At 37.6% G+C, this 230686-nt stretch carries 182 protein-coding genes, 1 tRNA gene and 1 riboswitch (1 of these 184 cut by a window edge); of the genes, 138 read left to right on the top strand and 45 right to left on the bottom strand.

What is annotated here, in order from left to right:
* The 12 genes from ACFOWA_RS14940 to ACFOWA_RS14885 all read left to right on the top strand — a co-directional run.
* Window positions 1-489 carry the 3' portion of a DUF4199 domain-containing protein gene (locus ACFOWA_RS14940; RefSeq protein WP_378986506.1) on the top strand. Its footprint begins 84 nt before the window's first position, so the window shows 489 of its 573 coding nt (coding positions 85-573); the start codon falls outside the window, past its left edge; the stop codon is at window positions 487-489.
* 158 nt (window positions 490-647) lie between these two features.
* Entirely contained in the window at window positions 648-1598 is a 951-nt protein-coding gene (locus tag ACFOWA_RS14935; RefSeq protein WP_378986504.1) for a glycosyltransferase family 2 protein, read from the top strand.
* A gap of 76 nt (window positions 1599-1674) precedes the next feature.
* Window positions 1675-2643, top strand: a complete 969-nt coding sequence (locus ACFOWA_RS14930) for a glycosyltransferase (protein WP_378986502.1) — start codon at window positions 1675-1677, stop codon at window positions 2641-2643.
* Window positions 2640-3428, top strand: coding sequence for a hypothetical protein (locus ACFOWA_RS14925; RefSeq protein ID WP_378986500.1), 789 nt, complete (start codon window positions 2640-2642; stop codon window positions 3426-3428). The genes ACFOWA_RS14930 and ACFOWA_RS14925 overlap by 4 nt, the downstream gene beginning before the upstream one ends.
* Before the next feature lie 108 nt (window positions 3429-3536).
* A complete protein-coding gene (locus ACFOWA_RS14920; protein ID WP_378986498.1) occupies window positions 3537-5036 on the top strand; it encodes a GH3 auxin-responsive promoter family protein in 1500 nt (499 codons plus the stop codon).
* Between the two features lie 98 nt (window positions 5037-5134).
* Complete coding sequence (locus tag ACFOWA_RS14915) at window positions 5135-5521, top strand: DUF6122 family protein (protein ID WP_378986496.1); 387 nt, start codon at window positions 5135-5137, stop codon at window positions 5519-5521.
* Between the two features lie 238 nt (window positions 5522-5759).
* Complete coding sequence (locus ACFOWA_RS14910; protein WP_378987732.1) at window positions 5760-6920, top strand: 1-deoxy-D-xylulose-5-phosphate reductoisomerase; 1161 nt, start codon at window positions 5760-5762, stop codon at window positions 6918-6920.
* Between the two features lie 30 nt (window positions 6921-6950).
* Window positions 6951-8267, top strand: coding sequence for an RIP metalloprotease RseP (rseP, locus tag ACFOWA_RS14905; RefSeq protein ID WP_378986494.1), 1317 nt, complete (start codon window positions 6951-6953; stop codon window positions 8265-8267).
* Between the two features lie 74 nt (window positions 8268-8341).
* Window positions 8342-8881 (top strand): iron-sulfur cluster co-chaperone HscB C-terminal domain-containing protein, encoded by a 540-nt coding sequence (locus ACFOWA_RS14900; protein ID WP_378986492.1) that lies wholly within the window; start codon window positions 8342-8344, stop codon window positions 8879-8881.
* Between the two features lie 239 nt (window positions 8882-9120).
* Entirely contained in the window at window positions 9121-9411 is a 291-nt protein-coding gene (locus tag ACFOWA_RS14895) for a DUF3817 domain-containing protein (protein ID WP_378986490.1), read from the top strand.
* Between the two features lie 292 nt (window positions 9412-9703).
* Complete coding sequence (locus tag ACFOWA_RS14890) at window positions 9704-11068, top strand: sensor histidine kinase (RefSeq protein ID WP_378986488.1); 1365 nt, start codon at window positions 9704-9706, stop codon at window positions 11066-11068.
* A gap of 151 nt (window positions 11069-11219) precedes the next feature.
* A tRNA-Leu gene (locus ACFOWA_RS14885) sits at window positions 11220-11299 on the top strand.
* Here ACFOWA_RS14885 and ACFOWA_RS14880 read toward each other — a convergent pair.
* The gene (locus ACFOWA_RS14880; RefSeq protein ID WP_378987729.1) at window positions 11253-12839 is read right to left on the bottom strand and encodes a recombinase family protein; all 1587 of its coding nucleotides are present in this window, start codon (window positions 12837-12839) and stop codon (window positions 11253-11255) included. The genes ACFOWA_RS14885 and ACFOWA_RS14880 overlap by 47 nt on opposite strands.
* 33 nt (window positions 12840-12872) lie before the next feature.
* Entirely contained in the window at window positions 12873-13064 is a 192-nt protein-coding gene (locus tag ACFOWA_RS14875) for a hypothetical protein (RefSeq protein ID WP_154282182.1), read from the bottom strand.
* Window positions 13065-13174: 110 nt separating this feature from the next.
* Between ACFOWA_RS14875 and ACFOWA_RS14870 the strand changes: the two genes are divergently transcribed.
* From ACFOWA_RS14870 to mobC (ACFOWA_RS14845), 6 genes are all read left to right on the top strand, one after another.
* Window positions 13175-13576 (top strand): hypothetical protein, encoded by a 402-nt coding sequence (locus ACFOWA_RS14870; protein WP_154282183.1) that lies wholly within the window; start codon window positions 13175-13177, stop codon window positions 13574-13576.
* A 52-nt stretch (window positions 13577-13628) separates the two neighbouring features.
* Window positions 13629-14447 (top strand): TIR domain-containing protein, encoded by an 819-nt coding sequence (locus ACFOWA_RS14865; protein WP_209437666.1) that lies wholly within the window; start codon window positions 13629-13631, stop codon window positions 14445-14447.
* A gap of 93 nt (window positions 14448-14540) precedes the next feature.
* Window positions 14541-14735, top strand: a complete 195-nt coding sequence (locus ACFOWA_RS14860) for a hypothetical protein (RefSeq protein WP_154282185.1) — start codon at window positions 14541-14543, stop codon at window positions 14733-14735.
* 186 nt (window positions 14736-14921) lie between these two features.
* Entirely contained in the window at window positions 14922-15329 is a 408-nt protein-coding gene (mobC, locus tag ACFOWA_RS14855) for a plasmid mobilization relaxosome protein MobC (protein WP_378986485.1), read from the top strand.
* Entirely contained in the window at window positions 15326-16585 is a 1260-nt protein-coding gene (locus ACFOWA_RS14850) for a relaxase/mobilization nuclease domain-containing protein (protein ID WP_378986483.1), read from the top strand. The genes mobC (ACFOWA_RS14855) and ACFOWA_RS14850 overlap by 4 nt, the downstream gene beginning before the upstream one ends.
* Before the next feature lie 30 nt (window positions 16586-16615).
* Window positions 16616-18751, top strand: coding sequence for a conjugal transfer protein MobC (gene mobC, locus ACFOWA_RS14845; RefSeq protein ID WP_378986481.1), 2136 nt, complete (start codon window positions 16616-16618; stop codon window positions 18749-18751).
* A 59-nt stretch (window positions 18752-18810) separates the two neighbouring features.
* On the opposite strand, the gene ACFOWA_RS14840 is transcribed toward mobC (ACFOWA_RS14845), so the two are convergent.
* Window positions 18811-19566 (bottom strand): response regulator transcription factor, encoded by a 756-nt coding sequence (locus ACFOWA_RS14840; RefSeq protein ID WP_378986479.1) that lies wholly within the window; start codon window positions 19564-19566, stop codon window positions 18811-18813.
* Complete coding sequence (locus tag ACFOWA_RS14835; protein WP_378986477.1) at window positions 19563-22724, bottom strand: ligand-binding sensor domain-containing protein; 3162 nt, start codon at window positions 22722-22724, stop codon at window positions 19563-19565. The genes ACFOWA_RS14840 and ACFOWA_RS14835 overlap by 4 nt, the downstream gene beginning before the upstream one ends.
* Window positions 22725-22936: 212 nt before the next feature.
* Between ACFOWA_RS14835 and ACFOWA_RS14830 the strand changes: the two genes are divergently transcribed.
* The 8 genes from ACFOWA_RS14830 to ACFOWA_RS14795 all read left to right on the top strand — a co-directional run bounded on the left by ACFOWA_RS14830 (window position 22937) and on the right by ACFOWA_RS14795 (window position 37020).
* Window positions 22937-25963 (top strand): SusC/RagA family TonB-linked outer membrane protein, encoded by a 3027-nt coding sequence (locus ACFOWA_RS14830; protein ID WP_378986475.1) that lies wholly within the window; start codon window positions 22937-22939, stop codon window positions 25961-25963.
* A gap of 10 nt (window positions 25964-25973) precedes the next feature.
* Entirely contained in the window at window positions 25974-27566 is a 1593-nt protein-coding gene (locus tag ACFOWA_RS14825; protein WP_378986473.1) for a RagB/SusD family nutrient uptake outer membrane protein, read from the top strand.
* A 14-nt stretch (window positions 27567-27580) separates the two neighbouring features.
* Entirely contained in the window at window positions 27581-29569 is a 1989-nt protein-coding gene (locus ACFOWA_RS14820; RefSeq protein WP_378986471.1) for a beta-L-arabinofuranosidase domain-containing protein, read from the top strand.
* A gap of 363 nt (window positions 29570-29932) precedes the next feature.
* Window positions 29933-32428: a beta-L-arabinofuranosidase domain-containing protein gene (locus tag ACFOWA_RS14815; RefSeq protein WP_378986469.1), complete on the top strand. Its 2496-nt coding sequence runs from the start codon at window positions 29933-29935 to the stop codon at window positions 32426-32428.
* A gap of 385 nt (window positions 32429-32813) precedes the next feature.
* The gene (locus ACFOWA_RS14810) at window positions 32814-33632 is read left to right on the top strand and encodes an SDR family NAD(P)-dependent oxidoreductase (RefSeq protein ID WP_378986467.1); all 819 of its coding nucleotides are present in this window, start codon (window positions 32814-32816) and stop codon (window positions 33630-33632) included.
* 50 nt (window positions 33633-33682) lie between these two features.
* Entirely contained in the window at window positions 33683-34576 is an 894-nt protein-coding gene (locus ACFOWA_RS14805; RefSeq protein WP_378986465.1) for a helix-turn-helix domain-containing protein, read from the top strand.
* A gap of 87 nt (window positions 34577-34663) precedes the next feature.
* Entirely contained in the window at window positions 34664-35752 is a 1089-nt protein-coding gene (locus ACFOWA_RS14800; protein WP_378986463.1) for a putative phage abortive infection protein, read from the top strand.
* 350 nt (window positions 35753-36102) lie between these two features.
* Entirely contained in the window at window positions 36103-37020 is a 918-nt protein-coding gene (locus ACFOWA_RS14795; RefSeq protein ID WP_378986461.1) for a YncE family protein, read from the top strand.
* Window positions 37021-37140: 120 nt separating this feature from the next.
* Here the strand turns inward: ACFOWA_RS14795 and ACFOWA_RS14790 are convergent, their stop codons facing one another.
* Together ACFOWA_RS14790 and ACFOWA_RS14785 are read right to left on the bottom strand one after the other, a co-directional pair.
* Window positions 37141-38064, bottom strand: coding sequence for a helix-turn-helix domain-containing protein (locus ACFOWA_RS14790; protein WP_378986459.1), 924 nt, complete (start codon window positions 38062-38064; stop codon window positions 37141-37143).
* 139 nt (window positions 38065-38203) lie between these two features.
* Window positions 38204-38743, bottom strand: coding sequence for a nuclear transport factor 2 family protein (locus ACFOWA_RS14785; protein WP_378986457.1), 540 nt, complete (start codon window positions 38741-38743; stop codon window positions 38204-38206).
* Window positions 38744-39132: 389 nt separating this feature from the next.
* On the opposite strand from ACFOWA_RS14785, the gene ACFOWA_RS14780 reads away from it, so the two are divergent.
* The 21 genes from ACFOWA_RS14780 (at window position 39133) to ACFOWA_RS14680 (ending at window position 56298) form a co-directional block, all read left to right on the top strand.
* Window positions 39133-40167: a zinc-dependent alcohol dehydrogenase family protein gene (locus ACFOWA_RS14780; protein WP_378986455.1), complete on the top strand. Its 1035-nt coding sequence runs from the start codon at window positions 39133-39135 to the stop codon at window positions 40165-40167.
* 75 nt (window positions 40168-40242) lie between these two features.
* Window positions 40243-41178: an aromatic alcohol reductase gene (locus ACFOWA_RS14775; protein WP_378986453.1), complete on the top strand. Its 936-nt coding sequence runs from the start codon at window positions 40243-40245 to the stop codon at window positions 41176-41178.
* 104 nt (window positions 41179-41282) lie between these two features.
* Window positions 41283-41858 (top strand): GNAT family N-acetyltransferase, encoded by a 576-nt coding sequence (locus ACFOWA_RS14770; RefSeq protein ID WP_378986451.1) that lies wholly within the window; start codon window positions 41283-41285, stop codon window positions 41856-41858.
* A gap of 13 nt (window positions 41859-41871) precedes the next feature.
* Window positions 41872-42804 carry a helix-turn-helix transcriptional regulator gene (locus ACFOWA_RS14765; RefSeq protein ID WP_378986449.1) on the top strand — a complete coding sequence of 311 codons (933 nt, stop codon included), beginning with the start codon at window positions 41872-41874 and terminating at the stop codon, window positions 42802-42804.
* A 217-nt stretch (window positions 42805-43021) separates the two neighbouring features.
* Complete coding sequence (locus ACFOWA_RS14760) at window positions 43022-43909, top strand: RteC domain-containing protein (RefSeq protein WP_378986447.1); 888 nt, start codon at window positions 43022-43024, stop codon at window positions 43907-43909.
* Window positions 43910-44044: 135 nt separating this feature from the next.
* On the top strand, window positions 44045-44578 hold the full coding sequence (locus ACFOWA_RS14755) for a hypothetical protein (protein ID WP_378986445.1): 534 nt from the start codon (window positions 44045-44047) through the stop codon (window positions 44576-44578).
* Between the two features lie 52 nt (window positions 44579-44630).
* A complete protein-coding gene (locus ACFOWA_RS14750) occupies window positions 44631-44975 on the top strand; it encodes a DUF4134 domain-containing protein (RefSeq protein ID WP_378961327.1) in 345 nt (114 codons plus the stop codon).
* A gap of 56 nt (window positions 44976-45031) precedes the next feature.
* Window positions 45032-45358 carry a DUF4133 domain-containing protein gene (locus ACFOWA_RS14745; protein ID WP_378961328.1) on the top strand — a complete coding sequence of 109 codons (327 nt, stop codon included), beginning with the start codon at window positions 45032-45034 and terminating at the stop codon, window positions 45356-45358.
* Window positions 45355-47817 (top strand): TraG family conjugative transposon ATPase, encoded by a 2463-nt coding sequence (locus ACFOWA_RS14740; RefSeq protein WP_378986443.1) that lies wholly within the window; start codon window positions 45355-45357, stop codon window positions 47815-47817. Before ACFOWA_RS14745 ends, ACFOWA_RS14740 begins: the two co-directional genes overlap by 4 nt.
* Window positions 47818-47835: 18 nt before the next feature.
* A complete protein-coding gene (locus tag ACFOWA_RS14735; protein ID WP_378986441.1) occupies window positions 47836-48204 on the top strand; it encodes a hypothetical protein in 369 nt (122 codons plus the stop codon).
* A 66-nt stretch (window positions 48205-48270) separates the two neighbouring features.
* Window positions 48271-48954, top strand: a complete 684-nt coding sequence (locus ACFOWA_RS14730) for a conjugal transfer protein TraI (RefSeq protein ID WP_378986439.1) — start codon at window positions 48271-48273, stop codon at window positions 48952-48954.
* Window positions 48947-49621, top strand: coding sequence for a hypothetical protein (locus ACFOWA_RS14725; protein ID WP_378986437.1), 675 nt, complete (start codon window positions 48947-48949; stop codon window positions 49619-49621). The genes ACFOWA_RS14730 and ACFOWA_RS14725 overlap by 8 nt, the downstream gene beginning before the upstream one ends.
* Window positions 49608-50237, top strand: a complete 630-nt coding sequence (locus tag ACFOWA_RS14720; RefSeq protein ID WP_378986435.1) for a TerB family tellurite resistance protein — start codon at window positions 49608-49610, stop codon at window positions 50235-50237. The genes ACFOWA_RS14725 and ACFOWA_RS14720 overlap by 14 nt, the downstream gene beginning before the upstream one ends.
* The gene (gene traJ, locus ACFOWA_RS14715) at window positions 50234-51469 is read left to right on the top strand and encodes a conjugative transposon protein TraJ (RefSeq protein WP_378986433.1); all 1236 of its coding nucleotides are present in this window, start codon (window positions 50234-50236) and stop codon (window positions 51467-51469) included. The genes ACFOWA_RS14720 and traJ overlap by 4 nt, the downstream gene beginning before the upstream one ends.
* Before the next feature lie 24 nt (window positions 51470-51493).
* Complete coding sequence (traK, locus tag ACFOWA_RS14710; RefSeq protein WP_378986431.1) at window positions 51494-52120, top strand: conjugative transposon protein TraK; 627 nt, start codon at window positions 51494-51496, stop codon at window positions 52118-52120.
* A complete protein-coding gene (locus tag ACFOWA_RS14705) occupies window positions 52117-52335 on the top strand; it encodes a hypothetical protein (protein WP_378986429.1) in 219 nt (72 codons plus the stop codon). The genes traK and ACFOWA_RS14705 overlap by 4 nt, the downstream gene beginning before the upstream one ends.
* Before the next feature lie 21 nt (window positions 52336-52356).
* Window positions 52357-53406, top strand: coding sequence for a conjugative transposon protein TraM (traM, locus tag ACFOWA_RS14700; protein WP_378986427.1), 1050 nt, complete (start codon window positions 52357-52359; stop codon window positions 53404-53406).
* Window positions 53407-53417: 11 nt separating this feature from the next.
* Window positions 53418-54713: a hypothetical protein gene (locus tag ACFOWA_RS14695; RefSeq protein ID WP_378986425.1), complete on the top strand. Its 1296-nt coding sequence runs from the start codon at window positions 53418-53420 to the stop codon at window positions 54711-54713.
* A 59-nt stretch (window positions 54714-54772) separates the two neighbouring features.
* Window positions 54773-54952 carry a histone H1 gene (locus tag ACFOWA_RS14690; RefSeq protein WP_378986423.1) on the top strand — a complete coding sequence of 60 codons (180 nt, stop codon included), beginning with the start codon at window positions 54773-54775 and terminating at the stop codon, window positions 54950-54952.
* Window positions 54953-55173: 221 nt separating this feature from the next.
* The gene (locus ACFOWA_RS14685) at window positions 55174-55740 is read left to right on the top strand and encodes a Crp/Fnr family transcriptional regulator (RefSeq protein WP_378986421.1); all 567 of its coding nucleotides are present in this window, start codon (window positions 55174-55176) and stop codon (window positions 55738-55740) included.
* Window positions 55741-55824: 84 nt separating this feature from the next.
* On the top strand, window positions 55825-56298 hold the full coding sequence (locus tag ACFOWA_RS14680; RefSeq protein WP_378986419.1) for a RidA family protein: 474 nt from the start codon (window positions 55825-55827) through the stop codon (window positions 56296-56298).
* A gap of 198 nt (window positions 56299-56496) precedes the next feature.
* Here ACFOWA_RS14680 and ACFOWA_RS14675 read toward each other — a convergent pair whose 3' ends face one another.
* Complete coding sequence (locus ACFOWA_RS14675) at window positions 56497-58401, bottom strand: glycoside hydrolase (RefSeq protein WP_378986417.1); 1905 nt, start codon at window positions 58399-58401, stop codon at window positions 56497-56499.
* A gap of 978 nt (window positions 58402-59379) precedes the next feature.
* On the opposite strand from ACFOWA_RS14675, the gene ACFOWA_RS14670 reads away from it, so the two are divergent.
* From ACFOWA_RS14670 to ACFOWA_RS14640, 7 genes are all read left to right on the top strand, one after another.
* Window positions 59380-59976, top strand: coding sequence for a hypothetical protein (locus ACFOWA_RS14670; protein WP_378986415.1), 597 nt, complete (start codon window positions 59380-59382; stop codon window positions 59974-59976).
* A 189-nt stretch (window positions 59977-60165) separates the two neighbouring features.
* A complete protein-coding gene (locus ACFOWA_RS14665) occupies window positions 60166-60363 on the top strand; it encodes a hypothetical protein (protein WP_378986413.1) in 198 nt (65 codons plus the stop codon).
* 9 nt (window positions 60364-60372) lie between these two features.
* Window positions 60373-61338, top strand: coding sequence for a DUF932 domain-containing protein (locus tag ACFOWA_RS14660; RefSeq protein WP_378986411.1), 966 nt, complete (start codon window positions 60373-60375; stop codon window positions 61336-61338).
* Between the two features lie 230 nt (window positions 61339-61568).
* Entirely contained in the window at window positions 61569-61781 is a 213-nt protein-coding gene (locus tag ACFOWA_RS14655) for a helix-turn-helix transcriptional regulator (protein ID WP_378986409.1), read from the top strand.
* On the top strand, window positions 61778-63100 hold the full coding sequence (locus tag ACFOWA_RS14650; RefSeq protein ID WP_378986407.1) for a hypothetical protein: 1323 nt from the start codon (window positions 61778-61780) through the stop codon (window positions 63098-63100). The genes ACFOWA_RS14655 and ACFOWA_RS14650 overlap by 4 nt, the downstream gene beginning before the upstream one ends.
* On the top strand, window positions 63100-65562 hold the full coding sequence (locus tag ACFOWA_RS14645) for a sensor histidine kinase (RefSeq protein WP_378986405.1): 2463 nt from the start codon (window positions 63100-63102) through the stop codon (window positions 65560-65562). Before ACFOWA_RS14650 ends, ACFOWA_RS14645 begins: the two co-directional genes overlap by 1 nt.
* Window positions 65559-67346, top strand: a complete 1788-nt coding sequence (locus ACFOWA_RS14640) for a hypothetical protein (RefSeq protein WP_378986403.1) — start codon at window positions 65559-65561, stop codon at window positions 67344-67346. The genes ACFOWA_RS14645 and ACFOWA_RS14640 overlap by 4 nt, the downstream gene beginning before the upstream one ends.
* Before the next feature lie 447 nt (window positions 67347-67793).
* Here ACFOWA_RS14640 and ACFOWA_RS14635 read toward each other — a convergent pair whose 3' ends face one another.
* The 5 genes from ACFOWA_RS14635 to ACFOWA_RS14615 all read right to left on the bottom strand — a co-directional run bounded on the left by ACFOWA_RS14635 (window position 67794) and on the right by ACFOWA_RS14615 (window position 73205).
* Window positions 67794-68702, bottom strand: a complete 909-nt coding sequence (locus ACFOWA_RS14635; protein ID WP_378986401.1) for a helix-turn-helix domain-containing protein — start codon at window positions 68700-68702, stop codon at window positions 67794-67796.
* Window positions 68703-68712: 10 nt separating this feature from the next.
* Entirely contained in the window at window positions 68713-69669 is a 957-nt protein-coding gene (locus ACFOWA_RS14630; RefSeq protein ID WP_378986399.1) for an NADP-dependent oxidoreductase, read from the bottom strand.
* 523 nt (window positions 69670-70192) lie between these two features.
* Entirely contained in the window at window positions 70193-70714 is a 522-nt protein-coding gene (locus ACFOWA_RS14625) for a GNAT family N-acetyltransferase (RefSeq protein WP_378986397.1), read from the bottom strand.
* Window positions 70715-71160: 446 nt separating this feature from the next.
* A complete protein-coding gene (locus tag ACFOWA_RS14620) occupies window positions 71161-72300 on the bottom strand; it encodes a hypothetical protein (RefSeq protein ID WP_378986395.1) in 1140 nt (379 codons plus the stop codon).
* Window positions 72301-72311: 11 nt separating this feature from the next.
* The gene (locus tag ACFOWA_RS14615; protein WP_378986393.1) at window positions 72312-73205 is read right to left on the bottom strand and encodes a TssN family type VI secretion system protein; all 894 of its coding nucleotides are present in this window, start codon (window positions 73203-73205) and stop codon (window positions 72312-72314) included.
* A 111-nt stretch (window positions 73206-73316) separates the two neighbouring features.
* On the opposite strand from ACFOWA_RS14615, the gene ACFOWA_RS14610 reads away from it, so the two are divergent.
* Window positions 73317-74255, top strand: a complete 939-nt coding sequence (locus tag ACFOWA_RS14610) for a type VI secretion system baseplate subunit TssG (protein ID WP_378986391.1) — start codon at window positions 73317-73319, stop codon at window positions 74253-74255.
* Here ACFOWA_RS14610 and ACFOWA_RS14605 read toward each other — a convergent pair.
* Both ACFOWA_RS14605 and ACFOWA_RS14600 read right to left on the bottom strand, forming a co-directional pair.
* On the bottom strand, window positions 74246-76105 hold the full coding sequence (locus tag ACFOWA_RS14605; RefSeq protein WP_378986389.1) for a hypothetical protein: 1860 nt from the start codon (window positions 76103-76105) through the stop codon (window positions 74246-74248). The genes ACFOWA_RS14610 and ACFOWA_RS14605 overlap by 10 nt on opposite strands.
* Before the next feature lie 22 nt (window positions 76106-76127).
* Window positions 76128-76562, bottom strand: coding sequence for a GPW/gp25 family protein (locus tag ACFOWA_RS14600; protein ID WP_378986387.1), 435 nt, complete (start codon window positions 76560-76562; stop codon window positions 76128-76130).
* 176 nt (window positions 76563-76738) lie between these two features.
* Between ACFOWA_RS14600 and ACFOWA_RS14595 the strand changes: the two genes are divergently transcribed.
* The 22 genes from ACFOWA_RS14595 (at window position 76739) to ACFOWA_RS14490 (ending at window position 97569) form a co-directional block, all read left to right on the top strand.
* Window positions 76739-77260 (top strand): hypothetical protein, encoded by a 522-nt coding sequence (locus ACFOWA_RS14595; RefSeq protein WP_378986385.1) that lies wholly within the window; start codon window positions 76739-76741, stop codon window positions 77258-77260.
* A gap of 1 nt (window position 77261) precedes the next feature.
* Complete coding sequence (locus ACFOWA_RS14590; protein WP_378986383.1) at window positions 77262-77747, top strand: type VI secretion system transmembrane protein TssO; 486 nt, start codon at window positions 77262-77264, stop codon at window positions 77745-77747.
* Between the two features lie 33 nt (window positions 77748-77780).
* Window positions 77781-78767, top strand: coding sequence for a PKD domain-containing protein (locus ACFOWA_RS14585; RefSeq protein ID WP_378986381.1), 987 nt, complete (start codon window positions 77781-77783; stop codon window positions 78765-78767).
* Window positions 78768-78788: 21 nt separating this feature from the next.
* A complete protein-coding gene (tssR, locus tag ACFOWA_RS14580) occupies window positions 78789-81167 on the top strand; it encodes a type VI secretion system protein TssR domain-containing protein (protein WP_378986379.1) in 2379 nt (792 codons plus the stop codon).
* Window positions 81168-81169: 2 nt separating this feature from the next.
* Entirely contained in the window at window positions 81170-83677 is a 2508-nt protein-coding gene (locus ACFOWA_RS14575) for an ATP-dependent Clp protease ATP-binding subunit (RefSeq protein ID WP_378986377.1), read from the top strand.
* A gap of 52 nt (window positions 83678-83729) precedes the next feature.
* Window positions 83730-84176: a hypothetical protein gene (locus ACFOWA_RS14570; protein WP_378986375.1), complete on the top strand. Its 447-nt coding sequence runs from the start codon at window positions 83730-83732 to the stop codon at window positions 84174-84176.
* 18 nt (window positions 84177-84194) lie between these two features.
* Entirely contained in the window at window positions 84195-85580 is a 1386-nt protein-coding gene (locus ACFOWA_RS14565; protein WP_378986373.1) for a DUF5458 family protein, read from the top strand.
* Between the two features lie 119 nt (window positions 85581-85699).
* Window positions 85700-86272 (top strand): NAD(P)H-dependent oxidoreductase, encoded by a 573-nt coding sequence (locus tag ACFOWA_RS14560; RefSeq protein WP_378986371.1) that lies wholly within the window; start codon window positions 85700-85702, stop codon window positions 86270-86272.
* A gap of 314 nt (window positions 86273-86586) precedes the next feature.
* Window positions 86587-86982, top strand: coding sequence for a type VI secretion system tube protein TssD (gene tssD, locus ACFOWA_RS14555; protein WP_378986369.1), 396 nt, complete (start codon window positions 86587-86589; stop codon window positions 86980-86982).
* 86 nt (window positions 86983-87068) lie between these two features.
* Window positions 87069-87464: a type VI secretion system tube protein TssD gene (gene tssD, locus ACFOWA_RS14550; protein ID WP_123204512.1), complete on the top strand. Its 396-nt coding sequence runs from the start codon at window positions 87069-87071 to the stop codon at window positions 87462-87464.
* Between the two features lie 166 nt (window positions 87465-87630).
* Window positions 87631-88434 carry a hypothetical protein gene (locus ACFOWA_RS14545; RefSeq protein WP_378986367.1) on the top strand — a complete coding sequence of 268 codons (804 nt, stop codon included), beginning with the start codon at window positions 87631-87633 and terminating at the stop codon, window positions 88432-88434.
* Between the two features lie 3 nt (window positions 88435-88437).
* On the top strand, window positions 88438-89019 hold the full coding sequence (locus ACFOWA_RS14540) for a hypothetical protein (protein WP_378986365.1): 582 nt from the start codon (window positions 88438-88440) through the stop codon (window positions 89017-89019).
* Window positions 89020-89026: 7 nt separating this feature from the next.
* Window positions 89027-90808, top strand: coding sequence for a type VI secretion system Vgr family protein (locus tag ACFOWA_RS14535; RefSeq protein ID WP_378986363.1), 1782 nt, complete (start codon window positions 89027-89029; stop codon window positions 90806-90808).
* Window positions 90809-90812: 4 nt separating this feature from the next.
* The gene (locus tag ACFOWA_RS14530; RefSeq protein WP_378986361.1) at window positions 90813-91766 is read left to right on the top strand and encodes a hypothetical protein; all 954 of its coding nucleotides are present in this window, start codon (window positions 90813-90815) and stop codon (window positions 91764-91766) included.
* A 5-nt stretch (window positions 91767-91771) separates the two neighbouring features.
* A complete protein-coding gene (locus ACFOWA_RS14525) occupies window positions 91772-92056 on the top strand; it encodes a hypothetical protein (protein WP_378986359.1) in 285 nt (94 codons plus the stop codon).
* Between the two features lie 2 nt (window positions 92057-92058).
* Entirely contained in the window at window positions 92059-93612 is a 1554-nt protein-coding gene (locus ACFOWA_RS14520; RefSeq protein WP_378986357.1) for a hypothetical protein, read from the top strand.
* 26 nt (window positions 93613-93638) lie between these two features.
* Window positions 93639-94322 carry a hypothetical protein gene (locus ACFOWA_RS14515; RefSeq protein ID WP_378986355.1) on the top strand — a complete coding sequence of 228 codons (684 nt, stop codon included), beginning with the start codon at window positions 93639-93641 and terminating at the stop codon, window positions 94320-94322.
* 120 nt (window positions 94323-94442) lie between these two features.
* Entirely contained in the window at window positions 94443-95276 is an 834-nt protein-coding gene (locus tag ACFOWA_RS14510) for a hypothetical protein (protein ID WP_378986353.1), read from the top strand.
* A gap of 11 nt (window positions 95277-95287) precedes the next feature.
* Window positions 95288-95728, top strand: a complete 441-nt coding sequence (locus tag ACFOWA_RS14505; protein ID WP_378986351.1) for an immunity protein YezG family protein — start codon at window positions 95288-95290, stop codon at window positions 95726-95728.
* A 6-nt stretch (window positions 95729-95734) separates the two neighbouring features.
* A complete protein-coding gene (locus ACFOWA_RS14500) occupies window positions 95735-96292 on the top strand; it encodes a T6SS immunity protein Tdi1 domain-containing protein (protein WP_378986349.1) in 558 nt (185 codons plus the stop codon).
* Window positions 96293-96607: 315 nt separating this feature from the next.
* Window positions 96608-96982: a hypothetical protein gene (locus ACFOWA_RS14495; protein ID WP_378986347.1), complete on the top strand. Its 375-nt coding sequence runs from the start codon at window positions 96608-96610 to the stop codon at window positions 96980-96982.
* Between the two features lie 29 nt (window positions 96983-97011).
* Window positions 97012-97569 (top strand): hypothetical protein, encoded by a 558-nt coding sequence (locus ACFOWA_RS14490; protein WP_378986345.1) that lies wholly within the window; start codon window positions 97012-97014, stop codon window positions 97567-97569.
* A gap of 129 nt (window positions 97570-97698) precedes the next feature.
* On the opposite strand, the gene ACFOWA_RS14485 is transcribed toward ACFOWA_RS14490, so the two are convergent.
* Entirely contained in the window at window positions 97699-98979 is a 1281-nt protein-coding gene (locus tag ACFOWA_RS14485) for a peroxiredoxin family protein (protein WP_378986343.1), read from the bottom strand.
* 125 nt (window positions 98980-99104) lie between these two features.
* A riboswitch (SAM riboswitch) is annotated at window positions 99105-99209 on the top strand.
* 336 nt (window positions 99210-99545) lie between these two features.
* Between ACFOWA_RS14485 and ACFOWA_RS14480 the strand changes: the two genes are divergently transcribed.
* From ACFOWA_RS14480 to ACFOWA_RS14420, 13 genes are all read left to right on the top strand, one after another.
* The gene (locus tag ACFOWA_RS14480) at window positions 99546-102719 is read left to right on the top strand and encodes a SusC/RagA family TonB-linked outer membrane protein (RefSeq protein ID WP_378986341.1); all 3174 of its coding nucleotides are present in this window, start codon (window positions 99546-99548) and stop codon (window positions 102717-102719) included.
* A gap of 6 nt (window positions 102720-102725) precedes the next feature.
* Window positions 102726-104159: a SusD/RagB family nutrient-binding outer membrane lipoprotein gene (locus ACFOWA_RS14475; RefSeq protein WP_378986339.1), complete on the top strand. Its 1434-nt coding sequence runs from the start codon at window positions 102726-102728 to the stop codon at window positions 104157-104159.
* A gap of 242 nt (window positions 104160-104401) precedes the next feature.
* A complete protein-coding gene (locus ACFOWA_RS14470) occupies window positions 104402-106219 on the top strand; it encodes a 7TM diverse intracellular signaling domain-containing protein (RefSeq protein ID WP_378986337.1) in 1818 nt (605 codons plus the stop codon).
* Between the two features lie 585 nt (window positions 106220-106804).
* Entirely contained in the window at window positions 106805-109891 is a 3087-nt protein-coding gene (locus ACFOWA_RS14465) for a SusC/RagA family TonB-linked outer membrane protein (RefSeq protein WP_378986335.1), read from the top strand.
* Between the two features lie 11 nt (window positions 109892-109902).
* Window positions 109903-111777 carry a RagB/SusD family nutrient uptake outer membrane protein gene (locus tag ACFOWA_RS14460; RefSeq protein ID WP_378986333.1) on the top strand — a complete coding sequence of 625 codons (1875 nt, stop codon included), beginning with the start codon at window positions 109903-109905 and terminating at the stop codon, window positions 111775-111777.
* Between the two features lie 224 nt (window positions 111778-112001).
* Window positions 112002-114641 carry a glycoside hydrolase family 2 TIM barrel-domain containing protein gene (locus ACFOWA_RS14455; RefSeq protein ID WP_378986331.1) on the top strand — a complete coding sequence of 880 codons (2640 nt, stop codon included), beginning with the start codon at window positions 112002-112004 and terminating at the stop codon, window positions 114639-114641.
* 45 nt (window positions 114642-114686) lie between these two features.
* A complete protein-coding gene (locus tag ACFOWA_RS14450; protein ID WP_378986329.1) occupies window positions 114687-117149 on the top strand; it encodes a glycoside hydrolase family 2 TIM barrel-domain containing protein in 2463 nt (820 codons plus the stop codon).
* A 3-nt stretch (window positions 117150-117152) separates the two neighbouring features.
* Window positions 117153-118346: an alginate lyase family protein gene (locus ACFOWA_RS14445; RefSeq protein WP_378986327.1), complete on the top strand. Its 1194-nt coding sequence runs from the start codon at window positions 117153-117155 to the stop codon at window positions 118344-118346.
* A 2-nt stretch (window positions 118347-118348) separates the two neighbouring features.
* On the top strand, window positions 118349-119521 hold the full coding sequence (locus tag ACFOWA_RS14440) for a glycoside hydrolase family 88 protein (RefSeq protein ID WP_378986325.1): 1173 nt from the start codon (window positions 118349-118351) through the stop codon (window positions 119519-119521).
* 125 nt (window positions 119522-119646) lie between these two features.
* The gene (locus tag ACFOWA_RS14435) at window positions 119647-120945 is read left to right on the top strand and encodes a glycoside hydrolase family 30 protein (RefSeq protein ID WP_378986323.1); all 1299 of its coding nucleotides are present in this window, start codon (window positions 119647-119649) and stop codon (window positions 120943-120945) included.
* A gap of 41 nt (window positions 120946-120986) precedes the next feature.
* Window positions 120987-121124 (top strand): glycoside hydrolase family 30 beta sandwich domain-containing protein, encoded by a 138-nt coding sequence (locus ACFOWA_RS14430; RefSeq protein WP_378986321.1) that lies wholly within the window; start codon window positions 120987-120989, stop codon window positions 121122-121124.
* A gap of 861 nt (window positions 121125-121985) precedes the next feature.
* Window positions 121986-123161, top strand: a complete 1176-nt coding sequence (uxuA, locus tag ACFOWA_RS14425; protein ID WP_378986319.1) for a mannonate dehydratase — start codon at window positions 121986-121988, stop codon at window positions 123159-123161.
* Window positions 123162-123180: 19 nt separating this feature from the next.
* A complete protein-coding gene (locus tag ACFOWA_RS14420; protein WP_378986317.1) occupies window positions 123181-124059 on the top strand; it encodes a ThuA domain-containing protein in 879 nt (292 codons plus the stop codon).
* Between the two features lie 368 nt (window positions 124060-124427).
* Here the strand turns inward: ACFOWA_RS14420 and ACFOWA_RS14415 are convergent, their stop codons facing one another.
* Complete coding sequence (locus ACFOWA_RS14415; RefSeq protein WP_378986315.1) at window positions 124428-124832, bottom strand: VOC family protein; 405 nt, start codon at window positions 124830-124832, stop codon at window positions 124428-124430.
* 145 nt (window positions 124833-124977) lie between these two features.
* Window positions 124978-125364, bottom strand: coding sequence for a LytR/AlgR family response regulator transcription factor (locus ACFOWA_RS14410; protein ID WP_378986313.1), 387 nt, complete (start codon window positions 125362-125364; stop codon window positions 124978-124980).
* 257 nt (window positions 125365-125621) lie between these two features.
* Between ACFOWA_RS14410 and ACFOWA_RS14405 the strand changes: the two genes are divergently transcribed.
* The gene (locus ACFOWA_RS14405; protein ID WP_378986311.1) at window positions 125622-126704 is read left to right on the top strand and encodes an AI-2E family transporter; all 1083 of its coding nucleotides are present in this window, start codon (window positions 125622-125624) and stop codon (window positions 126702-126704) included.
* 421 nt (window positions 126705-127125) lie between these two features.
* Here the strand turns inward: ACFOWA_RS14405 and ACFOWA_RS14400 are convergent, their stop codons facing one another.
* The 3 genes from ACFOWA_RS14400 to ACFOWA_RS14390 form a co-directional block, all read right to left on the bottom strand.
* Complete coding sequence (locus ACFOWA_RS14400; RefSeq protein ID WP_378986309.1) at window positions 127126-127548, bottom strand: VOC family protein; 423 nt, start codon at window positions 127546-127548, stop codon at window positions 127126-127128.
* A 29-nt stretch (window positions 127549-127577) separates the two neighbouring features.
* The gene (locus ACFOWA_RS14395) at window positions 127578-127961 is read right to left on the bottom strand and encodes a DoxX family protein (RefSeq protein WP_378986308.1); all 384 of its coding nucleotides are present in this window, start codon (window positions 127959-127961) and stop codon (window positions 127578-127580) included.
* A gap of 203 nt (window positions 127962-128164) precedes the next feature.
* The gene (locus tag ACFOWA_RS14390) at window positions 128165-128578 is read right to left on the bottom strand and encodes an SRPBCC domain-containing protein (protein WP_378986306.1); all 414 of its coding nucleotides are present in this window, start codon (window positions 128576-128578) and stop codon (window positions 128165-128167) included.
* A gap of 115 nt (window positions 128579-128693) precedes the next feature.
* On the opposite strand from ACFOWA_RS14390, the gene ACFOWA_RS14385 reads away from it, so the two are divergent.
* Entirely contained in the window at window positions 128694-129674 is a 981-nt protein-coding gene (locus ACFOWA_RS14385; RefSeq protein WP_378986304.1) for a GlxA family transcriptional regulator, read from the top strand.
* 436 nt (window positions 129675-130110) lie between these two features.
* Here the strand turns inward: ACFOWA_RS14385 and ACFOWA_RS14380 are convergent, their stop codons facing one another.
* Entirely contained in the window at window positions 130111-131556 is a 1446-nt protein-coding gene (locus tag ACFOWA_RS14380) for a PAS domain-containing sensor histidine kinase (protein ID WP_378986302.1), read from the bottom strand.
* Between the two features lie 689 nt (window positions 131557-132245).
* On the opposite strand from ACFOWA_RS14380, the gene ACFOWA_RS14375 reads away from it, so the two are divergent.
* The 6 genes from ACFOWA_RS14375 (at window position 132246) to ACFOWA_RS14350 (ending at window position 143160) form a co-directional block, all read left to right on the top strand.
* Entirely contained in the window at window positions 132246-133139 is an 894-nt protein-coding gene (locus tag ACFOWA_RS14375; RefSeq protein ID WP_378986300.1) for a glycosyl hydrolase, read from the top strand.
* Window positions 133140-133417: 278 nt separating this feature from the next.
* Window positions 133418-135133 (top strand): DUF6377 domain-containing protein, encoded by a 1716-nt coding sequence (locus ACFOWA_RS14370; protein WP_378986299.1) that lies wholly within the window; start codon window positions 133418-133420, stop codon window positions 135131-135133.
* Window positions 135134-135462: 329 nt separating this feature from the next.
* Entirely contained in the window at window positions 135463-138399 is a 2937-nt protein-coding gene (locus tag ACFOWA_RS14365; RefSeq protein WP_378986297.1) for a SusC/RagA family TonB-linked outer membrane protein, read from the top strand.
* Between the two features lie 4 nt (window positions 138400-138403).
* Window positions 138404-139873 (top strand): RagB/SusD family nutrient uptake outer membrane protein, encoded by a 1470-nt coding sequence (locus tag ACFOWA_RS14360; protein WP_378986295.1) that lies wholly within the window; start codon window positions 138404-138406, stop codon window positions 139871-139873.
* A gap of 64 nt (window positions 139874-139937) precedes the next feature.
* The gene (locus tag ACFOWA_RS14355; RefSeq protein ID WP_378986293.1) at window positions 139938-141302 is read left to right on the top strand and encodes an alpha-amylase family glycosyl hydrolase; all 1365 of its coding nucleotides are present in this window, start codon (window positions 139938-139940) and stop codon (window positions 141300-141302) included.
* 22 nt (window positions 141303-141324) lie between these two features.
* Window positions 141325-143160 (top strand): glycoside hydrolase family 13 protein, encoded by a 1836-nt coding sequence (locus tag ACFOWA_RS14350; protein ID WP_378986291.1) that lies wholly within the window; start codon window positions 141325-141327, stop codon window positions 143158-143160.
* A gap of 611 nt (window positions 143161-143771) precedes the next feature.
* Here ACFOWA_RS14350 and ACFOWA_RS14345 read toward each other — a convergent pair.
* Window positions 143772-144332, bottom strand: a complete 561-nt coding sequence (locus ACFOWA_RS14345) for a hypothetical protein (RefSeq protein ID WP_378986289.1) — start codon at window positions 144330-144332, stop codon at window positions 143772-143774.
* Between the two features lie 794 nt (window positions 144333-145126).
* Between ACFOWA_RS14345 and ACFOWA_RS14340 the strand changes: the two genes are divergently transcribed.
* The 4 genes from ACFOWA_RS14340 to ACFOWA_RS14325 all read left to right on the top strand — a co-directional run bounded on the left by ACFOWA_RS14340 (window position 145127) and on the right by ACFOWA_RS14325 (window position 147320).
* Window positions 145127-145939: an AraC family transcriptional regulator gene (locus ACFOWA_RS14340; RefSeq protein WP_378986287.1), complete on the top strand. Its 813-nt coding sequence runs from the start codon at window positions 145127-145129 to the stop codon at window positions 145937-145939.
* Between the two features lie 61 nt (window positions 145940-146000).
* The gene (locus ACFOWA_RS14335; RefSeq protein ID WP_378986286.1) at window positions 146001-146501 is read left to right on the top strand and encodes an SgcJ/EcaC family oxidoreductase; all 501 of its coding nucleotides are present in this window, start codon (window positions 146001-146003) and stop codon (window positions 146499-146501) included.
* Between the two features lie 221 nt (window positions 146502-146722).
* Entirely contained in the window at window positions 146723-147010 is a 288-nt protein-coding gene (locus tag ACFOWA_RS14330) for a hypothetical protein (RefSeq protein ID WP_378986285.1), read from the top strand.
* Window positions 147011-147041: 31 nt separating this feature from the next.
* The gene (locus ACFOWA_RS14325; RefSeq protein ID WP_378986283.1) at window positions 147042-147320 is read left to right on the top strand and encodes a DUF427 domain-containing protein; all 279 of its coding nucleotides are present in this window, start codon (window positions 147042-147044) and stop codon (window positions 147318-147320) included.
* 70 nt (window positions 147321-147390) lie between these two features.
* Here the strand turns inward: ACFOWA_RS14325 and ACFOWA_RS14320 are convergent, their stop codons facing one another.
* From ACFOWA_RS14320 to ACFOWA_RS14290, 7 genes are all read right to left on the bottom strand, one after another.
* Complete coding sequence (locus ACFOWA_RS14320; RefSeq protein ID WP_378986281.1) at window positions 147391-147576, bottom strand: CsbD family protein; 186 nt, start codon at window positions 147574-147576, stop codon at window positions 147391-147393.
* A gap of 87 nt (window positions 147577-147663) precedes the next feature.
* The gene (locus ACFOWA_RS14315; RefSeq protein WP_378986279.1) at window positions 147664-148050 is read right to left on the bottom strand and encodes a hypothetical protein; all 387 of its coding nucleotides are present in this window, start codon (window positions 148048-148050) and stop codon (window positions 147664-147666) included.
* Window positions 148051-148077: 27 nt separating this feature from the next.
* Window positions 148078-149091, bottom strand: a complete 1014-nt coding sequence (locus ACFOWA_RS14310; protein WP_378986277.1) for a hypothetical protein — start codon at window positions 149089-149091, stop codon at window positions 148078-148080.
* Window positions 149092-149189: 98 nt separating this feature from the next.
* Window positions 149190-149771, bottom strand: coding sequence for a hypothetical protein (locus ACFOWA_RS14305; RefSeq protein ID WP_378986275.1), 582 nt, complete (start codon window positions 149769-149771; stop codon window positions 149190-149192).
* A 24-nt stretch (window positions 149772-149795) separates the two neighbouring features.
* Complete coding sequence (locus tag ACFOWA_RS14300) at window positions 149796-151076, bottom strand: OmpA family protein (protein WP_378986273.1); 1281 nt, start codon at window positions 151074-151076, stop codon at window positions 149796-149798.
* A gap of 351 nt (window positions 151077-151427) precedes the next feature.
* Complete coding sequence (locus ACFOWA_RS14295; protein WP_378986271.1) at window positions 151428-152147, bottom strand: LytR/AlgR family response regulator transcription factor; 720 nt, start codon at window positions 152145-152147, stop codon at window positions 151428-151430.
* 189 nt (window positions 152148-152336) lie between these two features.
* A complete protein-coding gene (locus ACFOWA_RS14290; RefSeq protein WP_378986269.1) occupies window positions 152337-153989 on the bottom strand; it encodes an ATP-binding protein in 1653 nt (550 codons plus the stop codon).
* 300 nt (window positions 153990-154289) lie between these two features.
* Between ACFOWA_RS14290 and ACFOWA_RS14285 the strand changes: the two genes are divergently transcribed.
* The 4 genes from ACFOWA_RS14285 to ACFOWA_RS14270 all read left to right on the top strand — a co-directional run bounded on the left by ACFOWA_RS14285 (window position 154290) and on the right by ACFOWA_RS14270 (window position 157634).
* Window positions 154290-154979 carry a DUF421 domain-containing protein gene (locus ACFOWA_RS14285; RefSeq protein ID WP_378986267.1) on the top strand — a complete coding sequence of 230 codons (690 nt, stop codon included), beginning with the start codon at window positions 154290-154292 and terminating at the stop codon, window positions 154977-154979.
* Between the two features lie 93 nt (window positions 154980-155072).
* Complete coding sequence (locus ACFOWA_RS14280; protein WP_378986265.1) at window positions 155073-156323, top strand: cation:proton antiporter; 1251 nt, start codon at window positions 155073-155075, stop codon at window positions 156321-156323.
* A 198-nt stretch (window positions 156324-156521) separates the two neighbouring features.
* Window positions 156522-156800 carry a DUF6958 family protein gene (locus ACFOWA_RS14275; RefSeq protein WP_378986263.1) on the top strand — a complete coding sequence of 93 codons (279 nt, stop codon included), beginning with the start codon at window positions 156522-156524 and terminating at the stop codon, window positions 156798-156800.
* Window positions 156801-156968: 168 nt separating this feature from the next.
* Window positions 156969-157634: a DUF4142 domain-containing protein gene (locus ACFOWA_RS14270; protein WP_378986261.1), complete on the top strand. Its 666-nt coding sequence runs from the start codon at window positions 156969-156971 to the stop codon at window positions 157632-157634.
* 18 nt (window positions 157635-157652) lie between these two features.
* On the opposite strand, the gene ACFOWA_RS14265 is transcribed toward ACFOWA_RS14270, so the two are convergent.
* Window positions 157653-158744 (bottom strand): adenylate/guanylate cyclase domain-containing protein, encoded by a 1092-nt coding sequence (locus ACFOWA_RS14265; protein WP_378986259.1) that lies wholly within the window; start codon window positions 158742-158744, stop codon window positions 157653-157655.
* A 254-nt stretch (window positions 158745-158998) separates the two neighbouring features.
* Here ACFOWA_RS14265 and ACFOWA_RS14260 point away from each other — a divergent pair, with 254 nt between their 5' ends.
* From ACFOWA_RS14260 to ACFOWA_RS14245, 4 genes are all read left to right on the top strand, one after another.
* A complete protein-coding gene (locus ACFOWA_RS14260) occupies window positions 158999-159136 on the top strand; it encodes a hypothetical protein (RefSeq protein WP_378986257.1) in 138 nt (45 codons plus the stop codon).
* Between the two features lie 100 nt (window positions 159137-159236).
* Window positions 159237-160058 (top strand): alpha/beta fold hydrolase, encoded by an 822-nt coding sequence (locus tag ACFOWA_RS14255; protein WP_378986255.1) that lies wholly within the window; start codon window positions 159237-159239, stop codon window positions 160056-160058.
* A 134-nt stretch (window positions 160059-160192) separates the two neighbouring features.
* Window positions 160193-161434: an FAD-dependent oxidoreductase gene (locus tag ACFOWA_RS14250; RefSeq protein ID WP_378986253.1), complete on the top strand. Its 1242-nt coding sequence runs from the start codon at window positions 160193-160195 to the stop codon at window positions 161432-161434.
* A 2-nt stretch (window positions 161435-161436) separates the two neighbouring features.
* Window positions 161437-161709: a UBP-type zinc finger domain-containing protein gene (locus ACFOWA_RS14245; RefSeq protein WP_378986251.1), complete on the top strand. Its 273-nt coding sequence runs from the start codon at window positions 161437-161439 to the stop codon at window positions 161707-161709.
* 39 nt (window positions 161710-161748) lie between these two features.
* Here ACFOWA_RS14245 and ACFOWA_RS14240 read toward each other — a convergent pair whose 3' ends face one another.
* Window positions 161749-162270: a GNAT family N-acetyltransferase gene (locus tag ACFOWA_RS14240; RefSeq protein WP_378986249.1), complete on the bottom strand. Its 522-nt coding sequence runs from the start codon at window positions 162268-162270 to the stop codon at window positions 161749-161751.
* 180 nt (window positions 162271-162450) lie between these two features.
* Here ACFOWA_RS14240 and ACFOWA_RS14235 point away from each other — a divergent pair, with 180 nt between their 5' ends.
* Together ACFOWA_RS14235 and ACFOWA_RS14230 are read left to right on the top strand one after the other, a co-directional pair.
* Window positions 162451-162582 carry a hypothetical protein gene (locus ACFOWA_RS14235; RefSeq protein ID WP_378986247.1) on the top strand — a complete coding sequence of 44 codons (132 nt, stop codon included), beginning with the start codon at window positions 162451-162453 and terminating at the stop codon, window positions 162580-162582.
* Between the two features lie 176 nt (window positions 162583-162758).
* Window positions 162759-163595, top strand: coding sequence for a transporter (locus tag ACFOWA_RS14230; RefSeq protein ID WP_378986245.1), 837 nt, complete (start codon window positions 162759-162761; stop codon window positions 163593-163595).
* A gap of 177 nt (window positions 163596-163772) precedes the next feature.
* Here the strand turns inward: ACFOWA_RS14230 and ACFOWA_RS14225 are convergent, their stop codons facing one another.
* Genes ACFOWA_RS14225 through ACFOWA_RS14210 form a run of 4 tightly spaced genes read right to left on the bottom strand, consistent with a single transcriptional unit; the run spans window position 163773 to window position 170139 of the window.
* Window positions 163773-164687 (bottom strand): glycerophosphodiester phosphodiesterase family protein, encoded by a 915-nt coding sequence (locus ACFOWA_RS14225; RefSeq protein ID WP_378986243.1) that lies wholly within the window; start codon window positions 164685-164687, stop codon window positions 163773-163775.
* 1 nt (window position 164688) lies between these two features.
* Window positions 164689-165963 (bottom strand): alkaline phosphatase family protein, encoded by a 1275-nt coding sequence (locus ACFOWA_RS14220; protein WP_378986241.1) that lies wholly within the window; start codon window positions 165961-165963, stop codon window positions 164689-164691.
* Window positions 165964-165974: 11 nt separating this feature from the next.
* Window positions 165975-166757 (bottom strand): S1/P1 nuclease, encoded by a 783-nt coding sequence (locus ACFOWA_RS14215; RefSeq protein ID WP_378986239.1) that lies wholly within the window; start codon window positions 166755-166757, stop codon window positions 165975-165977.
* Between the two features lie 46 nt (window positions 166758-166803).
* Entirely contained in the window at window positions 166804-170139 is a 3336-nt protein-coding gene (locus ACFOWA_RS14210; protein WP_378986237.1) for a TonB-dependent receptor, read from the bottom strand.
* Window positions 170140-170572: 433 nt separating this feature from the next.
* Here ACFOWA_RS14210 and ACFOWA_RS14205 point away from each other — a divergent pair, with 433 nt between their 5' ends.
* From ACFOWA_RS14205 to ACFOWA_RS14160, 10 genes are all read left to right on the top strand, one after another.
* Window positions 170573-170899, top strand: coding sequence for a hypothetical protein (locus ACFOWA_RS14205; RefSeq protein WP_378986235.1), 327 nt, complete (start codon window positions 170573-170575; stop codon window positions 170897-170899).
* 677 nt (window positions 170900-171576) lie between these two features.
* A complete protein-coding gene (locus ACFOWA_RS14200; RefSeq protein WP_378986233.1) occupies window positions 171577-173568 on the top strand; it encodes a glycoside hydrolase family 97 protein in 1992 nt (663 codons plus the stop codon).
* Between the two features lie 823 nt (window positions 173569-174391).
* Window positions 174392-177262 carry a SusC/RagA family TonB-linked outer membrane protein gene (locus ACFOWA_RS14195; RefSeq protein ID WP_378986231.1) on the top strand — a complete coding sequence of 957 codons (2871 nt, stop codon included), beginning with the start codon at window positions 174392-174394 and terminating at the stop codon, window positions 177260-177262.
* Window positions 177263-177273: 11 nt separating this feature from the next.
* Window positions 177274-179040, top strand: coding sequence for a RagB/SusD family nutrient uptake outer membrane protein (locus ACFOWA_RS14190; RefSeq protein WP_378986229.1), 1767 nt, complete (start codon window positions 177274-177276; stop codon window positions 179038-179040).
* A gap of 24 nt (window positions 179041-179064) precedes the next feature.
* Window positions 179065-182295 (top strand): SusC/RagA family TonB-linked outer membrane protein, encoded by a 3231-nt coding sequence (locus ACFOWA_RS14185; protein WP_378986227.1) that lies wholly within the window; start codon window positions 179065-179067, stop codon window positions 182293-182295.
* A gap of 9 nt (window positions 182296-182304) precedes the next feature.
* Window positions 182305-184056, top strand: coding sequence for a RagB/SusD family nutrient uptake outer membrane protein (locus ACFOWA_RS14180; protein ID WP_378986225.1), 1752 nt, complete (start codon window positions 182305-182307; stop codon window positions 184054-184056).
* A 183-nt stretch (window positions 184057-184239) separates the two neighbouring features.
* Complete coding sequence (locus ACFOWA_RS14175; protein WP_378986223.1) at window positions 184240-188391, top strand: hybrid sensor histidine kinase/response regulator transcription factor; 4152 nt, start codon at window positions 184240-184242, stop codon at window positions 188389-188391.
* Window positions 188392-188663: 272 nt separating this feature from the next.
* The gene (locus ACFOWA_RS14170) at window positions 188664-191432 is read left to right on the top strand and encodes a glycoside hydrolase family 2 protein (RefSeq protein WP_378986221.1); all 2769 of its coding nucleotides are present in this window, start codon (window positions 188664-188666) and stop codon (window positions 191430-191432) included.
* A 118-nt stretch (window positions 191433-191550) separates the two neighbouring features.
* Complete coding sequence (locus ACFOWA_RS14165) at window positions 191551-192552, top strand: glycosyl hydrolase (RefSeq protein WP_378986219.1); 1002 nt, start codon at window positions 191551-191553, stop codon at window positions 192550-192552.
* A gap of 35 nt (window positions 192553-192587) precedes the next feature.
* Window positions 192588-193064: a hypothetical protein gene (locus tag ACFOWA_RS14160; RefSeq protein WP_378986217.1), complete on the top strand. Its 477-nt coding sequence runs from the start codon at window positions 192588-192590 to the stop codon at window positions 193062-193064.
* Between the two features lie 55 nt (window positions 193065-193119).
* Here the strand turns inward: ACFOWA_RS14160 and ACFOWA_RS14155 are convergent, their stop codons facing one another.
* Window positions 193120-194229, bottom strand: a complete 1110-nt coding sequence (locus ACFOWA_RS14155) for an SGNH/GDSL hydrolase family protein (protein ID WP_378986215.1) — start codon at window positions 194227-194229, stop codon at window positions 193120-193122.
* A 475-nt stretch (window positions 194230-194704) separates the two neighbouring features.
* Between ACFOWA_RS14155 and ACFOWA_RS14150 the strand changes: the two genes are divergently transcribed.
* The 7 genes from ACFOWA_RS14150 (at window position 194705) to ACFOWA_RS14120 (ending at window position 204841) form a co-directional block, all read left to right on the top strand.
* Complete coding sequence (locus ACFOWA_RS14150) at window positions 194705-197866, top strand: SusC/RagA family TonB-linked outer membrane protein (protein WP_378986213.1); 3162 nt, start codon at window positions 194705-194707, stop codon at window positions 197864-197866.
* A 14-nt stretch (window positions 197867-197880) separates the two neighbouring features.
* Window positions 197881-199533 (top strand): RagB/SusD family nutrient uptake outer membrane protein, encoded by a 1653-nt coding sequence (locus ACFOWA_RS14145; protein ID WP_378986211.1) that lies wholly within the window; start codon window positions 197881-197883, stop codon window positions 199531-199533.
* Window positions 199534-199540: 7 nt separating this feature from the next.
* Complete coding sequence (locus ACFOWA_RS14140) at window positions 199541-200680, top strand: hypothetical protein (RefSeq protein WP_378986209.1); 1140 nt, start codon at window positions 199541-199543, stop codon at window positions 200678-200680.
* 142 nt (window positions 200681-200822) lie between these two features.
* On the top strand, window positions 200823-201359 hold the full coding sequence (locus ACFOWA_RS14135; RefSeq protein WP_378986207.1) for a hypothetical protein: 537 nt from the start codon (window positions 200823-200825) through the stop codon (window positions 201357-201359).
* A 98-nt stretch (window positions 201360-201457) separates the two neighbouring features.
* Entirely contained in the window at window positions 201458-202615 is a 1158-nt protein-coding gene (locus ACFOWA_RS14130; RefSeq protein WP_378986205.1) for a glycoside hydrolase family 26 protein, read from the top strand.
* Window positions 202616-202619: 4 nt separating this feature from the next.
* Complete coding sequence (locus ACFOWA_RS14125) at window positions 202620-203594, top strand: glycoside hydrolase family 5 protein (RefSeq protein ID WP_378986203.1); 975 nt, start codon at window positions 202620-202622, stop codon at window positions 203592-203594.
* Between the two features lie 11 nt (window positions 203595-203605).
* On the top strand, window positions 203606-204841 hold the full coding sequence (locus ACFOWA_RS14120) for a glycoside hydrolase family 27 protein (protein ID WP_378986201.1): 1236 nt from the start codon (window positions 203606-203608) through the stop codon (window positions 204839-204841).
* 213 nt (window positions 204842-205054) lie between these two features.
* Here the strand turns inward: ACFOWA_RS14120 and ACFOWA_RS14115 are convergent, their stop codons facing one another.
* Entirely contained in the window at window positions 205055-205930 is an 876-nt protein-coding gene (locus tag ACFOWA_RS14115; protein ID WP_378986199.1) for an AraC family transcriptional regulator, read from the bottom strand.
* 216 nt (window positions 205931-206146) lie between these two features.
* Here ACFOWA_RS14115 and ACFOWA_RS14110 point away from each other — a divergent pair, with 216 nt between their 5' ends.
* Genes ACFOWA_RS14110 through ACFOWA_RS14090 form a run of 5 tightly spaced genes read left to right on the top strand, consistent with a single transcriptional unit; the run spans window position 206147 to window position 212672 of the window.
* Window positions 206147-207268: a glycoside hydrolase family 26 protein gene (locus tag ACFOWA_RS14110; RefSeq protein ID WP_378986197.1), complete on the top strand. Its 1122-nt coding sequence runs from the start codon at window positions 206147-206149 to the stop codon at window positions 207266-207268.
* 5 nt (window positions 207269-207273) lie between these two features.
* Window positions 207274-208428 (top strand): glycoside hydrolase family 26 protein, encoded by a 1155-nt coding sequence (locus tag ACFOWA_RS14105; protein ID WP_378986195.1) that lies wholly within the window; start codon window positions 207274-207276, stop codon window positions 208426-208428.
* A gap of 17 nt (window positions 208429-208445) precedes the next feature.
* The gene (locus tag ACFOWA_RS14100; RefSeq protein WP_378986193.1) at window positions 208446-210272 is read left to right on the top strand and encodes a sodium:solute symporter family protein; all 1827 of its coding nucleotides are present in this window, start codon (window positions 208446-208448) and stop codon (window positions 210270-210272) included.
* A 20-nt stretch (window positions 210273-210292) separates the two neighbouring features.
* Window positions 210293-211465, top strand: a complete 1173-nt coding sequence (locus ACFOWA_RS14095) for a glycoside hydrolase family 130 protein (RefSeq protein ID WP_378986191.1) — start codon at window positions 210293-210295, stop codon at window positions 211463-211465.
* A gap of 13 nt (window positions 211466-211478) precedes the next feature.
* The gene (locus tag ACFOWA_RS14090; RefSeq protein ID WP_378986189.1) at window positions 211479-212672 is read left to right on the top strand and encodes an AGE family epimerase/isomerase; all 1194 of its coding nucleotides are present in this window, start codon (window positions 211479-211481) and stop codon (window positions 212670-212672) included.
* Between the two features lie 258 nt (window positions 212673-212930).
* Here ACFOWA_RS14090 and ACFOWA_RS14085 read toward each other — a convergent pair whose 3' ends face one another.
* The 4 genes from ACFOWA_RS14085 to ACFOWA_RS14070 all read right to left on the bottom strand — a co-directional run bounded on the left by ACFOWA_RS14085 (window position 212931) and on the right by ACFOWA_RS14070 (window position 217226).
* On the bottom strand, window positions 212931-214889 hold the full coding sequence (locus ACFOWA_RS14085; RefSeq protein WP_378986187.1) for a sialate O-acetylesterase: 1959 nt from the start codon (window positions 214887-214889) through the stop codon (window positions 212931-212933).
* Window positions 214890-214964: 75 nt separating this feature from the next.
* On the bottom strand, window positions 214965-215333 hold the full coding sequence (locus tag ACFOWA_RS14080; protein WP_378986185.1) for a hypothetical protein: 369 nt from the start codon (window positions 215331-215333) through the stop codon (window positions 214965-214967).
* 186 nt (window positions 215334-215519) lie between these two features.
* Complete coding sequence (locus ACFOWA_RS14075) at window positions 215520-216521, bottom strand: SDR family oxidoreductase (protein ID WP_378986183.1); 1002 nt, start codon at window positions 216519-216521, stop codon at window positions 215520-215522.
* Between the two features lie 129 nt (window positions 216522-216650).
* Window positions 216651-217226 (bottom strand): RNA polymerase sigma factor, encoded by a 576-nt coding sequence (locus tag ACFOWA_RS14070; protein ID WP_378986181.1) that lies wholly within the window; start codon window positions 217224-217226, stop codon window positions 216651-216653.
* Window positions 217227-217393: 167 nt separating this feature from the next.
* On the opposite strand from ACFOWA_RS14070, the gene ACFOWA_RS14065 reads away from it, so the two are divergent.
* The 3 genes from ACFOWA_RS14065 (at window position 217394) to ACFOWA_RS14055 (ending at window position 223628) form a co-directional block, all read left to right on the top strand.
* Window positions 217394-218554, top strand: coding sequence for a FecR family protein (locus ACFOWA_RS14065; protein ID WP_378986179.1), 1161 nt, complete (start codon window positions 217394-217396; stop codon window positions 218552-218554).
* Between the two features lie 115 nt (window positions 218555-218669).
* Window positions 218670-222173 carry a SusC/RagA family TonB-linked outer membrane protein gene (locus ACFOWA_RS14060; protein ID WP_378986177.1) on the top strand — a complete coding sequence of 1168 codons (3504 nt, stop codon included), beginning with the start codon at window positions 218670-218672 and terminating at the stop codon, window positions 222171-222173.
* Window positions 222174-222194: 21 nt separating this feature from the next.
* Window positions 222195-223628, top strand: a complete 1434-nt coding sequence (locus tag ACFOWA_RS14055; RefSeq protein ID WP_378986175.1) for a RagB/SusD family nutrient uptake outer membrane protein — start codon at window positions 222195-222197, stop codon at window positions 223626-223628.
* Between the two features lie 58 nt (window positions 223629-223686).
* Here ACFOWA_RS14055 and ACFOWA_RS14050 read toward each other — a convergent pair whose 3' ends face one another.
* Together ACFOWA_RS14050 and ACFOWA_RS14045 are read right to left on the bottom strand one after the other, a co-directional pair.
* The gene (locus ACFOWA_RS14050) at window positions 223687-224601 is read right to left on the bottom strand and encodes a helix-turn-helix domain-containing protein (RefSeq protein ID WP_378986173.1); all 915 of its coding nucleotides are present in this window, start codon (window positions 224599-224601) and stop codon (window positions 223687-223689) included.
* Window positions 224602-224648: 47 nt separating this feature from the next.
* Entirely contained in the window at window positions 224649-225686 is a 1038-nt protein-coding gene (locus tag ACFOWA_RS14045; RefSeq protein WP_378986171.1) for an aldo/keto reductase, read from the bottom strand.
* A gap of 485 nt (window positions 225687-226171) precedes the next feature.
* On the opposite strand from ACFOWA_RS14045, the gene ACFOWA_RS14040 reads away from it, so the two are divergent.
* Window positions 226172-228019, top strand: a complete 1848-nt coding sequence (locus ACFOWA_RS14040) for an alkaline phosphatase (RefSeq protein ID WP_378986169.1) — start codon at window positions 226172-226174, stop codon at window positions 228017-228019.
* Window positions 228020-228073: 54 nt separating this feature from the next.
* Here the strand turns inward: ACFOWA_RS14040 and ACFOWA_RS14035 are convergent, their stop codons facing one another.
* On the bottom strand, window positions 228074-229060 hold the full coding sequence (locus tag ACFOWA_RS14035) for a PorP/SprF family type IX secretion system membrane protein (protein ID WP_378986167.1): 987 nt from the start codon (window positions 229058-229060) through the stop codon (window positions 228074-228076).
* A gap of 1 nt (window position 229061) precedes the next feature.
* A partial coding sequence (locus tag ACFOWA_RS14030) for a gliding motility-associated C-terminal domain-containing protein (RefSeq protein ID WP_378986165.1) occupies window positions 229062-230686 on the bottom strand: 1625 nt, incomplete at its 5' end.

The following is a 230686-nucleotide window of genomic DNA, read 5'->3' as shown; positions in this document are numbered from 1 at the left end:
CTGTATTTCATAGATCCTTTTATGTTATACACGAACTTTGCAATGCCATTCATCATTTTGATAGTGTTTATAGCACTATTGGTTTTTTCTGGTATAAATATTAGAAAGGAAATTGGTGGATACTGGACATTTGGTGAGGCATTTAAATCTTTTTTAATTATAGCGTTGATATTATCGATTACGTCGGTTTTATATAACGTAGTCTTAATGAAATTTATAGATCCTGATTTGCCAGCAAAAGCTGCAGCAGCAATTGAAGATTCACAAAGAGCAATGATGGAGAAATTTGGAATGGCTTCTGAACAGATTGATGAAGCAATGACTAAAGCCGGTAACATGGAAGAAAAATTAGCGCCTACACTTAAAAATTCATTTACAAGTTTTGGAGTTTCAATCGCTATGTATGCTGTGCTTGGATTAATTCTTGCAGCAATTTTAAAGAAAAAGGAACCTGTTACTTTTAATACTTTACCTCAACAAGAAGCTTAGTGTGAGCTTTAAATAGTTTCTAATACTTTACAAATATTTCGAACGTGCAAGTTTTATCATTTAATTTGATGAAATTTGCACGTTTTAATTTAAAAGCAAATGTAATTTAGTATTGATGCTTGAATCTCGATACAAATCTCAAATCTTGATACTTATAAATGGATATATCAGTTGTAGTACCTTTATTTAATGAAGATGAATCTTTGCCAGAATTAACCGCATGGATTACGAAAGTAATGGCAGAGCACAACTTTAGCTATGAAATTGTTTTAGTTGATGACGGCAGTACGGATAGCTCCTGGGCTGTTATTGAAAATTTAAAACTTCAAAATGATGCTATTAAAGGCATAAAATTCAGAAGAAATTACGGTAAGTCTGCAGCATTAAATGTTGGTTTCGAGGCTACTCAGGGCGATGTTATCATTACCATGGATGCCGATCTACAAGATAGTCCTGATGAGATACCTGAATTATACCGCCGAATTAAAGCAGAAAAGCTCGATTTAATCTCCGGCTGGAAAAAGAAGCGTTACGACCCGATTACCAAAACGATACCTACAAAATTATTTAATGCCGCAACCCGTAAAATGAGCGGAATCGAATTAAATGATTTCAATTGTGGCTTAAAAGCTTACAGAAGCGATGTTGTAAAAACGATAGAAGTTTATGGTGAAATGCATCGTTACATCCCAGTAATTGCAAAATGGGCAGGTTTTAGCAAAATTGAAGAGCAGGTTGTAGAGCATAGGGCTCGTAAATATGGCACAACAAAATTTGGTTTTAGTAGGTTTATAAACGGATTTTTAGATTTACTTTCCATATTTTTTGTAGGCAAATTCGGTAAGCGGCCAATGCATTTCTTTGGCTCTTTAGGGGTATTAAGTTTTTTAATCGGAACCTTTATGGCTTTGTGGATGATTGGCGTTAAGCTCTATCACATCGCAGCACACATTCCTTACAAAAGAGAAATTACAGATCAGCCATTGTTTTACATTGCTTTAGTTGCCATTGTGGTCGGTTCGCAAATGTTTCTAACAGGTTTTGTTGCCGAATTGGTTACGCGTAACGCACCAGAAAGAAATCAATATTTAATCGAAAAGAGAGTTTGAGCTAAACGGTTTAGGGCGTAAGGTTTGTACGCTCAAAACCCTACGCCTTTTGCCTTCTACCTTTTACCTTCTAAAAATGTTTTTCTCCATAATAATTCCGCTTTATAATCGTCCACAAGAGATTAATGAGCTTTTATATACTTTAACAAAACAAACGTATTTACAGTTTGAAGTTCTGGTTATAGAAGATGGTTCTGCTGATAATGCTAAATCGATAGTAGAGAGTTATGCAAATAAACTCGACATAAAATACTTCTACAAAGAAAATGAAGGGCAAGGTTTTACTCGAAATTATGGCTTTGAAAGAGCTAAAGGAAATTATTTTGTAATTTTTGATTCTGATTGTTTAATACCTGCAGATTACTTAGAAATCGTTAAAAATTATCTCTACGAACATGATTTAGATGCTTATGGCGGTCCTGATGCTGCACATGAAAGTTTTACACCAGTGCAAAAAGCTATTAGTTATGCAATGACATCACCATTTACAACTGGCGGAATTCGAGGTAATAAAAAACATGTCGGTCAGTTTCATCCACGCAGTTTTAACATGGGTGTTTCCAGAGCTGTTTGGGAAAAAGTTGGTGGTTTTATCTTAACTCGATTAGGAGAAGACATAGAGTACAGCATTCGTATTCACGAAAGTGGATTTAAAATTGGTTTAATTCCAGAAGCAAAGGTTTACCACAAAAGGCGGACAAGCTTTAGCCAATTTTATAAGCAACTTCACTTTTTTGGCAGGGCAAGGATTAACATCTATAAACACTTTCCTAAAGAATTAAAGCTGGTTCATTTCTTTCCTGCTGTATTTACAATTGGTTTCATTGGTACAGTACTTTGCAACATATTTTATCAACCTTTGGGTATTGTTGGTAATTTTATATTGTTATTGTTCTTTTTGTTAATATTTTTTCATTCGTGGGCGGTAAATAAATCTATAAAAGTTGCATTTTTGAGCATTATTTCTTCATTCATCCAACTAACCGCTTATGGTTTAGGTTTTATACAGGATTTATTTAAAAGAGTGGTATTTAAACAACAATGATAAACTATTTAAAAGAAAGCACATTTGCCGTTAACGATGTTATTCAGAAAGCCTGGAACATTACCAAGAAGCATTATTTTTCTATAGCTACGCTATGTTTTTTAATGTTTATTACAGCAAGTGCATCAAGTTTAATGGCTTTTTTTATAAAAGATGTAAGCAAATTTCTAAGCATTGCGATGGTGTTTATTTTTATCATGCTTTACTTCACAATAAATCTTTCGTTATTTAAATATATTTTTCATTTAATGGATGATGAATTGAACGACGTTAAAATTGTTGATACTTTACCAACCAGACAACAAATCATTCGCTTTTTAATTGCTACATTATATTTTATCGGTTGTATATTTGGTGTTTATCTTGTGGTTATTCTGATCGCTTTTCCATTTATATACACAGGTTTAGATGTTACAATTGTTAAAAATGTTGCAATTTCGGTTGGTATCATAGCAATTTTTATCACCTGGCTCAGAATATCTTTCTTCCCATTTTTCATAATTGATAAAAATAGCAAGCCTTTCGAATCGATAAAGTTAAGTTTAGCAACCACCAAAGGAAATTTCACCAAAATATTACTGCTTTTGGTTATTTTGGGCGGAGGTTATTTAATCTATTTGTTACTTAATTATTTGCAATGGCCAATAGTTGCATTTATTGTAAATATTCTGAGTTCTTTTATTATTGTTCCATTATCAAGCGTAGCTTTGACGGTAGCTTATCGTAAAATTTCTGGAGAGTATCAAGGAGATGAGCATCCGGATATTTTACATAATATTGTGTAGCCACCATTTTCTTCGTTGAAGAACTTTAACATCTGAAAAAAATGCTACTATGATTTACGAATCGAATATTAACAATAGAATAGATAGGTCTTTTTAAGGTTTGCGGTTATGGGAATAAAAGCAGCGCTAAGCAAGCCATTTGCAGCATTTATAGTTTGGCAAATAGGTAAATGGAAAAATAATGCAGTAAATGCTCAAAATAAGATTCTTCTTAAATTGGTAGAAGACGCAAAACATACTGCTTTCGGCAAAGACCATCATTTCTCAGATATAAGAAACTATTCAGATTTTAAAAAACATGTTCCTGTTCAGGATTACGAAGGTTTAAAACCATATGTAGATAGAGTTGTTGCTGGCGAGGTTGATGTACTTTGGAAAGGAAAACCACTATATTTCGCAAAAACTTCTGGTACAACATCTGGTGTTAAATACATTCCACTTTCTAAAGAATCTATGCCCGAACATATTAAAGCTGCTCGGAATGCCATTTTAACTTACATTAATGAAACTGGTAAAGCCGATTTTGTAAACGGGAAAATGATTTTTTTACAAGGTAGTCCGGTTTTAAATTCAAAAAATGGAATTAATGTAGGTCGTTTGTCGGGCATTGTAGCACACCATGTACCAAATTACTTGCAAAAAAATCGATTGCCATCTTACAAAACAAACATTATTGATGATTGGGAAGAAAAGGTTGATGCTATAGTCGATGAAACAATTCATGAAAACATGACATTAATTTCTGGTATTCCACCTTGGGTACAAATGTATTTCGATAAGCTTACAGAAAAATCAGGAGGTAAAACAATTAGCGAAGTATTTAAAAACTTCAGTCTATTTATATATGGTGGTGTAAATTTCGAACCTTACCGAGCTAAAATTGAGCAAAGTATTGGCAAAAAAATCGATTCTATAGAAACTTATCCCGCATCAGAAGGATTTATCGCTTACCAAGATTCGCAACAAGATAAAGGACTTTTGCTTTTGGCAAATGCTGGTATTTTTTATGAGTTTATTCCTGCAGATGAGTATCACAATGAAAACCCAACACGATTATCTTTAGCTGAGGTAGATCTAAACATTAATTACGCATTGGTACTAAACACAAATGCAGGCTTGTGGGGCTACAGCATTGGAGATACCATAAAATTCATCTCGAAAAATCCATATAAAATTGTTGTAACTGGTAGAATAAAGCACTTTATTTCCGCTTTCGGAGAACATGTTATTGGAGAAGAAGTAGAGCATGCGCTTTTAACCGTTGCTAATGAAGAAGGGGTAAGTATTACAGAATTTACCGTTGCACCTCAGGTTAATCCGCTTGATGAAAAATTACCTTACCATGAATGGTTTATAGAATTTTCATCACCACCTAAAGATATTGATGCATTTAGTAAGAAAGTAGATTTAGCTCTGCAACAAAAGAATATTTACTATTTTGATTTAATAAAAGGAAGCATTTTACAACCACTTATTATACGTACTTTGCAAAAAGATGCTTTTGTTAATTATATGAAAAGTGAAGGAAAGCTAGGTGGGCAAAATAAAGTGCCAAGATTAAGTAATGATAGAAAATTAGCAGATAGGTTAGGGGATTATATTGTTTAATTGATTTATTGTTTAGATAAATTAAATCTTTAAGGCAGCAAAAACGATAATTACTCGCGGCATATAGACAATTAGGGAGGTATGTGAGAATAAATAATATGCAGACATTCATACACTATTTTTTGCATTTTGGATTTCCATTTTTTATCACTTGTTTATTTTTTAAAAAGGATTGGAAGAAAGTTTATTTAATATTAATTGCTACCATGTTGGTTGATTTAGACCATCTATTTTCAAATCCAATTTTCCAAGCAAATAGGTGTAGTATAGATTTTCACCCTTTGCATACATACTATGCAATGATTGTTTATGTGATACTGCTATTTTTTCGTAAACCGTTCAATATTATTGGGATAGGCCTTTTATTTCACATGCTTACCGATTTTATAGACTGTATGATGATGTTTACTAGTTGTAAACAATGCTTTTCTAACTCACCAGCAATTGAACTTCTTACTAAAGTTTCAAATGCTTTAGGGATTTAAAGGAATAAATTAATGTATATATGATGAATAAATACCTAATATCGGTATGGTAATATAGAAACTGACTGGCTTAATAAATAGTTTAATATTTAAATTATATCGAAATTTAGGTTAGATAAATTTCAATTATCGCCAAGTCAATAAAATAAAATTAAGCAAATGTTCATTGTAACAATTAAACAATGCTCTTAACACGAAAGGAATATAACAATTGAGCAATATATCAGTAAATCAATCTATTAAACACATCACCATATTAGGTTCGACGGGGAGTATTGGTACACAGGCGCTCGAGGTAATTCGCGATAATCCATCAATTTTTAAAGTTTTTGTGTTATCTGCATTAAAAAACGCTGATTTACTTATTAAACAGGCTATAGAATTTAGGCCAGAATATGTAGTTATTTGCGATGAAAAGCAGTACGTCTATGTTAAAGATTCATTATCTTCTATAAACATTAAAGTTCTAGCGGGCGAAGATGCATTAACAGAAGTTGCTGCTTATCCACAAAGTGATGTAGTTTTAACGGCTATAATGGGTTCAGTAGGTTTAAAACCAACAATTGCCGCTATTAAAGCTGGTAAAGATATTGCCCTCGCCAACAAGGAAACGTTGGTGGTGGCTGGCGAACTCGTTACCCAGTTGGCTAAAGAATATCAGGTTAAAATTTTACCTGTAGATTCTGAACATTCGGCTATTTTTCAATGTTTGGTAGGCGAGGAGCAGAACGAAATCGAAAAGATTTACCTTACTGCATCGGGCGGACCATTTCTTGGCAAGGATAAAAATTTCTTGGCAAACGTTAAAAAAGAACAAGCGTTAAAGCATCCAAATTGGGTTATGGGTGCTAAAATTACCATCGATTCGGCATCTCTGATGAATAAGGGTTTAGAGGTTATCGAAGCAAAATGGTTGTTTGATTTAACGGTAGATCAGATTGATGTCATTGTTCATCCGCAATCAATCATTCATTCCATCGTTCAGTTTACTGATGGCTCGATGAAAGCACAAATGGGCGTTCCGGATATGAAACTGCCTATTCAATACGCTTTGAATTATCCCGATAGGCTAAAAAACAATTTTAAACGTTTTAATTTTTTAGAATACCCGAGTTTTAGCTTTCAGAAGGCAGATTTAGAAACTTTCAGAAACTTAGGTTTGGCATTTGATTCATTAAGAAAAGGTGGCAATATGCCATGTATTTTAAATGCGGCAAATGAGATTGTAGTAGAATCATTTTTGAAGGATGAAATTGGTTTCCTGCAAATGAGTGATGTAATTGAACAATGTATGGAGAAAATTCAATTCATAGAAAAACCACAATTGGTCGATTATTTAGAAACTGACAAACATAGCCGTATCTTAGCGGCCGAATTAGTAACAAAAAATAAATTTTAACATCTAACATAAAAATATTAATAATAGCGTATGAATGGTTTGATTATGGCGGGGCAACTGCTGCTTGGATTGTCTTTATTGGTGATATTACACGAATTGGGACATTTTTTAGCGGCAAGGGCATTTGGAATTAAAGTAGAAAAATTTTATTTATTTTTTGATGCATGGGGTTTTAAACTCTTCAGTTTCAAAAAAGGTGATGTAGAATATGGTGTGGGTTGGTTACCATTGGGAGGCTATGTGAAAATTGCGGGTATGATTGACGAAAGCATGGATACTGAACAATTGGCTCAGCCTGCACAACCTTGGGAATTCCGTTCTAAACCAGCCTGGCAGCGTTTAATCGTGATGTTAGGTGGTATTATCGTTAATATAATTGTTGGTATTTTCATTTTTTGGATATTAACTTTCAAATATGGCGAAACCTTTACGCCAAATAGTGCTGTGGTAAACGGTATTCAGGTTGGTAAAGTTGCTTCGGATATCGGTTTAAAAAACGGTGATAAAATTTTAGCAATTAATGGTAATAAGGTTATTCGTTTCGAAGAGCTAAAAAGCTCGAAAGTTTTAATGGGTAATTCTTTACTGACGGTTATCCGTGGAGATAAAACCATTGAAATTAGAGTGCCTGATGACTTTTTAAATAAAGTTGCAGATGGCAAAAGCCTTTTTGCCGAACCTCGTTTAAAAACCATTATTGATAGTGTAATTACTGGATATGGGGTTGAAAAGGCAGGCATTAAAGTCGGTGATAGAATAACAATTGTTGATGGTGTTCCGGTAAATTATCAGGATGAAGTTAAGCCTTTGGCGATGAAGAAAAAGGGACAAAATATTGCGGTAATAGTTGATCGTAATGGACAACCTTTAAAATTTAACGTTAAAGTAGATACGGCGGGTGCAATTGGGTTTTATGGTCATTTCAATGAAATTAAGCGCAAAACCATTAACTATAGTTTCCTTGCTGCTTTGCCAATTGGTGCAAACATGGCTTGGAGCACTTTTATGGATAATGCGAAAGGCATTGGTAAAATGATTACCGGTAAAGTTAGTGCTAGGAACATTAGCAGTCCGATTGGTATTGCAAAGGTTTACGGCAGTACGTTTGATTGGGTTAAATTCTGGACATTAACCGGATTGATTTCAATGGCCTTGGCTTTTATGAACTTATTACCAATACCAGGTTTAGATGGTGGGCATGTGGTGTTTCTTTTAATCGAGATGGTGCAACGCAAGCCTGTAAGCGAAAAAGTATTGGAGAAAGCACAAATAGCTGGCTTCGTTATTTTGATAAGCTTAATGGTGTTTGCCTTTGGCAACGACATTTTAAAAATATTCGGTAAGTAAAAATCAATTTTATAGTATTGCCGCAGATGAAGAAAAAATTTTCTAACATCTGCGGCTTTTTAATTTAGACTAATATGCCTGAGCAAAATATTTTACCCAATTATTTTGAGTTTTACGAAATATCCATTCAGTTTCACCCAGATTTGAATGTGGTTAAAACAAAGTTTTACGCTTTAAGTAAAAAGTTTCATCCCGATTTTTATGCAAATGAAAGTGATGATAGGCAACAAGAGGTTTTAAATCTATCAACACATAATAACAAAGCCTATCAAGTTTTAAGCAATGCAAAAAAACGCTTAAAATATGTTTTGGAGCTGAAAGGGATTGTAGAAACTGATGAAGGTTATCAATTGCCTCAATCGTTTTTAATGGAGATGATGGATGTAAACGAGGCATTGATGGATTTGGAATTTGAACCTGATGCCGAAAAGCTGGCAAAAGTAAAGGAAGATGTTAATGGTATAGAACAGCAATTAGATGATGAACTAAATAAGCTTACTAAGCAGTTTGATGAAAATCCTGATGAATCTGAGAGTTTGCTTGGCTCAATTAAAGACATTTTCTATCGTCAGAAATATATCCACAGAATTAGAGAGCGACTACCAAAGGTTTAGCTTTATGTTTTAGGGTTCGGACTATCTGTAGGTTTACATTGAAAGCTATGCTGGCATAACATAGGCCTTAACAGGCGATCATCATGCCTTAGGACTGGGCTCATCTACGGTTAGAGTTGCTACGTTTTTACGGTATCTCTGGCTTACACTTCAATCCTCTAACAGCCAATTGTCAAATCATTTTTTAGTTTTTGATGAGTCGCTTGATAACGGTACTTTCGAATCAAACAATCAGATACATGAGTTCTCTCTCTATTTTTCGTAAAGTAGCCGTTTTAGAAGGCATCTCCTATTTATTACTTCTTTTTGTAGCCATGCCTCTAAAATATTTTGCTAACATGCCACTGGCTGTAAAATATACTGGATGGGCACACGGCGTTCTATTCGTTTTGTATGCAGCTTTTTTAATTATGGCCTGGATGGAGCAAAGATGGAGCTTTGGTAAAGCCATTTTAATATTTTTAGCCTCGTTATTGCCCTTTATGCCTTTCTTGGTTGATAGGAAACTGAAAGACGAAAGACCACTATAATTTAAAATACAACACATTATAATATACTTAACTTAACTTTTTGATTTAGCTTTTCATTACGTGTAATGTAACCCCATCTAATACACGTTCTTATAAGCTGTATTATGCTCAAATGACTGTAGCGCTGCCTGTTTTGGTTTTGGTATATCAGCTTTTTACTAATTAAAGATGGGTTTTTTAGTTAATGTTAATAAGCAAATCTATATATTTAATTTCTCTAAATCTGGTAGTATATTGTATAGAAAGCTATTAATATACTACCACAAAAATATTAAGGCTTTGAAGAAACACCATGCTTAAATCTATTCCAAATGTACTCGGTTTCAGGTCTGTAAAAAATAAAATCATTTGGAGCGATCTTATCGGCGACAGATCATCCTTCTCTTTAGAAAGCAGAATTTTCCATTCAATTTGTGCATGTTTAATTTTTCTTTCAGCCATTTATTTTCCTTACAATTTATACGCAGGTTTGTATGTAGGCTCTTTATCTGCGTTTTTATTATGTATATTTTTTACCTATCAATTCTATTATTCAAGATTTAAGGCAAAACCGCATAGCACATTTTTATTTGCTGTTATTGGTCTTATAACCTTTGGGATCAATTATTTCTCAAACTCAGGTATAAATGGGTCAACAGATTTAATATGGCCAGCTTATTTGTTATTGTTGTTGGCAATTTCTCCGTATCAACAACATTTAAGGTGGCTTATTATCTACATCATCTATTTTTTATGTCTCCATTTATTAGAGTTTTATTACCCGGATCTGGTACAGAACCCTTTTACTGCAGGGCAGGGGCAATTTATTGATAGGATTACTGCTTTTCCGTTACCGGTTTTAGTCATTTATATTATTATCCGATATATAAGAAAGAGTTATGATAAAGAAAGACAAGTTGCAGAAGAAAAAGCTTTAGCAATAGAAAAAAGTAAAGTGCAAATTTTAGCGCAAAAGGAGCAGCTGGAGCAACTTAACAGTGAAAAGGACAAGTTAATGTCTATCATCTCTCATGATTTAAGGGCACCTTTAATAAATATTCAATCTTATTTAGGGTTGTTAAATAGCAGGAGACTGGATGATAAAAACAGATTAATGTTTGAAACATCGTTACTACAATCTACCAATGGTGCTGTAGAAATGTTATCAAATTTACTGCATTGGTCTAAAACGCAAATGGATGGACTTGATGTTGATTTGCAAGAAATTAATTTGTTAACGGCTTTACAAAGCACCTTTGATATGGGGCAACTATTAGCATCAAAAAAGGAAATTTTGTTTATCCATCAAATCTCACCGGCAATTTATGTAACAACCGATATTGATATTTTACAGCTAGTGTTACGAAATATAATTACCAACGCTGTAAAATTTACACCACAAGGAGGAAAAATACAAGTAAATGCGGAGCTGATTTTAAACGAATGTAAAATTACCGTAAGTGATAATGGAAAAGGAATTGCTCCCGAAAAACAACAAAGGATCTTTTCTATTAATGCAGAATCTACCTATGGTACCAATAATGAAAAAGGTGTTGGTTTAGGGCTTATGTTATGCAAAGAATTTATTGAAAAAGTGGGAGGTAAAATAGAATTTGAAAGTAACTTGGGGCAAGGCTCAAACTTTTTTGTCTGTATCCCTACTTCCAGTAAAGAATAAAGTAATATTGATTTATCCTTTCATACTAAATAGAAAACCGAGCGCTGAAAAAATAGTATCGTTTGAAATACAATCGGTTACAATCTAATTTAAAATAATTTTGTGATTTAGCCTTTCGTTATATACATTTGCAGCCCCGTCTAATACAAATGCCCAGCTGGCGGAATTGGTAGACGCGTCGGTCTCAAACACCGATAGGAAACTGTGCCGGTTCGATTCCGGCGCTGGGTACAAAGCCGTGATCACTACGAATTTTCGTTCTGACACGGCTTTTTTTATTGCCTAATTTGCTGTTTATCAGATAAATAAGTTGCGCTGCTTCGTTCACTTTTCTGGTTCGATGTACCTGTCCGTCAAAACTCCATTTTTCGGTAAAGATCGAACCGATCATATCCCTCTGCCTCCGAATATCTGCGTTTAAATACAATAGATCAAGCTTTTTAAGGTTTTCTATTGCTTTATACACAACTTTATCAATATCAATTGTCGCAGCACTATTCGCAAGGAAATCGTTCAACTTTACTTCCAGTCTGGCAATTTTTTCCTCCGCTTCACTTTTAATTAATTTATAATCAGACCCACTAATATCGTCGGTCAGCAAAAGTTCCCTGGCTTTAGTAATACGGTTGTTGTTTTCCGTGATCTCAGTTATAAACTTCTTACGTTCGTTTCTCAAATATCCTGTTCCACCTTGATACAAATCCAATATTACTTCTGTATACAATTCGGCCATGCCTGGCTTTGGAATAAATTCACGCAGTTTGTCTACAAAAGCCATATTGACCGGCTCTGCCTTATAACGCACACCGCAAGATGGCTGACAATGATAGTAATGATAATAATTATTCCTTCCCTTAGACGCGCTGCCGGTCAGTAAACGGGTACAACGATTACAGTTTAGAAAACCTCTTAACGGCAATTTATCGGGCGTAACAACCAGCACTCCATGAGAACTATTGATGCCAATGTCCCTCACCCTGCCGTCCATTACTTCTTGTGCTTTGTAAAACAATGCTTCTGATATCAGCGGCTCGTGTAAACCTTGTACCATCTGTTCATCTTCATTCTTATAAGCAGCTACTAAAACTTTTCCGCAATATCCCACATTCCTTAAAGCCGTTCTGAAACTGGTTGCACTACATTTCAAGCCCCGGTGAACTGCCATTTTCCAAATTTCCTGGGTAGTGAATACGCCTTCAGCAATCTGCTCAAAAGCCCAACGCATATGGGAAGCTTCCGGTTCATCTATTGCTACGTATTTTGTTCCATTCTCCCTTGTTCTATTAATATATCCAGGTGGCGCAACGCCTAACCAGCGACCTTCTTTTCTCGCCTGGCGCATACCATGCTTGACGTTCAGGGCCCTACGGTCATTTTCAATCTCCGGTGTGGTCAGATAAACAGCCAACATCATCTTGTTTTCCGGCACGTTCATATCAAGTGGCTGTTCAATAGCCTGCGGTTCTACACCTATCTTTCGTAGGGTACTTATCATTTGGTAGGCATCACTGGCATTCCGGCTGAACCTGTCCCATTTGGTAAATAATACGAGATCGGTTTTACCCTTTGATTTCTTCAGCTCGCGAAGCAAATTCTTCCATTCCGGTCGTTCAAATGTTTTCGCTGAATGATCTTCAAAAATGATCTTTCTAACTTTGATAGTATTGATTTCACAGTACTTTAATAGTACGTCTTCCTGTAGCCGCTGGGAGTATCCTTTATCGGCCTGCTCGTCAGTACTTACCCTTATATATAAATCAGCTATCCTCATGATAAATTGTTAATTATAATAAAGCAATCAAAGTTATTTAGCATTTTGTTTAAATCTGATTTCCAGTGCTTTAAGTTCTGTATCTATGGCTAATTTACCGAATTTATACATAAAATCCAAAATTAATTTTGCCTCTTCAAGGCTAACTTTTGTACCATGTTTTTCCAGTATTTCTACTGCTTTAGTGGGTGTTACGTTACGTTTTTGGGAATAGATTATTTCCATGCTTCCTGTTGTTTAGATCACAATATTGCCCACTCTTCAAGTCGGGCGTGGACAACTTGCCTAAAATAAAAGCTGCTTAATTTTTATATTGCAGCTTAAAATAGAAACCAATGGAAGCAATGGAATATGAATATTTAATGAGAAGCGTGTATCAATGTGGCAGAGGTGGTGCGCCTGGTGCGGACGCTGATTATTACAGAAAGATGGAGCATGCCGAAAGAGCCTACAAGTTAGATGTAGAAAACATCAAAAATCGTGTAATGCGCATTAGCACAAAACCTATTGAAGACCTTAAATACGAATACGAAATCGAATGTAATTCTATTTGGCTATACGTGTCAAAGGCCATAAGTAAAGCTACCGAGACTTTTCGTCACAAATTTTCGGACGCTGAAATCTCGGAATTAAGAAGTTTAACAAAAAGGCCAACTAAACTGAATAAAGAAACAATTGATAAAACTATCGACATAGCAAGTGAGGTTTTCATTAAACATGAAATCCAGCCTCAGTAATTGACTGGAAACGTAGATGTATATTGCAGAAATTAGGAATAATATATTTTATATGAAGGCTCAGCAAAAGCACTATATCGATCAGATAGAAGAGTTTAAGGGATTAGTTATACAGTATTATAATAATCCGACATTAGATATCAGAACTAAGATTAGCAAGGGGATTTTGAATATTCAAAAAATCGTACGTAATGCTGGAACCGAAAAACGTGTAACGATCTCTCCTCCGCCAATGGTAGGCGGTTACCAATTGTCTAATGCAAATCCATTTGATTTAATATTTGATGCCCCTTACGGAATGGATATGACAACCGTTATTATTGATATCCTCGACTCAACTGTTGGTGTAATTGAGCATAACAAAGATTTTAATGTTACCAATCCTAAAAAACAAACAGCAAAGAAATTACCTGGTAAATCTAATTCTAAAAAAATATTTTTAGTTCACGGTCATGACAATGAATTGAAGGAGAAAACGGCACGCTTTCTTGAGAAGTTAGGATTGGAACCTATTATTTTGCACGAACAATCAAATCAAGGCAAGACAATAATTGAAAAATTTGAGGCAAATTCTGATGTTGCTTACGCAATAGTGCTATTAAGTCCGGATGATGTAGGCCGCTCAATCAAAGATAATTCTGAAAAGCAAAATTTTAGAGCACGTCAGAATGTTATTTTCGAGTTGGGATATTTCATTGGCAAACTTGGAAGGCAAAGTGTATGCGGTCTTTTAAAGGGAGCCATTGAAACCCCTTCTGACTATGATGGCATATTATATATTCAATATGATGAAGCAGACGGCTGGAAATTACTTTTAGCTAAAGAGATGAAGAATGCAGGATTAAGCGTAAACTTAAATAATGCTATATAGCTCAAATTATTGTGTGGATCAAACTTTATGTTAGGCAACTTGCCTAATCCCTTACACTCACCTTTCCACTTTTGACTATCAATTCAGATAGTCATGAGAAATGCAAAGACAATAACCGACCTTAAAGGTCGCAAATTCAACGGCACATTGCTGCCGAAAATCAAGCGCATCCGCCAGGAGCCCCAGCATAAAATCCGCCAGCTGTTAAGAAGTTTCGTGCCACTGGAAACTATCCGAGCAAACGAAAAACCGGTTAGCCGATCCGCTAATTTCGGCAACGCTTTATAAAGCGAATCCATAACATTTATTCATCACATCACCAAAGTTCAGGACACCTTCCCGAAGGAGCTTTCTTTAGCCCGCGTGGTCTAAGCAAAGATGTACTTTTGCATGCGCAAAAGAATCTTTGCTGGCCTTGAGGCCAGGGGATTTGCTCGGAACTCGCAAATCCTGAACTTTCAAAAAGTGTAGCTTATGACACGAAAGAAAGTGAACGACCCCGAAGATCTGCTCAGCCGGAACCTCATCATCCGGGTTACTGAAAATACTTATAACCAGTTGGAAGAACTACGAAAAGACAGCAAAAATCTTTCCATCGCAGCAGTAGCCAGAAAGATCCTGTCCGGCCAAAAAATCAACCTTTACCACCACGACGTTTCCTTAAATCCTGTCATGGAAGAACTGGCCCTGATCCGAAAGGAACTTAAAGCGATTGGTGTCAATATTAACCAGATCACACGCAGCTTCAACCAGGACAGAACCGGAACAAGCCGGGCCTACCACGTCGCTAAAGCAGCAGAACTTTATAAACAGGTCGATGTAAAGGTCGAACGCTTGCTAAAGATCATATCCAAACTCGCAGAGAAATGGTTACAAAAATGAGCACCGGAAAAAGTATCAGGGGAATGCTGCACTATAACGAGAACAAAGTGACCGCAGGCGAAGCCAGCCTGATCATGGCCAGTGGCTTTGCAGGTGATATAGAAAAGATGGACTTTCAGCAGAAATTGCAACGCTTTAATCACCTGACAGAACTTAAGCCGAACGTAAAAACCAATGCCCTGCACATCTCGCTGAACTTTGATGCCAGTGAAACATTGAGCAACAGCAAATTGCAGGACATTGCTATCGCCTATATGGAAAAGATAGGTTTTGGCGACCAGCCTTTTCTGGTTTACCGCCATGACGATGCGGCGCACCAGCACATCCATATTACCACGACCAACATCACAGCGGCAGGCGAACGCATCGACCTGCATAATATCGGTAAACTGCTATCGGAACCTGCCCGTAAGGCGATTGAACAGGAGTTTAAGCTGGTCAGAGCGGAAAGCAAAAAGTTCAAACAAGAACCTGGCATTAAGCCTGCCGACCTGACCAAGGCACAATATGGACAGTTGCCCACCAAACGGGCGATCAGCAACATAGTGACAGCGGTAACAAGGGATTATAAATATACCAGCCTTGCCGAACTCAATGCTGTGCTCAAAAGCTTTAACGTAATTGCTTTGCGTGGTGCCGAGCATACCGCCATGTTTGAAAAGAAAGGCCTGATGTTTTCGCTGATCGACGTAGGTGGCAAAACACTTGGCGTACCGATCAAGGCCAGTTCCTTTTATAGCAAACCTACGCTACGAAACCTTGAAAAGAAGTTTGAGCGAAATATCGATAAACGTAAGGCTTACAAAGAACCACTAAAAAACACCATCGACCAAATGCTGAATAAATACACGGCGATCAGCAAATCCACATTTTCGGCGGAACTAAAAAAGCAGAACGTTGAAGTAGCTTTTCGTACCAACGAACAGGGACGCACCTATGGCATCACCTATATAGACCACGTTAAGAAAACGGTATTCAATGGCAGCGATCTTGGAAAGGCGTACAGCGCTAAAGCATTGATGGAACAGTTCGCCAGTACAGACAAATTAAAGGTGAAACTGCAACAAACCTCACTGCTCACCAAAAACAGGCCATCGGTGAACCTGCTGGAAAAGGAACAGAAAGACCTGCCGAACCTGTTGCACAGGGAACCCGATAAATTACTGCAATCCCTGCTGGAAAACCCGAACAGGGAGGACGGCAGCCCGCTCATGCCTAGAAAAAAACGAAAGAAACGCAAGGGCATGCGCTTCTGATCATCCATTCACCATTAAATAAATACAACTATGCAGACCGGAGAAGACACCCAGGGACTAAGAAAGATCATCGACTTTACGCGATTGATCAGCCTGTTTATACTTAGTATCCATTTTTACATCAGTTGTTATGCAGCCTTTCAGGCATGGCATTTAACAGCGGAGATCACCACCCGCATTGTGCTCAACATCGGAAAGACAGGGCTGTTCATGGGCATGTTCAAACCCAAACTGGCCGCACTAGTATTCCTGCTCATTTCCCTGATCGGTGCCAAAGGCAAAAAGGAGGAAAAGATCAGAAAGGATGTGATTGCCATTTACCTGGGCGCAGGCTTGTTGTTCTATATTATCAGTAGCTTATGTTTCTATCTGACGGCATCACCCGTCATTATTACTGTTAGCTATATCGGATTGACTGCTATAGGTTATTTGCTAATCCTAACCGGTGGTGTACGGCTTTCCCGCCTGATCAGTCTGGGACTGACAAAAGATATTTTCAATACCGAAAACGAAACCTTCCCGCAAGAAGAAAGGCTATTGGAAAATGAATACTCTATCAACTTACCAGCCCGCTACGCGCTGAAAAAGAAAACTCGCAATTCCTGGATCAATTTTATTAACCCTTTTCGGGGGCTGCTCGTAGTCGGTACACCAGGGGCCGGTAAGTCCTATTTTGTGATCCGCCATGTGATCGACCAGCACCTGAAAAAGGGCTTCAGCATGTTCATCTATGATTTTAAGTTTGATGACCTCACAAAGATCGCCTACAACAAGCTGTTAAAGTATAAGGATAATTTCAAGGTGAAGCCACAATTCTACCTGATTAATTTCGATGACCTGTCGCGCACCCATCGCAGTAATCCGCTTGATCCGCAGAGCATGGAAGACATTACGGATGCGACCGAAGCATCAAGGACGATCCTTTTAGGATTGAACAGGGATTGGATCAAAAAGCAGGGCGAGTTCTTCGTCGAAAGCCCGATCAATTTTTTAACGGCCATTATCTGGTACCTGCGCAGGTACCGTGACGGCAGGTATTGTACTTTACCGCACGTGATCGAACTCATGCAGGCCGATTATGAAGAGCTGTTCCCGTTATTAAAAGAAGAGGAAGAAATTAAGGTACTGATCAATCCTTTTATCTCGGCTTACCAGAACAAGGCCACCGATCAGCTGGAGGGACAGGTCGCCAGTGCCAAGATCAGCCTGGCTCGCTTATCCTCACCGCAATTATATTACGTGCTATCCGGCAACGACTTTACGCTGGACATCAATAATCCGCTATCGCCCAAGGTTGTTTGCATGGGTAACAACCCGCTAAAGCTGCAAACCTATGGGGCGGTACTATCGCTTTACATTTCCAGGGTGATCAAGCTGGCGAACCGGAAAAACCAATTGAAAAGCAGTTTGATCTTTGATGAGTTCCCTACTATATTCTTCAATAATATAGACAGCCTGATAGCAACGGCCCGTTCCAATAAGGTATCTACTACTTTAGGGATACAGGATTACAGCCAGTTAAAGAAAGATTACGGACGCGAGCAGGCCGAGGTCATCATGAATATTGTAGGCAACATCATTAGCGGGCAGGTGACCGGCGACACGGCCAAACAACTTTCCGAACGGATAGGTAAGATCATGCAGGAACGCAACAGTGTCAGCATCAACAGTGCGGACACTTCAGTTAGTAAATCCACGCAACTGGAATACGCGGTGCCCGCATCAAAGATCTCAGGCCTGTCTTCGGGTTCCTTTGTAGGTATGGTAGCGGATAATCCGGATAAAAAAATCGACCTTAAAATATTCCATAGTGAGATACAAAACGATCATGCCGCCATCAAAGCTGAGGAAGATCAATACCAACCCATTCCAGCTATTGCAAACGTTAGTGCTTTGGATGTAGAAGAGAATTATAAGATGATCAAAGCAGACATCGCCGACCTGATTGAACTGGAGATTGGGGTTTTAAAGGCAAAGAAAGAAGCGTTGGATGCGGCGCAGACGAAGTTGGCTCCAAAGTCAAGGGAACAAGCCTGCGAAGGCATAAAGATAAAAGATACAAAGCAGAGAATCAAAAGATCTAAGAAAAGTAATATAACCCTCGCAAAACAACCTATAATCAAGCTAGGATTAGAAGGTGAAAATGATAAACCGATGTCTATGTAAAGAGTATCTTCCTCGTTTCATCTAAGTTCCATTAAGGGAGGTTGTACTGTTTAGATAGTTTAAAGGGATTTAAGAAAGGCTGTTGGTGACATCTTAAATTGCCTTAAAAAAGTTCTACTGAAATGGTTGGGAGAATTGAATCCCGTGATGTTTGACACTTCTGAAATTCGATAGTCGCCAGTGGCCAGCAGTTCCGCCGCTTTTTTCAAGCGGGCTACTGTAATAAGTTCTACTAAGCTAACCTCCGTAATAGAGCGAATTTTCCGGTACAATGTTGGTTTACTGATGAATAACGCGTCTGCCAAGTGTTCAGATTGCAGATCTGATTTTTCCATATTATCAATTATAACCTGATTTAGTCTTTCCATGAACACTTCATCTTCCCGGTTATTTGCGATCGATTTAAAGTGGATGAGCGGTGAACGGGAAAAGTAAGCCTTGATCATGCTTCTGTTCGTTAGCAAACTGGCAATCTGCGCTTTTAGATGTCTAGGCGAAAATGGCTTTTCTACATAAGCGTCGGCACCGATCTCCAATCCTTCGATCTTTGACAATAAGGTGTTTTTGGCCGTTAGCAACAGTAGTGGAATATGATTCCACTGTGTACTTGCTTTTAAGCGTTTGCATAATTCAAAACCATCTATTACCGGCATCATTACGTCGCTAATGATCAGACTAACGGGATTTCTTTTTAGTATAAAGTCAACTTTGCTAGGGTCTTGCGTTTTAATAATATCATAGTCCTTCGTCAGGGAGTCTTCTATGAACTCCAAGATCTCGGCATTATCATCTATAAGGAGTATTAGAGGTTTCATAACACTTTAGTCAGATTCGAAAGTTTAAATTCTACATCCTGATGGATGGGTAAAGTGAGTAGAAACACGTTTGTTTTGCCGTTGTAAGCCGCAAGTACCAAGGAACCACCGTGAAGTTCCGCCAGGGACCTTGCCAGAGACAGCCCGATCCCAGATCCGGGTTTATGTGCAGAGTCAGGTATCCGGTAGAAACTCTCAAATACCTTGTCTCTCAAAGTATCGGGTATTAGAAAGCCGTCATTACAAATGCTGATCGTAAACGTATTGGGTCCAATTATCACAGCACACAGTTCAACAATTACCATTTTCTCTGCATATTTGATCGCGTTACTAATTAAGTTGTCCATAATCTTGGTAAAAGCTTCCAAGTCAATAAAAGCGGACAAGCGTGGCTCATGAACTTGTGTCTTAAATTCCAGCTCCTTTTCCCTGGACATTACTTGATAGGTTCCCGTTATTTTTTTTACAAATTTGGAAATATCCATCTGCACGTAACTCAAGTTCAATCCGTTGGTTTCTGTGGCCCTGAAATGGAGGAGCTGATTTGTAAGCGCCAGCAGACGGTCGGTATTCCGTTCTATACTTTTTAGGTTCTTTTGTACAGTTTTGTTATCACCAACATCATCCATTACGTTTTCAAGCGGTCCCTTGATTAGCGTGAGCGGTGTTCTAATTTCATGCGCTACATTGGTAAAAAATTCGATCTTAGCATGGTAGACCTCCTTTTCTTTAGCCAGTTCAAGTTGTTCAAGCTTCTTTCTACTTTTTGACTTAATTCTATGGTGATAACTTGTAAAACCCCAATAAATCAATGCTGCCGCCAACAATGCGTATAATATCCAAGCCCAACCACTAAGCCAGTAGGGCTGATGTATGTTGATTACAAGGACTTTTTCGGCCCCCTTTTTTCCAGTGGCGTCTACTGATCTAACCCGAAACGTGTAAGTGCCGGGAGATAGTTCTGTATAGTAAACGCGCCGGTTACTGTTCAGATAATTCCAGTTGTGATCTACACCCTCTAATTTGTACGCATATCGTAAAACCTGTGGCGATATGAAGCTTAACGCGGCGAATCCAAGGTTAAATGTGGATTGATCATGCCGCAGTTCAATTGAATCTGTGCTAGTGATGGTTTTTTTTAAAATAGTTTTATCAATCTCAAGTTCATGGTTATCAATTTGAAAACTGGTTAGGTATATTGGCGGAACTACTGTCCCCGTGCTTATCTCCTCTGGTTTGAAGCTAATTAGCCCCGCAACTGTCCCGAAATAAAGCGTATTCCCATCGCTGAAGGCTGAATTATAATTAAATTGATCCGTCAGGAGGCCTTGTGCCCTGGTAAACAAGGACATTTGCTTACTAAACAGGTTCAAGCGCACCAGCCCCTTGGAAGTAGTAATCCAGAGATTTTTTTGCTTGTCTTCTAGTGTTTCCAACACCAAATTACTTGGTAAACCATCATCCGTCGTAAGGCGGGTGAATGTTTTCGCGTTATTGCTCATGTGGGTAAGTCCGCCGTTTTCAGTGGCAAACCAATAATCCCGGTTACTATCTTGGTAAACACCGCAAACCATATCGCTACTTAGGCTGTTCGGGAGTTTTGGATTGTGTCTGTAATTAGTATATGTTTTTAACCTTGGGTTATAGCTAAATACACCTTCTCCTATAGTTCCGATCCAAAGTATTTCATTGTCATCCTCAATTATGGTGCTGACATACAGGTAAGATGGCAAGCCTCCAACAAGCTTAAAAGTATCTTTATCCTGTTCATAAATGTAAACCCCGTTGTTTGTACCTACAAATATTTGACCTTTTCTGGTTTTGAAAATAGAGATGATAAAATCTGATTTCAAACCGCTGCGTCGGTCTTTTGCCTTGTAATGTCGTAAAGCTTTTCCGGTATTGATGTCGAGCACATCGAGGCCGCGTTCAAAGGTTCCGACCCATAGTTCTTTGCCCATACATAGCAAACCGTGAATATTATTTGAACTAATGCCACTGTCGCCGGCACCAGCTCTGAACGAAGTGACTGCGCCCGTCGCTGCGCTTATCCTGTTCAACCCGGCGTCTTCTGTTCCAACCCATAGGTTACCGTTAGCGTCTTTGCGTATTTCTCGTACAGCATTTCCGCTGATGCGATTCACAGAAGAATTGGCAAAATATTTTTTAAAAATAGATCGTTGAGGATGATAATAATTAACGCCGCCAAAATAGGTGGCCAACCAAATCCCGCCTTCACTATCTTTTTGAAGAGCGTAAATGGCGTTGTCAGATAGCGCGTACGGATCTGTATAATTCTGCCGAACGTTAGTTATGGTTTTAAGCTTTAAATCGTAGATATACAAGCCTGATTCAGTAGCGACCCATATTTCGTTATCGGTATATCTTGCTATGTCACGCACAAATACAGGTTCACTGGAAGGGGCAGGATATATTACAGGAATTGTAACTTTTGAGTGCACGTCGAATGCTAGCAAACCGGTTGTTGCCCCAATAAAAAGAACGTTATCTGAGCGATAGATTTTAATGACACGACTAACTTCATTCTCTAATGACTTGATTCCTTGGTTCTGGGGTAAAAAAAGGTTTTTAGATGAATTATAGCTGTAAACGGATCCATAGTCTGTGCAGGCCCATATTTCATTACCATGACAGGTGAAAGATGCAACTGGCGAATGCTCATCTTTCAGATACCGTATCATGCTTTTGTTTCCGCCGTCATAACGGTACAGCTTTGAACTGGTCAATACCCATAACCGGCCAGCAGTATCAGTTTCAATGTGTTCAATCTCAGTTTCCGGGACAGCCTTTACCGCAGTAAATGTTTCGGTTCTCTCATCAAACTTGAAAACACCTTTTCTGGTACCGATCCACAGTGCTCCATTTTCGGCATTTATGATCTGTAAAATAAAGCCACGTATAGGTTCCGGAAACCTTTTATCTCGAAAATTTTTAAACGTATAGCCATCAAATCTGCTTAAACCTTCCTTGCTGCCAAACCACATAAAACCTCTGCGGTCTTGCAATAGTGAAAAAACAGTATTGTTGCCTAATCCGTCCTCCACGCGGTAGTGCTTGAAGTAATACGGCTGTGCAGCACTGCTGTAACTGACGAACAGGAATAGCAGCAGATGTATGATTTTTAATTTAACGGACATATCGGTATATCAAATTTACACATACATATTTTAATAGAGAACTTGGAAAGTCAGAACGGTCAATATGATACGATTTGAATAGCATTTGATACCGTCAGTTAAGTCATTGAACGATAAGTGCCTTTAATTTGTAAGACTGCAATAGGTTCGGTCAGTTAACTGATCATTAAGACTATTGTGCATTCTAAACCTGCTAACCAAATAAACCAATTATGAAAAAAAAATTACAATTTTTTTGGGCGGAATGGATTCCCAAATATAGGGTGGCTTTTGTATGGCTGGCTATCCTGATTTCGACCTGTAAGCCAGCGGAAGCCCACTTATCGTCATCCTTTTACTGGCAACAGGAGCAACTGCGTATTACCGGTAAGGTGACTGATCAGGCAGGAGTAACATTAACTGGCGTAAGTATCAAAGTAAAAGGTCAAAATACAGGTGCAGTGACCGATGACAAAGGCAATTATGCAATCATTGTCAACAATGTGTCTGCCGTATTTATATTTAGCTATTTAGGTTTCACAACACAGGAAGTTGCGATCGGGGACAGACGGATCGTCAACGTCCAAATGATCGCCGTGCCTAATTCACTCAATGAGGTTGCAGTAATAGGCTATGGAACACAAAAGCGCGAACGTGTGACCAGTGCTGTTGCCACGGTTAAAGCTGAAAATTTCGCAAAGGGTGCAGTAACGGACGCCGGTCAACTGCTCCGTGGTAAGGTAGCTGGTTTAAGCGTCGTTACGCCTGACGGAAATCCCACCGGTGTCTCGCAGATTAACCTGCGTGGTATCACTACGATCGTTTCGGGCCGAGAGCCGCTTGTTTTGATCGACAACGTTCCAGGGACTTTGACAACCGTTGCCCCTGAAGACATTGAATCGATCGATGTTCTAAAAGATGGTTCTGCCGCAGCTATCTACGGAACGCGCGGAACAAACGGCGTAATCTTGATCACGACCAAAAAGGTCAACGGAGAAACGCCACCGACGCTGGAGATTAACAGTTACTTTACTACGCAACGGATCACGCGCAAACTGGATTTTATGTCTCCAAGTCAGTACCGTGAACTAGTATCAATGAAAAAGATCGGTGCCTTTGATTATGGCGCAAGTACGGATTGGTTAAAAGAAGTTACACAAACCCCATTTTCACAGGTTTACAATGCAAGTCTGAAAGGCGGGACTAATAAGACCAACTATATTGCAAACTTTAATTACCGCAGGCAGGAAGGTTTGATTCGAAAATCCAACAATAACATCATGTATCCGAGGTTGGAGGTTAACCACCAGATGTTCGATGGAAAGTTAAAGTTTAACGTTAACCTAAACGGGTACCAGCAGGAATATTTCTCAGGGGCAGACGGGAGCGCATTTAGAACAGACGTATATCGTAACGCGCTCACCTACAATCCAACTGACCCAATTCGTGACGCGCAGGGGAACTGGACGGAACATACAGATAAAACAGACTATGCCAATCCTGTTTCCCTACTGGAAGAAACCGACGGGCTTATTCAAAACAGTAACTTCCGTACGCTCGGCACAATCACATACAGCCCAATTAATGATCTAAAAGTTATGCTTTTAGGTTCGCGCGATCTTTTTAACAGCACCAGAGGCTATTACGAATCCAAGCAACATTTGTCTACTCGCCGTGATCGTCGCAATGGTTATGCTTCAAGGGGTACTACGCGGTCCGTTGAAGACCTTGCCGAACTGACGGCCACTTATAGCAAGGCGATTGATGATCACGACTTTACTGCCCTTGGAGGTTACAGTTGGCGACAGACAAATTATCAGGACTATTATATGCAGAATTGGGATTTTCCGGCAGATGATTTTACTTATAACAATATGGGTGCCGGACTGGCCCTGAAACGTGGGGAAGCGCAGCAGAACTCATACCAGCGTGAAAACAAACTAGTAGGTTACTTTTTTCGCCTAAACTATAGTTTTAAAAACAGGTATCTGCTTATGGCCAGTGTCAGACGGGAAGGATCATCTAAGTTTGGTACTAATTACAAATACGGTAGCTTTCCGGCAGTCTCACTAGGTTGGAACCTCATCCGTGAATCATTTTTGAGTGATAGCAAAGTCGTTAGCGCACTAAAAATCAGGGGCGGTTATGGTATTACCGGCACCGAACCTTCGGAGCCGTACATGTCGTTGGATCGATTGAACTTCAATACCCAGATTTTGGTTAACGGCCAATGGATACAGGCTATAAATCCATCTACCAATGCCAATCCTAATTTACGCTGGGAAAGAAAACAGGAGACAAATCTGGGCGTTGATTTTGGGTTCCTGAATAACCGTATTACCGGTGCGATCGACCTCTATAAGCGGACAACAAAAGACCTCCTGTTAGATTATACGGTGCCGACTCCACCGTACCTGTATAATACAATTCGCGCAAATGCAGCCTCTATGGAGAACAAGGGCATCGAGGTACAGTTGAATTTCCGTGCGATAGAGCGCACTAATTTTAGCTGGAATACGACTATCAACTATTCGACAAATAGAAATAAACTCGTATCGCTATCAGATGAAAACTTTCAATTGGCCAGCGGATACTTCGATGCCGGAGACACCGGAGAGCCTATTCAACAACGCATAAGCAGGGTGCAGATCGGGCAGCCAATTGGTAACTTCTGGGGTTTTAAGTCTCTGGATATTGATCAGAACGGTTACTGGATCATTGAAGGTAAGGATGGAAAACCAAAACCGATCGCACAGCAACAGGCAGATGACAAACAAGTGATCGGCAACGGCCTGCCTAAGCATTTCCTAAACTGGAACCACTCGTTCGCTTATAAAAATTTCGACTTAAACATTATTATGCGCGGGGCTTTTGGATTTCAGATATTAAACACTTCCAGGATGTTCTACGAAGCACCTGTTATGCTCACGCGCGGCAATGTGCTATCAACAGCCTACGATAATGTCTATGGCAAACGGCCTCTGGCAGATAACCAGTCGTTGAACTATGTCAGCTATTACATCGAAAATGGTGATTATTGGAAAATCGATAATATCACTTTTGGCTATAACTTAAAGTTAAAGAATACGCCTGTTAAATCGATGCGATTGTATCTGTCTGGTTCCAATATTGCAACCATTACTAAGTATAAAGGTATCGACCCGGAGGTTAGCATGGCGGGCCTTACGCCCGGGTTAGATAACAGAAACCGTTATCCGGCGACATCTACCTACACAATTGGTGCTATGTTGAATTTTTAAATAAAATCTCATGAAAAAGATCATAAAAACAATAACTCTGACTGCACTTGTCGGTCTAACCTTTTCCTGTAATAATAACCTCGACGAAGAGGTATTTTCGGATGTTACCCAAAAGACCTATGAATACAAAAACGCTTATCAGGCGATTGGTATCGTATACGCCAATATGCGTGGTTTGTTTGGCCATACAAACTATTACATGATCCAGGAGACCACTTCGGATGAACTGGTGATGCCCGCAAACGCTTCGGGCTGGGATGACGGTGGCATCTTCAAACGTATGCACCTGCATACCTGGAACTCCGAAAACCCCCAGCTGGCAAACATGTGGGATGCGCTGTACCGGGGCGTGACCAACGCGAACCGGGTAATTGAACAACTGGAAAAGGGGGTCGTTCCGGTGCCAACAGGTGTTACGAGGGAGCAACTGGTAGCCGAGATGAAAGTCGCCAGGGCGTTTAATTACTGGCTGATTTGCGACAACTTTGGTAACGCGCCGCTGGTTACCTCTACATCTACCGTACTTCCTTCCAAAACGAGCAGGGCAGATATCTGCAATTTTATCATCAATGACCTAACGACGGCAATACCCTTGCTCAGTGAGGAAAATAATAAACTCTATTACGGCCGCTTTAATAAATGGGGTGCAAAGGCGCTACTGGCAAATGTTTATTTAAATAGTGCAGTATACACCGGTCAGGCGAAGTGGGCTGAATGCGAAAAAGAATGTGACGATATCATCGCCTCCGGTAAGTATAAGCTGGACACAGATTACCGAAAGGCCTTCACAACGGTAAACGAAAACTCTCCGGAGATTATTTTTGCGGTCCCCTTTGACGAGAACGTAGCGGGCGGATTTTTCCCGGAAATGTTCTCTTGGCATGGCGCACTAAAAGACAAAGTACTCCTGCAAGCCTCACCTTGGGGAGCGGGTTCAGCTAAGGGCGTTCCACAATTTATCGACACTTACGATCCAGATGATCAACGTTTAGCCAATACATGGTTGATGGGACCCCAATTTGCTGCTAACGGAACTACCGTACTTGTCGGTTCTTATGATCAGGATAAAAAACCACTTATATTTACTAAAGCTTTACCTGATGGCTTGTTTACTGGTGAAGCAGAGGGTTACCGTATGAATAAATTCGATGTGAGAACAGGAAGTCGCTATGATTTAGGAAATGACTTTCCGTATTTTCGATATGCCCAGGTGCTGCTTATGAAAGCAGAATGCCAATTGAGAAGTGGTAACGCATCCGGAGCGGCGCTGTTGGTTACTCAAGTGCGCACTCGCAGCTTTAGCAACGCCTCTAAAGCAACGGTGACTGGTGCTGAACTGTCACAAAACACAAAATACCAATACGGCTTTGTAGAGAATTATGTGGTAACCAACCCAGGTAACACCCAACCGGTTCAATTTGGTCGTTTCCATGACGAATTAGGCTGGGAGTTTGCCTGGGAAGGCCATCGTCGCCGTGATAACATCAGGTTTGGCGTGTTCACCAGCAAAAGTTGGTTGTCGCACAAACCAACAGGTGATGATAGGTCAACATTCATGATACCGCAATCTGTGATCAACTCAAATCCAAAATTAAGTAACTAAATACATATATATCTATGAGGTTTCAGATCCTTTTACTATCCGCATTTCTTTTAAGTACTATAACAGTAGCTGCCCAAACCAATGCACCAGCTACCAACCCCTACCAAGAGCTACCACTTGGAACGATCAAACCGCATGGCTGGCTTCGCGAGATGCTCGTTCGTCAAAAAACTGGCTCTACTGGCAACTTAGAGCAGTTGTACCCCGCCGTTATGGGTAAGAGGAATGGTTGGCTGGGTGGCGATGGTGATCAGTGGGAACGCGGCCCATACTGGCTAGATGGTTTATTGCCATTAGCGTATATACTTAATGATAAAGAGCTCATAGCAAAGGTAAAACCTTGGATTGAGTGGTCAATTGCTAGCCAGCGTGCTGACGGATATTTCGGGCCTTCTAAAGATTATGAGCCCGAAAATGGTCTACAGCGTGATAACGCGCAGGACTGGTGGCCAAAAATGGTCATGCTTAAAGTGCTGAAACAATATTATTCAGCAACTGGCGATAAGCGGATTATCAAGTTGATGACGAACTACTTTCGGTATCAGCTGAAGGAGCTGCCAAACAAACCGCTTGACAATTGGACATTCTGGGCTCGTTACAGAGGAGGTGATAATCTTATGTTAGTGTATTGGTTACATGGCATTACAAAAGACGGCTTTCTGCTTGAACTGGGTGACCTCATCCATAAACAGACATTTGATTATACAAAGGCATTTGCCAACTCGCCGATGCTGTCTACTAAAGCTAGTTTACATTGTGTTAACCTTGCTCAGGGATTTAAAGAGCCGATCATTTATTACCAGCACCATCGTGAACAAAAATATCTGGATGCAACTCAAAAAGGATTAGATGACCTTATCAAGTTCAACGGGATGGCTCATGGATTATATGGCGGAGATGAAGCACTTCATGGCAATAACCCCACACAGGGATCAGAGTTGTGCTCTGCGGTAGAGATGATGTTTTCATTAGAAAGTATGTTGGAAATTACCGGAAATATCCGGTTCGCTGATCAACTGGAAAAAATCACCTTTAATGCCCTACCCGCCCAGGCGTCCGATGATTTCGTTACGCATCAATATTTTCAGCAGGCAAACCAGGTGCTCGCCACCCGTAAGACAAGAAACTTCGAGGTAAATCATCATGGTACTGACCTGTGTTATGGCGTACTTACGGGCTTCCCTTGCTGTACATCTAACATGCATCAGGGATGGCCCAAATTTGTGCAAAACTTGTTCTATGCCACGGCTGACAAAGGTATTGCCGCGCTTGTTTATTCTCCTGCTGAAGTGAGTTTGAATGTTTCTGGCAATGTTCCGGTAACTGTTGTAGAAGAAACTGAGTACCCTTTCAATGAAACCGTTCGGTTTAAAATGCAGATCGGCAGCAAATCCGGAGTTGAATTTCCGTTTCATTTAAGGATACCAACATGGTGCAAAAAGGCTACTATAAAGATCAATGGGGAGGCATTTAGTGAAGAAGTTGGTAACAAGGTCGTTAAAGTAGCCAGGCGATGGAAAAATGGAGATGTTTTGGAGCTGGTCTTACCAATGCATATCTATAAGAATAATTGGTACGAAAACTCGGTATCGATCGAGCGCGGCCCGCTGGTGTACGGGCTTAAGATTGGGGAAGACAAACAACTCGTGAAAAACGAGAAGGATCCGCAGGAATATGGCCCTGACTATTATGAGATCAAGCCAACTACGCCATGGAATTATGGGCTCACCAATGTGAGAAACGATAAGCTGGCAGAGAACTTTAAAGTTGAAAAGAGCAACGGACAACTGGCGGAATATCCGTGGAACCAGGAAAACGCACCTATCAAGATAACGACTAAGGCTAGACGGATACCGTCGTGGCAAGTTTATAATGAAATGGCCGGACCAGTACCGTTCAGTACTATCTTTCAATTCGAAACCGAAAAGAACATGGAAGAAATAACTTTGATACCTTATGGCTGTACACAATTGAGAATTTCACAATTCCCGGTAATCAGGTAATTGTTTAACTAATTCAACGTATTTTACCTAATGGTCTTTGAAATTTGTATAGTGTAAGCTCTTTGTTCAACAGCTACAGGTGGACACCAAGTTTGTTGTGTGGCTTTAATTAAGAACACCTTTGTGATAATATAACATGAGGCAGGCACCTTTATAATATGGTTGCCTGCCTTTATTTGAAAGTTATGACCATACTCTAAAAAAGTTTCTATTGAATAAACTGTTGACTACTAATTAGACTTTGCAAAAGCGCATTTATAGCCGACTTAATTAATGAATTAATTACGCTCAATTGAGAGCGGTAAAGATATATAACAAATAAATATGATAACCAGGTATATAGTGCGCTTAGCCGCATGTTCAATGTTGACCTTTGCTATGGGTAACGCAGCAGTTGCACAACAAAAAAAATCAACCTTGTATAGCTTTAATAAAGCGCCACTAAAACAGGATGTATACGTTCAACTGCCGCTGGGAAGCATTAAGGCAAAAGGCTGGTTGCTGAAGCAACTTGAACTGCAAAAAGATGGTTTTACAGGAAATGCAGAAGAGCTCTATCCAGGAAAGAATGATCTTGGAAAAGACGCAGACTGGTTGGGTGGTAGTGGGAACAGCTGGGAAAAAGCACCATATTACTTAAAAGGGCTCGTTGCCTTGGCCTACACCTTAGATAATGATACATTGAAAGCGAAGGCTCAAAAATGGATGAATTACACGTTGGATCATCAACAGGAAAGTGGTCTGTTCGGACCGGTAAAAATGAAAGACTGGTGGCCAAGAATGCCTTTTATGTATGCGCTACAAAGCTATTATGAAGCGACAAACGATGCAAGAGTTATCCCGTTTTTGTCAAAGTATCTGAAATATGAACTTGCCAATCTCGATCAGGATCCATTAAAGGAATGGGGCAAATCCAGGGCAGGTGACAACATAGAAATTGCTTTGTGGGTATATAATAAAACTGGAGAAAAGTTTTTACTTCAGCTCGCGGAAAAACTAAAAAACCAATCTTACCCATGGGCGGATATTTTTAATAGAAATCAGTTCGATTATTTCGGCAATGATTACCAGCCAAAGCATATGGTCAATGTAGCCCAGGCCTTGAAATTTCCCGCTATATACTCGCAGATCAATCAATCAGCTTATTATACTGATGCTTTAGAAAACGGGATAAGCCACCTTTTGGAACATAACGGCCAGCCACATGGCCTTGCATCAGGCACCGAAAGATTGTCAGGGAAAAGCTCTGTACAAGGTGTTGAAACCTGTACCGTTGTAGAATGGATGCAAAGTCTGGAGACTGCATCAAGAATACTTCACGATGTCCAAATAGGCGATCAACTTGAAAAAGTAGCATTTAACGCCCTACCTGCCCAATATAGTAAGGACTTAAAACAACACACCTACTATACGCTACCTAATCAGGTAATCAGTGTGCGGGGTCCGCATGGGTTTAACCAGGATTATGGAAACGGTATAGTTCCCGGCCCATACTCGGGCTTTCCTTGTTGCAGATACAACATGCATATGGGATGGCCTTATTTTGTTAAAAACAGCTGGGCAGCTACACCTGATGGCGGTCTGTCCGTTATTACTTACGGACCAATGACCGTAACAGCAAGAGTGGCTCAAGACGCGCAGGTAACAATTGATGAGGAGACCGGTTATCCGTTCGAGGAGCAGATAAAGATGAATGTTAAATTGAATAGACCCACATACTTTCCGTTAAGATTTAGAATTCCGTCATGGTGTATTAAGCCTGTAGTTAAAATCAACGGGCAACTAGTCTCTGGGGTGAAACGCGGTGAGCAGTTACTAATAAAAAGAAAATGGAGCAACAGGGACCAAATCGTGCTTGAGTTTCCTATGCACCTTAAAACCGAGCAACAAGTTAATAACGGCATAAGTATTGAAAGGGGACCGTTAGTATTCGCATTGAAGATCGACGAAGAGAAAAAAAATATAAAAGAATTCTCAGTAAAAGGTTTCTATGAAACTGAGATCACTCCAAACTCCCCCTGGAATTATGGCTTATTGACGGAAAGTGGCGACATTAATAAAAACGTCACATTAGTAAGATCCTCAATACCAGAAAACCCTTTTGTTCAAGAACAAGCACCCTTAAAGCTTAAAATGAAGGCAAAGTTGATCCCTTCATGGACGCTGGATTATAAAGGCACTGCGGCATTTGATGTTCCTTTTAGCCCAGTACTTTCGAATGAAAAAACGGAGGAGGTTACCTTAGTTCCTTTTGGGGCAACGAACTTGCGCGTTAGTATATTTCCAACAATCGGAATGCCGAAATATACAGATATGAACTATCTGGAAAACTTTGATCACAATACTTCAAAAGGACTGGTGGTATACGGAGGTGCATGGTATTATAAAGATAATGCCATCCATTCTGCTCCTAATGAAGATGGCCGTTCAGGCCCTGGTATAAAAGCAATTGCAACAGCCACTAAATTTGCTGATTTTATATACAGTGCTAACATATCGATAAGTACAGCAGGCGATGCCGGTTTATTATTCAGAGTAACTGAGCCGGCAATAGGATCAGAAGCATACAAGGGCTACTATGTTGGCCTGAATGCTAAGGCAGGCACACTAACGTTTGGAAAGTCAAGTAATAACCAATGGAAAGCAATCTCTTCCTCCAATTATCCGTTAGAAATGAACAAAATTTATAACGTTTCAATTAAAGCTGTCGGCGACAGCTTTAAAGTGTACGTTAATAACAGTAACAAGCCGGTTATCACCGCTACCGACAATGAATTTAAAGTTGGTAGCGTAGGTTTAAGGGCTTATAACGCCTTAGTAACGGTAGATGATCTTAACGTACGGGCTTTCACAAAGTAAAATAAATCCCGGTATCAACCTTAAATAGGTTCATATAACAAATTGGTTAAACAATGTCTCTAAGGCAGTAAATTAATAATCGAATTAATAATTACCAATGAAAAACCGCTTCCGCTAGCACACTGTCGCAATAGTACGATTTTTTGTTGCTGATCTGTTACTAAAATCCCATTACTTACTGACTATCAAGGCCTCAGTACTTTCTATTCCGAATGCTTGTCTTAGGCGTAGAAGCTAAAAAGATCGAGTGTAGTTTAGTGAATAGTTTACAAACGGTTTAAATATCGATTCGGCCGTAAAAGTGTATCAGCAGTCCCAACATTTGTATAAATTATTGTGTTCATGGTTATGGACTTTTGTCATGTAACTTTTTAACAAAGAAATCATGTCAAAGAAAATCTTAATAACCGGGGCCTCAAGAGGTTTTGGAAAATTGTGGGCACAAGGCCTTTTAAATAATGGTCACCAGGTAGCTGTAACTGCCAGAAATGTAAACGACCTTGATGATCTGGTTCATCAATATGGGGATTCGGTTTTTCCCTTACAGCTAGATGTAAACGACCGGGACGCTTGTTTCTTAGCCATCAACAAAGTTCATGAGCATTTTGGAGCAATAGATGTATTGGTAAATAACGCAGGTTATGGTCTGTTCGGTGCCATTGAAGAAACCACAGAAGCACAGGCCCACATGCAAATGGAGACGAACTTTTTTGGGCTGCTTTGGCTAACCCAGGCCGTCCTGCCAGTAATGAGGGCTCAAAAAAGCGGTCACATCGTGCAGGTTTCAAGCATATTAGGCTTAGTTACTTTGCCGGTGCTCGGGCTATATAATGCCTCTAAATTTGCTGTAGAAGGCTTAAGTGAAACCTTGGCAAGCGAAGTGAAAGATTTTGGAATTAATGTTACCATGATCGAGCCAAACGGATTTTCCACCGATTGGTCAGGCGCCTCCTCTGTTCAGACCGACGCTTCGGAAACCTATGAGCCCCTCAAAAAAGCCTTTAATGAAAGTCTAACCCCTGATATCTGGGGCAAGCCGGAAGCAACAGTTAAAGCAGTGGTCAATATGATCGAAAGCGAAAGCCCACCATTGCGCTTATTGCTGGGGAAAATGGCTCACCCATTTATCACCAGTGTTTATGAGCAACGCGTGAAGAGTTGGAACGATTTTAAAGAAATTTCCGATGCAGCACACGGAGCGTAAATCGCAGATAATATCAATCGATAAGCATTAAATTAAACTAACTTTAGGATATGAAACACTATAAAAGCCTAAGTGGATTATACCGTGAAAACGGTTTCCCTCCGCCAGAGCATCCTTTGATCAGCTTATATCAATGTAAGCGTACATGCCTGCTCGGCAACAGGGAATTCACCGGTGACTTCTATATGATCGGTTTCAAAAAACTAAAATCAGGTATTATTAAGTATGGACGCACTCGCTATGATCACGAGTGCGGCTCCATGCTTTTTATAAGGCCACGACAGGTGATTGAGATGAGCGAATTAGAACTCGAGGAAGCCGGTTTTTTGATATTCTTTCACGAAGACTTTCTTGCTGGTCACCCGTTGTATGAAGAAATAAAGAACTATCATTTTTTCGAGTATGAAACAAACGAAGCCCTGCACCTTTCTCCGAAAGAAGAACAGATGGTCTGGGAGTTGTACCGCATCCTGGAAAATGAATATCATAATAATCCTGACGAGTTTAGCCGCGAACTGATGTTAGCGAATGTTGATTCCATGCTTAAATATGCAAAGCGCTTTTATAAACGACAGTTCGTTAATCGAGAAGCACTTGCGGGAAAAATGGTTACCCGTTTTCGGGATGAACTCAATTTGTATTTTTCCAATGGTTCTCTTCAAACCAAGGGGCTGCCCTCTGTTCATAATATAGCCGAAATGCTCAATATTTCTCCCAGGTATCTCAGTGATCTTTTAAAGCAGGAATGCGGTAAAACAGCTTTGGAACTGATACATATTCAGTTAATTCTGGAAGCTAAAAACAGGCTTAAAAGATCGGAACGCCAGTCTGTCGCAGAAATTGCTTACAGCCTGGGTTTCGAAAATTTGCCCTATTTTTCAAGGCTTTTTAAAAGAGAGGCCGGATTAAGCCCGGTTCAGTTCCGAAAGCTACTTCTCAACTAGGTATTGAGGATCTTACTGGAATACCCTGATTACCAGCCCACCTTCTCCATCAAAGAATAGTCTTCTTCATAAGATAAAAATCATATAATGTCAGAAAGAGTTAAAAAGATCAATTATAAAAGACTGAGAAATCGGTCAGTTTTCCTTAATGTCTTATACAGGATTCTACTGTATGGAACGCTCGGTGTCTTCTCAGCCTTTATGCTTCCGTATCTTTTCTTTCACTTTAAAGAGCAAAGCACACTATCTGCCAATTTGGAACGCGAGTATAACCGATACGCTGAAAATAGCCGTATTAAAAAGGTTGACCCGTACAGTAATAAACCTCTGTTATCAACTAACTTTATAACGATCTCTAACAGTCTGACAAGCAGCATCAATAGCAAGGCTACGATGATCACGACAAGCTTGAGCGTCCTGCTGGTTGTTATTACTATACTGTTTAATATTAAGAGCGCACGTAAAAATGGGTTTAAAAGTACTTTTTTCGAATTTCTAAAAATCCATCGCAATAATGTTGATCAAATTCAAACCAAAGGAAAAACGGGACATGACGCCTTTATTGCGATGTACGAGGAGCTTATGGAAGTTATTCCTCTGGTACAAAGTGCGAATTTAGCAATAGGCCCTAAACAGGTATATGAGATCGCTTATCTCTCCTTTTTCTGGGGAGTTGGCCCGTCATCATCTGCGATATTAAAGGATTATTTGGCAAGTCGATATAATTTTACCGAAGAAGCATTAGATTATTTTATTACATACCTGCAAAACTGTAAAGTTGAGCGCGATGAACAGATCGGAAAACAGAAAAATGGTAATCTGAGTGAAAAAAATGTTGTTTGCCTGTTGGATGGTCATCAGTCCGACCTTGGACACTATTTCAGGCACCTTTATCAAACAGTTACCTTTATTCATACTCAGCCATACATGCCATATTTTGAAAAGTATGAATATGGTAAAACCTTACGTGCGCAGTTCTCTAATCACGAATTGGCTATTTTTACGTACAATGCGAATTCGCCGCTGGGCAAAAACTGGGAACCAATGAGTGGCAGCAAAACGAGGAAATTAATAAGCTATTATGAGTTGATTAAAAATGTACCACCCAGCCTGGTCCGACATTTAAACGTTCGGCAAACCTTTCCTTCTATCACTTTTGAGGTCGATGAGCACTAATGATAAAATTAGCGTTAATAATTCGCGTCTTTCTTATACATGGGCATAAGATCGATGCTCAAAGAAGCTGGGTAACTCAATAAACCTCTTATTCATTCGTCCGTCTTCAGTGCATTTCGCAAGCGCCCCTATAGCTAAGATTGGCACTAAAAATTCTTATCCCCTGGATTGTTTTTTACAATTATTGGATTGTTTCGCGCAATGATCTTTATAAAGATTTTAGATAATCTTGTGTAAGAAATACACATAGCAGAAGTACGTGTGACTAAAGCAACGGCAATGCTTACGGTGTTGTAGGCCAGGCTACGAATTAAATAATCGAACTTAATATCAAACAAAAAAAGGGACGTATGAAAACAAAAAATATAATAAATATTGCTGCGGTTTTCGTGGTGCTTTTTCTGACTAATTTGAAATCCGAAGCTCAAAAAGTTGTGTTGGGTTTTTCCTCACCCGAAAGCGTAGTTTCGAACGGGAAAAGATTTTTTGTATCGAATATAGGCCCGGGTAATAATAAGGTCGGCAAAGATGGCGACGGTTTTATTTCCGAAATTTCATCAGCGGGAAAAATGAGAATAAGCCATTTTTTACCTGACACCGGTAAATTAAATTCACCGCATGGAATGGCAATAATTGGAACCACGCTGTACGTAGCCGATATAGACAGGGTGGTAGGTTATGACATTAACACCCGGGTAAAAGTGTTTGAGGTAAATATGGGTGAGTCTGCAGGTCTGTTAAATGATATCGCAAGCATTAATCGCGACCTAATTGTTGTTTCCGACACATTTAAAGATATTGTTTACGCCATAAATATCCGGACGAGAGCAATAACAGGCATAGGAAATGTTCCGGGTCCCAATGGTCTGGTTTATGATGAGACTAAGAACTTGCTATATGTTTGTACGGTAGGTCATCACAGTAATGGCGAGGGCCAAATGTATGTCAAATCTGGTTTTGGCGCTGATTCTCCTTGGGAAACAGTAGCGGGTGGACCTAAATCTGGCGTATTTGACGGGATAGAAATTTTAAATGCCGATCATTTATTATTGTCAGACTGGATAACTTATCCTTCGTTGAAAGGTCGGCTCGTTATTTATGATAAACAGCAAAATAAATATCAAAGTCTTCCTATGGGTACTGAACCGGCAGATATGTTTATTGATCGTCATACTAACCTCATTTACCTACCGCAAACCGCTAAGGATCGCTTGATTATTCTAAAAGAAAAACAATTAAATCGCCGAAAAATAGCATTATTAAAATAGCCGTCTCTCGGGTTTATTTAATCAGTTCCGAGCTTGGAACAGCTGGTTATGCGACTTTTGTAGGTTTTGTAAATAAGTGAAGCTTAAAATGGATACGAGCCTAAGTTGCGAGCGGCAGTATTACAATATGGGATGCTGTTCTATAGGAATCTTCCTGTAGACTCTGGGACTTAGTATCTCATTCTTTTTGAAGAAATTTATGAAATGAGGAGCCTCTTCAAAGCCGAGACACCAGGCGATCTCCGAAATGTTCCAGTCCGTATGTTTTAATAAGCCCCTCGCTTCCTGGACTATTCTTTCAGCAATGAGCTGTGAGGTGGTTTTTCCGGTAATTTTCTTTAAAGACTTATTGAGGTGATTTACATGTAAACCAAGCTGGTTAGCAAATTCCAGAGGAAATCGCAGTTTCATTCTTTGTAAAGGCGATTCGATAGGGAACTGCCGCTCTAGTAATTCAATAAACATAGATGCCGCCCGCATGCTAGCGTTTGATTCATTATATTGTTTACCTGTTGATGGCTGCATTTTTAGTGCGCAAAAAATCAGTTCCAGTACCCGGTTGCGCAAAACGTCATATTTATAGGTAAAATCAGACTCGATTTCTTCAAACATCTTTGAAAAAATGTCATTGATCTCATCTGCCTGTTCTGGAGAAAGCTCAAAGAGTGGCGTATTCCCTAATTTAAATACAGGATAGTCCTTAATATGAACTGATGCGTTGAAAAAATCATCGTAAAAAACACAAAAAACACCTGACTGCTCATTACCCACATGCTCCCAGGAATAAGGAACATATGGATTAGAAAAAAGCAAGCCGGTTTTTTTTATTTCCAAAGACTGATCCGCATAAAACAGCTTTGTATTTCCATTAATCAAACTGATCTTATAATATCCTTTTCGATTATAGATATTACAGTTAACTGTTTTTCCGCCGCTATCTTTTAATGAAAATATATTGAACTGCCCAATATCCTTTCGCAAAGTCTCCGGCATCCAGGTAAGCTTATCAATAAGATAACTGCCGCGGTTTTGATTCTTGTTCATGTTCTTTTAGATTAGGTATTTCTGCAGATCCCCTGGTTTTATCATCCGCAGATCGTAACGGCCCTTGATTGCTATAATGCAGTAGTCCAAATTTAATAGATAAAAAAATGATAAGCTGACCATTTATTACAACACTAGTTTATTCGTAATTTAGATGCTTGTTCGGCTGGCTGATTTTTACCCTCTCCATAAGATCATTGAGAATGTAAGTGTCTAAATAAGCGGTTACTCTGATAATACGATCATTTTTTAGAGTCATATACCATACGTAAGAATTTTTATAGGGCTTGCCGTCTAATGCTATCGAATTACCTTCCCATTGAGCCACTACAAGATTTCCCTCCGCCAGGATACTGACGAGCTTCGGGGACAATCGTCTGGAAAGTTTTGCAGAAATCGGGTATACCACTTTATCCATAAGTTGCTTTTTTGAAACATACGTACCGGATATGACCCCCGGCCCACTACCGGAAACGGTCCAGATTGCCTGATCATCTAACAAATCAAAAACTGAACCTGTGCCTAATTGCCATTTTTTAAATTGATTCAGGATTAACTTCTTATTTCGATCAGTTTCTGTTATTTCACTTTTACATGAATACGTAGTAATTAAACTAATTACTGCTAAAGCGATTACCGCATATTTATCAAAGCTGTGTTGGTTTTTAAATACTTTCATTGACCCTGCTTATTTGGTTGTTATTGATTTAAAATCTGATATAGAAATTTAATCAAAAGTATCAGTTCCAAACGCTTAAAAGTTGTAAAATTCAATCAATTTATTGCTATAAAGGTGCAAAAGTACGTGTAAGTCTGTCCTACGATTTGTGATTGTAACCGTCATTCGCAAGCATTGGTATGGTTTGATAGAGCAGACAAGCTTATTTTATTGACTTGCTGATTCGGTTAGAAGGCTTATAACTAGAATACCATAGTTAGAGGTGACTCAATGCAAGTTTGACCCCGAAGCAATTTTTATTTACGGAATAATTGATTTGAGCAATTATTGAATTGATTGTCGCAACTTTCCATGTAGGAACGGCCAATATCTTTACAAAAAAATGATTGATGAAAAATAAAATGAAAGCATGGCGATTGCATGATTTCGGAATGAACAATTTTAGCATGGATATTATTTCCGTTCCTGTTCCGAATTTTAATGAGGTGTTAATTAAAGTATCTGCCGTTTCTCTCAACTATCGGGACAAAGCGATATTAGAGGGAAACTATAGCGCTGACATATTAAAGAACGGACCTTTAACGCTGGTTTCTGACGCAGTGGGTGTAATTGTAGCCATAGGGAGTGGTGTAAGAAGATTTAAAGAAGGCGACCGGGTATTAACGCATCTCCATTCAAATTGGTTAGACGATCCGAGGAAGCCAGATGAGGCAGACTTTATGTTTGGCGGCCCGCTGCAGGGTGCCCTTGCTGAATTCATGGTAGCCAATGAAAACGGTTTGGTAATGTCGCCGGCGTATCTAACTGATGAAGAGGCTTGTACTTTGCCTATAGCCGCATTAACCGCCTGGTATGCGCTTAATAGCATCGGACAGTTAAAAAGGGGCAATACTGTCCTAATTCAGGGAACCGGCGGCGTTGCGCTTTTCGCGGTTCAAATAGCCAAAGCAATGGGAGTAGAAGCAACTGTTATAACCAGCCAGAATACTAAAGGTGAAAAAACACTTCAATTGGGGGCTAAGCACTATATAAATTACACATCTGAACCCAATTGGGATGAGAAAGTTTTGGCATTGACTCATAATGAAGGTGTCGACGAAGTGTTAGAGGTGGCAGGCGGTGATTTAAATAAATCCATCATGGCAACCAAAACATCAGGCCTGATCACATTAATTGGATTCCTTGAACATCCCGAAATTAGTTTCAATATGTTTCCGGTTATAATTAAACAGATAAACCTGCAGGGTATTTCTACAGGTCATCGAAAAGCATTTGAGGAAATGATTGACTTTTTTAACGTCCACAGGATTAATCCGGTTATTGATAGCGTTCATACCTTCGAGAATTCACCTAATGCTTTCCGGCGACTAGAAGAGGGTGCTTTTGGCAAGATCGTGATTAAAGTGAACCCTCTAAAACAATGAAGTTAAAGTTGAAGCAATATCTGAAATGTGAATGGCTTAGAGCTTTAGATTTAATTTTAACAAATAAAAGAAAAAATGGATAATACTTCAATACTGGTGTTAGGAGCTGGTGAACTTGGCATGACAGTGTTACGCAATTTGGCGCAGCATCCATCGCGTTCTTCTGTAGAAACAATTACGGTACTGCTAAAGCCATCAACAATCGAATCAAAGGACCGTGCCAAGATACGGGATATCGCCGAACTTAGGTTGCTTGGCGTGGAGATTATTCCCGGTGATCTGTCTGCTTCAGTTGCCGAACTCTCCGGTATTTTCAATCGCTTTCATACAGTTATATCCTGCACTGGATTTGTAACAGGTCGGGGGCTTCAGATTAAGTTGGTTGAGGCAATACTAAATGCCAGGGTCAAGCGCTATTTTCCCTGGCAGTTTGGCGTTGATTACGACGTTATTGGAAGAGGTAGCGCTCAGGATCTTTTTGACGAGCAACTGGACGTTCGCGATCGTTTACGGTCACAACACAAAACTGAATGGGTGATCATCTCGACCGGAATGTTCACAAGCTTTCTGTTTGAACCATCTTTTGGAGTGGTTGACTTAGCAAACAGCACCGTGCACGCACTTGGAAGTTGGAAAAATGCTGTAACAGTGACTACACCCGAGGACATTGGGAGATTGACAGCAGAGATTTGTTATTATCAGCCCCGAATAATGAATAGTGTCGTTTACACTGGTGGCGATACGATTACTTACGGTCAACTGGCTGATATTATAGCTACAATTTCAGATAATAAAGTACATAGAGTAGAATGGAGCTTACGGAAACTTAAAGCTGATCTTGTTCAGGATCCTGACGATGTAATTAAGAAATACAGGGTCGTTTTTGCTGAAGGAAATGGAGTTTCATGGGATATAGAAAAAACTTTTAACGCGCAACAAGAATTAGAAACATCAGATGTGATACACTGGGCAAACAATCACTTAATTACAAAATCTACTTTAGTTAAGTGAGCTGAAGCTAATGCTTGATAAAACGCTTTAATCTTATAAAAAGTTTGAAAGTAACCAATAAAGGAATTCTACCAACTAATTTATAACGATTGGCGACAATTCATATGAAAAGAGCAGTAAAAAAAGACAAGGTCTTGGTGATTAATATACTGGCAAAGGCTTTTGACGATAATCAAAGTGTAAATTACATTGTCCGTCAAGATGACAACCGAGAAAAGCGCATCCGCGCTCTAATGGATTACTCATTTGAGGTGTGCAATCGCTTTGGCGAAATATGGTTAGGGGACGATCGAAAATCCTGCGCGTTGATCTTGTATCCGCATCAAAAGAAAATAACACTGGTAACCGTTTGGCTTGATATCAAGCTTGTTTGTCAAGCCCTTGGCTTAAGTGGTATTTTGAAAGCACTTGACCGCGAGTCAAAAATACAAGAGAAACAACCAAAAGAAAAGATGCTGTATATCTGGTTCATTGCAGTTGATCCACTTTGCCATAAACAGGGAATTGGAAGTCTTCTTTTACAGCACCTTAATGCTAGAGCTCAAAGCATCGGACTGTCGGTTTATCTTGAAACTTCTACCCCAAGAAATCTACCATGGTACGAGCGTTACGGATTTCAAATTTATGACAGCCTTAAGTTAGATTATACCCTTTATTTTCTAAAGCGATCTACCAGTTAAACATAAAATAGCTATGCTGGTATTTGGGACGGAGATGCACGTGGTGACGTTTGTTTTTGCAGTGTTGGAAATATTTATGTTCAGCTATCAGCTCATATTCTATTTATCCAGGCCGCAAGACACTCAAAGAATGTGGTATTTAATACTGCTTTTTCTACTTATCCTATATAATATTACCGGCGGGCTTTTTCCTGACAACGGGTTAAGCATTTCTATCGTCACGCAGAACATAATTGCCTATGGGACAGGATTTATAATGGCTTCCTACTTTCCTTATTACTTTTACAGAGGATTTGATCTCAAAACACTACGTTTTCATGCCATATATGGGGTGCCGCTATTCCTTTTACTGCCTTACCTTGTTTTCTTTGTTATCGGGTACTCTTTAAATAAAAATTTAAATGCTGCCATTGAATATGGCAGCATAATTCCCTTCTTTTATGCCCTTATATTGCTGTGGGCTATAATCAAGGCGATTAGAATTCAATATAAAGAGCACAGGCAACGCAATAATTTCTTAGAGGAAGTGGGCGTTTATTTCGCAGTTACCCCATGGGCATCCATGCCTATATTATCCTACTTTCATGCCTCTCAACTCGTTGAGGTACTATTTACGAATACCGGTTTTATAATTATCACCATCATATTTATCTCTACATCTATTAAAGCTGCAAGAAAAGAGTATGCTGAGTTGTTAGAACTGAAGATGGCAGATAAACAGTCTTCACCCTATTTTACCGAGAATTGCTCCCGGTTTGGTTTAACCAAGAGAGAGATTGAAATCGTTCAAAATATCCGTCAGGGCCATAAAAATAAGGCTATTGCCGAAGGTCTCCATATCTCGGAAGGAACTGTAAAAAAGCATATTGAAAATCTGTTTCATAAAACAGGCACCAACGGACGGATGGAACTTATAAACAAATTAGTTTCGAAAAATAACGGATAAAAGTGGCTTATAATTCTTAAAATAAGCCGAAAGACGTATAAAGTTTTCTTAAAATATGTCTAAATCCGTATTGCAGGTTAATTAGCATCCTCCCAACTTTGTGTAAATATTACTTATCTAAATCTGTTCAATATGATAGGATTTTACGCATCCCATGCTAAAGTGAAAGTTGTTGCCAGTGAACAGGCTGAGCAAGGGTTATTTAACCTATATGTTTATGTTATCAAAACCGATTGAAAAGCTGCTCATTCAGCTTACCGATGGCCTGGCTCATACAGCTGGGCAAAAATTAACACCCTCCGGCCGTCTTGCTGCCGCTCTTCAACTCATCCGAAGGCTATTGCTTCTACTACGCGAGCAAGTAATGTCAGAACCGTTTAAAAGTAAGCAGGAAGAGATCCATTTTTTCAAAATGGTAAAACCAATATTTATTGCTGCAAAAATATTCGAGTTGGAGAGATATAATTTAGAACAGAGCAAACCTGCTGGAAGTTGGGGGAAACTGCTGTCCTACTATGAACGAGAATTAGAGATAATCCAAATGTTTTTTTTGCATTATGCTTACTTATACCAATATTTCCGCGCGGGTGCGGTCGAAATGGACGAGCTGTATTTCTTGCGTGGTGCTGAAGTGCCATCAGTCCTTGTATCTGAGTTTGAAGAGCATGATATCGGATTTTCAACCTGCGGAGATCATCTGTTCGCCCGATTCAAAGCTTACGAAAATCTGCAAGACCACATCATAGAGCAAATTCGCTTGGGTTCTTCTGCAGACAAGGGCACACAACATAGTGCCTATGTATCGAAAAAACTCACATGGACAGGTGAAAGCATTAACCTGGTTGAACTTGGTTATGGGTTGTATGACAGCGGACAGCTTAACCACGGTAAGGCCGGAATAAACGACATTTTTACCTGGCTTGCCGAGCACTTGAACGTATCGATTGGAATTCCGGCACGAAGGTTCGTTGAGATCAAAAGAAGAAAGCGTCTGAGCCGTACCCGTTTTTTGGACAATATGCGTGATTCGATCAATAAGAAGATCGACGATGACGAACGTTATGAGCCTGAAAAATTAAAATCGAAGCGTGAAAGGCAGAGCTGATGGCTTTTAAAGGGAATTGATTATCAATGATTTGAATATAATTTTTGGCTACTTGTCCAATGCGGATTTGCATGCTACCAACCTTTGCTTTTGTAATTCCTGCCGCAATGGGGCGGCAGGACAAAAGCAAATATCATGTTAGAACAATTCACCTGGCAACAGTTTTTGGTTGCCGCATTCGTACTCTCGCTGGTCTGGTACCTGGCCATTTTTCTGCTTTACTACCGGCAGAAGGCAAGCGGATTTTTTTTGCAAAAGCCGAAGGAAAAACCACCGGAAAAGCTCCATAAGGAATGGGAAGCAGAACTGGAAGATGAACCCGAACCGAAGGAAGAAGAACCCGGCACCCTGATGGGAAGATCGGTGGAGCCCGAAGGTGTAAGCATGGTAGCGATGGATGGTGTCCATTTCGCAGAAAGGTCGCCGGATGCTCACAAAGACGATCAGTTAGGGCTTGTGCCGGATGTGCTGGAAGAACTGAAAGTCGCTTTTCGTGATCTGGAAAATAAGGATGGCGGTAAAACTCACTTTTTTCCACTAATTCAGCGGATCAAGGAAAAGTATCCTAAGATAGCCGCAAGCGACAACCTGGAGGATCTCAACCGCTATATCCGAGACAATGCGCCCTTCCTGCTGACCGATGAGGAACTCGAAGACCTCTGGGACTAAGCATGCTTTCCTTTCAAATCAATTCAATCCGCCATTTTAAACAGTAATTCCCATGAAAAATCAATTCAATAGCCCAAAAAAGCAAACCTTCGCCAAATTCCTGTTACTGTCCTTCACCCTTTGCGTGTACAATATGCTTTGCAGCCTGTCCCTATTCGCCCAGGACGGTAATGCCGGGATAACCGAGGCAACCAACAAGGTCAAAGGATATTTTGATACCGGAACCGACCTGATGTATGCCATCGGTGCAGTTGTCGGCATCATCGGGGCCATCAAGGTCTTCAACAAATGGAATGCTGGTGAGCCGGACACCAACAAGGTAGCCGCTGCCTGGTTCGGTTCCTGTATTTTTTTAGTAGTAGTCGCTACCGTCCTCAAATCATTCTTCGGCATTTAACCTATAGCCCTGCCTTTGGCACCGAGCTAAAGGCAGGGCTTTAAAAATCAATTACCATGTCAAGCGTATATCAGATCAACAAAGGCATCAACAAACCCATAGAATTCAAGGGATTGCGGGCGCAGTATATTGCTTACCTCGCAGTAGGATTGGTATTGCTGCTGATCAGCTTTGCTATCCTATACATCTGTGGATTAAGCCTGTTCATTATCCTGCCGGTAATCTTCGGACTAGGTGGCGGCCTTTTTTACACCGTATTCCGGCTTAGCCATAAATATGGTGAGCATGGGCTGATGAAGTACTTTGCCAAAAGACAGCTGCCACGCTACCTCAAATTCAGTTCAAGGAAAGCATTCACCTCTTTAAGAAAGGCAAAACCATGACCGCAATAGAGAAAATTATGCCGATCAGCACGGTGGAACATAATGCCATCGTATCGGCGCAGGGCGACATCACCATTGCCTATGAGGCCAGCCTGCCGGAGATCTTTACACTATCCGACCGGGACTATGAGGCCTACCACCAGATACTGATCAAAGCCATTAAACTTTTGCCCGTTAACAGCATTTTTCACAAGCAGGACTGGTTTACCGAGACTAAGTATAGGGCAAACTTTGAGACCGATGACAACAGCTTTTTGTCCCGTTCCAGCGAACGCTTCTTCAATGAACGCCCCTACCTGGATCATCGCTGTTACATCTTCCTGACCAAAAAGCCAAAAGACCGTAAACTTTCCAGTTCAGTATATTCCAATATCCTGCGCAAGTCCATTGTGCCACAACAGACCGTTAACAAGGTTTTGTTCAATGACTTCCTGGACAGTGCGGGCCAGTTCGAGCGGGTGCTCAAAGACAGCGGCTTTGTCGCGCTGCGCAGGCTAACTGATGAAGAACTAGCCGGAACCGGCAACCGCCCCGGTATCATTGAAAAGTATTGTTTCCTGCAAAAGGAAAATGAAAAGACGATCCGCGACGTACACGTTAAAGATGAGTTGCGTATCGGCGAAGCGCATTGCAAGCTGTTTACTTTATCAGATGCCGAAGACCTGCCTGCCTTATGCGGCAGCCGGATCAATTACGATAGGTACAGTACCGACCGCACCAAGTTCAGTATCGGCTTCGCCTCACCATTGGGCCAGCTGTTGCCCTGCAACCACATCTACAACCAATACATCTTCATCGAAGACGCACCTAAAACGCTGAAACGGCTGGAAGCCAAAAAGCTTCGCCTGCAATCTCTGTCGGCTTATTCCCGTGAAAATGCCATTTCTCGTGTGGCGACTAACGATTTTTTGAATGAAGCTATCGGTCAGCAGCGGTTACCGGTCAAAGCGCATTTCAACGTCTTGGCCTGGTCGGAAGACGAAGCGGAAATCAAAGACCTGAAAAATAAGGTCAGTTCGGCACTTGCCCAAATGGATGCTACGCCCAAAGAGGAAACCGACGGTGCGCCGCAGATCTGGTGGTCAGGTCTGCCCGGAAACCAAGCTGATTTTCCAATGAACGATACTTTCGATACCTTTTTGGAGCAGGCTACATGCTTTCTAAACCTGGAGACTAATTACCGGAGTAGTATCAGCCCTTTTGGTATCCGCTTCGGCGATAGGCTTTCGGGCAGGCCCGTACATACCGACATCTCGGACGAGCCGATCAAATTGGGTTACACCACCAATCGCAATAAGTTCATCATCGGCCCCAGCGGCAGCGGTAAATCCTTTTTTACCAATCACATGGTGCGCAGCTATTACGAGCAGGGAACGCATGTGGTGCTGGTGGATGTTGGCCATAGCTACAAAGGTTTATGCGATTTGGTAGGTGGTTACTATTTCACCTATTCAGAAAAAGACCCGATCAAGTTCAACCCGTTCTACTTGACCGATGGTGATGTGCTGGACACCGAGAAAAAGGAAAGTATCAAAACCTTATTGCTTGCCCTCTGGAAAAAGGATGATGAGCCCTTTACCCGTTCGGAGTATGTGGCTTTATCCAATGCGCTGACCGGTTATTATGCCTACTTGGATCAGCATTCCGAAATCTTCCCCTGCTTTAATACCTTCTATGATTATCTAGTAGAGGTCTATCTGAAAGTACTGGAAGATGGTAAGGTCAAAGAAAAAGACTTCGACATTGCCAATTTTTTGTACGTTCTGAACCCTTATTACAAGGGCGGCGAGTATGATTATTTGCTAAATGCTACTGAAAACCTTGAGCTATTGAACGAGCGCTTTATTGTCTTCGAGCTGGATGCCGTAAAGGATCACCCGATACTATTTCCGGTAGTGACGATCATCATTATGGAGGTATTTATTTCTAAGATGCGCAAGCTTAAAGGCATCCGTAAGATGATATTACTCGAAGAAGCCTGGAAGGCCATTGCCAAAGAAGGCATGGCAGAGTACCTGAAATATCTCTTTAAAACGGTTCGAAAATTCTTTGGTGAGGCCATCGTTGTTACCCAGGAGATCGAGGACATCATTTCTTCTCCTATCGTTAAGCAGGCCATTGTCAATAACTCCGACTGCAAAATTCTTTTAGACCAAAGCAAGTACCAGAACAAGTTCGATGCAATACAGGAACTGCTGGGATTAACCGACAAAGAGAAAGCACAGGTACTTTCGATGAACAAGGCCAACGACCCTAAGCGCAAGTACAAAGAGGTATTCATTTCCCTGGGCGGACAATATAGCAAGGTCTACCGGACAGAGGTAAGTCTGGAAGAATACCTCGCCTACACCACCGAGGAAAGCGAAAAGATGAAAGTGCAGGAGTATGCCGAGAAATATGGCAGCATACAAAAAGGCATTGCAGTACTGGCCAGTGAGCTGCGTAACCAGAATTCTTAACCAATAAATCTATAAAAAATGAAAACACTTTTTTTTCTATGTGCGGTCGCGGTACTATTTGCTACCGCCTGCACCACTGACAAAACCAGAAGTTTTATCCCCGGCACCTATGTGAACAGCGCAGGCGGCGAATACAGCGTAGCCGATGATACGCTGGTCATCGAACCTTCAGGTAGCAACAATTTCTCCATACTTCGCAAAACCGGTTTCAATGTCGTAACCGACGGCAAAAAAGGTAAACGCCAGTATGAGACCGAACGATGGAACGCCATCTACGATGATGGTACCAAAACCCTGACCGAGACCCGAAAGGGTAAGCTCATCACCTTCTATCCGGAAACAGGCACGCTGAAAGTCGGCAAGCGGGAATACAAAAAGATCAATTAATCAATTATGAACACATTATTAAAATTAATAAGTCTCCCCTTCCGGGGGAGATTTAGAGGGGGCTTTATGAAGAAGTATATGGTTGCCCTGCCTTTAAGCGCCATGACGCTGTTTGTTGCTTTGCCTTCCGAGGCGAATGCACAGATCGCTATCGTGGAGGTAATCAAGGCAGGCATAAAAAAAGTCATCAAAGCGGTTGACCTAAAGGTACAACGCCTACAGAACGAAACCATCTGGCTGCAAAATGCGCAAAAGGTGTTGGAAAACCAGTTGTCCAAACTTAAACTGACCGAGATCGCCGACTGGACGGAAAAGCAGAAGGAACTTTACAGCCAGTATTACAATGAGCTATGGCAGATCAAATCGGCCATAGTCTATTACAAGCGGATCAAAGACCTGACCGAAAAGCAGGTGGCCATTGTGGACGAATACAAATGGGCCTGGGGGCTGTTCGGTAAAGACAAGCACTTTACGCCCGAAGAGCTCACCTATATGGAAACGGTATATTCCGGCATATTGGATGCCAGTATCAAAAACCTTGACCACATCCTTTTGGTGGTGAACAGTTTTAAAACGCAGATGAGCGATGCCAAAAGACTGGAAATCATCAATGCCGCCGCTGACCAGATGGACATCAATTACAGCGACCTGAAAAAGTTCAACTCGCAGAACATTTCTTTAAGCATCCAGCGGGCAAAGTCCCTGGATGAAGTGGCTACCTTGAAAGAAATCTATGGAATCAATGAATAAGGTAAAAGTAGAAAAGCGAAGGGTAAAAGGCTTGTTAAGTATACTTGGTATTTGCTGTCTGCTTTGCGCCTTTAGCTTTCAGCCTGTCCAGGCGCAGACCTTCGCCGAATGGTTTAGCCAGAAGAAGAAGCAAAAGGAATACCTGTTAAAGCAGATCGCAGGCTTGCAGGTCTATATCGGATTTGCTAAAAAGGGCTACGACATCGCAACCAGCGGCATCCATACCATTCGTGATATTAAGAATGGTGAGTTCGGTTTGCACAGTGCTTTTTTCGGTTCGCTCAAAGCAGTAAGCCCGTTTATCAGGAACAACAGCAAGGTAGCGGACATTATTGAAATGCAACTGGCCATTCGCAAGAATTTTAACGGCGTCAAAAGCAATGACCAGCTTTCGGATGGTGACCGGGAATATATCGGTTCGGTCAGGGAAAAGGTACTGGATGAATGCCTTTCCGACCTGGAGGAACTGCTTTTGGTTATTACTTCCGGCAAGGTGGAAATGACAGACAATGAGCGCATCGAACGCCTGGATCAGGTCTATACCGGGATGAAGGACAAGGCGGCATTTACCCAAAGTTTCACTAATGAGGTCAGCCTATTTGTCGGGCAAAAAGAAAGTGAACAACGATCAATTAATCAAAACAGGAGGCTTTATGAAATCAATTAGAATACTGTTGCCGGTACTTTTATTATTAGCAACTGCAAGCTTTTCAAGGGCACAATCCACCGAGGTACAGCAACTATTGCTGAACGTAGAAAAGCTCAGCCAGTTCAAGAACATCCTTTCCGACATGAAGAAAGGGTATCAGATCGTCAGCACCGGCTACAATGCGGTGAGGAACATTTCCCAGGGCAATTTTAGTCTGCACGAGGTCTTTATTGACGGCCTAATGTTGGTTAGCCCCGAGGTAAGAAAGTACCACAAGGTAGCGGGCATCATTACCTATCAAAAAGATATTGTTTCGGAGTACAAAACGGCATTTGGCCGCTTCAAATCATCTGGAACTTTTAGCGAACAGGAGATCAATTATCTCAGCAAGGTCTATGGGCAATTGTTCGATCAGAGCGTAAACAACCTGGATGCGCTGATGAACGTGGTCACTTCCTCCAAGCTCCGCATGAGCGATGATGAACGCTTGCAGGCCATTGACAAGATCTTTGCCGATACCCAGGACAAGCTTTCTTTCCTGCGGGATTTTAACAAGCAGGCCAGCCTGCTTAACCTTCAAAGGCAAAAGGAAAAGAATGATATACAAACCCTTCAAAAAATCTACCAGCCATGAAACTAAATCATAAAATCAAAAAGCTTTTCAATAGCTCCACCTTCAGGGGGCTGGGGGGCATGCTGCTTTTGCTCTTACTACCCAGCTTATCCCACGCTCAGGGCATAGCGCACGAAATCGGCAGTATGCAGGGCGAACTGGACAAGGTATATGGCCAGATGCTCCCGCTATGCTCGAAGCTGATAGGCGTCGCCCGTGGCATAGCCGGGTTTGGCGCACTCTGGTATATCGCTTCACGAGTATGGCGGCAGATAGCAGCGGCAGAACCCATCGACTTTTACGCATTATTACGCCCATTTGCCTTGGGGCTGGCCATTATTGCCTTTCCGGCGGTCATCGCCCTGATGAACGGTGTATTACAGCCGACCGTTTCAGCGACCAGTGCTATGGTGGCTGACAGCAATAAGGCGATAGCGGCATTGCTCAAACAAAAGGAAGAAGCGGTGAAGAAGTCCAAACAATGGCAGATGTATGTCGGCGAGGACGGTAGCGGAGACCGTGAAAAATGGTATAAGTACACCCATCCAAAAGATCCGGGCGGCGAAGAGGAAGGTTTCTTTGATGGTATCGGCAATGACATGAAGTTCTGGGCTGAAAAGCAGAGCTATAACTTTCGCAACTCTATCAAGCAGTGGCTTAGCCAGGTGCTGGAAGTCCTTTATGCATCGGCTGCGCTGTGTATCAATACCATTCGTACTTTCTTTTTAATTGTCCTTGCCATTCTCGGCCCATTGGTATTTGGCTTTGCCGTGTTCGACGGTTTTCAGCATACGCTCACCGTGTGGCTTGCCCGGTATGTCAACATCTTTTTGTGGCTGCCCATTGCCAATATCTTCGGGAGCATCCTTGGGAAAATACAGGAGAACATGCTCAAACTAGACCTTTCGCAGATCGGTCAGCAGGGCGATACCTTCTTCAGTTCCACTGACACGGCGTATCTCATATTCCTGGTCATTGGCATCGTCGGTTATTTCTCAGTGCCGAACGTGGCCAACTACGTGGTACATGCCGGAGGGGGCAATACCATTCTGCAACGGGTGAATACCATTGTGAGTAACACAAGCTCTACTGCAAGCGGTGCTGCGATGGCTGGGGGCGGTATGGCGGCAGATGCTTTGGGCGATGCCTACCGGAATATCAAACAGGGTTTTTCAGGTTCAGGGAACAGCGATTACTTTCCTGACAAATCCGGCGGCTCACAGCACCAAAGGGATAAACTATCCGGTAACTAACATTCATCATTAATTCCCAAATATATGTTCAGTCAATTTAAAAACATAGACACCGCCTTTAAGCACATCAAGACGTTCAGCATCTTTCTGATCCTGGCCAATGTGCTGACCATCGGCTTTTGCATCTACAAAAGCTATGATATGGTGAACCAGGCGCAGAACCGCGTACATATCCTCTACAACGGAAAAGTGCTGGAAGCGATCGCATCGGACAGGAAAAGCAACCTGCCGGTTGAGCTGCGCGACCACATCAAGACCTTTCACCAGTTGTTCTTTAACCTGGCGCCGGATGACAAGGCCATACAGGCGAATATTTCCAAGGCGCTTTATCTCGCTGATGAATCGGCCAAAAAGCAGTACGATAACCTGAAGGAAAGCGGTTATTACAACAACCTCATTTCGGCCAATATTTCCCAGGATATTGAGGTAGATAGCATCAAACTGGATGTTAATACCTATCCCTATGCTTTTACGTGCTACGCTACCCAAAAACTGGTACGTTCCAGCAGTACGGTCAAACGCAGGCTAGTTTCGCAGGGAACGATCAGGGACATTAAAACCCAGACGGACAACAACCCGCACGGCTTTCTGATCCAGGGCTGGGAGATATTGGAAAACCGCGACGAAGACCCTAAAGCACTAAAGCCATGAGACTATTCCGAAAAAGACAAACAGCGGTGAACCCGAAACAGGAGGAACTGGCCGCAGGCATTGCCCGAAAGATCATCGGCTTACAGACAAAGGCAGCGGATCACCTGAACGGCAAGGCAGCTAACCTGTCAGCAAAGTCAAGGCTGTTTTTGCTGATCCTGTTCTGCGTATTGTTTGCGGCGATCAACCTCTACCTGCTTATTCACTCGATTTAATCATCAATAAAAAATTATAAAATGAAAACACAAGAAGAAAGAACCAGAAAGATGCTGCTGGTATTACCGCTATTGGTACTGCCTTTCCTGTCGCTTGGCTTTTATGCCTTGGGCGGCGGTAAAGGTAATAGTTCCACAGGCCAGCTCACAAGCAAACCGGGAATCAACACAACCCTTCCCGATGCGGCCTTTAAAAAGGAAGACCCGCAAAGCAAGTTAAGCCTGTACGAACTGGCTGGCCGGGAGCAAAAACCCGATAGCCTGCCCACTTCGGTTACAAAACAGGGCTTTGGTTCAGCAAATGTGCCTGATCCGAACGAGCAGCGCATCAATGAAAAGCTGGCGCAGATCAATACCGAAGTTAACCGGCCTGTTCCACCTGTCGATTATGGCACAAAGTATTCACAGCCTGGAAATAACAGCAATATGACTGGCGATGTTGATCGCCTGGAAAAGTTGATGCGTACTATGCAGGAAGACAAGGCGGAAGACCCGGAAATGAAGCAGCTCAGTGAGATGATGGATAAAATTATAGCCATACAAAATCCGGAAAGCGTAGCTGCAAAAACGGTAAAACCTGCCGGTGCCGAAGGCGATACCAAGTTCAAGGCGATACCCGCACAGATCGTAGACAAACAGAAAGCGGTACAGGGTGCAACTATAAAATTGCGATTGCAGGACACCGTTACCCTGTATGGTTACCTGATCCCCAAAGGGCATGAGATCTTTGGCACCTGCCGCATTACCAACCAGCGCCTGTTACTCGACATTAAGAATATCCGTTTGGGCACATCCATCATTCCGGTTGACCTGTCGGTCTATTCGCTGGACGGCATGCCGGGATTGTATGCGCCGGAAGCGGAACTGGCCGACGCAGCTGGTAGCGGAGCAGATGATGCGGTGCGCAGCATCGGTATGTACGGGGTGGATAATTCCATCGCTACGCAGGTAGCTGGTGCCGGTATAGATGCCGCCAAATCCCTGTTCAGCAAAAAGATCAAAAAGATCAAGGTCAAACTAGAATCAGGCCAGCCGGTATTGCTGCGTAACAACCAGCAGAAAATCAGGTAAAAGTATAGTACATGGCACAGTTAAACGATCCGGCAATGGCAGGTGAACTGCGTGAACATTTGCAAGAGCAGTCGAACAAAGGATATGAATGGGTAGTGTATGACACCGATAACCCGATCAATGCCAGATATGATCTGACCTGCTTTTTAGATGAGCACGAAGCCATAAATCATGCAAGGGAATACCAGCAGATATTTAACTGGCACGAGGCCGTGCCGATCAGCAGCCTGGTGTACGACTTGAAACGATTGGAAAGAAACCAATTACAGCCACCAACGGATTTGGCGATAAACAATCCAGATTTAACACTAAAAACAATTAAAGCGATGAACTTAAACAATTTGGACAACCTGAAAGAAGAGCTCAAGGAGCTTGGCTTTCCAAAAAAACTGGCGGAGGAAATGGAAAAGAACATGCAGAAGAATGTTCCAGAGTTCCAGCTCCGTCACCCAATGCCTGCAGATAAGGGGCAGGTAGATTTGCAGCTGCACTTCAAGCAGTCCGGCCAGTCCGACTATTATTACTTCAATAAATATTCGGTGACCCTGAACAATGCCAAACCATTGGAAGCGGAACAAAAGTACCTTGTCATCTCGCCGGGTGAACAGAACAAGCCGGTATTCCGCAAGTTCGACAGCCCGCACGAGGCGATCAGCTATTTTAAAGAGCAGAAAGGTGATAGTGAACTGGCCGTAGGTAAAGACGTTGGTCATAAGACCACTTTAGCTACGATGGAAAAGGACAAGGTGAACTTTGTTGCCAAAGATTTTCAAAAGACCTTTTACAGTCCTGCGGTAACGCAGAACGTCTACGTGGAAAAAGGCAAGGGTTTCTCTGCCGAGCAATCGGCCAACCTGATCCAGGGCCGTTCAGTCTACCGAGACGACCTGCTCAACCTGGGCGGTCAGCAATACAAGGCATGGATCAAGCTGGACTTCGACCAGACCAAAGACCGTTTCGATAACTTCAAGATCAAGCAGTTCCATGATCCATCTTACGGATTCGATTTGAAAGCGGTACTGGACAAGTACAATATCAAAGAATTGGCTGATCCTAAGCAACGTGAAAAGCTGGAGGAATCGCTGAAGAACGGTAATCGCCCTTTGATCACCACGGTAAAAGATGGGCAGGAAGTGAAGCTGCGCATTGAGGCGGTTCCCCGTTATGGCCAAGTGAATATGTTCCAAGAGAACGGCAAGCCGGAGAAAAGGGAACAGTTCCAGGTAGCCGTTAAAAATGATCCGCTTTTGGAGAAAGGCAAGGATACGCAAAAAGACCTTTCGCAAAGCCGCGGGGTTAAAGTCTAATTCATTCGATATTCTAAGAACGCTAATTCATCAATAATTAAATAAATAAAAACAACGTTATGGAAAATTTCAAAAAGTTAAAAGAGCTGATCGAAACAGCTGAACAGGATGCAGTTAAATTTTATGAAAAAGGCAACAAGGCGGCTGGAACCAGGCTGCGCAACGCATTACAACAGAGCAAGACACTAGCCCAGGAACTTAGAGCCGAAGTGACTGCTAAGAAAAATTCAGGGAAATAACTCGAAAGGTGTTTACATTTTAGAAAATGCCCGGCTGGTTGACAGTTGGGCATTTTTGATTTGATTACGAAGAAGTCCCAACGGCACATATTTCAGAACATTTCACAAGTGATTTGCTATTATTGATCAATACAATATTATAATTTTATATAAAGCAGGTTTATGTCAGCCTTAGGGATACATGCTCTATAAATGGCTTACAATTTGAAAACTTTTATAATATGGAAAATTTATTTAGAGCTCATATAGAAAAAGTAATTGCGCTTACCGATGACGAGTTTAAGGATGTGTTGTTGCATTTTTCATTAATGAATTTCAAGAGGCGTGATTTTCTTATCAGGGAAGGCGGAAGAGTTCCATATGCCTTTTGGGTTGTGTCTGGACTTTTAAAGCTTGACTATGCGGATGCCTCAGGAAAGCAACATGTCGTAGCCTTTGCTATGGAAGACTGGTGGGAAGGGGATTATTATGCGTTCTTCAACCAAAGTCCTGCAAGTATGTCCTTGCAGGCCCTTGAAAATACCCAGGTGCTATGCATGACCCTTCAGGGTTATAACAACCTGTGCAGGAACCTTCCTAAAATGACCTACTTCTTTCTTCAGAAAGCCAACAGGGGGCATATCAGTTCCCAGCAGCGAATACTGGAATTAATCAGCACTAATGCCAAAGAACGCTACGATAAGCTCCTGCAACGATATCCAATACTTTTCCAGCGAGTACCCCACACCCTGATTGCTTCTTATCTGGGTGTAACCCGAGAGACACTGAGCAGGCTTTCGACACCATAGCGCGCCTAAGATAATTGTGAGATTTGTCACGAAAAGTAAGCAGAGGTTTTGATGAACTTTGATGTATAAATTAGACATCAGATCATGAAAAAGTTTGGTAAAATTTTAGTGTTCACATTATTAACTTTTGCGTCAGCTATGGCGCAAAATAAAAAGGAAAAACAAATGGAAAAAAGAGAATTCAGTCCTTGGCAATGGCAGGACCAGCTCAGATATGTACAGGCTGTTGAAGTAAAAGATGTACAGGGTACACTATATGTATCAGGTCAGGCAGCGGTGCATGCCGATGGCAAGTCGAGCAATGCCGATATGCGCACCCAGCTTGGACTGGCCATACAGAACCTCGAAAAGGTAATTAATGAGGCAGGTTATGACCCCAAAAATATAGTTCGGCTCACAGTTTACTCAACTTCCTCTGATGAGTTTATCAAGAACTGTTTTGACTTATTCAAGGCCTTCGTGGCGAAGCACGGAATGAAACAGACGGTCACTCTTCTGCAAGTAGTTGCCTTGAACGAAACACTAAAGGTGGAACTGGAAGCCACTGTAGTGAAATAATCACTCGATTCGATTCAGCGAAAGACCATGTAAACGCATGGTCTTTTTTTATGGTTTGATCCCAGGATCGTTGCAAAATTTGGGACTTTTTACAGTAAAAACATCCTGTTAGTGGTTATTGAGCTACATCGTTATAAATATCTTTAGAAACCGCAATTCATAAGTAGTGGACTAATGCAAGCAAAAAGATCGTTGCGATTACAATAATAGAAATCCCTTCGGTTTGATCAGTTTACCCTGGAACGTGTAGGCCATATCGCCAAAATTAACAACCGCTTTCTTACCAGATGAAAAAACCGTTTCCTGGACTTTATGGTCTGCAGTTACAAACCGGTGTGATACCAATTCATCATAACCTATTTTTTGTAACCACGGACAAATATTTTTATAGCTCTCTATAAACGTATTTTTGTATGCATCCCAGACATTTCTGTCGATACTCCAAAGTGGCGCATTACCGTAAAGGATATTGAATAGATCTTTTTTCCACCATATTTCAGGATTATGGTGATTACCATCTTCCCATCTCCACGAACTTACCACGGCATCATGATATACCAGATCATATAAAGGCACTCTCGTATACTCATTGATTGAGTATCGTAGATACTTATCAGGAGCTACCCTTGTTCCCAACATTTGCGTTGGCCTGGAGTTATTTTTCCAGTCGCCATAGTAGTAAATAGTTCCCTTTTTTTGTATGTCAGAGCCAAACCAGGTTCTTTGCAAAGTCATCATCCCATGGTTGTAAACAGCACCAGACCCCAAATAATCCGCTCCCCATTCTCCGCCCATAAACTGGCCATATTTATCAGCTAATAACTTATGACTTTTAATTACTTCTTCTGCAAATTGTTGGCGGGTAAGCGGATTTTTTTTCGAGTAATCCTCAAACAAGCCGTTTGCCTGATACACATCCAAAAAATAGGATTCATGTTTAAATTCTTTTAGTTCACGTTCTATACGCTTCACCATTTCAGGGCGTATGGCAATGGGGTTACTGGTATGGCCAAATTGATTCGACACTGTCTTACCGTCCTTATTTCTAATTGCAAGCTCATTAAATTTACCGGGGTAGCTAGTTAAGGCAAAGCGCAAAGGTCCTTTTTCATCTGTTTCACGAAATACTGTGTCTCTCAGTTTTAAATCTGTGAATAGCTCATAAGTACCTGTGGCATAGCTTAACTCTTTTAATTGCGTATCATACCCCGTTTTCGGGTATGGAGTATGATTGGGATTCCAAAGTATAAGAGCCTTATCAATTCCACTTTGTTTTAATTCTGCTGCAAAACTTGTTTCGCGGGCGTTGTCCCAAACATATATATGTACCCCGCCGATCATTTTGGCAATAGCAGGTGTTTTTTTTTCATTTTGCTTTAAGGTAATAACGTTGTTTTTTTTCCAGATGTGATCCCTGTATTTTTTGCATTGGGCAACATAACCACCCTTATCAAAAAAATGATACGTAACTTTTCTATCGTATGCAAACTGATCTTTAGAAGATAACCAAACAGGCGAAAATGTAACCAGGCCGTTCTCACGTTTGGTTCTTAATGCCGCATCAAAGGGAGTTTCTAAAATTGCCATATACCCGCTTTCAAATTGAGTATCTGTCATGCCCATCCATGCCATAGAGGTACCTCCGCCACAGAAAAATGTACGGCCGTTGCCAAGTGGATATTCTGTATCGTCTGCCGGTAGCAGAAAACCGCCGCCATCGGTATAAAGTAAATAATGATCTTTATTAGGGGTTTCAAAAGCGGCTGGAAAACTAAGTTCGTTCATGGGCATTTTTGTGTCGGCTGATAAGCTGATCTCTAATGCCGAAAGTGACGTTAGCGTAAAAATTGCCGTAAAAGTGTTTTTACCAGTAAAATCGACCTGTAAGGTGTTGCCTCTTTGGGATGTGTTTTGTACAGTGAAAATTTCACTGGCTATGGTCTGTTGCCAAGCTTTTTGGATGCGCTTGTCTGTAACAGTCAAAATATTTGTTTGATCGTTAAATTTTACTTCCAAGCTGGAGCTTGCGATGATCCAGGTTTTTGAATAGGCTGTAAACGAAACAACGTAAAGTAAAATAAAAATAGCAGTAATTTTTTTCATTGATCGGTTGAGATTTATTGCTTTTGCGGTCTTTAGAGTCCTTTATGGTTGATAGTGGAGTAAAGATAATGATCGGATCTATATAAGCAGCTGATGGGACCCAGATAATAGGATTTATATAAAAAGAATCTACAATCGCATTTAATAAATGAGCCGCGTAGTCGATTCCATAGGCTCGCTGAACAAGGACGCTTTACAGCAACTTTTCGATGTATATACCATCGTCTTTCCCTTTAGTATAAATATCCTTAAAAGCGACCAGTTCGGCGGTAAGTGTTGAAGTAGCTCTGTTTATTCGCACAGGGGACAACGTCTCTAAAAGTAAGCTCAGTATATTTCCTCCCGGGACTATGTTCCGCTTTCAGCATGGATTTGATATTATTGGTCACGTGGTTTTTAAGACCAAAGAACGTTTTTGAGTAACACCCGTACCAATAAGGTTGTCAAAAAAGGTAAAGATACCAGTTTGTTCCTCCTGTTCCTTTTCCTATGCGCCAGCAGTTCCAGCCGCCTCATTCCGTTCCTGCATTCGGCAGCTTCACTGCATCTGGCATAAGTGGCTCCGTTCCTCCGCCACCCACGCTGCCTGCCACTTCATAAGTTTTCATAAGTGTCCTGCAAACCCTGGTCAATAATTCCACCCATCTTTTTGGTAGCAAATTTCTCAACAATCCCTTTGACGTCAAGACCAAGCCCTACGGGTTTGCTCAAAAAAAATCTCCACCCACTCCGCTGCGCTACGGGGTAGTATTTTTTTTGGCAAAGTCTTGCCTTACAAAGGGATTGGTTTAGGTGAGGGTGCTTATCAAAAAGACAGGAGGCCCCTGCCGACTGACATATTAAAAAAAAAGATAGCACCATGAAAACACAAACAGCACACGGCAGAAGCCCACCCACCGCAGGGAGTAAAACAATGCACAGACAAACGCCCACAGGGCAAAATCAAATCAGTAACACTAAAAATTTAAAATAAAAATCATGAAAACTACAGTAATCGAATCAGGAACGACAGCTAAAAAAGTAAACAGTTCAGCGGTAAACGTTAAGGCAGAAAACAATGGTGCGCCTAAAACCAACGGCTTGCCCCTAAGCAAAGAGTTTGACGATAAGCCAAAAGGAGAATCCGAAACTAAGAAAGCGGAAACCCCTGCTGAACAGCTAAGGCCACAGGAATTGCCAAAGGCTGAACAAGTAAAGCCCGAAGCACCGAAAGCAGAACAGCCAAAAGCAGAGCCGATTAAACAAGAGGTGAAACAGGAAGAACCGCAAAAAATAGTGCTGAACTTAGAAAGCACCCTAAAATTGGTGGAAGAACTGCACCGCAGGAAAATTCAGCGTGACAGGTTGTTAGATACCATTGATACATTGGAAGCCTTTGAAGTGGCGCAAATTGATGATGCGGACGAAACGGAAGCAAACCACTTTCAGGGTTGCGTTCTGACCATCGAAGACGACAACCGCAGGAAGTTTACTACTAAAAACCCTGTTATCATTCAGGCAGTAGCACAGTTTGTAGACAGCATGTGCGTAAACCGTTTGGCAGAGATCGAAGCAGGTATTACCATTCCTGCATAAATGTTAAATACCCCTGCTATATCGCAGGGGTATTTATTCCATTTATCTAATCAGCAACAACATGGAAGCAGCATTTATAGACCACCTTGACCAAATCTATTGGCAGGGTTACGGGGAAGAATTCAAAGCAGAGAACCCCGATGCCTTTTACAGACAGTTCGCAGAGTTTAAAAGCCAATATCATTTAGCATGAAATACGAGACCCTTTTTATTATGGTTCGTGTGGCAGTCCATGCCGACCATACTAGTATTGCAGAGATCGTAAACGAAGTAGAAACACAATCAAAACTAAGTTTAACCGATACCGCAAACGTCAATATACTGGAAACAGAGATTTTTTTATCAAGAGTACGCAACATTAAAAATATCATTCATGGCAAACGTTAAAGAAAAATTTTGAAAGTCATTGGCAAGGAAATTGACAGCAACGCAACAAGCGCAGAAGCGATTTTACAGGCGGATTTAAATTTTGAGGTATCAAAACACCCGAATTTGCACACTCTGCCAAGCGGTAACAATATCATTTCTGATAATTCATTTTTTACCTACCGAACCGATACGGAAGCCATTTTGGGCGATAAGATCGGCAGGGATTATGAAGTGGTACAGAATATAGATGCTTTTTCATTCTTTGATAATATTGTAGGTGGCAGAGGTGGCATACAATATGAAACCGCAGGCGCATTAGGATATGGAAAAACGATATTTATAACAGCTAAACTGCCCGAGCAAATACGGGTTGGCAGGGATGATATGATTGACCAGTATTTGTTTTTGACCTCTACTCATGACGGTTTAGGGAGCATTACTATTGCTTTTACACCTGTGCGTATTTGGTGCGCTAACACATTAAACGCTGCATTAAATAATTGCAGTAACCAAATCAAGATACGCCATACCGCAAGCGCAGCCGAAAAACTGAAAGGGGCGCATAAAATGTTAGGCATATCCGACCAGTTAAGCACCGAACTGGAAGCCATATTTAATAGGTGGTCAAGGGTACGCATTTCCGACCCCGAAGTGAAAAAGCTTATTCAACTGGCAATGGTGCCGAACAAGGAAACTTACGAAAAGCTTAAAACTGGTAGGGAAGACGAACTATCAAGCCATTACAACAACATGGTTAGCAGTGTTTTTGATTATGCCATGACCGCAGACAGCCAGCAGGAGGCATCCACCAAAGGAACTTTGTTTGGCGCATACAACAGCGTAACGGGTTATTTTCAGAACGTGCGTAATTTCAGGGATGATGAAAGCAAGTTTAAATCTATAATGTACGGAACTGGCTTTGAGCGTTCACAAGTCGCTTTTGATCTTTGTACGGATTTTGCGAAGCATGGCAATACACTAAATTTGAACTAAAAAACGTCCTGTAACAGCTTAAATGCCCTTTCTATCGCTAATTAACTAGGTGAATGAAGGGGCATTTTTGCGCGCGGCCCCTTGCGGGGCTAAAGGGGCTATGTAAGGTATTGAGAGGTTTGATTAAATTTGATATTAATTATCCACCAAATACCAATAGCTTAATGGTATTGTAATAGTGCTATATTTTGTCTTAATTTGTATATAAATATGCGAATTAGGCTATTGTTATGGTTAAAAACGATATCAACAGAATACGGGTTGTGTTAGCAGAAAAAGGAATCACAAACAAATGGCTGGCGCAGAACCTTAAAAAAAACCCGACTACAGTTTCTAGATGGTGTAGCAACGACATGCAACCCTCTTTAGAAACCTTAATAAAAATAGCTGAGAAGTTGGCTGTAGATGTAAAGGACTTAATTAATTCCACTATTAAAAAGTGATAAAAACTGATAAAAGTATTTTACAAAGTCTTGACTCTATAAGTAGTGGGGTTCTAAATGGCGAAAATTATAGCAGAGAGGATTTTGCCAGAAGCATATTAAATTATCCTGCAATGATGGTGCCGTCTGTTCAGGAACCGATCATACAGAGTTTATCAAAAACTATTAAAGGCGAAATTGCACTATTAGATCCATTTATGGGTGCATCAAATACCCTTGTAACTGGTATGAAGTATGGGCTAAGCGTTTATGGCCAAGATATAAATCCTCTATCTCTTTTGTTAAGCAAGGTAAAGACTAGTCATTTCTTATTTGAGGAACTTGACGAAGCAAATAAAAGAATACTAGATTTGATTCGAGCTGATAACTCTAGCAAGGTTGAAGTGAATTTCGCGAATATTGACAAATGGTTTAAGAAAGACGTACAAATTGAAATATCTAAAATTTATCGCGCGATATTAACTGAGTCCAGTTTAAAAATCAGAAGATTTTTCTGGGTTACGCTAGCTGAAGTTATTCGGATGAACAGCAATGACCGAACGTCAACTTTCAAATTACATATGCGTCCGATTGACGAGATTAATAACAGAAATACTTCTGTTGTTAAAAACTTTGAATCAACATCAAAAAGAAGCATTAAAAGCATTACTGATTTCTCTTCGGTTCTTAATGATAGCGGTTTTATAAAAGATGGGAAGTATTCAAAAAATGTTGATGTTGTGTGGGCTAATACTAAAAAAGAAATCAAAACAAATAGATTATTCAATTTATTGGTGACCTCACCTCCCTATGGAGATAATCAAACAACGGTGACATATGGTCAATTTTCATATTTGTTACTTCAATGGATACCGTTAGAGGATATTGATAAGAACATTGGTTTTGATTATTTACGCTCAACACAAGCTATTGACACGGAAAGCCTAGGCGGAAACAAAAATATAGAGGATACTCAAACGGATGATGTTCTTTTCGGTAAATCAGAAACCCTTAAAAAATTCGTCACGCAATTTGATGGTTCACAAAGAAAAAATGCCGGTAAAGTAACCAAGTTTATTAATGATTTGGACTTAAGCATAGATAACATGCTGGTGAAATTACAAAAGGACTCCTATATGGTCTGGACAATTGGCAATAGAAATGTCAATAAGAAAGTAGTTAAAAATGACACTATTCTAAATGAGCTTATGCAGTCAAAAGGTGTTAATCTTTTTACCGATTTGGAACGCGACATACTTAGTAAGCGAATGCCAGGAAGAAATAATTTTTCTGACACCATGAGTAAAGAGAGAATACTGATTTTTAAGAAACCTTACTAATGAGCGAAACGAAGTATCATTTCGATATCACACCCCATATTGTAAAGCAACTTGGAGAGCAGCTTGTTTCCGATGAGATTACTGCGTTGTTAGAATTGATTAAAAACTCGTACGATGCCGATGCTTCCTTTGTATCAATTGAGATAAATACTACTAGTGAATACCTTCAAGAAAAGCTTTTCTATCCAGAACATAAAGGCTTCATTGTAATAGAAGACGATGGATTTGGAATGAGTGAGGAAACGATTATGAAGTCGTGGCTAATCATCTCTTATTCTCAAAAACGTCAGTTAAAGGAGGCAAAAAAAACTACACCTAAGGGAAGAACTCCGCTCGGGGACAAAGGACTCGGCAGGTTAAGTACCCAAAGATTGGCTGACATATGTGAGATTTTTACAAATGAAGACGGTAATCAAGGAACTCACATTGCATTTAATTGGAAGGATTTTGAGACGGAAGAGTCATTAAGTCAAGTACGCATACAGGCTGAGGAATTCAAACCTACAAGGAAGAAAGGCACGGCTTTGATACTTGCTAACCTTAATCATGCTGAAGTCTGGGAAGGACAGAACCTGGAAAAATTTAAAGGACAAGTTTCACAGATTATATCGCCGTACAAAGAGAACAGGCCATTTGAAGTATTTATCAAAATAAATGGAATAGCCGTTGATTTAGATAAATCAAACGAGGATTTAAGAGATTTAGCGATTTCACGTTTTGAGTTTGAGTTTGATGGCTCTATAATTTCATTAAGAGGAAAAACTAAACTATCAAAGTTCATTGGTAATAGCAGGGACGATTTCAACGCCTATTTAGAAATTGACAACGGGAAAAAGTTTTTTTCTTTTTTAAAGGATAAGTATTCGGACATAGAATTCGCTTATGATGGGTTTTTCGTAAGCTTTCAAAGAAAGTTCGATTTTCATAAAGATATTGGCGGTATTGAAGTTTATGAAGGTGAAAAGGCTAGTCCTGGGCCATTCAAAGGCCAAATAGATGAGTTTACTTATGATAATTGGCTGTCTAACGATGACAACTTAAAGGACGTTTTCGGAAAAATGTCAAATTACCGAGATTTTGCACAAAGTCAAGCTGGTATTAAGCTTTTCAGGAATGGTTTTGCCGTAAAGCCATTTGGCATAGATGGCGATGACTGGCTTCGATTACGCGACTCTCAAACAACGGGTAGTTCTTATTATACATTAAGGCCTGCAAACGTTATTGGGTATTTTGCGATTGATGAAGGCTTCAATGAAAAGCTAAAAGACAAAACTGACAGAGAAGGGTTAGTATCGAATCCATATTCCAGGAATTTTTTCACCATATCATTTTTTATTAAAGACGAGGTAAATCGGTACCAAGAAGGAATACGACGAGCTTATAACGATTTTATCAAAACCTATAAGGTTGAAAAAAGTGGGATAAAAACCGTAAGGCAGGCATTCGATCAACTTAAAGACACAAAAACTAAAACGGAAGAAGTAAAAGAGAATTTCAGTGAGGCTGTAACTGTTGTCGGCAAAGCAATTAATGATTCTAATAAAATAGTAAAAGCCGTTAAGACTAATCCCTTATTTTCAACTGATCTTGAAAAGGAAACCGTCAATAAAGTTGAAGAAATACTCAATGAACTAGCCACTATTCAAAGTACTCTTGTTAAGCTTGAGAAAATTATTGCTAGGGGTGAGAAATTAAATGAAGTTATAGATATTCTTGAACCCAAAATTCAAGTTTTAGAAGAACAACTAGCTAATTTTTCAGAATTAGCTAGTTTAGGATTAACAGCTGAATCGGTAAGCCATGAATTTGCTTCAATTGCTGATAGGTTAGCGGAGAAAGCGGTCTTCTATTCAAACAAGCTACAAAGTAAAAAGCTAAATGACAGCGATATTTATGTACTAATGGAATACATAAACACAACGGTCAATGGGTTAAAGATCCAATTAAAACATTTAGACCCTGCATTAAAGTATAATAAAGAGAAAAAGGCCACATTCAATCTCTCCACATTTTTCAAAGACGAAACTGAGTACTATAAAAATCGCTTTTCGAAGCAGGGAATAGGTTTTCAAGTAGATGTAATTGATGACTTCATAGTAACTATTAATAAAGGGAAATTAACCCAAGTTGTAGATAATCTAATTAACAACTCAGAATATTGGTTACTTGAAAGAAAAAAAATCGAAGCGCAATTTGAACCTACGATTTTTGTAAAAATAGAAGCCCCTTGGATTTATATTTATGATAACGGATTTGGTATTGCTCCAGCCGTTCAAAATGAAATATTTGAACCGTTCGTGACCACTAAGCCTAAAGGCGATGGTAGAGGTTTGGGACTATTTATTATAAACCAATTGCTAGATTCATCTGGATGTTCAATTACCCTAGAACCGACGGAAAATGAACATAAAAGAAAGTATATTTTTGCTATCAACCTTTCCAATATTATTATAACTGAATGAAGACAGGCAATAAAGAAGAAGCGCCGGTTGCAATGGTAGTTGATCCCACCGCCAAAAATGAAGCTCAGGCGAAAACCGCTATTTTGAATTTCTTAACTCAGCTGAAGGTTCAAAAAATAATTTACGTGGATGATCGATGCTCAATCAACGAATTGAAAGAAGCTTATATTGGTAAGCTGAAAGCTCATTATGATAATAAACCTCAAGAGTTAGATTTTATTGATTGGGAGTTAGCAAAGCCCGTGTTTGAAAGGGGAATTAACAAAGCTTGGGACGACAAAGATGATGAACAAAGAAGAGAATTGTTTTTAAGAATTTTAACATTTGAGAATAATAGTGAAGAGTTGGAAAACTCAGTAGCACCTTTGAAACTGAAAGACATTTTAAAAGATAAAATAGATTTACTTTCTCCGACTGAATGGGTTGCCAGTAAAAATAATATAACGGCCGCTCTAACTGCCGATGCTAAAGTCTTGTTTCTGTTTGATATTGAATTCGGTAATGTACCTTTACCTGATAATAGGGACGGAAGAGACTTAGCTGTGGAATTACTTCAGGATACAGCAATCAGTAACTTTTTATACTGTGGGATATTCTCACATTTATTTAATATTTCCGAAGAATATGACAAACGAGGTGAATATTGTAGAAGCCACGGCTTAGACAAAGAAAGATTTTATACAATATCTAAAAAAAGATTTCAGAATAGTTCATATCTGCCTGGACTAGCTGAAGGCATCCGAAATACACTTTTAATAAATGAAGTAGAATTGCTAAAAAAGGAAGCTTCTAAGGTTTTAAGAAGTTCCTTTGCGAAATCTATTAATGAAATTAATTTATTAACTCCAGACTCATTTAACCATATCATTCAAAGAAGTTCCAAAGAAGAAGGCGTATGGGAAATGAATACATTAATCCGGATATCTAATATTATCACTTCTCATAAAGCATTAACTAGTCTTATACCTGCTCAACGACGAAGGAGAATCAATCAAAGCCTTGAAAAAATCAGACAGGTGGAGAAGATTAAAACTGGTGGTGAAACTCCGGTTGACAAGACCCAGGTAGTTAGTCTACGTACAAAGGAATTGTATATTGAAAGTAACATACTTAACCAACTTCACTATCCGCTATCAAACGGTGATATTTTTAAGATTCAAGACAAGGAATACCTTCTGCTTGTTCAACCATGTAATGTAGCACTTAGAAGCAATGGGATTAGAGACAGAAAATACAATCTTGGCTTTTTAATTGAATTGGAGACTATAAAGCGAGATGTTTACTACCAATACAAAAAGGGTCAGTTAGCTACGCTTGATGTTATTGAGGACGTATTATTGCCGGCCGAGTCAATTAAGATCGCACGCTTTTCGACTTTCCAGTCCATTAGTCTGTCGCCTCTGGACTTAGCTGTTTTCAACAATGATGGGGTATCAAGAATAAATCTGAGTGAGGCAGAGAATCAATCGATGATAATACAAGAATCCTGGAAAAAACGGTATAAATTTTTGCACAAAGAGTTTTTAGAGTTTAGTGAAGGAATAAAGACGTATAAGAAGATTCGAATTGCTAAGAAAGACGTATTAAAGAATGCTGTTTTTCAAGGGCCACTTTTTTCTGGTTATAAAATTAATAATGAAAATGCGTTATCTAGATCGGGAAAACTTATAGAATTTAGCATAATAAGATTATCCCACTATAGGTCACCATATTCTGATGATTTGCTGCAAAAATTCATGCAATATTTATCTAGAAATGCATTTGACCATGACTTTTCAAACTAGTGAGCGGTTCAATGTAAAACGGCTTTGTTATTAAAAATCGGCTTTAATCATCAAATAAAGTGGCTAAACGTTTCAAATCTTCCAAAAAATGGTTCGTGGGCTGAAATGTTTCGAGTACTTACCGGAATCGAACCCTTCGATTCCGGTTTTTTTATTCCATCGTTTGCCTTAGATGTTTACGGAATAGTTTTCAGAGTACTTTTGCTACACTAAAATTTGATTTAAGTTTTCCGCTGTAGCCTTGGCAATTTTGCCGGCTTATATGCATGATGACAATGCATTATTAATGGATCGGAATGCTTTTCAAAGAACATTCTTCATTACCAAAAACTCATTATCAAAATCTTATTATGTGATTAGGTGCTCTTTCTGATTTTGACAATTTAAATTATCATTAAACGAAGGTATAGAGAGACATCTGTTTGAAGTGGATTTTTTTCGCATCTATCAGTTAAAGGACTGCCTGAATTCCAAAGGTGAAAGTTTGGTTTTTGTTTTGAATAATTTGCTGAAGGACTGTAAATGTTCAAACCCCAATTGGTAGGCGATCTCACTAACAGATAAATCAGTTGCTGATAACTTTTCTTTTGCTTTTGCAATCAGTTTTTCGTGAATGTACTGCTGTGTGTTTTGTCCGGTGAGCGTTTTAAGCAGGCTGCTCAGATATTTAGGCGATAAATTTAATGCTCCAGCAATGAATCCAACTGATGGCAACCCTTTATTGATTAAATCAGTACTGTTAAAATAATCGTTCACCAATGTTTCCAAACGATCAAGGATCTGGTGGTTATGTTTTTCACGCGTGATAAACTGGCGGTGGTAGAATCGGTCAGCATAGCTGAGCAAACTTTCGATTTGGGAGATGATAATTTGTTTGCTGAACTTATCTATGTTGGACCGGTATTCGTGCTGAATGTTCAAGATGATACTGTTTACAATAGCTTCTTCTTTATCAGAAAGGAATAGTGCTTCATTTACCGAATAATCCCAAAAATCGTATTTCTTTATCGTTCCGGCTAAAGGGGTATTCCATAAAAAGTCAGGATGAATATTGAGTACCCATCCTGAATTTTCTATTTTCTCCTCAATTTTGGCCGGTGTAACACTGAAAACCTGATTGGGGGCCATAAAAGACATTATGCCTTCATCAAAATCAAACTGATGTTGCCCATATTTCATCTTGGCGCCCGAAACCTTTTTCATAGCGATAACATAAAAATCTAAAAGTAAAGCTGTCGGTTCATCACTAGTCAACTGCTTAACGCTTGCAACATCAATTACGCTAATTAGTGGATGTTCAGGTTTTTGGAGTTCCCTAAACTGATGAAATTCGCTGATCGTTTTGATGTGTTTCATGCCTCTTTAGTTATTTTGATATTTCTAGCACTAATTTACCACGGACGTGACCGGTTATACTTTCCTCGTGTGCTTGTGCAACGTGTTCCAAAGGATAAATTTTACTGATGGTAACTTTCACTTTGCCCTCGTCAATCATCTTCGCAATTTTAGATAAATTCTCGTGTTTTTGACTTGCAACCATTTCGCCTCTTGCATTTTTTCGGGCAAGCGCTTCATTAACAGCATCATCAAACGGAAAATCAACATTTACGCTAACAAATATACCTGCTTCTTTTAATACACTTATGCATTTTAACCGCTCATTATTGTCACGAAGAGGCGAAGCGTTGAACACAACATCAATATCCCGTAGAGATTCTTCAAAGTTTTGAGTTTTGTAATTAAGTACTTCGTCAGCGCCGATTTGCTTCAAAAATTCAATGTTATTTGCCGAAGTCGTTCCAATTACATACGCACCTTTCGCTTTTGCAAACTGAACAGCAAAGCTACCGATTCCACCCGATGCACCGTGAATAAGAATACGTTGCCCTGCCTGCAGCTGTCCAAGTTCAAAAAGCCCTTCCCAAGCAACAAGTGCCGCTAAGGGTACACCCGCAGCTTCGTTAAAAGAGATGCTTTTCGGTTTCACGGCGAACTGACTTGCTTTCGCAGCACAATATTCGGCATAACTGCCATCACCCGGAAAGTTTGGGCAACCATACACCTCGTCACCTTTTTTGAAGTTTGTTACATCGCTGCCTACTTCTTCTACTATGCCTGCTGCGTCACACCCCAAAGTCAATGGTAACTTCAGCAGAGATTTGAAATTGTCATTTGTGCCACTACGAATTACACAATCAACAAAATTTACACCACTTGCAAATACTTTTACTAATATCTCATCTGAGGCCGGGACCTGGCGTCCTACTTCTATTAATTTCAGAACTTCCGTCCCACCAAATTCATCAATTCTTATCGCTTTCATAACTATATTTTCTTGATGTAAAACTAGAGGTTAATTATACAAAGGGTTTAGCCGAAATACGCTTTGGTTTAGCCAAAATGGCTGTAAAGTTTAGCGCTAATACTTAGCCATAATTGAGGGCGTTCCAGGAAAATATCCTAATGGCGAAGCTAATTTTACCATTAACAACATTAATGGAAAATTGGAGATGACGGGTGATTCTCCTGATCATTGCATTATGTTAGCAATCATAGGTTTTTCCGGCTTTCAAGTCCCAACATCGAGGTGGTTTTCTCTAGTTCGTGGAGGAAGAACATATGATGCACTAGAACTTATAGAAAATGGAAATGTCATAATTAAGGCTTTAAGGAGTAAATAAGTAGTTTTCGTTTCTTATTACTCGTTCTATGATTCAATTTTAAATAGTAAGATTGTTGAACAAGCCATTATCAAATAATAATCCTTTTACTAAAACAATAAGTTAACCACAAAAATACCTCTAAAGAATTTCTATAATTTATTATTGAAGTATATAGATATCAAATCAGCTTGTTAGCTTTTTTTCCATATTATCCAATCTTACCCCTTCTATTTTTGGTTCTCCAAATTTTCCTTCTATTTCTTCAAATGCAGTAGAATTCCCGGTGTGGATATATCCTTTATCTGCATACCAGTCAATGAGTTCCGTACGGCTGCTGATTACACTTATTGCTATCGTATTACAACCTGATTGTTTTGCGAAGACTTCTGCCTCTTTTAATAAAGCTTTTCCAATGCCTTTTCCTTGTAATAATGGAGATACCGCAAACATACCTAAATAGAGAACTGGATGTTTTACTTCAAGGCAGACTGTACCTAATATTTGCCCATCTTCATCCGTATATTTTAAAATATTGATAGCGGTGTTATTAAAATTTTCCATCAAGGAAGACTCATCTATCCGGATTCCATCTAAAATATCTGCTTCGGTTGTCCATCCCTTTTTAGATTCGGGTCCGCGGTAAGCAGAATTTATTAGCTTATTTAGTTTTACTACATCTTCTATTGTGGCTGTGGTTATTGACATTGGTATTCGAATTTTTTCAAATATAAGACAGAGCGGAGAATAGAATGATATTTACCTAAAATATCAACGCTTATCTTAAACAAAAATTTACATTCGTTTATTCATACAAAGGATGTTGAGTCTATGGCCATCAGAATAAGACATGATCAGAAATAACCCTTCGTCAACTGTTATTCTACTTTTTGCTAGGTAAATGACTTAAAGGAATAAAAGACCATGTATTATCTTTTGTGCAATTCGAAACCTTTTTTTTACAACAACAGTCTTGTTAAGATATGCAGATTGCGATCTTTTGTTAGTTTAAGTTGAACTTATGGCTTTAAAAAAAAGATGAATAGAATTTACCTTACAATTTCTCAATCAAATAGTTATTCACCGCTAGTTGTTCATTGTTCCATTAAAATCGAAGCTGGATTGTTAAACTAATATCATTCGGTCACCAATCCCTAATCGAGCAATGTCCAGGTTTTTCTGGCCTGCACCTGCTGGACAACCTGTTGCTCGGCAACGACAATATTTTCTTTGCGCTGACCTATATATTCTAAACTGCTTAACTTATTCCATAATGCTACCAAAACATTCATGAATTCATTCACTGTTTTCATGGATTCATTGATCCTTTTATGATCGTAAACTTCCTCTATGGTTCGCGAAAGCAATTCTTCGAAATTTCCAGGCGTTACATCTTTCCACTCATAAAAGTATTTCAGTAACTCCTCTCTTTCATGAGGAGCGATGAGTTTGATGGCCGTGAAAAAATGGTGTGCAAGACTGGAGAAGTATCCGACAAGCACTATCGGCGATTCTCGGTAGGCCACATTTTTATAATCATAAAATATAGTGGCAATATAATTAGTGATTTTTTCAGATATAAGTCTGATATTCTTACCCAACTGGCTAACATTGTCCTTACCGCTAGTTTTATCAATTATCTTAAAACTGGCAAGTTGCAGATCGTTGAGAAGCGTACTGAATTTTTCATAGAATGCAATCAAAATGGCATGGCTGGTAATTGCCGTACTTGGTGGTATATAATCCCGGTTAATCATCATCGATTGGCCGTCATAATAAACCTGCCCAATGGTGATAAAATAACTTTCTGGTAGCTTGGTGGAAATCTCACTCTCCTGGATAACAGAGATACTATAACTTTTACTCAATTCAGGATAACGTAATGGAGTTTCTTCAGGATCGGGTATCCCACTTGGGAATGGTTTAAATGGATTTACTTCCAGTATAATGTGATAATTTTTTGGTTCTGCCTGACCAAAATAATGATTGTGTACCAGCGCATCTCCAAGTTCTCTTTTGGTAATATCTATGTGGACACCTTCTGGCGTTATCGCGTTGCAGTAGTTGATGCGTATTTCAATTTGATTGGTCGCTTTCTCAATGATTTCAATATCATGAGATGATGGATACCCTGCAAATGGAGGTAACAAACCATAATTACTGTTGTTTATTTGAATAGATACAGCATCTCTTACAACATCCTGCATATAAAGGTCGCTAGTAAGGAATTGGCTACTAGAAAGCTTCATCCCATTGATCCAATTGATTGGCTTGTATTTTAATGGCTTTATCATAAGATTTTATTTTATAATACAATTGCGCTTTCACCTATTTCATTAGGACGGTTTACATTTTCAGAAACCCGTTTGGCATAAATGGTCATCTTTTCGGTAATTTGGTTTTGTTTAATATCCAAATCAGGGTCTATAAATAAATTACGCTTGAAAAAAGATGTCTTAACAAAAAAAATCCAACTGTGGTTTTCGTGATCGGAAATCTTAAACTCAACTGGACTTTTTGCAAATTTTAAGTTATAATCATCAATAAATTTATGAAACCACGTGCCGAAATTCATGTTTTCAGGCGCTTTAACTTTAACTTTTAGTGGCTCAGGATCAGTGCTTTTTTTGTATAATTCAAGCTCCAAAACCAATAAATTATCAAAGTCAACGTGGTCCATATTGATTTCAAGAGGAGTAGTTGGATATCTCCATATTTTATAAATTTCCTGAGGAATGCTGAGTAAAGAAACATAGGCCCACCAAAATATCAGCGGAATAAAAAATGTAAAAATGGAACCTCCTGCCCACCAACCAAACTCAACATTTCCTAACCAATGGTAAAGAAGTTGAAAAAGATAAATGCCAAGAATACTTGCAATAAAAGTAGCGAAAATGATGAAGCCTTTACGCTCAAGTAACTCGGTAGGATAATGTTTTGTGAGCAGGTAAACGTACAAACTGCCCAGCATGATATAGATAATCTGACATATAATGTATCCCCATGGCATAAAATGGAAATCAAGAAATCCCAACAAACCTGGTAGTGCAAGAATAATTCCAGATATTAGAACACTTATGATTAGTTTTTTGTTACTTAGGAATTGATTCTTCCGGTTTAAAATTGCCAGAATTGCTGTTGATACTACAGCTATCAATGGAAAAAGGAGGTATCTAATAAAAAATGATTGGACGTCCATTTAAAAAGAAAATATTAATGCAGAGTGTTTATTTTGGATTATAATAACTGAGTGAATTAAGTTGTAAAGTACGTGTTTATTTTATAACAAACATACAAGAGTAATGTTTAAATGAAAAAAAAATCTTTAATCTCAAATGAGTTATTTACCGATTATAAAGCGGTTGTAATTGGTGCGGATCTTGTTGAACGTGGTGAGGTAGATATTGAAAATATTGAGTTAATGCCTATTGGGGGAGATAAGCGTGCGTTTTCGAAAGATTTGAACGAGGGCTATTACTATTATTCAAACAACCGTTCCGTCTCAAGATATCGCCTCGAAGTTAATAGAGAAAGCCTGTATGATATGCTTCCAGAGGGGCTATTTCATAGTCCTCCCAAAGGTAGCAGTTCTCTGGATGAGGAGGGAATGATACAGGATATTATTGACAGAAGAGCAGAAGAAAAAGATGCAAGGTTGTTTTTTAGCCCTTTTGATCTGGAACTGAATCATATCAGACTCATTTCTGAAATCTATGAAAATCGACTTGATAAACGAACTACCTATAATGAACTCAATCAGATTTTTCAACTTGGCTGGCATGAATTTAATCTGTTAAACAAGGAACAAAGCATCATTTGGATGCATTTGTTACCTGAAATTAATCAAAAGCGGAACGACCTGGTATTTATTTCAAATGTATTAAGCGCTTTATTTAATCTTCCCTTCCTCCTCCAAGATGTAACTCATCAGGTTAAACCTGTTACAATTGAGAAAGAGCATCTTTTTATTCTCGGCCAAGGCTCATTGGGCATCGACAGTATTATAGGGCAAAATTTTATTCCTGAAAATGACAGGTTATTGGTAGAAATTGGTCCGGCTAGTGCACATGAAGTAATCTCGCTAATGCCTGGTAAGCATCAGCGTAAAATTTTGGATATGGCATTGGATTATCTTATTCCCGTTGATACTGAAATTGAGATTTCCTTTGTACACAGTTCAGCAAATCAGCCATCAATACTTAGTGAAGAAAGTCCGGACGTTTACCTAGGCTACACCGTTTATCTATAAATAGTTTCCTTTATCCTCATTTTAAAGGTAAGATTCATGGTGCTTCTTTGCGCTAGCTTTGCAACTGTAATTTCAATTAAATCATCCCAATCCTGAGCGCTAAATGCCAGGTTAGTACTTGGAGTAATAACTATTTCAGTTGTTTTTATAAAACCTATGTTGGGTCTGTTTCCCATTGCAATACCTTTTTCTATAGAAATAGCTGATATCTTATCGCCAAGTTCGTATTTACAAAAATTAATGATATCTGCCTTTGTAACTATCTTATCGGCGGTTGTCAATCCATATTTGTAAGCCTGAACCCGCCCTGATGAATTCAATCTGGAACGCCCACCCTTTGTCTGACTCAGCAATATTAAACTCTCAGGTAAAAAGCGACTATCCGAATGAACTGATAAACCTGTACCTGAGGAAATACCATTAGCATTTTCGGCCTGGGTTATCCATAAATCTAAAAACATTATTGCCGCATCTTTAATCGGTTTAACCACCAAATAGCTTGGAAGTTCTTTACTCGACTGCATTGATGCTTTACTTTTTTGTTCAATTAATGCTATTGTTCTTTCAAGCGTTTTTAATGTAGTATCCAGAAAATCTGGTCCATAGGCTGAAAAAGCGGCTTTTTCATCTCTCAATAGTTCGAAAAGATAATCAATCATTTCCTTTGCATTTCTCGTATCAAAGCGCTCCGTTCCACCTATTCTTATCGAAAATGAACCATCCTCTTTATGATTTTCATTTGTGTAAGGAACTTCAGTGTAAACCTTGCCTTGATTATCTCCGAGTTTTTCAACAGCTAACATCTGCTCTTCATCCTCAGTTTTGATTGGCAAAATATTAGTCATGGTTTTAAGCCGATGTTTTATCTGATACAATTTCTTATTTACTACAGGAAATGCATTGATGTAAATAAAAAGTTCCTGTATCATTTCAGGAGAAATGGAGGCGGGAAAAACTATCTTCATCCAAATAATGCCTTTTTCCAATCTATTTTGGCTCTCGATATTAAACAATTGCTCAAACACCTTCGGAAACTTCTCTTGGGTGGTTCCAATTAGATTTTGAGAGTCATCGAGTGTTAAAAACCGATTACTGTAAAACTGTTGCACATCAGCCTTTATAACATGCATTAGCTTTTTATGATGGAAGGGGGCATGAGTATTTTGAACAGTATGCTCATTCAGGAAGCGGTCAGGGTGCACCGATACAGGCTGATCATTGAGAGAAAACTTACATAGTAATATAAGTTCATACGTATTTGAAGGAACCGAAAAATTCTTCCAATCAAAAAACAGATTGATTCCTCCTAAATCTTCGCTTGATTGAAAACCTTCAAAACCAATATAGGCGGTGTGAGGTTCAAAGGACGATCCAGGATTTGTCCGAAAAATTGTTTTCTTATCATTTAACGTAATTTGATAGAGCGAATTCCCGGATGCCATATATTTAAGTTGTCCGCTATGGAGCGCTACCTTACTGATAGGACTAAAGAAAATCTCCATACTTTTTTGATTTTCCTCAGATCTAGTTCGATTTTTTTTTAAGAAAAATTGGGTTTGTGAGCCAATTTCATCAAATTTTTCGAGCGTACGTGCATGCATTATAGCATGGGCTGGTAGTGAGGCCGTGAGGTGATCTGGCGCAAGTATTCTGCTTATTTTATCAAATATTCGATTTTCAAGATTTTTTAGCTCGTTAGATATGTTGAATAATTCATTGCTTAACGCTTCCAATATGAGTTTCACAAGGGGATCGAAATCACTACTATGTTTAATGTTCCAGAAATCCTGAGCATTTTTTAAGATTCTGTTTTTGATTTCCTCTTTTGAGGAATAAAATACTGGCTTCATATTGGCTTTTTAGATTCTTATATCAGGTGGTTAAGGGACTTAGGAAAAGACTCGAATTAAAATAATATTTTTCACCGGTTGCTTTTATTAATGCTCGTATGGTGATTTCAACCTTCTTTTTTATTTCTGTGATTTTTCTGAGCGGGAATATATTTTCCACTTCCGTGATTTTTACCTCAACATCTATTTCTTCTATTCTATGTTCGTGACTGGAAATAGAGCGGAGAAGTGATTTTCTAAATCTCTCTTCCCAAAGATTTTCACTAACAATAAGTTCAAAATCTAGATCCCAGATTTCACAGCCAAATTCTGGATTTTGTCTGTTTTCGCCATACCTGGTAAAAATTATCAGCTGAATATGGTCAGAAATAGATTTTCCGGCATCGACATGACCTAGATCTGCACCTTTTAAAACTGCGCCTAAGGTAAGTGGCTTCCTATAAAATTGATCAGACATAATCTGCTTCCAGCGTTAATTTTTGTAAGGATAAATAAAATTATGATATTCATCAAACAAACCAAAGGTCAAATTGTTATAGACTTTGGTTAATTTGAATGGAAAATTTGATGAACCGTGAAGCCGCTCCTTTAGATTAGCCGTAAATTGTATTAACGCAACAATTGATTAGGCCAATGAAACCAATTAATGCTTTCGAGATAAAAAAATCCTACCGATTTTTTATTCTCAATTTTCTGCTTCTTACCATCTGCGCAATACTGTGCATTTATCTTTTTTTTGCGGCTTCTGATAGAGAATATGCTCTACTCGAACAAAAGGTACAAGAAAGCGAAAAACTAACCTCGCTAAGAAAGGAAATCAATTTAAAATTCGATCTCATCTTAATGCGTTTCAAAGAACTTTCCCAGTTCAGAACCTATAACGCAGACGAATTAAGCAAGCAGGCTATACTTCTTGGAGATATTACTGATGCGAATGCTAAACTTAAAGAACTTATTTCCAGGAAAACCAAGGATAGCCCTAGTTTTGAATTATATGAACGTCTTAATAACGATGTAGGGGCAATGGCGTTACAACAAGACTCACTTTCAGAATCACGTTTTCGAATCGAAAGTTATAGAGAGCAATTGAATGATTGTGCAAGAATGAATAAGGCCGCCGCCAATAGAATTCGTTACGGAAGATTTAGAAAATAACATGATAAAATTAAGTATAAAAGAACGCAGAATTCAGTTTCAGTTTTTTCTTGCATTATTTATAATTACTACAGGGTTATTGAGTTTTGGAATTTTTTATAGCTCAAAGTCTCGATACCCGATATCAAAGCAAGAACTTGAACTCAAAATTTCAGAAAATCAGCTATTTGAGGATATGGTTGTTGAAACCCGACCAACAATTGATACCGCATTTAAACAAATTATTCGGTTCAATCCGAACGTTCAGGCGGTGTTTTTAAAGAATGATATACAAATTGCCCTAAATTCAATAAAATCATCTTACGAACGTAAAGCCTCTGATTATCGGTATAAAACGTTTATTCAAACATCACAATTATACAACATCCTTTTTTTTGATAGACAGGAATTGCGGGGTAACCTAAGAGATTTGGAGGATGTTAAGCGTTCATTAGACGACTGTATAATATCCCGACGCCAACTTCAGCAAACCCTTCAAGCCAGATAAATAATCACAAAACCAAGTAAACAACGCTACAAAATGTCTACATCAAATACCAAACAAGTAAGCTCAAATTCTCAAGCTTACGTAATCTTATATATTTTACTAGCCGTTTTATTATTAACCGGCCTCATTTTTTTATTCAAAAGCTCCTTGTTTGAAAAACGCAGTGTGGATGCCCGAATACTAAAAGGAGAAATTTCATTAAATGAAAACCTGGTATATACAGATAATACACCAGATGCCAAAAAATGGCTTTGGGAATTTGGAAATGGTGCGAAATCAACCACACAAACCGGATCCTATCATTATGAAAAACCAGGTTCTTATATCGTTCGCCTAACCGTTGATGGGGAGTTAAAAGAACAGTTTCCGCTTAATGTAATAGATACTGTTAGGGTGCTGGTAGATAGTATGCTCACCATAAGCGGACCGACTTCAGGCCTAGTTAATGAAGAAGTACGTTTAGAAGGAGAAGGTCAGGGACGAGAATTTCAATGGTCTTTTGGTGAAACCGGACGTGTAGATGTAAAAGGTAAAACAGCATTATACACTTATCGTTCTCCAGGTCGTTTTGTGGTGAGATTGAGAACAGATAAGAGCAGAAGACCGGTATATCATACCATCATTATCACAGATCCTAATGCAGAGATTATAGATGATATGGTAGCTCCGGGAGATGGGGAACAGAAAGCGATTGATGATATTCGTGCCCGTTTGCAAGCAATTGCGAATGGTGCAGATTTTAACTCTAATTACTACTACCTGATTCGTAAATACATGTGTGGTAATGAAAAGGTGAGTGTTAATGTAGAGATGAATGGAAAACGCAAACAAACTGACTTTTATTCTTATTGCATGGGATTAACGTTTGGAGGAGAGATTGCCGTAGATGAAGCTCAACTAACCATTAAGCCTAATTCAACTTGTGCCAGTTTGGTTAACATTAAACAACACTCGGCTACCGCTCAGCCAATTCCAAACGAAATACAGCCAAATTCTATGCCTACACCAACTAATAAATAACCATCTATAGCTACCCAAACAATGAAAAAGCATCTCATATTCTCTTTACTATTTATTTTTACATTCCTTCTTACGCAGGCGCAATCACCCCTTTCGTTTAGTAGAAAGGTTATCTATATGCCAGAGGCGTTTGAACGTCCTTCAGAATCAATCAGTGTAAGGGATAATTCATCAAAGAGCAGTCTTCCATGGATTGTATTTTCTGACAGAGCTGACAATAACACCACTACGGTTCCGGGTGGAAGCTTGATGATGAAAAAATTAAAGTTTATGGAACCTTTCTTCGTTTCAAAAGAGGAGAATGGATACTTGAAATTGATTAAATACAAGGCAGGGATGGTACGTGGAAGAAAGATAAATGATAAAAAATCTGCAATAAGCTATGGCTGGATTCCCAAATCAAGACTTTTGCTTTGGCAGCGCTCGTACTCAAACCAAAAGAGTGGTTTTCCAGAAAAAGCGCTTACTATGATAAACGGCAAAAGCCCATTGCAGGAACCAAAATACTATTTTGATTCAACCGATTCGGTTTACGTTTATAGCACTCCTGAACTTAAGGATAAAAAATCTAAAGTGCGTTTACATGAAATCATTTACGTTTACAAAAAATCTGAGGACGGCAAAACCTATCTAATTGGTTCTGAAGATCAATTGGTAGTTGATACAGCCGCTAAAAGTATATACGGTTGGGTTTCAGCACAAACTGTTCATGGTTGGGGTGAGCGTTTATATATTTCTGCCAAGAAACCTGGTAATTACGATGTTGACGATTCTACAGCTAACGCAATAAATAAAGGTCTTGCCGTTAGCACTGGATTTGAGGTAGATCCACTTTTACCTGCAAAAAATATCATACTAAGAAGTGTGCCTGTATTAACGGCAGAAGACGGTAATTCTAAGGTGGGTTTAGCAAATAATGTTTTTAATAAAAAAGATAATAAAATTCTAACCATCAATGGGTCTTACCTTTCTTACGAAGATTATGTTTCACTCCGTAAAAACAAAAATAAAATTAATGTCGTTTTTGTAGTCGATGGTGGAAGCCCTATGGCCAAATATTATGCTGGCATCACGAATACCATACAATCATTCGAAAACGTATTTAATGATTTTGGTGGAGGTAGAACCATTTCTTATGGTGGGGTTGTATATCAAGGGGCAACTGGATGTACTGTATCAGGTGTATCTAGTAGTCCGCTAAAAGATGATTTTAGGCAGTTAATGCAGTTCCTTACCCTTCAAAATTCCAAAGTAAGTCAATGCGATGGAAAGCCTAATGATCAACCCGTTTTCCAGGGAATTCAGGCAGGCTTAGATTTGTTTAAGGAAAAAAAGAATGAAACCAACCTGATTATTCTGATAGGCAGCACAGGTAATTCAGATGGAGCGAATAATTTAACGATACGGGAATTAGCACGCCAGACGGGCAAAAATGATGCAAGAATACTAGCACTTCAAGTGTATAGTGATTTTGAGCAGTCGTTTAATAACTTCGTTATTCAGTCTCGTAAGCTGGTGTCAGAATCTGCGATACAATCTGCAGAATTTAGAAAAGGAACAATGGTTAAAGGCGAAGGACTTAAAGACTTTCAGCCTTATAACACCTCTCTTCAGGATTCCATTTCTTATTATTTGGATTATCCAAAAAACAGTCTTATTCAGGGTGGGGTAGTATTCCCAACAAAAGGTTCTGTAAATACAAATTCAAGTATGAGCTCTGCCATGCGCCGATTTCTTCGTGAAACCAATATGGATATACAAAATCAAATCAGCTCCCTTGATAGTGCATTCCGCCTTACCGGAATTTCAAGAAAAAACTTAAATCCAGTTGTTGAAGGGATGCTAACCCCACCAGTTGAGGAAAACGTTGCAGATCGTATGCCACATAATGCCTTTAAATATTATGCAGAGGCAAATTTTTCTCCCGAAGTGGTTAAATCCAATTCAGATAAACTTCAGTACGTTGTAGTTTTAAATACAATGGAGTACAGGCAGGTTATAGAAATTTTTTCAGGGATGTTAGGAGAGAACCTTCAGCAAGATCAATCAAGTTTTAGAAGTAAACTGGTAAAAAATTATGTTTCAATGCCTCGTTCACTTTTGGGTATTAAGCTTTCTAAAAGTGAGATTAAATCTATGACCTTGGCAGATTATTTAAAATTGGTTACAGGTTTGCCTTTAAGTAATGAGCTGCTTACAAAATATACCGTAGCTAACATGCGCAGTAATTCGCTTATGCCATTAGAAGATTTTGAGTCTTATATTAGGTTGTTGTCGTCAGCTGTTCAGAATATCAAACGTGCAGCGCAAATTGATCAGCAGTTCATTTCTAACGGAAATCCTTATTATTACATTACTGAAGGTAATTTCCAAAACATCCAGCAAGCTAAAACAAAATAATTATGGCAATTACGAATTTAAGTGAATCTGCCAAAACAGCCCTTCACATTGCACAATCACTAGCTAAAGAATATGGTAACACTTCTTTTTCAGCAGCACATCTTTTAAAGGCTTTAATGCATAATGATGTTAGCTTAAGAGGTTTTTTAACTTCTATTGGTAAAGACTTCGAATATTTGGGAGACTGGGCTGAAGTTAGAATTGATGATTTACCGAAAGGTTCCGTATCAGCTGATGCCTCAAAGGGAAGTTCAGAAATACCAAACGTAATTGAAGAAGCGGATAATGTTCGGATAAAACTTGGCTTAGATCTGATTACGCCTATTTGTTTATTAACAGCATTAGCAAAACCAGGCATTGGTTTTCCTGCTGACCAACTCAAATCTTTTCCCATCAAAGAAAAAGAAGTACTTGACCTATATATCAATAATGATGAAATAGGTAAAGCTGTTGGCGTTCAATCGCAAGAAACTAATACATCTGCACCGCCAACCAAAGCGCTACATAAATTTTGCATAGACCGTTTGGAACTAGTTCGAAGCGGAAAAACAGACGAAATTATCGGACGAGACAAGGAAATGCGGATGATGATGGAAATTCTTTGTCGCAGAACCAAACCAAATGTTATTTTAACAGGAGATGCTGGTGTTGGTAAAACAGCACTAATAGATGGGTTTGCGAGAGATTTGGTTGACCAAAAAGTACCCGAAAATCTTAAAGCTGTACAATTGTTCGAACTAGATTTAGGTTCATTAATTGCCGGGGCATCCTATAAAGGGGAAGTTGAAGATAGGCTAAAGAATATAATTGCTGAAATTAAGAGATTTGATAAGGCGATTCTTTTTATTGATGAAATTCATACGCTACTTGATAGTAAAGGTCCAGTTGGATCCGGTATAGGAAATCTATTAAAGCCAGAACTTGCTCGCGGAGAAATCACGGTGATTGGAGCTACAACAGTTGATGAGTACCGTAAGATAATCGAGCCCGAACAGGCTTTTAGTAGAAGGTTTGAAGTGCTGCATATTGATGAACCAAATGAACAAAGCACCATCAAAATGTTGCAGCAACTTTCGGGTAAATACGAAGCGCATCATCAATTAAATGTTGAAGGTGATGCATTGGTAGATTGTGTTAGGCTAGCCAAGCGATACTTGAAAGACAGGCGTCTTCCTGATGCTGCTTTTGATTTACTGGATAGAACGATGGCTGCAATGAAGATGATGAATGATACTTCCGACCAGCTTATTGTGGATTTGGAAGAAAGTTTAAATCAATTGCGTACAGAAAATGTGGATAAGCCGGATCTGCTTTCCGAATACAAATGGCAACTTTCTTTGCTTAATAGTAAGGTAAGTCCGATTTTGTTAGGAAGACTCAATGATGATGCTCAGACAGATCACTTTGAAACAATTGAGGAATATGATAACTATATATCGCGTTGCTTGGTTGAGTTAAAAGAATTTACTGTCGAAAAATCTGAGTCAGTAAGCAAAGAGGATATTGCCTCAGTGGTTTCCTATAAAACCGGTATTCCGATGGGCAAACTTCAGGCAGGAGAGAAGGAAAAGCTTTTAAATATGGAGCAATACCTTAGTAAGCGTGTTGTTGGACAAGATTATGCCTTAAAGGCGGTATCTGATGCTATTCTCGAATCTCGCAGTGGATTAAATAAAAAAGGGCAACCTATCGGCTCTTTTTTTCTACTTGGTCCAACAGGCACTGGAAAAACCGAATTGGCCAAATCAATTGCTGAATTTCTCTTTAATGATGAGAAAGCGATGATTAGATTTGACATGTCAGAATTTAAAGAAGAACATAGCGCAGCTTTATTGTACGGCGCCCCACCGGGATATGTAGGATACGAGGAAGGTGGTTTGCTGGTAAATAAAATCCGTAGACAGCCTTATTCTGTATTGCTATTTGATGAAGTAGAAAAAGCCCATCCATCTGTTTTCGATACATTCCTTCAAATCCTTGATGAAGGTCATATGCATGATAGGCTAGGAAAGGAAGGTGATTTCAGTAATTCACTTATTTTGTTCACATCAAATATTGGCAGCGAATGGATTGCGCAGCAGTTTAGTCAAAATATCTTGCCTACTTCTAACCAATTGATGGAGGTAATGGCAGAAAACTTCAGACCTGAATTTTTAGCTAGAATTACAGAAATCGTTCCATTTGCTCCGATTGATGAGACCAATGTAGTTCGCATCTTTGATATTCAATTGCGTAGTTTAATCGAATCGTTGAAAAAAATGGGCATAGCTTTTGATATCACAGATGAAGCTAAAAAAGTAATAGCGCTTGATGGCTTCACCCCTAAATATGGTGCTCGTCAGCTTTCTGCGGTAATTAGGAATCTTTTAAGAAGGCCGATCTCTAAATACATTATCTCGGGAAAGTTGAAGAAAGGTTCCAAAATAATGGTTACCATCGGAAGTGGAGAAGAAAAGCTCCATTGGGAAATAGTAGAAAATAATACGATCAGCGAACAAAACCACCTTTAATCTGTTAGTTATTAATACTTTGTATATTAAACCAATCTAAAATCAACATACTATGTTCAACTATGAAATAGGGGGGAATGAAAGAAAAATAGATACCTCTGAAGCTTTTGCAGATATTGCTTACAATAAAACGTTGTTTGTACAACAATTGACTAATAATGAGCCTATAAAGCCGGAAAAGGTAGAAGGGCTCAAAACCGTAGATGAAGTTTTTGAGCACTACAAGCCCAATGTTCAGGTTTCATTTGAAAAAGAAGACGGATCAACAGTTTCAGAAACACTTCAGTTTCGTAGTATGGGAGACTTTGGTGTGAAAAATGTGATCAATCAGAGTAACTATTTGACGGGTGTTAATATTGAAAAAGAGATGTCGCTTAACGTAATTAAACAACTCAAATCTAACAAGACACTAAAAACAACGTTAGATGATCAGGATACCAAAGCTGCATTCATTGGTGCTTTGAGAAACTTTATTGATGAGTTGGAATCTAGTAAATAACTTAAACCAATCTAAAACATGGCAACTCCTCAACAAAATCAGGTAAATCAACATGATTCTGAGTCTGGTTTCAAAAATGAATCTCAGCAAACCCAAAAAATATCTCTTCAAGATAATTTAGACAAACTTGCTCGTGTGGGTGGTTTTGATTTGCTTGAAGCAACAGTAGATGGTCTTCAAAATTTAAATCCGGATAGAAAAGCCAGGAAACAGATATTTCTGACTGATGATGAGAAAAAAAAGGAGCGGGAAGAGCTTAAAAAGAAGATTCAACTCTGGATTGATGTATTGGAATCTTCCGAATCGGTAGCCGATATGGTAGAGCAAAGCACGCAAAAGCTTAATGCAGCAGAAGAAAATCTAGGAAAAAACATCGCTACGGTTCTCGAAGAAACACGTGCGCTAGAACAAGCTTACCGTTCAGTTCATTTATTCTATAAAAACACTGAGGCGGACAAACTTAAAAATGTAGTGTTACTAAACGCATCGATGGATCAAATTAAAGATTTGGATAATCCACGTTTTATCGATTATGTGGACGATGAGTTAAAGCAGAATTATGACAGGCTTGATTTAAGACAAAATTATTCCATTATGGTGGTTCCGGGTTATATGGGGTCAAATAAAGTGGTAGAGCGCTGGGGTAAAATTGCCTATAACAACAAGGCTATGCTCGTTACCGATTTTGCTGATTTAGATCAGCCTGATGACGTGATCGATTTATTTACTGCCGCAAATCTAACTGGAGCGGATGCTTTTCGCTCAAATGTGATTATGACATGTAATTGGTTGGTTGGAAGAGGTAAAGTCGCTGAAGTTGGTGAAGAAGATGACCTGACTGTACCAGGATCCGCTGCCCTTGCCGGTAAAATGTATTATACTTTAATGTCGCAAGTAACAGCAGGTAAAAAACATGGTGCTATCAACGAGGTAGACGGGGTAAAATTCGATTTGAAAAAAAGTGAAATTTCTCATTTAGAAAGAGTTGGTTTGGTGCCAATGGTAAATGAATACGGAAAAGTGATGGCTTTTTCTGCGAAAACATTATTTAACGGTGATAATATCGGTTTACAAACCTATTCCGTTGTACGTGTTTTTGATTACATTACTAAAGTTTTGTTTGACTTTTTGAATAGAAGGGCTTTTGAAAACTGGACATCTAAAACTGAACAGGATTTAAGAGCACAGATTGTTAAATTTCTTGATGGCATTCAGGGTGCAGACAGGTTAATTGAACGTTTCAAAATTATGCGTTTTGAGAGAGATGAGCAACAAAAGGATCGTATTCATTTGGACATTCACATCACTCCATATTTTCCTGCGAAAAGCTTTGTTGTTAAGTTGGATGGTCAAAAGGGAGAAGACGAGAGCACCACATGGGCTTCAGAGTATGCTCAGCAGTAATAGATTAAATTGTAACAAAAAAACCAGCCTTTATGGCTGGTTTTTTTGTTTATGGTAGTTTAACAAAAACTTTATAATTTTGTAACTTAACTCGCGCCTCCGTAGATAAAAAAATAACAATGAAGCAAGTAGTTATCCTCAATGGGGATATAGAAAAGACAATATCGACAGAATTTTTGCTACAGGCATATAAAAGAGGAGCGGAGTCTTCAGGTGCAATGGTTAAAGTGATAACCATTACCGATTTAATATTTAATTCTAATAAACTCTTTAGCAATAGGCAAATTGCAGAATTGGAACCTGATCTGGAAAAAGCACTTCAAGTCATTCAAAAGAGTAATCACATTGTTTTATTTTGTCCGGTTTATGTAGATTACATTCCGGCGAAGATTAAAGGTTTTTTTGATCGACTATTTATACCAGACCAATTATTTAAGGAGAACAAACTTAATTTCGACAATAACTTTCAAGGGAAATCAGGAAGGATAATATCTATTCTCGATGAATCCACCTTCAAAGAATGGAAGTTAAATAAGAGAACCACCTACTTGTCCATTAAAAAAAGCATTTTTGAAAAACGGCGGATTAACCCAGTGCTTACCAATACCATAGGTGAGCTACATTCCTTCGATAATCATTATAGCCATAAGTGGGCTGCTAAGCTGGAAAAGTTTGGTGTACAATTGATCTAATTTTTCTGGCATTTTTGAGATTCATAAGATATCTCTGCTTACCCTTTTTACATCGATCAGGATTGTCCGATTATGCTACAAAGTGTAGTATATCTCTACATACAGGTGTCGTTATTTGATTACAACTCCAGGTTGTGAGTTATTTTATTTATTTTTTTATTTACGAATCCCCGTAGAGGGTTAGCTAATCAATAGTTTAAATTTTAGGTGTCAACTTTGTTACTAGGCCTCAGTGCTTTGGCTTGATATTTGGTCGAATTATATTGTAGCGAGATGCTACAAGAACCAATTTTTAACCTTTAAATTTTAAAACTATGGCTTTCAAAGCTAGATTAAATTTTTCAGGCAAGGAGTACGATGTGCTCCATTGTGCCTATTCGCTAAACCGCGACGTAGATGCCAAAGGCAGACCCTCATCAGGGGTTTATGGTGGAACTATTGATGTTGAGATTGAATCAACAGAAGATACATCCATTATCGAGGCCATGGTGAATAACCAGTACAAACCTATTGCGGGAAGTCTTCTTATTAAGAAAACTGAAGAAGATTCAAAGATGAAAGAACTTGATTTTGAGGATGGTTACATCGTCAAGTATTATGAGGGAATTAATATCGTTGGTGATCATCCAATGACACTAAAATTCCAAATTTCAGCTCGAAAGCTTAAAATCGGAAATGCTGAGCAAGTAAACGACTGGCCAAAGGCTTAGTCTTTATGAAAATTTCTATGTGAGGTGTTTAGCCTGTATAGAATTTGTAAATCAATTCATCTTAAAACATTTAAATTTATTACACAATGGCATTTAAATCCCGTTTAACTTTAGGCTCAAAAGAGTTTGATGTCCTTCAGTGCAGTTTTTCCCTAAACCGTGATGTTGACGCAAAAGGTCGTCCGTCTTCTGGTGTTTATGGTGGTACAATTAATATCGAAATCGAATCTACTGAAGATACTTCGGTGATAGAATCAATGGTGAATAACCAATATAAACCTCAATCTGGTAGCATCATATTCAAAAAAGGCGAAGAAGACGCTAAAATGAAAGAGCTTACTTTCGAAGATGGATACATCATTCAATATAATGAAGGTATAGCTGTAAATGATAATACCCCAATGACATTGAGTTTTGTGGTTTCAGCACGTTCCCTAAAACTAGGAAATGCGGTTCATGAAAATGATTGGCCAAAGAGCTAATTTATATTTAACGGTCGGAATGCTTTCCGGCCGTTTTTTAACACCTAGTAATATTATTCTAACGTTGCTCAACCATGCTTTTTCTAAAGGATGATAGTACATTCCAAAGGTTTTGGGTATTGCTTATGTAACGTTTGGCATTGCTTCTCCTTCAGCCTTTTTAATAATGAAAAAAAAGAAATCAGTTGCAAAAATCATCAAGCCATCGCAGCCAACAGATTTAGAATACATTAAATTATTTAACGACTGCGTTATTGATAAGGACTATCTTGGAGCGATTGATAAAACAATTGATGACCAGATTAATCCAAATAAAAGCAAATACACTGATATTTCAGACTTGGTTGCAGGCAGAAATCCTTCTACCACAGCAAATAGTTTTTATGGTTTTGCTCCGGGGTTTGCATTAAACACCCGCCCACTTACCACGAATTTTTCTAATGATCCCTTTTCGTTTCCGATTAATAAAAGTCCGTTTCAGTTTAAAAATCCATTCGAAACATCTATAAATGATTTTATAGTTGCAGGAAATCAAATACCATGGTATTTTATTGCATGTGCACATTATTTGGAATGTAGTTTTAGTTTCAAAAAGCATTTACATAACGGAGATCCTCTAACCAATTATACTGTAAAAGTACCGGCGAACCGGCCTAAAGTTGGGCATCCACCGCCATTTACCTTTGAGGAAAGTGCCGTTGATGCATTGAAATTGATGAAGTTTAATGAGATTTCAAATTGGAATCTACCCACGGTATTAAGAAAACTTGAGGCTTATAACGGCTTCGGTTATTTTAAGTATCATCAAATTAACTCGCCTTACCTTTGGAGCTATTCAAATCAATACTCAAAAGGAAAATATGTATCAGACGGTAAATTTGATTCTAAAGCGGTTTCTAAGCAAATGGGTGCTGCTGTAATTCTGAAAAGGATGGAAGAACGTACTTTAATTTCAATTCCAAGACACTAAATAATGAAGAAGTTGAATAAAATTTCAGGAGTTCTATTTCTCTTTATTATCTGCTTGTCTTGTCGTGGCAACGCTTCAGAGGAATACCATGCACCGGATTCATCTCAGAAATCAGTTCCTATTGAACAAGCATCTAATACAAATGATGAAAAAGCTTTTCGTCAAATGTTGCAACAATTAAAAATACAGCTTAAAAATAAAAACCTGGATGCATCTTCGGCCTTTTTAAATTTTCCTTTTTTTACGGCTAAGGCTTCAGAAGAAAATAGTAGCGGAGAAGCTGCTGTGGATCCCATCGCTCAATCTGAATTCAATCAATATAAAAGTGATGTTTTCAATACTGATATTCTGCGTTTAATGCCTAAGCAAACCGAAGAACAATTATCAGAAATTGATGAAAAGACAGATGACCCTTATTACCGCAAATTGGCAAAGCTAACCGACAAAGGAAGTCATCTATATGAAGTTTATTTCCAGTACCCGGAAAAAGGAACAAATGCAGAAAGCTTTTTTGGCTTTGTATTTGGAAAAATTAAAGGCAAATATAAGGCAATAGCAATGTACAGCAAATGGCCAATCAAATAACGTTGTTATGGAAAAGAAATTAATTACAGAAATAAATATTGAAGGTAAAAGTATTTTACATTTTTCTTCTTTTAGTTTACAACAGGCTTTTAATGATCACCATTATTTTGAATTGAGGTTTAATCACGATCAAATGGGAGCTCCTGGATTAATCACACTTGATGACAGCCGCGATTTTGTAGGCAAAACGCTTACTGCATCATTCGGACATTCGCCGGATCGATTACAAAACTTTACCGGTTTGGTAACTAGGGTAGAACTGGCTCAAAGTCATGGTTACCATGGAGTGTTGATCGTAAGTGGTTATAGCCCAACTATTTTGATAGATCGCGGCCCTGACTTAGGTTCCTATTTAGATAAAAGCCTAAACGATATTGTAAAATTGGCGACCAGGGATACACCAGCTAATGATCTGAAAATCGTGACTAACGCTGCCCGAACCGCCCCTATCGATTATTTGATTCAATACCGTGAAAGCGATTTTGATTTCCTTAACCGCTTGTCTGGAGAATATCACGAATGGTTTTTTTTCGACGGTGAGCAGCTCAACTTTGGTAAACCAGAAGAGCAAAAGCAAGTAGGGTTGTTTTATGGCAGAGATGTTCACAACCTTCAATATTCAATGGGTGTGGCGCCGATTAAGAATAAACGCTTTGCTTACAATCCCAAACAAGATGAAATGTTGCTAAGTGAAAGTACTGGAAAAACTGCCGATAGCAATCCTGATTTGGCACACGCGGTTAAAGCCTCCAACTCCATCTATAGCAAAATATTTAATCAGCCATCCATGATACGTGTTGATAACAATAGCGATATTAAAACCCACGTAGAAAATGAAGAAAAAGCCAACATCAGCGAGTTATTAAAAATAAATGCCAGCGGCGATAATGCAGAACTGGCTATTGGTAGCATTGCAGAAGTAACAATGAGCCTGAGGAAAGAACTGGGCTTTTCTACCGAAAACCTGGGCAAGTTTTTGATTACTAATATTTACCATAATATTGATGGAACAGGTAAATACCATAACACATTTGAAGGCCTGATGGCCACAACAGAACGTTTACTGGTTAAGAATTATGAGAAGCCTTATCCGGATATGCAATTGGCTGATGTGATAGACAATGCCGATCCACAGGGACAGGGTAGAATTAAAGTGAAGTTTAAGTGGGAATGCCAAAATAATGATGTTACGGAATGGTTAAGGGTAATTACGCCAGATGCTGGAAATAGTGACAAAGTAAATAAAAACAGGGGTTTTGTTTTTATTCCAGAAATCGGAGACCAGGTTGCTGTAACTTTTGAAGAAGGTAATGTAGCACGTCCAATTGTTTTAGGATCAGTTTTTCATGGTAAAAATGGAAGCGGCGGCAGTGCGAGCAATAACCATAAAAGCTTAACCTCTAAAAGTGGGCATACCGTTCAACTTCAAGATGATGGCGGAATTACCATTAAAGATAAAACTGGCGGTAATCACATCATTGTGGATGGAGAAAACAAAATTACTGTAACTTCAACGCAAACTGTAGTTTTAACCAATGGCTCATCTTCAATCACTTTGGAAAAAGATCAAATTACCATTCATGCCGACAAAATTGAGATAGCACAGAAAGGTGGGGCAAAATCAAGCAAAATTGATATCAATGGTACGGCCACCAATGTTAACACTAAAGATATGAAAATCACATCCGACACAAATGTGATTACAGGATCAAGTAATACTATTACAGGTACTAACCATGTTACTGGCGGAAATACAAAGATTGATGGTGGTGATGTTTTTATAAACTAGTCTTATGATAAACGATAAAAAAATCTTGATCAGGAAACCGTTTAATGAACAATATACCATTACAATAACTTCCGAGCTTAATGGGGTAGATGTATTTGTTAGTTCAGTAGTGCAATTGCGTTATGACTTTACGGTTATAAGCGTAAATGAAATCAATATTGAAGTAAGACTTGTTCAATTGGATAATATATTGTTGGAGGCCAACAACCCTATGGTACGAGAGGTCGCTCAGGTTAGCCAGATTTTTGGACGCATGTACAATGAGCTTCATTTACTACTTGATCACGCGGGCAATGTAATTAGTGTTTTAAACAATAACCTTATTTTATCAAAATGGAAGCAAACAAAAACAGAAATGGAAAAGCATGTATTATCAAATGAAGATTTGAAACATGCTATTATGTTAAATGATAATATTTTCAATAGTCCTGAAAAAATCCTGATCGCTGCACAGGCAAATGAGTTTTTGAGGATATATTTTGGGCAAGCCTTTGATAGAGATGTTCCTTCTAAAGCCAGCTTAAAAGGGACTAATATTTTTAATACAATCGAAATGCAATGGACTACGGATTTAACCTGCTCTGTAGAATTACCGGCAACTGATTCTATCGGTTCAATTACATTGAACACACTTACAAAACCATCAGAAAGATTAGCAGAAAAGTTTAATAAAGAAGCTTATAACCAATTTGCAGATAAACTGGATATTAATTCTTTAACAGTAGATCTTTATCAAAAAGAAACCAGAGTTATAGACTATCCGACAGGCAAAATACAAGAAGCAGAAGTAGAAAAAATAGAAATAGCAGATATAAAAAGATTGTATAACAAACTTCATTATAAACTATCAAGCGATACAGGGATTGTAATAAGGCAAGGCGGTCAGGAGAAATCAGCTCGCCTGGTTACAGATAGCAAGCAAAACGCAGAAAGTAATACTAGGTTTAAATTTTTTTAGGAGAAATGAAGCTTCAGCATTATAAAGATTTTGAAAATGAAAGTACCATACGCTCTAGTCAATCTACATGGAGAGTTGGTTCTTACACAGTGAATTTTATAACAACCAAGGAGCATGCTCATATTTCTAATCAAAGCAGTAAGTCAATCGTAATTCAATTTCTCGGAAAAAAACCAATCGTAGTAGGAGGGAAATTTAGCATTTTAACTTTTGGCATTAAAATAATTAAGTACCGAGAAAGATTAAAGCTGGGGTGGATTAAGCGAAAACAGGTTTTAGAAAAAGTTTAGAAATGGGAAACAAAATCATAACCGAAAAAGACTTTTGGATGTGCAGTTGTGGTGCAGTTCCTGCTCAATTTCAATCTACACAAAAAACTGTCAAGAAAAAATCGGGAGAGAAATTCATTACCACAAGAGATACGGCTACAAGCAGTTGGATAGATTTTGGCTGTACCCGCATGATGCTGATTATGGCAATAATTGCCGCAGCCGTTGTAGTTATTGCTGCAATGACCGTAGCAACAGGCGGCGCTGCCCTTATTGCTCTTGGCGCAATTGCCGGATTAGCTGGTGCAGCCTGGGGTGCGGTTTTAGGCACTCTTTTATGTGGCCAATTAGCAGCAAAAGCACGGAAATGGGTTGGTAGTAAAAATAACTATATTGTACAAGGTGTTGAAACCATAACTGGCGATCATACCATGACATGTCCGGTAGGCGGAAAAGTTACCTATGCTCCACAAATAAAAAATTGGAGTCAGGCTATTGCTTTAGGAGCTGGAAATTATATCGGCCATTTAATGGAAGGTATGATGGCCGGTGCAGCCATAGGCATGGGCGGTGCTTTAATTAGTGGAGGTGCCGGTGCATTTGTAAGTGGCGGAATAAGGGGTGTTGGCCAGGCCGCGTTTCAATTTGCAAAGAGCGCACCGATGAATGTTATTCGCAATATCGGAGCCACATTCGGCTATGCAGGTGCCGGGGCGAGTACTTCTACAGTAGTTACCACTGCAGCGACGGCTGTTGGATTACGTGGAGTTACCGCTACGCAAGCAGGATTACAACATTATGGCTCTACAGGCGAATCAGGCTGGGGTGCTGCAGGCAGAGGTGTATTTGCCATGGAAGAAGGCATGTACCAGTCGGGTGGAAACATATTAAGCGGAAATGCTGGTTGGCAAGATGTAACTGGATTAGCCTTGTTACTTTCTCCTGTTCACAGAGCGCCTGATGAACTTAATGGCAGAAATGGAAAGCCGGTAAAAGATGGGGAAGCATCCAGAGATGGAGAAACTGCACAGGATGGCGAACAGAAAAAAACTGAAGATGAAAATGTAAGAGATGCTACTAATACTCCGGAAGAAACAGCTAAAAAAGATGGTGAAGGCGAAGCTTATGAGGCAAGAATTGGCGAAAGAAGAATAAGTGACGATTTATACGATGAACTAAGAGATCAAACACCCACACAAGAAATAAGAGATATGGTAAATGAAGGTGTTCAACTACCAATGCCAGATCCAGTACTGCCTGGCTTAGAAATTACAAAAAGGCTGCACGCCGATCATATTGTACCAATGGATAGGGTTACAAGAATGGAGGGTTTTGATTCATTAACTCCAGAACAACAATTAGATGTTTTGAACAATCCTGACAATTTTGTTGGATTGAGTCCATCTGCAAATACATCAAAAGGACCGAAAACATTCTCAGAATGGACTAGACACAAAGCAAGGGGAATTGATGTAGAACCTAATTTTAGAAATGAAATGATTAGTAGAGAACGAATATTAGAAGGTCAGCTCCAAAAACAAATTGATGATTTTAATGCTTTAAATAATGGCGGATAAACTATCTTTAACTTATATAAAAAAATATGAGCAAAATTGAATACCTAAAGAAATATAACTCAAAAGTTGAAATAATAGCTTTTGAAACATTAAACGAAAACCAATTAAAAAACCTGCCCGAATATTGGAAAAATGCTTTATCTCAAGATTCAACTTCGAAAACGATAGATAGCATCTTAACCCAATGGAAAAAATTTCCGTACCAATTTCAATCAACTATCGGTTATTTACAAGCTAATTTATTAGAGATTGAATTACTTGCCGATGGGGATCAACTAGCTTTGCTTTACACAATCAAAAATGTAAAGGGTAACGAAGCTTATTACATCGGTTACAATCCCAACACAAAGCCTTTAATAGATTATTTTGAAAAGTTGCCAGAAAGCTTTAAAGATATTTATAATCAGCTTCATAATGGCTGGGTTTATTATGCTTCAAAATCAAATGGACTTTTACCTATTGAAGATACAATTGTATTGGCTGATGAAGATTGGGGCATTTTAGAAGAAATAGATGTTGATGAATTGCCCTTTAATTTACAAAATTGCATCGGTTTGTTCGATAATGGCAAAGGTGATTATGCATCTATAGATCTAGAGTCGGAAAATAAAAAATTTGGCTTCATTTGGTGGCATACCAAAGCACCAAAACTCGGTATAGAAATTTGGCCGGTTATTGATGAGTGGACCAAAATAGGTATGGAAAGGTAATTTATCGAAAGTTTTTGAGTTGAAACAGTAGAAAAAAATTATTTTTGGTTGGGTACTGTTACTAGTCGGTTATCGGTGAAAATACCTGCTACATGCCTGATATAATTAATTTTATCGACAATGGCTGATATATATAAAATTGCTGAAAAACTAAACTTAGATAACAGGATAATAAAATTGATGAAAAAAGAAATTTTATTACCTAACTATATCGATGATCTTAATCCTGTAACTGACTACTGGTATCCACACCCTCCCTGTTTGATTCCTCTTTTCCTAGGTCATGGGGCTTCCTACAAAGGCATCATCAATCATTTTTTTTGCGATCGAAAATTAACTTTTGTAGAATATTTTCTAGAACATGGCTACATATCTGAAATAGCAAGAAATGCTGAACAGTTTATTACTCTTATTGTATTAAGAATGATAATTACTAAGGATGGCTTAACTGAAGAGATTATTGACTTTTGCAAAAAGGTAGGACTCGAAAAATATGAGGAAATTGATCAGTTCACATTAGACTTTGGAGATGAACCACAAGAATTTAAGCATTTGGTGTATTTTAAAGACAATAGACCGTTTAAATATGTTAAAGAACTTGAAGGATATAATGGTGATTTTCCTTCATCAATTTACATATTGAATAGAAGTATATATCTGCAAAATGCATCTCAGTTAGAAATAGCCCCAACTGAACAACTGAGTAAAATAGAAGATTTATCTCCTTGGTTAAAAGAAAATGAAAACAAGAAGAATTTATTTGATACTTACTTAAGTAATAACAAATTAAAAGAGGCTTGGCTTACACTTAATAGTAAAGGTTGGTTGTTAAAAGATGTTGCAAATGGCTTACAACAGCTTAAACAGAAGACTAACGATGAACGTTTTTCTATCGTTGCCGATTATTGGTTAGATGGATGGAATAAATCTACTTTCTTAGATGGTGAATATTGATAAAAACAGCTATGGAAACAATTAATAATCTAGTAGAAGAAATTGCGCAAACCGTATTTGATAACGTACCCGTTGATAATTGGAATAAAGTTATCGTTCAAACATCCATCTTATCTACTTATGTGGAGCTAACGGCAACCTATTATATAAATGATGTTAAGGAAAAATCATTTGATCCCAATTATGAGAATGCGCCGGAAGAAAAAACAGTAGATTATCTTTTCATAAAACTAAGGGAAGCCATGTACAAATTAGCTCCGAATAAAGGAGCATGGTATAACGTTGAAATGGTTATTAATGAAGACGGAGATTTCGAAATCAACTATGACTACGACAACAAACCCAACTTTGAAATGGAACCAGATAAAGAAGAATATGTAATAGACAATCAGGAATTTCCCCGAGATGAAGCGTCTACCCCAAGTTGGTTAACCCCATTCATACAGGTATAAATATTTATGTTTACAAAATTTATAGAGACTTACGGAAATTTAGAAAATAAGCAAGAAATCCCTTCTAATGATTTGGCACAAGTTAAAAGTACGTTAACTCCAGAACTATATGAGTTGCTTGAGCAAGGGGAAGGAAGCTATATGAATGGTTTTTTATGGGTTGTTAATCCGGTTGAGTATGCTACTTTAGTAAATGAAATTTATTTGCCTTTAACATCGCCTTCAGTTTGTTTCGCCAGAGATGCTTTTGGTTCTTTGTACCTGTGGGAAGATGACAGTATAATTTATGTTGATATAAATTTTACTAAACAAGAGGTTGTAGGAACAAAAGCTAATGTTTTTTTTGATCTAAAAATGACCGATAGTGGCTTCTTAGATAAAAAAACACCTTATAAAAACTATTTAAAAGCTCGAGAAAAACTGGGCGAACTTTCAAAAGAGGAATGTTATGGATACACGCCCTTAATTGGTATGGGTGGAGCAGAAAAAACAGAGAATTTGAAAAAAGTTAAGATTAAAGAATATATTTCAATAGTGGCGCAAGCATTAGGACAAATCCAATAGCAAAAATTTAGCAGTTAAATAATTTTTCAGTCCGTACTTCATCATAGGTGGAATTAAGGTTAGTATATGAGCAAAATTGAATACCTAAAGAAATATAACTCAAAAGTTGAAATAATATAATGCCCTAATAATCAATCTTATTGAAACTTATATATGATGATATTCAAGATAATAATTATTCTAGGTATGTTTCTTTGGGTAATAATAGATTTTTACTTATTCTTCACTGATAACAAAAATTCCAGTGCTCAATTGATATATGGCAGGGTCATGTTTGTGAAAAAAAATACAGGGTATCATAATTGTGAACTCAGTATGAAAGTTAAATGTTCAGACAATAATATTATCCAAACAACTTCTTTTTTTAAACCAAATGTGAGGTGGTGGATGCAATTTATACCAAACGTAGGAGATAATGTTTACTTCTACACAGTTGAAAAACTTTCGACGAGTATCAATAACAATAATGATATGATTGCTTTTGGAATAGCCAGTCATAAGCCAAAAATCGGAAAACTTCGTTGGGACTTATTCGCCTACCGTTCTTCCACGAGAACAATCATAATTTTTGCCATTCTATTTGTATGTTTATTTATTGTATTGAAGTTCACAACATTTGCAATTTTTATTCCTAAAGAATTTTATTTATTTGTAATCGTAAGATTAACCATCGAGATTCTAAGCCTATAAAATCTATGGAAATAAAAAGAAACATATATATGAGCCCGTTATTAACTTATAGATTTCCAATACTTACAGCAGTAACCTGGATTTTTTTCTCAGTTTTAATGACCATCAAACTTGCTGATTTAAAAATCATTTCTTTCAAAAAAACTGGAGTTCAAATCAATAAAAAAGGCAGTGGTACCTATGGTAAATTTAGTTTTAAACTTACGGTATCTACAAATAAACACGAAGTTTTTACCCGCTCCTATAAAACGCTAGCGCTATCAAATTGCTTTATTGATTTAGAAAAACTTCAGAAGGCAAATGCGATTTGGATGGTAGTCTCCGAAAATAAATCTAAGTCAAATGAGTTTCAACTTTACAGCATTGCAGATCATAAGCCAGGGCGGTTACGAATATTTTTTGAGATGATATCCTATCTGATTAACAACTACCTTCTTATCATTTGCGTACCATTAATACTCACCCTTTTGATCTGTACTCAAGAATTTGGCAGAGATTACCAATACATCAATCAGCAACATCACACAATAATTTCTGTTTCTTATTTCTTTAATGCACTTTTTATTGCTCTCATCGCTATCTATTAATATTAATTATTTTTTCAAAGAACATCTACCATATTCCAAAAGCATTTTGTATTGCAATTCATCATTAATCCTATAAATTATATGGTTTTGCACACAAAGAGGTTTTATCTGACTTGCTTACTGCTTGAATTATTTAGAGTTATTTTGAATCAGTTTGTCAATTTCTTCATTAAATGATTCAACAAAGTCCGTGTAATATTTTCCGGTTGCTGGTCCGCTATAACCGGTATGGATTTGTGCTACCTCTCCTTTTTTATTAATAATTATCATGGTAGGGAAGGAGATAAAATTCTGGAGTCCTGGAAGCGATTCGGCAACCTGTGTTTTGTCTGGTGTACCAGCAATAACCTGGTCATACTTGATATTGAACTTTTCCCGAAATCTTGTAAGTGCCTTTCTAACATAGGCCGAATCAAGCTGCCTTTCATAATGTATGCCAATCACTTCAATGCCACGGTCGCGATTTTTTTCATACCAGGGTGCAATAAAAGAAGCCTCATCAACACAGTTTGGGCACCAGGTACCACTAATGGTTAATATCACCACTTTGTTTTTGTATTTCTCATCAGTTAACGAAATCTTTTTTCCATTAACATCTGGAAGTGAAAACGATAATGTCTGGTATCCATCTTTTAAAAAGGTAAGTTTTGTTGCATCAGGTAGTGCAGCATTTTTATTTTTATTGCCGTCAAAATTTGTATCTCCTCTGGCACTTATTATTGCTCCAGATAGGGATCCATCATCTGCAAATGAACCTTTATAATAGGAGGGATAAGAACCAATAAAGCTCGATAGGTAAAAATTTCGACCATCTACAGTACCTTCCAAATACCTGGAGTCGCCAGTTATACGTAAAAATGTTCCGGTTAATTTATTGCCTGTTTGCTTAAATAGTCCAACCGCTTTTTCATCCTTTCCATCTTTGGATTTAAAGGTGATGTCATATTTTCCAGAGAAATCTGCAGCAGGAGTTTTGCCACTTTCTTTAAACCTGTAATTATCTTTTCTATTTGCTGTTAGAGATATTGGTTTGCCAGTTTTATCTTGTTTTCTAAGGACTCCAACTAGTGAATCATTTTGAATTTTAAAAGCAAGTTCATTATCAAATTGGTCAAGCTTAATCAAAAGTGAATCATCTTTTTGAATCACCCAGCCACCATCAAAATGTTCTTCCGCATTAATAAATGATAGAAATGGTTTATCGTCTTTTTGTTTTACCTCAAAATTGAAGGGAACTTCCGTACCAGGTTTAATTAAAAATACGCTTCGCCAATTTCCAATAGCAGAAAATTTGCTTGTAGCATTTATTGTGGAGTTTGGACCATTAGATTTTGAGTTGGCTTCTTGCGCAATGGCTTGAAGTTTAAAAAGTGATGCAAAAATTAGTAAGGATATAGAAATAATTTTCATGGGTGTATTCTTGGGAATGTCAAAGGTAGTTATCATTTCATCCTTAAAAAAATAAATTCAATAAAATCTATAGAATTAATAGACTATTGAATTTAAATATTATCTTTGCGCCAGTTGTTTTGAAATACTTATCAAGAAAGGTGGAGGGAATGGCCCTGCGAAACCTTAGCAACCAGTCTGTAAAAGATATGGTGCTAATTCCATCCCAAATTATTTCGGGTAGTTAAGTCAGTTGAATGCGAAATTATTAAAATAATATATGAGAGCACTCCTGATTTACAGGTGTGCTTTTTTTGTTTAGTACAATCCAATTTTATAGAATATTTAACTTTTAAAAATAAATAATATGAAAAAATCTAACGAGCCAAATTCTATCTATTGCTGTAAATCAGACATCCATTAATAAATTCATTTAATATGGATAAATCCATCACAAGCATCAATTGATGCTATGAATTTTTAAAAACTAGTCTTCAATTTTAAATGTAAAATGCGCCAAAAAATGCGTTGTGGGATTGTTTTGCCCAAATTTTTACAAATTTTTTAACTAATTATTTTTTATTTCTATGTACAAAATTTTTAAGCGACTCATTATTTTAATTTTGCTTTTGCTCCCCGCAATTGTTGATGCTCAAAGCGTTTCCATTACGGGTACGGTGAAAAGTTCAACAGGAGAAACCCTACCGGGTGTTTCTGTATTATTAGAGGGTACAAAACAAGCTGTAACCACTAATAATGCAGGTAGTTTTAACATCACTGTTGCGGGTAAAGGCATTTTGATCTTCTCCTATATCGGATTCTCATCTAAAGAGGTTGAGGTATCGGAAAGCAATAAAATTGTAGAGGTTGTTTTAACCGAACAAAATAATGCCTTAAACGAAGTTGTGGTTACAGCGCTTGGCATTTCGCGACAAAAGAAATCTCTAGGTTACGCCGTTCAGGAATTAAAAGGAGAGAATTTAACTGAAGCCAGAGAAACCAATCTGGTAAATGCGCTTGCTGGTAAAGTTGCTGGTGTTCGAGTTACCAATAGTCAGGGTGATATGGGTTCATCAAGGGTGGTTATCCGTGGCGAAACCTCAATTTCTGGTAATAACCAACCGCTTTTTGTTGTCGATGGTATTCCGGTAGATAACTCCCAACTTAATTCTGCAGGTGCAAGAGATTATGCAAATACAATTTCTGATATCAATGCTAACGATATTGAATCGATAAGTGTTCTTAAAGGACCAAATGCTGCGGCTTTGTATGGTTCCAGGGCAGCCGCCGGGGTAATTATTATCAAAACCAAATCTGGTAAAAGCCAAAAAGGCCTCGGCGTATCTTTCAACTCCAATGCGGTAATAGAAGGATTATTAACGCTTCCGAAATATCAGGATGTTTTCGGTCAAGGCTCTGAAGGAAAGTTTAGTTATGTGGATGGAAAGGGCGCAGGTATAAACGATGGCGTAGATGAAAGCTGGGGTCCAAGGATGGATGGACGGCTGATTCCGCAGTTTTTTTCTAAAGGCGTTGCTGTACCTTTTGTAGCTAATCCAGATAATGTTCGCGATTTTTTCCAAACAGGTTACTCCCTTTCTAATGGCGTTGCGATAGAAAACGCAGGTGAAAAGTTTGATTACAGGCTATCTTATAATAACTTAAAACAGGTTGGTGTGGTACCAAATTCTGGGCAGGACAAAAATTCATTTGCCTTAAACACAACTTTAAGGGTTACTCCTAAATTAACGCTTACGGCAAATGCAAATTATAGCAAGCTTGGTTCGGATAATCTGCCCGGTACAGGCGGATCGAGGTCAACTAGTACGATGCTACAATTCACCTGGTTCGGTAGACAAGTTGACATCAATCAGCTCAAAAATTATCTTGATGAAAATGGCAACACTTTTAATTGGAACAATAGTTATTACAGTAATCCGTATTGGGTAGCTTATGAAAATACCGTTTCGCAAAATAGGAACAGGCTTATTGGAAGCATCGGCTTAAATTATAAAATTATTGATGGACTGAACTTCAATTTTCGTTCGGGAACAGATTATTATAACGACCGCCGTAAAATAAAAGTTGCATATGGAACTAACGGCACCCCATTCGGATCCTATACCGAAAGTGCATTTACCGTAAACGAAAATAATACCGATGCAACGCTAAGTTACACCAAACAATTAAACGGTGATTTTAGTCTGGAAGCGTTATTAGGAAGCAATATTCGTTCGAGGTATATAGAGCAAAATGACCAGAGTGCCCCAAGGTTGGCCGTGGCGAAGTTGTACACATTGAACAATTCAAGAGATCCACTTACATCATCCAATAGTTACAGTAAATTAAAATCTTACAGCGGATATGCGTCTGCTCAAATAGGATATAAAAACTATCTGTTTGTAAATGTTACGGCCCGTAACGACTGGTCTTCAACGTTGCCAGCACAGAATAGATCATATTTTTACCCTTCGTTTAACGGTAGTATTGTGCTTACTGAAGCTTTTGATATCAAAAGTGAAGTTTTAGATTATGCAAAAATCCGCGGTGGTTGGTCTAAAGTTGGTAAAGATGCCGACCCTTATCGGTTAATCAATACTTATTCCTTTAGCGCACCATTTGGCAGCAATCCTCAACTTACTGCATCTACAACAGATTTAAATGCTGATTTAAAGCCCGAAACAACAACTTCCTCCGAATTGGGAGCAGAAGGGGTTTTGTTCAATAAACGCCTTCGGTTTGATCTGAGTGTTTACAATACCAATAGTTACGATCAGATTTTAAGTGTTGATGTAAGCCAAAGCACGGGTTTCCGTTCTAAATTGCTTAATGCTGGTAAAATTAACAATAAAGGGATAGAAATTCAATTGGGTTTAACGCCAATTAAGAAGCAATTTACCTGGGATATTGATGTAAACTATGCGGCTAATAGAAGTAAAGTTATAGAGTTGGATAAAGCAGGTTTACTGCAAAACTATGTAGTGGCTACCAATTCTGCGCAGGTTATCGCAGCAGTTGGGCAACCTTACGGAACCCTTTTCGGAAATGCATTTTTAAGGGATAACAGTGGCAATATTGTGGTTAATGCCACTGGTGCTCCCCAAACTGACCCTACCAAACGGGTGTTGGGCAAATATACGCCTGATTGGATTGGAGGGATATCAAACACATTTAGCTACAAAGGGGTAAGCCTGGGTGTTTTAATTGATGCGAGCTTCGGTGGCTCCATTTACAATGGCACCTATTCAACAGGAACATATACAGGCGTTTTGGCGTCAACCTTACCAGGAAGAGCAGCAGAATTTGGTGGCATATCTTATTATTATCCAGGAAATTTAAAAGCCAATGGTGCGGTAAGGCTTCCTACTGGAACTGCCGCCCCGCAAGGTTTAACAGTTTATGATGATGGGATAATATTTGATGGTGTTACAGCAGATGGAAAACGAAATGATAAAATACTCTCAGCACAAACCTATTACAAATCTTTTCGCACCATTGATGAGGCTAATATTTTTGATGCCTCTTACGTAAAATTACGCGAGGTAAAGCTGAGCTATAATTTGCCTTCCACTTGGGTTCGTCAATTAAAACTTCAAGGCGTTTCTGTTGCATTGGTCGGAAGAAACCTAGCCATACTACACCGCAACGTAGAAGATATAGATCCTGAAGTGGCTTTTAATACAGGCAACGGACAAGGACTGGAAAGCCTTTCAAATCCTACAACCCGAACTTTTGGCATTAACCTGAACATTAAATTTTAATCACACATGAAAAATAATTTTATTTATATACTGATTTTATTTGCCGTTTTGTCTGGTTCTTGCAGTAAAGAGCTTGATGAGGTAAACATCAACCCGAACGCAACTGAAAATGCTCAGCCCGATTATTTGCTAACAGCTGCAATAAAGAATACGACAGATGCCTACTGGGGTACTACCAACAACATGAACTCCAGTTTGTTATTTGCCCAACAATGGGCTAAAATTCAATACACCGAAGAAGATAGATTTATTTACTCCAACAGTAGTTTTACCTCACTTTGGTCTACCTTGTATTCACAAAGTATTAACGGGTTTAATAAAATTATAGAGATTGGTAACAGCACTTCAAATTCTAATTACAGAGGAGTTGCGCTAACTTTGCGATCTTGGTCATTCCTGCTGCTTACAGACGCTTATGGAGATATTCCATATACCCAGGCCGGCAAACTAAATGAATTTATTACCCCGAAATACGATAAACAAAGAGATGTATATTTTGGTCTGCTGGACGATTTAAAGGCTGCGAAAATTGCGCTGGATCCTGCAGGGAAGAGTATTGCAGGCGATATCATCTACAATGGGAATATTAACAGATGGAAAAAATTTGCTAATGCCTTACGATTAAGGATTGCCTTAAGGATTGCTGATAAGGAGCCAGCAAAAGCTAAACAGGTTTTAGATGAAATCAAAGCTGATGGTGATGCCTATTTCAGCGATAATACAGATATAGCGCAACTGATATATCAGATATCACCTCAACAAAATCCGGTAAGCGCACAGTTTGATACCCGTGATGATTACCGGATTAGCAAAACGATTGTAGACAAATTGTTTACGCTCAATGATCCACGCTTGCCAATTTTTGCAAGTAAAACCCAAACCACCACACCAGAAGAATATGTAGGTGTACCTAACGGATTAACCAATTCGGAAGCCAGCAACCTGGGTTTTGCAAAAACATCCAAACCTGGCGTTTACTTTCTTGCTCCACAATCGCCGGCTGTGATTTACAGTTATGCCGAACTATTGTTTAATAGGGCAGAGGCGGCTGCCCGGGGATTGACTACTGAAGATGCCTCGCTTTTGTATAGGCAAGCGATAACGGCTTCTTTAAAACAATACGGCATTTCAGATGCGCTGGTAACTAATTATCTTTCCCAGTCAGCGGTTCAGTATGATGCAACAAATTATAAAAAATCAATTGGTGAGCAAAAATGGATTAGCCTTTTTGGTCAGGGTTTAGAAGCATGGACAGAACAACGAAGATTGGATTATCCTAAGTTAACGGTTTCTGTAAACACAGTATTAAATGGTCAGATTCCGGTCCGATTTATATATCCAGGCACTGAACAATCTTTAAATGCACAAAGTTATAGAGATGCGGTTTCTAATCAAGGCGCTGATTTACTTACAACAAAATTGTGGTTTGATGCTTTTTAGGTAGTTATTTGCTAAAAAAATGTTATAAATAAAACATTTTTACCAATCTACCTTTCAATTCTACGGCTATCCTAATAGTTACAATCCACTGAAGGGCAATAATTCAATACAGTAAAGTTTGGACTTGAAGTAATGTTTTAATACTTTTAGAGTTATCTTAACCAAATTTAATGTACCCTATTTCATCCTTTCACTCTTATCGTGTAAAATTTGCTGGAATTAAATGTACACTAATTTTGTTGATGATAGTTTGTTACGTGCAAATCTCCCATGCGCAGCAAGCTGTGCAAATTGAGAATGATTCCCCGCATCAAATGCTATCGTTCGGTCAGATAGATGTTTTGGAAGATCCTAAAGCTACCCTGAATTTTGGCCAAATAATAAGCGAAAAGTTTCAGCATAAATTCCGTTCAAATACCCTTAGAATTCCTAAAAATGATAATCCAGGTTCAGCCTATTGGTATCGATTTAAAATCAAGCATAATCAGGAGAGCTCAAAACAATGGATACTGGAGTTTTTTGATCAGTCAATAAGCGAGCTGACATTATTTGCACCTGATGGATCTGGCAAATACAAGGCAAATTTTTATGGAACCAATTATAATTTCTCGAAAAGAGGATACGACCACAAAAACTTTATATATGATTTAAATAACCACACTGATCAAACCCTCACATATTATCTCCGGATCAAATCACCGCATTCAGTAAGCACGATTATTGTTTTGCGGGATCTAAGGTGGTTTGTCAGCTACGCGCTGGGAGAATATCTGTTGTTTGGGCTTTTTTATGGGATGATAGCGGTATTTTGCCTATATAACCTTCTAATGTACTTTGCTGTAAAGGGAAAACAGTATTTGTTTTATGTGCTGTATAACTTAAGTATCGGTATGTATGAAATGTGTAATGATGGTATAGCTTTTCAATATCTGTGGCCAACAAATCCTCCAATTAATGTGTATGGATTTGGCATTTCCCTTTTTTTAAGCAGCATTTTCGGATTATTGTTTACCAGTAATTTTTTATATCTGAAGTCAAAATCACCGTTTTTCTATAAGTTGGTGATACTTACTATTGTTATAAGAAGTATTTTCTTTATCGCCTGTCTGATTTATACCCCATTATTTAATTTTAAAATCATCGAATTTATTCCGCTGCTGGTTGCATTCAGCGCCGGAATTTCCGTACTCTCATCTGGCTATAAGCCCGCCAGCTTTTTAGTAATTGGTTATGGATTTCTGGTTGCAGGTTTTGTGCTCAAAATCTTGTTGCTTTTAAAGTGGATTCCTTATGGTACCCTTACCTATTATAGTCTAAGTATCTGCTTTGTTATTGAAATGATATTGGTTTCCTTCGCAATAGGTAATGCGATACGTACACTTCGAAAGAAAAAAAGCAGAGTGCAAAAAAGGATTATTGAACAGCTTAGAATAAATGATGACTTACACCAAAACCTAAATGAGCAATTGCAGGTGCTTGTCGATGAACGTACACAGGAAATTCAGCAGAAGACTTTAACCATCGAAAAACAAAATGCAGAGATCTCTGTGATGAACAGCCTGCTGAAAAACGATATTTCTGAACTTCATATTAATATAGAGAAAGTTACCCGTGCAAGAGTTATGCAAAAGGGTTTGGATTTTGAAGAATTCAGCAGGATATATCCAGATAAGGATAGTTGTTTTAGATACCTTTCCGAACTGAAATGGAGTCGTGGATATGCCTGCAGAAGGTGTCAGAATACGCAACACTCTGCAGGTCAAACCGCATTCAGCAGAAGATGTACCAAGTGTGGTTATGATGAATCGGCAATTGCCAACACCATCCTGCAAAATTCAAAGATTCCCATAAATAAGGCACTATATATGTTTATCCTAATTTATACCTCTAAGGGTACCATCTCTTCCTATAAATTATCCGAAATTCTAAACATTCGTCAAAGCACTTGCTGGACCTATAATTCGAAAATGCAAAAGCTTTTGCTTGACAAAAAAGCTTTGCTTAAAAAAAATTCAGATGGGGATTGGGGAAAGCTGCTTTTGGATCCAGCAATTGTGTAATTATCATGATTGACATTTCAAGTGCCATAATTTCTCATTTATAATATAGATTAGTTGATTATTAGAATTCAAGAAAATCCTTTTTATACCGAGGTTTATGGTTGATATTAAAGTGCAGCATCTCCGGTTTATTGAATATAAGCTAAGTTTTTGTTAGCCTTATTGCTATTAACGTTTTCATTCACATAGAAATACAATATTCGATTGTACATTTTTCTCTTGCATTTTGCCCTCTTTCTCGTACTATTTCTAAATTCTAGTTGATAGTTGAGCAAATCAACTCAACCAGCTATGGTTGTTTTTCTGCATTATGGATATAACATAAGCGCTCCAAAAACGGCATAGAACTGATAGGCTGAAAAAAAATACCAAATAATAAATGTTGCTCAGCCGTATTAATCAAAATTAAGCATAGTTGAAATGGAACGGGTAGAGTGCTTTTTTCAGGAGATACCATTGTTGCCATACCGTATTATAAAGTTATATAACTATCTATTTTATAGATAGTTATGATTTATTTTTGTTTGGAAAATGGAATATTTAGAATAGGTTTGTATTATCCAATTATTCTAAACCAAATATAAGATGAGAAAAACCATTACCCTACTAATTGCATTGGTTTGCTTTGTATTTACGCTATGTTTTGGACAGAGCATATCTATAAAAGGAACTGTAAAAGACAAATCCGGGGCAGGCATGCCAGGCATTTCGGTGAAAGTGAAAAATGCTCAAATTGCAGTATCTACAGGAGCTGACGGAAGTTTTTTAATAGCTGTTCCACCTAATGCAACGCTTGTTTTTTCTGCTGTAGGATTTACCACGCAAGAGATTTCAGTTGGTCAGAGAACAAGCATTTCTGTTACATTGGCTGAAGAATCCAGAAGCTTAACTGATGTTGTCGTGATAGGCTATGGTACCACAACAAAACGCGACGCTACCGGCGCCATTTCCAGCGTTAAAGCAACCCAGCTTGAAAATGAAAATCCACAAAGTATAGCCGATGTATTGAAAGGTAATATTCCGGGCCTGTCTGTTGGATTGAGTTCAAGTGCCAAGGGTGGCGGAGACTTATTGGTAAGGGGGAAGTCGACTTTAAGTGCAGGAACCTCACCACTTATTGTTTTGGATGGTGTAATTTACAATGGGCAGCTTGCTGATATTAATCCAAATGATATTGATGGAATAGACGTTTTAAAAGACGCAAGTTCTCTTGCGGTTTACGGTGCTAAAGCTGCAACAGGAGTTATTGCAATAACGACCAAAAAGGGTAGAGGTGAATCTCCAACCATTACTTTTAATACCAATGTTGGTCTTGCCCAGGTTGCTAAAAACATGCGACCTTACCAGGACGAAGCATTTTTGGCATGGAGAGGTGATGTGTTGCGTAGCGGCGCCACAACCCCAGATTATTTGTACACCGATCCTAGAAATCTTCCTGAAGGCGTTAACATCACTCAGTGGTTGAATGGGCAAACCGGTGATCCTGTTGATTTATGGCTTAACAGACTTGGCCTGGTTGCAAATGAGAAGGCAAATTATCTGGCCGGAAAAACAGTTAACTGGTATGATGATATCTTTAGAACCGGTTTCCGTCAGGATTATACCCTTTCTTTAAGCGGTAAGAAGCAGGAAGTTACCTACTATATGTCTTTAAACTACCAGAAAAACCAAAATGTTATAGAAGGTGGCGATTATACAGCAATCAGGGGAAGGATAAATCTTGAAGGCGAAGCAGCGAAATGGTTAACCTTGGGTATGAATGTCCAATTTGCCGATAGAGATGAGGCCAGAACAGGGGATGGATCAACCGAAGCAGACTGGACGCAGATATTAAACTTGTCACCTTACGGAGATAAATACCTTCCAAACGGACAATTGAGGCGTATTCCAACAGATGATAGCGGTTTAAATGCCAGAAACCCTTTTTTGAGTATGACATACAACGAACGCATGAATAAGCAGAATACAATTTTTGCAAGCGTTTATGGCCGTGTAAAATTACCTTTCGGAATTACCTATCAATTGAATTTTAGTCCAGGTCTGGATTTCTACAGAACGTTCGATTATCGATCTTCCAGAAATCCGGATGTAGTAACTCCAGGAGGATCTGCAACACGTGCCAACGAAACACGCTACAACTGGCAAGTGGATAATTTACTTAAATGGAACAAAACCTTCGCCAACATTCATAACGTGGATGTAACGCTATTGGCAAATGCTGAAAAATACCAAACCTGGTGGACACAAGCTTCAAATGAAGGCTTCGTTCCAAGTGATGTACTAAGTTATCATAACCTTTCTAGCGGAATCAAACCCGTAACAAATAGTGAAGATAAAGTATACACAGGAGATGCATTGATGGCAAGAATAAATTATAGTTTGTTGAGCCGCTACATATTAACTCTTTCGGTTCGTAGAGATGGTTATTCTGTTTTTGGAGTCAACTTCAAACGGGCTACATTCCCGGCAGCGGCATTAGCATGGGTATTTACAGATGAAGCCTTTATGAAAAATCAGAAATGGTTAGGCTACGGTAAACTTCGTTTGTCATATGGTATTAATGGTAACCGTGATTTACGTAACCCTGATAATGGAACTGTTGACCCTTACGCTGCACTTGCTCAACTAACGAGTGGTAAATACCAAACCGTAAACGGTAGCGGTGCTGCCTCAGATGTGAACACGGTTCAGATTGGAGCGAAAATGGCCAATTCAGACTTAAAGTGGGAAGAAACCACAGCGATGAATGCCGGTTTAGATTTTTCAATTTTTAACGATCGCATTAGCGGCTCCATTGATGCCTATAACAAGAAAACAAGTGATTTATTGGTTAGACAGACACTGCCGAATGTGAGTGGCTATTCTAATGTTTATTCAAACCTTGCCCGTATCAATAATCGTGGAGGAGAGCTAAACCTGAATAGTAAAAATCTTGTTGATGGTCCTGTTAAATGGAATACCAATTTCAATTTTTCCTTCAACAGAAATAAAATTGTTGCCCTTGCCTTGCCAACAGACGATCCTGGTAATGGATGGTTTATAGGTAAAGATATCGACATCATATGGGATTATAACATTCAGGGTGTGTGGCAGCAAAGTGAATTGGCCGAAGCGGCAAAATTTACAAAGGCAGCCATTAAACCCGGCGATTTTAAACTGGAAGATGTTGATGGAGATTATGCCTATTCTGATAATGATAAAAAGTTTTTAGGTTACCGTACACCACGCTATTTCTTCGCGATGCGAAATGAATTCAATATTTTCAAAAATTTTGATTTTTCATTTCAATTGCTTGCCAACTGGGGGCAGCTTAAACAATATAATTCGGCAAAAAACCAACCTGGTAGCGTAGGCTTTGCCCGCTCATCATCGTATGTTTTGCCATATTGGACGCCTGCAAACCCAATAAACGATTACGCCAGACTAAATTCTGGTTCGAGCGGTACAAGCTACAATGTGTATTGGGATAATTCTTTCATACGCTTAAACACCGTAGCCGTATCGTATTCGGTACCATCAAATTTGCTTACCAAGCTTCGTGTAAAAAGCGCTAAAATTTATGCCAATGTAAATAATGCAGGCTACTATGCACCAACATGGACATTTTGGGATCCGCAAAATAATGGCCCTACGCCGAGATACTACACTTTAGGTCTTAATGTTAATTTATAACTTAAATTAAAATGAAAAAAATAAATCAAAATATATCCATCCTATTTGCTTTTGCTGCCTTGCTTGGCTTTGCAGGATGTAAAAAAGCATATCTGGATTCAGAACAACTCTCCGCTTATGCACCGGAAAATTTAAACAACCTTACTGCTATGAAAGCGGCACTTAATGGTCTTGGGTTGGCCACGCGAAGAGAGTTTTTTGGCGATTCTGCCCCACTACTAACGGAATCTATTTTTTCAGATGTTGCTGTCGATGGAACAACTGATAAAAATACGCCTGCTCAGGATTTAATCTCCAGGATTACTCCGGATGCGAATCTTAATAGTGATGACTTCAACAAAATCGGCTGGTACTGGGATAATGAATTTGTCGCAGTACGGCAAGCCAATACCATCATTTCAAACATTGATAAACCCACATATGCGTCTGAAGCTGAAAAAAATCTGATTCTAGGTTCAGCATATTTCTACCGGGCATATTATTATTACAGGCTTGTTCATCAGTTTGGTGATGTACCATTGCTTTTAAACGATTTGGAATTTCCAAAAGCAAATTTTTATTCAACGAAAAGAGAAGTGATCCTGGGTAAAATGAAAACAGATCTTGAATTTGCACAAACCTGGGTTACCGATGGAGGGAATAAGGGCGATGTAACCAAAGGTGCTGTTAGCCATTTGCTCACTAAAGTAAACCTGGCACTTGGTAAGTTTGATGATGCAATTGCTTCAGCTTCTAATGTAATTTCAGGTGGAAAATACGGTATGATGACCACCCGCTTTGGAAGCACCGCTTCTGATTTAACAAAAAATGTGATTTGGGATTTGCACCGAATGGATAATAAATCGCTTACTACAAATAGAGAAGCATTGTTTTTAGTGATTGATAGAGAAGCTTTTGCCGGTTTTACAGCCCTGGGTTCTCAACTGATGAGAAACACTGTTCCTGCATGGCATTTTGCAAACGTAAAAACTCCAACAGGAGCAACTGCAATTGTTGATTTGGTTACTGCAGAAATTCCACTGACCAGAATGTATGGTAGAGGAATTGGCCGCTACCGGGGAACGCCTTACAGCACAAAATACATCTGGACGGATAATACCGATTACCGACATGCAAAAGGCATGTGGATGGATATGACAGATTTAGTGTACAATAACCCTGCATTGAAAACCTCAACAAATGCTGCGGATAGAGCCTTATATGGTCAGCCTTTGCAAATGTATTCGGATGCAAACATCAAACAACGTTTTACAAATGGTGCACTTGATACCATTCGTCATTGGTTTGGTTGGCCACATTATAAAGTTTTCATCAATTCGACCAACGCTTTAGCAAATGACCCATACTGGACACCACCACGCGGAACAAATACCGATTGGTACGTATTCCGTTTGGCAGAAACCTATCTACTTAGGGCAGAAGCTTACTATTGGAAGGGTGAACTTGGATTGGCTATGGCAGACTTGAACGTAGTGAGAAGCCGGGCCAATGCAACGCTGTTAACCAATGCCTCACAAATAACAATAGGAACTATTTTAGATGAACGTGCCCGTGAATTGTATTGGGAAGAGCCTCGTAAAACAGAACTTACCCGCATCGCATACATTTTTGCACAAACAGGTAAGCCTGCCTATAATGGTAAGAGTTATAGCATGGCTACTTTTTCTGATAATAATTTTATGTACGACAGGATTATAGAAAAAAATGATTTTTATAAAAACCAGGTGCCAACATTACAAGGTGTAAACTACAAAATTGCACCTTATCACGTATTATGGCCTGTTCCGGCAAGTGCGCAAAGGTTTAACACAGAAGGGAGAATCAATCAGAATAAGGGCTATGCAGGCTACGATCAGAATGTTGCTGCATTGGATAAATTACCTTAATATACGATAAAACCATGCTAAGTTGTACATGGTTTTGGTTAGATTGGGCAGTCCCTTAAGCAAGGACTGCTTTTTCCAGACCTCGATGAAATCAAATATTTAAAGTGCCGGTATAATTTAATAGGAAAAGTCAAACTTGGGGTTTTGGGCAGCAAGCGACCCAGCCTGGCAATGTTAAGTTTGAAAAAGATTAAATAAATAAATTAAAGGATACGAATTAAAATATGTTGAAGCACAAATCTCTATTGTGGGTATGGATAGTCATTGTTTCTGGATATAATTGTGCTGCACAGCGCACCGGAAGGGCTACTGTAAGTTTAAATGATCAGTGGGAATTTCAAAAACCCGATGCTCAAATAAAAAAAGTTACCCTGCCGCATACTTGGAACGATAAAGATGTTCTTGACGATGTTCCTGGATATTACCGTGGTATTGGTATTTATAAGAGAAAGTTAAAACTAGACCATTCGGTAAAAGACAGAGCTGTTTTTCTGGTTTTTAATGGCGTTGCGCAAGAATCTGAAGTATTCATCAATGATAAATCTGCCGGGAGACACATTGGAAGTTACACTAAATTTATCGTTCCGATTTCCGCATTTTTGAATTATAAAGAGGATGTAATAGAAGTAAGGGTGAATAACCGCTTTAACGAAGATATTCCTCCACTGACTGCCGATTTTACTTTCTTTGGAGGAATCTATCGAAATGTAAGTTTGCTTATTACCAGTCCCATTCATTTTTCTCAAAAAGAACATGGAAGCTCAGGGATTTTCATAACCACACCGTCAGTTTCTGGTGAATCAGCGAGCGTCAATATTAACAGTTTTGTAGAAAACAACGGTTCATCAGGCAAAAAGGTGCAGGTAATCAGCAGCATTTTTAATGATAGCGGCGAACAGATAACTTCCGTATCATCGACGGTAACACTGGCAAAGGGAGAAAAAAAATCTATTGTTCAGGATATAAAGTCTATTAAAAATCCTTCTCTTTGGTCCCCAAAAAATCCTTACTTGTATCGGGTTGTAACCAAGATTGTTGATGTTAAAACAAGTGTAGTAATAGATCAGGTTTCCAATCCATTGGGATTTCGCTGGTTTAAATTTGATGCTAACGAAGGTTTCTTCCTCAACGGGAAATCACTAAAGTTAATGGGCGCCAGTCGCCACCAGGATTATGAAAATTTAGGAAATGCTACGCCTGATGCACTTCAGATAAAGGATGTGGAGTTGTTAAAGACCATGGGCGGAAACTTTTTGAGGGTGGCACATTACCCGCAGGATCCGCTGATTTTAGAGGCTTGCGACCGACTAGGCATTTTGGCATCGGTAGAGATTCCGGTGGTTAACACCATAACCGAATCAGAAGCGTTCACCAAAAATTGCATGAACATGCAAACAGAAATGATAAGCCAGAATTTTAACCACCCAAGTGTAATCATTTGGGCTTATATGAACGAAATTCTTCTGCGACCAAAGTTTGCAGATGACAAGCCTCGACAGCAAATCTATTTCAACCATGTGAGGGAGCTTGCCCAAAAGCTGGATAGTTTGACACGGAAATTAGACCCATCTCGTTATACCTTACTGGTAAATCATGGTGCATGGGATATTTATAATAAAGTTGGTTTAACTAAAATTCCAATGATTGTTGGCTGGAATTTATATTCAGGCTGGTACTCCGGCGCACCTGAAGATTTTACTAAATTTTTAGACAAACACCATAAAGAACTTCCAAATACGCCTTTTATGGTTACCGAATACGGCGCAGATGCTGATCCCCGGATTAGAACAAATCAGCCAGTTCGCTTTGATAAAAGCGTTGAATATTCAATGAAATTTCATCAGGTTTATTTAAACGCCATGTTAAGCCGGCCATTTGTAGCCGACGGTATGGCCTGGAATCTGGCTGATTTTAATTCGGAGACCCGCGAAGAAACCATGCCGCACATCAATAATAAGGGCTTACTCACTATTGGTCGTCAGCCTAAAGACACCTACTTTTTATACCAGGCATATTTATCGGATAAACCCTTCTTAAAAATTACATCGGCCCAATGGAAAGACCGTAGCGCATTAGCTGATTCGGGGAAAATGGTGAGTACACAAAATATCCAGGTGGCAACCAATTTAAAATCTGCTGAATTATTTTTAGAAGGTAAAAGCTTCGGTATAAAAGAAGCGGTTGACCACCTTATAGAGTGGAAAGTTCCTTTTGCAGATGGCAGAAACCAAATAAAGGTTGTTTCTGGTAATCAGAATGACCAGGCCGATATCAATTTTCAATTGCAGCCATTCCATTTTAACGATAGAATAGCTTTTAAGGATATAAATATCCTTTTAGGTGCTAAACGATTTTATATTGATAACCAGGAACATGAATTCTGGATGCCAAATCAGCCTTACAGGGGAGGTTCTTGGGGATATATCGGTGGAGAGCCTTTTAAAGGTACCAATAATAGAATTAGTTACGGAAGTGATAAAAATATATTGGGAACCGAAAACGACCCAGTTTACCAAACCCAACAAGTTGGAATTAAGCAATTTAAATTCGATGTTCCGGATGGGGAATACGATTTATCGCTACATTTTGCAGAATTAGTTGGCGGAGAACTGAAAGAAGCTTTAGCTTATAATTTGGATAATAACCATAAAAAAGAAGTGGAAGAAAAAAGAGTTTTCAGTGTTTCAATCAATACCGTCCCATTTATGCAGAAAGTAAACTTAGCGCAGGAGTTTGGCTATGCCACCGCCATTAAAAAGAAAACAAGGGTTACTGTTCAGGGTGGAAAAGGCATTGTAATTGATTTTTTGGCAATTGAAGGAAAAGCCGTTTTAAATGCAATTCAATTAAGAAAAGTTTATTAATCGATTAGTTACAAAATAGAATAGATACGATTTTATTTAGCATTTATGGAGAAGATAGCCCGGCATTTTATCATACTGATTGTTTTGTTTTCATGTACATCAGCAATTGCCCAAAAATCAGTTCGCCTAACTCAAAACTGGGAATTCCTTAAACAAGATTTAGGAGGTATCTGGGAAGCTGTGCGTCCTGTAGGATTGGGTAATCCGGAATCCGTTCCATTATGGGAAAATGTAGATTTACCACATTGCGTTAATGCTACAGATGCGGTAGATCCTGATGTGAATTATTATCAGGGACCCGCCTGGTACCGCACCAAGCTCAAAATCGAAAATCCTTATCAAAATGGTAGAACCATATTGCATTTCGAAGGTGCTGGTCAAAAAACAGAAGTTTATGTATATACTACAAAAGTTGCAACTCATGTAGGTGGTTACGATGAATGGACGGTTGACATAACGGATGCGGTTGCCGCATTTCAAAAAGAGGAAGTTTACCAAAAGCAGTTTAAAGGGCAAGTTCCCGTTTCAATCCGTACGGATAATTCAAGGGATTTGGAAATGATTCCCTCGAATTTATCTGATTTTAATGTTTATGGAGGGATTTACCGCTATTTAAATTTGATTTATGTACCACCATTATCAGTAGATAAAATGTTTGCTAAAGCGGAAGTGGATGCGCAGGGAAAATTTGGTAAATTAAATGTGAGCGGAAGATTTTACAATCCTACAGGACTAAAAAATGCTACTATTCATCTTAAGTTAATCGACCCAAAAGGAAAGGTTGTTGCTCAGCAAGAAAAAAAGCTTAGTAATTTAAATGGCGATACGGAGTTATGGAGCTTGCAAATCAATAAACCGCAATTATGGTCGACCGATAAACCCTTGCAGTATCGCCTGCAATATGATCTCGTTTCATCCACAGGCAGTTATAAGAGTGAAGATAAAATAGGTTTTAGAAACATCAATTTTGTAGAGAAAGGTCCTTTCAATCTAAATGGAAATCGTTTGCTCTTGCGTGGCACCCATCGGCACGAAGACCATGCAGGTTTTGCAGCAGCAATGAGCGAGGAAATGATTCGCACGGAGATGCAGATGATGAAGGATATGGGCGTGAATTTCATCCGTTTGGGGCATTATCAGCAATCGAGAATTGTGTTAAACCTTTGCGATAGTTTGGGCATTTTGGTTTGGGAAGAAATCCCCTGGTGTCGGGGTGGTTTAGGTGGCGAAACTTATAAACAACAAGCCAGAAACATGCTTACAAACATGATTGAGCAACATTATAACCATCCTTCCATTATTATCTGGGGTTTGGGAAATGAAAACGACTGGCCGGGAGACTTTGCTGAATTTGATAAAGAAAAAATCAGAACTTTTATGAAAGAACTTAATGTACGCTCTCATAAATTAGATTCATCCAGGTATACTGCAATCCGGAGATGCGATTTTTGTGCCGATATCGTTGATGTATATTCTCCATCCATCTGGGCGGGTTGGTATCGTGGTGCCTATACCGATTACAAGAAGGTTTCTGAAGATGAATTTTCAAAGGTTAAACGCTTTTTGCACGTAGAATGGGGAGGCGATAGCCATGCCATGCGCCATTCAGAAAATCCTGATAAAGCCCTAAGTAAAATTAAAACCGGTGAAAGCGCTGATGAGCGGGCAGGTGATGCTTCATTATTTGGGGGTGCCGCAAGAATATCCAAAGATGGCGATTGGAGTGAATCCTACATTACCAATTTGATTGATTGGCACCTTAAAGAACAGGAAAACATGCCTTGGCTAAGTGGTTCGGCATACTGGCCATTTAAAGATTTTTCTACCCCTGTTCGTCCTGATAATCCGGTGCCTTACATGAACCAGAAGGGGGTTGTAGAAAGAGATTTCATTAAAAAAGAGGCTTATTATGTTTTTCAATCGTATTGGACAGAAAAGCCAATGGTTCATATTTATGGGCATAGCTGGCCAGTACGCTGGGGTGATGCAGGAGAGGAAAAAATGGTAAAAGTTTATGCTAACTGTACGGAAGCAGAAATATTTCTTAACGGAAAAAGCTTTGGGATAAAGAAAAGAAACAGCCAGGATTTTCCTGCTGCGGGTTTACGTTGGAACCTTCCGTTTCTTAAAGGAGAAAATACTGTTAAAGTAATAGCTAAAACGGGTAAGGTTATAGTAACCGATGAAATAAGATTTAACTATCAAACAGAGAAATGGACTAAACCCACTAAAATGACCTTGACTAAAATAAATGAGGAAGCAGATGTTGCAACTTTGGAGGTTAAACTTTTTGATGAAGCTGGCATACAGTGCCTGGATGCAATAAACTGGATGAATTTTGGATTAACGGGTGATGGGAAATTAATTGATGATTTAGGAACATCGTCTGGTTCGAGGAAAGTGCAGGCTTACAATGGCAGAGCAATTATCAAAGTAAAATTAAATAAAGGCAAAAATGTAGCTTCTGTGAAATCTGATGGCATCCCAACTGTTTTCATAACCTTGTAGATCATGAAAAAGATATCAATAATTTTAATCTCAACTTTTTTTTATCTAGCATTAAGTTCATTTTCTAATACCGTTATAGATTTGGAAAATGTACCTGCAGATTTCAAAAAGAAAGCTAGCGTTTTACTTACAAAGCAAATTTTAAACCAGGCAAAGTGGGCGTTGGAGCAAGAGCCAATTACCATTACGGCATCATCTTCGCCTAGAAGTGCTGGCGGCAAACGTGATTTTTTTTCAGAAGCAGATTACTTCTGGCCCGATCCGAAAAATCCGGATGGACCTTACATCAACAGAGATGGATTAACAAACCCGGATAATTTTGTTGCGCATAGGAAGGCTATGATTCGTTTCAGTAAAATCATCGGTGCATTGGCGTCGGCCTATAAAATAACAGGCAATGAAAGTTATGTTAAACATGCCCTAAAACATTTTCACGCCTGGTTTATCAATTCTGAAACCTTAATGAATCCGAACCTACTTTTCGCTCAAGCGGTAAAAGGCAAATTTACCGGACGTAATTATGGTATTATTGATACCATTCATTTAATGGAAGTTGCGCAAGGAGCCTTGGTGATGGAGCATGCAAAGGCATTTGATAAGTCTATCTCCAGTGGAATTAAAAAATGGTTTGCCAGTTACACGCTGTGGCTGAACACTTCAAAACCAGGCATACAGGAAAAAACAGTTAAAAATAATCATGCCACATGTTGGGCGATGCAAGTGGCATCCTTCGCTAAATTATGTAAGGATGAGGCTATGCTGGATTCTTTGCGCATTAGCTATAAAACAATCTTATTGCCCAATCAAATGGGTACAGATGGAAGTTTTCCATTGGAAACAGTCAGAACGAAACCCTATGGATATTCCATCTTTAACCTTGATGCGATGGTGATGCTTTGCCAGATTTTATCTACGCCTAAAGATAATTTATGGAAATTTGAAACTGCAGATGGAAAATCAATCCGCAAAGGTTTGGATTATCTTTATCCTTATATTTCAGATAAAAATAAATGGCCTTTAAAAGCCGATGTAATGTATTGGGAAAACTGGCCTGTTGCACAGCCCTTTTTAGTTTTTGGAGCAGTTCAGTTCAATCAGCATGAATGGTATTCTACCTGGGAAAAACTAGACCATGCACCTCAAGTAGAAGAAGTCATTAGGAATTTACCCATTCGCAACCCTTTAATATGGTTATAAAAATGAATTTAAAAATTAAGATAACGTTATGTTGTATCGTATTAGCTGGCTCAGCAAATGCTCAAAAAGTTAACGTTAAAGAAGCTTTTGCTGCAGCAGCAAAACAAACTGATGTTTTGGTTAAAAATGTTGATTCAGCCCGTTTGCTAAAACCCAATCTGGTATCTCCAAGAACTGTTGAAAAAGGACAGTTTAAAATGGTGGTTTCAAGAGATTGGACAAGTGGATTTTTTCCGGCAGAACTCTGGTATTTTTATGAATACACAAAAGATAAAAAGTGGTTTAATCTTGCCAAGAAATATACTGCAGATATCAAGAAAGAACAATACAATCGCGGTACTCATGATTTGGGTTTTATGATTTACTGCCCGTTTGGAAATGGCTATCGCTTAACAAAAGATACTGCCTACAAATCAGTTATCATTCAGGCGGCTAAATCGCTTTCTACCAGATTTAACAAAACTGCAGGTGTGCTAAAATCATGGGATCATAATGGTGATAAATGGAAATATCCGGTAATTATTGATAATATGATGAACCTTGAATTGCTGTTTGAAGCGACGAAAATGACGGGTGATTCATCCTTTTATAAAATTGCAGTGTCTCATGCAGATAATACCATCAAGAATCATTTTCGTCCCGATTTCAGTTCTTATCACGTAATTGATTATGATACACTCCAGGCTGGGAATATTCTTCAAAAGATAACTGCTCAGGGTTACGCAAATGAATCGGCTTGGGCCCGAGGGCAAGCATGGGCTCTATATGGGTATACACTTTGTTTTAGAGAAACAAAAAACAATAAATATCTAGCTCAGGCAGATGGAATTGCAGGTTTCATATTAAATAATAAAATTACACCGGCAGACGGTATTCCGTATTGGGATTACAACGACCCTGGTATTCCAAATGCTCCTAGAGATGCTTCCGCTGCAGCAATTACCGCTTCTGCACTTTATGAACTCGCAAAATACAGTGTAAATGGAAAAAAATATAAAGCTGCCGCTGATAAAATTTTATACAGCCTCAGCACAAAATATACCAGTACAATTGGTAATAATTTTGGCTTTATTCTCGAGCATAGTACCGGGCATCTTCCGGCAAAATCAGAAATTGATGTACCGATAAATTATGCTGATTATTATTATCTGGAAGCACTTTTGAGGAGTAAGTAATATGATGAAATTATTGGTTTTCGCCCTATTGTGCTTACTATTTTTGTTTGCAATGCGGCAAGAAATGATACCCTAATACATACATTATCAAGAAATACATTAAGCATATAAACATTTAACGTATAATGAAAAAATATATAAGTCTCCTATTGCTTTTTGCGACGACATTTGCTGCAATGGCACAAAACAAAAAAGGTGCTGCAGTAGCTGGTAAATCTCCTCAGGGATATGTGCTTGGAAATAAAAAAGTTGTAGTTTACACCACAGCTGACAAATCTGACTATCGCATTAGCAAAACTGAAACATTAAGTTTTGTAGAGAATAGACAGCCCTTTGAAACGGAACCAACAATTTTCGTAGATCCGAACATCAGATATCAAACTTTGGTAGGTATTGGCGGAGCATTGACTGATGCCTCTGCAGAAACCTTTGCCAAACTTTCCAGGCAAAACCAACAAGAATTGCTTACTGCATATTACGATAAAGATAAAGGTATAGGTTACACCTTGGCCCGTACAAATATTGCGAGCTGTGATTTCTCCAGCGGAAGCTATACTTATGTGCAGGATAATGACAAAGATTTAAAAACCTTTAGCGTGGCTCACGACAAGGAGTTTAAAATTCCCTTGATTAAAATGGCAACTGCGGCTGCCGGAGGTAAGTTATCGCTATATGTAAGTCCTTGGACACCACCAGCCTGGATGAAAGACAATAACAGCCTGATTCAAGGAGGACATCTGTTACCCCAGTACAGACAGAGTTGGGCAAATCATTATGTAAAATTTATTAAAACTTACGAATCGATGGGCATCCCGGTTTGGGGTCTATCTGTTCAAAACGAGCCGATGGCTAAACAGAGATGGGAATCCTGCGTGTATACTGCAGAAGAAGAGCGTGATTTTATAAAAAATTTCTTAGGTCCTACACTGCAAAAATCAGGTCTGTCTTCCAAGAAATTAATTGCCTGGGATCATAACCGCGATCAGATTTTTCAAAGAGCAACTACCATTTTAAATGATAAAGATGCTGCAAAATACGTTTGGGGCATTGGCTTCCACTGGTATGAAACCTGGACCGGAAGTGACATGCAGTTTGGAAATGTTCGGCAGACACATGAAGCCTTTCCGGATAAAGCGCTAATTTTTACCGAGGGATGTAAAGAGAAGTATGATGTAAAAAAGTTAGATGATTGGTCTTTAGGAGAGCGCTATGGCTATTCGATGATAAATGACTTTAATGCCGGAACTGCAGCGTGGACGGATTGGAATATTCTTTTAGATGAAAACGGTGGGCCAAACCATGTAGGGAATTTTTGTTTTGCCCCGGTTCATGCCGATACCAAGAAGGATAAGCTAATCTACACCAATGCCTACTATTACATGGGGCATTTTTCAAATTCATTCGTCCGGGAGCTAGAAGAATAGCCACAGCATCCAGTCGTGACTTATTGCAAACAACCTCTTTTTTGAATACAGATGGAAAACTCGTTGTGGTTGTGATGAATCAATCAGATGAAAAAATTAAGTATAGCCTTTGGATAAAAGGTCAGGCAGCGACAACCACCAGCTTACCGCACTCGATTGCAACATTAGTTGTTGAATAAGGCTGATTTAGGGCTTGATTGAGATTTTAAATGGTCTTTGTATCTATTCTGAATTCGTAGATTTTCAATTTTAGCAGAAGCCGATTTTGCTTCGGGTATTACTAAGCGTTGGTATAAAAAAAGTCAGTGATAGAAAAAATAAAACCAGCTTTATGTTTATATATGGTCAAGTGCTATCATTTTATATATAAATGTTTTGCCAGCATGGTGATATGGAATCTCCATCAGGGAAAAATCAATAGAGCGGTATATGGCATGACTAATTTTATTTTTTTCCTATTCTATACGCTACTATTTCTCATCGGAGCGCAATTGGACTGGAAATTTAATGGATATGTTCTGGCCATAGTAAGCTTAATCGGTTTAGTGATGTTGTATAAAGTTAACCTGAAATATTTTCTGAACCTTGATCAAAAAGCGGTATCGTTCAGTTCTAAAAGGTTAGAGATATGCTTTAGGATTCTAGGATGTATCCTGTTTTTCGGCTCTCTCATCGCCATGGGTTTTGCAGGAAAGAATTTTTCCAGGAAATCAAGATTGAATAGACTAAAGGCAAAAATGGAACAAGTCCGCATATGAATCAGGAAGCTCAGTGAATGCAGGTTTCATTGTTTCACAACTTCCGGAATGCTACAGATTTTTACATTCATGGTCTGTGAAGGTGATTTTTAGGATGAGCTGATAATGAATTGAATTTAACGAGAAAGACCGTTTTCTACGGATTTTACACCCGGAAAGAGCCGCCGAATCTATTGTCCGGATGTGGTGCTCTACTTCGAAAGCAAAAGAGGTTACTGTTTAGCTCTATTTCAAAATGTATAGTAGGGTAGGTATTAAACTTATAATTAGAAAGGTTAATATATGCAAAATAGCAATAAAAAATTAGAGCAAACGTGGCGTTGGTATGGTCCTTCTGACCCAGTAAGTTTGCAGGATGTTAAGCAGGCAGGCGCAACTGGAATCGTGACAGCACTGCATCACATTGCCCATGGTGAGGTGTGGCCATTAAAGGATATTCTGGAGAGAAAAGCCATCATTGAGGCTGCTGGTTTAACCTGGTCTGTGGTGGAAAGTGTCCCCGTTCACGAATCAATCAAAACGCGTAGAGCAGATGTAGAATATTACCTGGAAAACTACCGAATTTCGCTCGCCAACCTCGCTCAATGTGGAATTAAGATTGTTTGCTACAACTTCATGCCGGTCTTGGATTGGACACGTACTCAACTGAATTTTGAAATGACAGATGGGTCAAAGGCTTTGTATTTTAACTGGATAGATCTGGCAATCTTTGACCTATATGTGTTAAAAAGAGAAAATGCTGAAACCGATTATGTTCCTTCGATTATGCAAAGGGCAAAGGAAAAACATTCTACTCTGACCATAAAGGACTTAGAAGATTTAAGCTTGAATGTTTTAATGGGGATTCCTGACGAAAAAGAAATAGAACTGGAAACCCTGCGCTCGAGTATAAATGAATATGCAGCCATCGGAACCCATGGATTAAAGGACAATCTGAAATACTTTCTTTCCTCAATCGCTGAGGTATGCATGAACGAGGGAATAAAGATGTCAATACATCCCGATGATCCACCATATCCGATTTTAGGATTGCCGCGGATTGCAAGTACGCTGGAAGATTTTAAATACATCATCAGCGAGGTCAATGCTTCCTTCAACGGAATATGTTTTTGTAGCGGATCTTTAGGTGCTAGCCTTAAAAACGATGTTTTGGAGATTTTTAATGCGGTTAAGGAACGGATATACTTTGCCCACCTGCGAAATGTAGCCAAAGATGAAGATGGCAGTTTTTATGAGGCCGATCATCTGGATGGTGATGTGAACATGTATGACCTCATGAAAGCCCTTACAATTGAGAACGCAAAGCGTGATACACCCATACCATTCCGGCCTGATCATGGACATCAAATGCTTGATGACTTATTTAAGCAAACCAATCCCGGTTATTCCGCTATCGGCCGCTTGAGGGGTTTGGCCGAATTGCGTGGTTTAGAAATTGGTATAACCGGGCATTATTAATATTCTAAGGATTTTTTATATGGAAGTTAAAAAGTTAACAAAAGCTATAGACTCAGAACCTTTATTTTGCAGCGAAAAGTGTTGCGCAATGATTATTTTTTTCTTCCTACTCTCTACGCTATGTTTTGCCCAGAAGGCAAAAAAGAGTTTTAATGTTATCGCCTTTTTTAGCGCAAAGAATGATCTGGCGCATATTTCTTTTGTCAAAGAAGCAAACGCAAAGTTTGCAGAACTGGCGAAATTATATGCTTTCACATATGATACAACGACAAATTGGAACAACATGAATAAAGCCTATCTTTCTCATTACCAGCTGGTGGTATTCTTGGATACCCGCCCAGAATTAGCTGAACAGAGAATTGCTTTTCAGCAATATATGGAATCGGGGGGAGCATGGATGGGTTTTCATTTTGCTGCCTTTGCATTGAAAGACTCTGCTTATGACATGAATTGGGATTGGTATCATAATCAATTTCTCGGTTCTGGGGAATATATGAGCAACACCTGGAGACCGACCTCAGCGATATTAAGGGTGGTAAAAAATAAACATCCGGTGGTGCGAAGTTTGCCTGAAACCTTTTCTTCGCAACCAAATGAGTGGTACCGTTGGAAAAATGATCTAACTAAAAATAAAGATATTGATATTCTGCTTGCTATTGATAGCTCCAGTTTTCCTTTAGGAACAGGACCTAAAGAAAATGAAATATGGCATGAGGGATATTACCCGGTGGTTTGGACAAATAAAAATTACAGGATGCTCTATTTTAATATGGGACACAATGATATAGACTATGAACATAAAATTGATGGTACAAATAAAACCATATCTGCTACATTTGCCAATGCTACTCAAAATCAATTGATTATAAATGGCTTATTGTGGTTATCCCGTCATTAGATAGGTTAAATTTAGGAGTGTTGAATTGAAAATGCCTTATTGCTTTATAGATACATTTGGGGTAGCTTATAGTTCCTAAAAAGTTATTATCTAAAACATTTAAAATCGAATTTACACTAATTTCGATACAGCTAAATGAATCTAACAGCTTTAATATTAGTTATCTATTGATAGCGAAAGATCGCTATAAGCGAGCCCATATTTCATTTCACTTGTCTTGCAATTCAAGAATTATCTTTTATATCTAGGTGTGAGAATAAAATTTCTATCCTAATTGCACTTAGCAACAAATCTATGGATTACTAATTAAAAGCATTGCTGAATTTGATATCAGGCAATTTGGGATCTACATGCCTTTAGTAAATAATTTATATGTATTCATCCATACGGACTACATTAAACTTATGTCCGTCTGGATCTGCAAAAACGCAGACATAAAACCCATTTTCATCAACCTTAGGCCTCATCTGTAGTGTGCCGCCAGCAGGTTCTGCCAGCTCTGCCCATTGGTCGACTTCTGCCTTACTTTCTGCTGCAAGTGAAAAGATCACTTCATTACCATCCTCGTTTGAGCTGACGTGGCCATTCATGCTGGCGGCAAGGCGATCGGCATTAAAGAAATTGATGATGAACTGATTATCGCCAAACTTGAAACTAACTAGATTTGCGAGCTCATCGTAGCCATTGATTTTAAATCCTAGTTGCTCATAAAAAGACTTTGTTCTTTTGATATCTTGAACAGCTAGATTTCCCCATATCATTGATGTTTCCATAATTTGTACTATTTAAAAGTATTTAATTATCAATTACATAATTCGAACAATTTTCTCATTTGAAAAGCTAACCTTCGACAATATAAGAAAGATAGATAAAGTAAACTGCACTAATTTTATGTTATATACTTAGATGTCAATGCCCTTAATTAATAGAGTTAATCGAAGTAATGGACTTATTGATTGCCCAAAGAAATTTTTCAAATCGTAGCGGTTTAAGTAAAAAGTTGTCTGCCTGAATTTTAAAAGCCTGCATGGCATGTTCTGGATGTCCGGTAATTATAATCATGAAGCGAACGTAATCACGAAGTGCCATGCCAACATCTATGCCAGAAACGGCCATGTTTATGTCCAAAAAAAGAAAGTCCAGTTTTGGAAGCTGTTTAATTTCTTTAACTCCTGTTCTTGGATCCAAGTAACTAGAAACCAGTTGTAACTTGGGAACCATTGCAATGTATTCGGACATCAACCGGATAGTGCTGAATTCATCGTCGATGATAGCGCAACTATATTGTTTCTGTGATTTATTCATTTCTAATTTAACGATGATCGAGGAATTAATGTTTTTTATCACAACATTCAGGAATGCTTTTTGAATCTTATCTTCATGTTACTCTTTGCCATCTCATTTGAGAAGACTATAAAGCATTTGGAATATTGCTTATAAGAATGTTTCTCGATTCGCCAATAAACACATCGAAGCGGGTAGGAACCCGTTGTCGTCAATTGATATACGATTTTAGCGACAATATCGCTGAACCTTTACACAAATATGTTGTTAGTAGAGTTATGGAAAAACTTAGCCTCTCTGTAAATACTTTACTTCTTTTCGTATTTTCCTTTGCCGGACTTTATTTTGCAGCCCCATTTTTAATTCCTTTGACTTTAGCAGCTGTGCTTTCGATGGTTTTTATTAGGCTTTGCAACTTTTTTGAGCGCAAGGGAGTATCCCGGACGTATGCCTCTTTGATTTGTATATTGCTATTCATAGTTGCCATGGGACTAATTGTTATGCTTTTGTCCATACAGCTCGGAAGTTTGGCTGATAATTTGGATGGCATGGAGAAGCGGATTGTCGGAATGCTAGAGTCGCTAAAGTCGTGGATCAATGAGACTATAGGAATTAAAAAGGCCCAGCAGCAAAAGGCTATCGAGGAAGGTACAAAAGGTAAATCAGGTGGAATGATTCTTTCTTTCGCCGCGGGTTTAATGGGAATACTGATAAACACAATACTTGTATTGGTATATATGTTCCTTTTTCTTTCTATGCGTGGCCATATTAAAAAATTCGTGTTGAAGTTGGTTCCTAAAAAAGAAAACGCAGATACCAGTGAAGTGATACATCAGACGGGCAGGGTCTCGCAAAAATATTTGAGCGGACTTGCCGCAATGATAGGCGTATTGTGGGTGATGTATGGAATAGGTTTCAGCATCGTAGGGGTGGAAAGCGCAATCTTTTTTGCGGTACTTTGCGGCCTTCTGGAGATTGTGCCCTTTATTGGCAATTTGACAGGTACGGGATTAACTGTGCTTGCAGTTATGGCCCAGGGTGGAGATGGTAAGATGGTGATGGGGGTTTTGATAACTTATTTCTTTGTGCAATTTATTCAGAGCTATATCCTGGAACCTATTATCGTTGGCGAACAGGTGAACATCAATCCACTATTTACCATCATGGCAATCGTGCTGGGTGAGCTGGTATGGGGTGTAGCAGGAATGATATTAGCAGTACCACTTCTAGGCATGGCAAAGATCATTTGTGATAGCTACCCCCAATTGCAGCCTTACGGATTTTTGATCGGGCCAGAAAATTCAAAAAAGCCTAAAACCACAATTGTCGATTATTTTAAAAGGATGTTTACCATAGGTTAATTTTATTGCTGGTTGGACTTTGGTTGTTTACACCAATTAACAAATGTATGCCTTTTTAAAACAAAATTCTGATTGGTCTATACATGGTTCTATGAATAGTAATTGGCGTTCCGTATTTCAGAAAGTGATACCCAAGGAAATGCATTCTCCTCCCAAATAAATATCATTAACTTACTAAAAGTTAGTGTGAGTATAATTATGTATTTATCAAATGCAATGACTAATTCAGACATATTTAAGGCTATTCTCATTCTTTTGGATGGAGGACAGTTTATAAAAGTTAGAAATAAGATAAGCATACATTAGACAATTAGCCATGCATTTTCGTGATTTAATACTGGGTGATTAGTGAATCAGGAGGAAAGAGTGTGTTTGGGTGGAAGTTGTGGTTTATCCATAGAATCCTACACCTTACCAACCCTTATTTTTGATCGTATTCCACCATCCATTCAATACCAAACTTATCTCTTAACATCCCAAAATAGCTTCCCCATGGACTCTCTCCAATAGGCATTTCAATACTTCCATCTTTAGAAAGTCCGCTAAATAGTCTGTCGGCTTCTTCCCGGTTTTCTGTGCTAATGGCTATTTTAGACCTGTTCTCATTTTCACTGACCTTACCCATAACTTCAGGCACGTCGTTGGCCATCAAGATATTCCCGCCAATGGGAAGAGAAATGTGCATTATCTTATCTAATTCATGTTCCGCTACCTGGAATTCTGGACAAGACATATCTTTAAATCGGATAATTGAGGCAAATTCACCTCCAAATACTGATTTGTAAAAATTGAATGCTTCTTCCGCATTGCCGTTAAAATTGATGTAAGGGTTTATAAGTGCCATAATTTATCTATTTAATTGTTTTGTTGTATTTAATAGGCGTTAGAAGTTTTTGTATCGTTAATCTTATGGTAATAAATGTAGGAGATAACTAAAATCATCAGTACTATCAATGGAAAGTAGGTCTGCATGCCTATGCCATCAACAACTCCGTGGCTAATGGAGGCAAAGATGAAATCAAATCCAAATCCTGCGTAAGCCCATTCTTTAACTCTTCTTGGAATTTTTGGGATAATCAGGGCGATAACACCCAGAGCTTTGAAAACTACCAGCGCATTCCCAAAGTATTCGGGGTAGCCCAGATGCCTGATTCCCCCTTTTGCCAATTCAGTCTGTGAGGTTAGTACAGGCATGACGCCTTCCAATAGAGCGATGATGATGGTCGCTATCCAGAATATTAGTTTATCTTTTTTCATAGTTATCTTATTAAATTTCTATTCCTACCCATCCCGCAATCGTTTCTGATATCGGTAGAGTTGAAAGGATAGGTTATCATAGCCTTTGTCCAGTTTATCTTCCTTCATAATAAACTATATGTGCTGGTATTTTAATCCATTTTTTATTTTCACATTGCCTGCCTTAATTACTTTTACTATGAGCAATGGATTGCGATATATCTTTAATTGCTTTGAGTATAGGTTTTAAAATTATCTAGTATGTTTTGCCATCCTCGCTTTTGCATTTCGATGGGATTTTCATTTTCAGCATCAAAGGTGATGACAACCTCGATCTGGTCACCTAACACATTAAACTGGACTCTGGCATTTCTTCCGCCGAATTCATATTTGAAACCTTTGCTGATAGCAACTTGGGAATAGATGGCTTCGAAATCAAAACCTGTCGAACCATCTTTAGCTTCCATCCTTGCCATATATGTGCCGCCCACCCGCAGGTCGTTTTGCGCACGTGGGCAGTGCCAGCTTGGATCTGCAAAATTCCAGTTAGTGATGTGGATAGGGTTTGTGTAATATTCCCACACTTTTTTTATCCCCCCGCTTACATTTGTTTTTACTGTGATTGTTGAATGATTCATATCGTATTGTTAAATAGTATTGATATCCAAAGTTGGGATGAATTTTCCTTCCAGATGATGTTCGATAATGACAACAAAAGGTCGTTTTACGACAAAATATTTTTAACTTCACAAGATGATGAATGTAAGTATTTTTGTTCCTGAGCATGCCGTCATGCAAGCTATCGCAGACCCACAGTATTTGTTCTCAACTGTAAATAATATACTTTCCACCAATGGACTAGAACCTTTATTTAATATTAATCTTGTTGGGCTTAATAAAGTAATCAACGTGAATGGCGGGTTATTTTCCGTAAATACCACCTACCTGTTAAAGGATATCAGCAAAACAGATTTAATCATTATTCCGGCATTGTTTGGTGATATGAAAAATGCAATAGCTGCAAATAAAGCAGCCTTACCCTGGATAAAAGAACAATACGATAACGGAGCGGAGGTTGCATCTCTATGTGTAGGGGCATTTCTTTTAGCATCCACTGGCTTATTAAGTGGTAAAAAATGCTCAACACACTGGGGTTTCCAGAATGAGTTTCGCGAGATGTTTCCTGATGTTGAGCTGACCGAGGGAAGTATTATCACCGAGGAAAACCGAATATATTCGAGCGGAGGGGCTAACTCGTACTGGAACCTGCTATTGCATTTGGTAGAGAAATATACCAACAGAGAAACCGCGATTTTGGCTTCCAAATATTTTGCCATTGATATAGATAGGCAAAGTCAGTCTGCATTCTCAATGTTTCAGGGGCAGAAAAATCACAATGATGAAACGATTAAAAAGGCGCAAAAGTTTATTGAGGATAATATCGAAGAAAAAATAACCATTGAGGTACTATCTACCTTGTCTTCGATGGGAAGACGAAGTTTTGAGCGGCGTTTTAAATTCGCCACAAACAATTCAGTTCTGCAATATATCAATAGAATGAAAATTGAACTTGCAAAACGGAGCTTCGAAACCAGTCGAAAAAATATTAATGAAGTCATGTATGATGTCGGTTACACCGATATTAAAGCATTCAGATCTATGTTCAAGAAGATAACAGGTCTTACTCCCATAAATTACCGTAATAAATACAACAAAATGATTGTTTCCAATTAGTATATTGAAGTTAGATTTTTGATTTGTTCAAATGATCGCTTTAATTTTAAGCCAATAACAAAGTAAGATAATGCGTTTTGGTTTATCTCAATCTGATGACTTATTTTCATAAGGCAAATAAAATGAACAACGAAAATTTTTAAGGCTCCCTGCAACTAAACAAAAATTTCGGATAGCGCTTAGCACTAAAAATATATAAAGTTTACCGCTGCCATTTAAACAGAATTAAATATCAAATTGTGGTGAAGTGATTCCTAGTGCTAATGATATAGGTCAATGTCCGTCTTGAAAATGTGATGAAAGGTTTAGCACGCTTAAATCAAAACGGGTTAGATAGAGTTTTATTAAGTGTGGTTATTAATACAACCCGAAGTGATAAAAACTGATGTATCGATGGTTTAATAACTTATTTAATAATACATGATTTATGATAGTCTTAGCTAACTTGTAAGATCCATTTGCTGGCCTCAGCTGCATCCGAAAAAAACCTTATCTCTGCATTTTTATGCTCATTTTCTACGCTTTTTATTGCCGAAAGTTGGCTAAAAATGCTTTCCGAAAATATCCAGGCAAAGTATAAAAGTCCTGCCTTCTCCATTTTTGGTAACCAGACTTCTGCAGCCCAATCAGATGCCTCGGACCAGGTTCCAAGCACTTTACGGTTATCGTTAAAAACCTTTGAACAATTGTTTCGGCTTAGATAATCAATCATTAATTTTCCGCCATGTTGAACCGAATACATATCCTGATGACCATACCAATCTACATACATTGTTCGCTCCGTATTATTGCAAGAAATTTCAAGGTAGTTATCCTTATAATAATCACCTCTGGACTCAACTTGTACTACATGGAAAGGCTGAAGAGGGATTTTAAAGAAAAACGTTGATCCCTTGCCTAGTTCACTTTCTATCCAGAAACTTCCGCCGTGGCGCTTAATAATGTCAGCAGAAATGTATAGCCCCAGACCAAGACCTTCAAATTTTGTCGCGGCGTTGTCAGCCCTATAATACCGCTCAAAAAGCTTATTTAATGCTTCGCGTTTAATTCCAATGCCAAAATCCTGGACAGATACCACCAGATTACTCATCTCCGTTTTTGCATTGACCTCTATCTCGGTTGCTTTGGGAGAATATTTTACAGCATTAGAGATGAAATTCTGGATAACCTGCTCAATTCTGAACTTATCACCAGATATATAAAGGTCTGATGCTGATCTTAAGATAATGTTGTGACTAGGATAGATGTATTGTAATCCTGATACAATGTTCTGCAAACTTTCAGAGAAATCGAATTTTTCATAACTAAAACTCATCTTCCCAGCGTTTATTTTACTAACATCCATCAAATCACCTACAAGTTTTTCAAGCCTGCCTAATTGCTCAAGGCTTCTGTTTAAATAGGATAATGAAGATGGGTCCTTAATCACTCTTGATAAAAGTTGATTGTATCCCTTAATGGTTGTCAGAGGCGTTTTCAGTTCGTGGCTTGCGACGGATATAAATTCCTCTTTAATAAATTCATTTTGTTTTTGTTCACTAATATTTGTATTGATTCCAACCCAGAAAGCTTTTCCTTCCTGATCTACACTACACGTAGCCCTGGCGAGGTGCCAGTAGTAGTGGCCGTCGGCAAATAACAGCCGAAATTCATTAACATACTCTTTTCCGGAATTGATAGAAGAGTGCCAAATATCTAAACTATCTTCTAAATCTTGTGGATGAACAAATGATGCCCACCCTTTTTCAATTATTTCATGCTTTTTTAAACCAAAATCAATACTAACCTTCGCATTAATATCTACAATCCGCCCATCCTGATTTGCTACCCAAACTTGCTGAGGGATCGCATCAATTGTAATCTGCGAAGAGTTTTGATTCATACTAATCTATTTTATTCGAGCAGTGAAAAATGTTTTGAAATTATTTATGACACAAATGTAGTGTTTGATTTTTAAACATGCTTTAATTATAATCACTGTTCACTTTCTTCCCTTGTTAATCTATACTTCAATATTCTTAAGGTTGCTTACTAACCAATCATTAAGATCACGTTTAAGAGGCATCCGGATAGCTTAGTTCAAAGATTTATTTATTAAATTGACTTCGAGCTTTACATTATATTGTATAGTTTCTATAAGATAACAACTGATTTCGGGTATATAACTCCGTATTGGTCTTTCTATATTCACCAGACCAAATATCGTATCTTTTAATATTGTTTTATGGAACTTTATTCAAAGAAGGATTCCGGTCAAGCCGTTTCTATGGTTTCTTTGCTCGTGAAGGATATTTCCTTCCCCGGGGTAGCTATTGAAGTTATGCTTCAAACCTTTAGAAATCATAAAGAATCGTTTTTAGACCAACAAATCTTGATGCCCAGAAGCCGCATCATCAACTACCCATTCAGGTAAGTAGGATTTTTAATTAATTTGCGGATATTATTTGTACCATCGACGCCCTGGGGTTTTATACCAACCTAAATCTTGCATCTAACAGTATTTTTTAATGATTGGTCATTAGCAGACGAAAAAAAACTAACTTCACATTATCTACAAAATGAAAAACTTTTATGATAAAATCATATCCAATGTTTGCGGTGTTTCTTTGTTTCGTATTTGCATCTTGTTCCAAAAAAGATGGCGAAACAATCCCTATTGTTAATGAACCATCTAAAAATCTGGATTTAGTAGTAGTTGGGAAAAAGGGGGTAGATTTTAATACCGAAAACACGAATGGAACTTGGTATAACAATGTTTATAACCTGAAAAGCCATTGGTTCTACACCTGGGGGATAAATTTACCTTTCCAACAAAAACCCCTTAATACAGAATATGTGCCCATGTTTTGGGGAAAGGGATCGGTAACGGATGCCAGCATCATGTATGTAAAGGACTTAAAAACACAGGGTAGGGCAAAATATATTCTTGGCTTTAATGAACCTGATTTGACGGACCAGGCAAATATGAGTGTGCAAGAGGCACTTTTGCTATGGCCGAAACTGGAATCCATTGGCTTGCCATTAGGCAGTCCTGCTACTTCCTGGCCCACCAGGCAGTGGCTTTATGATTTTATGGATCAGGCTATTGCCCAGAACCGCCGAGTAGATTTCATAGCGGTGCATATGTATGTTGGTACCGATGATGTTCATTTTATCCAAGTACTGCAAGACTTATACAATAAATATCGTAAGCCTATCTGGATAACTGAGTTTGCGACATCGGCAAATGATGCCAAATCTATGGCAGAGAACCCCTATACCCCGGAGATGGTCCAGAATTTCATGCAGCGACTTTTGCCAAAATTGGAAGCCCTAAGTTTTGTACATCGCTACAGCTGGTTTTCAGGCTCGCCAACAAGTAGCCGACTTTGGTCTTCATCTCTGGTCAATGCTAATGGCACCATGACCTCTTTAGGAAAATGGTATGCAGATTATCAGCCTAATCAGCGGATTGCAAAACCTTAATGAATACTGACTTTTCAATTGATTTTACTCATTTTTACAACCAAATTTTTTCAAGTGAATTAGGTCAAAAGAATTGATTTAGATTTCCATGGCCAAAGTATTGGCTTAAGGCCATTATTTCAATCCTGCGTTCTTTATACTGGATAGTTCGGTTCTGAAACAGGTAAAATTATAGTGATACTAGATGAATTGAAGTCTAAAAATTTATATTTGAATTAACCAGATATAGCTCCAAGATTCTATAATTTCAGTCCCTTATTGCGCTAAAGACTTTATCAATGAAAATTAATTTCAAAAAGCCTGCCTGTTGCAGGTTATGGCTATTTATTACGCTTTTGTTTTTAGTTACTTGGGTTCAGGCTGAAACGCGTTTGGATACCTTAAAATCGCAGTTAAACAGTGTGTTGGCTAGAAAGCCATTTTATGATGGGTTAAAGCAAAAAGAGATATTAAGTCTTATTGAAAAATTTAGACATCAGGAGCTAACCCTAGCTGGTCATTATCGTCTGTACATGGGGCTTTTCGAATCCTATAAGTCTTTCAATAATGATTCGGCATATGTGTATTGTAAAAAAGCAAAGCAATGCGCAGAGTTACTGAAGGATAAAAACAAAGTCAATTATGCCAAAGTAAACTTAAGCTTTGTCTTGATATCATCCGGAATGTTTAAAGAAGGACTTGACACTTTGAAAACAGTTGGTGTAAATTTTCTGGACCAAAAACAACGCTTTGAATATTATTACCTTGCAGCGAGAGCAAATTTTGATCTAACCGACTATAATAAAATTGACTATTACGGGCAACTCTACACCCAACAGGGCTTAAATTATTGCGATTCCATCATAAATAATTACCCAGATAATTCTTCGCAATACCTATCCGGACTTGGCCTTAAGTTACTAAGAAGCAAAAAATATGCTGCCGCGATACCTGCATATCAAAAATTGCTGCAAATGAAAAGCAATTACCGCGACAGTGCCATCAATTACAGCTGTCTCAGCTATTTATATTACAGTATAAATCAACCTGAAAAAGGTTTGGAATACCTATATCAGTCGGCTATAATTGATAATGTTCATTCCATTAAAGAATCCCTGGCACTGTTGAATCTAGCTAAACAAATTTACTTACTGGGCTGGATTAAAGAGGCCTTTAGCTATATACATTATGCCATTGAAGATAATAATTTTTATGGGGCAAAACAACGCAAGGTCGAAATTAGTAATATCTTGCCCATTATCGAGCGGAGCAAAATTGATGATATTGAAAAACAGAAGCGTTCGTTGATAATATATGCTTCCATAATTACGCTTTTGATTATCCTTACAATATATTTTGCTACTACTTATTTCCGCCAACTTAATAAATTACGCAAAGCGGATAAACTCATTATCGAGCAAAACCTGGATTTGAATCAGGCGAATAGCCAGTTGCTGAAGATTAATAAGACGTTGGATGTAGCAAATCAAAGTCTGACCAATATCAATCATAAACTTGATGAGGCAAACTTGATTAAAGAAGAATATATTGGTTATTTTTTTAATGTTAATGCTACATATATCGAAAAAATGGATAAGCTTAAGCGTTCACTTGAGAAAATAATTCACGCTCAGCAATACAGTGAAATCCAGGTTATTCTCAACAGGCTAAACACCAATTCCGAAAGGGAGCACTTTTACAGGAGTTTTGATGAGGTCTTTCTAAAACTTTTCCCTGACTTCATCGCTCAGTTTAATGCTCTTTTTGATTCAGAACATCAAAGTCAACCTGTTCCCGGCCAGTTGCTTAATAACGAAATAAGAATCTTTGCGCTTATCCGTCTAGGTATTGATGAGAATGAGACGATTGCGAAAATATTGAACTACTCTGTTAATACCATTTACACTTATAAAACTAAAGTTAAAAATCGATCTTTAATTCCAAATGATGAGTTTAAAGAAAGAATTCTATCCATCAGGGCCATAAAAATGGAGCTAATAAATGATGTAGTTTGATTAACATTATAGTTAATCTCTGGCATACTATTTTTTTGCTCCTCTAAGCTAGTATCGTTTGCATCCCTCACTAAATTCCTGCTACATCTCACATCAAACCACACTATAAAATGGTTTTGATAGCTATCAATCAACTTCCCTTATTAATATTTGTTTAAGCTAATTTATGTTTCAATGATTTGATTATCAAATACTTAACATATTTAAAGTTAGATTATTTTTAATATTTCATATTTCTTCTATTGCATTTCATTATCAACTGCTATTACTTTGATTTGTGTTCTCTTACCAAAGTTTACATCTAACCAAATAATAACCAGTTAACTATTATGAGAAAAAACTACTTATTTAAGTATGGATTAATTTTGCTTTTTCTGTTCATCGGCCTTACAGGCTATGCGCAGCAAAATGTATTTACCGGCAAAGTCGTAGATGAGCAGAACCAGGCATTGCCCGGGGCATCTGTTCAAATCAAAGGTACTCAGCAAACATCACTAACAAATGATAAAGGGTTATTTACCTTTAACTTAAATCAAAATTCGTTAACGATTCAGATAAGGTTTATAGGTTATGATCCGGCCGAGCGTACCATTTCTCCTTCCAGAGATGTGGTTATTCAGCTTCAGCCTGATGCAAAATCACTCTCTGAAGTGGTAGTTGTCGGCTACGGCACAACCAAAAAATCAGACCTTACCGGTGCGGTAGCCAGTATTGGTGCAAAAGATTTCAATCAAGGTGCGATTACCAGCCCGCTTCAGCAAATTGCTGGAAAAGCAGCAGGGGTAACCATTACGCAAACCGGCAGCGAACCTGGTAGCGCACCCAATATTAGAATTAGAGGAATAACTTCTATTCAGGGTAATAATAATCCATTAGTGGTTATTGATGGTGTGCAGGGCGATGTTGGGTTGTTGAATCAGATTCCTCCAACAGAGATACAAAGTATTGAGGTGCTTAAAGATGCTTCGGCAACGGCAATATATGGCTCCAGAGGTGCATCGGGTGTTTTGATTGTAACGATGAAGAAAAGCCGCTCTGGCACATCAATTGAATATAACGCTAATTCTTCCATTGATGTAGTCACTCGCCAACTTAAAATGCTGACTGCGGAAGAGTGGTCTACCCAAGCTGCAGCCAGAGGGATTCCTGCCAGTTCAAATTTTGGTGCAGATACCGACTGGTTCGGTTTGCTAACCAGAAACGGAACGACACAGAATCATACACTAACACTTGGAGGTGCCCACGATGGCTTCTCTTATCGCGCTTCGCTAGGCATGATTCTGCAAAGGGGTATTGTTATCCGTTCGGATAATCAGCGTTACATCGGCAGGATTGAAGCAACTCAGAAGGCTTTAGATAATAAACTATCCATTACGATGACCCTGAATGGAACCAATTCAGAAAATAATGGTAGCCCAGGTTCTATTGGTAGAGCAGCCTTTACTTCCAACCTGATTTCTAATGCTTACATTTCCAGACCAACCGACCCGGTTTACAGACCAGATGGCAGTTATTTTACTGATCCGAATCTATTCCAGCCGCTAAACGTTTTAGCTGCTGCCAATACCATTATCAGCGAATCAGAAACAAACCGTTTACTAGGTTCAGTTAGGATTAACTATAAAATTTTCGATGGGCTTTCTGCTGAAGCCTTTGGAAGCTGGCAAAAGACTAACGGTACCTCTGGTAACTATACGCCTGCAGTTTCTACAGTAGCAGCCGCGATAGACCAAAAAGGATATGCAAGTGTAAGCAACGGAAATTCAGATTATAAGCTGATGGATTTTCAGTTAAATTACTCTAAAGACTTCGGTAAGCACCATTTTGATGCCGCTGCGGTTTATGAGTGGCAAGCACAAATGGATTCGGGAAGCGGAAGTGCAGCCCGAGGCTTTGTGAATGACCTTGCTACGTACAACAATTTGGGGCTGGGTGATTTTTCAAAAGTTCAGGCTGGAGATTACTCTTCTTACCGGAACCAGCGTCGCACCGTATCGGTTTTAGGTCGCTTCAATTATGCTTTCCTTGACCGGTATTTGCTGACTGCAAATTTTAGGAGAGATGGTGCTACAGTATTTGGAGCAAACCATAAATGGGGAAATTTCCCATCTGCCTCAGTTGCCTGGAAAATTGATCAGGAGCCGTTTATGAAAAACCAGACCATATTCACCACTCTAAAACTTAGGGCAGGTTTTGGAATTACTGGTAATCAGCAGCCATTAAATGTTTTGCAGTCGCTGCAAATTGTACAAGGTTCAGGTACGGTTTATTTTGCAGGTAATGTGCAAACCAATTTTAGAACTACCCAGAATTCTAATGCCGACCTGGAATGGGAACAGAAAAAATCTACAAACATAGGATTGGATTTTGCTTTATTAAAAGGTAGGCTAAGTGGTAGTTTTGATGTGTATAAAAACGTAACCGATAAATTATTATACGCCTACACCGTACCTCAACCACCTTTTCCTACTGGTTCAATTCAGGCCAATGTCGGTAGCATTCAAGGTAGGGGCATCGAAATGGCATTAGGTTATGATTTGATAAGCAATACTTCCACTAGGCTAACCCTGGGCGGAAACCTAACTTTAATGGATTCAAAAGTAAATAACCTGAGCGGTTCTTTAAATGGGGTTCCGCTGATAACCAACAATGTGGGATATGGCGGGCAGAATGCATATCTTGTTGTTGAACAACCCATAGGCGCTTTCTATGTGCTGCAACATCTTGGGGTAGGTGCAAATGGTGCTGAAACCATCGTTGATCAAGATAAAAATGGCAGAATCGATGCCGGAGCTACGAGTCCCGACAGGATTTTTGCCGGGCAGGCACAACCCAAATATACCTTTGCCTTTACGCCGAGTTTTAGTTACAAAAATTTTGATGCTTCCCTTTTAATTCGCGGCTCGGGTGGTAATAAACTTTACAATAGCTTAAGATCCAACCTAAGCTTTTTAGAAAATTTAGGTAAATCAAATTTGCTCGCCAGCGCAATTGAGGATAATATGTTCACATCTGCCTTTCCTTTAGCATCAGATTACTGGCTGGAGGATGGAAAGTTCATCCGTTTTGAAAACCTCAATTTAGGTTACAGGATTCCCACAAGCAAGTCAAAACACATTAGCGCCGTTCGCTTTTCACTAACAGGACAAAATTTATGGCTCATTACAAAATATTCCGGAATCGATCCTGAAGAAACTGGAGGAGACAATGGAATTTATCCAAGGGTTCGCAATTTCGCATTAGGGTTAAACATCATTTTAAAATAACAACATGAAAAAAATTATATTTTACACGCTTGCTGCCGTACTGTTGGCATCAGGCTGTACAAAAGTCGACGAAAATATTTACGATAAGTATACTGCAGATGAATTCTATGCCGATCCTAAAGGTCCAGATATCGCATTAGCAAGCGTTTATGCCCGAATGCCTCAATTCGGTGGAGGAGATAATGGCTATTATGACACCAACAATATGTCTACCGATGAACAGGTCGTCCCACACCGTGTTAGTGGTGACTGGGGCCCTGAGAATGCATACCTTTATACCAGGGCATGGACGCCAACCTTAGGTCAGATTAATACGACCTGGAATGCTTGCTATAATTCGATTTACCTCGCGAATCTGGCAGTAGACCAATTGGTAAAGGCAAATGCGCCGGCAGCAAAGATTTCAGAAGTAAAGATTCTCCGGGCATGGTTTTATTATTTGCTTATTGATGATTTTGGTGACGTACCTTTTTATACCGACAATAACATCACCACTGCGCAACTTAAAACTCAAACCCGCTCTCAGATATTCAATTGGATTGTAACTGAGATTACTTCAAACGCGGATCAGCTGCCAGAGACTAAAGGGGGAATTTTTTATGGCCGTTTTAATAAATGGGCGGCTTATACCTTTTTAGCGAAAATGTATCTGAACGCTGGTGTTTATACCGGAACACCTAAATGGGCAGAATGCCTGTCGGCTTGTGAAAAAGTAGCCAGCGGTGGATACACGCTTCATCCTGGCACAGCAAATGCCTCAAGTCCCTTAGGCAATCGCTATTTTGAACTGTTCGGAGACGTATGCCCTGATGATGAAACCATTCTTGCAATCTGGTTGAAACGTAATGTTATTGGAAATAATGTACTTGCTTTAAGAAGTGTTAATGGCCCAAATGGCCTTGCAATGTTTGGGTTTTCAGGTTGGAATGGAACCATCGTACCGGAGGAAACCTATAATAAATATGCAGCCGAAGATATCAGAAGAAAACAATTTTTAATCGGACCTCAACCTGGAGGAGTAACTTATACACCAAAGGTTAGTTCATTGATTAATCCTGGTGCTGGTATAACTGAAGGGGTTAGGGGAGTTAAATTTTACCCCGTAGCACCAAACGATGGAAGCGGAAGTTCCAATGATTTTCCGATATACCGCTATGCTGATGTTTTGCTCATGATGGCAGAATGCCATTTGCGTTTAGGAAATGCAGCAGCCGCCAAGCCTTTTATTGACCGGGTAAGGCTGAGGGCGGGACTATCGGTACTTCCAGGCAATCCTTCCTTAGAACAAATATATGATGAACGGGGATTCGAATTGAATTGGGAAGGACATAGAAGGCAAGATATGATTCGATTTGGTACCTTCACCCTCGCTCACGGATTTGTTCCAGCAGTTGATTCCCATTGGCAGCTTTTTCCTATACCTACTGCTGCGATGAACGCAAATCCTAATTTAAAACAAAACCCGGGTTATTAATTTCTTTTGCGGTACGGTAGAAGCTTGTACGGCTGTAATTGTTAATTTTATTTATTTTTTATATATGAAGTTCCCTTATTTATTTTCACTTAGCGTATTAACATTGCTCATTATTTTAAAGTCAGATGAGGCAAATGCACAACAAAATTTTACCTATCCAGCTCAATATGGCAAGCCATTTAAAGGTGTGCCGGACAGAAGGGATGTAACCCTCTATCAGGTAAATACCCGGTCTTTTAGCGCATCAGGTAATTTTGCAGGGGTAACAGCGAGATTGGATTCCATAAAATCATTGGGTGTGAACGTAATTTATTTGATGCCCATCTATCCTGTTGGTAAGCTTAAAGGTGCTAATTCTCCCTATGCCACGCAGGATTATGATGCTGTAGGCAAAGAATTTGGTACCCTGGAAGATTTACGGAAATTAGTAGATGGTGCACATAAACGAAATCTTTCTGTTATGCTCGACATCGTGGCCAACCACACTTCTTGGGATCACCACTGGATGAACAAACCTGATTATTATCTTAAGGATAGTTTAGGTCAGATAAAATATCCTGAAACCTGGAAAGATGTTGCTCAATTGGATTTTAAAAACCAGGAGCTTCGCCAATCTTTGATACGCTCAATGAAATCCTGGGTATATAAAGCCAATATAGATGGTTTTCGCTGCGATTACGCCGATGGTCCACCGTTGGATTTCTGGAAGCAAGTGAACGATAGCCTTAAAACCATTAAAACACACAAACTGTTGATGCTTGCCGAGGGTGCCAGTTCTAAATATTTTAGTGCAGGCTTTGATTACAGTTTTGGTTTCAACTATTTCGGTAACCTGAAGGCCATTTACAATAGAAATAAATCCGTTAAATCCATAGATGATTTAAATGTGCGTGACTTCAACGGAGCCGCAGAAGGCCAGGCTGTGGTTAGGTATCTAACCAACCATGATGTAAATGGTTCGGATGGAACGCCACTGGATTTATTTGGTGGACAAAGGGGATCAATGGCTGCTTTTATAGTCATCGCTTACATGAAAGGAATTCCAATGGTTTACAACGGGCAGGAAATTGCTACACCTTTCCGCCTGACTTTTCCCTTTACTGGTCGGAAAATAGATTGGTCTTTAGCTGCTCAAAATCAGAATGTCACTGCCGAATACAAAAAGGTGATTGCTTTTCGTAATAAAAGCCAGGCCATCCGCCGAGGGAGCCTGAAGAGTTTTAGTAGTGATGATGTTTGCGTGTTCACAAAAACAGGAGCAAAGGAACAGGTTTTGGTTTTCTCAAATCTGCGCAATAAGACCCTTAAGTATACCATACCATCTGAACTCAGAGGCCTAAAATGGAAAGATGCCTTTTCCAAAACCGTTTATAATTTACCAGAATCGATCGAGCTTAAACCTTACGAGTATTTGGTTCTGAACAATTAATTTAACATTTATCTTGAAAGTCATGTTTATAAAAAAACAATTTTTAACGTTGTTGCTTTGCTTTATAGCCTTTAGCCAGGCTTTTGCAGCTATAACAATGAATCGGGTTGAGCCGCAAAACTGGTGGACGGGTATGAAAAATACTCAGTTTCAAATCTTACTTTATGGGCCAAATATTAGTGCTGCTACAATAAGCCTGAATTACCCTGGAGTTAAAATTAAAGAGGTTGCGAAGGTTGAAAATCCAAACTATATATTTCTATATCTGGAAGTATCTAAAGCAGCCAAGGCGGGAAGCCTTCCTATTACTTTTAAATCTGGAGCTGAGAAGTTTATCTATCAATATCCGTTATTAAGCCGGACTGAGAAATCTGGCGCAAAGGGATTTGATGCATCAGATGTGCTTTATCTTATTACCCCTGACCGTTTTGTAAACGGAAACCCGGCAAATGATAATTTGGATAGCGTATCGGTAAACCGCGGTAGTCCAAATGCCAGGCATGGTGGCGATTATGCCGGAGTGCTTCAAAAGCTGGATTATATGAGAGATTTAGGGATAAGTACCGTTTGGTTAAATCCCATACAAGAAAATAGAATGCGTGGTGGCTCTTATCATGGTTATGCAATCACAGATTTTTATCAATCTGATCCAAGATTTGGGAGTAATCTGGAGTTTAAGGAATTGACCGAAGCAACTCATAATAAGGGAATGAAAATGGTGATGGACATGGTACTAAACCATTGTGGGAGCAGCCATTGGTGGATGAAAGACTTACCATCCAAGGACTGGATAAACAACGATGGGGTGTTTCTTCAAACCAATCATGCGACAGTTTCTGTGATGGATATACATGCTGCTCCAACTGAGCGAAATACATTTTTGAATGGTTGGTTTACCAGAGGTATGCCAGATCTGAACCAACGCAACCCACACCTGGCAACATATTTAATACAGAATAGTATCTGGTGGATTGAATATGCGAGGATTGATGGCATTCGCCAGGATACGTATTCTTATATGGATTTTGATTTCCTATCCCGTTGGAATAAAGAAGTTTATCAAGAGTATCCTGATTTCAATATCGTAGGAGAAACCTGGTATAATAAAAAAACATCACCTGCGTGGTGGCAGCAAAATTCTGCTTTGAATACAAACAATTCCAGATTAAAAACACCTATGGATTTCTCTCTGACATTCGCCACGCAAAAAGCTTTTGATGGGGGAAGTGATAATGGATATTTAAATGAATTGTTTGAAGACGTTGCTCAGGATTTCGTTTATGCTGATGCCTATAATGTGCTCACCTTCTTAGATAATCATGACTTGGGAAGATTCTCAAGAAAAGAGGATACAGATTTAAAACGCTACAAACAGGGATTGGCTTATTTGCTGACCATGCGTGGAATTCCTCAATTGTATTATGGCACCGAGGTGCTCATGACGGGCACGAAGGAAGAAGGTGATGGTCGATTAAGGGTAGACTTTCCCGGCGGGTGGCCAGGAGATAAAAAAGATGAGTTTATTAAAAGCGGACGTTCTGTTTTGCAAAATGATGCCTGGGATTATTTGCATCAATTATTGCAATGGCGTAAGAATAGTCTGGCCATCACAAAAGGTACTTTAATTCATTATGCTCCAAAAAATGGTACATATGTATACGGAAGGATTCACAAAGAACAGACTGTTATGGTCGTTTTAAACAGTGCGACTAAAGATCAGGATATTACCCTCGAACGCTACAGCGATCTGACTGGAAAATTCACCAAAGGTAAAGATGTATTATCTGGCAAGACTTTTCAACTTAAAGATAAAATTTCCATACCAGCTAAGGGTAATTATATCTTGGAACTGGAGTAATAATTGTTGGGTTGCGCTCAAGATGTTAATGTAGGGATGGGTGGTGTTTGCAAAATTACGTTGCACTCTCCTGTGGAGTTAAGGCTGAATGATCAAACTGCAATTGCACCTATTCAGGGCGGTGATATGCATACCGATACCACTAAAATTATTAATCTTTTTTTAATGGATACCCAAAAGCAAAACTTTGTCTGAGCGGTCACTTATGTTAAATGCAAGACAAAGTAGTTTGCAATAGCATACTTACCTCTGCAATGGCGCAGTTTCTGGTTTCTAGTGAAAAGGGGCGAGAAGAAAGACACCTTTAGGATATGACTTTAATGATCTATATTCGGATAATAGCATTGAGGAGAGTTATCGTACTTATAAATCCTAAAACTAAACTCAGGGAAAATAGAAAGCTCCAGATATCCATGAGGGGCTTTCTATAATAACTAACCTAACTTTAAATACTAACCAAATATTTATACCGCAAAGTACTTCGACGCGGTTGATAAAATGTTAATCTGGGATAAATATGCTGTAATCAACCGTAAAACCTCAAATTAGCTGAAACTGTGCTTCTCGTGTTGATTGCTTGTTCTGAGTGTCAGGAGCTTACTAATGCTAATTCATTTGTATGATCTCTCAAAATAAGCAATACTATCATCGAAGATTCCCTGATAAACATTTCCGCATGAATTAAAGCCATTTGCCTTCAGGAATCTTTGGCTGCTGGGTGTAGCGGTGGTAGAAAAGAGAATTCCTTTATATAAATGAATTTTTTCAAATAGCATTCTTTTTAGATTGGAGCTAATTCCCTTTTCTCGGAATTCTTCCCTTGTAAAGGAATAGCCGATTTCGAGAAAATTATTATGGATGTTTCTAATAATTCCTGCTTTTTCGTGAATGGCCTGAATGTAGGCTTTAGTTGGCTTTTTAATGGCTGATATCCCAATCAGCTTTTTATTGTGATAACAAAAACCAAGGTATTTAGCGCTAAGGATTTTTTCGTGCAGGTTGGTCAGCGAAACCTTATTTCCTTTTTTTAGCAATATATAGAACTGATGAAGCTCGGCGATGGAACAATTTGCAGGTTTTTTAATCTCAAAAATACAATGATTAACAAAACTTGCTTCGATTTGACGATTTCTGTAAGAAATAGCGGGGGCATTAGATGTGTTGTAGTTCATTGGTCTTATCATTAAAGCCTCTTGTTTATAATCCCTTTATCCAGTAGCTTAGATGAGTGTTCATGATATTGAATACTCATCGCTAAATGGTAATGAAAATTTGGGCCAAACCTAACATCTAATATCTTAATTGAATATTGCCTGGAGATTACCAAATTGTTTTTTCTCTGTTAGGCTCATATCTCCAAAAGGTAGCAGCGAAAAAGTTTAATGTACGCGATAGAATATCGTATTTGATGCAGCAGTTTAAATTTGATTAACCTTATTAAAGTAATTTGTCACTCAACGAATCCAAAAAACAACCTTACCTAATCATTGAAATGTGTTATTATCCATGTTTTTTATATTGGCTAACTATGCTTGGATGTCTAATAATAAGCCAAGTTAAATGCAGCTATGATTAGCCGCTGCTATAGGAAATTAGCCATCAATTCGGATAATAATCTGTGTTCAGTTAATCAAGAGATTTATCTCTGTCTTTAATATCACCTTATAAATTCTTCCATTTTAAAAATTAGCATGTTTTTGCAGACTTTTCTTACTTCTCCTGTTTTACCAGTACAGAGGTATTGCTAAAAGTTAATTTACACTCCAAGCGACCCCTATCTGTTTTGCACAGGGATTCACCTCGCCTGATAAATCGTGAAGTGCTTTAACGCTTGTGTCTGGTATACAAGGATTTAATAGAGGCTTATCTAAGAATGGCAATTCTGTTGCGTGTCAACACGACTTACTTATATTAATCTTCGAATGTACCTTTAATTTAAATTTCTGCATATATTCATAGGATGAATATGATTCCATCATTTTTTCCACCTCATCCGGCACTTCAGCATACGGTTAGCCATATCATGGTCGCAGAGGTAAAAAATGAAATCGAATCATTTAGTTTCAGCCCTTTCCCACCAACCCCTCAGCATGCCATTCATTTTTATCCCAGAGACCCGGTTGTATCACGAGATCATGTTGGTCTTCTTCACAAACTCCCATCCAGTGTTATCATCGGTCCACAGGTAAGCCAAGTAAATATTGCAATGGGCATGGAGCACCTTATCGTGTCTGTAGCCTTTATGCCTGGCGGTATGCATAGGTTGCTTGGTATGCCAATGTATGAATTGTATGACCAAGCTTTTGATGCAACCCTGGTATTGGGCTCAGCAATTGCGGAAGTAAATGAGCAGCTTCAAGAAGTTCAGACCCCTCTAGAAATGAAAACAATTGTAGAAAATTTTCTTTTAAAAAAACTCAGTTACGCTCCAGTCTTGCCATGGGAGCATGCGATGCGGGAACAGTTGCAGCGCAGACTATCAATAGAAAACGCGGCTTCGGTTGCCTGCCTTAGCATCAGGCAATTTGAGAGAAGATCGAAAGAGATCATGGGCTATTCTCCCAAAATGTTCTCCAGGCTCGTTCGTTTCTCACAGGCCTATCGATTGAAAGAACAAAATCCCGGTTTGAGTTGGACGAGTATCGCATATTCCAGCGGTTATTATGATCAAATGCATATGATACGTGATTTCAAGGCCTTTACAGATGGGTTACCCCGAGATCTCACCAAACAAATTCTCTTAGCGCCTGCTTTGTTGCAGGAACATTTGCGAATCTAATTTGTCGCATTCGTACTATTTTTGTCTATCTATAGCTTCCTATTTTTGGATAAAAAAAATCATGAAAAAGATCTTTATAATATTAGCATTGGTCTTACCTACGCTATTTGCAGCCGGCCAGCGTAAAAGCGGGGAAGTTAAGGCAATTGAAAAACAAGTTGACGCAATGGTCAACAGTTGGAACAGGCATGACCATAGCGATATGAAAAACTATTGTACTCAAGATTTCAGTTGGGTAAACATTGTAGGTATGTGGTGGAAAAATTTAAAAGAGGTACAATATTCTACACAATTTTACCATACCAATATGTTTAAGCATACCACCATGACAAACAAAGGTGTTTCGGTAAAAATAATTTCCCCAACAACGGCAGTTGTCCATTTCAAGAGTTTTGTCAGTGCATTCAAAACGCCTAACGGGGAAGAAATACCTGGAAGTGATGATATTGCCCTGCTGGTATATGTAAAGCAAAATGGTAAATGGCTACTCACTGCAGGGGAAAATGTGGTGATTGACCCTTTAGCGCAAAAAAATGACCCGGTGTTACATATGAAAAAGTGAAGTGATGAATTATCTTATTTTTTGAATTTATAAGTGAAATGGATAGACAGGTGTTTTAAATTATCTCAATTTAAGATTTTATTATCTCCAAATCATCTTTTCTATTCTTTCAGCGGTGTTAAACTTTACAATTTTGTGTCCAAGCTTGGATAAATCCAAAACATGCTTATATTAGTAGTGTATAATACTACAGCCATATCAGCCAATCTTTTGGTCACTTTATGAAACAGTACTTTCGTCTTAGCGATAAAGCTCAAACTTATTATATCCTTTTTCAGGAAATTGCCGGACTAAATAAGACCATAGAAGGTTGCCGCCATCTTAGTTTTAAAAATGGAAAAATTTATGGTCATAAATTCATATCATTCCTTGCAGATGTTAAAAAAAAGCAAGTTGATGAGTTATACCTGCAGTTATTATCTGAGCTTGCTGTTGTATCGCAATGGAAACTGGAAAATGTAAAAGTATTAGATTATCTCTTGACAAACGTACAGCTTACAGAAGACTGACTTGTTGGGTTAATATTTCAAATTTATAACTATGAAAGCAATCTGGAACAACCAAATTATAGCAGAAAGTGATGATACGATAGTGATTGAAAACAATCATTATTTTCCTGCATCGTCGATAAAAAGAGAATTTTTTCAGGCTTCGAGCAAGCATACTACTTGTCCTTGGAAGGGAGAAGCATCATATTATACTTTGGAAGTTGATGGTGAAAAAAACCAAGATGCTGCCTGGTTTTATCCAAATCCTAAAGAAGCGGCAAAAGAGATTAAAGATTACGTTGCTTTTTGGAGAGGTGTTAAAGTGGAATAATTGAATATTCTGGTAGTATTGAACAAAATACCCCTTAACATTTTTGTTAAGGGGTATTTTCATTTAATGATTATAAAGACTTTAACCAATCTACAACCTGTTCGCGGGTTTTACCGGTTTTTTGTTGCAACTTTCCATAAAGCTCATCTTCTTTTCCGTCTTCGTACTTTAAATCATCGTCTGTTAATTCACCATAAGCCTGTTTAACTTTTCCTTTAAGTTCGTTCCAGGCACCTTTTAATTCTAATTTATCCATTGTTTTCGTTTTTAACTGTTTAATTAATTCTGTTGATTTTTATTTGAATTCGATGATCCCGATTATCATTCGTATTAGGTTTTTTATTTATTGAGGAACTTCTTTCGAAGCATAAATGCTATCCACAACGTAATTGCTATATCCTCTCCATGGCAGACTATGTTTATATTCCTCGTAATGTAGCTCGAAAAACTTTCCACTATTACCCATCATTTTTTTGGCAATTTCTTCCTCTGATACAGAAAATTCAAACTCGTTATTTTGAAGAGTTCCTGTCTGTTTAGAGCGAATTCCACTTTGGATTAGTTTTCCCTCATTGGTTTTAAAAATATAACCTTTCTTTACGATGTAGTTTAATTCACCAGCTTTTACACCTTCTCCAAAAATGAAAAAGTAGTTATAGTAAACCAAACCAATAAGCAGCAGAATACCAGTTATTGAAGCGATGGTTCCGTATTTTTTTCCTGTTGTCATCTTTTTTGTTTTAAGTTGCAGAGGGTGTTAAATCCTTTCTGTTGGTCTGGTTTCAACTAAAGTTAAGCGTTTTTTTGAGGCTATAAGCGCTCCAAAACTTGCGCTAACCGCACCTAAAATCATTCCAATAAAAGAGAAAATAGCAAACTTAGAAAGTGCTGAAGCCATTTCGTCACCAACTTCTCTTGCTTTTTGCTCGGCCTTTACTTTTACTTCTTTTACTTTTTCTTTAGCGGTTTTTAAGGTGCTTACCCAGTTTTCTACAATCTGCTTTGACTCTGCTTCGCTTTTGCCTGTTCTGTTTTTAACGATATTTACCAATGCTTGCTGATCTACGGCATTGAAGGTCGAATCATTTTCAGAAAACAATTTCGAAAACAAGGCATCAATTTTTTGTTGTGCTTCTTGAGGATTTTCTAAAACAGCCTTTCCTGTTGATTCGCTTTGGTTTGTTGCTTTATCAATTTTCTTATCCAAGGCACGTGGTTGCAATTCTTTTTTCTCTGTCTGCTTTAATAATAATTCTGCCTCCTGTTTCATTTTTCCAAAAGTGTTTTTATCAATTCCCAATTGGTCTTTAATAAGATCACCTGCTTCTGGAGCAGCAGCTTTAATTCCATCACCAGCTATAGAGAATCCTTTAGTAATTACTGTACCTACGCCGCCTACAACCTTTCCAACTGATGAAGTGATTAGATACATGTTTAAGAAAGTAAGCAAACACCAGGTAAGCATGCCATGTAAAATCAAATCTATTTTTTGGATATGGTTTGAAAACCATCCGGCCACCCAGCCTCCGGTAAATACCGAAATAAGCATGGTTACAATCCACCATATTAATGCTCCGGCACCAAGTCCGCTAAATGGTTTCGCCTCATCGAGCGGGTTTATGCTGCTAAAACCGATTCCAAGTCCTAAAAAACTAAGAAGAAGTTGTACGGCTATAGCAATAAATACACCTGATATTATTGCGCTCCAGGATATTCGGCTGATAAATCCAATAGTGGATTTATCACTTACTGTATGAATTTTGTGTTCCATGTTATTATAGTGATTGTATGATATTGGGCTAATAATTCGCCTGTTAAAAGAGAAGCTGCTTAATACTTTAATAGCAGAAGGCAGCTTCTTTGGAGTATTTAGTTGTTAACGTCTCTTGTAACCTTATTAGCAGTTCGTTGTCCGGGTAAATAGATTTGAAAACCGAATGAAAGGTTAAGGTTGTTTTGTGTAGTTGAGCTTCCAAAGCCAACTAAACCATTGTACTTCAATAAGGTTTCTAAGCCAATATTTGGTGTAATGAAATATGCAAAACCAGGTCCTACGCTTAAATTAAGTCCGTTGGTGTTGCCACCACCTTTGCTCACATTAACGCCACCAATACCAACTGTTGCTTCTGCGAAGCAACGGCCATGATTAAGAACTTCTACATCTTTGCCAGAGTAATAACGACCTAATGCACCTACACCGTAACTTGTTGTAGTATTAGAATTTTTGGCTGTTTCCAATCCAAAGTTTACATAACCACCAAGTGCTACATTATCCTGAATAAACCATGCGGCTTTTGGTGAAATATCTACACTAAATATTTTTGGGTCATCTAAACCGAGGTTAATGTTGGTTAAGTTTCCGCCTACTAATACGTTACCTTTTTGAATTTGCGCATTTGCGGCTAATATTGTTGTTGCTGATACTATTATTGTTGCTAAAAATTTTCTCATGATTGAAAAGGGATATGGATTAAATTAATATAAAGTAAATTCTACGCGGCGATTTTCTTGGCGTCCTGCCGCAGTTTTGTTTGTTGAAATCGGTTGATCAGGTCCGTATCCGGTCGCTTCAATTCTTGATGAATTAACACCTTGTGAGATTAAATAAGCTTTTACAGATTCGGCTCTATCTTTTGATAAACGCAAGTTTAATTCTCTTCCACCAGTGTTATCTGTATGGCCAGCTAATTTTAAACTGAAGTTTTTCTCGATTAGTAATGCGGCTACTCTATTTAACGTGGTATATGATTTAGAACGGATGGTTGATTTGCCTAAATCAAATTCTAGGTTTGAAATTGCATCTTTAACGATTTTACGATCTGCTTCAGTTACAACAGTTGTTTCTTTAATAACGGTTTGAGTTACTGTTAACGGGCATCCAGAACCATCTACGATTGTTCCTGCAGCGGTACCAGCACACTTGTCAAATTTGTTTGCTACACCATCATTATCATCATCAGCTAAATCTTTAGCATATTGTTCTCTGTCTCTTGCGGCATTTTGCTCAGCAGTTGATAAAGCACGTCTTAATTCAGCACTTTCCTCAGCACTTTGTTTACGTAAATCGGCAATAGCGCTGTAGTTTTGTAATTGAGAATTCTCCTTGTTTCCTAAAGCAAATTCCAATCCTGCGTGTGCATAAGAAAACCTGCTTTCGTTATAGGCATTTTTAACAGTTGGAGATGATTTTATGAAGTTGATATCGTAACCTAAATCAATATTGATTCCTTTGGAAACGCCAAACTTAAATCCAACTCCGGTTGGGATAAACCATCCTTTTCTTTCTGTAAATGAATTAACATTTCCAACTTGCGAATCCGACGACATATAACCTGCACCTGCTTTAACATAGGGAATCAAAACGGCGTTTTCTGTATTGAGGCTAAAGTTTGCAATGTTTAAAACTGCAGTTAATGAACCCGACCAGTTAATGCTGTTGGTTTGTAAAATTGTACTGTTGCTGTTCAATGTCTTAATTTCACCACGTAAGAAATCAGCTTGTAAGCCTAATGCTGGCAAAATTTGTTTTTTAATGAAGGCACCGTAACCAATACTTTTAAATTCATCGGCTTTTACACTTCCTCTGCCTAAAAAAGTATTCTGACTTAATATGCCTCCATGTGCACCTATGCTCCATGTTCTTAATGATTGTTTGCCAAACCTATCTGTAGTAGTAGGTGTTTCTTGCGCAAACATTTGAGTTGATAAGCCTAATAAAGCCATCAACATTGTTGATTTTGTAAATTTGATGTTCATCTTTTCGGTTTTTTGTTTTTTTAGGTTTGCTGCTGGAAGATTTGATAACGTATGAAGTAAATAAATCTTTAATCGATTGAATTAATACTGCAAAGTGTATTTAAGCGTACCAATTTTAGCGTTTGCTATAATGGTTTTCTTAAAATCGTTTTGGAACGAATTTCTGCAATGCTGATGTATAGATATATTTTTCATAGTCATGTTCAAATCTTTTGAAGGCTTGTTGGCCCGCAGTTATAAACACTTCAAAGAAAGATATTTGAAATTTTCTACGAAAACTCGTTCGTCAGAAGACATATCCTGTCCGATAGAAGGTTAAATTTAAACGACGAGAATAAAATGGAATTTGAACTAAAGCCAGGATTTAAAATGCGCTTTAAACGGCGCTCGGTATTGATTGGTTACAGGAATAATTGCTTTTCCTATTTTTACTGTATAATTCTGGATGGCATCTATTTTATCTAACGCCACAATAAAAGACCGATGAATCCGCATAAATCGATCATCTGGCAATATACTTTCCATTGCTTTCATTGTTGATAGCGCTATTATCATCTTTCCACCTTTGGTGTAAACATTAATATAGTCTTTCTGGCTCTCGCCATAAAGAATTTCACTGAAAGGTACTCGAATTAACTCATGCTCTACTTTAAGGAAAATAAATTCTTCTCCTTCACTTTTCTGACTTGTTGGTAGCGAATGGTTCTTAGCTTTAAATGCAGCTTTAAAAAAATCTTCGTAAGTAAAAGGCTTTAAAAGGTAATCTATAGCATCTACTTTATATCCTTCAGAAGCATGATCGCCTGAGCCGCTGATGAAGATTACCCTCGGCATGTCTTTTCCATATTGGTCGTAGAGTGTTTTAGCGAAACTCATCCCATCAATTCTAGGAAGATTAATATCAAGTATGATTAAATCAATACCCGAGGTACCCAAAATGTCGATGGCTTCTGCCGGACTGCTATGTACAGATACTAGATTAAGAAAAGAAGTTTCGCGAACAAATTCACTAACATAATTACTTACCTCCAAATCATCATCGATGATAATACAGTTGAGTTTACTCTTCATACAACTGATGGGTAAATATAATATTAATCAAATTAAACATTTGTTGTTAACCTCTTTGTTTGTAACCTCAAAGGTAACTTTATCTTACAGATTTGGAAAGATGAACGTCCTAATATTTCAAATCAATCATCAAACAGGTGATGTTTTGATAATTTAGCTTCATTATTTTAGAATCAATTGGTTAATTTATTACTGATAGGGTATTGAAAAACGGACTATACAGCCTTGTCCTTCTTCACTTTCAAGCTCAATGTTACCGCCTTGCAGTTTAACCAGCTTACGGCAAAGATATAATCCTAGTCCTGTACCCGGCTTTTGTCCACCAGCTTGGTAATAAGGAGAAAACAATTTGGCTTGCTTATTTTTCGGTATTCCTGAACCTGTATCTTTTACGGTTACTACGAGCAAATGATTAGGTCCTTTATCATCCAGAATGGCCGACAAATTAACATAGCCGCTATCGGTATATTTTATAGCATTGCTTAATAGATTTATCAGTATTTGTTTAAGGCGTAAACTATCTCCATTTACCTGTTGTTCCGTCTTTCCGTCGAATTCAAGTTTTAAATTAATGCCTTTTTTTTCAGCCATAAAACGCATGGCTTCTACAGAATCATTAATTGCTTCATAAGGCGAAAAAGGTTCGATTTTTAATTCCGCTGGAGCTTGTTCTAATTTGCTAACATCAAGTACGTTGTTTACCGTTTCGAGCAGAAGAGCAGAAGATAAATTGATTGATTTAACTGGTTTTTCTTGTTCGGGTATTAATTGAGTTCTTTTGAGCATGTAAACAGCTCCATTAATTGCCATTAATTTATTGCGAATTTCATGGCTCATAATTGCAAGTATTTCCGATTTCTGTCCGGCCAATCTTACAGCCCTCGAATTTTCCATTATGTATTGCCTTTCTGATGTGGAAGCCTTGCGAATGTATATGATGAGTATTATGATGAATAATAAAATAAGTGCAGAAGATACACCAGTAAAAGTGTTTAAATCGAGCGAAGCTGACCGATATTCTTCCAGTATTTCTTCGCGACTTTTTTCGAAAGCAATTCGCTCAATATTCTGTAGCTGCAATAAAACTTGCCTCAACTCCGTAAGCAGATTTAAATTTGCTAAAATCATTTCTTGATTGGATTGAGTAAGTAGGCCATATTGCTCACCTAAGTCTTTTAATAAATCTTGGTTTTGCTTAGCATCTGCTTTCTCCTGAATTTTATTTTTTTCAATGGTTAATACCTTTACATCCGAAGTGTTTTGAACTGCATCTTTTAGCCGTTTGATTAAACCTCTGTTAGTTGGTTCTTGATAAGTTGAAACAGAGGTATCCGTTTGCAATTTTACCTGTCCAAATTCTTTTGCCGATGAGTTATCTTTTATTGAGCTTAATGTTGTTTTCTCAAGCAATAAAGTAAATCTCTTTTGAAGATCGAATAACTGCTGTGAAACCGCTAGTTTTTGTTGCAGGGCAAGTGCTATTTGCTGCTTGCTTTTTGGTATGTGACTATTGCCATCGGATTTGTAACGTTCTAGAATAGTTTCCATTTTCGCTAAAATGGATTTAAGATTTTTCTTGTATGCATCTAAATCAGTTATATTGCCATTCGCACTAGCCTGTTGAAAACTATTTTCAGTAACGTTTAAATCAACAAGTAACCTGCTTATGTTTTGTTGTTGCCAAGGCTGCCTAAGCTCACTACTTAATCGATCCAATTTAGTAGAAATTGTATAGCGTAGTATGAACGACCCAGCGGTTAGTATGAAGGTTAAAATGAGGAAAATAATAAACAGTTTTCTGATAATTCCAGTAAAACTTTCGGATTGACGCTTATTAATCATCAGGGATTATTGCTTATAGGGTTGAAAGTAAAAAATGCTTGGCTAATTATTGGTATAATTAAAATTAGATTTAAACCAAAAACGTAGATGTAATAACATCCATTCTATGCCATATTTAAAATTCATCAGTATTTGAATCTATCTTAAAAGGAAAAAAGTTTTTTTTTGTTTTAAGAGTGAAACATTTTTTTTGATATCTATTGGAGGCGACTAGCACAAAATCTTCTAAAAGCTAAATCGAGCAGCGCATAAATTTTTAATCTAACCATTTACAATACTTTTTGTTGTGGATAGAATATTATGCTTCTACAAATAGATTATCAAAATGTCTTTCTAAAAGATTTAGACTTTTCACTCGCCACAGAAATCGGGATCAGAACAATAATTATGTTCATTCTGGTTTTAATATTTCTTCGTTCTACCGGAAAGAAAGGTGTTCGCCAACTTAGTATTTTTGAAGTTGCAATAATTATAGCTCTTGGTTCTGCTGCTGGCGACCCTATGTTTAACAGTGAATTTGCGATTGTCCCTTCGTTGATTGTTTTTATTTTCATTTTGGGTACCTATCGTTTGATAACGTATTTAGCTTCTAAAAGCCAAACCATAGAAAACCTGTTAGAAGGAGAACCGATTTATATCATTGAGGATGGTATTTTTACTTTAAAAAAGGAGGGTGATGCCAATTTTGCGAAAGACGAGTTCTTTGCAGAAATGCGGGCTCAAAATATTGAACATGTAGGACAGGTACGCACAGCATTACTTGAATCAAATGGTCAGGTAAGTTTTCTTTTTTACCCAATTGATGAGCATCAACCCGGTTTGCCAATTTATCCCAAAGCATTTTCAAAACGTTCGGAAGATATTACAATAGCGGGAGAATATGCCTGTACGCATTGCGCAAAGGTTGAACATTTATCCGTTTCATCTACGTGCAAAAGATGCGGAAAAAAGGAATGGGTATTGGCTATAAATAGCAAAAGAGAAAATTAAAATGTTGTGCATATTTTTTATAGGCAATGTTTAGCGCAAATAAATTATTTGCAGAACATATTTAAACAATCGTATTGTAAGCGATAAACATCAATGAGCCAATATATTTTTTTAATGTTGATTGCAGGTTTAGGAAGCATTGGTATGGCTTTTATGCCAGCATTGGCAAAAAAAATAAAAATTTCCTATTCATTAATTTACGTCGCTATTGGCGCATTAATTTTTTCATTATGGCCTAATTTTCTTCCAGCACCACTTCCACAGAAGGATAATTTTCTAGTGATTCATTTAACAGAGTTAATTGTAATTATTTCTTTAATGGGAACAGGAATTAAAATCGACCGCAGTTTTTCTTTTAAAAGCTGGAATACTCCGCTAAGGTTAATTTTTGTTGCAATGATTTTATGTATCGCTGGATGTGTGTTTATGGGCGTTTTTATGCTGGAAATTGCCTTACCATCTGCCATATTGCTTGGTGCTGTTTTGGCACCAACAGACCCAGTACTTGCAGCCGATGTTCAGGTTGGTCCACCAAATGAATCTGGTAAATCTGAAACTAAATTTGCGCTAACCTCCGAAGCTGGTCTTAATGATGGGATGGCTTTTCCTTTTACCTGGCTGGCTATTCTTGCTGTAACCAAAGGACTTAATACTGATACCTTAACATACTGGTTTGGTTATTACCTTTTATACAAAGTTGCCGCAGGCATTTTACTTGGTTGGCTTTGCGGAAAATTAGTAGGTTATCTGGTGTTTTCTATATCCGAAAAATTTAGATTATTAAAAGCTTCGGATGGATTTTTAGCCATTTCGGTTACCTTATTGGCATATTCGGTTACAGAAGCACTACATGGTTATGGTTTTATTGCAGTTTTTGTGAGTGGATTAACGTTAAGACATTTTGAAAAAAGGCACGAATATCATCAGCAGCTACATTCTTTTACAGATCAAATGGAAAGAATGCTTTTGGCGGTTCTTTTAATATTTTTTGGAGGTTCGCTTGTATCAGGAATTTTAAAGCCACTAAATTTAGAGATGATTGTTGTATCACTCGTATTTTTAATGCTGGTAAGACCAATCGTTTCATATGCTTCATTAACTAAAGCCAAAATTCATTGGAAGGAAAGGCTGGCCATTAGTTTTTTTGGTATCAGGGGAATGGGCTCTATTTATTACTTGTCTTTCGCTTTGCAAGAGGCAACTTTTGAAAATGTAGATACGCTATGGGCAATTGTTGCCTTTACTATTTTAGTTTCCATAATTATACATGGTTTTACCGCTACATCTGTTATGAGTTATTTAAGGGTAACGGTTGAAAAACCTGTTGCATCGCATAACCAATAATCACTTTAAAGCATAACAGGCAATTGTTTTAAGTAGCAAGGCTGCCAGATATTTCATATCATGTAAATTGGGTAATTTTTATAGTTATTCGACAGCTAATCCTTTTGATAAAAATGCAAGTTATTTATAAGTTTAGGCTCACGTCTTTCGGCATTATTATATTTCATTAAATTAGCTTAATAAAATAAGTTTAAGAGGATGAAAAATTCGACCATACAAACTCTACATCCAAATCCTGAAAAATCGAATAAGAAAATTGATGTGGATAAATATGAAACCATTAAAAGTGCCCTGCTTGAAATTTTAGCTGATAAGCAATACACTCATACCGAACTGATGGAGGCTCTGTATCAAAAAGTTAAAGATAATTTTGAAGGTGGTGTTCAATGGTATGGAGAAACCGTTAAACTAGATTTAGAGGCTAGAAAATTGATTGAAAGAACTCGTAGCAAACCTGAAAAATATCGATTGGTATAAGGGCGAGATTGTTTCATTATTTTCTGTAAACCGAAATATTATTCGAGGTAAGTTATTTGCTTTCCCAGTCCCTTATAGAATATTTATATCTGTTAGTTCAGGCATCAAAAGATTTTTCAAACTTTCTATCTATTCTTATGGTTTTAACAATAGTTCAACTTATAGAATATGAAAAACCATTTGAATTCCTTAAAATTAAGCGTTAGCATTTTATTACTTGTTATTTTATCTGCTACAACAGTAAAAGCACATACCAATCTAATAAAATCAACAACTGTTCAAGATAGTTCAGGTTCATCAGTGTTTTTACAACAGGTTACCATCCTGACGAATCAGGCGCTTTTAACATCTAAAATTGCTGCGGATAAGGCAAGTAATAGCCAGTTGAAAAGTTTAGGACAACAAATGGTGGATAAAAACATTCAAATGATGGATGAACTCCGCAAACTTGGTAAAACTAAAAGTGTTAACGCTATTAATGCAAGTCCGCAAAGTGGGATAAGACCAGACGGACGTGTAGATTCTGCACCGATAAATCTACAAGATACTGCAAGACTTAATAATGCAACTGGGGAAGCTGTAGGTTCATCTAAGAATTATAATTCAACAGTAAATGATGTTGATGTAGCCAAAGAAATTGTTAACCTAAAGGGTTTAAATGGTGCAGGCTTCGATAAGGCATATCAAACAAGTGCTATAAATAACCAAACAAAATTAATGGCAGCATTACAAAGCGGAACAACATCAACCGATAATGAAATAAAGAAATTCGCTAGAAAGGCTTTATCAGTTACTAAATCAAATTTAAACAAGTTAGAAAAAATGAGTTTCTAATGGTTACATTATCTGAATTTAGCTTTTAGAAATTGTATATATTTCCATCAATGCATTTCTACCTTTAAGCAAGTGTTCGCCTTTAGATGTTAGTTCATATCTGTTAGACGCATTAAGTTCGTTAACAAGATTTTTTGATATTAAAATATCTACATTAAGTTGGTTGCAAAGGGCTTGTATTCTTGCCGAAACGTTGAGAACATCACCAGAAAAAATAATCTCTTTTTTTAACGAGCCAATTTCTCCAGCGGTAACTTTTCCAACGTGTAGGCCAGCTTTAAATTCGGGTACAACTCCAAAAGTACTGTTATATTTTTGTGCTTGTTTTCCCATTAAAGCTTTCATTTCGAAAAAACATTCGATGCAATTGTTATTCTTTATTCCATCCTTAAGTTTCCAGCATATAATCATCTCATCGCCAGCATATTGATAAATTATTCCGCCATAATCAATAACAGCATTCGAAAGGTCGAAGAAGTATTCCTTAAGCATTTCAAAGTATTTAAAATGGCCAAGATTTTGCGCTATTGTAGTTGATGATTTCATATCTAAAAACATGAAAATCCGCTCTTCTTCTATAGGATGATGGTATTTCCCCAGAAAAAAGTTGCTTAAAGTTCCAGGTCCAATACTATCATTAAATTCAGCATAGAATTGTGTAATTATGATTATTGAAGCCACGTAAAGCAAAATACCAACTAAAGAATAGTTGGTAAAAAATGTCCAAACCGGAATAAATAAATTTACTGTGGCATCATTACTTTGAATTAATGCAGCATTGATAAGTAAGGCTATGGCGAGAAAAATCATCACAATGGCCAGGTAAATGATTGATTTAAGTACTATCTTTTTTGCAAAGCTTTTTCTAATAAACCATTTATTAAAAAAACGAATTTCCAATACCCCTGTAATAAAACCCATTATCAGGCCTGAAATGGATAGCGTTAAAATATTCCTTAAAAAATTATATTCGATACCTGTTGATGGATAATGGTCCATATTTCCGAGAATTCCAACCTCTAAGGCTGCATAAATAAGGCTAAAAATAAACCACAGTACCCCAAAAGGAATAACTCTATTAATATTTCTTCTGGTTTTAGGTGAAAGCATAAATTATTAAGGTTCCATCAATAATAGTGTTTATAAAAGAAATACCAATACGAAGTGTAAGGTAAATTCTCCCAAATATAAAAATATGAATTTCATAACATCATCATAATAATTACCAGCCATTTATAGTAATTTTATTGTATTGAAGGAGGTAAGATTTGGTTAATCTGTTTATAAATACACAATCTATCAACTCGTCTTTCAAAATATAAATCCTGTGATTATATTTGTTTAAATTACTTAATTACAAATCGATGAACGCCCTAATAATCGATAATTATCTTATTGCCAGTGCAACTTTTGCTATGGCCAAGCAAAGCCCTAAACTTAGGTTTGCCGATAGATTAATTTTGCCTTTCAATCTTAGTTATACCTTAACGGATGATTTTTAGATCGCTCTATTTTACTAAAGCGCTAAAAATAAAGCATTTATGCTTGGTTAATATTAACCTATAATTTCATTTACTAGTTAAAACCTTAAACCCCTATAAAATGAGTACGCTAAAATTAAAAGACGGAACAGAAATTTTTTACAAAGATTTAGGATCTGGTCAGCCAATTATGTTCCACCATGGATGGCCATTATCAGCTGATGATTGGGATGCACAAATGATATTTTTCCTGCAGAGAGGTTACCGCGTTATTGCGCATGATAGAAGGGGACATGGAAGGTCAAGTCAAACAACATCAGGGCATGAAATGGAAACATATGCAGCCGACGTAGCCGAACTAACTGAATTTTTAGATCTTAAAGATGCGATACACATCGGTCATTCTACTGGCGGCGGTGAAGTTATCCGTTATGTAAATAAATATGGTAAAGATAGGGTATCAAAAGCCGTATTGATAAGTGCCGTACCACCAGTAATGGTACAAAGTGAAACAAATCCTGATGGTGTGCCGATTTCAGTTTTCGATAATATCAGAGACCAGACACTTAATAACAGGCAACAATTTTATATCGATTTGACAGTTCCATTTTACGGATACAACAGAGAAGCGGCTGAAATAAAAGAAGGAATACAAAGGAATTGGTGGAGGCAAGGTATGATGGGTAGCAATGTAGCGCACTATGAATGTATCAAAGCATTTTCGGAAACCGATTTTACGGAAGATTTAAAAGCAGTTGATGTACCGGTATTAGTGTTGCATGGCGAGGATGATCAAATTGTTCCTTATCAAAATGCAGGTGTAAAATCGGCCAAGCTCTTAAAAAATGGTAAGCTAATTACCTATCCTGGATTTCCACATGGAATGCCAACTACAGAAGCTGCTACAATTAACCGAGATATTCTAACATTCATTGAATCATAATCGGTAGCCAATAACATCTTATCTTGAAGAAATAATAATAGACTTGTCGATGAGCATAATGGGTATAAAATTTTAAAATATTTTATACCCATTAAGTTAAGATTATTAATTTCAATAGCTGTAAACCTTATTTTATGAACCGATTAAAATTATACGGTAAGCCAGACTCTCCAGAAATTTATCCAATAAGGGATTTTTTAGCTAGGAGTGTTATAGATTTCGATTGGTTTGATATTACAAATGAAGGTTCGGATTTGGATCAGTCTATCATTTCTAATAATCCACAGCTTGCTCCTGTAGTAAAATTTCCTGATGGTAAAGTTATCATAAACCCAAGTTTGGAACAAATAGCCAGTAATTTAGGGTGGATAGCAGAACCTAAATATCAGGAATATGACCTTTCCATATATGGAGCTGGGCCAGCAGGTTTAAGTGCAGCTGTTTATGCGGCATCAGAAGGCTTGAAAACAGTTTTGATAGAGCGAGATGCAATCGGTGGTCAAGCAGGATCTAGCTCATTAATTGAGAATTATTTAGGTTTTCCTCAAGGCATATCAGGTTCGAATCTTGCAGAGCAGGCCAGGCAGCAAGCATTAAAATTTGGTGTTGAAATTTTGCTTTTAAGAGAAGGTGTAAAGGGAACTTTTTATGATAATAAAATCCATGTTGACTTTGCGACGGGAGAGAAGCTAGTGGCTAAAACAAATATCTGTGCCACGGGTGTAGAGTACAACAAGCTAAATCTCCCTAATGAAGAAAAATTTTTTCACAAAGGAATTTATTATGGCGCTGGTGCAAGTGAAGCATATTTTTGCAAGGATAAAGATTTATTTATTGTAGGTGGAGGCAATTCAGCCGGGCAGGCGGCTTCATACTTTTCTGGTTTTGCAAAACGTGTCTTTATGGTAATCCGAAAAGGTAGTCTCGAAGAAACATTGTCAGAATATTTGATAACCAGAATTGCAAGTATCAAAAATATATTTGTTTTGTATCATTCGGAGGTAACAGATTTGGATGGGGATGATTATTTACAACGGATAAAAATTGTAAATAGTAAGCTTGGTACAGAAGAATGGCATGAAACCTCTAAATTATTTATTTGCATCGGTGGAAAACCCAACACAGAATGGGCAGCTGAAACCGCCATTTTAAGGGATAGAAATGGTTATATATTTACCGGAAATGATCTGGTTGGCCTTAATCAATTCAATACATGTTGGGAACTAGATAGGCTCCCATATCACTTAGAAACCAGTGTGCCTGGTTCGTTTGCAGCAGGTGATGTAAGATTTAATTCAGTAAAAAGAGTAGCATCTGCCGTTGGCGAAGGGGCAATGGCTGTAACACAAGTTCATCAATATCTATCAAAATTATAACTATGGAAAATTTAGAAATATGCAGCCATCTTTTGGCTATAAAAGATTTGAAAATTGCAAAAGAATTGGTGTGTGAAGAATGCGTTAAACAAGGAACAGACTGGGTACATTTACGCACTTGCCAATCTTGCGGTATAACTTTGTGTTGTGATTCATCGCCCGAACAGCACATGTCTCATCATTGCAAAGCGCAGAATCATGCTGTGGTAATTTCTTCCGAACCGGGAGAAAGATGGCTTTATTGTTATTTAGATGATGAAATGGTTGAGTATTAGCTGTTGATTGTATTACTGTTTAACTTCGGCTATTTATTATTATGTTAAAATTTTGCGCATCATGATATCAGTTTGTATATCATTGCCCATTTTAAAAACATGTTTGTCAAATGCTATGAATCCGTTTTTTTCATAGAATTTAATTGCTTTTGGATTTTCTTCCCACACACCTAACCAAATTGATTTTAAATGCTTTTGTTGAGCTACTTCTAAAGCTTTATCATACAGCAATTGACCAATCTTTTTTCCATGATAATTCGCTTTGACATATATGCGTTCAATTTCTAAAGCACATGTATCTTGAAGTTCCGTTTGAGCATCTCCAGTATTAATTTTTAAATAACCAATTGGAACTTCACTATCCCAAACGATAAAAAACATCGATTCTTTATTCGAAAGTTCCTTTTTTATTTTCTCCTCACTAAAACTTTCTGATAGATACTTTTTCATATCAGCTTCGGTGTTACTCGATGCAAATGTTTCAAAAAAAGTTTCCTTACCAATTAATTGTACAATTTTATAATCGTTATTAGAGGCAAGGGTGATGTTATGAGTTTCCATATGTTATTGCAAATATTCTAATTTAAAATTTGAAAGAGCAAAATCAATATATTAATATTTCCTCGATTTGTTTTTATACGTGTGAAGTTTTATTAATAAAGCAGTTATGAGTTTATTACTTAATCAAAATTTAAAACTTTTGTCTAATTAATTAGTTGTATTAGAATCTAATTTGTCAGGATGAAAAAGTTAAAATGGATTGAATTTTCGATAGCCATGATTGCTTTATTGCTTCTTATTTTTCTGTTGTTTAACATTTTAAGCTTTAAAGAAGAGCCAAGGCAACGCTCACTAAATGGTTATCCGATGTAAGTAAATTTTACGGTTAAGTTTAATTCATCTTTACTATTGAACGTTTTTAAAATATACGGAATTGGTAACCATTTATCTCAAAAACGATCGCTCTAAAAACCCTATGGTTTATTTTTATATAATGGATTGAAAACTTTGCGTAGTTTTTCATTGTTGTAAATCCAAGACAAAACCAAATGAGAAAAATACATATTTTAACGTGCTTCCTGCTTTTATCAAATTTATCGCTCCTAGCGCAAGAAAAGAAAGGCATGTCATATACTCTTTTTCATCCTGTTCCAAAAGTATCCCTTAGAGAAATGGAAACTGACAGACCAGATATTACCGAATCTCCAATAACTATAGATGCTGGTCATTTTCAATATGAAAGTGATCTTTTTAGATTAGAAAGACAGCATAGTGATGAATCTTTGACCAATACTTTTCTTTTTAACCAATCAAACCTAAAACTAGGACTTACCAATTCCACAGCTTTACAGCTTGTGGTTCAAAGTTATAATTATCAAAAGGAAAAGTCTGTAGAAGATGGTTCTACAGAACATTCTCACGGATTTGGAGATATTACCTTGCGTATTAAACAAAATTTGCTTGGAAATGATAAAGGAAATTTTGCAATAGCAGTTTTGCCTTACATAAAATTTCCAACATCGAAAGTGGAAAAAGAGAACCGATATGAAGGTGGGCTTATTATACCGATGGCTTTAAAACTGCCCAATGAATGGAAACTTGGAATGCAGATGGAAATAGACAGATTACAAAATATGGATGATTCTGGACTACATACAGAACTCCTTCAATCACTTTCTATTGGTCATGACCTTGTTAAGCACCTTACCGGCATTGCGGAAACCTATTATAATTATGACTTGGCACATCACCATTGGAATAATTTTTTAAATGCAGCTTTGCAGTTAGAACTTGCGAAGAATGTTAAAGTTGATGGGGGCCTAAATTATGGAATTCAACACGATGCTATGAAAAGCTATTTTGTAGGTTTGTCATTTAGGCTATAGATAAGGGTATTACCAAAGCATCGATGGCGTAAGAAAATAATATAGAGTAGAGAAATCTATTATAGAAATATATGGATTAAATATCCAACAACTAAAAACTATCAGTATAATATCAAATTAATAAAAACGAATTTATTGAAGATTGATCCCAGTATTCCTTAGGATCAATCTACATTATTATTTTTTTGCTACAACCAATTTATTGGTTTTAAGGCCTTTTTCTTTAGCGTACTTCTGTAATTCAGCCGCACTTTGTGCAACTCTATCGCTCGATAGAATATCAGCACCATTCTCAATCAGCTTAGCGTATGAGCCTTCACCTTGCGCAATTGCTCGCTTATCTAAGTTACCCATTGTGCCTAAAATGCACCAAATGCCTTTGCTATGCAAATAATCGTAAACTTCTTTATTTGGCTCTGAAGTACCCACAAAGGCAACAATTCTGTTGTTCGGAATTCCCATTTGGTTTAATCGTTCTAAATCAGCCACTGTTCTAATTGAAGCAGAAATCATTAAATCGGGTGCTAACTTATAAACTTCACTGGCTTGTGTTGCACTGTAGGTAATGATGATGCTATAAGATTCTGCCTTATTTCGCCTAACGGCTTCTATCATTTTTTTATAAGGAACACCTCTTTTTACATCCAATGTAAAAATCACTTTATCTTTTCCCCATACTAAAACTTCATCCAATGTAGGGATGTGAAAAGTAGTAAGAGTGCCTTCATTATCTTTTAGTAAAACTTGCTTTAACTCTTCAAGACTTTTTTCTTTAACCAAACCTGTTCCGTTAGAAGTTCTCTCCAATCGGTCGTCATGCATCATCACAGGCATAGAATCTTTTGTTAATGATGCATCGCATTCGATGATAGAAGGATGTAATTTTACGCTATTGGCAAAAGTTTCTATTGCATTCTCGGGAAATCCAGGTACTGGTCCACCGCGATGGCAACTTACAAGCGGATACCTAGAAGGGGTCCACAACATAAATTCCTGCAATTCTTTAACATTTTTAAGCTTTAAAGCATATTGTTGACTATAGCCTGTAGTGCAGATTAGTAATGTAAATGCGATTAATAACAGTTTTCTCATTTTAGTTGTTTTTTAAAATCGATTGAAGAACTTCAAACTTTCCATCTATTTGCTCTTGATACGTTAAACCAAGAATATTTGCGATTAGCGGGTAAATGTTAACATTTTCAAACGATGGGATTTCAAGATTGTTTTTAAATGCAGGTCCCCAGGCCATAAAGGTAGCATGCATATCTTTAACTACTGTTGGGTCAAATCCATGATATCCGGCACCAGGCTTTCTGCTCGAAAAAACTTTTGGCCAGGTAGGGATAAGTAATATATCTCCAATTCTATTCATTTTATCGTCACTTGCGCTGTAATGAAGATGTTCTGGCATTTCACTTTTCAGATAGGCTGTATAATCCTTTTCTTCCCGTTTTAGCTGTTCGTACAATGGTTTAACATCTGCTTTATTTTTAGCATGAATGTCCATCATCGTTCCAGATGAGGCAATGATATACTTTGCGGTATCTATCATTTTTGGCGTAGGTAAAGGGTTTTCTCTGTCAACTGGTGTCATACCATGATCAGAAACAAAAATGTAGTTGACTGGCAGTTTGGTTGATTGAACTGCTTTTGTTAATTCAAAAATGATGCTATCAACTTCTTTTACTGCATGGTCGGCTTGTTCAGAGTTTGGTCCGAAACTATGACCGGCATGATCTGGCTCAGAAAGATAAAAAGTAATTAAGTGAGGCCTTTTATCTTCAGGCATCATTAGCCATTCTTTTACCTTTGCAATACGCTGAGCAACCGGAATTTTCTCATTGTAATCATAATAAAAACTCGGACGAAGCCCTTTTATTTCTGCCTCAGAACCAACCCAGAACATGCTGGCTGCATTCATTTGCTGCTGCTCTGCAAGTACCCATAACGGCGTTCCTCCGTACCATTTTCCATCTCTAACTTTGTTTTTAGCACCCATTGAATACCTTTCATTTGTTTTTTCATCCAGAAAACTGTTATTTACTAAGCCGTGGTGTGAAGGATATAAACCAGTTACCAAGCTATAGTGATTAGGAAAGGTAACTGAAGGGAACGATGGAATCATGGAATTTGCTCTTACGCCGTTTTTACTTAAATCCAATAAATTATTGGCTTGGTATTTCTTTGCATAATCCCAACGAAAGCCATCAGCAGAAATAAGTATTACATATGGTTTGTTCTGTTGGGCCAGAGCGTTTTTTCTATCAGAAGTGTGTTGTGCCGTATCGGATTGTGCATTAGCAGTTAATCCGGATACAACCATCCATAGGAAAATAAAAACTGCAATAGGTGATTTAAAATTTATCATTATTAATTTACTTATTTATAGATATCGTTTATAACTACTGCCAATCTCAACCCTGCTTGTGCAAGTCTTTTCTTCATTATCTCCGAATGTTTAGGGTAATAATCATAATCAAATTCGGGGTTCTGAGCAGCTTCAGCATATAATTGGGCAGTAATTTGGTAAGATTCAAAAGCCCATTTAGATAGTTCATCTTTTTGCCAATTCCTGCTTTCTTTTTTATTAATGGTATCGCAATCTGCAGCAAGCTCATTGTAAGTCATACCAGCATAATCGATTAGTCCGCTGTCCCAAAGTCCGTGAAGGTTTCCTTCTTTACGCATGAGTTTAATTTTAATTCCATTACCGCCAGAATCTTCAGAATGTCCGGTGTGCATTGGTTGATGGATATCGCCAACCAAGTGAACCAGAAATTTAAGGGCAAATACCTTATCCTGTTTAGGTTTTGCTGGATCCTTTAAATCTGCAATACAATTAATTATTGCTTTATAGATGTTTGGTTTATCCATAGTTTTCACTTGCATGGTAAAATCTTCGTAGCTCAATCCTTCGGGAAGATTTACATAATGCCATGGTGCGGTATAGGCAAATTGTTTGTAAGATCTGATTTCATCGGGATAGGTACTAACCATTGCCAGGTTTTCACTTCCTAAAAGATCTTTAACAGCCGCACTTGCTCTTTTGCTTAAATGATTTTGGGCAATTTTGCCAATAGCACGGTGACCAACTACGCCCCACGACATAAATAGAATGGCAAATGAGAGGCAAAGAACCGGAATAATAATTTTTTTTAACATTGTTGAAATATTAAAGCAGGGGAGCCATTACCTCCCCTGCAGTAGTTTAATTGAATATATAACGGAAACCAAATTGCATAGTGTAAGTAGAAGCAAAGCCTACAACATCACGAGTGGTGTTAACAATTGGGAAGTTTCTATCTGTTTGAATGCGGAAAGTTGGTTTGGTTGTTCCACCTGGTGTAAGCGCTGCTACATTGACTGGTACCAAAACGGAAGTTGTTCCAAAATTGCGTTGAACACCCCAATCACGGTTTAATAGGTTACCGAAATTGGTTACATCTAAATTAAATTGAATGGTGTTACGTTTTTTGCCAATGTTGGTAAAAATATCCTGCTGGAATCTGAAATCAAACTGTCCGTTAAAAGGTGTTATTACAGCGTTTCGCTCTGCATATTGCCCTTTTCTGCCTCTAAGATATTTATCCTGATCGATATACCTGAAAAACAAATCGCTCTGTTGTTTTGGAGTGAACGTTGTAGCGTCTGTACCTGTACCTACAGTAAGCGCTACAAAGGTTATTTCGCTAGGATCTTTAGGTACATAAATTAAATCGCCGGTCACACCATCACGGTTTATGTCTGTAGAGTACGTATATGAGCTTCTTCCATTTGATCCATCGTAAACCAAAGTGAATTGTGTACCCAAATGTTTAAAAAACTCTTTGCGGTAGTACACCGAAGCAATAATTCTATCTGGAGATACAAAACCCGAATAACCAAGGGTTGGGTTGTTCGCCCCATCTACAGAACTGGTAGCTTGCCATGATGATAAGGTTTGATCGCCTCCGCCTTCATAAAGACTTTTTGCTGCACTTTTTACATATGAAATCGTTGCACCGAAACCATTTGTGAAGCGTTTGCTTAATGTTCCACTTAATGAATAGTAATATCCTTTATCGGAGTTGCCTAAAATGATTACGTTAAAAGCATCTGGCTGCCTAACTGAAGAACCTCCAGGTATCACTGTTCCATTTTTTACTGCCTGCCCGTTTAATATTGGGTTAATAAATTTATCTGTAGCTGCATTTGGGTAAATTAATCTGTTATCAGGATAACCTGCAACATTAAGTGGTGTTGGATCAACCAGGTTTGCATTTCTGAATAACAAAGTGCGCAAATCTTTATTATAAATACCTTCAACTGTACCCACAATTCCAAAAGGAAGTTTAAAATCAGCAGCCAAACTGGTTTTAAATGCAGCTGGCATTTTAAGGTTTTTATCCATAACCGTTACAGGGTTTGGAAGTACGGTTCCAGCGGTTGGAACAACTGCAGGGCGGTATGCGCCAATATTGGGATTGAAAGGTCCAGGAGTGTTATTTTGTCCTGAATAGGTTTCGGTAATCTGAAGCATTCCTGCATCGCCAGCTTGCGCAACAATCCAAACATTTGGAATTCTGCCGACAAAAATCCCTGCGCCACCCCTTAATTGGATGGAACGATCACCTTTTACATCCCAATTAAAACCAAATCGTGGAGAAATTGATACACGAGATTTAGGTAAATTACCAGTGTTTAAACGCTCTCCATCTTTAAATGTCAAGGCTGAAACTAAAGGATGTTCTATAAGTACTTTAGGATATGTACCTAATTCTAAACGAATACCTCCGGTTAACCTCAATCGTTCTGTTACAGAGATTTCATCTTGTGCATATCCCGAAAACTGCCAGAATTTATACGTTGGGAAAGCCTGTTCATAGTTTGGTGAGAGAGAATAAGTTTGTGCAAATTCAATTGGTTTTGCGCTATTTTTAAAATCATCCCAAGAATTGAATGTGTAGTAACTGGTTCCAAATCGCTGAAAACCGTTTTTGATAATGCTGTAATCTCCCTGAATACCAGCTGTTATGTTGTGTTTACCGGCAGACCAGCTCATATAATCGTTTAACGAATAAACCTGAACATCTCTTAAATTTCCATAAGTAAATGGTTCATATCCAAAGGTTGTAAAAGGAGTGGGAGGTGAATTTCCATCCGCTTTAAGGATATCAACCAATGGGAATACATCGCTATCTGAACTTCTTGGATCGTTCTGATTGGTGTATGATAATCGTAATGTATTGGCAAAGCGATTAAACAATTTGCTATTTAACTCGGCAGTGATTGAATATAAATTGCTTTCCTGATAATAGTTTGAGTTTTTAAAAGCAAGAGCAGTATTTCCGGTACGGGAGCCACCACCAGGAAAAGCACCAAGCGGACTTCGTGACGTACTTACAAATGAAGGGCTTTTTGTTTTAACGTAACTTCCGCGAATGTTAAAACGATTATTATCATTGATGTTCCAATCTAAACGACCAAGCAAATTCGTACGCTGAAATTCTGAACCATAGCCTTGATAAATTCCAGGGTCATATCCATAAGTGGTTTTTAAGTAATTGCTAATTTCATCGAGCTCAGAAACCGTAGGGCGTACCACATTTGGTATTCCTGAATTATATGGAGCTTCGGGTGTTGCCGCAACTCTGGTTTGCCCTGGGCTTACGCGGTCTTCACGCTCTGCGTTCAAAAAGAAAAATAGTTTATTTTTAATGATTGGACCACCGATTCTTGCACCATAAGTTTTATAAGTTTGATTGGTTGGGTCTGCTAATTCAGGATAATTGCTAACCTTTTTACCAATTTGATTTTGGTTTCTGAAATAAGTATAAACCGAACCAGAAAAATCATTCGTACCTGAACGTGTTACTGCATTTATTGAAGCGCCAATAAAACCAGTTTGTTTAACATCGTATGGAGTAAGGTTTACCGAAATTTCTTCAAGTGCATCAATAGATACCGGATTACCATTTCCTGGAAGGTTATTTCCTATACCGAAGTTGTTATTAAAATCTGCTCCATCTATAGTTACATTATTTTGGCGTGAATTACCACCACCAATAGCTGAGCCATTTGCCTGAGGAGTTAAACGAATAAGGTCGAATAGGCTTCTGTTTAGGGTTGGAAGCGCATTAATTTCGTTTTTGTTCAAGTTGGTTGAAGTTCCGGTACGGTTGGCATTAAGCACAGAGTTTTTACCTAGTCCTTTAATGTTTACCTCACTCAAATCCTTTCCGGCACCGCCCATGCTTAAGTTTAGGATATAAGTATCCCCAAGAGGAATGTTTAAATTTTCAATGGTTTTCGCATCCATACCTACATAGCTTACCACAACTTTATAAGGACCACCTGGCCTCATATTGTTGATAGTGAACCGCCCGTCTTCGTTTGTGGTATTTACGTAAGACGTACCAGAAGGGATGTGTGTTGCCCGAACTGTAACGCCCGGAAGTGTGTTTTGTTGGTCTTTAATCGTCCCCGATAAAGTCCCCGTTGTGACCTGTGCTTTTATAGCACTGAGAGAAAAAATAAATAATAGACAAGTAATAATTAGTTTCATATCTGATTTTTTTATGAATATTAACCACTATAGTTAATAGGGTGGCAAAGTTCATCCTGCATATTAAAGCCTATGTTAGGGCTATGTTAACATAAATTTTTAAAACCGTATTAACCTTGTTACGAGCTTGGCTTATTGTAAAATGAACATCTAGTTAATAAAAATTTAATGTTACTAAATCGTAACAGAAGGATTGATGCATGTTAAATGAAATGATAATTAGGAGCTGTATCATGGCAACCACTTTTAGTATGCAAACACATTGATTATTAATGTATAGCTACCGAATATTTAGACATTACTTTCCGTTTTAAATCGAATGGATTGGTTTACTTTTTTTTAACATGCAGAAAAATGAGGGCTTATAAACTGAGGCGCATATTTTACATAGTTTTGCCCAACTAATCAATCGGGGCAGGTCCGAGAAATATTTATGGGCATTAAGGGAATCAACAAAAAATCACATCAAAATCTTATTGAAGCATTAGATAGGCTGAAAGAAATACAACGCGATAGTGGACCTCCATCAGATGCCCAGCAAATAACCTTTTTCAAGGAAGAATTAAATCAATTGTTAGCCATGTACGAAACAATTTTGGAGGAAGTTATAGGGCAGGTTGCAGCTTATGACCGCCTGGCGATGCAAATTAAACTACAGTTTGTAAATCGAAAGCTTCGGACACTAAAAAACATTATTCCAAAGGGAACTGAATCTTTTTCGAAACTTAAAGAATGTATTTCATTAATCAATGCCTATTAATTAGGTTAAAAAGCTACGAGCAAAAAATGGAATTTACTCATTGTAGTTTGCTTCGGAATTCTGCAGGCAATAAGCCTAACAGTTTCTTGGTGTAGCTTATAAAAAAAGACCTGCTGCTAAAATGCATTTCATCAGCTATTTCAGAGATGTTGATGTCTGTTTTGCAACAACAAAACTATCCGTTTCTTAATATGCCGCTGTATCCATTCAGAAGCGGTTGTTTCTGAATGAATTTTACTCAGGTAGTTAAGACATTTTAGCGTAATGTTTAGTTGGTTGCTGTAAAACTGTACTTCCCTGTATGATAATGATTTAGACAACTTCAACCGTTCTTTAGCATCTCTAAAAGTAAATCAATAATATTTATATTTTAAAGGTTTATTTACCATAATATTTAACATTTGCATATCTATTGTAAACATTTGCACACCTGTGTACATTAATTTACTCATAACTTAGCAAGTACAAAACCAAATATTAATGTAGCTATGGATATTAGTTTCCATTTAAAACACCAAAATTATTTCCATTTTAATAAATACTGCAGAATCTTTTCTTGCTTGTTCATTTATTATTCTTCGCCGCATATTTTTCTAATTTAAATAAAAGCGCCAAAAATATTTTGTCGTTCAATTAAATGGTTTGAATCAACAGCATTTACAATTAAAGAACAAATTATGATTAAAAAAATAACACTGATTTATATTTTGCTTAATTGCATAGTTGCATTATCATTTGGGCAGAATAAGTCCTACATATTAAAATCACCGAGTGGGAAAAATGAAATATTGGTTCAAACAGGAGAACAAATTAAATGGTCGGTAAAAAACGGAACTGATGTGGTATTATCTCCATCTGCAATATCCTTAATGTTAAGTGGCGGAGAAATTTTAGGCAAAAATACCACTGTTATAAATACCAAACAAACATCGATAAATACCGATTTTGCTACACCTATTTATAAAAGAAGCTTGGTTAATGATAATTATAATCAACTTTCCATAGTTTTTAAAGGCAATTATAGTTTAACTTTTAGGGCTTATAATGATGGAATTGCATACCGCTTCTCCACAAATAAAAAGGGCATCATTAAGATCCAAAATGAGGAGGTAAACATTAATTTACCTGATGATAAATCATTACTTATTCCATATGTTAGAGATTTAAGAGGAAAGGAACAATTTATTTCTTCTTTCGAAGCTTTATATAGTGAAACGTCCGTGGGAGGCATGCTTAAAGATTCTTTGGCTTTTTTACCTTTTATGTATAACATTAGTGCAACTAAAAAGGCTGTTGTTTTAGAAGCCGATTTAGAAGATTACCCTGGTATGTTTATCGGTAAAAATCCATCTGAAGCTAATTCTTTAAAAGGTTTATTCGCACCTTATCCAATAGCAGAAAAGGCAGGCGGTTTTAATAATATAAATTATATGGTTTCTAAAAGGGCAGATTACATTGCACAAACTAATGGAACCAGAAATTTTCCATGGCGGGCAATAGTTATAAGCGAGAATGATAAAGAACTGCTTGATAATGATATGGTTCAGAAATTGGCTTCACCATCACGAATTACAGATGTGAGTTGGATAAAACCGGGTAAGGTGGCTTGGGATTGGTGGAACGACTGGAACCTTAGCGGTGTTGATTTTAAGGCTGGTATTAATACACAAACTTATAAATATTACATAGATTTTGCCGCAGCAAATAAACTGGAATATGTTATTTTAGACGAAGGCTGGAGCGATGAAACGAATATGATGAAGGTATCTGACAAGATTAATTTACCCGAGATTATCTCTTACAGCAAGCAAAAAAATGTAGGCATTATTTTATGGGCAAGTTGGTTTGCAATATCTAAAGTAATGGATAATGCTTTTGAACAATATGCCAAAATGGGTGTAAAAGGCTTTAAAATAGATTTTTTAGATCGTGATGATCAGAAAATGGTTTTATCTGTGTATCAAATAGCTAAAAACGCTGCAACTCATAAACTTTTAATAGATTTCCATGGAATGTATAAACCAACTGGTTTACAACGAACGTATCCAAATGTTTTAAATTTTGAAGGTGTTAAAGGTTTAGAAAATGTAAAATGGACACCAAATGATGATGTTCCAAAGTATGATGTTACTATCCCGTTTATTAGGATGATGGCTGGTCCGATGGATTATACACCAGGCGCCATGCGTAATTCTACAAAAGCTGAATTTCATCCAAACCATTCAAAACCTATGAGTCAGGGTACACGTTGCCATCAGTTAGCATCGTTTATTGTTTTTGAGGCACCGCTACAAATGTTAGCTGATAGTCCGACAGCTTATATGAAAGAACAAGAAAGTACAGATTTTATCGCAACCATACCAACTGTGTTTAACCAGTCTATTGCTTTAAATGCTGAAGTAGGTGCCTATGCGGTTATCGCCCGACAGTTTAAGAATGAATGGTTTGTCGGCGCATTAAATAATTGGAATAAACGCGAAATAACTTTAGATTTTTCTTTCTTAGGAAAAGGAAATTTTCAGGCAATAGTGTTTAGAGATGGCTTAAATGCAGATAAAGATGCAACCGATTACAAAAGGGAAATCATAAAAATAAATTCGAACACAAAACTTAAGGTAAACTTGTATAGCGGAGGTGGCTGGGCCGCAAAAATATATCCACTTAATTAAATTAATCAAACTATAAGTTGTCTTTAGATATAAATTATAGCTCCGTAGAAGTTCTAAATTTATATGCTCTTTTAACATTTTTATAAAATCGCTTAAGCTCATTGTGCAAATTTGTTCCATAAAAATTGGCTTGTAATGGCGAACTCTATAATTTAAAATTTTTAAAAATCCTCCCATTTAGCGCCTATACTTTGATACCTGTGCAGGTAAGTAAATGCTATCATGTTTCTTTGAAGTTGCCATAACTTTCAGCCACATTTTAACCGATAGTTTACTGTTGCCGAATGCAAATTATGGCTTATATCAGTATTGGTTTTGCTTATCCTAATTATAATTTTCCAAGTTAAGTGTGTAAATACTTTAAAGTGATTTGAAAATTGTAGCTCCCCTATATTTATTACTTCCTTTCATGATATTCTATTAAATAATCATATCAATTTATTAACAGAATTTATCCTTTTTTATCTGTAATTATAGTTAAGTAGCTTATTATCAATTATTTGACATGTAGTTAACATTTGTACTATAATGATTATCAATCCTACAGTAAACAAGCTCAAAGCTATGCTACTTTTAAATTCAATTTTGTAGGCCACTGCAAAATGTAAATAACCAAATGTATTTCCTGCTTTTACCATGGCAATCAAATCGCCTTTGAGAAGTAGTTGTCAACAAAATAAATAACTAACCAAATTAACCAAACATCATGAACAATTTTACTACAGTAATCAAACTGTTTCTTTCTCATCAATTGCAGCTTTTTTATCCCAAGGAAACCCAGTCTGCTATTTGATCTCTTTAACTAATTAATTTTTTAAATAACATGAGAAAGAAAATTACAATTAAGCTAATAGGGATTTTTACGTGCTTTTTCAGCGTGGCACTCACCAAAGTCGCCGCACAGGAAAAGCCCCTAAATAGTATCAATAAAAAGGATAGCGTTATTGCCTTCGGCGATTCTTTATCTTCTAAAACAAGGATCTATCTTCCTTTTAGCATCCCATTATTTGCAAACTTATCTACTGTTTCAACTCAAACGGTAGATAATTTAGCTTTATTAAAGCATCCTGTTAATAGTGTTACTAATGCTCTAACTGGTAGAATAGCAGGATTAAATACTCAGCAAAACTCTGGGCAACCAGGTTTTGATGCCGTTAGCTTATCATTAAGGGGTAGAACGCCACTAATTTTAATTGATGGAATACCTCGACTGATTTCAACCATCACTTTAGAGGAAATAGAATCGGTAACGATCTTAAAAGATGCCATGTCTACCGCATTATTGGGTGTTAGAGGAGCAAATGGTGCACTATCTATAACTACTAAACAAGGCTATAATGGTAAGGAACGCATATCATTTACGATACAATCGGCATCTCAAAGGCCGCTGAAAATGCCACAAGCGTTAAACGCATTTGATTATGCTACACTAAGAAATGAAGCAATTCGTAACGAGCTGTCTGTAAATCCATTTTATAATACAGCCTTACTTTACACTACAGCCGACCTTCAGGCATTTAAAGATGGCTCAGATCCATTCGGACGTCCGGATGTAGATTATCGTAATGAGGTTTTAAAGAGCAGTGCGCCTTTAAACCGATACTCGCTTAATATGAGTGGTGGAAATAGTACGGTCACCTATTTTGCTGGTGTAGAGCACCTTAAGCAAGATGGACTTTTTAAAAGCACAGATGTTTATGATACCAATAACTATCTGGCAAGTTATTTACTTCGTTCAAATATTAACATTCAAATCAATCCAAAACTATCTGGTGGTATTCATTTATTTGGTAGAATAGGCAATACGAATGAACCAGGAGCCACTACAGGTGCCATTTACAGTTCGCTACTAACCACACCAAGCAACTCCTATCCAATATTTAATCCCAACGGAAGCCTTGCTGGTACAACAAGATTTACAAATAATATTTATGGAATGGCTGTTCAGTCGGGTTATCGCCAGACTTTTAGACGTGATATCATCTCTGACTTTTATGTAAAAAGAACGCTTGATGATATTACCCCGGGCTTATACATAAAAGGTATGGTGTCATTTGCTTCTTACTTAATTGAAGAAACGAATAGAAGCAAACCCGTTGTTGCATTTCAAAGAAACGTTTCTGCTTCAGGTGTAGAAACGTACTCAAATGCATTAACACAACCATCGCCTCAAACAAATGTTTCTATTATAAGTACCACCAGCGGGCAACCAAACGTAGGGCAGGGACGACAAACCTATCTTGAATTTTCTGCAGGCTACAACCGCACTTTTAAAGATCTTCATAATGTTAATGCGGCTTTAGTAGCTAATTATGATAATAACGTTTACGGTTCTAATATTCCTTACAGTATAAAAGGCCTTTCTGGGAATGCATCGTACGTGTACAATGAAAAATATATAGGTGAATTGGCGGCATCTTACAGTGGGTCTAATTATTACCCGGGTAAGAGCCACTATAAAATGGGATTTTTTCCTGTTGCAGGATTAGGATGGATAATTTCGAAGGAAGATTTTTTAAAAGATAATAAAGCATTAAATTTTTTAAAGTTATCTGCTAATTACGGTAAAGTTGGTAATGATAATCCAGGTTATTTCTCTTATATACAACGCATATTTGGTGGTGCTGTAGCCTATTTTGGAACTGGGGCTGGAACAGTAACTACTTTAAATGAAAGTACGTTGGCTAATGCAGACATAACTTATGAATATGCAAATAAGTTAAATATAAATCTTCAAGGCAAGTTTTTCAATAATCAATTAGGCTTTTCCTTAGATTATTATAACAATAAGTTTAAAGATTTATTAACGCAAAGAGGAAGGAATACTTCGCTTCTAGGTAATTTTTATCCAAATGAAAATATTGGAAGAAATAAATATAATGGAGTTGAATTTCAACTGTCATGGCAACAGCAAAAGGCAAGCAATTTTAACTACTACGCAGCACTAAATGTTGGTTTTCAACAATCTGTTGTTGAGTTTTTTGATGAAGTTGAACAACCTTTTCCCTGGATGCAAAGAACCGGTCAGCGGGTGGGTCAGTCTTTTGGCTATGTCGCTGATGGACTTTACCAATCTCAGGCAGATATTGCAAACTCATCTCAAAACGGTATAGCAACATTTATAGGTTACGCCCCACAGCCTGGAGATATTAAATACAAAGATTTAAATGGCGATGGCATTCTAAATCAATTCGACCAAACCGTGATAGGCAGTACAAGCCCGTTAGCTATTTTTGGTGCCAATTTTGGGTTTAGCTATAAATTCTTCGATTTTAGTGCCTTAGTTCAAGGTGTTGCTAATTACACCATTAATTTAAGCAGCAACAATTATTTTGAGTTTCAAAATGGTGGACTTGGAAATGCATTCTCTCAACATCTCGATCGGTTTACACCAGCAACTGCAGCAACCGCAAGCTATCCTCGTTTAAGTGTCGGATTTAACCAAAACAACCATACTTTCTCCAGTTATTGGCTCAGGCGGGCAGATTACATCAGGCTTAAAAATGTTGAAGTTGGTATAACCATTCCTTCACGTCTGGTAAGTATTCTAAAAATAAGCTCAATTAGGGTTTTTGCAAACGGTACAAATTTATTTACGGCAACAAAACTAAAAGGGAACCTAGATCCTGAAGTTCCTGTTGATGCGTATCCATTGCAAAAGCTTTACAATCTGGGCGTTAACGTTAAATTCTAATCACAAAAATCATGAAAAAATCTTTTTCAATATATTTATTTTTGGTCTGCTTGGTGGCTTTTCAATCTTGTAAAAAATTCGAAAATGAGCCAAAGGATTTGGATACATATGATATCATTTTTGACCCCGCAGATTTAAATGCAGTTAGGGCACAAGAGTTTCTTAATAATATTTACACATTTTTGCCAACTGGCTTTGCCCGTGTTGGAGGAGATTTTTTAGATGCAGCAACTGATGATGCGGTTTCAATTGTTCCTACAGCATCCATTACTTATTACACCAATGGAATTGTAAGTGTTGTTAATAATCCCGACCAATATTTCAGCAATGCTTATTTTGGAATAAGACAGGCTAATATCTTTCTTGCAAACAGTGCAAAAATACCTGTGCCTGCCGGTAATCCAATCCGTACAAAACGTTTTAATGCCGAAGCCAGATTCATAAGGGCATTCTTATATTTTCAACTTTTACAGCGTTACGGTGGTGTTCCATTAATTTCAGATAATGTATTTACCTTAAATGATAACCTTCAACTTAAAAGAAATACATTTGAGGAATGCGTAAATTACATCGCAAGCGAATGTGATGCGATAAAACCAAATTTATATCCAGATAACGATTCTAATGCAAATAACTTTGGCCGAATTGTTCAGGGTGCTGCCGTTGCATTAAAATGTAGGCTTTACCTTTATGCGGCTAGTCCGCTTTTTAATGGAGGAGGAATAGAGGCAGATGCAGAACTTAAAAAACTTACAGGATATTTAACTATAGACATTACTCGCTGGCAGAAAGTTGTAGATGCTGTAGCAGAGTTTAAAGCATTAGGAAATTATTACTCTTTACAAACAGGAGCTGCAGCATCTGGTTACAGAAATATTTTCATCAATAAAAAAAATTCGGAAGTAATTTTTGCAAAGCAAAGTGTAAATAATTTTGATATTGAGAATAACAATGCACCTGTTGGATACGTGGGATTTGCAGCCATTGCAGGTGGAGGCAGAACCAATCCAACACAAAATTTTGTTGATGCGTTTACAACCATAAATGGTAAACCAATAAGCCAAGATTTAAAATCTACAACAAATCCTAATGGATATGACCCGGCTAGTCCTTATGCAAATCGCGACCCTCGATTTTATGTAACCGTTTTCTTTTCCAATGCCAATACGCCATCAGCTGCTAGTTATAACTGGCTTAATAGAGCGGTTGAAACATTTGAAGGCGGAAGAGACAAACCGAATAATAACCTAGTAACACAAACCCGAACCGGCTATTACCTTAGAAAGTTTATGGGAAACTTCGTAACGGGTACCACCTATTCTCAACAGAGCCACAATTTTATTTATTTCAGGTATGCCGAAATTCTGCTTAATAATGCCGAGGCATTAAATGAATTAGGCGGAAGAACTGAAGATGCCGTAAAAGAAATTATTGAAATACGGAGACGGGCAGGTATAAATGCTGGTACTGATGCTCGATATGGAATCCCACCAGGCATATCTCAAGCGGCTATGAGAGATATTATTAGAAACGAAAGGAGAATTGAACTTTCTTTCGAGGAACATCGATTCTTTGATGTTCGCCGTTGGAAAAATGCAAACACAGAGTTGAATAAAACGCTTACCGGTATGAAAATTACGAGAGAAGCAAATGGTTCGTACACGCATGAAATCGTTCCTGTGGTAAGCATTACTTTTCAGGATAAACTCTATCATAATCCATTTCCTTATGATGAGACCGTTAAAAATTCAGCATTGAGACAAAACTTTGGTTGGTAATTAAGAATGTAAAAGATACGTAAAATGAAAAAATTTAAATTTTTTAGCATAGTATTTTTACTGCTGCTAATTACAAACTATGCAAATGCACAAAGCAAAACCATAAGTGGTGTGGTGCGTGATGTTCAGGGACCATTGCCAGGTGCAATTGTTGAGGAAAAAGGAACCGAAAATCGAACGTCAACAAACGGTAACGGAGAGTATAAATTAACATTGAGAGGCAACGGAAATACCTTAATCATTAGATTGATAGGGTACGTTAATCGAGAAATTTCTATTAGCGGCAACAATTCAGCACAAATTGTTTTGCAGCAAGCCTCACAAGATTTATCAGAAGTGGTAGTAACTGGCTACACAACACAAAAAAAGATAACGCTCACCGGAGCTCAAAGTGCTGTTTCGGGGAATGATATCCGTCAAAATCCATCCGGTAGTCTACAGAACACTTTAGCGGGTAGGGTAACTGGATTTATATCGCAACAAAGAGTTGGGCAACCAGGTAGCGATGGAGCCGCATTTTTGGTAAGGGGTGAATCATCTTTAAACAACAACGCTGTAAATGGAGTTGCCAGTACCACAAATAATCCTCTAATTATTGTTGATAATATCGAATATTCTTATGAGCAATTCTCGAGGCTCGAAGCTAATGAAGTAGAGTCAATCACCATATTAAAAGACGCGTCGCAAACAGCAGTATATGGAATTAAAGGAGGGAATGGAGTTGTAATTGTTACTACCAGGCGAGGAAAGATTGGAAAGCCAAGGATTTCTGTTCGCACTGATTTTGCGCTTTCAGAACCAACAATTTTACCCGATTACCTTGATTCATACAATACAGCACTTTTAAGAAACCAGGCAGAAATTAATGATAACTCTTATGCCCCAAACCCATCATTTAGACCAACCTGGAGCGCAGCTGATTTAGAAGCTTTTCGCACAGGTTCTGACCCAATAGGTCATCCGAATGTGAATTGGAAGGAAATGCTTTTTAAAAAATATGCTCCTCAGTTAAAAACCAATTTCGATATAAGTGGTGGTACAACAAAAGCAAGGTATTTTGTATCTCTAAGCTATCTTAATCAAGGTGGTAACACGAAAGATTATTATGAGGATTCGGGTGATAACATCAATAGTGGGTTCTACAATAAAAGATTTAACTATCGCTCCAACCTTGATATTAGTGTAACAAAAAACCTAACATTACAATTAGATGCTTTCGGGAATATTGGAGAAATCAATAGACCAAATATTTTTTATCCAAGCACAAATGGAAATAAAGATGATATTTTTGCCGATTTCGGTAGCTATCTAGCATTATCTCCAATGGCATACCCAATTAAAAATCCGGATGGAAGTTGGGGATACAGTCAGTTTCAAGCAAATAGTGCAAATTATTTAACACCTAATATCATAGAAAGACTAACCTACGGTGGGTTTAGACGGAACAACGAAAATAATATGGTGTTATCTACCACAGCAACTGAAAAACTTGATTTTATAACCAAGGGATTAAGTGTTCAGGGTAGAGTAGCCTACACCAATAATTACACAGTTGCAAGGAGTTTAACCAGAACGAATTTACCATCGTATATTTTCAGACCGTCAGTTTTCGCTGCAGATGGCTCAATTACTAGTGCTGAACGTTACGACCCAGCTTTTGCAAACGTTTATACCATTGGTAGGTTAGGCAATGCATATGGTACAAATGGTTCGGCTGGAAGCACACAACGAAGACTTGCCGCACAAGCTTTAATAACGTATAGCAGGCAGTTTGCCGAAAATCATCACATCGATTTTTTGGGTGTTTATAGTTTATCGAGCAATAATGTGCGTAGTGATGATTTGACTTATAATTTTGTACCAGCAAGTGTAATTAGCCGTGTTGCTAAAATAGGTTACGATTATAAAAATAAATACATCGTAAACGTAACAGGTACATTAAGTGGTTCAAATAGATTTACAGGTAAAAAGAAGAACGGATTTTTCCCTGCCGCATCTGCCGCATATAACATTGCAGAAGAAGACTTTTTTAAGAAAAGAATTTCTTTTGTTAACCTGTTAAAATTCAGGGCATCATGGGGTATTGTTGGTAACGACCAATTGGCTCCCGGACGACAATATGCTTATCAGCAAAGTTATGCTACCTCTACAACGAATTCTTACCGAACGAGTAATAACGGCACAATTTATTCCTTCGGAGAATCAAATGGAACTTTATCTGCAAATACAGGCTACGCAGAAGGTGCCTTAGCAAACACAGATGTAACTTGGGATAAGGAAAGACAATTTGATATAGGTTTAGATTTTGCGTTTTTCAATAACAAACTTACCGGTTTAGTAGATTATTTTAAATACAGAAGATACGACCAGCTGATAGCGATAAATTTAATCTCCGATATTCAGGGTGTCTTACTGCCTCCGCAGAATATTGGAGAATCTACCCGACAAGGTTTGGAATTTGAATTAAACTATCGTTCTACAATCGGTAACGAGTTTGCGTATAATTTTAGAGGTACATTTTCTAATGTTAAAAATGCAGTGGTATTTAATGGCTTTGCTGATCCGCAATACCCATGGCAGTCTGCTGTAGGTAAACCAATTGGAGCTGAAGGTCTTTATCAATATTTAGGCTTTTTTAAAGATATGAACGATGTGAATAATAGTCCAACATCAACTTTTATTCAAAGGCCTGGAGATTTAAAATATGCCGACCTCAATGGAGATAATGTAATTGATGATAAAGATAGGGTAGTTGCAGACTACAGCAATACCCCTCAAAATACTTTCGGGTTTCAGTTTGGTTTTAATTATAAGGGGGTTGGTTTAAGCATACTATTTCAAGGTGCCACTAAATTTTACTTACGTGGTACGGAAGAGGCTATTCGTCCGTTTTCTGCTAATCTTCAAGCTGTTCATCAACAGGCATGGACACCAGCACTCGGTGATAATGCCAAGTTTCCGGTATTAACCACACTGAGATCGATAAGCGATCCAGGAATTAATTCAACTTATTGGGCTATTCCTGGCGATTACTTGCGTCTTCGCACAGCTGAATTATCTTATGATATTCCAACAAGTATTGTGAAAAAACTTGGTCTTCAAGGCATTAGGTTTTTTGCGAGCGGAAATAATCTAATTACCTGGTCTAAAGCATTCAATTTATATGCTATTGATCCGGAGGCAACACCGGGCAATGATCGTCAGGCATATCCACCGTCACGCATCTACAACATAGGTTTGAACGTTAACTTATAACTTACAAAAATGAAAAAGATTACCGTTATTTTATTGATTTGTATAGCAGCAATGGCCTGTAAAAAATCAACTTTTTTGGATAATAAATCGAATAATGCCCTTAATGAGGAAACAGTTTTTACAGATAGTGTTAATGCTATTAGCTTTCTAACCCGGGTTTATATGGAGATAGGATATTCTTATGATAAAGATAGGTACGAAGCTGGTAGCACGGAACAAGCGACTGATGATTCAGAATATGTAAACCTCAATCCTGCTAGAAGACCACTAATATTATATGGTTCTACTTATACTGCCGATAATACGACAGTATTTAATGAAACCTGGGTGCTACCTTATCAAAATATTAGAAGGTTAAATCTGTTTTTATCGAAAATGCCGGTTATGCCATTTAAAGAAGTAACCAAAAAAAGATTAATTGCTGAAGCCAAAATGTTAAGAGCATGGTATTATTATAATTTATTAATCACTTTTGGTGGTGTACCAATTGTTGGAGAAACATTATTTCCTGGAGATGAAATTATAACAGTTCCTAGAAGTACTTTTAGTAATTGTGTTGATTATGTTGTAAAAGAATTAGATGCTGCTGCGGCAGATTTACCAATTGACCAAATAGGCAACGATTACGGACGAGTTACCAAGGGTGCAGCTTTAGCTGTAAAAGCTAAAATGTTACTCTTTGCAGCAAGCCCACTATTTAATGGAAATACCTGGCCTGGTGTACCTGGTGGTACTAAAACACCAGAGCGTATCGCGATTGCAGGTTATCCTAATTTTGATGTTATGCGCTGGCAAAAAGCGTTAGATGCCGCTGAGGCTGTTATAGCGCTTGGTTATACCTTAAATGTAGAAAATGCAAATCCAAACCCTGGTTATGGTTTTTACAATATGTTTTTACAGCGTAGAAATAAAGAACATATCTTTTTTGTAAATCAACCGCCCAACCGAGATTTTGAAACTTTTTATCTGCCACAAACAAGAAGTGGAAACCGGTCTGGCAATCCCACTCAGAATATTGTTGATGTTTTTCCAATGATTGACGGAAAATCCATAACAGAGTCGCCACTTTATAATCCGCAAGATCCATATAAAAATCGTGATCCAAGATTTGGTTATTCTATTATATTCAATCAGGCATTATGGTTTAGTACCGGCACCAATACCAAAATTGCAGTGAATACCTATGTAGGCGCACCAACGGATGGATTTTATCAAGATGCAGGAACCTCCGGTAGTTCGGGCTATTTTTGCCGAAAAACACTTGATGAAGGATTGACAGGTAACAGTGGTACTACAAATCGAAATTGGATATTAATTCGTTATGCAGAAATTCTATTAATTAAAGCCGAAGCACTAAACGAAATTGGAAGAACAGCAGATGCTTATGGTCCGATTCGGGAGCTTAGAAGCAGAGCAGGAATAAATGCTGGAGCAGATGCTAATTATGGTATGAAAGCAGCAATGACACAAACAGAAATGAGGAGTTTTGTGCAGAATGAACGACGCATAGAACTATATAATGAAGATAAGCGCTGGGATGACGTTCGAAGATGGAAACTTGCAGAAACATTTTTTAATGGTTACAATAAATTAATGAGTCCAACCAGAGTAACAATATCTCCGCAATTTCCAACAGGTTATAAGTATGATGTTGTAAATTCTTTACGATTGCATGTGTTTAAAGAGAGGAATTATTTATTACCAATGCAAATAGGGGAAATGTTAAAAAATACGGCCTTAATCCAAACTCCTGGCTGGTAAGTTTTATCATTAACGCATCTCCTTTTTTAAAGTCTGCTGATTATTATCAGCAGACTTTGTGGCTAAAAACGATTATAAAAAAGCACGAAGTTTTAAATAAAGGCTGTACATGTTAGATGAATAAAAATTTATCTCTAAATTATACCTTCCAAATCATCAGAGCATCGCCAAATAGTTATTCCTATGTTTCGAAATTTATTTACTGCAATATTTTTGTCCCTGTTTATTGTTACGAAGATATGGGCGCAAGCCGATCACTACCAGTTTTCGCAGTTAACAATTTTGAACGGTCTTTCCAACAATCAGGTTTTAAGTATTTATCAGGATAAAAAGGGATTCATGTGGTTTGGAACGTTTTCTGGACTGAACCGATATGATGGGCATAAATTTCGAGTTTTTAAACATGATTTTCACGATCCCAATTCTTTAAGCGATGATTTTGTATCGGCTATTTTTGCCGGGCCGAATGACAAAATGTGGATTCAAACCAAACAAAATTATAATATCTATGACCCTTATACCGAGCGGTTTGAAAGAACGCCAAAGGCTTATCTTGCATCAATTGGTTTGCCTGATGCCGAAATAAAATCTATTAAAAGCGATGGTAAAGGCAATTTTTGGTTTGTCTACGCCAACTTAGGCATTTATAAGTACAATGAAATAAGTAAGCAATCAAAGCATTTTTATAATAGTAAAGGCTTAGGCAGTATTTATTCGAGTGATGTTACTTCGCTCTCTTTAAACGAAAAAGGGCAGGCCTGGATTGTTTATAATGATGGCACAGTCGATTTATTTGAGCCAAAATTAAATAAGGTAGTTTACCGGTCTTCCATTCTTCGTAATGCAAACCATGGTAAATCAATATCCTATTCTGTTTTTGCCGATAAAGATAATGATTTATGGTTTTTTACAACGTCCACCTCTTTAGGGGTATATTATTTTAATCCCGAAAAAAACATACTTAAACACTTTGATAAAGATGGAACACAAGGTAAATTCAGATCTAATATAGTTTACAATGTTATACAAGATAATAAGGGTCTGATTTGGATAGGAACGGATCACGGTGGAATTACCATAGTTGATAAGAAAGATTTTAAAGTAACGTATTTATTAAATCAGGATTACAACCAAAAATCTATAGCTCAGAATGCTATTCCATCACTTTTTAAAGATCAAATGGGAGTTATCTGGGCTGGAACTTTTAAAAAAGGAATTAGCTATTACCATGAAAATATTATAAAGTTTCCTCAATATAAGCATAACGTACTCGATAAAAATAGCCTACCATTTGATGATGTTAACCGTTTTGCCGAAGATGAATTGGGAAATCTGTGGATTGGTACAAATGGAGGCGGTTTATTATATTTTGACAGGAAACAAAATACTTACACCAAGTACAAACATGATCCTCAAAATCCGAATAGTATTTCTAGTGATATTGTGGTTAGCCTTTTGGTCGGTCATGATGGGAAATTATGGATTGGAACATATTGGGGTGGTTTAGATTGCTTTGATGGCAAAAAATTCGAGCATTTTAAGCATGATGAAACTAAACCTGGAAGCATATCCGACGACCGCGTTTGGAAGATATTCGAAGATTCGTCTAAACAATTATGGGTAGGAACTTTAGCTGGTGGTTTAAATCTTTTTGATAGGTCTACCAAAACGTTTCGGCACTATGGTCCTGAAAAGAAGAATTCGATTACATTCGGTTATGTTCCAGCCCTGTTCGAAGATTCTAATAAAAATCTATGGGTAGGAGGTTGGGGTATCGATGTATTAAATCTTATAACTGGAAAATTCAAACACTTTACACGTAATCTAAAAAATCCTTACAGCCTCGTTCAAAATAACGTAAGCTCAATCATAGAAGATAGTAGAAAGCTTATCTGGATTGGCACTCGCGAAGGTCTTTCTGTTTATGACCCTTCTACAGCAAAGTTTAATAATTTCAGGAAAGAGAATGGACTTCCGGATAATACAATTTTGGGTATTTTAGAAGATGATGATAATAACGTTTGGCTAAGTACTGCCAATGGTATCAGTATGGTTAAAGTAAGCAGAAAGGAAGGTAAATATCTGCTACGTTTTCAGTATTTTGATGTTTCTGACGGCCTTCAAGGCAAGGAATTTAACGAAAATGCTGCTTATAAAACTAAATCAGGCGAACTTATTTTTGGAGGTGCCAACGGTTTCAACATTTTTAAACCATCAAAAATTCAGATAACTAAAAATAAAATAAACCTTGTGTTTACCGATTTTCAGGTTTTTAATAAAAGCGTTAAGCCAAAAGAATCGGTAGAAGGGCATTTACTTCTACAAAAATCAATAACCGAGACTGACAATATTGAATTGAAACACAATGAAAATGCTTTCGGGATTGAATTTGCAGCCCTAAATTTTTTCAACTCTAAAAAGCTTACCTATCACTATATGATGAGGGGTTTCGACAAAAAGTGGATCGATGCTGAGAACGATATACGTAAAGCCAGCTACACAAATTTGAACCCTGGAAATTACGAATTTTTGGTAAGGGTAATTGACCCCGACGTACCAGGTTCTTTCGAAGACAGGTCTTTGAAAATTCAAATATTGCCCCCGTTTTGGAAAACGAACTTAGCTTATTTGTTATATTTTTTAATACTCTCTGGTTTGCTGCTCTATATCCGTTACAGAGGTATTCAGAAACTTAAGAAAGAATTTGCAATAGAGCAAGAACGTGCTGAAAATAAACATATTCTGGCTGCAGAAAGGCAAGATGCAGAACGCATTCATGAACTTGATTTAATGAAGATAAAGTTTTTAACTAACGTAAGCCACGAGTTTAGAACGCCGATATCATTAATTATGGCTCCGGCAGATAAAATGCTGCAAAATGCTGAATCGCCAGATCAAAAGCATCAAATACAAATTATTAAACGCAATGCATATAGATTGTTAAGTCTTGTAAATCAGCTGCTTGATTTCAGAAAACTAGAAGTCCAGGAACTTAAATTTCATGGAACCCCTGGAGATATTGTACAGTTTATAGCAGAAATTGTACAGTCTTTTAGTGATGTAGCAGAGGCAAAGCAGATAGGTTTCGATTTCGATAGTGAGGTTGAACAATATCATACCGAATTCGACCATGATAAGATTGAAAGAATTATTTTCAACCTGCTTTCAAACGCATTTAAATTTACTCAAGCGGGCGGGCACGTTACCGTTTTATTAAGTCTAAAATCCAATACTCCAAATACGGAGTGCTCTATATTAGAAATAAAAATTATTGATACTGGTATTGGGATTCCAGAAGAAAAATTAAACAAAATTTTCGAAAGATTTTATCAAAATGATGTGCCAAGTTCTATTCTTAACCAGGGTAGTGGCATAGGATTGTCAATCGTTAAAGAGTTCGTAAATATACATTCAGGAGAAATTTCTGTAGAAAGTGAAGTGAACCAAGGTAGTTGCTTTACAATTAATTTACAATTGAAGAGGAGTAAACATATTCTGAATGTAAACAACAAAACTGCAGCCGAAAACAGTTTGCCCGTTGCCAAAAAGAAAATTGATTTAAGGAAACCTAAAATTCTATTGGTAGAGGATAATGAAGATTTCAGGTTTTATTTAAAAGATAGTTTAAAGGATATTTTTAGCATCCAAGATGCAGCCAATGGCAAAGATGGATGGCAAAAAGCGCTTGCATTACATCCTGATCTAATTGTAAGTGATATTAACATGCCTGAAATGAGTGGAACAGAACTTTGTCGCAAAATTAAAAACGATGTACGAACTGCTCATATTCCTTTTATATTACTTACTGCGCTTTCAGAAGAAACTGAACAGGTTAAAGGGTTGGAATTGGGTGCCAACGATTATCTCACAAAACCTTTTAATTTCGAGATACTGATTTCGAAAATCAAAAATTTACTAATTCTGCAAGAAAACTTTAAAAAAACCTACACCAAGCACTTGCAGGTAAACCTTCCCGAAATTGAAAGGCAGTCACACGATGAGAAGTTTATTGCCAATGTTTTAAAATATGTCGAAAATAATATTGTTAACCCAAATTTATCGGTAGAAGAATTAAGTAAGCAAATGAACATGAGCAGGGTTTCGCTTTATAAAAAGATTTTATTGCTTACAGGTAAATCTCCTGTAGAGTTTATCAGATCTTATCGATTGCAAAAGGCTGCGCAATTATTTGAAAAAAGTCAGCTAAATGTAGTAGAGGTTTCGTATGAGGTAGGATTTAATACCCCAAACTACTTTTCGAAATCTTTTAAAACCGAATTTAAAATGCTACCATCAGAATATATTGCGCTACTAAGAAAAAAGGATTTAAACTAGATTTTAAAGTTGCGTTAAATGTAAATATTATGATATAATTTATTGTAAGTAGTTTGTTATTAGTTGCTTATGTTATGGTTAACATTTATATCATTTATATTAACATTCCTGCGCCTGCCGATATTGCTACATCTATAATTTTATCATCCAGAGTGATTTTAATATCCGATACAGAGATATACAGCACAGACAATGTAACAATACATTAGTTCCAATGCTGGTGCCTTAAAAATTTTGGATATCAAAACCATTTCAGTATAATCACTAGCCAAATGATATCGAAACTTAAATGCCTTTTCACGTTACTATTTCTTTTATCAACACTTAACTTAATTGCGCAAATTACTGAAGTTAAATATTTATCGGGGAAAGATAATGTTAATACAGTTGATTGGGATTTTCGTTGTACTTCAGGACGAAATAGTGGAAGATGGACGAAGATTGCTGTTCCCTGTAATTGGGAATTGCAGGGATTCGGTAATTACACCTATGGATCGGAAAAAGAGGATAAAGATGAAGCAGGACTTTACAAATACACATTTAAAGTTCCATCAAACTGGAAAAATAAATCTGTTTATCTGGTTTTTGATGGCGCTATGACCGATACTGAAGTTAAAATAAACGGCAAGCTTGCAGGTCCTATTCATCAAGGTGCATTCTATCAATTTAAATATAACATTAAAGCTTTGCTAAATAATGACGGAAATAATATTCTTGAGGTTAAGGTTAATAAAGTTTCTTCAAATCAAACGGTTAACGAAGCTGAGCGTTCAGCAGACTTCTGGGTTTTTGGCGGTATTTTTCGTCCTGTTTTTCTTGAGGCATTTCCTAACCAACATATAGAAAGAATTGCAATTGATGCAAAAGCTGATGGTTCTTTAAAAGTTAATGCCAACGTTGCAAATCTTCAATCGATAACAACCATTACCGCTCAGGTTAAAACTTTAAATGGAAAACCATTTGGAAAACCTTTTTCTGTAAATCTAACCCCAAGAACTACTGTAGCCCAGCTTAACACTAAATTAATTAATCCGGAGTTATGGTCTTCCGAATTTCCTAATCGATATAAAATAGATATTACGATTAAAAATGGAACCACAAAACTGCATACTGTAACCGAAACTATTGGATTTCGAACGGTAGAGCTTAGGCAACATGATGGTTTTTATGTTAATGGACAAAAGATAAAATTTAAAGGTGTAAATCATGGTAGTTTCTGGCCAACTTCTGGCAGAACAACTAGTCGAAAGATTTCTATTTTAGATGCGGAGTTAATTAAAGAAATGAATATGAATGCGGTTAGAATGTCGCATTACCCACCCGATAAACATTTTTTAGAAGTTTGTGATTCAATCGGTCTTTATGTAATTGATGAGCTTACCGGCTGGCAATATCCGCCTTATGATACCCAGGTTGGACAAAAACTTGTTAAAGAAATGATTGTCCGCGATGTCAATCATCCTAGCATAATTATGTGGGCGAATGGCAATGAAGGTGGTTTTAATTTTGATTTGTTGCCAGATTATCCAAAGCATGATATTCAGAATCGCCCGGTTATTCAACCATGGATGAATATTAATGGAATGAATACCAAACATTATATTCCGTGGAACTATGGCAACCGAACATTTTTTCAAGGGAACGATGTGTTTTTTCCAACTGAATTTTTGCATGGTCTTTACGATGGTGGACATGGAGCAGGGCTTGATGATTTTTGGAATTTGATGCAATCTAACCCTTTATCTGCAGGTGGTTTTTTGTGGGATTTTTGCGACCAAGGTGTGATGCGAACCGATATGGGTGGCAGGTTAGATACAAAGGGCAATGCTGCCTCTGATGGTATTTTGGGGCCATATCGTGAGAAAGAAGCAAGCTTTTATACGATTAAAGAAATCTGGTCGCCAGTTTATTTTCCTCAAAAATTTATCTCTAAATTATTTGATGGAAAATTTGATATCGAAAACCGATACAACTTTACCAATTTAAATAAATGTAGTTTTAGCTGGAAACTAAAAAAAATAACTGGTTTCGATAAGTCAGATGGGAATGAATTAACAGGTAAAATAACATCACCAGATATCAAACCCCAATCATCAGGAATTTTAAATTTAGCATTGCCGGCACAATGGGCAAAATACGATGTGTTATACATTACTGCCCGAGATTTATATGGCAAAGAACTTTATACATGGTCTTGGCCAATAACATCTCCACAGCAATTTGCAGATAGAATGATTGACAATGGCAAAGATGAGGTAAATGTTACTGAAGATAATGAATCGTTAAAGCTATCCTGTTCGGGAGTTGAAGTAAAATTAAGCAAGGAAACAGGATTAATTGCTGGTATCAGAAATAAAAAAGGTGAAATATCTTTTTCAAATGGACCCGTTCTAATTAATGGCGAAGCAAATTTTAAATCTTTTAAACACTTCCGTGATTCATTAGGACGCTATGTTGTAGTTGCAACCTATGAAGGCAAACAAAATTTTAAAGCTACCTGGACCATGATGCCATCGGGTTGGTTGGGCTTAAAATATCAATATCGTGCTAACATTGGTCAAGAAATTTTAGGTATCAGTTTTAATTATCCAGAGGAGAAAGTTAGCGGTATGCAACTTATTGGAAATGGGCCATACCGGGTATATAAGAACAGATTAAAAGGGGGCACCTTAAACCTATGGGATAAGAAATATAATAATGCTGTTACCGGTGAAACATGGGATTATCCTGAATTTAAAGGCTACTACAGTAACTTTTATGGTGTCCGCATATCAACAGCCGAAGGGAATTTTGTAGTACTTTCTCCTTCTGATAACTTATTTCTGCACATGTTAAATCCGGCAATACCAAAAAGTTTGGGCAAGGCAAATTCCTTTGCTGCATATCCTACAAATGGGATATCTTTTTTGCATGGAATACCGGCTATCGGCACTAAAAGTCAGAAGAAAGAAGATTTAGGTCCTCAAAGTCAACCCAATTTAACCTTTGCAAACGGTGGTTTAGATACACAGTCTGCTGTTTTATATTTCGATTTTCGATAAATGTTGAAATTATATCAATACGAATTTGAGTTGGTTGCAACTAAACATTTAGAAACCCATTATAAAGTAATCATAATCTAAACCTCGACTTTGATAAAATCAAATAAACAAGAATTATATGAGCATAAGAAACCTAATTTATACATTAACAAGCCTCTTGTTAATAATCCTATTTACACCCTTTCAAGGAATGTCTAGGCAAAAACTGCTTTCTAATAAGGAGGCATCAAAAGAAGCAAATGCACTTTATGCATATATAAATGATATGTACGGAAAAAAGATTTTATCAGGACAAATGAGTTCTAGCTGGGGTGTTGATGAAATTAATTACATAAAAACTGTTACTGGTAAAATGCCTGCAATAAACGGTTACGATTTTATTACCGCAAAGGATAATCAAAATGAAGTAAATCAGGCTATTCAATGGTGGAAAACCGGAGGTATTCCAACTATAATGTGGCACATGGGCGCTCCTGGAAAAGGTGAAGGTTATGAAAGCAGCAAAAAAGCTATTGATATAGAAAATTGTTTTATAAAAGGTACACCAGAGTACGATGTTTTTTGGGCTGAGCTTAAAGAAAAAGGTGAGTTACTGCTCCAACTAAAAAATGCAAATGTTCCTGTTCTTTGGCGACCTTTCCATGAGCTCAATGGGAATTGGTTCTGGTGGGGCAAACAAGGTCCGGAAAAATTTAAAAAATTGTGGGTTACCATGTACGATTATTATACCAAAACTTTAAAACTTGATAATTTGATATGGGTATTGTGTTATACCGGCAATCCTGATGCAGCGTGGTATCCGGGAGATAAATATGTTGATATTGTTGGAGCAGATACTTATGACAAAGATATGGGCTCACATAAGACCATGTTTGATGATGTTGATAAAATTGTAAACAATCGTTTTCCAATAGCTTTCCATGAATGCGGAACACCACCCGACCCTGATAAATGTTTAGATACGAATGCAATGTGGTCTTGGTGGATGGTTTGGCATACCAGCCACTTAACAAAACTCGATAAAGACTATCTAATTAAACTCTACAATCACAACCTCATAATTACAAAAGATGAGGTTCCAGATATTTTAGCGCTTTATGAAAGTAGAAAAACGAAATAGATTTATCACTGATTTTAAAATGGAAAGGTGTTGGTATGACTTATGAAGCCTTTGGAAACAATGATGATTCAAGTGCAGAGCTAATTTATCAACTCGTAAGATCAGGTGCTAAGGTTAAAATTCAAAAACGTAATACATTTAAAATATTGAAAGTGGTACAATCGTTTAAAAATGGAATACCTGCTAACCTCAAACAATACCAACATGAAAGGCATTCATCGCAGCAATTAATCACTTATGGTCAAACTTTTTGCTTTGGTATTGCAAATCCGGGCGCCATTTGGATTGATAAATCAGAAATGATTAAATTACAATTGCAGAATAGTTGCTCTTCGGTAAGTTTATTTCTTTTTATTGAAAATATACACGCAAACACCGCTTCAGCGTATCAAAAGATGGATGTTAATAGGATGGATAATGGATATCTAATATCTGGACCAATATGTTGCGATGGGTCACAACAACATCTAATAAGAAATATCAGTGATTTAACAGTGAATTTACTTTTGTAAAATCTAATAATTTATTAAAGTAATGATGCTGATAATGAAGAAATATCAAAATCAATTATTCTTCTTTCAATAATTTGCTAAAAAATGGATAAAGTTGCTCTGCTAGGATAAGGTGATCGGCTACGTCAGGATGCCCGCTACAGCCATGTGGTTGCATTTCTGGAAAGGAAAAAACAGCCACTTTCTTGTCTTTCAGGTATGCAGAATCGATATTTGTCTTTATGGCGAGAAGCGATTTTTCTAAAATTTTCTTTTGCTCACCATGTATCATTGGGCTACTAAGAAGTGCGATTTGGGCTTTCGGATACTTAGATTTAATGAGTTTTATAAATTTTACATATTCGCTAATAAAAACATCGGCTTCAAAAGGTTTTCTTTCGGTTTTGCCATCACCGTTGCTCATATCATTTGTGCCTAAAGCGATACTAACAATTTTTGGTTCATATTGCCTAAAATCCCACTTATCTGTAGTCGTTGAACGAAAATCCTGACGCTCATAAACTTCTGGCATAGAGGGTCCATTCGTATTCCAAGTTCTGTAAACACCTATTCCGCTAACGCTACTTAAAACGTAATTTGCACTTAGCTTTCTCGCAACTCTCGGTCCATAAGCCATGTATGCATTATGCTGGTCGTGGTATGTACCTGTGCCGCAAAGGAAATCCGAGGCATCTGATGCTGCACCACAGGTTATGCTATTGCCAATAAATTCAATTAATGGTGCTTTAGGAACTTTAGTGGGTACAATTTTATTCGCTACAATACTTTCAATAATAATTGGTCCGGTATGGGCTTCGGTGGCTTTATAAATCCACACGGTGTGTTCACCTTTACCATTTGCGGCTATTAATATGGGCTTTTGATTATTTCCATCAATACGAATCCGTTTTTGATATTTTCCATCCATTTCGTATTGCAAATAATTGTGTTCGTTTCTGTTTTTTAAAGTGGCCAGAATTTTAAAGCTTTCTCCTCTAAATTTAAAGCCAAAATGTACCGCCGAACTTATAAGCTCTAATTTTTTCTCTTTATTTAAGATGCTTCTTCCGAAAGGTTTTAGCATTGAAGCAGAGAGGGTATCTGTTGTTTGATTTTTTTTGCTGGCACATAATTTACCAGCAAAGGATAATGAAATAAGTATAAAGAAAAGGATTTTAGATTTCATTTGGCTATTGTTATCATGCAATAATATGCAAAATCAGATGGGTAAATTAATATAGATAAGAAACTATTACCATAAGCTTAAAAAGTATGTTTCATTATGCTCATCTATTCTTACTTGTAGAAATTCAAGTTGAAAGATTTGATTTAGAACCTTAAACAACAAATAAAGTAGCTTCATTCGGCATTTTTTATTATCAATTTTTTTCGAAGCTTCTAATATCAATATACAAATAACAAGGTAATAGATTTAATCTACAACTAACGGCTATGGTGATTTTTATATTAAAATTTGGCAAAAAAGTATAAGTTTCAATTTATAGGATATTGCGGTAAGTACGTTGATAATGATAGTTTTAATAATGTAAAGGTGATGTGACAGTTCTTTTTGGATCAACTTAAGGTAAAATAATATTATAAATATCCTTCAAATCGACGTTAAATTTGAGTTAGTAAATAAATAACTAAATATAAACATTATGAGTAAAAAATTACGAACAGCTATTCTGTTTGTAGTATTCCTGGCATCGCTATTTCCGGCTATGGCACAGAATACAACAAATAGGCAAATTACAGGAACTGTTTCAGATGAAAAGGGTACTACCTTACCCGGCGCAAGTGTGCTTATCAAAAATTCTCAAACAGCTGTTTCCACAAATTCAGATGGTAAATACGTTATTAATGTTCCGGCAGGCTCGGCAACAACATTGGTATTTTCATTTATCGGTTTATCTAAACAAGAAGTTTTAGTTGGCGATAGGAGCGTGATAAACGTTGTACTAAAATCTGCCGCAACCGATTTATCTGATGTAGTAGTAATTGGTTATGGTAATCAGAAAAGAGGCGATGTAAACGGTGCTATTTCTTCTGTAAAAGCATCTGATATTGCAAATGTGCCGCAGGTAAGTATCGACCAAATGTTGCAAGGAAAGGCTTCAGGACTTACCATTACACAAAACTCTGGTGCACCTGGAAGTTCTACATCGGTGCGTGTTAGGGGTGTAACATCGTTAAGTCTTTCTAACGAACCATTATATGTAATAGATGGTGTACCCATTTCTGGAGATGCTACCAATCAAGCTACCAGCGGTAGAACAGTTGGTTTATCGGCTAATAATGGCGAATCTGCAGTAAGTCCGCTTTCATTAATTAACCCAAGCGATATAGAATCTATTGATGTATTAAAAGATGCATCTGCAACAGCTATTTATGGTAGTCGTGCATCAAATGGAGTAATTATCATCACTACTAAACGAGGTAAAAATGGTTCAGCAAGAGTTACTTACGATGGATATGGAGCCGTTTCGCAGCAAGGAAAATTTCTTGATGTAATGAATCTTAAGCAATATGCTGTACTAGAAAATGCTTTAGCCGATGTTACAGGTGTGCAAAGAAGAGCGGAATTTGCCGACCCAACATTATTGGGTGAAGGTACAAATTGGCAGGATGAGGTTTTTAGAAATGCGGTAATGCAAAATCATCAATTGGGAATTTCGGGTGGTAAAGATGGCTTGGATTACTATATTTCTGGTGGTTATTTAAAACAAGACGGTACCATTTTAGGCAGCGATTACAAACGATATACTTTTCGAACAAATACCAACAGTCAGATTAAGCCTTGGTTAAAAGTTGGCTTGTCGCTATCTGGAAGTCGCTCAAACGAAAATCAGGGTTTATCAAATAACACAGGTATAGTTTATAATGCACTATTAAGTGCGCCAGACCAAGCTGTTAGAAATCCTGATGGATCATTTGCTGGTCCGATTCCGAATTCAAATCAGCAAGGCGGGCAGATTAATCCTGTTGCACAATCTTTAGAAATTACAAATGTTTTAAACAGAAGTAATTTAAATGGTGCGCTTTATGGAGAGATAAAATTTTCGAAGGATTTGACTTTAAGATCTGAAGTGAATGGCGATTTCAATTATTCTGCAGCGAGAGTGTTTGTACCTACCTATCAGTACGGAATTTATGGCAATGCAACGGCCAGATTACAAGAATATAACTCAAACACAACATTTTGGGGATGGAAAGAATATTTAACTTATGCCCACACTTTTAACGAAAAACATAATTTAACTGCATTGTTAGGTTATGAGGTGAATGAATCTAGCTGGGGTGGAACAGATGCTTCTGTTCAAAACTTTTTAAGTAATGATTTGCAAACCCTTGGATTAGGAGATTTAAAAACTGCTGTAATTGGTGAATACAAAGATAGCCAGTCTTTAGAATCGTTTTTTGCGAGGGGAATTTATACCTACAACAATAAATATAGTATAACAGCAACCATCCGTTCAGATAAGTCATCAAAATTTGTTGAAGGCAAACAAACCGGTTATTTTCCAGCCTTTGCAGTTTCATGGCGTTTATCTGATGAATCTTTTATGAAAGGAATAAAAGACGTTGCTGACAATATAAAAGTAAGAGTAGGTTATGGAGAAGTAGGTAATCAGAATCTTCCAAACTATCAGTATGGTTCGGCTTTAACACCAGTTGTTACTGGCTTAGGTACAGGCTTTGCAGTTGATAAAGTGGCCAATCCAAATTTAACATGGGAAAGTGCTGTACAAACCAATGCGGGTATCGATTTTAGTCTTTTTAAAGGAAGAATCGACGCTTCATTTGATTATTTTAATAAAACATCAAAAGATTTTCTTTTCCAAAAACCACTTCCTGCTTATTTGGTAGGGCAAGCGGCAGCATATTCTAGTACAGGCGTAATTAGTCCGCCATATATTAACGGTGGTAAAGTAAGTAACAAAGGTTTTGATTTTACCTTAAACAGCAAAAACTTAACTGGTAATTTTAAATGGAATACAACAGTAATTTTCTCTAAATATAAAAATGAGGTACTATCTCTTGCCGATGGAGTTCCGTTTATCGATGGAAAAATTAATGTAAGTTTCCTTCAAATGACGGTTACCAGAACCCAGGTTGGTGGCTCAATTGGCGAATTTTATGGTTATAAGGTAAAAGACATTTTCCGTACAGATGCACAGTTAAGAACTGCTCCGGTTCAATTCGGGCGTCCAGTTATCAATAACAGTGCAGGTACATGGTTGGGTGATATTCAGTTTGAAGATATCAATGGCGATGGAAAGATCGATGAATTGGATCAAACATCTTTAGGAAATCCAAACCCTAAATTTACCTATGGCATCACCAACAATTTCTCTTATAAATCTTTCGATTTATCTATCTTTTTAAACGGTTCTTATGGTGCCAAAATTCTTAATGCGTTGAATTATCAACTAAAAGGATTATCAGGATTGTACCAAAATCAATTGGCTTCTGCTATCGATTTTTGGACACCAACCAATACAGGTTCTAATATTCCGGCACCTCGTGGTGGAGATAATCCGAACCTTAAAAATTCTGATAGGTTTATCGAATCAGGATCATTTCTACGTGTTCAAAATGTAAACTTAGCTTATAGTTTATCATCAGATTTTATCCGAAAAATAAAATTAAACAGATTAAAAGTTTTTGCAAGCGTACAAAACCTATACGTATTTACTAAATATAAAGGTCTTGATCCGGAGGTTGGAAACCAAAACTACAATGTGTTTTTAACAAATGTAGATAGCGGAAGATACCCAACACCACGAACTTACACTTTTGGTATTAACGCAGAATTTTAATAATAAATAGAAATATGAAAACATATATAAAATATTCATTTGCAATTGCTGTACTCGTAATGACTACAGTAACCAGTTGTAAAAAGGAATTTTTCGATCGTCCACCTCAAAGTGCAATTACGCTTGATAATTTCTATCAAACTGCAGATCAGGTAAAATCAAGTACCAATGTACTTTACAGTGCCCCTTGGTTTGGGTGGGTAGCAAAAGGTGGATGGGCCATTACAGAAATGGCTAGCGGAAACGGTCGCTCATATTCATCTGATGTTGCAAATTTTGGAAACTTCTCTGTAACTGATGGAAACACCGAACTTGCAAATGCTTACAATTCTTTATGGATTGTTGTGGCACAATCCAACGCTATAATAAATAACTTACCTACAAAAGTTCCTGCAACGGTAGATGCTAAAGTTGTTAATAATGCTTTAGGAGAAGCCCGTTTATTTAGAGCGTTAGCCTACTTCCATTTGGTTAGGTTATTTGGCAATGTGCCTATAATCGAAAATACTTTAGATTATGTAGAAAACTTTCAGGTTAATACCAATCCTGTAACTGATGTTTATAAGTTCATCATTAATGATTTAAAATTTGCTGAAGCAAACCTAACGCCTCAAATTAGAAGCGGAAACTCCGTAGCGCAGGGTCGTGTTTCCAGTGGTTCTGCTACGGCTTTGCTTTCTAAAGTTTACTTAACCATGCAAGATTACAATAATGCCCGAATTTGTGCGCAAAAAGTAATTAGCAGCGGTGAGTTTAAGCTTTATGGTAGTGATATTCAGGGTAAAGAATTTAAGGATTTATTTTTAACAGCAAATAATAACAACGAAGAATCTGTAATTGCACTTCAGTGGGCTGGTTCTGGTGGTTACGGAAGAGGTAACCCATTGCAAGCATCTTGGGCAGCAAGTACCGTAATTACCGGAACCGGCGATGGTTATGGTGTTTTGGGTGTAACTTTCGATGCCTTATATAGTTTTCAACAAGATGATAAACGCTTTAAGCCAACCATAATGGTTGTTGGATCTAACTATCCTGAACTAAACCAAGCAACTGGTGGATATACGCAATTGGCAAATCAAGGACAAGGTACAAGCACATTTGTTAAAAAATATGTTGTTGGTACACCTGCTGATAATGGAGGAGTTGGTTCAGCTCAATCATCAGCAAATAATGTGTATATGATGCGTTATTCGGAAGTTTATTTAATTCTCGCTGAAGCAATAATGGCTGGCGCTAAAAATAGTACCGATGCACAAGCATTAGCAGCAATTAATAAAATCAGGAATCGTGCTGGTTTGGGTAACCTAACAGAAATTAAACGTGGCTATTTTACGGCGAACAATACTCCGGGCAAACCAACTAATGCGCCAGCTCAATTGTATCGCGATGATATTTTAGAAGAACGCCGCAGAGAATTTATGTTCGAATTTGATTACTGGTTTGATTTATGCCGTTTAGATGGATTTAATGTTACTAACCATCCAAATGCAATTACGATTATCAATCAACAAGATAGAGGCTCGGGTGATAATAGTGTTCCATCAAACAGTTATGGAAACGGATATTCTACCATGACAAATGGTAAATTCTTATTCCCTTTCCCTGCTACAGAAGTTGCATCAAATCCTAAATTATTACAACCACCAGTACCTTATGTTTTTAAATAAAATGTACATGAAAAAGATAAACAAACAATCGAAATTTGCGCTGCTTTTATTGTTTATGGCAGTAGCAATGGGTTATTCTTCATGCAAGAAAACCGATGAGGGCGCTGGCGGTGCGCCAAAAATTACCAAGGTAAGGCTTATCAGTAAATCAGATACGATTAGAAATGTTGTACATAGAGTTACTTTAGATTCTAATTCGATTTATGATGAAACCAGACAAGTGAAATTCGATTCTACCGTTGTGGCTGGAAGATTAAATAATCAATATGCCATTGTTGGAGAAAACCTTTTAACAACACTTTCAGTTTCATTTAACGGGGTACAGGTTAATTATAACCCCGCACTATTAACCGATAACAGTATTATTATTTCAATACCTGCAACAATACCCTATGGCGCAACTCAAAGTAATAAATTAGTGGTTACCACAAAATTTGGCTCGGCGAGTTTCGATTTTCCAATTTTGCAACCACCTCCAATAATTACTTCTTTTAGTCCGGTTGCTGCGGGTTCGGGTGAAATTGTAACTTTGGTTGGAACCATATTTGAAGGCGTTACAAAAGTTACTTTCGATTCTATCCCGGCACAAATTGTTGGTACACCAACCAGCACACAAATACAAGTAAGAGTACCAGCCGGTGTTGTACAATCGCGAATTTTGGTGACTACTCCAGGCGGTACAACCCGTTCCACAGGCTCTTTTGGCTTTAAAGCTTTGCTTTACGATGATGTTTTTGCAACAGGCTGGGGTTCTTATTTAGGTTATAACAGTACAATAAACTTGGTAAATACTGTTAATGTGAAACGTGGTACTAATGCCATTGCAACCACTTTTACTGATGGATATGGTGCATTGCAAATAGGTTACAATGGTTCAACTATTGATGTTGCTCGGTCAGGATTGACGGCAATAAAATTTTCTATCTATGGTGGCGCTGGCATTGTTGCCGGAAGCAGAGTTCAATTGGTGATTAATGGTAATTACGGTAGCCCGGTTGCAATCACGTTAACGCCAGGTGTTTATACCGATTACACCATTCAGTTGAAAGATTTGGGTAACCCGACAGTGATAACAGAATTTGTGTTGCAAAGCTTAGGTAATGCAGTACCAAGTACAATTTATGTTGATGATTTAGGATTTATATAGCTAAACAATCGTCATCTATTAATAAACTACTATAATCACATTATCTACAAGAGATTGCCTTGTGCTTTGTAATTAAAATTTCGAATAAGTTTTACAAAGCACGAAGCAATCTTTAAAGGTTACGTTTTCAACACATTAAGAAATGAATAAATGTATTTGTTTTTCTGTAATTATCTGGCTTTGTAGTTTACATCAAGTTTACGCACAAAAAAATTTAATTGGTAATGGTGGCTTCGAGAATGATTTAAACAGCTGGGAATCAGGTAATGCTAAGCTTACTACAGTTGTACGAAAATCTGGCGGAGCAAGTTTAGCGCTTGTTTCTTATGTAAAAGGAAAATGGGAAGGGATTGACCAAAAAGTTAAACTTCCTAAAAATACCAAGGCAATTTCTATATCTGGCTTTTATAAAATTGATGCGGTAGAGCAAGGCGCAAACGCTTGGAATACAGCAGTAATTATTTTAGAATTTACAAACGGAGATAAAAAAATAGGTGAAGGAATTCCTTTAGTTGAAAAAGTCGGCACTGAAGATTGGACTAATTTTATCAAAAAATTAAAAGTGCCAGATGAATCAAATGGTTTTAGATTAATGATTGCTCTAAGTGAAACATCAGGAACTTTCTTTGTTGATGATTTGATGGCAAAAGTAATATCTATTGAAGATTTTGATAAGTAATCTTTAGAAAAAAATTATATATGAATTTAAAAAAAATATGCTTCGTAATAACCATCTGCTCTCTTATATTCAGCTCGTGTAAAAAAAATGAAGCTGAAATGGTGGAAACTCAAATTCCCACTACGGTTCCAATCATACCGGTTACCTCATCAACCAACCTAGCCACAATTAAGGCTGGCTTGGTGGATAAGAATGCAACCGATGAAACCGCCGCATTATTTTATAATATGAAGCAAATTGCCAAAAGCAATGTGCTTTTTGGGCATCAAGATGATACCAAAAGAGGTGTTATCAATGCAACAACACAATGGGCAAACGAACAACAGTTTACCGGAATTGCTACAACACAAAGTGATGTTAAAACCATTACTGGCTCTTACCCTGCGGTTTACGGGCATGATTTTATTCACATGACTAATTTTTCTACCGGAAACTGGTTTGATTATGAAAAATCTATAGCACGCACTTTGACCATCGAAGCATATAATCGTGGCGGAATAAATACTTATGCTTGGCACTATGCAAATCCGGTTTCAAAAGGAAATTTCTATTGGTCAGATTCACCTGTAATCGCAGTAAATCAGGTTTTACCAGGTGGCACAGCAAACGCAACTTTCAAAGCTTCGTTAAAAATTGTTGCTGATTACGCTAAAACACTTATTGGTGCGGATGGAAAGTTGGTGCCGATAATTTTTCGTCCGTTTCATGAAATGGATGGAAGTTGGTTTTGGTGGGGAAGCGGACATTGTACCCCTGCAGAATATATTGCAATGTATCAATACACCGTTAAATATCTTCGAGATGATTTAGGCGTTAGGAATTTTTTATTTGCATGGTCGCCTGATAGAAATTTTAATTCTCAAGCTCAATACTTAACTTATTATCCTGGAGACGAATATGTGGATTTAGTTGGAACCGATAATTATGAAGATATGAAAGCTAATGTTTCGCCAAATGTAGCTGCATCAAAGTTCAAAATTGTATCTGATTATGCAAAGGCACACAATAAATTGGCGGCACTTACCGAAACAGGATTACAAAATTTAAGTAAAAGCGATTGGTTTACACAGCAATTATTAAAATCATTAAAAAACCAAAATCTCGAATTTTCTTATGCACTGCTTTGGGCAAATACAAAAGATGCTTATTGGACACCTTTTCCTGGTCATCCGGCAGCCAGCGATTTTATGAATTTTAAAAATGATGGCTTCGTGCTTTTTGCCGATAAAATGCCTTCAGTATATCAAATTAAATAGTCCTATGAAAAAAATCTCATTTTTAATTGTCTTTTTATTCTCTTTTAATATCGGCTTTGCTCAAAATATAAATTGGGTTAAACGCAATGGGGCATTAAAAGTTGTTAACGGAAAAATCCTTAACAGCAGAAATATACCACCTCAACTTCGGGGTATAAGCTTGTCATGGAGTGTTTGGCAAGGAAAAAAATATTATAATGAAGATGTTGTGAATTGGTTACAGTCTGATTTTAATATTAATCTATTACGTGTTTCTATGGCCGTTCAACCAGATGGTGGTTATTTACAAAACCCTGCTGAACAACAAGAACTTGTAGATATAACAGTTAATACGGCCATTAAAAAAGGCTTGTATGTGCTAATTGATTGGCACGATCATAATGCACATCAACATTTGGCTCAATCAAAAGAATTCTTTAGTAAAATGGCTAAAAGATATGCTGGTAAGCCAAATGTTATTTATGAAATATTTAATGAGCCTGAAAGAATAGATTGGCAAACAGTTAAAGATTACGCCATCCAAGTTATTCAAGAAATTAGAAAATACGACACAAAAAACATAATTGTGGTAGGCAGCCCACATTGGGATCAAGATGTTGATGTGGCTGCGAAAGACCCTATTAAGGGTTTTAACAATATTGCTTATTCTTTCCATTTTTATGCATCAGAACCAAGTCATCAAGAAGCTTTAATGCAGCGAGCCGATGTAGCAATTGCTTCCAAATTACCGCTATTTGTAACCGAATGGGGCGTAGGAGAGGCTACTGGTGATGGTAAGTTTATTGTTGAAAAAGTTGATAAATGGTTTGCCTGGATGGAACGAAATAAACTAAGTTCTGCAAATTGGAATTTAACCGATAAGAATGAAACAACGGCGCTTTTAAAGCCTGGAGCTTCGGTAGATGGGAAATGGAGTGTTGATATGCTTACACCGGCAGGTATTTATATTCGAAATCAACTTAAAAAATTAAATAAATAACAACCGATTTTATGAAGCTTAGATTTTTTCTATTGATTACAATGCTTGTGAGTTCCGCAGCTTTCGGACAAGGAAACAATTATGTTCAAAACTATAAAAAATACGATGGTTTAGCATTAACGCCGCCAATGGGATGGAACAGCTGGAACAAATTTGCTTGTAATGTAGATGAAAAATTAATTAGAGAAACTGCAGATGCGATGTTGAGTTCGGGTATGAAACAAGCAGGTTATACTTATATAAATATTGATGATTGCTGGCATGGAGAACGCGATAGCCTAGGTTTTATTCATCCAGATTTAAAAAGATTTCCTTCTGGAATGAAAGCCCTGGCCGATTATATTCACAGTAAAGGCTTAAAATTGGGTTTATATTCTGATGCTGGTTCGCAAACCTGTGGCGGTCGCCCAGGAAGCAGAGGTTTCGAATTTCAAGATGCTTTAACGTATGCAAGTTGGGGAGTTGACTATTTAAAGTATGACTGGTGTAACACAGAAGGATTAAAAGCCGAAGGCGCTTATAAAACAATTACAGCGGCTTTGCGCAAAGCAGGCAGACCAATGATTTTAAGTATTTGCGAATGGGGTACCGATAAACCTTGGGTTTGGGGTCCGGCAGTTGGCCATTTGTGGCGTACTAGCGGGGATATTTTTAACTGTTTCGACTGCGTGGAAGATCATGGAACATGGAAATCGTGGGGTGTGATGCAAATTTTAGATAAGCAAGATGGTTTGCGAGAATATGCTGGTCCAGGACATTGGAACGACCCTGATATGCTGGAAATAGGAAATGGAAAACTTACAGCCGGAGAGGATAGAGCCCATTTTTCTATGTGGGCAATGTTAGCAGCACCATTAATTGCTGGCAATGATTTGCGAAATATGAATCAAGAAACCAAGGAAGTATTAACCAATAAAAAAATCATCTCCATCAATCAAGATTCTTTGGGTATTCAAGGTTTCAGGTATTCAAAAGTAAATGGTTTTGAAGTTTGGTTTAAGCCTTTAAGTAATGGCAAATGGGCAGTTTCATTTCTAAACCGCTCATCAGAAGTGAAGAAACTAGACTTCGACTGGAAAAAAGAAAAAGTGAAAGATGATATTTTTAATAAACAGCTTAATACAAATACTGTGTTATATAAAATTGGAAATGCTTGGACCGGAAAATCTATGGGAACAACTAAAAATAGTTTAAAAACTGATGTTCCACCGCATGATGTTTTGACATTGATTTTGGAAGAGTCTTAAGCCTCAACCCTGTTAATGTTGGTAGGTTTTGTAAAGTCACTTCATCCCTCTACTAGAGGAGAGGGAAATTAAGGATTGTGCTTTTAACCAAAATGCTAATATAGTGTTACTAGGTAGGCTTTCTACCGGCAACAAATCCTTCTCTTGCGGGAAAGGGAGCAAAGACTTTGCATCTACTACAACCGCTAATACGGTGAGGTAAAAGAGCTACCACTAAATAAAAATCCTAGTGCCAGAGAAATTCTCCCTAAATTCTTTAGGTGTGCAATGCTTCTTTTTCTTAAATAACCTGTTGAAATTTGAAATGTTATTAAAACCACATTTATAAGAAATTTCAGAAACTGAATGAGTGGTTTCAATTAGCATTCGTGTTGCGTGGCCTAAACGAATTTCATTTAAGCTATCTATAAATGTATTTCCTGTACGTTTTTTAATAAAGCGACTAAAAGAAACCTCTGTCATACTTACCAGTTTTGATAAATCTTTCAGGGTTATTGGTTTGTTAAAATTGGCGTTCATAAATTCGAAAGCCTTATCAATTCTTCTACTATTATAATTTAAAACCTGGTCGTTGTTAAAGGTTGCATCCGATAAAACCCGCATGCTTTTCGATGAAGATAAATCATGTAAAATACTCATTAATTCTAACACAGAATCAAACCCTTGTAATTGATTAATATCTAATATGCGTTTGTAAACCATTTCAATAGTTTCTTTTGGAAACAAAATCCCTCTTACAGAACGTTCAAACATTTTGCGGATAAAACTGAGCTGATTTCTTCTCAACATTTTATCATCAAATAAATCTTTATGCCATTGAATCGTAACCTCTGTAATTTCTTCACTTGTACAATTGTGGGTTGTCCAAACGTGAGATAAATTTGGCCCAACTAGCACCAACTCCATGTCTGCAATTTCCTCAACATTATCGCCCACAATTCTTTTTGCTCCAGGTGCATTTAAAATTAAATTCAATTCATATTCTTCATGAAAATGAAGTGGAAAATCAAAATCTTTTTTTACCCTCGAGAAAATAGTAAAACAATCGTTTTGTGTAAGTGGAGTTATCTCCTTAATGATGTTATTCATAATTAATGCGTTCAAAAAAAATATCTTTAAGATAAAAGAACATTGATGCAAGATAATTAAAATATATATGTTTAAGAATAGCTTAGCTCTCTAATTGTATCGTTAAATATGTTAATAATATACTAATTGGTTAAAATAGTATTATTCTTAATCTAAATGATGAAGTATTTTAGATGCTAATTAAACTTGCCAAATACCTAGCCAGATAAAGTTAAAATGATAAAAAAAATATTCTCTTTTTGCATGTTCTTGTGCTTGCCTTTCGTTGCTGTTTTTGGCCAGTTAATTGATACAAAAGCGACACTACAAACCAGAAATTTATTTAAAAATTTGCATAAATTATCGGGCAAGGAAGTATTATTTGGGCATCAAGATGCGCTTGCTTATGGCGTAGGTTGGAAATACCAAAATGGCCGGAGCGATATCAAAGATTTAACCGAAGAATATCCTGCGGTTTTTGGTTGGGATGTATCGGGTTTAGAAACCAGCAAAAATCAAAATATTGATGATGTTCCGTTTGCCAAAATGCAGCAATACATAAGAAAGGCATACGATTTAGGGACAATAAATACCTTAAGCTGGCACATGGATAATCCGGTAAACGGCAAAACTTCTTGGGATACAAGCTCAGTTGCTGTTAAATCCATTTTACCAAACGGCGCTAAACATGTATTGTACACAGGCTGGTTAGATAAATTTTCTGTATTTGTAAAAACATTAAAGGGAACTGATGGCAAGGCTATTCCTATATTATTCAGGCCATTTCACGAAAATGGTGGAGGTTGGTTTTGGTGGGGTACAAAATCGTGCACACCGCAAGAATATATTTCGTTATGGCAATTCACAGTTAAATATTTGAGAGATAAGAAGCAGTTACACAATTTGGTCTATGTTTTCAATCCATGCGATTTTAATTCAGAAAAGGAATATTTAGAACGTTATCCGGGTAATGAATTTGTTGACGTTTTAAGTTTTGATAGTTACCAATACGGCGGAATAGAAAAAGGTGAGTCGTTCAAATTGGATTTAATTAAAAAGTTAACCATCCAAAATAAAATAGCTACAAAACGCAAAAAATTAAGTGCAATTGCTGAAACCGGCTTTGTAGAAATTCCTGATCCGAACTGGTGGACGAATGTTTTTGCAAAGATAATTGAAGCAAATAAACCATCATATGTTTTGTTTTGGCGGAATGCAGGCTATCGGGAAAAGGAAAAAGATAATCATTATTATGCGCCATATCCTGGGCAAACCTCATCAGCAGACTTTTTAAAATTGATAAGAAGTAAGAAAGTTCTGCTTCAAAAAGGGATAAAAAAATACTCCATATACAATTAATACTGATGAAAAAAATTATACCACTTTGGCTTATTTTCTTTTCTGCTACGCTGAATATTTGCTTCGCACAAAATGCCGCTTTACAAAATTTTACTATTGATGCCAAAGCAACTACAGAAACAAAAGCTTTATTTTATAACCTAAGAAATGTATCAGGCAAAGGTGTTTTATTTGGTCAGCAGGATGCTTTAATGTATGGTATTGGCTGGAAAGGTGAATTTGATAAAAGCGATGTTAAAAGTGTAACTGGCTCACATCCTGCACTTTTCGGATGGGATTTAGAGTCTATTGCGAAAAATGATAGTCAAGAAAATCAAATTCGAAATGCCGAAAAGCTTAAAAGTTATTGTTTACAAGCCTATAAAATGGGTGGAATAAATACACTTAGCTGGCATGTTCAAAACTTTGTTACAGGTAAAAATTATTATGATACAACCAATTGTGTTTCAGCTATTTTACCTGGTGGCGGAAAGCATAAGGAGTTTACCGTAGCGTTGGATAAAGTTGCTTCATTCATTAAATCATTAAAAAGTGATAAGGGTGTAGCTGTTCCCGTTATTTTTCGTCCATTTCATGAAAATACAGGCAACTGGTTTTGGTGGGGAAAACCTTTTTGTACCGCACAAGAATATAAAACACTTTGGCAATTTACTGTTCAATACCTTCGAGATAAAAAGGGTTTACATAACATTCTGTATGCCTATTCTCCTGATAGGATTTCAGGTAATTTTGAAAATTATATGGACCGCTATCCTGGAGATAATTATGTTGATGTCTTGGGATTTGATAATTATTATGAATTAAAAGATATTAATGATGAAAAGTCGATTGCACTTGCAGTAAAATCAATTGGGCAGATTTGCAATTATGCAATATCCAAAAATAAAATTGCAGCATTAACAGAAACCGGACAAGAGAAAATTGTGCAGCCAAATTGGTTTACAACGGTTTTTAAGAAAATAATTGGTGATGTTGCTGCATCAAAAATATCCTATATCATGGTTTGGAGAAATGCAAACACAGGTCATTTTTATGCGCCTTATCCTGGGCACCAAAGCGAGCAAGATTTTAAAGATTTTTACAATAATACCCGCACACTTTTTCTTAAGGATGTTGGAAGAGAGATGTATAAAACACAAAACGATAAACAGAACAATTAAAGAGAAATCACCCTATAATGAAGTTACAATTAATAGACGTTTTAATCATCATACTGTATCTGGCTACAATGATTTTCATTGGGTTTTGGTATAGAAAAAAAGCTAAACAAAATAAAGAAAGCTATATGATGGGCGGTAAATCACTCCCATGGTATAAACTCGGTTTAAGTGATGCATCAGACATGTTCGACATTAGCGGAACCATGTGGATGGTGGCTTTATGTTTTGTTTATGGCTTAAAAAGCATTTGGATTCCATGGCTTTGGCCGGTTTTCAATCAGGTTTTTATGATGATGTTCTTGAGCAAATGGTTGCGTAGAAGTAACGCAAATACTGGTGCAGAATGGTTACAAACACGTTTTGGAAGCATTGGTAAAGGGGTTAAAGGTTCACACATTGTAGTTATTGCATTTGCACTTATAAGTTGCTTTGGGTTTTTGGCTTATGGATTTATCGGATTGGGCAAATTCATGGAAATTTTTATTCCCTGGGAATATGTAAAAGCTTACGTTCCGTTCGAAGTTTCTGCCAAATATGTGCCCCATTTTTACGGCATTGTATTTACGCTTTTTGCTATGTTTTACTCTATTTTGGGAGGTATGCATAGTATTGTTTTAGGTGATATGATTAAGTATGCTTTTATGACGATTGGTTGTGTAGCAATTGCCGTTATCGCAATGAACCATCTTCAGGGGCAAACTTTGAATGTGCCAAAGGGTTGGGACGACCCGTTTTTTAGCTGGAAGCTTGATTTGGATTGGAGCAAAATTGCTGTCGAGGCAAACAAAAAAATCGCCGATGATGGCTTTAGCTTATTTGGAATTTTCTTCGGAATGATGTTGCTAAAAGGTGTTTTTGCATCATTGGCTGGTCCGGCACCAAATTACGATATGCAAAAAGTTTTAAGCACAAGAAGCCCTAAAGAAGCTAGTAAAATGACAGGCTTTGTTAGCATCATTTTATTGCCAATCCGTTATTCTATGGTTATTGGTTTAACAGTGTTGGCACTTTTGTACTACAACCAAATTTATTTAAAAGGGCCCGATGGTGTAACCGATTTTGAAAGGATTTTACCAGCTACCATCAACAATTTCTTACCTGTGGGTATTTTAGGTATTGTACTTACAGGTTTATTAGGTGCATTTATGGGTACTTTTAGTGGAACCCTAAACGCTGCACAAGCTTATATTGTGAATGATATTTATCTAAAATACATCAATCCAGAAGCGAGCACTAAGAAGGTTATCAACATGAATTATATTGTTGGTATAGTGGTTGTTGCCATAGGCGTAGTCCTTGGTTTTTTTGCTAATAACGTTAATGATATTCTTCAATGGATAGTTGGTGGTTTGTATGGAGGTTATGTTGCAGCCAACTGTTTAAAATGGTATTGGTGGCGCTTTAATGCCAATGGGTTTTTCTGTGGTATGGCAGTTGGTATTGCAGCAGCTTTGGCAATGCCATACCTAACAACTGGTTTGCCGCTTTATTGGTGGCCGCTATTATTTGTACTCTCATTAATAGGTTGTATTGTGGGTACTTATGCGGCTCCACCAACTGAAGAAGCTGTACTTAAATCATTCTATAAAACCGTAAGGCCATGGGGTTTTTGGAAACCTGTACATGTTTTAGTAGTGGCCGATGATCCAACTTTTCAGCCGAATAAAAGATTTAAACTTGATATGTTTAATGTTGTACTGGGTATAATTGCACAGTTATGCTTAACCATTTTGCCAATGTACCTCATTTTAAGCATGCACACCCCACTTTTTATTACGATTGCTGTACTGGCTGTAATCGTGTTCATTTTGAAAAAAACCTGGTGGAATAAATTAGAAGATTAAAAAAGATATAGAATTTTTTTATGATAGATTTTGAAAAAAGAAAGCAGCAATTAGAAGAAAACTTTAAACACTTAATTGCTCTTAAAAATAATAAAGCCGAAATGGGCAATGGTGTTTTCGATAGATATGAAAACCCAATTTTAACGGCCGCACACGCACCGTTAAACTGGAAATATGATTTTAATCCACAAACAAATCCATATTTATTAGAGCGTATTGGTATTAATGCAGCCTTTAATGCTGGTGCAATAAAATTTAATAACAAATATATTTTAGTGGTAAGGGTAGAAGGAGCCGACCGAAAATCGTTCTTCGGTGTTGCCGAAAGCGATAACGGAATTGATAATTTTGCTTTCTGGGATGAACCGGTAACGCTACCCGAAACAAATGAGCCAGATACCAATGTTTATGATATGCGAATTATGTTGCATGAAGATGGTTGGATGTATGGCTTATTTTGCACCGAAAGAAAAGATCCCAATGCTCCTGCACACGACCAATCTATGGCGGTTGCACAATGTGGAATAGTGCGTACAAAAGATTTAAAAACCTGGGAGCGTTTGGCTGATCTTAAAACGCCATCACCACAGCAGAGGAATGTAGTACTTCACCCAGAATTTGTAGATGGAAAGTATGCTTTTTATACGCGTCCGCAGGATGGTTTTATAGAAAGCGGTACCGGTGGTGGAATTGGTTTTGGTTTAAGCGATTCGATAGAAAATGCTGTTATTGATAAAGAATTAATTGTAGATAATAAAAATTACCATACCGTTTACGAAGCTAAAAATGGCATGGGTCCAGAACCAATTAAAACAGAACATGGTTGGTTATTTTTGGCTCACGGCGTTAGAAATACCGCTGCCGGTTTACGCTATGTACTTTATATGTTTATGACGGATTTGAACGATTTAACCAAGGTAATTTATAAACCCGCCGGATACTTTTTAGCGCCAGAAGGAGAAGAAAGAATCGGAGATGTATCAAATGTGGTATTTAGCAATGGGTGGATTTTAGATGATGATGGCAAAGTTTTTATCTATTATGCATCGTCTGATACAAGAATGCATGTGGCAACAAGTACCTTGCCTGTACTGCTTGATTATGTAATGAATACACCAGCAGATGAATTGCGTTCTGCAGCTACAGTAAGCAGAATTTTAGATAACATAGAAAAAAATAAGGTAAGTCAGTAATTGAGAGATAGGTGTGAGTTTAGAATTAGAAAAATATCAGGAAGAATTAAGCGAAGAGCTAGAGAATATTTTAGACTATTGGAAGCACTTTTCAGTTGATGAAATTAATGGTGGATTTGTAGGGAAAATTGACAACTACAATAACATTAATTTTGGTGCCGTAAAAGGTAGTGTACTCAATGCAAGAATCCTTTGGTCGTTTTCTGCAGCTCATAATTTAAAAGCCAATCCCGAATATTTGGAAATTGCTCATCGGGCTTTTAATTACATAACCAATTTCTTTATTGATAAAGTTTATGGTGGCGTTTATTGGCTAATTGATGCTAAAGGAAAGCCTGTTGATACCAAAAAACAAGTTTATGCCAACGCATTTACCATTTATGCATTTAGTGAATATTATATAGCCAGCCAGAATGAAAATGCTAAAACAATGGCAATTAGACTGTACAATGATTTAATCAATCATAGTTTTGATGATAAAAATGGTGGGTATTTTGAAGCTTTTAGTAGAGAATGGAAATCGTTAGATGATTTACGTTTGAGTGCTAAGGATGCTAATGAAAAGAAAACAATGAACACCCATTTGCATGTTCTAGAGGCCTTTACAACACTTTACCACATTTGGCCGAACGAAGATTTAAAGCAAAAAATCATCGGTTTAATTAATGATTTTTTAACCCACATTATACATCCTAAAACAGGAAACCTAATCTTGTTTTTTGATGAAAATTGGCAAGCTAAATCTGATATAATTTCTTACGGACATGACATTGAAGCATCGTGGTTGCTTCTGGAGGCTGCAGAGGCAGTCGGGGATGAGGCACTAATTTCGTCAGTAAAATCTATTTCTGTAAAAATAGCCAAAGTTTCTATCAATGGTTTGGATGTTGATGGAAGTTTGTGGTATGAATATGACCCTGCTGAAAACCATATCATTAAAGAGAAACATTGGTGGGTCCAGGCAGAGGCCATGGTTGGTTTTTTTAATGCCTGGCAAATTACAGATGATGAAAAGTTTTTAAATATCAGTCTGCAAAACTGGCTATTTGTGAAGAACAAAATTATAGATTACGAAAAAGGCGAGTGGTTTTGGGGAATTACAGAGCAAGGAGAAATCATGTTAAAAGAAGATAAAGTTGGGGTTTGGAAATGCCCATACCATAATAGCCGGGCTTGTATAGAAATTATTAAAAGAATAGGGCATTAAGCATCTTGGATTATGGTATAGTGATTTTAAACATTAAGAAATTAAGAAAATAGTAATTAGACCATTTCTTTACGCTAGTCATTTCCAATTTTATTCGGAATTCTAATGCATAATAAATTTATTCCGTAGCTAGCTTTTAGGTTAACAGCACAATTCTTCTTTTTCCCTCTCTTTAAGGATAAGGAAAGCACAACATTAGCCAAACCAAATACTTTAATAGGTTGAGGTAAAAACAAATCGCTACCCTAATATTGCGATTTATTTCTTTCCATATGAAATTCCCTGCCAATCATCTGTTCTAAAAGGAAACAATGGTAATCCTTTCGAATTAATGATATTGGCTTCGGCAGGATTATCTTCCCATGCATAGCGAACAGCTATTGGTTTTTGAACATCTTCGCTACTAACATTTATTGTGTTTTTACTGGCGATTTCAGCATTTGCCCAATACCAAACTCTATTTGCTCCGCAAATTTGAAAGTTACCCGGTACACCCGATTTCGATTTGAGTCCATCGTAAACATTTTTAAATTTAAGCTGTATTAACTTGTCATTTATCTTGAAACCTTCGTAGGCTGAACTCAAAGAATCAACATCTAAATTGTAAACCTGTTTTTCGGCTAACAGTGCCAATCTTCTGCCAACCTCTTGTTTATTTTTAGGGTGAATGTTTGCTGCATCGCCAACATCAATAGCGGTAACCATTCCAGTATTTTTAACCTTTTGAGTTAAGTCTTGAGCTTCTCTAACTTCAGCTAAATAAGAATCAGTAGGATTATCATTCTTTTTGTGGTAATTGGCCAACTGTACAAATAAAACCGGTAAATCTTGGTCTTCAAATTTAGTCCTCCAGTCTGAAATCATCCTTGGAAAAAGCTCACGGTATTGATATCCTCTATCCCAATTGCTTTCGCCTTGATACCACAACACACCTTTAATACTTAAATTAACTATCGGACTAATCATATTGTTATACATTAGTGTTGGTAATGTATTCGGATTGATTTGCTTTTCAGGTCGGTTATATGTTGTTAATTTGTAGCCAATTTTGTACTTCCATTCGCCAGCCAGGGTAGTAGTTATTTCATTTGTGTTGATATAGAATTGGTCTGCTTTTTTAGAGAAGCCACCATCCCCACCGTAATTTTCAATACGAACAGTGATAATATTTTTACCGATTTTTAAAAGCTTTTTTGGGATGTTATAGCTTCGAACTTTACCCCAAGCATCGTCGGTTTTTCCTATCAAAACTCCGTTGAAAAATGTTTTATCTGCATTTAAAATTACGCCTAAATTAAGTATGGCATTATTTTTTAAATCTTGTGCATTCAGCTCAATTTCTTTTTTAAACCAAACAATACCATCCATTTCCGATAAATCTGGTTTTCCTGTAAATTCCCAACCATTAGGCATGCTAATGTTGTTCCAGTCTGAGCTGTTTGCATCTGCCCAAATATAACTTCCGCTCTTAAAACCTTCATCCTGTAAATTAAAGTTTTTTAACCATTGATTATTTAGCAAACGCTGTTTTAGGTTGTATGCAGCAGTGTCAAATTTTGCAACCTCCTGAGCTTTTTTTCCGAAGGTTTCTTCATCTATTAATCCCTCCTTACTAATCCAACTTTCAATAACAGTACCACCCCAGCTTGCATTTATTAAACCGATAGGGACTTTTAAATCCTGGTTAATTCTTCTGCCAAAAAAGTAGCCAACGGCAGAAAAGTATTTTGCATTATTACTCGTACATAAATTCCAGCTTCCTTTAGTATTCTCTTGTTCGCTTAGCGAAATTTGCTTATCAACGTTGTACAGTCTAATTTCGGGAAAGTTAGCATCCATCACTTCTCTATCTGCGTTTAAAACATCCTGAAGGTTAAATTCCATGTTTGATTGACCTGAACAAAGCCAAACATCACCAATTAAAATATTTGAAAGGATAATTTTATTTTCGCCATTTAGTACCATTTGATAAGGACCGCCAGCTTTCATTTTGGGCATAGTGATTTTCCATTTTCCTAAGCTGGCAGTTGTTGCTTTAAATTCTTTACCAGCAAATAGAACAACAATTTTTTCGCCTGGTGTGCCATATCCCCAAATTTTTATAGGCTTTTCTCTTTGGAGCACCATATTGTTTCCAACAAGGCTAGGAAGCTTGATTGTAGCGAAACCAGAAAGGCTTAAGCAGCTTAAGCATAAAAATAAAATGATTTTAATCATTAGGAAAAATACAGAAATGGCCGTGGAAGAAGTATGCAAATTTTATCTAAAAGTGATGATAAAACGCATTGATATCTAGATAGGAAAGCTTGTAGATTTATGCAAAATGAACCTTCTTAACATCTTAATGCCAATAATTCCTGATATAAATACAGCGCCAAATGCATAATCATCTATATCACAATTAAACGCACTATATGCGCCAAATCGGCCAGGACTTGTCACTTGCGTGATAGGATTTCTAATGGAACAGGCAGTCCCTGTATTTCCAGAAGGTAAACAAAATTTAGAAACATCACCATTAAATGGAAGGAAGGAGTTATAATCGTTACTCAAGAGTATCTGGCTTTGGAACAGCACACCATCACTAATTCTCCTGCACCCAGTTTGCCCAAATGCATTAATGGAAATTACAATAAGCAAGAATGTAATTAGTTTGGTCATGCATTAGATACGAAAACTGGTAATTAACAAGTTTTCGTAAATGGCGAATGAACAGAAATGAACAAGCAGGTTTTAGTTGTTCATTATTTTGATTGTAAGAAATCTTACTACCTCAATATAAGCTATGAGATAGTAAGATTTAGAAAATAGCTATTAACGCTATATCAATTATTTTTAAAGAACATATTATGGTTGGCCACCGCCGCCCATGGCTCCATAAATTTGTCCTGTTGAATAACTTGCGCTGTTATCTGCAAGTTGAACATAAATTGAAGCCAATTCTGCCGGCTGTCCGGGTCTTCCCATTGGAGTTGCTTTACCAAACTGCATTAATTTTTCATTTGTAGCGCCACCAGCAACTTGCAATGGCGTCCATATCGGTCCAGGTGCAACACCATTCACGCGTACGCCTTTTGGTGTTAAAAATTTTGCTAACGACCGTACTGTACTTGTGTTTGCTGCTTTGGTTTGTGCATAATCGAACAATTCTGGAGATGGGTCTGTCGCTTGTTCTGATGTCGTAACAATAATACTCGAGCCTGGCTGTAAATGAGGAATTGCTGCTTTTAACAACCAGAAAGGTCCATAGATATTGGTTTTCATTGTTGCGTCAAAATCCTCGCTGCTGATATCTAAAATTGATGGTTTTGTTTGTTGGCGAGCTGCATTACTCACTACAATATCCAATCCGCCCATTCGTTTCACGCTATCTTCTACCAAGCGTTTGCAAAAACTTTCTTCACGCAAATCACCTGGAATGGCATAGCCTTTTCTACCAGCTTTAGTTATTAAGTCGATAACTTCTTTAGCATCTTCTTCCTCGGCAGGTAGATAATTAATTACAACATCTGCACCTTCTCGGGCAAAGGCAATAGCTGCTGCACGTCCCATTCCCGAATCACCTCCAGTAATTAGTGCTTTTCTTCCGGTTAATCTTCCAGAGCCTTTATAACTTTTTTCACCATTATCTGGCTGTGGATCCATTTTACTAGATAAGCCAGGAAATGGTTGTTGTTGAGGTTTAAATGGTGGTCTTGGGTATTTTGTAGTTGGATTTTCCATTCCTGCAAATCCATTACCAGGTTCTACACTGCCTTCTGCACCAAAGGCAGGCGAAACTGCCAGCCCTGCGATGCCTACGCCTAAACCAGTTACTGCTTCACGTCTTGTCATAAATTCATTTTTCATAGGTTAAATGTTTTTCACTTAAACGACATAATATCAGCAGGAAAGGTTTTGAAAAATGGTTAGGATAACACTCTTATAAGGTGTGAAGTATTCAAACGCATGTGAGTTCAGTAGGGAAAAGTAAAACTATTACAGAAATAGTATGTATGAATCTTTTAGGAGAGATTTAATGTGCTTTAATGCAATGGTAATTTGATTTTCAACAGTTCTTTTCGATACATTTAATTTATCTGCAATTTCGGCTATACTAAGTTCATCTTTTCGGCTAAGTAAATAAATCTCACGACATCTTTTCGGCAACTCATCTAAAGAGCGCAAAACCTTCTGGTCTAATTCTTCAACAAGCATTTTCTCATGCCCATCATTATTGGTCGATATATGTGTGTTATTATCATCTTGGTCGTAATGTTCTATATAACTTAACGCTACCGTTTTTTTCTGTTTAAATCTTCTGATGCTATGATAACTTGCTGCGGCAATTATGTAACTTATAAAAGAATTAATGATTAGCTTATCCCTTTTATTCCAAATATTTAGAAATACATCATGCGTAATTTCCATGGCTGATTCTTCATCTTTCACATACCTAAAAGATACGCCGTAAACTTTCAACCAATGTCGCTCGAAAAGCTCGTTAAAGGCTTTTTCATTATCACAAACTACACTTTGTAATAATTCTAAATCAGAAAGTTTATTGCTCGGCATGATTATATTTGATACTAAATCTATGATTAAATAACCAAATAAAAAATAGCTCAAAGGCAATTGTAACATTCTAGTTAAAAAAATTAATTATTTTATGTGTGTGCCAATAGCTTTTTTGTCTCTATATCTGTAACAACCTCTATAAACCAAATATTAATAAATCTGTAATGACTGAGAACCAGTATTTAGCGCTCTGCGAAGCATACCTTCGAGGAAATTGCACACAAGAGGAAGAAAATTTACTTATCGCTTATCAGGAAGAAAATGGAATGCTTGATGATGACTATTCCGTTCATAATAATCAGCGTGTAAAGGAAATCATCAGATTGAGGATTCAGCAAAGCATCAATACACAGAAAAAATCATCTATTAAATTACGATTATTCAATTGGAAAGTTGCAGCATCAATAGCAGCATTGTTTGTTGTGGCAACTTACTTTTTAGTTCGTAATGCTCCTGAAACTGCAATCATGGCACCAAATATGGTTGTTAAATCGAAAAACATCAAAACCATCGAAATTGTACCGGGTAGTACCAAAGCAACTTTAACATTAGCCGATGGTAAAAGTATCGACTTAACCAGTTCAAAAAATGGAGTTATCAGTACACAAAATAATTCAAACATTACTAAATCAGGTAATGGTCTTGTGGTATCTGGAAGTAATAAAAATACGAATACAGCAGCTGGCACATTAAACAAAATAACCATTCCAAGAGGTGGAAAATATGATATAATTCTACCAGATGGAACTCATGTCTGGCTAAATTCATCATCATCGCTAAGCTTTCCAAGCACATTTGATGGTAATGAACGTAAAGTTTTTTTAACAGGCGAAGCCTATTTCGAAGTAGCTAAAAATAAGGAAAAGCCATTTAAAGTAGATGTTGCCGGCAAACAGGTGATAGAAGTTTTAGGAACACACTTTAATGTAACAGCCTTTGAAAACGATAAATTTATTGAAACAACATTATTAGAGGGTTCGGTAAAAATAAATTACAATAAATCAAACATCAAGATTATTCCCGGTCAAATGGCAATTAACAATTTGAAAGATAATCTAAAAATTGTGCCTGCAGATGTTGATGAAGTGATGGCTTGGACAAATGAAATGTTTATTTTCAAGAATGAGAACATCAACTCCATAATGAAGAAGGTTTCTCGCTGGTATGATGTTGATGTAGATTTTAAAGGAGATGTTTCGGCAATCAATTTTGAAGGAAATTATGCTCGCTCGAAAAGTCTCAAAAGTTTGCTTAAGAATTTTGAATTAACGGATAAAGTCCACTTTAAAATTGAAGGAAGGAGGATTACCGTTATCGCGAAATAACTACCTAAACCATAGTTCCAAAAACCGGAAGTGTTCTCAGCACTCCCGGAATTGATTGGCTTAGCCAATACGGATCACATCAATCATTCAAACAATTAAATTTAATCCTAACCAAATGTATAAAATTTTTACTCCACTTCAGCGTGGGGATAGCCCTTGCTATAAGCAAAAGATCCTAAGAGTTATGAAACTCACCACTATAATAATACTCGCTGCTTTTATGCAGGTAAGCGCTGGCAGTTTTGCCCAGCTGGTAAGTATAAATGTTAAGGCAGCGCCTGTAAGAGAGGTACTTAACCAATTAACAAAGCAAACCAGCTATAACTTTATTTGCGATGCGGAAGTAATTAACAGCGTAACACCTATTACTTTAAAACTGAAAAATGCACCTCTACAAACGGTTCTTGAAGCATGTTTTTCAAAACAAAAAGTAGAGATGTTTTTTGGAGATAACTCCACGATTATCGTCAAAAAAAATGACCAGATTATTAAACCTGTATTAGATGTAATTACCGTTAGTGGTAAAGTTACGGACAATAAAGGTGGACCAATTCCTGGTGTAAGTGTTTTAATTAAAGGAACAAAAACCGGAGTAGTTACAGATAATAATGGACTTTATACTATAAAAGTACCAGAAGGAAATGCTATTCTAGTATTCTCATTTATTGGGATGATTAGTCAGGAAGTTCCGGTAGCCAACAGAACGAGCATTAACGTAATCCTTTCAGAAACATTGCAATCACTTACTGATGTGGTGGTTGTAGGTTATGGTACGCAATCTCGCTCTACTGTAACCTCATCAATAACAAAAGTTGAAGGTAAGAATATTGGCAATCAGCCGGTTAGTACCCCAGGAGAGGCATTGGCCGGTCTTGCGGCAGGCGTGCAAGTTCAGTCAGATCAGGGTGGAAAACCTGGTGCTGCGCCAACGATAGGGGTTAGAGGAGTTAGTTCACTTAGTTCTTCAAACGATCCTTTGTACGTTGTTGATGGCTATCCTTTACAAACTGGAGCCAACTTTAGCCTTATCAATCCAAGTGATATCGAATCTATTGAAGTTTTAAAAGATGCTGCTTCTGCGGCAATATATGGTTCGAGAGCAGCTAACGGTGTTGTTTTGGTAACCACAAAAAGAGGCAAATCGGGAAAAACTGTATTTTCTGTTTCTGCATATTCTGGCATTCAGCAAGTAAATAAATACATCGATGTTTTATCGAAAGACCAATATGTACAACAAGTTAAAGCACTTAGCCGAATTAAAAATCTTCAATACCCTGCTATTTTAGATGGCGATATATCTAACTTACCTGATGTAGATTGGCAAAAGGAAATTTTTAGAACGGCCCCAATAAGAAGCTTTGAATTTAATGCTTCTGGTGGCAGTGAAAAAGTTCGTTTTAGTGCTTCGGCAGGTATTTTTAAACAAAAGGGGGTTTTAATTGGCACGGAATATAGCCGCTATACAACCCGTTTAAATCTCGATGCAGATGTAGTAAAAAACCTAAAATTTGGTTTCTCCGTTTCTCCATCTTATTCAGAGCAATACAGGCAGCCATCATCGGGACAAGCTAGTGGGGCAGGTGCAAATCCGAATGATTACGTTATTGGTGTACCAGGCTTACTTGCCGATTTGAATTTGCCAAGTCCGTTAAATCAGGCATTAACATTTCAGCCAATCGTTCCGGTATATCGGGCTAATGGCGATTTTGCTCAGCCTTACGATAGAGATTTGAACTACAATTTATCGCCAACAGCGGTGTTTTCTGCCTCTAACTTTTACAATCCGGTTGGCATTTTAAGTCAATCAATTAATCGTTCAAGAGCATTTAGAACCTTGAGTAATGCATTTTTAGAATATGCACCAATTGAAGGTTTAAAGATAAAAAGTTATATCGGCGCTACATTAGAGAATGAAATTGTACATGGTTATGTTCCTGGTACAATGGCTTACAGCTCAGCACCAACAGCATCAGGCGCAAATCCGCAACTTGCCGGTATTTTTGCATCAGATAATGTTCGCAATAGTTTTGATTGGGTTTGGGAAAATACTGCAACTTATGATAAACAAATCGGAAAGCATCATTTCAATTTGTTAGGGTTGTTTTCAGCTCAGAAATACGAATCTCAAATCAATTATACTGCAGGTTTACCCGGTACTTTTATCACAACATCAGTTCAAAGTCCGTTGGCTTCGCCAAATACAGTAGGAACCGAACTTTTTGATGCGAATACCTTTGTTTCGTACGCAGGCAGATTGACTTACGATTATAATAAGAAATATTTATTTACTGCAGCAGTTCGTCAGGATGGTTCATCACGATTTGGAACAAACAACAAATTTGCTGTATTTCCATCTTTTTCTGTAGGATGGAGATTGGCTGAAGAACCATTTCTTAAAGAAACACTTTTATCAATCGGGATTAACGAATTTAAGTTACGTGGTGGTTATGGCAGAACTGGTAATGCCAATATAGGTAGTTTCACTTATGTAAATTCCATAGCATTAAACAGAAACTATTCTTTTGGTGGTGGCAGAGTATTTGGTACACAGCAAATTGGGTTTGCAAATCCCGATTTAGCCTGGGAAAAAAATGACCAAACCAGTATTGGTACTGACATTGGATTATTACAGAATAAAATCGTATTGACGTTCGATTATTTTATCCGCAACTCGAATGGAATGCTCTTAAACAAGGCCTTACCGCTCGATGTTGGTTACACAACATCATATCAGGCTAATCTTGGTAAGCTGCAAAACAAAGGTTTCGAATTTACGGCGAATACAAACTTTAAACTTGGCGAAGTTACCTGGAGTGCCAATGCCAACTTCTCTACGTATAAAACTAAAGTACTTGATTTAGGCGGACCAGCCGCATTACCTGCCGTTAGGGCAATAAACGGTTGGAACAATGTGTATCAGGTTAAAGTAGGCGAACCTTTAGGTATTATGTATGGATATGAAATTGTTGGTGTATTTAGAAATGCGAATGATTTAGCAAACAATCCAAAAGTAACATCAGGAAACAACATTGGCGATTCGATGATAAAAGACCAGAATGGTGATGGAAAAATTGATGTAAATGATGTTACAAATTTAGGACATGGTTTACCAGATTTTACCTACGGATTAACAAACAGTTTCCAATACAAAAACTTCGATTTGAGTGTTTTAGTTCAGGGTGTTCAGGGTGTTAATATTATAAATGGAAACAACAGGCAAACCATAACTGGTAACAATAATCAAAATTCGTTAAGTAAATATTTTAACAACTATTTCGATCCGGCTTTCCCGACAAGAGATGTTTTATATCCTAGTCCGATTTCAACTGGAGCACTTCCGGGACCAGCTTTATCAAGTTTGGCGGTAGAAAACGGTTCATATCTTCGGGTAAGAAACATCACTTTGGGATATCGATTTAGTGATAATTTGTTGCAAAAAATATCAATTAAATCGGCAAGGTTATATGTAACTGCTCAAAATCCATTCCTTATCACTAAATATTCTGGCTATAATCCCGAGGCAAATATAATGGGTGGCGATCCTACAACTCCTGGTGTAGATCAGGGAACCTATCCAACGGCACGTACAATTATATTAGGTATCAATTTTGGATTTTAATTGCTTTAACACTAAATGATCATGAAAATAAATAAATTAATCATCTGCAGTATATGCCTACTTACTTTTAGTTTGGTTATAAGTTCCTGCAAAAAATCTTTTGTAGAATTAACGCCAAAGGGAATTGTTCCGGTAAATACTTTTTACAATACAGAAATAGATATAAGATCTGCTTTGACAGGTGCTTACAGTAGTTTACGGCCAATTTATAATGAGCAATATGGTTTTGGAGAACTACCATCAGATAATGCACAAACGTATGGTGAAAGTGAAGTTTTATACGGCGAACAAGATAAATTAACCTGGACAGCTAACTCTACAAATTTACAGGGAGCCTGGGCTAGGTTTTATGCTACCATTGCGTATGCAAACATTGTTTTAGAACATGTAGCTACGCCACCAATGACGGATGCAAACCGTAATAGTTATATCGGGCAAGCTAAATTTCTAAGGGCTTTAATGTATTTTAATTTGGTAAGAATGTTTGGAGGTGTGCCATTAGTACTTAATGAGATTACGTCAGAAAGCCAGGCATACAGTTATAATCGGGTAGCTGCTGCTGCAGTTTATGCACAAATAGAAAAAGACTTAACAGAAGCTGCTGCAGTATTGCCGGCAAGTTATACCAGCGCAGATGTTGGCAGGGCAACAAGTATTGCAGCCAACGCACTGTTAGGTAAAGTATATATGTTTCAAAGTAAGTTTACGCAGGCTGAAGCAATTCTTGCCTCTGTTGCAGCCACTTCTGGTACATTGTTGCCTTACGATCAGATTTTTGGACAGGGGAAAGACAATAATAGAGATATAATTTTTGCAGTTCAGTACATTGGTGGAGGTTTTGGAGAAGGAAATACTTTTGCGAGAAGCTTTGTACCGCAACCATCAGGTACTACGATAACAGCAGTTACTGGAAATAGCAATAATAGCGGAACATCTGACCTTTATAACACATTCGAACCTGGCGATAATCGTCTAAATACTGCAATAGGTGTGTATGCTTCTGGTACGCTTATTTATTATTACGCTAAAAAGTTTGTTTATCAAAGTGTTGGTGCAAATAGCGAGGGCGATAACGACTGGCCGATTTTGCGCTACAGCGATATCATTTTATTATATGCTGAAGCCTTAAACGAAAATAATAAAACCACGCAAGCCTTAACGCAGTTAAATCTTATTCGTACAAGATCTAATCTTGCGCCGAAAGTTGGTCTTTCTCAATCAGATGCGAGAACAACTATTAGACATGAAAGGAGAGTAGAGCTTTGCTTTGAAGGCGAAAGATGGTTTGATTTAATTAGATGGGGAATTATGGTTGATGTAATGCAAGCTCACAAAGCTAATTTTGTACCTGCAAATGGTTTAATTGGTAATGTGGTGCCTACCTTGGCTTTGTATCCAATTCCAACACGCGAAATTCAATTAAACAGAAACCTAACTCAAAATCCAGGTTATTAAAATTACAGTTTTCCGAAACCGATAAAGGTTTCGGAAAACTGATTTAATGAAAAACCCATTAGTTAAAACTGTTTCGGTATTCTATTGGGGTTAACTTCGTTTTGCTTTTGAATAACTTGCTAAACGATTGCGGATATTCGAAACCCAACTGATAGGCAATTTCACTAGCGGTTAAATCTGTTCCTATTAAAATTTCTTTCGCTTTTTCTATAAGTTTATCATGTATGTGTTGCTGGGTATTTTGTCCGGTTACACTTCTTAACATATCGCTTAAATAAGCTGATGAAACATTTAATTCACTTGCCAGTTGTTCAACACTTGGTATGATGTAATCAGATTTACCATTAAAATATTCTGCTAAAATACTTTCAAATTTGGTTAGCAAATCGTTTTTTGCCATTTTCCTTGTAATAAATTGCCTGTTGTAAAAACGATTGCAATAACTTAAAAGAAGTTCGAGATTGGATACAATAACATCCTGACTGAAATTATCTAATCTGGAATCTACCTCATTTTGAATGTTTCCTACAATGGTTTCTATTGTGCTTTCTTCATCGGTTGAAAGGTGTAAAGCTTCGTTTACGGAATATGAAAAATAGCCATAATTTTTTATTCCCATCCCTAAAGGATACTGAACAATTAAATCGGGATGAAACATTAATGACCAACCATCTGTGTTTCTATCTTCATCTTTATCAATACTTAGAATTTGGTTTGGCGCTATGAAAGACATGGTTCCATCATCAAAATCATAATGGTTTTTTCCATATTTTAATTTCCCTTTAAAGCCGCGTTTAATCGAAATGTTGTACAATCCAAAGATCATTTTCTGGTCATTACCTTGGTTAATGCTTGCAATTTTAGCATGATCTACAATGGTGATTAACGGATTTAGCGGACTTGGTAAACCCATAAATGAATGCAATTCTTTTATCGAATCTATTTTTTTGATGTTAGGAGATGTATTTTTCATTATCAAAACTAAAGCCGCATTAAATTATGCTTTTGGGATTTATAAATTTAAGCATTTAAAAAATCAATGCCCGAACTTCTATCAGATGTCATAGCCTCTAACACATTTGCAGGATATTCAACTGGCAGTTTGCTCACATCATTTAATAAATTTAATTCTTCTGTTGAAAATTTCACATCAACAGCCTTTAAATTATCTTTAAGCTGATGCAGTTTGGTAGCTCCAATGATTGCACTGCTTACCACAGGTTGGTGCAGCAACCACGCTAATGCTAGTTGAGCAATAGAAACCTGCTTTTGCTCGGCCATTGGTGTAAGAACATCGAGTACATCATAAGCTCTTTCTTCATGAAAAGGAGGAAAGGGAAATTTGTTTAGCCTGCCAGCCTCTTTATTTCCATCGCGTTTGTACTTTCCTGTAAGCAAGCCACCACTTAAAGGGCTCCAAATCATCATTCCAACTTTTTGATCTAATAATAGAGGAACAATTTCACGCTCAACATCTCTAACATCAAGTGAATAATTTGCCTGAAGCGAAGCAAATCTATCCAAATTATTATACTGTGAATAGGCTAAACCTTTCATTAATTGCCATGCAGCCATATTACTTGCACCGAAATACCTTATTTTACCGCTACTAACCAAATCATCTAAAGTTCTAATCGTTTCTTCAATAGGTGTAAGCGGATCTACCGTGTGGATTTGGTATAGGTCAATGTAATCTGTACCTAATCTTGTTAAACTTGCTTCCACCTGTTGTATGATGTGTTTTTTAGAAAGTCCTCTATCGTTCTCACTTTTACCCATAGAACCTCTAACTTTTGTGGCTAGTACTAAATCATCTCTATTAATCGAAAGGTTTTTAATGGCAGTGCCAATCATAATTTCCGATTGCCCTTCCGAATAAATGTTTGCCGTGTCAATAAAATTAACACCTGCTTCGGTTACCGTTTTAATTTGTTCATCTACTTCTTTTTGATCTAAATTACCCATGTAGCCAAAAAAACCTTTTCCGCCGTAATTCATTGTACCCAGACAAAGTGTTGAAACTTTTAATCCTGTATTTCCTAAAATTTTATAATTCATTTTTTCTATTTATTAACGAATACAAATATCCATGCTTAAGCTTTGGTGCTTGTATTTAAAACGCAGGAATGTGTGTTCAAAACGAGTGGTTTTAAACAAGTTGATGATTATGCAAAGAGATTTTAAATTTTAGTAAACCATTTACATGAGTTAGATTCTTAAACGTAATATTTTCTATTTTATCTCCAAATTGCTTGTACGACACATCATACTGAATTAATTTTAGCATCTTTCCTGTAAAAAAGACGCTGAAATAAATTCAGGGTAACATAAAAAAAAGGCCGCTTATTAATAATATGAAGGAAATTAATAATAGAACTCAGTCTAATTAGTTTTTGTTACTTCCGCTTCTGTTTGTTATCATCAGGTTAATATTAACTTCACACCAAAGTAGTTCTTTTGCTGCAAAAACACTTAACTGAACACTGCGAAAAATGCTGAATACGCTAAGCCCATTAAATAATAATATTACCACATTGCATAAAATGAAAATCTCTTACATAAAAATTTTAACTGTAATGCTATCGTTCCCTGCATTAACATGGGCACAAACAAATGGCAGCACTCGTGGGCACAGTCATAACGATTACCATCAAAACATACCATTACTGCAGGCTTATTATGCAAAAATGGGTTCAGTAGAAGCAGATGTGTTTATGAAAGATAATGAACTTTATGTGGCTCATGAACCATCAGAAATTAAACCAGGACGCACATTAACTCAGCTTTATCTATCGCCATTGGCAAAATTATTTAAAGAGAATGGCAACCAGGCATTTAAAAATTCTGAGCAAACACTTCAATTGGTTATCGATATAAAGCAAGACCATGTAAATGTTTTAAATAAGCTTATTACTGAATTAAAAGCTTTTGATGATGTGTTTAATACAAGCAAAAATAATAAGGCGATTAAAATTGTAATAAGTGGAGATATGCCTGTTCCTGCAAAATTTGTGGATTGGCCAGATTATATTCTTTTTGATGGCCGCCCGGGTATAAAATATTCTGCCGAAGAGCTAAAACATGTTGCAATGATTAGTCAGGATATTAAAAAATATACGGTTTGGAATGGCAAAGGAGTACCAACACCAACAGATTATGCCAAACTTAAGCAAGTTGTTGATGACGCACATCAACTTAAAAAGCCATTTCGGTTTTGGGCTACAGTTGATAGTCCGAATACATGGATTGTTCTTGGCCGTTTAGGTGTAGATTGGATAAATACCGATCATCCAATACAACTGGCTGATTTTTATGCACATCAGGAGAAATTGACATTTACGAATCCTACTCCATACCCGGTTTACACGCCCAGTTATAAATCTGATGGGGCAAATAAAAAAGTTAAAAATATAATTTTATTAATTGGCGATGGGATGGGACTTGCCCAAATTCATGCTGGTTTAATTGCAAACCACGGAGATTTAAATATCGCCAGAATAAAAAATATTGGCTTTTCTCAAACCGCTGCGGCTAATTCTGATAATACAGATTCGGCAGCAGGTGCTACAGCAATGGCTACAGGCGAAAAAACAAACAATCGGTATATTGGTATGGGAACCGATAATAAAAACAGAACAAACCTGGTTGATACACTGTTCGGCTTTGGTATAAAAAGCGGAATTATAAGCGTTGGCGATGTTACTGATGCAACTCCGGCTGCTTTTTATGCGCACCAAACCGAACGCACCATGAGTAATGAAATCGCTGCCGATTTATTAAAATCGAAAGTGGAAATTTTAGTGGGTTCAAATCAAAAAGCATTTTTAAATAATAAAAATACAGGTTTAGTCAGCGCTTTAACACAATCGGGATTTACCTTGAACAAGAGTTTTCCTGAATTTGAGAAACAAGCATCTGGCAAGCAATTGGTTTTGCTACCAAACGAAGATACCCGGTCGGTACTTAAAGGTCGTGGAGATGTTTTAAAGCAGGCGCTACTAAAAACTGTACAGCTGCTCAAAAATAATAAAAAGGGCTATTTTATTATGGCTGAAGGTGCTCAAATAGATCATGGAGGACATGCAAATGATTTGCCTTTTGCAGTTACAGAAATGCATGATTTTGATAAAACTATTGAGGCTGCCTTACAAATTGCTGATAAGGACGGGGAGACACTTGTTATTGTTACAGCAGACCATGAAACTGGAGGATTATCTCTTCTTGATGCGGATAATAAAAATGGAAAAATTACCGGAAATTTTAGTACAGATGATCATACCAACATCATGGTTCCTGTTTTTGCTTATGGTCCGCATGCCGATGATTTTAGAGGAGTGTATCCCAACAACCAAATTTTTAATAAGATAATGAAGGTGCTTACTTCAAAATAATTTACGGAGTAAAAGATTGTAGGAGTAGAGTTAGGATGGAAATAATTTATCCTGCTAAAACACCGGACACCTAATGCCTCGGTAATTTTCTGATTTCCGTTTGAAAAAGGTTAATGAAATTTCGAAGGTATTGGTATTTGTTCCTGCTCTATTTAGTGCCGGGTTGATATCGTAACTTAAGCCCAAGGTAAAATTGTTAAACGTAATTCCTCCGTAAGGAACAATGGCGTCTTTATAACGGATGTTTCCTCCTAATATCACTTCAGCTGTATTACCCGATGGAACTGACAGATAGACACCTGCCATACGTTCTTGCGCATTACCTTGTCTTGCATACATAATGTGCGGAATAACCACCATATTATTTTTCAATTTAATACTTACACCGGCATTTACCAGATAACGAATTGGCAGATAATATTTCCCTTGCGAGTTCACAAATGGATCTACAGGCCGGGTTAAATGATTCATCGAAAAAGCAGCAAATAAATTGGCTTTTTTAAGCGGATTTGTATCGAAAAAAGCAACACCAGCACCAGCATCTAAAACGGTTGAAGCGTTGCTATTAAAATTATCGGCCGTAGGAATAACCGGATTAAAACCAATTCCCGATTCATATTGGTCGCCAAGTTGAAATTTGCTACTATCAAATCTTCGATTTAAAAAACCGGCATTAATTCCAAAAATGAAATTATAATCTTCATTGTAACCAAATTTTATCCCAGTGTAGGCTAGTGATAAATTACCATTAATGTAACCGTAGCCGCCACTTGTAGCCGTTTGGTTTAATATATTTACGCCAATATTTATGTTTCGGTTAGTGGTTAGCTCGGCCGATAAACCAGAAGTATTAAAGGTGTTAACATTGCCAAAACTCTGACTTCTATGAATCAGTGTTGCCTTGTAATCCATCTGAGATGCGCCTGCAAGTGCGGGATTCATCCAAAGAGCATAAGCATAGTATTGTGAAAAATGAGGATCTACCTGGGCATAAGCTTTAAAAGCCACCAGAAAAAAAACTAAAAAACACACTTTCCTCATACTACCTCAACAAATTAATCGCACCATGTTTTGTAAGTTCTTCTCCATCGTCAAATCGAACCACACATTTATATAAATACACACCAACAGGTTGAGGTAAACCTCTGTAGTTTCCATCCCATGATGCATCTTTTTCTTTCGATCTATAAATTAATTCTCCCCATTGCGTATATACCATAAATTCTACAGCATCTATTCCATTACCGTAAACTTTTACAAAGTCGTTTTTGCCATCAGCGTTTGGTGTGAAGGTATTTGGAATGAATAAATCTCTTTTCTTATTATAATTTAAAGCCAAACTGGCTGAGGTTATACAACCATTTTCCGACATCACATTTACAATAACATTTACATTTGATTTTAAATTCAAACTTTGTGTTGTAGCATCTTGCTTTTGAAATAAATTTTGAGGCGACCAGCTAACCACTTTATATTTTAAGTTTGATGAAGTCTGTAAAACGATACTTCCACCAGCTTGGCTAAGTTCATCATTTGCTGATAGGGAAATTTTAAAATCAACTTCATTAACCTGAACGATGTTTGAAATCGTACCTCCACAACCCGTTGTATTGATAGCTTTTGCCGAATAAACGCCACCTGATGTAGCTACATAAGTTTGGTTTACAGCACCCGGAATTAAAACACCATCTTTAAACCATTGGTTGCCAGTAGTTGATGATGAACTCAAAGTTACTTTGCCACCTCTGCAAATTACTTGCTCACCAATAGGGGAAATTGATGGCGGAGGCAATAAGTTTTTAAATACCAGAGAAATTGGTTCAGATATTAAGCTTTCGCAACCAGCTGGGGTTTTAGTTTTTACGGTGTAGCTACCATCAAGAAAGGTTTGAAAAATCTGATCAATTGCTCCTGGGATTATGTTCCCGTTTCTGTACCATTGATTTCCACTGGTTGCAGATGATTTAAGAGTTGCTTTTTCGCCTTGACAAAGTTCGATAGCGGTAGTTGCAGTAATTATAGGCTTTGTTGGAATGCCTTCGTTAACGACTACAATAGGATCTGAAAGTAGAGAGGAACAACCATTTACATTCTTTGTTTCCACTCGATATTCACCGCTAAGCGTAATGGTTATGCTTTTGCCCGTTGCACCAATAACAGGCTGATTATCTTTATACCATTGATATTGATAAGCAGTTGAAGATGTTAAAATTACCGATCCGCCTGAACAAAATTGAAGGTTTCCGCTGCTGGTGATTAAAGGTTTAGAACCTAAAGGACTAATTGAAACTAAAATCTCAGCTTTTGGACCTTCGCATCCTGTAGAAAATTTCTGCGCAACATAGTATTTCTGAGTACCAACTGTGGCAGTTGAAGGAATTGGAGCAGAAGGAAGAATTTGACCAGTTTCGTTGTACCAAACTAAGACTGCATTAGTTTCTTTAGTTGCTGTTAATGCAGGAATTCCTGTTTGGTTTTGGCAATATGCTAAAGTAGCAGAAACAGTTGGAGCTGCAGGAAGCGGATTAATGGTTACCACTATTTCCGCTTTTGGACCTTCGCATCCTGTAGAAAACTTCTGCGCAACATAATATTTCAATGTCCCAGCAACAGCAGTTGAAGGTGTTGGTGCAGATTGCAAAACCTGTCCAGTTTCGTTGTACCAAA

Origin of the sequence: Pedobacter lithocola (assembly GCF_042650845.1) — a bacterium.
Classification (GTDB): Bacteria; Bacteroidota; Bacteroidia; order Sphingobacteriales; family Sphingobacteriaceae; genus Pedobacter; species Pedobacter lithocola.
Note: the sequence above shows the minus strand (reverse complement) of the source record. Positions and strands in the feature narration are given on the sequence as shown.

What these genes read in the sequence shown, in the direction of transcription:
- ACFOWA_RS14290 (WP_378986269.1), bottom strand. Translation starts at nt 153,989, where the DNA reads ATGATTAATAAGCGTCAATCCGAAAGTTTTACTGGAATTATCAGAAAA.
- ACFOWA_RS14390 (WP_378986306.1), bottom strand. Translation starts at nt 128,578, where the DNA reads ATGAATCATTCAACAATCACAGTAAAAACAAATGTAAGCGGGGGGATA.
- ACFOWA_RS14340 (WP_378986287.1), top strand. Translation starts at nt 145,127, where the DNA reads ATGATTCCATCATTTTTTCCACCTCATCCGGCACTTCAGCATACGGTT.
- ACFOWA_RS14230 (WP_378986245.1), top strand. Translation starts at nt 162,759, where the DNA reads ATGAGAAAAATACATATTTTAACGTGCTTCCTGCTTTTATCAAATTTA.
- ACFOWA_RS14935 (WP_378986504.1), top strand. Translation starts at nt 648, where the DNA reads ATGGATATATCAGTTGTAGTACCTTTATTTAATGAAGATGAATCTTTG.
- ACFOWA_RS14095 (WP_378986191.1), top strand. Translation starts at nt 210,293, where the DNA reads ATGATAGATTTTGAAAAAAGAAAGCAGCAATTAGAAGAAAACTTTAAA.
- ACFOWA_RS14680 (WP_378986419.1), top strand. Translation starts at nt 55,825, where the DNA reads ATGAAAAAGTTTGGTAAAATTTTAGTGTTCACATTATTAACTTTTGCG.
- ACFOWA_RS14410 (WP_378986313.1), bottom strand. Translation starts at nt 125,364, where the DNA reads ATGAATAAATCACAGAAACAATATAGTTGCGCTATCATCGACGATGAA.
- ACFOWA_RS14770 (WP_378986451.1), top strand. Translation starts at nt 41,283, where the DNA reads ATGAAAAGAGCAGTAAAAAAAGACAAGGTCTTGGTGATTAATATACTG.
- ACFOWA_RS14695 (WP_378986425.1), top strand. Translation starts at nt 53,418, where the DNA reads ATGGCACAGTTAAACGATCCGGCAATGGCAGGTGAACTGCGTGAACAT.
- ACFOWA_RS14875 (WP_154282182.1), bottom strand. Translation starts at nt 13,064, where the DNA reads ATGGAAATAATCTATTCCCAAAAACGTAACGTAACACCCACTAAAGCA.
- ACFOWA_RS14400 (WP_378986309.1), bottom strand. Translation starts at nt 127,548, where the DNA reads ATGGCACTTATAAACCCTTACATCAATTTTAACGGCAATGCGGAAGAA.
- ACFOWA_RS14475 (WP_378986339.1), top strand. Translation starts at nt 102,726, where the DNA reads ATGAAAAATAATTTTATTTATATACTGATTTTATTTGCCGTTTTGTCT.
- ACFOWA_RS14275 (WP_378986263.1), top strand. Translation starts at nt 156,522, where the DNA reads ATGAAAAATTCGACCATACAAACTCTACATCCAAATCCTGAAAAATCG.
- tssR (WP_378986379.1), top strand. Translation starts at nt 78,789, where the DNA reads ATGAAAAAGCATCTCATATTCTCTTTACTATTTATTTTTACATTCCTT.
- ACFOWA_RS14790 (WP_378986459.1), bottom strand. Translation starts at nt 38,064, where the DNA reads ATGAACAAGAATCAAAACCGCGGCAGTTATCTTATTGATAAGCTTACC.
- ACFOWA_RS14260 (WP_378986257.1), top strand. Translation starts at nt 158,999, where the DNA reads ATGAACGCCCTAATAATCGATAATTATCTTATTGCCAGTGCAACTTTT.
- ACFOWA_RS14575 (WP_378986377.1), top strand. Translation starts at nt 81,170, where the DNA reads ATGGCAATTACGAATTTAAGTGAATCTGCCAAAACAGCCCTTCACATT.
- ACFOWA_RS14645 (WP_378986405.1), top strand. Translation starts at nt 63,100, where the DNA reads ATGAGCGAAACGAAGTATCATTTCGATATCACACCCCATATTGTAAAG.
- ACFOWA_RS14800 (WP_378986463.1), top strand. Translation starts at nt 34,664, where the DNA reads ATGTCAGAAAGAGTTAAAAAGATCAATTATAAAAGACTGAGAAATCGG.
- tssD (WP_123204512.1), top strand. Translation starts at nt 87,069, where the DNA reads ATGGCATTTAAATCCCGTTTAACTTTAGGCTCAAAAGAGTTTGATGTC.
- ACFOWA_RS14540 (WP_378986365.1), top strand. Translation starts at nt 88,438, where the DNA reads ATGAAGAAGTTGAATAAAATTTCAGGAGTTCTATTTCTCTTTATTATC.
- ACFOWA_RS14385 (WP_378986304.1), top strand. Translation starts at nt 128,694, where the DNA reads ATGATGAATGTAAGTATTTTTGTTCCTGAGCATGCCGTCATGCAAGCT.
- ACFOWA_RS14420 (WP_378986317.1), top strand. Translation starts at nt 123,181, where the DNA reads ATGGAAGTTAAAAAGTTAACAAAAGCTATAGACTCAGAACCTTTATTT.
- ACFOWA_RS14840 (WP_378986479.1), bottom strand. Translation starts at nt 19,566, where the DNA reads ATGAAACCTCTAATACTCCTTATAGATGATAATGCCGAGATCTTGGAG.
- ACFOWA_RS14320 (WP_378986281.1), bottom strand. Translation starts at nt 147,576, where the DNA reads ATGGATAAATTAGAATTAAAAGGTGCCTGGAACGAACTTAAAGGAAAA.
- ACFOWA_RS14170 (WP_378986221.1), top strand. Translation starts at nt 188,664, where the DNA reads ATGATATCGAAACTTAAATGCCTTTTCACGTTACTATTTCTTTTATCA.
- ACFOWA_RS14675 (WP_378986417.1), bottom strand. Translation starts at nt 58,401, where the DNA reads ATGAAAAAAATTACTGCTATTTTTATTTTACTTTACGTTGTTTCGTTT.
- ACFOWA_RS14145 (WP_378986211.1), top strand. Translation starts at nt 197,881, where the DNA reads ATGAAAACATATATAAAATATTCATTTGCAATTGCTGTACTCGTAATG.
- ACFOWA_RS14250 (WP_378986253.1), top strand. Translation starts at nt 160,193, where the DNA reads ATGAACCGATTAAAATTATACGGTAAGCCAGACTCTCCAGAAATTTAT.
- ACFOWA_RS14740 (WP_378986443.1), top strand. Translation starts at nt 45,355, where the DNA reads ATGACCGCAATAGAGAAAATTATGCCGATCAGCACGGTGGAACATAAT.
- traM (WP_378986427.1), top strand. Translation starts at nt 52,357, where the DNA reads ATGAAAACACAAGAAGAAAGAACCAGAAAGATGCTGCTGGTATTACCG.
- ACFOWA_RS14780 (WP_378986455.1), top strand. Translation starts at nt 39,133, where the DNA reads ATGAAAAATAAAATGAAAGCATGGCGATTGCATGATTTCGGAATGAAC.
- ACFOWA_RS14510 (WP_378986353.1), top strand. Translation starts at nt 94,443, where the DNA reads ATGGCTGATATATATAAAATTGCTGAAAAACTAAACTTAGATAACAGG.
- ACFOWA_RS14865 (WP_209437666.1), top strand. Translation starts at nt 13,629, where the DNA reads ATGAAGGCTCAGCAAAAGCACTATATCGATCAGATAGAAGAGTTTAAG.
- ACFOWA_RS14665 (WP_378986413.1), top strand. Translation starts at nt 60,166, where the DNA reads ATGAAATACGAGACCCTTTTTATTATGGTTCGTGTGGCAGTCCATGCC.
- ACFOWA_RS14880 (WP_378987729.1), bottom strand. Translation starts at nt 12,839, where the DNA reads ATGAGGATAGCTGATTTATATATAAGGGTAAGTACTGACGAGCAGGCC.
- ACFOWA_RS14205 (WP_378986235.1), top strand. Translation starts at nt 170,573, where the DNA reads ATGGGCATTAAGGGAATCAACAAAAAATCACATCAAAATCTTATTGAA.
- ACFOWA_RS14870 (WP_154282183.1), top strand. Translation starts at nt 13,175, where the DNA reads ATGGAAGCAATGGAATATGAATATTTAATGAGAAGCGTGTATCAATGT.
- ACFOWA_RS14545 (WP_378986367.1), top strand. Translation starts at nt 87,631, where the DNA reads ATGAAAAAAAAGAAATCAGTTGCAAAAATCATCAAGCCATCGCAGCCA.
- ACFOWA_RS14925 (WP_378986500.1), top strand. Translation starts at nt 2,640, where the DNA reads ATGATAAACTATTTAAAAGAAAGCACATTTGCCGTTAACGATGTTATT.
- ACFOWA_RS14605 (WP_378986389.1), bottom strand. Translation starts at nt 76,105, where the DNA reads ATGAAGCCAGTATTTTATTCCTCAAAAGAGGAAATCAAAAACAGAATC.
- ACFOWA_RS14285 (WP_378986267.1), top strand. Translation starts at nt 154,290, where the DNA reads ATGCTTCTACAAATAGATTATCAAAATGTCTTTCTAAAAGATTTAGAC.
- ACFOWA_RS14130 (WP_378986205.1), top strand. Translation starts at nt 201,458, where the DNA reads ATGGTGGAAACTCAAATTCCCACTACGGTTCCAATCATACCGGTTACC.
- ACFOWA_RS14615 (WP_378986393.1), bottom strand. Translation starts at nt 73,205, where the DNA reads ATGGACGTCCAATCATTTTTTATTAGATACCTCCTTTTTCCATTGATA.
- mobC (WP_378986481.1), top strand. Translation starts at nt 16,616, where the DNA reads ATGCAGACCGGAGAAGACACCCAGGGACTAAGAAAGATCATCGACTTT.
- ACFOWA_RS14310 (WP_378986277.1), bottom strand. Translation starts at nt 149,091, where the DNA reads ATGGAACACAAAATTCATACAGTAAGTGATAAATCCACTATTGGATTT.
- ACFOWA_RS14080 (WP_378986185.1), bottom strand. Translation starts at nt 215,333, where the DNA reads ATGACCAAACTAATTACATTCTTGCTTATTGTAATTTCCATTAATGCA.
- traJ (WP_378986433.1), top strand. Translation starts at nt 50,234, where the DNA reads ATGAAACTAAATCATAAAATCAAAAAGCTTTTCAATAGCTCCACCTTC.
- ACFOWA_RS14850 (WP_378986483.1), top strand. Translation starts at nt 15,326, where the DNA reads ATGAGCACCGGAAAAAGTATCAGGGGAATGCTGCACTATAACGAGAAC.
- ACFOWA_RS14625 (WP_378986397.1), bottom strand. Translation starts at nt 70,714, where the DNA reads ATGTCAATAACCACAGCCACAATAGAAGATGTAGTAAAACTAAATAAG.
- ACFOWA_RS14215 (WP_378986239.1), bottom strand. Translation starts at nt 166,757, where the DNA reads ATGTTAAAAAAAATTATTATTCCGGTTCTTTGCCTCTCATTTGCCATT.
- ACFOWA_RS14255 (WP_378986255.1), top strand. Translation starts at nt 159,237, where the DNA reads ATGAGTACGCTAAAATTAAAAGACGGAACAGAAATTTTTTACAAAGAT.
- ACFOWA_RS14265 (WP_378986259.1), bottom strand. Translation starts at nt 158,744, where the DNA reads ATGCTTTCACCTAAAACCAGAAGAAATATTAATAGAGTTATTCCTTTT.
- ACFOWA_RS14835 (WP_378986477.1), bottom strand. Translation starts at nt 22,724, where the DNA reads ATGTCCGTTAAATTAAAAATCATACATCTGCTGCTATTCCTGTTCGTC.
- ACFOWA_RS14755 (WP_378986445.1), top strand. Translation starts at nt 44,045, where the DNA reads ATGTTAGAACAATTCACCTGGCAACAGTTTTTGGTTGCCGCATTCGTA.
- ACFOWA_RS14455 (WP_378986331.1), top strand. Translation starts at nt 112,002, where the DNA reads ATGTTGAAGCACAAATCTCTATTGTGGGTATGGATAGTCATTGTTTCT.
- ACFOWA_RS14195 (WP_378986231.1), top strand. Translation starts at nt 174,392, where the DNA reads ATGAGAAAGAAAATTACAATTAAGCTAATAGGGATTTTTACGTGCTTT.
- ACFOWA_RS14365 (WP_378986297.1), top strand. Translation starts at nt 135,463, where the DNA reads ATGAGAAAAAACTACTTATTTAAGTATGGATTAATTTTGCTTTTTCTG.
- ACFOWA_RS14630 (WP_378986399.1), bottom strand. Translation starts at nt 69,669, where the DNA reads ATGAAAGCGATAAGAATTGATGAATTTGGTGGGACGGAAGTTCTGAAA.
- ACFOWA_RS14795 (WP_378986461.1), top strand. Translation starts at nt 36,103, where the DNA reads ATGAAAACAAAAAATATAATAAATATTGCTGCGGTTTTCGTGGTGCTT.
- ACFOWA_RS14040 (WP_378986169.1), top strand. Translation starts at nt 226,172, where the DNA reads ATGAAAATCTCTTACATAAAAATTTTAACTGTAATGCTATCGTTCCCT.
- ACFOWA_RS14245 (WP_378986251.1), top strand. Translation starts at nt 161,437, where the DNA reads ATGGAAAATTTAGAAATATGCAGCCATCTTTTGGCTATAAAAGATTTG.
- ACFOWA_RS14500 (WP_378986349.1), top strand. Translation starts at nt 95,735, where the DNA reads ATGTTTACAAAATTTATAGAGACTTACGGAAATTTAGAAAATAAGCAA.
- ACFOWA_RS14060 (WP_378986177.1), top strand. Translation starts at nt 218,670, where the DNA reads ATGTATAAAATTTTTACTCCACTTCAGCGTGGGGATAGCCCTTGCTAT.
- ACFOWA_RS14325 (WP_378986283.1), top strand. Translation starts at nt 147,042, where the DNA reads ATGAAAGCAATCTGGAACAACCAAATTATAGCAGAAAGTGATGATACG.
- ACFOWA_RS14725 (WP_378986437.1), top strand. Translation starts at nt 48,947, where the DNA reads ATGAATAAGGTAAAAGTAGAAAAGCGAAGGGTAAAAGGCTTGTTAAGT.
- ACFOWA_RS14405 (WP_378986311.1), top strand. Translation starts at nt 125,622, where the DNA reads ATGGAAAAACTTAGCCTCTCTGTAAATACTTTACTTCTTTTCGTATTT.
- ACFOWA_RS14070 (WP_378986181.1), bottom strand. Translation starts at nt 217,226, where the DNA reads ATGCCGAGCAATAAACTTTCTGATTTAGAATTATTACAAAGTGTAGTT.
- ACFOWA_RS14930 (WP_378986502.1), top strand. Translation starts at nt 1,675, where the DNA reads ATGTTTTTCTCCATAATAATTCCGCTTTATAATCGTCCACAAGAGATT.
- ACFOWA_RS14745 (WP_378961328.1), top strand. Translation starts at nt 45,032, where the DNA reads ATGTCAAGCGTATATCAGATCAACAAAGGCATCAACAAACCCATAGAA.
- ACFOWA_RS14375 (WP_378986300.1), top strand. Translation starts at nt 132,246, where the DNA reads ATGATAAAATCATATCCAATGTTTGCGGTGTTTCTTTGTTTCGTATTT.
- traK (WP_378986431.1), top strand. Translation starts at nt 51,494, where the DNA reads ATGTTCAGTCAATTTAAAAACATAGACACCGCCTTTAAGCACATCAAG.
- ACFOWA_RS14735 (WP_378986441.1), top strand. Translation starts at nt 47,836, where the DNA reads ATGAAAACACTTTTTTTTCTATGTGCGGTCGCGGTACTATTTGCTACC.
- ACFOWA_RS14705 (WP_378986429.1), top strand. Translation starts at nt 52,117, where the DNA reads ATGAGACTATTCCGAAAAAGACAAACAGCGGTGAACCCGAAACAGGAG.
- ACFOWA_RS14750 (WP_378961327.1), top strand. Translation starts at nt 44,631, where the DNA reads ATGAAAAATCAATTCAATAGCCCAAAAAAGCAAACCTTCGCCAAATTC.
- ACFOWA_RS14515 (WP_378986355.1), top strand. Translation starts at nt 93,639, where the DNA reads ATGAGCAAAATTGAATACCTAAAGAAATATAACTCAAAAGTTGAAATA.
- ACFOWA_RS14670 (WP_378986415.1), top strand. Translation starts at nt 59,380, where the DNA reads ATGAAAACTACAGTAATCGAATCAGGAACGACAGCTAAAAAAGTAAAC.
- ACFOWA_RS14815 (WP_378986469.1), top strand. Translation starts at nt 29,933, where the DNA reads ATGTTGACCTTTGCTATGGGTAACGCAGCAGTTGCACAACAAAAAAAA.
- ACFOWA_RS14445 (WP_378986327.1), top strand. Translation starts at nt 117,153, where the DNA reads ATGAAAAAGATATCAATAATTTTAATCTCAACTTTTTTTTATCTAGCA.
- ACFOWA_RS14595 (WP_378986385.1), top strand. Translation starts at nt 76,739, where the DNA reads ATGAAACCAATTAATGCTTTCGAGATAAAAAAATCCTACCGATTTTTT.
- ACFOWA_RS14490 (WP_378986345.1), top strand. Translation starts at nt 97,012, where the DNA reads ATGAGCCCGTTATTAACTTATAGATTTCCAATACTTACAGCAGTAACC.
- ACFOWA_RS14345 (WP_378986289.1), bottom strand. Translation starts at nt 144,332, where the DNA reads ATGAACTACAACACATCTAATGCCCCCGCTATTTCTTACAGAAATCGT.
- ACFOWA_RS14380 (WP_378986302.1), bottom strand. Translation starts at nt 131,556, where the DNA reads ATGAATCAAAACTCTTCGCAGATTACAATTGATGCGATCCCTCAGCAA.
- ACFOWA_RS14305 (WP_378986275.1), bottom strand. Translation starts at nt 149,771, where the DNA reads ATGAGAAAATTTTTAGCAACAATAATAGTATCAGCAACAACAATATTA.
- ACFOWA_RS14210 (WP_378986237.1), bottom strand. Translation starts at nt 170,139, where the DNA reads ATGAAACTAATTATTACTTGTCTATTATTTATTTTTTCTCTCAGTGCT.
- ACFOWA_RS14235 (WP_378986247.1), top strand. Translation starts at nt 162,451, where the DNA reads ATGAAAAAGTTAAAATGGATTGAATTTTCGATAGCCATGATTGCTTTA.
- ACFOWA_RS14140 (WP_378986209.1), top strand. Translation starts at nt 199,541, where the DNA reads ATGAAAAAGATAAACAAACAATCGAAATTTGCGCTGCTTTTATTGTTT.
- tssD (WP_378986369.1), top strand. Translation starts at nt 86,587, where the DNA reads ATGGCTTTCAAAGCTAGATTAAATTTTTCAGGCAAGGAGTACGATGTG.
- ACFOWA_RS14370 (WP_378986299.1), top strand. Translation starts at nt 133,418, where the DNA reads ATGAAAATTAATTTCAAAAAGCCTGCCTGTTGCAGGTTATGGCTATTT.
- ACFOWA_RS14315 (WP_378986279.1), bottom strand. Translation starts at nt 148,050, where the DNA reads ATGACAACAGGAAAAAAATACGGAACCATCGCTTCAATAACTGGTATT.
- ACFOWA_RS14690 (WP_378986423.1), top strand. Translation starts at nt 54,773, where the DNA reads ATGGAAAATTTCAAAAAGTTAAAAGAGCTGATCGAAACAGCTGAACAG.
- ACFOWA_RS14820 (WP_378986471.1), top strand. Translation starts at nt 27,581, where the DNA reads ATGAGGTTTCAGATCCTTTTACTATCCGCATTTCTTTTAAGTACTATA.
- ACFOWA_RS14785 (WP_378986457.1), bottom strand. Translation starts at nt 38,743, where the DNA reads ATGAAAGTATTTAAAAACCAACACAGCTTTGATAAATATGCGGTAATC.
- ACFOWA_RS14330 (WP_378986285.1), top strand. Translation starts at nt 146,723, where the DNA reads ATGAAACAGTACTTTCGTCTTAGCGATAAAGCTCAAACTTATTATATC.
- ACFOWA_RS14655 (WP_378986409.1), top strand. Translation starts at nt 61,569, where the DNA reads ATGGTTAAAAACGATATCAACAGAATACGGGTTGTGTTAGCAGAAAAA.
- ACFOWA_RS14805 (WP_378986465.1), top strand. Translation starts at nt 33,683, where the DNA reads ATGAAACACTATAAAAGCCTAAGTGGATTATACCGTGAAAACGGTTTC.
- ACFOWA_RS14415 (WP_378986315.1), bottom strand. Translation starts at nt 124,832, where the DNA reads ATGGAAACATCAATGATATGGGGAAATCTAGCTGTTCAAGATATCAAA.
- ACFOWA_RS14150 (WP_378986213.1), top strand. Translation starts at nt 194,705, where the DNA reads ATGAGTAAAAAATTACGAACAGCTATTCTGTTTGTAGTATTCCTGGCA.
- ACFOWA_RS14440 (WP_378986325.1), top strand. Translation starts at nt 118,349, where the DNA reads ATGAATTTAAAAATTAAGATAACGTTATGTTGTATCGTATTAGCTGGC.
- ACFOWA_RS14685 (WP_378986421.1), top strand. Translation starts at nt 55,174, where the DNA reads ATGGAAAATTTATTTAGAGCTCATATAGAAAAAGTAATTGCGCTTACC.
- ACFOWA_RS14560 (WP_378986371.1), top strand. Translation starts at nt 85,700, where the DNA reads ATGAAGCAAGTAGTTATCCTCAATGGGGATATAGAAAAGACAATATCG.
- ACFOWA_RS14760 (WP_378986447.1), top strand. Translation starts at nt 43,022, where the DNA reads ATGTTATCAAAACCGATTGAAAAGCTGCTCATTCAGCTTACCGATGGC.
- ACFOWA_RS14050 (WP_378986173.1), bottom strand. Translation starts at nt 224,601, where the DNA reads ATGAAAAATACATCTCCTAACATCAAAAAAATAGATTCGATAAAAGAA.
- ACFOWA_RS14185 (WP_378986227.1), top strand. Translation starts at nt 179,065, where the DNA reads ATGAAAAAATTTAAATTTTTTAGCATAGTATTTTTACTGCTGCTAATT.
- ACFOWA_RS14920 (WP_378986498.1), top strand. Translation starts at nt 3,537, where the DNA reads ATGGGAATAAAAGCAGCGCTAAGCAAGCCATTTGCAGCATTTATAGTT.
- ACFOWA_RS14075 (WP_378986183.1), bottom strand. Translation starts at nt 216,521, where the DNA reads ATGAAAAATGAATTTATGACAAGACGTGAAGCAGTAACTGGTTTAGGC.
- ACFOWA_RS14520 (WP_378986357.1), top strand. Translation starts at nt 92,059, where the DNA reads ATGGGAAACAAAATCATAACCGAAAAAGACTTTTGGATGTGCAGTTGT.
- ACFOWA_RS14895 (WP_378986490.1), top strand. Translation starts at nt 9,121, where the DNA reads ATGAGTTCTCTCTCTATTTTTCGTAAAGTAGCCGTTTTAGAAGGCATC.
- ACFOWA_RS14610 (WP_378986391.1), top strand. Translation starts at nt 73,317, where the DNA reads ATGAAAAAAAAATCTTTAATCTCAAATGAGTTATTTACCGATTATAAA.
- ACFOWA_RS14505 (WP_378986351.1), top strand. Translation starts at nt 95,288, where the DNA reads ATGGAAACAATTAATAATCTAGTAGAAGAAATTGCGCAAACCGTATTT.
- ACFOWA_RS14120 (WP_378986201.1), top strand. Translation starts at nt 203,606, where the DNA reads ATGAAGCTTAGATTTTTTCTATTGATTACAATGCTTGTGAGTTCCGCA.
- ACFOWA_RS14470 (WP_378986337.1), top strand. Translation starts at nt 104,402, where the DNA reads ATGATAGTTTGTTACGTGCAAATCTCCCATGCGCAGCAAGCTGTGCAA.
- ACFOWA_RS14635 (WP_378986401.1), bottom strand. Translation starts at nt 68,702, where the DNA reads ATGAAACACATCAAAACGATCAGCGAATTTCATCAGTTTAGGGAACTC.
- ACFOWA_RS14590 (WP_378986383.1), top strand. Translation starts at nt 77,262, where the DNA reads ATGATAAAATTAAGTATAAAAGAACGCAGAATTCAGTTTCAGTTTTTT.
- ACFOWA_RS14620 (WP_378986395.1), bottom strand. Translation starts at nt 72,300, where the DNA reads ATGATAAAGCCATTAAAATACAAGCCAATCAATTGGATCAATGGGATG.
- ACFOWA_RS14065 (WP_378986179.1), top strand. Translation starts at nt 217,394, where the DNA reads ATGACTGAGAACCAGTATTTAGCGCTCTGCGAAGCATACCTTCGAGGA.
- ACFOWA_RS14565 (WP_378986373.1), top strand. Translation starts at nt 84,195, where the DNA reads ATGGCAACTCCTCAACAAAATCAGGTAAATCAACATGATTCTGAGTCT.
- ACFOWA_RS14295 (WP_378986271.1), bottom strand. Translation starts at nt 152,147, where the DNA reads ATGAAGAGTAAACTCAACTGTATTATCATCGATGATGATTTGGAGGTA.
- ACFOWA_RS14535 (WP_378986363.1), top strand. Translation starts at nt 89,027, where the DNA reads ATGGAAAAGAAATTAATTACAGAAATAAATATTGAAGGTAAAAGTATT.
- ACFOWA_RS14640 (WP_378986403.1), top strand. Translation starts at nt 65,559, where the DNA reads ATGAAGACAGGCAATAAAGAAGAAGCGCCGGTTGCAATGGTAGTTGAT.
- ACFOWA_RS14125 (WP_378986203.1), top strand. Translation starts at nt 202,620, where the DNA reads ATGAAAAAAATCTCATTTTTAATTGTCTTTTTATTCTCTTTTAATATC.
- ACFOWA_RS14085 (WP_378986187.1), bottom strand. Translation starts at nt 214,889, where the DNA reads ATGATTAAAATCATTTTATTTTTATGCTTAAGCTGCTTAAGCCTTTCT.
- ACFOWA_RS14830 (WP_378986475.1), top strand. Translation starts at nt 22,937, where the DNA reads ATGAAAAAAAAATTACAATTTTTTTGGGCGGAATGGATTCCCAAATAT.
- ACFOWA_RS14810 (WP_378986467.1), top strand. Translation starts at nt 32,814, where the DNA reads ATGTCAAAGAAAATCTTAATAACCGGGGCCTCAAGAGGTTTTGGAAAA.
- ACFOWA_RS14110 (WP_378986197.1), top strand. Translation starts at nt 206,147, where the DNA reads ATGATAAAAAAAATATTCTCTTTTTGCATGTTCTTGTGCTTGCCTTTC.
- ACFOWA_RS14720 (WP_378986435.1), top strand. Translation starts at nt 49,608, where the DNA reads ATGAAATCAATTAGAATACTGTTGCCGGTACTTTTATTATTAGCAACT.
- ACFOWA_RS14915 (WP_378986496.1), top strand. Translation starts at nt 5,135, where the DNA reads ATGCAGACATTCATACACTATTTTTTGCATTTTGGATTTCCATTTTTT.
- ACFOWA_RS14225 (WP_378986243.1), bottom strand. Translation starts at nt 164,687, where the DNA reads ATGAGAAAACTGTTATTAATCGCATTTACATTACTAATCTGCACTACA.
- ACFOWA_RS14115 (WP_378986199.1), bottom strand. Translation starts at nt 205,930, where the DNA reads ATGAATAACATCATTAAGGAGATAACTCCACTTACACAAAACGATTGT.
- ACFOWA_RS14900 (WP_378986492.1), top strand. Translation starts at nt 8,342, where the DNA reads ATGCCTGAGCAAAATATTTTACCCAATTATTTTGAGTTTTACGAAATA.
- uxuA (WP_378986319.1), top strand. Translation starts at nt 121,986, where the DNA reads ATGCAAAATAGCAATAAAAAATTAGAGCAAACGTGGCGTTGGTATGGT.
- ACFOWA_RS14435 (WP_378986323.1), top strand. Translation starts at nt 119,647, where the DNA reads ATGAAAAAATATATAAGTCTCCTATTGCTTTTTGCGACGACATTTGCT.
- ACFOWA_RS14730 (WP_378986439.1), top strand. Translation starts at nt 48,271, where the DNA reads ATGAAGAAGTATATGGTTGCCCTGCCTTTAAGCGCCATGACGCTGTTT.
- ACFOWA_RS14465 (WP_378986335.1), top strand. Translation starts at nt 106,805, where the DNA reads ATGAGAAAAACCATTACCCTACTAATTGCATTGGTTTGCTTTGTATTT.
- ACFOWA_RS14860 (WP_154282185.1), top strand. Translation starts at nt 14,541, where the DNA reads ATGAGAAATGCAAAGACAATAACCGACCTTAAAGGTCGCAAATTCAAC.
- ACFOWA_RS14100 (WP_378986193.1), top strand. Translation starts at nt 208,446, where the DNA reads ATGAAGTTACAATTAATAGACGTTTTAATCATCATACTGTATCTGGCT.
- ACFOWA_RS14160 (WP_378986217.1), top strand. Translation starts at nt 192,588, where the DNA reads ATGACTTATGAAGCCTTTGGAAACAATGATGATTCAAGTGCAGAGCTA.
- ACFOWA_RS14105 (WP_378986195.1), top strand. Translation starts at nt 207,274, where the DNA reads ATGAAAAAAATTATACCACTTTGGCTTATTTTCTTTTCTGCTACGCTG.
- ACFOWA_RS14825 (WP_378986473.1), top strand. Translation starts at nt 25,974, where the DNA reads ATGAAAAAGATCATAAAAACAATAACTCTGACTGCACTTGTCGGTCTA.
- ACFOWA_RS14530 (WP_378986361.1), top strand. Translation starts at nt 90,813, where the DNA reads ATGATAAACGATAAAAAAATCTTGATCAGGAAACCGTTTAATGAACAA.
- ACFOWA_RS14190 (WP_378986229.1), top strand. Translation starts at nt 177,274, where the DNA reads ATGAAAAAATCTTTTTCAATATATTTATTTTTGGTCTGCTTGGTGGCT.
- ACFOWA_RS14395 (WP_378986308.1), bottom strand. Translation starts at nt 127,961, where the DNA reads ATGAAAAAAGATAAACTAATATTCTGGATAGCGACCATCATCATCGCT.
- ACFOWA_RS14180 (WP_378986225.1), top strand. Translation starts at nt 182,305, where the DNA reads ATGAAAAAGATTACCGTTATTTTATTGATTTGTATAGCAGCAATGGCC.
- ACFOWA_RS14280 (WP_378986265.1), top strand. Translation starts at nt 155,073, where the DNA reads ATGAGCCAATATATTTTTTTAATGTTGATTGCAGGTTTAGGAAGCATT.
- ACFOWA_RS14775 (WP_378986453.1), top strand. Translation starts at nt 40,243, where the DNA reads ATGGATAATACTTCAATACTGGTGTTAGGAGCTGGTGAACTTGGCATG.
- ACFOWA_RS14035 (WP_378986167.1), bottom strand. Translation starts at nt 229,060, where the DNA reads ATGAGGAAAGTGTGTTTTTTAGTTTTTTTTCTGGTGGCTTTTAAAGCT.
- ACFOWA_RS14890 (WP_378986488.1), top strand. Translation starts at nt 9,704, where the DNA reads ATGCTTAAATCTATTCCAAATGTACTCGGTTTCAGGTCTGTAAAAAAT.
- ACFOWA_RS14360 (WP_378986295.1), top strand. Translation starts at nt 138,404, where the DNA reads ATGAAAAAAATTATATTTTACACGCTTGCTGCCGTACTGTTGGCATCA.
- rseP (WP_378986494.1), top strand. Translation starts at nt 6,951, where the DNA reads ATGAATGGTTTGATTATGGCGGGGCAACTGCTGCTTGGATTGTCTTTA.
- ACFOWA_RS14055 (WP_378986175.1), top strand. Translation starts at nt 222,195, where the DNA reads ATGAAAATAAATAAATTAATCATCTGCAGTATATGCCTACTTACTTTT.
- mobC (WP_378986485.1), top strand. Translation starts at nt 14,922, where the DNA reads ATGACACGAAAGAAAGTGAACGACCCCGAAGATCTGCTCAGCCGGAAC.
- ACFOWA_RS14155 (WP_378986215.1), bottom strand. Translation starts at nt 194,229, where the DNA reads ATGAAATCTAAAATCCTTTTCTTTATACTTATTTCATTATCCTTTGCT.
- ACFOWA_RS14175 (WP_378986223.1), top strand. Translation starts at nt 184,240, where the DNA reads ATGTTTCGAAATTTATTTACTGCAATATTTTTGTCCCTGTTTATTGTT.
- ACFOWA_RS14600 (WP_378986387.1), bottom strand. Translation starts at nt 76,562, where the DNA reads ATGTCTGATCAATTTTATAGGAAGCCACTTACCTTAGGCGCAGTTTTA.
- ACFOWA_RS14495 (WP_378986347.1), top strand. Translation starts at nt 96,608, where the DNA reads ATGAAAGTTAAATGTTCAGACAATAATATTATCCAAACAACTTCTTTT.
- ACFOWA_RS14485 (WP_378986343.1), bottom strand. Translation starts at nt 98,979, where the DNA reads ATGAAAATTATTTCTATATCCTTACTAATTTTTGCATCACTTTTTAAA.
- ACFOWA_RS14220 (WP_378986241.1), bottom strand. Translation starts at nt 165,963, where the DNA reads ATGATAAATTTTAAATCACCTATTGCAGTTTTTATTTTCCTATGGATG.
- ACFOWA_RS14045 (WP_378986171.1), bottom strand. Translation starts at nt 225,686, where the DNA reads ATGAATTATAAAATTTTAGGAAATACAGGATTAAAAGTTTCAACACTT.
- ACFOWA_RS14525 (WP_378986359.1), top strand. Translation starts at nt 91,772, where the DNA reads ATGAAGCTTCAGCATTATAAAGATTTTGAAAATGAAAGTACCATACGC.
- ACFOWA_RS14570 (WP_378986375.1), top strand. Translation starts at nt 83,730, where the DNA reads ATGTTCAACTATGAAATAGGGGGGAATGAAAGAAAAATAGATACCTCT.
- ACFOWA_RS14335 (WP_378986286.1), top strand. Translation starts at nt 146,001, where the DNA reads ATGAAAAAGATCTTTATAATATTAGCATTGGTCTTACCTACGCTATTT.
- ACFOWA_RS14135 (WP_378986207.1), top strand. Translation starts at nt 200,823, where the DNA reads ATGAATAAATGTATTTGTTTTTCTGTAATTATCTGGCTTTGTAGTTTA.
- ACFOWA_RS14350 (WP_378986291.1), top strand. Translation starts at nt 141,325, where the DNA reads ATGTTTATAAAAAAACAATTTTTAACGTTGTTGCTTTGCTTTATAGCC.
- ACFOWA_RS14300 (WP_378986273.1), bottom strand. Translation starts at nt 151,076, where the DNA reads ATGAACATCAAATTTACAAAATCAACAATGTTGATGGCTTTATTAGGC.
- ACFOWA_RS14355 (WP_378986293.1), top strand. Translation starts at nt 139,938, where the DNA reads ATGAAGTTCCCTTATTTATTTTCACTTAGCGTATTAACATTGCTCATT.
- ACFOWA_RS14270 (WP_378986261.1), top strand. Translation starts at nt 156,969, where the DNA reads ATGAAAAACCATTTGAATTCCTTAAAATTAAGCGTTAGCATTTTATTA.
- ACFOWA_RS14165 (WP_378986219.1), top strand. Translation starts at nt 191,551, where the DNA reads ATGAGCATAAGAAACCTAATTTATACATTAACAAGCCTCTTGTTAATA.
- ACFOWA_RS14460 (WP_378986333.1), top strand. Translation starts at nt 109,903, where the DNA reads ATGAAAAAAATAAATCAAAATATATCCATCCTATTTGCTTTTGCTGCC.
- ACFOWA_RS14200 (WP_378986233.1), top strand. Translation starts at nt 171,577, where the DNA reads ATGATTAAAAAAATAACACTGATTTATATTTTGCTTAATTGCATAGTT.
- ACFOWA_RS14585 (WP_378986381.1), top strand. Translation starts at nt 77,781, where the DNA reads ATGTCTACATCAAATACCAAACAAGTAAGCTCAAATTCTCAAGCTTAC.
- ACFOWA_RS14765 (WP_378986449.1), top strand. Translation starts at nt 41,872, where the DNA reads ATGCTGGTATTTGGGACGGAGATGCACGTGGTGACGTTTGTTTTTGCA.
- ACFOWA_RS14450 (WP_378986329.1), top strand. Translation starts at nt 114,687, where the DNA reads ATGGAGAAGATAGCCCGGCATTTTATCATACTGATTGTTTTGTTTTCA.
- ACFOWA_RS14240 (WP_378986249.1), bottom strand. Translation starts at nt 162,270, where the DNA reads ATGGAAACTCATAACATCACCCTTGCCTCTAATAACGATTATAAAATT.
- ACFOWA_RS14480 (WP_378986341.1), top strand. Translation starts at nt 99,546, where the DNA reads ATGTACAAAATTTTTAAGCGACTCATTATTTTAATTTTGCTTTTGCTC.